Annotated in this window: 188 protein-coding genes, 7 tRNA genes and 3 pseudogenes (1 of these 198 cut by a window edge); 78 read left to right on the top strand and 120 right to left on the bottom strand. The window is 53.6% G+C overall.

The window, feature by feature from the left end:
- The first annotated feature begins 10 nt into the window (after positions 1–10).
- Entirely contained in the window at positions 11–112 is a 102-nt protein-coding gene (locus WG891_RS03125) for an autotransporter outer membrane beta-barrel domain-containing protein (RefSeq protein ID WP_337262842.1), read from the top strand.
- 94 nt (positions 113–206) lie between these two features.
- Here the strand turns inward: WG891_RS03125 and mepA are convergent, their stop codons facing one another.
- Genes mepA through prmB form a run of 3 tightly spaced genes read right to left on the bottom strand, consistent with a single transcriptional unit; the run spans position 207 to position 3,092 of the window.
- Entirely contained in the window at positions 207–1,034 is an 828-nt protein-coding gene (gene mepA, locus WG891_RS03130) for a penicillin-insensitive murein endopeptidase (protein WP_337262732.1), read from the bottom strand.
- A 5-nt stretch (positions 1,035–1,039) separates the two neighbouring features.
- Positions 1,040–2,125: a chorismate synthase gene (gene aroC, locus WG891_RS03135; RefSeq protein WP_156292525.1), complete on the bottom strand. Its 1,086-nt coding sequence runs from the start codon at positions 2,123–2,125 to the stop codon at positions 1,040–1,042.
- A gap of 34 nt (positions 2,126–2,159) precedes the next feature.
- Positions 2,160–3,092 carry a 50S ribosomal protein L3 N(5)-glutamine methyltransferase gene (gene prmB, locus WG891_RS03140; protein WP_076941704.1) on the bottom strand — a complete coding sequence of 311 codons (933 nt, stop codon included), beginning with the start codon at positions 3,090–3,092 and terminating at the stop codon, positions 2,160–2,162.
- 233 nt (positions 3,093–3,325) lie between these two features.
- Between prmB and smrB the strand changes: the two genes are divergently transcribed.
- Positions 3,326–3,856: an endonuclease SmrB gene (gene smrB / locus WG891_RS03145; RefSeq protein WP_337262733.1), complete on the top strand. Its 531-nt coding sequence runs from the start codon at positions 3,326–3,328 to the stop codon at positions 3,854–3,856.
- A gap of 58 nt (positions 3,857–3,914) precedes the next feature.
- On the opposite strand, the gene sixA is transcribed toward smrB, so the two are convergent.
- The 4 genes from sixA to WG891_RS03165 all read right to left on the bottom strand — a co-directional run bounded on the left by sixA (position 3,915) and on the right by WG891_RS03165 (position 8,772).
- Positions 3,915–4,400, bottom strand: coding sequence for a phosphohistidine phosphatase SixA (sixA, locus tag WG891_RS03150; RefSeq protein ID WP_337262734.1), 486 nt, complete (start codon positions 4,398–4,400; stop codon positions 3,915–3,917).
- 425 nt (positions 4,401–4,825) lie between these two features.
- Positions 4,826–6,982 carry a fatty acid oxidation complex subunit alpha FadJ gene (fadJ, locus tag WG891_RS03155; RefSeq protein WP_337262843.1) on the bottom strand — a complete coding sequence of 719 codons (2,157 nt, stop codon included), beginning with the start codon at positions 6,980–6,982 and terminating at the stop codon, positions 4,826–4,828.
- Positions 6,982–8,292 (bottom strand): acetyl-CoA C-acyltransferase FadI, encoded by a 1,311-nt coding sequence (fadI, locus tag WG891_RS03160; protein WP_337262735.1) that lies wholly within the window; start codon positions 8,290–8,292, stop codon positions 6,982–6,984. The genes fadJ and fadI overlap by 1 nt, the downstream gene beginning before the upstream one ends.
- Before the next feature lie 183 nt (positions 8,293–8,475).
- Entirely contained in the window at positions 8,476–8,772 is a 297-nt protein-coding gene (locus tag WG891_RS03165) for a YfcZ/YiiS family protein (protein WP_337262736.1), read from the bottom strand.
- A 404-nt stretch (positions 8,773–9,176) separates the two neighbouring features.
- On the opposite strand from WG891_RS03165, the gene fadL reads away from it, so the two are divergent.
- A complete protein-coding gene (fadL, locus tag WG891_RS03170) occupies positions 9,177–10,454 on the top strand; it encodes a long-chain fatty acid transporter FadL (RefSeq protein ID WP_337262737.1) in 1,278 nt (425 codons plus the stop codon).
- 59 nt (positions 10,455–10,513) lie between these two features.
- Here fadL and mlaA read toward each other — a convergent pair whose 3' ends face one another.
- From mlaA to ccmA, 10 genes are all read right to left on the bottom strand, one after another.
- Complete coding sequence (mlaA, locus tag WG891_RS03175; protein ID WP_337262738.1) at positions 10,514–11,275, bottom strand: phospholipid-binding lipoprotein MlaA; 762 nt, start codon at positions 11,273–11,275, stop codon at positions 10,514–10,516.
- Positions 11,276–11,306: 31 nt separating this feature from the next.
- Positions 11,307–12,518 carry a c-type cytochrome biogenesis protein CcmI gene (gene ccmI, locus WG891_RS03180; protein ID WP_337262739.1) on the bottom strand — a complete coding sequence of 404 codons (1,212 nt, stop codon included), beginning with the start codon at positions 12,516–12,518 and terminating at the stop codon, positions 11,307–11,309.
- Complete coding sequence (locus WG891_RS03185; RefSeq protein WP_337262740.1) at positions 12,518–12,985, bottom strand: cytochrome c-type biogenesis protein; 468 nt, start codon at positions 12,983–12,985, stop codon at positions 12,518–12,520. Before WG891_RS03185 ends, ccmI begins: the two co-directional genes overlap by 1 nt.
- On the bottom strand, positions 12,982–13,533 hold the full coding sequence (locus tag WG891_RS03190; RefSeq protein WP_337262741.1) for a DsbE family thiol:disulfide interchange protein: 552 nt from the start codon (positions 13,531–13,533) through the stop codon (positions 12,982–12,984). Before WG891_RS03190 ends, WG891_RS03185 begins: the two co-directional genes overlap by 4 nt.
- Positions 13,530–15,500 (bottom strand): heme lyase CcmF/NrfE family subunit, encoded by a 1,971-nt coding sequence (locus WG891_RS03195; protein WP_337262742.1) that lies wholly within the window; start codon positions 15,498–15,500, stop codon positions 13,530–13,532. The genes WG891_RS03190 and WG891_RS03195 overlap by 4 nt, the downstream gene beginning before the upstream one ends.
- The gene (gene ccmE, locus WG891_RS03200) at positions 15,497–15,991 is read right to left on the bottom strand and encodes a cytochrome c maturation protein CcmE (protein ID WP_076944113.1); all 495 of its coding nucleotides are present in this window, start codon (positions 15,989–15,991) and stop codon (positions 15,497–15,499) included. Before ccmE ends, WG891_RS03195 begins: the two co-directional genes overlap by 4 nt.
- Before the next feature lie 2 nt (positions 15,992–15,993).
- Positions 15,994–16,227 carry a heme exporter protein CcmD gene (gene ccmD / locus WG891_RS03205; RefSeq protein ID WP_076944096.1) on the bottom strand — a complete coding sequence of 78 codons (234 nt, stop codon included), beginning with the start codon at positions 16,225–16,227 and terminating at the stop codon, positions 15,994–15,996.
- Positions 16,224–16,961 carry a heme ABC transporter permease gene (locus tag WG891_RS03210; protein WP_156293684.1) on the bottom strand — a complete coding sequence of 246 codons (738 nt, stop codon included), beginning with the start codon at positions 16,959–16,961 and terminating at the stop codon, positions 16,224–16,226. Before WG891_RS03210 ends, ccmD begins: the two co-directional genes overlap by 4 nt.
- Before the next feature lie 80 nt (positions 16,962–17,041).
- A complete protein-coding gene (gene ccmB, locus WG891_RS03215; protein ID WP_337262743.1) occupies positions 17,042–17,701 on the bottom strand; it encodes a heme exporter protein CcmB in 660 nt (219 codons plus the stop codon).
- Complete coding sequence (ccmA, locus tag WG891_RS03220; RefSeq protein ID WP_076944093.1) at positions 17,701–18,333, bottom strand: cytochrome c biogenesis heme-transporting ATPase CcmA; 633 nt, start codon at positions 18,331–18,333, stop codon at positions 17,701–17,703. The genes ccmB and ccmA overlap by 1 nt, the downstream gene beginning before the upstream one ends.
- A gap of 387 nt (positions 18,334–18,720) precedes the next feature.
- Here ccmA and WG891_RS03225 point away from each other — a divergent pair.
- The 7 genes from WG891_RS03225 (at position 18,721) to WG891_RS03255 (ending at position 31,639) form a co-directional block, all read left to right on the top strand.
- Positions 18,721–18,795, top strand: a tRNA-Arg gene (locus WG891_RS03225).
- Between the two features lie 197 nt (positions 18,796–18,992).
- Positions 18,993–20,252, top strand: a complete 1,260-nt coding sequence (locus WG891_RS03230; RefSeq protein WP_337262744.1) for a tyrosine-type recombinase/integrase — start codon at positions 18,993–18,995, stop codon at positions 20,250–20,252.
- A 608-nt stretch (positions 20,253–20,860) separates the two neighbouring features.
- Positions 20,861–22,510: a DNA phosphorothioation-dependent restriction protein DptF gene (gene dptF / locus WG891_RS03235; RefSeq protein WP_337262745.1), complete on the top strand. Its 1,650-nt coding sequence runs from the start codon at positions 20,861–20,863 to the stop codon at positions 22,508–22,510.
- Between the two features lie 4 nt (positions 22,511–22,514).
- Positions 22,515–23,837: a DNA phosphorothioation-dependent restriction protein DptG gene (gene dptG, locus WG891_RS03240; protein WP_337262746.1), complete on the top strand. Its 1,323-nt coding sequence runs from the start codon at positions 22,515–22,517 to the stop codon at positions 23,835–23,837.
- Positions 23,818–28,896 (top strand): DNA phosphorothioation-dependent restriction protein DptH, encoded by a 5,079-nt coding sequence (gene dptH / locus WG891_RS03245; RefSeq protein WP_337262747.1) that lies wholly within the window; start codon positions 23,818–23,820, stop codon positions 28,894–28,896. The genes dptG and dptH overlap by 20 nt, the downstream gene beginning before the upstream one ends.
- A gap of 11 nt (positions 28,897–28,907) precedes the next feature.
- Positions 28,908–30,098, top strand: coding sequence for a DUF262 domain-containing protein (locus tag WG891_RS03250; RefSeq protein ID WP_337262748.1), 1,191 nt, complete (start codon positions 28,908–28,910; stop codon positions 30,096–30,098).
- 2 nt (positions 30,099–30,100) lie between these two features.
- Complete coding sequence (locus tag WG891_RS03255) at positions 30,101–31,639, top strand: ATP-dependent nuclease (protein WP_337262749.1); 1,539 nt, start codon at positions 30,101–30,103, stop codon at positions 31,637–31,639.
- A gap of 204 nt (positions 31,640–31,843) precedes the next feature.
- Here the strand turns inward: WG891_RS03255 and dndE are convergent, their stop codons facing one another.
- The 7 genes from dndE to WG891_RS03290 form a co-directional block, all read right to left on the bottom strand.
- Positions 31,844–32,197: a DNA sulfur modification protein DndE gene (gene dndE, locus WG891_RS03260; protein ID WP_221027870.1), complete on the bottom strand. Its 354-nt coding sequence runs from the start codon at positions 32,195–32,197 to the stop codon at positions 31,844–31,846.
- Positions 32,197–34,206, bottom strand: coding sequence for a DNA sulfur modification protein DndD (gene dndD / locus WG891_RS03265; protein WP_337262844.1), 2,010 nt, complete (start codon positions 34,204–34,206; stop codon positions 32,197–32,199). Before dndD ends, dndE begins: the two co-directional genes overlap by 1 nt.
- Complete coding sequence (gene dndC / locus WG891_RS03270; protein WP_337262750.1) at positions 34,196–35,830, bottom strand: DNA phosphorothioation system sulfurtransferase DndC; 1,635 nt, start codon at positions 35,828–35,830, stop codon at positions 34,196–34,198. The genes dndD and dndC overlap by 11 nt, the downstream gene beginning before the upstream one ends.
- Positions 35,827–36,912: a DNA sulfur modification protein DndB gene (gene dndB, locus WG891_RS03275; RefSeq protein WP_337262751.1), complete on the bottom strand. Its 1,086-nt coding sequence runs from the start codon at positions 36,910–36,912 to the stop codon at positions 35,827–35,829. The genes dndC and dndB overlap by 4 nt, the downstream gene beginning before the upstream one ends.
- Positions 36,913–37,523: 611 nt before the next feature.
- Positions 37,524–38,033 (bottom strand): DUF4865 family protein, encoded by a 510-nt coding sequence (locus WG891_RS03280; RefSeq protein WP_337262752.1) that lies wholly within the window; start codon positions 38,031–38,033, stop codon positions 37,524–37,526.
- Entirely contained in the window at positions 38,030–38,419 is a 390-nt protein-coding gene (locus WG891_RS03285; protein WP_057520032.1) for a tautomerase family protein, read from the bottom strand. The genes WG891_RS03280 and WG891_RS03285 overlap by 4 nt, the downstream gene beginning before the upstream one ends.
- Positions 38,420–38,423: 4 nt before the next feature.
- Positions 38,424–38,729, bottom strand: coding sequence for a carboxymuconolactone decarboxylase family protein (locus WG891_RS03290; RefSeq protein WP_337262753.1), 306 nt, complete (start codon positions 38,727–38,729; stop codon positions 38,424–38,426).
- A 102-nt stretch (positions 38,730–38,831) separates the two neighbouring features.
- On the opposite strand from WG891_RS03290, the gene WG891_RS03295 reads away from it, so the two are divergent.
- Positions 38,832–39,710 (top strand): LysR substrate-binding domain-containing protein, encoded by an 879-nt coding sequence (locus WG891_RS03295; RefSeq protein WP_337262754.1) that lies wholly within the window; start codon positions 38,832–38,834, stop codon positions 39,708–39,710.
- Positions 39,711–39,952: 242 nt separating this feature from the next.
- On the top strand, positions 39,953–40,498 hold the full coding sequence (gene kptA, locus WG891_RS03300) for an RNA 2'-phosphotransferase (protein WP_337262755.1): 546 nt from the start codon (positions 39,953–39,955) through the stop codon (positions 40,496–40,498).
- On the opposite strand, the gene WG891_RS03305 is transcribed toward kptA, so the two are convergent.
- From WG891_RS03305 to WG891_RS03365, 14 genes are all read right to left on the bottom strand, one after another.
- A complete protein-coding gene (locus WG891_RS03305; protein ID WP_337262756.1) occupies positions 40,482–40,910 on the bottom strand; it encodes a hypothetical protein in 429 nt (142 codons plus the stop codon). The genes kptA and WG891_RS03305 overlap by 17 nt on opposite strands.
- On the bottom strand, positions 40,910–51,136 hold the full coding sequence (locus tag WG891_RS03310) for a hemagglutinin repeat-containing protein (protein WP_337262757.1): 10,227 nt from the start codon (positions 51,134–51,136) through the stop codon (positions 40,910–40,912). The genes WG891_RS03305 and WG891_RS03310 overlap by 1 nt, the downstream gene beginning before the upstream one ends.
- 27 nt (positions 51,137–51,163) lie before the next feature.
- The gene (locus tag WG891_RS03315) at positions 51,164–52,843 is read right to left on the bottom strand and encodes a ShlB/FhaC/HecB family hemolysin secretion/activation protein (RefSeq protein ID WP_337262758.1); all 1,680 of its coding nucleotides are present in this window, start codon (positions 52,841–52,843) and stop codon (positions 51,164–51,166) included.
- 176 nt (positions 52,844–53,019) lie between these two features.
- Positions 53,020–53,607 carry a DUF2913 family protein gene (locus WG891_RS03320; RefSeq protein ID WP_337262759.1) on the bottom strand — a complete coding sequence of 196 codons (588 nt, stop codon included), beginning with the start codon at positions 53,605–53,607 and terminating at the stop codon, positions 53,020–53,022.
- A 354-nt stretch (positions 53,608–53,961) separates the two neighbouring features.
- A complete protein-coding gene (locus tag WG891_RS03325; RefSeq protein WP_337262760.1) occupies positions 53,962–54,588 on the bottom strand; it encodes a DNA-binding protein in 627 nt (208 codons plus the stop codon).
- 229 nt (positions 54,589–54,817) lie between these two features.
- Positions 54,818–55,222 carry a putative zinc ribbon protein gene (locus tag WG891_RS03330; RefSeq protein ID WP_337262761.1) on the bottom strand — a complete coding sequence of 135 codons (405 nt, stop codon included), beginning with the start codon at positions 55,220–55,222 and terminating at the stop codon, positions 54,818–54,820.
- Complete coding sequence (locus WG891_RS03335) at positions 55,210–55,614, bottom strand: putative zinc ribbon protein (protein WP_337262762.1); 405 nt, start codon at positions 55,612–55,614, stop codon at positions 55,210–55,212. Before WG891_RS03335 ends, WG891_RS03330 begins: the two co-directional genes overlap by 13 nt.
- A 133-nt stretch (positions 55,615–55,747) precedes the next feature.
- Positions 55,748–56,290 (bottom strand): YagK/YfjJ domain-containing protein, encoded by a 543-nt coding sequence (locus WG891_RS03340; RefSeq protein ID WP_337262763.1) that lies wholly within the window; start codon positions 56,288–56,290, stop codon positions 55,748–55,750.
- On the bottom strand, positions 56,287–56,457 hold the full coding sequence (locus tag WG891_RS03345) for a putative zinc ribbon protein (RefSeq protein WP_337262764.1): 171 nt from the start codon (positions 56,455–56,457) through the stop codon (positions 56,287–56,289). Before WG891_RS03345 ends, WG891_RS03340 begins: the two co-directional genes overlap by 4 nt.
- Positions 56,458–56,675: 218 nt before the next feature.
- Complete coding sequence (locus tag WG891_RS03350) at positions 56,676–56,912, bottom strand: hypothetical protein (RefSeq protein WP_337262765.1); 237 nt, start codon at positions 56,910–56,912, stop codon at positions 56,676–56,678.
- Positions 56,913–56,965: 53 nt separating this feature from the next.
- Positions 56,966–57,352 carry a putative zinc ribbon protein gene (locus WG891_RS27000; protein WP_443006150.1) on the bottom strand — a complete coding sequence of 129 codons (387 nt, stop codon included), beginning with the start codon at positions 57,350–57,352 and terminating at the stop codon, positions 56,966–56,968.
- A gap of 215 nt (positions 57,353–57,567) precedes the next feature.
- Positions 57,568–58,206, bottom strand: coding sequence for an inovirus Gp2 family protein (locus WG891_RS03355; RefSeq protein WP_337262766.1), 639 nt, complete (start codon positions 58,204–58,206; stop codon positions 57,568–57,570).
- A gap of 468 nt (positions 58,207–58,674) precedes the next feature.
- A complete protein-coding gene (locus WG891_RS03360) occupies positions 58,675–58,935 on the bottom strand; it encodes a helix-turn-helix transcriptional regulator (RefSeq protein ID WP_337262767.1) in 261 nt (86 codons plus the stop codon).
- A 430-nt stretch (positions 58,936–59,365) separates the two neighbouring features.
- Positions 59,366–60,745: a hypothetical protein gene (locus WG891_RS03365; protein WP_337262768.1), complete on the bottom strand. Its 1,380-nt coding sequence runs from the start codon at positions 60,743–60,745 to the stop codon at positions 59,366–59,368.
- Between the two features lie 11 nt (positions 60,746–60,756).
- Here WG891_RS03365 and WG891_RS03370 point away from each other — a divergent pair, with 11 nt between their 5' ends.
- From WG891_RS03370 to WG891_RS03485, 24 genes and pseudogenes are all read left to right on the top strand, one after another.
- Positions 60,757–61,650 carry a GTPase family protein gene (locus WG891_RS03370; protein ID WP_337262769.1) on the top strand — a complete coding sequence of 298 codons (894 nt, stop codon included), beginning with the start codon at positions 60,757–60,759 and terminating at the stop codon, positions 61,648–61,650.
- 216 nt (positions 61,651–61,866) lie between these two features.
- A complete protein-coding gene (locus WG891_RS03375) occupies positions 61,867–62,553 on the top strand; it encodes a helix-turn-helix transcriptional regulator (RefSeq protein ID WP_337262770.1) in 687 nt (228 codons plus the stop codon).
- A 38-nt stretch (positions 62,554–62,591) separates the two neighbouring features.
- Positions 62,592–63,557, top strand: a complete 966-nt coding sequence (locus WG891_RS03380) for a hypothetical protein (protein WP_337274574.1) — start codon at positions 62,592–62,594, stop codon at positions 63,555–63,557.
- Between the two features lie 18 nt (positions 63,558–63,575).
- Positions 63,576–64,847, top strand: coding sequence for a hypothetical protein (locus WG891_RS03385; protein WP_337262772.1), 1,272 nt, complete (start codon positions 63,576–63,578; stop codon positions 64,845–64,847).
- 48 nt (positions 64,848–64,895) lie between these two features.
- Positions 64,896–65,417 carry a DUF4234 domain-containing protein gene (locus WG891_RS03390; RefSeq protein ID WP_337262773.1) on the top strand — a complete coding sequence of 174 codons (522 nt, stop codon included), beginning with the start codon at positions 64,896–64,898 and terminating at the stop codon, positions 65,415–65,417.
- A 111-nt stretch (positions 65,418–65,528) separates the two neighbouring features.
- Complete coding sequence (locus WG891_RS03395; protein ID WP_337262774.1) at positions 65,529–66,347, top strand: DUF932 domain-containing protein; 819 nt, start codon at positions 65,529–65,531, stop codon at positions 66,345–66,347.
- On the top strand, positions 66,347–66,595 hold the full coding sequence (locus WG891_RS03400) for a hypothetical protein (protein WP_337262775.1): 249 nt from the start codon (positions 66,347–66,349) through the stop codon (positions 66,593–66,595). Before WG891_RS03395 ends, WG891_RS03400 begins: the two co-directional genes overlap by 1 nt.
- Before the next feature lie 116 nt (positions 66,596–66,711).
- On the top strand, positions 66,712–67,164 hold the full coding sequence (locus WG891_RS03405) for an antirestriction protein (protein ID WP_443006152.1): 453 nt from the start codon (positions 66,712–66,714) through the stop codon (positions 67,162–67,164).
- Between the two features lie 10 nt (positions 67,165–67,174).
- Complete coding sequence (radC, locus tag WG891_RS03410; protein ID WP_337262777.1) at positions 67,175–67,660, top strand: RadC family protein; 486 nt, start codon at positions 67,175–67,177, stop codon at positions 67,658–67,660.
- A 47-nt stretch (positions 67,661–67,707) separates the two neighbouring features.
- On the top strand, positions 67,708–68,085 hold the full coding sequence (locus WG891_RS03415; RefSeq protein ID WP_337262778.1) for a hypothetical protein: 378 nt from the start codon (positions 67,708–67,710) through the stop codon (positions 68,083–68,085).
- Positions 68,085–68,402, top strand: a complete 318-nt coding sequence (locus WG891_RS03420) for a DUF5983 family protein (protein WP_337262779.1) — start codon at positions 68,085–68,087, stop codon at positions 68,400–68,402. The genes WG891_RS03415 and WG891_RS03420 overlap by 1 nt, the downstream gene beginning before the upstream one ends.
- 62 nt (positions 68,403–68,464) lie before the next feature.
- The gene (locus tag WG891_RS03425; protein ID WP_337262780.1) at positions 68,465–68,947 is read left to right on the top strand and encodes a hypothetical protein; all 483 of its coding nucleotides are present in this window, start codon (positions 68,465–68,467) and stop codon (positions 68,945–68,947) included.
- A 12-nt stretch (positions 68,948–68,959) separates the two neighbouring features.
- A complete protein-coding gene (locus WG891_RS03430) occupies positions 68,960–69,295 on the top strand; it encodes a TA system toxin CbtA family protein (protein WP_337262781.1) in 336 nt (111 codons plus the stop codon).
- A 79-nt stretch (positions 69,296–69,374) separates the two neighbouring features.
- A complete protein-coding gene (locus WG891_RS03435) occupies positions 69,375–69,755 on the top strand; it encodes a type IV toxin-antitoxin system YeeU family antitoxin (RefSeq protein ID WP_337262782.1) in 381 nt (126 codons plus the stop codon).
- Positions 69,756–69,757: 2 nt separating this feature from the next.
- The gene (locus tag WG891_RS03440; protein ID WP_443006153.1) at positions 69,758–69,958 is read left to right on the top strand and encodes a hypothetical protein; all 201 of its coding nucleotides are present in this window, start codon (positions 69,758–69,760) and stop codon (positions 69,956–69,958) included.
- Positions 69,959–70,036: 78 nt separating this feature from the next.
- Entirely contained in the window at positions 70,037–70,888 is an 852-nt protein-coding gene (locus WG891_RS03445) for a DUF4942 domain-containing protein (protein WP_337262784.1), read from the top strand.
- A gap of 63 nt (positions 70,889–70,951) precedes the next feature.
- A pseudogene (locus WG891_RS03450) lies at positions 70,952–71,060 on the top strand (type II toxin-antitoxin system ParD family antitoxin); the annotation flags it as partial.
- A 208-nt stretch (positions 71,061–71,268) separates the two neighbouring features.
- Positions 71,269–72,759 (top strand): helix-turn-helix transcriptional regulator, encoded by a 1,491-nt coding sequence (locus WG891_RS03455; protein WP_337262785.1) that lies wholly within the window; start codon positions 71,269–71,271, stop codon positions 72,757–72,759.
- 218 nt (positions 72,760–72,977) lie between these two features.
- On the top strand, positions 72,978–74,303 hold the full coding sequence (locus WG891_RS03460) for an alpha/beta hydrolase-fold protein (protein WP_337262786.1): 1,326 nt from the start codon (positions 72,978–72,980) through the stop codon (positions 74,301–74,303).
- Positions 74,304–74,499: 196 nt separating this feature from the next.
- Positions 74,500–77,151 carry an alpha-amylase family glycosyl hydrolase gene (locus WG891_RS03465; RefSeq protein WP_337262787.1) on the top strand — a complete coding sequence of 884 codons (2,652 nt, stop codon included), beginning with the start codon at positions 74,500–74,502 and terminating at the stop codon, positions 77,149–77,151.
- A 114-nt stretch (positions 77,152–77,265) separates the two neighbouring features.
- Entirely contained in the window at positions 77,266–77,871 is a 606-nt protein-coding gene (locus WG891_RS03470; RefSeq protein WP_337262788.1) for a class I SAM-dependent DNA methyltransferase, read from the top strand.
- Positions 77,872–78,106: 235 nt separating this feature from the next.
- Complete coding sequence (gene alr, locus WG891_RS03475; protein ID WP_337262789.1) at positions 78,107–79,336, top strand: alanine racemase; 1,230 nt, start codon at positions 78,107–78,109, stop codon at positions 79,334–79,336.
- Positions 79,337–79,659: 323 nt separating this feature from the next.
- Positions 79,660–80,112, top strand: a complete 453-nt coding sequence (locus tag WG891_RS03480; RefSeq protein WP_337262790.1) for a Globin — start codon at positions 79,660–79,662, stop codon at positions 80,110–80,112.
- Positions 80,102–82,801, top strand: a complete 2,700-nt coding sequence (locus tag WG891_RS03485) for a hybrid sensor histidine kinase/response regulator (RefSeq protein ID WP_337262791.1) — start codon at positions 80,102–80,104, stop codon at positions 82,799–82,801. Before WG891_RS03480 ends, WG891_RS03485 begins: the two co-directional genes overlap by 11 nt.
- 31 nt (positions 82,802–82,832) lie before the next feature.
- On the opposite strand, the gene WG891_RS03490 is transcribed toward WG891_RS03485, so the two are convergent.
- From WG891_RS03490 to WG891_RS03520, 7 genes are all read right to left on the bottom strand, one after another.
- On the bottom strand, positions 82,833–84,626 hold the full coding sequence (locus WG891_RS03490; protein ID WP_337262792.1) for a sensor domain-containing phosphodiesterase: 1,794 nt from the start codon (positions 84,624–84,626) through the stop codon (positions 82,833–82,835).
- A 42-nt stretch (positions 84,627–84,668) separates the two neighbouring features.
- Positions 84,669–86,546 carry a diguanylate cyclase domain-containing protein gene (locus WG891_RS03495; protein ID WP_337262793.1) on the bottom strand — a complete coding sequence of 626 codons (1,878 nt, stop codon included), beginning with the start codon at positions 86,544–86,546 and terminating at the stop codon, positions 84,669–84,671.
- Positions 86,547–86,586: 40 nt separating this feature from the next.
- On the bottom strand, positions 86,587–87,039 hold the full coding sequence (locus WG891_RS03500) for an ATP-binding protein (RefSeq protein ID WP_337262794.1): 453 nt from the start codon (positions 87,037–87,039) through the stop codon (positions 86,587–86,589).
- A 29-nt stretch (positions 87,040–87,068) separates the two neighbouring features.
- Positions 87,069–87,407: an STAS domain-containing protein gene (locus tag WG891_RS03505; RefSeq protein ID WP_337262795.1), complete on the bottom strand. Its 339-nt coding sequence runs from the start codon at positions 87,405–87,407 to the stop codon at positions 87,069–87,071.
- 9 nt (positions 87,408–87,416) lie between these two features.
- Entirely contained in the window at positions 87,417–88,700 is a 1,284-nt protein-coding gene (locus tag WG891_RS03510; protein ID WP_337262796.1) for a PP2C family protein-serine/threonine phosphatase, read from the bottom strand.
- Between the two features lie 84 nt (positions 88,701–88,784).
- Entirely contained in the window at positions 88,785–91,226 is a 2,442-nt protein-coding gene (locus WG891_RS03515; protein WP_337262797.1) for a glycogen/starch/alpha-glucan phosphorylase, read from the bottom strand.
- A 161-nt stretch (positions 91,227–91,387) separates the two neighbouring features.
- Entirely contained in the window at positions 91,388–92,125 is a 738-nt protein-coding gene (locus WG891_RS03520) for a GntR family transcriptional regulator (RefSeq protein WP_156293676.1), read from the bottom strand.
- A 283-nt stretch (positions 92,126–92,408) separates the two neighbouring features.
- Between WG891_RS03520 and WG891_RS03525 the strand changes: the two genes are divergently transcribed.
- Together WG891_RS03525 and WG891_RS03530 are read left to right on the top strand one after the other, a co-directional pair.
- On the top strand, positions 92,409–94,019 hold the full coding sequence (locus tag WG891_RS03525; protein ID WP_337262798.1) for an alpha-glucoside-specific PTS transporter subunit IIBC: 1,611 nt from the start codon (positions 92,409–92,411) through the stop codon (positions 94,017–94,019).
- Positions 94,016–95,338: a 6-phospho-alpha-glucosidase gene (locus WG891_RS03530; RefSeq protein ID WP_337262799.1), complete on the top strand. Its 1,323-nt coding sequence runs from the start codon at positions 94,016–94,018 to the stop codon at positions 95,336–95,338. Before WG891_RS03525 ends, WG891_RS03530 begins: the two co-directional genes overlap by 4 nt.
- A gap of 91 nt (positions 95,339–95,429) precedes the next feature.
- On the opposite strand, the gene WG891_RS03535 is transcribed toward WG891_RS03530, so the two are convergent.
- The 15 genes from WG891_RS03535 to gspC form a co-directional block, all read right to left on the bottom strand.
- The gene (locus tag WG891_RS03535) at positions 95,430–95,639 is read right to left on the bottom strand and encodes a glycogen synthesis protein (protein WP_337262800.1); all 210 of its coding nucleotides are present in this window, start codon (positions 95,637–95,639) and stop codon (positions 95,430–95,432) included.
- A 274-nt stretch (positions 95,640–95,913) separates the two neighbouring features.
- Positions 95,914–97,008, bottom strand: coding sequence for a M14 family metallopeptidase (locus tag WG891_RS03540; RefSeq protein ID WP_083704505.1), 1,095 nt, complete (start codon positions 97,006–97,008; stop codon positions 95,914–95,916).
- An 84-nt stretch (positions 97,009–97,092) separates the two neighbouring features.
- On the bottom strand, positions 97,093–97,944 hold the full coding sequence (locus tag WG891_RS03545; protein WP_337262801.1) for a prepilin peptidase: 852 nt from the start codon (positions 97,942–97,944) through the stop codon (positions 97,093–97,095).
- Between the two features lie 34 nt (positions 97,945–97,978).
- Complete coding sequence (locus WG891_RS03550) at positions 97,979–98,722, bottom strand: type II secretion system protein N (protein ID WP_337262802.1); 744 nt, start codon at positions 98,720–98,722, stop codon at positions 97,979–97,981.
- Positions 98,712–99,203, bottom strand: a complete 492-nt coding sequence (locus WG891_RS03555) for a type II secretion system protein M (protein WP_337262803.1) — start codon at positions 99,201–99,203, stop codon at positions 98,712–98,714. The genes WG891_RS03550 and WG891_RS03555 overlap by 11 nt, the downstream gene beginning before the upstream one ends.
- Positions 99,196–100,386 carry a type II secretion system protein GspL gene (gspL, locus tag WG891_RS03560; protein ID WP_337262804.1) on the bottom strand — a complete coding sequence of 397 codons (1,191 nt, stop codon included), beginning with the start codon at positions 100,384–100,386 and terminating at the stop codon, positions 99,196–99,198. Before gspL ends, WG891_RS03555 begins: the two co-directional genes overlap by 8 nt.
- An 8-nt stretch (positions 100,387–100,394) precedes the next feature.
- Positions 100,395–101,372 carry a type II secretion system minor pseudopilin GspK gene (gene gspK, locus WG891_RS03565; RefSeq protein ID WP_337262805.1) on the bottom strand — a complete coding sequence of 326 codons (978 nt, stop codon included), beginning with the start codon at positions 101,370–101,372 and terminating at the stop codon, positions 100,395–100,397.
- The gene (gspJ, locus tag WG891_RS03570) at positions 101,369–101,968 is read right to left on the bottom strand and encodes a type II secretion system minor pseudopilin GspJ (RefSeq protein WP_156293670.1); all 600 of its coding nucleotides are present in this window, start codon (positions 101,966–101,968) and stop codon (positions 101,369–101,371) included. Before gspJ ends, gspK begins: the two co-directional genes overlap by 4 nt.
- Complete coding sequence (gene gspI, locus WG891_RS03575; protein WP_076944071.1) at positions 101,965–102,330, bottom strand: type II secretion system minor pseudopilin GspI; 366 nt, start codon at positions 102,328–102,330, stop codon at positions 101,965–101,967. The genes gspJ and gspI overlap by 4 nt, the downstream gene beginning before the upstream one ends.
- A complete protein-coding gene (gene gspH / locus WG891_RS03580) occupies positions 102,327–102,878 on the bottom strand; it encodes a type II secretion system minor pseudopilin GspH (protein WP_337262806.1) in 552 nt (183 codons plus the stop codon). Before gspH ends, gspI begins: the two co-directional genes overlap by 4 nt.
- A complete protein-coding gene (gspG, locus tag WG891_RS03585; protein WP_337262807.1) occupies positions 102,878–103,309 on the bottom strand; it encodes a type II secretion system major pseudopilin GspG in 432 nt (143 codons plus the stop codon). The genes gspH and gspG overlap by 1 nt, the downstream gene beginning before the upstream one ends.
- A 30-nt stretch (positions 103,310–103,339) precedes the next feature.
- Entirely contained in the window at positions 103,340–104,563 is a 1,224-nt protein-coding gene (gene gspF, locus WG891_RS03590) for a type II secretion system inner membrane protein GspF (protein ID WP_337262808.1), read from the bottom strand.
- Position 104,564: 1 nt separating this feature from the next.
- Complete coding sequence (gene gspE / locus WG891_RS03595; RefSeq protein WP_337262809.1) at positions 104,565–106,070, bottom strand: type II secretion system ATPase GspE; 1,506 nt, start codon at positions 106,068–106,070, stop codon at positions 104,565–104,567.
- Complete coding sequence (gene gspD, locus WG891_RS03600; protein ID WP_337262810.1) at positions 106,067–108,034, bottom strand: type II secretion system secretin GspD; 1,968 nt, start codon at positions 108,032–108,034, stop codon at positions 106,067–106,069. The genes gspE and gspD overlap by 4 nt, the downstream gene beginning before the upstream one ends.
- 15 nt (positions 108,035–108,049) lie before the next feature.
- Positions 108,050–108,916, bottom strand: coding sequence for a type II secretion system protein GspC (gene gspC / locus WG891_RS03605; protein WP_337262811.1), 867 nt, complete (start codon positions 108,914–108,916; stop codon positions 108,050–108,052).
- Positions 108,917–109,375: 459 nt separating this feature from the next.
- Between gspC and pulA the strand changes: the two genes are divergently transcribed.
- Together pulA and gspB are read left to right on the top strand one after the other, a co-directional pair.
- The gene (pulA, locus tag WG891_RS03610) at positions 109,376–112,699 is read left to right on the top strand and encodes a pullulanase-type alpha-1,6-glucosidase (protein WP_337262812.1); all 3,324 of its coding nucleotides are present in this window, start codon (positions 109,376–109,378) and stop codon (positions 112,697–112,699) included.
- Positions 112,700–112,875: 176 nt separating this feature from the next.
- On the top strand, positions 112,876–113,424 hold the full coding sequence (gene gspB / locus WG891_RS03615) for a type II secretion system assembly factor GspB (RefSeq protein WP_337262813.1): 549 nt from the start codon (positions 112,876–112,878) through the stop codon (positions 113,422–113,424).
- 32 nt (positions 113,425–113,456) lie between these two features.
- On the opposite strand, the gene gspS is transcribed toward gspB, so the two are convergent.
- Positions 113,457–113,816 (bottom strand): type II secretion system pilot lipoprotein GspS, encoded by a 360-nt coding sequence (gene gspS / locus WG891_RS03620; RefSeq protein WP_443006151.1) that lies wholly within the window; start codon positions 113,814–113,816, stop codon positions 113,457–113,459.
- A gap of 175 nt (positions 113,817–113,991) precedes the next feature.
- Complete coding sequence (locus WG891_RS03625; protein ID WP_337262815.1) at positions 113,992–114,876, bottom strand: transcriptional regulator; 885 nt, start codon at positions 114,874–114,876, stop codon at positions 113,992–113,994.
- A gap of 211 nt (positions 114,877–115,087) precedes the next feature.
- Between WG891_RS03625 and WG891_RS03630 the strand changes: the two genes are divergently transcribed.
- Positions 115,088–115,528: a hypothetical protein gene (locus WG891_RS03630; protein WP_337262816.1), complete on the top strand. Its 441-nt coding sequence runs from the start codon at positions 115,088–115,090 to the stop codon at positions 115,526–115,528.
- 230 nt (positions 115,529–115,758) lie between these two features.
- On the opposite strand, the gene WG891_RS03635 is transcribed toward WG891_RS03630, so the two are convergent.
- The 3 genes from WG891_RS03635 to WG891_RS03645 form a co-directional block, all read right to left on the bottom strand.
- Positions 115,759–116,283: a cytochrome b gene (locus tag WG891_RS03635; RefSeq protein ID WP_337262817.1), complete on the bottom strand. Its 525-nt coding sequence runs from the start codon at positions 116,281–116,283 to the stop codon at positions 115,759–115,761.
- A 264-nt stretch (positions 116,284–116,547) separates the two neighbouring features.
- A complete protein-coding gene (gene alaC, locus WG891_RS03640; protein WP_076944061.1) occupies positions 116,548–117,780 on the bottom strand; it encodes an alanine transaminase in 1,233 nt (410 codons plus the stop codon).
- A gap of 116 nt (positions 117,781–117,896) precedes the next feature.
- Positions 117,897–118,439 (bottom strand): GNAT family N-acetyltransferase, encoded by a 543-nt coding sequence (locus WG891_RS03645; protein ID WP_156293663.1) that lies wholly within the window; start codon positions 118,437–118,439, stop codon positions 117,897–117,899.
- Positions 118,440–118,600: 161 nt separating this feature from the next.
- Between WG891_RS03645 and WG891_RS03650 the strand changes: the two genes are divergently transcribed.
- Positions 118,601–119,845: a DUF1479 domain-containing protein gene (locus WG891_RS03650; protein WP_337262818.1), complete on the top strand. Its 1,245-nt coding sequence runs from the start codon at positions 118,601–118,603 to the stop codon at positions 119,843–119,845.
- A 54-nt stretch (positions 119,846–119,899) separates the two neighbouring features.
- Here WG891_RS03650 and WG891_RS03655 read toward each other — a convergent pair whose 3' ends face one another.
- The 4 genes and pseudogenes from WG891_RS03655 to WG891_RS03670 form a co-directional block, all read right to left on the bottom strand.
- Positions 119,900–120,238, bottom strand: a complete 339-nt coding sequence (locus WG891_RS03655; protein WP_337262819.1) for a DUF2502 domain-containing protein — start codon at positions 120,236–120,238, stop codon at positions 119,900–119,902.
- Between the two features lie 245 nt (positions 120,239–120,483).
- A complete protein-coding gene (glk, locus tag WG891_RS03660) occupies positions 120,484–121,446 on the bottom strand; it encodes a glucokinase (RefSeq protein ID WP_337262820.1) in 963 nt (320 codons plus the stop codon).
- 143 nt (positions 121,447–121,589) lie between these two features.
- Positions 121,590–122,251 (bottom strand): annotated as a pseudogene (locus tag WG891_RS03665) (aspartate/glutamate racemase family protein).
- A gap of 13 nt (positions 122,252–122,264) precedes the next feature.
- Positions 122,265–122,717, bottom strand: coding sequence for a multidrug/biocide efflux PACE transporter (locus WG891_RS03670; protein WP_156293661.1), 453 nt, complete (start codon positions 122,715–122,717; stop codon positions 122,265–122,267).
- A gap of 99 nt (positions 122,718–122,816) precedes the next feature.
- On the opposite strand from WG891_RS03670, the gene WG891_RS03675 reads away from it, so the two are divergent.
- Positions 122,817–123,707, top strand: coding sequence for a LysR family transcriptional regulator (locus WG891_RS03675; protein WP_337262821.1), 891 nt, complete (start codon positions 122,817–122,819; stop codon positions 123,705–123,707).
- Here WG891_RS03675 and WG891_RS03680 read toward each other — a convergent pair.
- Positions 123,683–125,344: an alpha-keto acid decarboxylase family protein gene (locus WG891_RS03680; RefSeq protein WP_337262822.1), complete on the bottom strand. Its 1,662-nt coding sequence runs from the start codon at positions 125,342–125,344 to the stop codon at positions 123,683–123,685. The genes WG891_RS03675 and WG891_RS03680 overlap by 25 nt on opposite strands.
- 233 nt (positions 125,345–125,577) lie before the next feature.
- On the opposite strand from WG891_RS03680, the gene mgrA reads away from it, so the two are divergent.
- Positions 125,578–126,567 (top strand): L-glyceraldehyde 3-phosphate reductase, encoded by a 990-nt coding sequence (gene mgrA, locus WG891_RS03685; protein ID WP_156293658.1) that lies wholly within the window; start codon positions 125,578–125,580, stop codon positions 126,565–126,567.
- Positions 126,568–126,610: 43 nt separating this feature from the next.
- On the opposite strand, the gene WG891_RS03690 is transcribed toward mgrA, so the two are convergent.
- On the bottom strand, positions 126,611–127,846 hold the full coding sequence (locus WG891_RS03690; protein WP_076944051.1) for an Nramp family divalent metal transporter: 1,236 nt from the start codon (positions 127,844–127,846) through the stop codon (positions 126,611–126,613).
- Positions 127,847–128,225: 379 nt separating this feature from the next.
- Between WG891_RS03690 and WG891_RS03695 the strand changes: the two genes are divergently transcribed.
- Positions 128,226–129,413 carry a NupC/NupG family nucleoside CNT transporter gene (locus tag WG891_RS03695; RefSeq protein ID WP_156293656.1) on the top strand — a complete coding sequence of 396 codons (1,188 nt, stop codon included), beginning with the start codon at positions 128,226–128,228 and terminating at the stop codon, positions 129,411–129,413.
- A 112-nt stretch (positions 129,414–129,525) separates the two neighbouring features.
- Here WG891_RS03695 and WG891_RS03700 read toward each other — a convergent pair.
- The 3 genes from WG891_RS03700 to gltX form a co-directional block, all read right to left on the bottom strand.
- Positions 129,526–129,601, bottom strand: a tRNA-Ala gene (locus tag WG891_RS03700).
- Positions 129,602–129,663: 62 nt separating this feature from the next.
- Positions 129,664–129,739: transfer RNA gene (locus tag WG891_RS03705), tRNA-Ala, on the bottom strand.
- A gap of 220 nt (positions 129,740–129,959) precedes the next feature.
- The gene (gene gltX, locus WG891_RS03710; RefSeq protein WP_337262823.1) at positions 129,960–131,375 is read right to left on the bottom strand and encodes a glutamate--tRNA ligase; all 1,416 of its coding nucleotides are present in this window, start codon (positions 131,373–131,375) and stop codon (positions 129,960–129,962) included.
- Positions 131,376–131,667: 292 nt separating this feature from the next.
- Between gltX and WG891_RS03715 the strand changes: the two genes are divergently transcribed.
- From WG891_RS03715 to WG891_RS03730, 4 genes are all read left to right on the top strand, one after another.
- Positions 131,668–131,743 (top strand) — tRNA-Val (locus WG891_RS03715).
- A 23-nt stretch (positions 131,744–131,766) separates the two neighbouring features.
- Positions 131,767–131,842 (top strand) — tRNA-Val (locus WG891_RS03720).
- A gap of 40 nt (positions 131,843–131,882) precedes the next feature.
- A tRNA-Val gene (locus tag WG891_RS03725) sits at positions 131,883–131,958 on the top strand.
- A 7-nt stretch (positions 131,959–131,965) separates the two neighbouring features.
- Positions 131,966–132,041: transfer RNA gene (locus WG891_RS03730), tRNA-Lys, on the top strand.
- A gap of 369 nt (positions 132,042–132,410) precedes the next feature.
- Here WG891_RS03730 and dhbA read toward each other — a convergent pair.
- From dhbA to WG891_RS03750, 4 genes are read right to left on the bottom strand one after another with little or no spacing between them, the layout of a single operon-like run.
- Positions 132,411–133,169: a 2,3-dihydro-2,3-dihydroxybenzoate dehydrogenase gene (gene dhbA / locus WG891_RS03735; protein ID WP_337262824.1), complete on the bottom strand. Its 759-nt coding sequence runs from the start codon at positions 133,167–133,169 to the stop codon at positions 132,411–132,413.
- Positions 133,169–134,023 (bottom strand): isochorismatase, encoded by an 855-nt coding sequence (locus WG891_RS03740; protein ID WP_337262825.1) that lies wholly within the window; start codon positions 134,021–134,023, stop codon positions 133,169–133,171. Before WG891_RS03740 ends, dhbA begins: the two co-directional genes overlap by 1 nt.
- 3 nt (positions 134,024–134,026) lie before the next feature.
- Entirely contained in the window at positions 134,027–135,640 is a 1,614-nt protein-coding gene (locus WG891_RS03745; protein ID WP_337262826.1) for a (2,3-dihydroxybenzoyl)adenylate synthase, read from the bottom strand.
- A 7-nt stretch (positions 135,641–135,647) separates the two neighbouring features.
- Entirely contained in the window at positions 135,648–136,853 is a 1,206-nt protein-coding gene (locus tag WG891_RS03750) for an isochorismate synthase (RefSeq protein WP_337262827.1), read from the bottom strand.
- 193 nt (positions 136,854–137,046) lie between these two features.
- Here WG891_RS03750 and fepB point away from each other — a divergent pair, with 193 nt between their 5' ends.
- Entirely contained in the window at positions 137,047–138,009 is a 963-nt protein-coding gene (fepB, locus tag WG891_RS03755; protein ID WP_337262828.1) for a Fe2+-enterobactin ABC transporter substrate-binding protein, read from the top strand.
- On the opposite strand, the gene entS is transcribed toward fepB, so the two are convergent.
- Positions 137,996–139,252, bottom strand: coding sequence for an enterobactin transporter EntS (gene entS, locus WG891_RS03760; protein ID WP_337262829.1), 1,257 nt, complete (start codon positions 139,250–139,252; stop codon positions 137,996–137,998). The genes fepB and entS overlap by 14 nt on opposite strands.
- 148 nt (positions 139,253–139,400) lie before the next feature.
- Here entS and fepD point away from each other — a divergent pair, with 148 nt between their 5' ends.
- From fepD to WG891_RS03775, 3 genes are read left to right on the top strand one after another with little or no spacing between them, the layout of a single operon-like run.
- Positions 139,401–140,462, top strand: a complete 1,062-nt coding sequence (gene fepD / locus WG891_RS03765; protein WP_337262830.1) for a Fe(3+)-siderophore ABC transporter permease — start codon at positions 139,401–139,403, stop codon at positions 140,460–140,462.
- Between the two features lies 1 nt (position 140,463).
- Positions 140,464–141,489, top strand: a complete 1,026-nt coding sequence (gene fepG / locus WG891_RS03770) for an iron-enterobactin ABC transporter permease (protein ID WP_337262831.1) — start codon at positions 140,464–140,466, stop codon at positions 141,487–141,489.
- On the top strand, positions 141,486–142,286 hold the full coding sequence (locus tag WG891_RS03775; RefSeq protein ID WP_337262832.1) for an ATP-binding cassette domain-containing protein: 801 nt from the start codon (positions 141,486–141,488) through the stop codon (positions 142,284–142,286). The genes fepG and WG891_RS03775 overlap by 4 nt, the downstream gene beginning before the upstream one ends.
- Positions 142,287–142,322: 36 nt before the next feature.
- Here the strand turns inward: WG891_RS03775 and WG891_RS03780 are convergent, their stop codons facing one another.
- The 3 genes from WG891_RS03780 to fes all read right to left on the bottom strand — a co-directional run bounded on the left by WG891_RS03780 (position 142,323) and on the right by fes (position 147,843).
- On the bottom strand, positions 142,323–146,216 hold the full coding sequence (locus WG891_RS03780; protein ID WP_337262845.1) for an enterobactin synthase subunit F: 3,894 nt from the start codon (positions 146,214–146,216) through the stop codon (positions 142,323–142,325).
- 63 nt (positions 146,217–146,279) lie between these two features.
- Positions 146,280–146,486, bottom strand: coding sequence for an MbtH family protein (locus WG891_RS03785; protein WP_337262833.1), 207 nt, complete (start codon positions 146,484–146,486; stop codon positions 146,280–146,282).
- Positions 146,487–146,496: 10 nt separating this feature from the next.
- Positions 146,497–147,843, bottom strand: a complete 1,347-nt coding sequence (gene fes, locus WG891_RS03790; protein ID WP_337262834.1) for an enterochelin esterase — start codon at positions 147,841–147,843, stop codon at positions 146,497–146,499.
- A 258-nt stretch (positions 147,844–148,101) separates the two neighbouring features.
- Here fes and WG891_RS03795 point away from each other — a divergent pair, with 258 nt between their 5' ends.
- Positions 148,102–150,336, top strand: coding sequence for a TonB-dependent siderophore receptor (locus WG891_RS03795; protein WP_337262835.1), 2,235 nt, complete (start codon positions 148,102–148,104; stop codon positions 150,334–150,336).
- 262 nt (positions 150,337–150,598) lie between these two features.
- On the opposite strand, the gene WG891_RS03800 is transcribed toward WG891_RS03795, so the two are convergent.
- The 8 genes from WG891_RS03800 to WG891_RS03835 all read right to left on the bottom strand — a co-directional run bounded on the left by WG891_RS03800 (position 150,599) and on the right by WG891_RS03835 (position 174,159).
- The gene (locus WG891_RS03800) at positions 150,599–151,213 is read right to left on the bottom strand and encodes a LuxR C-terminal-related transcriptional regulator (RefSeq protein WP_337262836.1); all 615 of its coding nucleotides are present in this window, start codon (positions 151,211–151,213) and stop codon (positions 150,599–150,601) included.
- Between the two features lie 196 nt (positions 151,214–151,409).
- Positions 151,410–152,039 carry a response regulator transcription factor gene (locus WG891_RS03805; protein ID WP_337262837.1) on the bottom strand — a complete coding sequence of 210 codons (630 nt, stop codon included), beginning with the start codon at positions 152,037–152,039 and terminating at the stop codon, positions 151,410–151,412.
- Positions 152,040–152,272: 233 nt separating this feature from the next.
- Positions 152,273–154,336: a TolC family protein gene (locus WG891_RS03810; protein ID WP_337262838.1), complete on the bottom strand. Its 2,064-nt coding sequence runs from the start codon at positions 154,334–154,336 to the stop codon at positions 152,273–152,275.
- A gap of 4 nt (positions 154,337–154,340) precedes the next feature.
- Positions 154,341–155,519 carry an HlyD family type I secretion periplasmic adaptor subunit gene (locus WG891_RS03815; RefSeq protein WP_337262846.1) on the bottom strand — a complete coding sequence of 393 codons (1,179 nt, stop codon included), beginning with the start codon at positions 155,517–155,519 and terminating at the stop codon, positions 154,341–154,343.
- A 301-nt stretch (positions 155,520–155,820) separates the two neighbouring features.
- Entirely contained in the window at positions 155,821–158,070 is a 2,250-nt protein-coding gene (locus WG891_RS03820) for a type I secretion system permease/ATPase (protein WP_337262839.1), read from the bottom strand.
- A 525-nt stretch (positions 158,071–158,595) separates the two neighbouring features.
- Entirely contained in the window at positions 158,596–159,522 is a 927-nt protein-coding gene (locus WG891_RS03825) for an OmpA family protein (RefSeq protein ID WP_337262840.1), read from the bottom strand.
- A 162-nt stretch (positions 159,523–159,684) separates the two neighbouring features.
- Positions 159,685–172,773 (bottom strand): Ig-like domain-containing protein, encoded by a 13,089-nt coding sequence (locus WG891_RS03830; protein WP_337274575.1) that lies wholly within the window; start codon positions 172,771–172,773, stop codon positions 159,685–159,687.
- Positions 172,774–173,556: 783 nt separating this feature from the next.
- Complete coding sequence (locus WG891_RS03835) at positions 173,557–174,159, bottom strand: helix-turn-helix transcriptional regulator (RefSeq protein ID WP_337263510.1); 603 nt, start codon at positions 174,157–174,159, stop codon at positions 173,557–173,559.
- A gap of 1,175 nt (positions 174,160–175,334) precedes the next feature.
- Between WG891_RS03835 and WG891_RS03840 the strand changes: the two genes are divergently transcribed.
- Entirely contained in the window at positions 175,335–176,609 is a 1,275-nt protein-coding gene (locus WG891_RS03840) for a tetratricopeptide repeat protein (RefSeq protein ID WP_337263509.1), read from the top strand.
- 67 nt (positions 176,610–176,676) lie between these two features.
- Here the strand turns inward: WG891_RS03840 and WG891_RS03845 are convergent, their stop codons facing one another.
- From WG891_RS03845 to budA, 3 genes are all read right to left on the bottom strand, one after another.
- Positions 176,677–178,272, bottom strand: coding sequence for an ABC transporter substrate-binding protein (locus tag WG891_RS03845; RefSeq protein ID WP_337263508.1), 1,596 nt, complete (start codon positions 178,270–178,272; stop codon positions 176,677–176,679).
- Between the two features lie 125 nt (positions 178,273–178,397).
- Entirely contained in the window at positions 178,398–180,077 is a 1,680-nt protein-coding gene (gene alsS, locus WG891_RS03850; RefSeq protein WP_337263507.1) for an acetolactate synthase AlsS, read from the bottom strand.
- Positions 180,078–180,106: 29 nt separating this feature from the next.
- Positions 180,107–180,886 (bottom strand): acetolactate decarboxylase, encoded by a 780-nt coding sequence (budA, locus tag WG891_RS03855; protein ID WP_337263514.1) that lies wholly within the window; start codon positions 180,884–180,886, stop codon positions 180,107–180,109.
- A gap of 422 nt (positions 180,887–181,308) precedes the next feature.
- On the opposite strand from budA, the gene WG891_RS03860 reads away from it, so the two are divergent.
- Positions 181,309–182,211: a LysR family transcriptional regulator gene (locus WG891_RS03860; RefSeq protein WP_337263506.1), complete on the top strand. Its 903-nt coding sequence runs from the start codon at positions 181,309–181,311 to the stop codon at positions 182,209–182,211.
- Here WG891_RS03860 and eutC read toward each other — a convergent pair.
- The 3 genes from eutC to WG891_RS03875 form a co-directional block, all read right to left on the bottom strand.
- Positions 182,190–182,981, bottom strand: coding sequence for an ethanolamine ammonia-lyase subunit EutC (gene eutC / locus WG891_RS03865; protein WP_337263505.1), 792 nt, complete (start codon positions 182,979–182,981; stop codon positions 182,190–182,192). The genes WG891_RS03860 and eutC overlap by 22 nt on opposite strands.
- Positions 182,978–184,363: an ethanolamine ammonia-lyase subunit EutB gene (locus tag WG891_RS03870; protein WP_337263504.1), complete on the bottom strand. Its 1,386-nt coding sequence runs from the start codon at positions 184,361–184,363 to the stop codon at positions 182,978–182,980. Before WG891_RS03870 ends, eutC begins: the two co-directional genes overlap by 4 nt.
- Positions 184,364–184,482: 119 nt before the next feature.
- The gene (locus WG891_RS03875; protein ID WP_337263503.1) at positions 184,483–185,403 is read right to left on the bottom strand and encodes a LysR family transcriptional regulator; all 921 of its coding nucleotides are present in this window, start codon (positions 185,401–185,403) and stop codon (positions 184,483–184,485) included.
- Between the two features lie 96 nt (positions 185,404–185,499).
- Here WG891_RS03875 and WG891_RS03880 point away from each other — a divergent pair, with 96 nt between their 5' ends.
- Entirely contained in the window at positions 185,500–186,492 is a 993-nt protein-coding gene (locus WG891_RS03880; protein ID WP_337263502.1) for a bile acid:sodium symporter family protein, read from the top strand.
- Between the two features lie 25 nt (positions 186,493–186,517).
- Here the strand turns inward: WG891_RS03880 and WG891_RS03885 are convergent, their stop codons facing one another.
- The 3 genes from WG891_RS03885 to zipA all read right to left on the bottom strand — a co-directional run bounded on the left by WG891_RS03885 (position 186,518) and on the right by zipA (position 189,796).
- A complete protein-coding gene (locus WG891_RS03885; protein ID WP_020827985.1) occupies positions 186,518–186,733 on the bottom strand; it encodes a DUF3820 family protein in 216 nt (71 codons plus the stop codon).
- On the bottom strand, positions 186,733–188,754 hold the full coding sequence (gene ligA / locus WG891_RS03890) for an NAD-dependent DNA ligase LigA (protein ID WP_337263501.1): 2,022 nt from the start codon (positions 188,752–188,754) through the stop codon (positions 186,733–186,735). The genes WG891_RS03885 and ligA overlap by 1 nt, the downstream gene beginning before the upstream one ends.
- A gap of 79 nt (positions 188,755–188,833) precedes the next feature.
- Positions 188,834–189,796, bottom strand: coding sequence for a cell division protein ZipA (zipA, locus tag WG891_RS03895; protein WP_337263500.1), 963 nt, complete (start codon positions 189,794–189,796; stop codon positions 188,834–188,836).
- 222 nt (positions 189,797–190,018) lie between these two features.
- On the opposite strand from zipA, the gene cysZ reads away from it, so the two are divergent.
- From cysZ to WG891_RS03955, 12 genes are all read left to right on the top strand, one after another.
- Complete coding sequence (cysZ, locus tag WG891_RS03900) at positions 190,019–190,780, top strand: sulfate transporter CysZ (protein ID WP_337263499.1); 762 nt, start codon at positions 190,019–190,021, stop codon at positions 190,778–190,780.
- 161 nt (positions 190,781–190,941) lie between these two features.
- The gene (cysK, locus tag WG891_RS03905; protein WP_337263498.1) at positions 190,942–191,910 is read left to right on the top strand and encodes a cysteine synthase A; all 969 of its coding nucleotides are present in this window, start codon (positions 190,942–190,944) and stop codon (positions 191,908–191,910) included.
- A gap of 402 nt (positions 191,911–192,312) precedes the next feature.
- The gene (ptsH, locus tag WG891_RS03910; protein WP_024912576.1) at positions 192,313–192,570 is read left to right on the top strand and encodes a phosphocarrier protein Hpr; all 258 of its coding nucleotides are present in this window, start codon (positions 192,313–192,315) and stop codon (positions 192,568–192,570) included.
- Positions 192,571–192,616: 46 nt separating this feature from the next.
- Complete coding sequence (gene ptsI / locus WG891_RS03915) at positions 192,617–194,344, top strand: phosphoenolpyruvate-protein phosphotransferase PtsI (protein WP_337263497.1); 1,728 nt, start codon at positions 192,617–192,619, stop codon at positions 194,342–194,344.
- Between the two features lie 49 nt (positions 194,345–194,393).
- A complete protein-coding gene (gene crr / locus WG891_RS03920) occupies positions 194,394–194,903 on the top strand; it encodes a PTS glucose transporter subunit IIA (RefSeq protein WP_076942902.1) in 510 nt (169 codons plus the stop codon).
- A gap of 953 nt (positions 194,904–195,856) precedes the next feature.
- A complete protein-coding gene (locus tag WG891_RS03925) occupies positions 195,857–196,390 on the top strand; it encodes a fimbrial protein (protein ID WP_244157347.1) in 534 nt (177 codons plus the stop codon).
- Positions 196,391–196,444: 54 nt separating this feature from the next.
- A complete protein-coding gene (locus tag WG891_RS03930; protein WP_076942900.1) occupies positions 196,445–197,164 on the top strand; it encodes a fimbrial biogenesis chaperone in 720 nt (239 codons plus the stop codon).
- Positions 197,139–197,705 carry a fimbrial protein gene (locus tag WG891_RS03935; protein ID WP_337263496.1) on the top strand — a complete coding sequence of 189 codons (567 nt, stop codon included), beginning with the start codon at positions 197,139–197,141 and terminating at the stop codon, positions 197,703–197,705. The genes WG891_RS03930 and WG891_RS03935 overlap by 26 nt, the downstream gene beginning before the upstream one ends.
- 7 nt (positions 197,706–197,712) lie before the next feature.
- Positions 197,713–198,450 (top strand): fimbrial biogenesis chaperone, encoded by a 738-nt coding sequence (locus WG891_RS03940; protein WP_337263495.1) that lies wholly within the window; start codon positions 197,713–197,715, stop codon positions 198,448–198,450.
- Positions 198,450–199,211 (top strand): fimbrial biogenesis chaperone, encoded by a 762-nt coding sequence (locus WG891_RS03945; RefSeq protein ID WP_337263494.1) that lies wholly within the window; start codon positions 198,450–198,452, stop codon positions 199,209–199,211. Before WG891_RS03940 ends, WG891_RS03945 begins: the two co-directional genes overlap by 1 nt.
- A 62-nt stretch (positions 199,212–199,273) precedes the next feature.
- Positions 199,274–201,865 (top strand): fimbria/pilus outer membrane usher protein, encoded by a 2,592-nt coding sequence (locus WG891_RS03950; RefSeq protein ID WP_337263493.1) that lies wholly within the window; start codon positions 199,274–199,276, stop codon positions 201,863–201,865.
- Between the two features lie 7 nt (positions 201,866–201,872).
- A complete protein-coding gene (locus WG891_RS03955) occupies positions 201,873–203,087 on the top strand; it encodes a hypothetical protein (RefSeq protein WP_241679996.1) in 1,215 nt (404 codons plus the stop codon).
- A gap of 37 nt (positions 203,088–203,124) precedes the next feature.
- On the opposite strand, the gene WG891_RS03960 is transcribed toward WG891_RS03955, so the two are convergent.
- From WG891_RS03960 to WG891_RS04005, 10 genes are all read right to left on the bottom strand, one after another.
- Positions 203,125–204,447 (bottom strand): ATP-binding protein, encoded by a 1,323-nt coding sequence (locus WG891_RS03960; protein WP_337263492.1) that lies wholly within the window; start codon positions 204,445–204,447, stop codon positions 203,125–203,127.
- 5 nt (positions 204,448–204,452) lie between these two features.
- Entirely contained in the window at positions 204,453–205,133 is a 681-nt protein-coding gene (locus WG891_RS03965) for a response regulator transcription factor (protein WP_337263491.1), read from the bottom strand.
- A 120-nt stretch (positions 205,134–205,253) separates the two neighbouring features.
- Positions 205,254–206,135, bottom strand: a complete 882-nt coding sequence (gene cysM / locus WG891_RS03970) for a cysteine synthase CysM (RefSeq protein ID WP_337263490.1) — start codon at positions 206,133–206,135, stop codon at positions 205,254–205,256.
- A gap of 77 nt (positions 206,136–206,212) precedes the next feature.
- Positions 206,213–207,301: a sulfate/thiosulfate ABC transporter ATP-binding protein CysA gene (cysA, locus tag WG891_RS03975; protein ID WP_337263489.1), complete on the bottom strand. Its 1,089-nt coding sequence runs from the start codon at positions 207,299–207,301 to the stop codon at positions 206,213–206,215.
- Positions 207,291–208,166 carry a sulfate/thiosulfate ABC transporter permease CysW gene (gene cysW, locus WG891_RS03980; protein ID WP_076942891.1) on the bottom strand — a complete coding sequence of 292 codons (876 nt, stop codon included), beginning with the start codon at positions 208,164–208,166 and terminating at the stop codon, positions 207,291–207,293. Before cysW ends, cysA begins: the two co-directional genes overlap by 11 nt.
- A complete protein-coding gene (cysT, locus tag WG891_RS03985) occupies positions 208,166–208,999 on the bottom strand; it encodes a sulfate/thiosulfate ABC transporter permease CysT (RefSeq protein ID WP_076942890.1) in 834 nt (277 codons plus the stop codon). The genes cysW and cysT overlap by 1 nt, the downstream gene beginning before the upstream one ends.
- Positions 208,999–210,012, bottom strand: coding sequence for a sulfate ABC transporter substrate-binding protein (locus WG891_RS03990; protein WP_337263488.1), 1,014 nt, complete (start codon positions 210,010–210,012; stop codon positions 208,999–209,001). Before WG891_RS03990 ends, cysT begins: the two co-directional genes overlap by 1 nt.
- A gap of 201 nt (positions 210,013–210,213) precedes the next feature.
- Positions 210,214–211,113 carry a Dyp-type peroxidase gene (locus tag WG891_RS03995; RefSeq protein ID WP_337263487.1) on the bottom strand — a complete coding sequence of 300 codons (900 nt, stop codon included), beginning with the start codon at positions 211,111–211,113 and terminating at the stop codon, positions 210,214–210,216.
- Between the two features lie 176 nt (positions 211,114–211,289).
- Positions 211,290–211,874 carry an RpoE-regulated lipoprotein gene (locus WG891_RS04000; protein WP_076942888.1) on the bottom strand — a complete coding sequence of 195 codons (585 nt, stop codon included), beginning with the start codon at positions 211,872–211,874 and terminating at the stop codon, positions 211,290–211,292.
- Positions 211,875–211,993: 119 nt separating this feature from the next.
- Positions 211,994–212,458 (bottom strand): DUF2919 domain-containing protein, encoded by a 465-nt coding sequence (locus tag WG891_RS04005; RefSeq protein ID WP_076942887.1) that lies wholly within the window; start codon positions 212,456–212,458, stop codon positions 211,994–211,996.
- A 170-nt stretch (positions 212,459–212,628) separates the two neighbouring features.
- Here WG891_RS04005 and WG891_RS04010 point away from each other — a divergent pair, with 170 nt between their 5' ends.
- The gene (locus WG891_RS04010; RefSeq protein WP_337263486.1) at positions 212,629–213,027 is read left to right on the top strand and encodes a YgiW/YdeI family stress tolerance OB fold protein; all 399 of its coding nucleotides are present in this window, start codon (positions 212,629–212,631) and stop codon (positions 213,025–213,027) included.
- A 38-nt stretch (positions 213,028–213,065) separates the two neighbouring features.
- On the opposite strand, the gene WG891_RS04015 is transcribed toward WG891_RS04010, so the two are convergent.
- The gene (locus tag WG891_RS04015) at positions 213,066–213,491 is read right to left on the bottom strand and encodes a GNAT family acetyltransferase (protein ID WP_076942885.1); all 426 of its coding nucleotides are present in this window, start codon (positions 213,489–213,491) and stop codon (positions 213,066–213,068) included.
- A gap of 288 nt (positions 213,492–213,779) precedes the next feature.
- Between WG891_RS04015 and WG891_RS04020 the strand changes: the two are divergent.
- The 5 genes and pseudogenes from WG891_RS04020 to mmuM all read left to right on the top strand — a co-directional run.
- Positions 213,780–213,872, top strand: a pseudogene (locus WG891_RS04020) (N-acetylmuramoyl-L-alanine amidase AmiA); the annotation flags it as partial.
- A gap of 112 nt (positions 213,873–213,984) precedes the next feature.
- Complete coding sequence (gene hemF, locus WG891_RS04025; RefSeq protein ID WP_076942884.1) at positions 213,985–214,905, top strand: oxygen-dependent coproporphyrinogen oxidase; 921 nt, start codon at positions 213,985–213,987, stop codon at positions 214,903–214,905.
- Positions 214,905–215,357, top strand: coding sequence for a YaiI/YqxD family protein (locus WG891_RS04030; protein WP_337263485.1), 453 nt, complete (start codon positions 214,905–214,907; stop codon positions 215,355–215,357). The genes hemF and WG891_RS04030 overlap by 1 nt, the downstream gene beginning before the upstream one ends.
- Before the next feature lie 127 nt (positions 215,358–215,484).
- The gene (mmuP, locus tag WG891_RS04035) at positions 215,485–216,900 is read left to right on the top strand and encodes an S-methylmethionine permease (RefSeq protein ID WP_337263484.1); all 1,416 of its coding nucleotides are present in this window, start codon (positions 215,485–215,487) and stop codon (positions 216,898–216,900) included.
- Positions 216,890–217,828 carry a homocysteine S-methyltransferase gene (gene mmuM, locus WG891_RS04040; protein WP_337263483.1) on the top strand — a complete coding sequence of 313 codons (939 nt, stop codon included), beginning with the start codon at positions 216,890–216,892 and terminating at the stop codon, positions 217,826–217,828. Before mmuP ends, mmuM begins: the two co-directional genes overlap by 11 nt.
- 47 nt (positions 217,829–217,875) lie before the next feature.
- Here mmuM and maeB read toward each other — a convergent pair whose 3' ends face one another.
- From maeB to WG891_RS04060, 4 genes are all read right to left on the bottom strand, one after another.
- Entirely contained in the window at positions 217,876–220,155 is a 2,280-nt protein-coding gene (gene maeB / locus WG891_RS04045; RefSeq protein WP_337263482.1) for an NADP-dependent oxaloacetate-decarboxylating malate dehydrogenase, read from the bottom strand.
- Positions 220,156–220,364: 209 nt separating this feature from the next.
- Positions 220,365–220,766: a M15 family metallopeptidase gene (locus WG891_RS04050; RefSeq protein ID WP_337263481.1), complete on the bottom strand. Its 402-nt coding sequence runs from the start codon at positions 220,764–220,766 to the stop codon at positions 220,365–220,367.
- Positions 220,756–221,082, bottom strand: a complete 327-nt coding sequence (locus tag WG891_RS04055; RefSeq protein WP_156293021.1) for a phage holin, lambda family — start codon at positions 221,080–221,082, stop codon at positions 220,756–220,758. Before WG891_RS04055 ends, WG891_RS04050 begins: the two co-directional genes overlap by 11 nt.
- A 355-nt stretch (positions 221,083–221,437) precedes the next feature.
- Positions 221,438–222,379 (bottom strand): LysR substrate-binding domain-containing protein, encoded by a 942-nt coding sequence (locus tag WG891_RS04060; protein ID WP_337263479.1) that lies wholly within the window; start codon positions 222,377–222,379, stop codon positions 221,438–221,440.
- A 395-nt stretch (positions 222,380–222,774) separates the two neighbouring features.
- On the opposite strand from WG891_RS04060, the gene WG891_RS04065 reads away from it, so the two are divergent.
- Complete coding sequence (locus WG891_RS04065; protein ID WP_156293019.1) at positions 222,775–223,359, top strand: lytic polysaccharide monooxygenase; 585 nt, start codon at positions 222,775–222,777, stop codon at positions 223,357–223,359.
- A gap of 59 nt (positions 223,360–223,418) precedes the next feature.
- Here the strand turns inward: WG891_RS04065 and WG891_RS04070 are convergent, their stop codons facing one another.
- From WG891_RS04070 to WG891_RS04095, 6 genes are all read right to left on the bottom strand, one after another.
- Positions 223,419–224,381, bottom strand: a complete 963-nt coding sequence (locus tag WG891_RS04070; protein ID WP_156293018.1) for a sugar-binding transcriptional regulator — start codon at positions 224,379–224,381, stop codon at positions 223,419–223,421.
- Positions 224,382–224,485: 104 nt separating this feature from the next.
- The gene (gene dhaL / locus WG891_RS04075; RefSeq protein ID WP_337263478.1) at positions 224,486–225,142 is read right to left on the bottom strand and encodes a dihydroxyacetone kinase subunit DhaL; all 657 of its coding nucleotides are present in this window, start codon (positions 225,140–225,142) and stop codon (positions 224,486–224,488) included.
- Between the two features lie 3 nt (positions 225,143–225,145).
- A complete protein-coding gene (locus WG891_RS04080) occupies positions 225,146–226,147 on the bottom strand; it encodes a dihydroxyacetone kinase subunit DhaK (protein WP_337263477.1) in 1,002 nt (333 codons plus the stop codon).
- Positions 226,148–226,172: 25 nt separating this feature from the next.
- Complete coding sequence (locus tag WG891_RS04085; protein WP_337263476.1) at positions 226,173–226,931, bottom strand: SDR family oxidoreductase; 759 nt, start codon at positions 226,929–226,931, stop codon at positions 226,173–226,175.
- Between the two features lie 22 nt (positions 226,932–226,953).
- The gene (locus WG891_RS04090) at positions 226,954–228,222 is read right to left on the bottom strand and encodes an MFS transporter (RefSeq protein ID WP_337263475.1); all 1,269 of its coding nucleotides are present in this window, start codon (positions 228,220–228,222) and stop codon (positions 226,954–226,956) included.
- A gap of 62 nt (positions 228,223–228,284) precedes the next feature.
- Positions 228,285–229,397, bottom strand: coding sequence for an MDR/zinc-dependent alcohol dehydrogenase-like family protein (locus WG891_RS04095; RefSeq protein ID WP_337263474.1), 1,113 nt, complete (start codon positions 229,395–229,397; stop codon positions 228,285–228,287).
- 316 nt (positions 229,398–229,713) lie between these two features.
- Between WG891_RS04095 and rpiB the strand changes: the two genes are divergently transcribed.
- Entirely contained in the window at positions 229,714–230,172 is a 459-nt protein-coding gene (gene rpiB, locus WG891_RS04100) for a ribose 5-phosphate isomerase B (RefSeq protein ID WP_076942871.1), read from the top strand.
- Positions 230,173–230,302: 130 nt separating this feature from the next.
- Positions 230,303–230,686 carry the 5' end (the start) of a transaldolase gene (gene tal, locus WG891_RS04105; protein WP_337263473.1) on the top strand. 567 nt of this gene lie beyond the right edge of the window, so 384 of the gene's 951 nt are visible here — the first part of the coding sequence; the start codon lies at positions 230,303–230,305; the stop codon falls past the right edge of the window.

Here is a 230,686-nt window from a genome sequence, read left to right on the forward strand (position 1 = left end):
GGAAGGCAAGCTGAACAACAACCTGAGCCTGTGGGGCAACCTGACGCAGCAGATAGGGCAGAAAGGCTATGATGACAAGGCGGCGATGCTGGGGGTGAAATACAGCTTCTAAGGGCCATACGAGGAGAATAAAATGCGGGCTGCCTGAGCGGGCAGCCCGCAGTTAAAACAACAATCCCACCCAATCTTGAAATCAAAAAACTCATTTAACGACTGGCGAAATGGTTATCCAGCAATGCCTGGCAGCCCGGCGGCAACGGCGGTGGCTCTGTCTTGACCGGGTTGGCGTTCGGTTGCTGGGGCTTGAACCAGCTCATCAATTCTGCACCACAGCCGTCACCGGCCGGTGGCGGAGCCTGATCCTCACATTCCCGGCTGCCCGCCGGGCAACGCAAGCGGACGTGCATGTGCGCGCGATGGGCAAACCACGGGCGCACCTTGTGCAACCAGTCGCGATCGGCCCCCGCATCCTGGCACAAACGCAGTTTAATCGCCGGGTTGACAAAGATACGTGTCACTTCGTTATCCTTTGCCGCCAGCTTGATTAACGACTCAATCTGCGGCTGCCACTGGCTATCGACCACGCGTTTGCCGTCGGCAGACACCAGGTCGATTGGCTGCGGTTTGAGCAGTTGCTGCGCCGTCCAGCGCTGGCGCGGCAGTTGCAGCCAGATATCCACATCCAGCCCAGACTGATGGCTGGCATGGCCGCTGCTGAAACGCCCACCGGCAGGCATGCCCATATCACCAATCAGCACCGTGCCCAGCGCTTTCTGGTGTGCCTTGTCACTCAGGCGTTGAATAAACGCCAGCAGATCCGGGTGGCCAAAATAGCGCCGCTGATCGGTGCGCATCACCTGATAGCTCGGGGAATTTAACGGCAGCGGCTGCGCCCCAATGATGCAGCCATTGGAGAAACCGCCAATCGCCTGCGGGTTACCCGCTACCGGATGATCAATTTTCTGCCACGGCGTGAGCGCCATGGCTGCCCCTGAGGCCATCAGGGCGACGATGCCTAACATCCATTTATTCATCGCAATTACCAGCGTGGAACGTTACAAGTCACATCACCGTTTTGCGCCCGCTGGCGCAGCAGGTGATCCATCAGCACGATTGCCATCATCGCTTCGGCGATCGGTACCGCGCGGATGCCCACACAGGGATCGTGGCGGCCACGGGTGACCATTTCCACCGCTTCACCCTGCCGGTTGATGGTACGGCCCGGTACCATAATGCTGGAGGTCGGTTTCAGTGCCAGATGCGCAACTACCGGTTGGCCGCTGCTGATCCCGCCAAGAATGCCGCCTGCATGGTTGCTCTGGAAGCCTTCTGGGGTGATTTCATCGCGGTTTTCGCTGCCGCGCTTGGTCACAACGGCAAAACCGTCACCGATCTCCACGCCTTTCACCGCGTTGATGCTCATCAGCGCATGCGCCAGATCGGCATCCAGGCGATCAAACACCGGTTCGCCGAGGCCCACCGGCACATTTTCCGCCACCACCGTAACTTTGGCGCCGATCGAGTCGCCCTCTTTTTTCAGCGCACGCATCAGTTCGTCCAACGCTTCCAGCTTATCGGGATCCGGGCAGAAGAACGGGTTCTGCTCCACCTGCTCCCAATCTTTCAGCTCACAGCTCACCTCGCCAATCTGCGCCAGATAACCGCGCACCTTGACGCCAAACTTTTGCGCCAGATATTTTTTGGCAATCGCCCCGGCGGCCACGCGCATCGCGGTTTCGCGCGCCGAGGAACGGCCACCGCCGCGGTAGTCGCGCACGCCATATTTCTGCTCGTAGGTGTAATCGGCATGCCCTGGACGGAACACATCCTTAATCGAACCGTAATCCTGCGAACGCTGATCGGTGTTTTCGATGATCAGGCCGATGCTGGTACCGGTAGTGACCCCCTCAAATACGCCAGAGAGGATCCGCACCTGATCCGGTTCACGACGCTGCGTGGTATAGCGTGAAGTGCCTGGACGACGACGATCCAGATCGTGCTGCAAATCAGCTTCGGTCAACGGAATGCCCGGCGGCACGCCGTCCACAATACATCCCAGCGCCACACCGTGAGATTCACCAAATGTAGTGACGCGGAAAAACTGCCCAATACTGTTCCCTGCCATCACGGCTCCTTACTGTTAATATTCGTTGGATTCATCAGCTGCGATAGAGACTGAAGTGGTCTTTGCAGTCAATCAGTTGCTGTTTAGTGAGCATAAACACGCCGTCACCGCCGTTGTCAAACTCCAGCCAGGTGAACGGGATATCCGGATATTGCTCCATCAGATGCACCATGCTGTTGCCCACTTCACAAATCAGCACGCCGTCATCGCTCAGGTAGTCTGGCGCACAGGCCAGAATGCGGCGCACCAGCTTCAGGCCGTCGCTGCCCGCAGCCAGGCCCAGCTCAGGCTCAAAGCGGAATTCCTGGGGCAGATCGGACATGTCTTCGGCATCGACATACGGCGGGTTGGTGACGATCAGATCGTATTTGATCGCCGGAACGTCGCGGAACAGATCGGAACGGATCGGGATTACCTGATGCTCAACGCCGTGCGCCTGAATGTTGCGCTCGGTCACGGCCAGCACGTCGGCAGAGATATCTACCGCGTCCACTTCTGCTTCTGGGAAGGCATAACCGCAGGCAATGGCGATACAGCCACTGCCGGTGCACATATCCAGAATGTAACGCGGCGGATGCGGGATCAGCGCGTTGAAACGATTGTCGATCAGTTCACCAATCGGTGAGCGCGGCACCAGCACGCGTTCATCAACATAAAACTCCATGCCGCAGAACCAGGCTTTGTTGGTGAGATAAGCCACCGGAATACGTTCGTTAACCCGGCGGATCACCCGCTCAACGATGCGGTGACGCTCGCTGGACGTGAGGCGAGCGGTGCGCATTTCCTCAGGGATATCCAACGGCAGGAATAGGCTGGGCAGAACCAATTGCACCGCTTCGTCCCACGGATTATCGGTTCCGTGACCATAGTAGATATTGGCAGCATTGAACCGGCTTACGGCCCAGCGCAGCATATCCTGAATGGTGTGCAGTTCATTCACTGCTTCTTCGACGAAAATTTTGTCCAATTTGCCCTCCAGCAGGCGCGGTGATTCATGATTTAGCACCACAGTTTGCCATGAAGCCCGCGACAAATCAGCAGCAATAGTCGCGTTGAGCCCCTCTCATTTATATTCAGCCCCAGTTTTGCGTCGACAGAACCCTTCGACAAGGTAAACTAGGCGCGCTCCTACAAATAAACCAAGAACGTACCAAAGCCCATGTAGGACGATATCCAGAAATAACATCCGGTGAGCAAATAATGAAGAATAAGCACCCACTGAGCAAAGATGAACTGCAGCTCTTCAGGGAGTCGGTAGCCGGAGCAAGAAGGCTGCGGCAGGACACCATCGTCCACCCGAAACCTAAAATGAAAACCCGGCAAATCGCCCCGCAGCGCTTGTTGCAGGAGCAGGTTGATGCCAGTTTCTATTTTTCTGACGAATTTCAGCCGCAGTTGGATGATGAAGGCCCAACGCGTTATGTACGCCCCGGCTATGATCACTATGAATTGAAGAAGCTGCGCCGCGGGGATTACGTACCGGATCTGTTTCTCGATCTGCACGGCCTGACGCAGTTGCAGGCCAAGCAAGAATTAGGAGCGATGATCGCCGCCTGTAAACGTGAGCACGTTCATTGTGCCTGTGTGATGCACGGCCACGGTAAGCACGTTCTTAAGCAACAGACCCCTTTATGGCTGGCACAACACCCAGACGTGCTGGCGTTTCATCAGGCCCCTAAAGAATGGGGTGGTAATGCGGCGGTGCTGGTGCTGATCGAACTGGAAGAGTAGCCGCGTAGAAACGACAAAGGGCGATGATTCACATCGCCCTTCCAATATGCCTACACGCTTAGCAGACCTTCGCCATCACCTGTGACGGGCCAACCTGCCATGCAAAGGTGCCGCTGCTGCCATCAGAGGCCAAATCGACATTGGCAATGGCCGAGGTGGCAAACATCGGCGGGCATTCACCTGGGCACAGTTCAGCCACGAGATAACCGACCAATGGCAGGTGGGAAACCACCAGCACCGCACCGACCCCTTCTTTCGCCAGGACCTGCAGATAGCAGCTCACTAACCCGGCGTCCCCACCTGGCGTCAGTTCGGGCAGGATTTCTGCACCTTCCGGCAGCGTTAACGCTTCGCGTACCGCTTCCAACGTCTGTTCAGCACGCAGATAAGGGCTGACCAGCACGCGTTCAATATCCACAGACTGGGCATTCAACCACGCCGCCATCTGACGCGACTCTTCACGGCCACACTCAGTAAGAGGCCTTACTGAATCACTGGCTGCCTCAAGTACCGCCTCTCCGTGACGCATAATCAAAACTTGCATATTGCACCGCTGTTGTTGACAAAATAACACCATACAGAAACGCCGAGCGTGCTGTATCGCCGAGTTGCACTTAAGAGCACAAGCCCAAAGCAAAGAGCGTCAAAACGATAATGCGCCGTCTCTCTATGGCGGCCGGGCATTTTGCCTGAAAGTTCGCGTAAAGAAAACGCTGTTTTTTGCATCAACAGTGCTCTAACGCAAATTCACTACTCACATAACCCTCGATTGAGCAGATTACATTTTAACCTGGCTATGTTGAGTCCTCCGATGGCTCTGAGTGACCCGCCATCGGTACGCTACGTTACCTCTCCCCTATCCCCCTGTACAGCATCCGGGATTGCAGTTGTTGCAAGGAGTGATAACGATCACAGTGCGGCCCTGATCAAACTGTAGCGCAAACCGGGCCGCCATGCTTGCCGACTTCTTTACGGATAGAAGCGTTCACCCTGCTCAGCCATGCGCAGCAAGCGCTCACACGGTGCAAAATGTTCACCATACTGTTGCTGCAAATAGCGCAGAGTTTTTACCACCTTCTCCGTTCCAAGCTCGTCCATATAACGGAAAGGGCCACCGAGGAACGGTGGGAAACCGATGCCGAAAACCGCGCCGATATCGCCATCACGGGCGCTGCGGATCACCCCCTCTTCCAGGCAGCGAGCCGCCTCGTTCAACATCAGCATCACACAGCGTTGGGCGATCACCGCATGCTGCATATGGGCTTTGGCGCTGACCCCTAATAGCGCATAAATACGGCTATCTTCACGTTTACTCGTTTGGCGTTTGCTCCCCTCAGCGGGATACAGATAGAAACCGCGGCCATTCTTGCGCCCTTTACGACCATCTTTCAGCACCGCGTCAAACGCAGCCGGAGCGGCAAAACGCGGCCCCAGTTCGGCAGCCAGGATCGGGATAATCTTGGTGCCGACATCGATCCCCACTTCGTCCAACAGCATGATCGGCCCGACCGGGAAGCCGAAATCCACCAGCGCTTTATCCAGCGATTCGATCGGTTCACCTTGCAGCAGGCAGCGCGCCGCTTCATTAATATAAGGAGCCAGAATGCGGTTGACGTAAAAACCGGCGCGATCGGCCACCACAATCGCCGTTTTCCCCTGCTTCTGCGCCAGCGCTACGGTGGTAGCAATGGTTTCCTCACTGGTCGTCGCGTGCGGGATCACTTCCACCAGCGGCATTTTATCTACCGGGCTGAAGTAGTGCAGGCCGATCACCTGCTGCGGCCTGGCCGCCTTGGCGGCAATCTGGCTGATGGGCAGCGACGAGGTGTTGGAAGCGAAAATGGTATGCGGCGCAGCATACTGTTCAATGTCTGCCACCATCTGCTGCTTGAGGGTGATATCTTCAAATACCGCTTCCACGACGATATCAACGCGGTCAAACCCGCTGTAATCGGTGGAACCAGAGATCAGCATCATCTGCTTTTGCCGCTCGGCCGGGCGCATACGCTTGCTGCGCACCCGTTTCCCCAGCAGATCCCAGGTATATTTCAACGCATGGTTAATCCCCTGCTCGTTCACATCCTTGATGCGCACGGGCAAACCCGCACGCGTGGCGGTCACGCAGGCAATGCCGCCGCCCATCAGGCCACCGCCAAGCACACCAACGCGCTGCAACGTATGCGGTTGTGCATCACCCCCACGCTCTTTCTTTAATGCTGTCGAAGCAAAGAACAGGCTGCGTAACGCGGCCGATTGTGGCGTCATCGCCAGTTCACCAAACGCGCGAGCTTCCGCTTCATAACCGCTGGCGTTGCCCTGATCCAAACCGGTGCGGACCACCTGAATAATGCGTTCCGCTGCCGGATAATTACCGCGGGTTTTCTCCAGCGTTTTTTTGCGCACGATGCTAAACAGCAGGTGTCTGCCCAGCGGGCCGTTGAGCAAGCGTTCCTGCCACGGCAGTGCGCGGCGGGGTTTCCAGCCTTGTTTCACTCGCTCAACGGCGGCCTGCAGCAAAATAGACTGAGGCACCGCGTCATCCACCAGCCCCATGCGCAACGCCTGCCGGGCGCGAACCTGCTTGCCGGTCAGGATCATATCCAGCGCATGACGCGCGCCGATCAGGCGCGGCAAACGCTGCGTGCCACCGGACCCAGGCAACAGACCCAGTTGCACTTCCGGCAGGCCGAGCGCCGTTTTGTCATCCAGTGAACATACGCGGCCATGGCAGGCCAACGCCAACTCCAACCCACCGCCCAGACAGGCACCGTGAATGGCGGCGATAACCGGCACCGGGAAGGCGGCAATCTGTGCCAGGGTGCTCTGCCCTTTTTTAGCTAAGGCTTCGGCCTCTTTGGCACTCTTACAGGCGGCAATCATAGTAATATCAGCACCGGCGATGAAGGAATCCGGTTTGCCAGACAGGATCACCAACCCCTCCAATGCCGGAAACTGCTGGGCTTTGAGCAGCACTTCATTGATCTGTTCAACAAACTCCGCTTTCAGGGTATTCACCTTTTCCCCGGGCACATCGATGGTGATCACACCGATATTGTCTGGGCGCAACATCAGATGAAATGCCGACGCTTTGGCGCGCTGTTCATGCAGTGCATTTTCGAAGCTCATCATTCCACCTCCACAATCATCGCGGCACCCAATCCACCCGCCGCACAGGCCGTCGCCAGCCCCAGCCCACCGCCACGCCGTTTGAGCTCATGCAGTGTCTGAGTAATCATGCGGGCTCCGGTGGCAGCAAACGGGTGGCCGTAAGCAATCGAGCCCCCCAGTACATTGAATTTCTCCATATCCACCTCACCAATCGCCCGATCACGCCCCAGTTTCTGCCGGGCAAACTCCGCGCTGGCAAACATTTTCAGGTTAGCCAGCGTTTGTGCGGCAAAGGCTTCATGCATATCAATCAGAGTGAGGTCAGCCAGGGTAATCCCGGCGCGATCGAGCGCCAGCGGTGTGGCATAAGAAGGGCCAAGCAACATGTCTTCCCAGACGTCGATGGCGGCAAAGGCGAAGCTGCGCAGGTAACCCAGCGGCTGCAAGCCAAGCTCTTTGGCGCGGGATTCGCTCATCAGCAATACGGCAGCGGCTCCATCAGTCAGCGGGGTGCTGTTGGCCGCAGTCACGCTGCCGTGCTTACGGTCAAACGCCGGTTTCAGCCGGGCATAGGATTCCAGACTGGAGTCTTTGCGAACGTTGTTATCTTCAGCAAGCGGCGTTTTATAAGGGGGAACGTAGGCGGTCATCACTTCATCGTGCAGTAGCCCCTGTTCCCAGGCTTTGGCCGCAAGCTGGTGTGAGCGATGAGCCAGCGCATCCTGCTGTTCGCGGGTAATGCCGTGGGTTTTTGCCATCTGTTCCGCGGTATCTCCCATGCGCAGGCCGGTAGAATACTCGGCCACTGCTGGCGGTACCGGCATCAGATCGCGGAATTTAAGCTTGCTGAACAGCTTCAAACGTTGCGACAGGGTACGGGCTTTGTTGACGTCCACCAGCGTGCGCGCCAGCGCCTTGCTGACGCCGATCGGCAATACCGAAGAGGAATCCGCCCCGCCAGCAATGCCGATACTGATGCTGCCCGCCATGATGCTTTCCGCCACGTTGGCAATCGCCTGGAAACTGGTGGCGCAGGCGCGTGAAACGCTATAGGCATCGGTATGCACGCTCATGCCGGTGCCGAGCACAATCTCCCGCGCAATATTAGGCGCCTCAGGCATTTGCACCACTTGGCCAAACACCAGCTGTTCGATCAATACCGGGTCAATGCCCGTACGAGCCAACAATTCACTCACCGCTGTTTTACCGAGATCGACCGCAGGAATACCGTGGTAAGCGGTGGCCTGTTTGGCGAAGGGGGTACGTAATCCATTAACGATGGCGATACGATCGCCATTGCGGGTAACCAACGGCAGTGTCTTACTCATAAACGCTCCTGAAGATAGGCCGTTAACACAACGGACAAGAAGAGGTCTGACCTGATGAAGCCATTGTTAACCAAATGTTTATATTTGGCAAACCAACAGAAGTGAAAACTGGGAGCAGGAGCAACTTTCTAGCGGGGAGATAAACAACCTGCGTAAGAAGCCCTACGCAGGTTTGGAAAACAATTAACGCAGACCAAGCTGGAAGATCAGGGTTTCAGCCTGGCAGGCGAAAGTGAAATCAATGTCCAATTGCACGCCGCCGTTCACCGGTTTAATGCTGCTGCTGATATCACAAGGATCCGATTCAACGCCGCGTGCTTTTTCTGTCAAGGCAGCCAACGTTTCCTCTGCTTCCTGCTGACGGGTAAATACTCGGCTATAGGAAGCGGTGCAATCGGTATTATCCATGATGGTGCCCACATCCATACAGCAACAGGCTGCGGTTTCCTGAGTGCTGCATTTATTAATTGCATCTGACATGTTTAAAATCTCCTCACGGGCTGCATCAAACTCGCCCAAAAAAGCCATTGATGATCTGGCGCAAGTAAATAAGATACTGCGGTTATTTTACGCCTCGGGCAGGCCAATCACTAGCCTTACTTTTTGTAAGTGCTTCAAGCGTTGAAAAACATACAATGGAGACCGTTGTCTGCTAAGAAAGAGTAAAAGTTTCATTGTTGTTTCGCTTTTTTTGTAATGCAGATCTCTTTTTTGATATCATTTTTGAAATAAATACAAAACAAACTTGCAACAACACAACAGGTCGGACCTATAATTCAGCCACTGGTCTGATTTGTCTAATTGCGAACAGACCCCTACAATTATTTTTCATTGTTACCCCGTGTAACATAGTTTAAATAAAAATATAAAATGAGGTTTTGGTCATGAGCCAGAAAAACCTGTTCACTAAATCAGCTCTTGCAGTTGCAGTGGCGATTATCTCTTCAAATGTATATGCCGCAGGATTCCAACTGAATGAGTTCTCATCAGTCGGTTTAGGGCGTGCTTATTCTGGCGAAGGCGCAATGGCAGATTCAGCAGCCTCTGCAAGCCGTAACCCAGCAACCATGATGATGTTTGACCGCCCATCCGTATCCGCTGGTGCCATCTTCATCAACCCAAACGTTGATATCACCGGCCAGTCACCTAGTGGTGCCAGCCTGGATGCAAAAAACATCGCTCCAACCGCCTGGGTGCCAAACCTGCACTATATCCAGCCACTGAACGAACAGTGGGCCGTGGGGGGATCCGTAGTCAGTAATTATGGGTTGTCAACTGAGTTTAGCGACACCTATCCTGCTGGCCCTTACGGGGGTAAAACCGAACTCACCACCATCAACCTGAACCTCAGCGCGGCTTACCGCCTGAACCAGCACTTCAGCTTCGGCTTAGGCTTTGATGCGGTTAACGCCGACGCGAAATTGGAGCGTTATGCCGGGGAAAGTTTGCTCAGTAAGGGTATCCCAGCAAATACGCAGATTTCCAAGCTGGAAGGCAACCGCTGGGGCTATGGCTGGAATGCCGGTCTCCTGTATGAAATCGATGAGAATAACCGCTATGGCTTCACCTATCGTTCAAAAGTGAAGATTAGTTTCGATGGCGATTACTCAAGTCAACTGCCTTCAGCCTTCAACCCGGCTCAATCAGTCACTGGTTTGCCATGGGGCACCAACGGCAATACCATTCCTGGCTCGCTGGATCTGAATCTGCCAGAAATGTGGGAGATTTCAGGTTATAACAAAGTAGCGCCGCAGTGGGCGATCCACTACAGCATGGCTTACAACTCGTGGAGCCAGTTCCAGGAATTGAAAGCTACGGGTAACGATGGCCAAACATTGTTCTACAAGCATGAAGGCTTCCGCGATGCTTACCGCATGGCGCTGGGTACCACTTATTTCTATGACGATAACTGGACCTTCCGTACCGGTGTCGCCTTCGACCAAAGCCCGGTTCCTGCTGCCAACCGTTCTATCTCCATCCCGGATCAGAACCGTACCTGGTTTAGCCTAGGCACCACCTACGCCTTCAACAAAGATGCGTCTGTCGACGTTGGCCTCGCCTATATGCACGGCCAGAGAGTCACCATTCATGAAGGCCCTTATACCTTCAACTCTGAAGGTACGGCGTGGTTGTCGGGTGCCAACTTCAACTACCGCTTCTAATTGCTTCAGCCATACTAAAAAGCGCCTGCAACGGCGCTTTTTTTATCTCATTTTTTAGCTTAGTTAGATGAGTCGATCTCGTCCAAATCACCCTGAATCGCCTTAGCATTCGGGTTTTCCTGCGGTTTGAGCACACCGCCGCTGGCCTTGAAATCATGACGCTGGAAGTAGGCTTCACGCGTCAACACGTAAGGATCGGAAGAGTTCCGCAGCAGGCCATCGGAATCCAGCAAACGCGCACGGGTTTCAATACCTTCCACCGCCCATTTGCCTGCCGACATCCAGAAAGTCAGATAGCTTAACATCGGATAAACGCTATCAGCCCAGTCACCACCGTCTTCACGAATAGTAAAGCTGCCATAAACCGGCAGATGAACATAAGGGCCGTAACCTACACCGTAATGGCCCAGCGTACTGCCGAAGCGGCGGGAGCCCTCACGCGCCAGTTTCGGGTTCGCCATACCTGCCACGTCGATCAACCCGCCCATTCCCAGCAGGGTATTGAGGAAGAAACGGTTGAAGTGGATCATGCCTTGATATGGGTTACCGCGCAGAAATTCGTTCACCATGCTGGCGGGCTCTTCCAGGTTGGAAGTAAAGTTGCTTAAACCATTACGTGCTGGCATCGGCACGTAGTCACGCCACACAACCGCGACTGGGCGAACCACATAAGGATCCATCACGTTGTAGTTAAAGTTAAACATCGCCCGGTTGAACCCTTCAAGGGGATCAGAACGCCCTTGCGGCTCATTGTCAGGTGCGCTGGCACAGCCCACCAAAAGTACCGTTGCGAAAGCCAGCCCAGTCAGGCGAAAGTTCATAATCTTCTCCATGAAACCCATTCAGTTTTTATCAGGGAACCTGCTTGTCTATCTGGACGCTGACCTGCTCTTTGCCGCTGAATTTCTGTAACGCGCTTTCACCAAACCAGTCACCCGGCTGTGGAGTCACCAAACCATCCAATGAAAGCCGCACGCGAACCTTCACCTGTTGCTGCGCCGAAAGCAGACGCTCCGGCATCATGGCGTTGCTGTCATCCAAAGAAAATGACAGCGGGAAACGGCTCAGGGGCAATTGCTTCACGGCGACCGGTACCGGGCTAACACCATCGGTCACCGAGACGATCAGCGTTCCTTGTTGCGGTAATGCTTTTGCCGCTTCTGGCGACAGTGTGACATTAACCACAAGTTTAACAGTTTCTTCTCCTGCCTGTACTTTTGCTTGTTCAATACTGCGCTTGATCACGTCAATACGCGGATCGTCAGCCGGTAATAACTTCAGCATCACCTGCCAGGCATTGATCGCCTGCTGAAAATCCCCCTGTTCAAACGCGTTGAACGCCAGTAGGCTAAACACGCGAAGATTGGTATGATCTTCTGCCGCCATCTTGCGCAGCATATCGGTAGCTTGCTGATTATCTTGCGGATCATTGGAGCGCGTCAACACTTCGGCATACCCCAGGCGCACGTCCATATTATTCGGATCCAGGCGATAGGCATGGGCGAAAGCCTGCGTCGCGGTGGTGGCATTGTTGAGTGCCATCCCGACGCGGCCCAGCATCATCCAGTCGTTGATGTTTCTATCATCATCCTGCAAGGCAGTGCGTAACCCCAGCCCAAGGCGGGCAATCTCTTCCTGGGTTAGCGGCTGCGCGCGCTCATCCGCCACGCGTTTACGCAGTTCAGGCAGTTGGGATTCTACCTGATGCCAGGCCCGAACCTGAGCCAACCCACCGGTTTTCAGATAAAGCCCAACCGCCACCACGGCCAGCACCAGCACACCGGGCACCAATGCCCAGCGGTTGATGGGCCGCACCCGATCTTCCTGTTGCCCTGGAATATCATTCAACAGGTTCTGTTGCAGCTCCCGGATCATTTCAGGACGTTCTGCCACCACGCCCTGCTGTTCATCCTGCTCCAACTCACCAAGGCGATCCTGATAAAATGCCTTGTTCAGCGCATCACGGCTGGCCGCCGTATTCTCTTTGCTCTGACGTAATGCAGGGATCACCAGCAAAGCGGCCGCTCCTGCCAGCAGCACAATAACCATCAGCCAAAAAGCCATTAGGGTTTCTTCCTGTCAGTCTCTTTCAGCAACGCAGTAAGCCGCTGCTGCTCTTGTTCGGAGAAGTCTTCATGACCGGTATCCACCCGGCGATGACGGGTACGCAATATCACTACCGCCCCCCCGATCAACACAAACAGCAACGGCCCAACCCACAGGATCAGCGTCGCGGGAGTGACCGGCGGTTCATAGGTGACGAAGTTGCCGTAGCGCGCCACCATATAGTCCACCACCTGCTGCTTGCTCTGCCCTTGCATCATCAGTTCGTACACCTTGGTGCGCATGTCCGCCGCGATGATCGCGTTGGAGTCGGCAATGCTGTTGTTCTGGCATTTAGGGCAACGTAGCTGCTCGGTCAGTTCGCGGTATTGCTGTTCCTGCTCCACCGAGTTGAATCGGTAGGTGTCAATCGCCGCCGCCGCGCTCCAACTTAACAAGGTGGCCAGCATCAGAGTCATCAGCCTCATGCATCCCCCCCGTACTTGCGGTACAGCGGTAAGACTTCCTGCTGCCAGATGCGCTCATTCATATCGCCTGCGTGGCGATAGCGGATAATGCCGTCACCGTCGATCAGGAAAGTTTCCGGTGCGCCATAAACGCCGAGATCCAGCCCCAGCATGCCATCACCGTCGAACAGGCTAAGCGCGTAAGGATTACCCAACTGATTCAGCCAGGTAATCGCTTTGGCCCGGTCGTCTTTGTAGTTCAGCCCAATGACGCGAACCCCTTGCGCTGCCAGTGTGTTGAGGTATTGATGCTCAGCACGGCAGGTGGGGCACCAGGTCGCCCAGACGTTGAGCAGCATCGGTTTACCGTTACGCAGCACCGCCTGATCGAACGTTTTACCGGGTTGTTCCAGCGACTCCAGCTTAAAGGTGGGCACCGGTTTGCCGATCAGCGCAGATTCCAGCATGGTCGGGTCTTCACCACCGGCGTTGCGCGTCAGTTGCACCAGCAGCGCCACTACCAGCAGCAGGAACAGGATTAACGGAATAAACAATAATTTACGGTTCATGCCTGTTCCCCCGATGTGGTTGCACGTTTGAGTTTTTTGCTCATGCGGTAGCGCGGATCGAGAATACACAATACGCCACCAAGCGCCATAAACACGCCGCCGAACCAGATCCAGCGGACAAAAGGTTTGTAGTACAAGCGCACCGCCCATGAACCATCGTCCAGTTCCTCACCCAATGCCGCATAAAGATCGCGCGTGAGGCCGCCGTCAATGGCCGCTTCGGTCATCATGCTGCGCGCCACGCTGTAGTAGCGTTTTTCTGAATGCAATGTGGCCTCTGGTTTCCCATTACGCGTCACGTCGATGATGCCAACGCCACCGGTATAGTTAGAACCACGGATGTCGTGCACATCACGGAAGGTGAAGCGATAATCGTGGATTTCCACACTATCACCGGCCTTCATGCGTACATCGCGCTCCACGCTGTAGTTCTGGCTGAAAGCGATGCCAATGACCGTCACCGCCACCCCAAGATGGCCCAGTACCATGCCCCAGTGGCTGCGGGAAAGCTGCGTCAACCCTCGCCAAAAACCGTGGCGATGAGTCGCACGTTCGTGCAGCTCCATCAGCGTCAGCACGATCACCCATACGGCCATCAGCAGCCCGACTACCGTCATACCCGCGATGCTGTCTTGCAACAGCCACGGCAGCAGAATCGACAGCAGCAACGTTACCACCAATGCGACACCCAGGCGGCGCCACAGCTTGCTGGGTTCATCACGGCGCCAGCGTACCAGCGGCCCAATCCCCAACAGCAGCGCTAACGGCGCCATCAGCCAGGTGAACATAGTGTTGAAGAAAGGTTCACCGATGGAAATACTGCCCAAACCGAGTTGTTTATGCACCAGTGGCAGCAGCGTACCCAGCAGCACCACCAGCATGGCGGCGATCAGCAGCAGGTTATTGCCCAGCAGGAAGGTCTCCCGCGAGAAGGTTTCATGTTGCACCCGGCTGCGTACCTGCCCCCCCTTCACCGCATACAGCAGCAGTGAACCGCCGATGACCAGCACCAGATAGGCGAGGATAAACATGCCACGCGCCGGATCGGAGGCAAACGAGTGAACGGAAACCAGCACGCCGGAGCGCACCAGGAAGGTGCCCAACAGACACAGCGAGAAGGCGGTAATCGCCAGCAATACCGTCCAGGCCTTGAAGGTGCCGCGTTTCTCGGTTACGGCTAATGAGTGGATCAAGGCCGTTCCTGCCAGCCACGGCATAAAGGATGCGTTTTCTACCGGATCCCAGAACCACCAACCGCCCCAGCCCAGCTCGTAGTAAGCCCAGGCCGACCCCAGCACGATCCCTAGGGTCAGGAACACCCAGGCCGCCATAGTCCAGGGGCGTGACCAGCGCGCCCAGGCGGTATCGAGCCGCCCGGCCATCAGCGAGGCAATGGCAAAGGCAAAAGCCACCGAGAAACCGACGTAGCCCATGTACAACAGCGGCGGGTGGAAGATCAGGCCGATATCCTGCAACAGCGGGTTGAGATCGCTGCCGTCGATCGGGAAGCTCGGCAAAGTGCGGGTAAACGGGTTGGAGGTCATGATGATGAACAGCAGGAAACCGGCGGTAATCATCCCCATAACTGACAATACGCGCGCCACCGCATCCTGCGGCATAGCGCGGCTGAACAGGGCCACCGCCAGCGACCAGCAGCTCAGTAACAGCACCCACAGCAGCAACGAGCCTTCATGCGCTCCCCAGGTGGCGGCAATACGGTAATATACCGGCAGTTGCGTATTGGAGTTGGCGGCCACGTAGGCCACGGTGAAATCATTGATGACAAACGCGTGCACCAGGCAGAAAAACGCCAGCGCAATAGCGGCGAACATGCCATAGGTCAACGGGCGGGCGGCCGCCATCATACGCTGATCCAGGCGCGCCGCCCCCCATTGCGGGTAGATACTCAGCAACAGCGAAATCGCCAGCGCCAGACACAGCAGAAAACTCCCGACTTCAGGCATCATGACTTGCTGCTCCCCGCCTGCGGAGTGACATAGGCTTCAGCCGGGCGTTGGTGATTGTCTTTCATCGCATCGGCCACTTCCGGCGGCGTATATTTTTCATCGTGCTTGGCCAGCACCTCACGGGCATTGACCACATTGCCTTCACCCAGTACGCCCTGCGCCACCACGCCCTGCCCTTCACGGAACAGATCCGGCAGAATGCCGTCATAAGTAACGTCGATCGCCCCACGGGCATCGTACACTTTGAAACTCACCTGCAGGCTTTGCGGATCGCGCTTTACCGAGCCCGGCATCACCATGCCGCCAATGCGTAAACGTTGCCCAACTTCAGGCTTTTCATGTTTCTCACCTTTCCCTAGCAGAATTTCGCCGGGGGTATAGAACAGATCGATATTGGAGCGCAGCGCATACAGCACCAGCGTGGAGGTCAGCACGACACCGATCAGCACCACAATGGCCAGATAAAGGCGGCTTTTACGACGTGGATTCACAATCATTTCCCCCGTTGTTCTGCAGGTTGCGCGGCGGTTGGCTGTTTTGACTGGCGAATGCGCCGCTCGCGCGCCTGACGGCGGCCAACTTCATTCAGCAGTTGTTTACGTTGCCAGAAGGTGTGCAGCACCAGCCCCAACAGCGGAAGCAGCGTAGCAGCCACTGCCAGCCAGACGTAAAAAGCGTACCCTCCCATGGCAAAAAAGGCCTGCCAGGAATCGAAAGCGGCATTCATGATTGGCGCTCCTTATTAACCAGTTCGGCCACCCACGGGCGCTGACTCTCCTGGCGCAGGATCAGGTTGCGCAAGCGCATTAACGTCAGCGTGATAAAGAACAGCAGATAGCCGAGGATCGCCCAACGCAGCGGCGTACGCATGCTGGGCGCGATGCTCTGCTGCATATTGGTTGAGCCCTGATGCAGGGTGTTCCACCATTCAACAGAGAAATGGATGATCGGGATGTTAACCACGCCCACCAGCACCAGGATCCCGGCAGCTCGCCCGGCCAGGCGGCGATCGTCAAAGGCGTTATACAGCGCAATGATGCCCATATAGAGGAACAGCAGCACCAGTTCAGAAGTTAAGCGCGCATCCCATACCCACCAGGTGCCCCACATGGGTTTACCCCAGGCGGAGCCGGTGACCAACGCAATAAAGGTGAATACCGCCCCAACCGGTGCCATGGCCGCCACCACGGTGTCTGACATTTTCATCTGCCAGACCAAACCGATAAAGGCGGCGATCGCCATTGAGGCATAGATCCCCATCGACCACATCGCCGCCGGCACATGGATATACATGATGCGGAAGCTGTCACCTTGTTGATAATCTTTCGGCGCGAAGCCAAAGCCCCACACCCAGCCAATCAGCAGGCAAGCCGCACCGGCAATCCCCAGCCAGGGAACCCAGCGGCCACAAACATGGTACAGCCGTTCAGGCCGAGCAAATTGATGTAACCATTTCCACATTGTCGTTATCGCTCAAGGTCAAAGGTTCATTCGGTGGCCACTCCCTGAGAATGGCACAAATTCTTTGCGCGGATACCGCGCTAATGCACGCTCACCCGCAGCGCCGCCGCGGTAGCAAAAGGGGCCAGCGTTACGCTGCCCGCCAGCATGGCACCCAGGATCGCCAGATAACCGTCGATCGGCATGCCCATCGACGCCGCATCGATGGCCGCCGTAGCGAAGATCAGCACCGGGATATACAGTGGCAGCACCAGCAAACTCAGCAACACGCCGCCTTTGCGCAGCCCGACGGTCAGCGCCACACCAATAGCACCAATCAGGCTCAGCGTCGGCGTTCCCAGCAGCAGGGTCAATGCCATCGCCGTCCAGGTGGGGGCATCCAGCGACAGCAGCAGTGCCGCCAGCGGCGACAGGATAAACAGCGGCAGCCCGGTAACGATCCAGTGTGCGCAGACTTTGCCTAATACCGTCAGCGGTAGCGGCGTTGGCAGCAGCAGCAACTGCTCCAGCGAACCATCGAGAAAATCGTCACGGAACAGGCGTTCCAGCGCCAGCAGCGAGGCCAGCAGCGCCGCGACCCAGATAATGCCCGGCGCAATACGCGCCAGCAATTGCGGCTCAGGCCCAATGCCCAACGGGAATAGCGTGATGACGATCAGGAAGAACCACAGCGGGTTAACGATCTCAGAGCCTTTACGGAAGGCGATCTTCAGTTCCCGGCGCAGTAAGATGAAAAACATCAGGCGGCCTCCGCGCTGTTAGCTGCCAGGCGGATCTTCCCTACCGCCCGTTGGGTCCCCGTTAAATCCTGATGCGTGGTAAGCAACACCAATCCACCGCTTTGTGCATGCTGTTCAAACAGCGCCGTCAGCTCAACTACGCCCTGCTTATCTATCGCCGTCAGCGGCTCATCCAGGATCCACAACGGGCTGTTGCTGAGCCATAAGCGTGCCAGCGCCACGCGCCGCTGTTGACCAGCAGAAAGCTGTGCTACCGGCAAGTCTTCATAGCCCACCAACCCGACCTGCTCCAACGCCTGCCAAATGGCCTGGCGATCGACTGCCTGGCGCACGGCCTGATAAAACTGCAGGTTTTCAAACGGGGTCAGCATTGATTTAATCCCCGGCTGATGGCCGAGAAACAGCAAATCCTGATGATACTGCTCGCGGTGGCGTAAGGTATTTTTGCCGTGCCACAGCACTTCGCCCCCCTCCGGCCGCGCCAAACCCGCCAGAATACGCAACAGGCTGGTTTTACCCGCGCCGTTCGCCCCTTCAACCTGCACAATGTCGCCTGGGCTCACCGAAAAGCTCAACCCGCTAAACAGAGAGCGTTCGTCGCGGATACAACTCAGGTCTTTGGCTTCCAGCATGGGGGGCTCGTATTTTTCCTTGGGATAGCGAATCATAACATAAGCGGCATGGGGCTCGTAGCCCGCACCCGGCGACGAATCTACTCCATTAGGGGTAATATTACGTACCAGATCAAGATTGCGTAGGAAAAGTGGGCAGCGTGACGGTTTGACTGTTTTTCTGAACGGTAAAAGTGGGCGGTGCAGAAGGATGCTGGTCAAGAAGATCGGCACTGATTTAAACACGGGAAAAGCGGGTAAACGGCAAAAATTGTGACATATCACCGCGCAACAGACGAAATTCACCGCATATTGGTGAGGGAATAAGCAAACGCACCGCTAAGCGCTTATTCTGCGGGAAAAAAAAGGTATAATGCCCGGCGATAAGGCTAAAGCCCTTGCCGCAAGGTCCCCGTAGTTAAACGGATATAACAAGCCCCTCCTAAGGGCTAGTTACTGGTTCGATTCCAGTCGGGGGCACCACCCTATTATCAATGGACATCAATCGACTTCTATTTTTCTCTTTTAATCTCGCGAGTTACGAACTTTTTCCTCTCCTGATAGTCTACCGAATTCAACCAGATTCTCTCCACATCAACACCTTTTCTAAGGTATAGATCGAGGTATCTATAGTTCGATAAAATTAGTACCTCAAAAACAATGTGAAAAAGGCATGTTTTATGGCACTGACTGATATGGCTGTCCGCAATGCAAAATGCCCAGCAGACAAAAAATTCACCAAAATCTACGATACAGACAAACTCTATCTTTTCGTCTTTAACACGGGCTCAAAACGATGGCGTTTTCTGTATCACTTCGATGGAAAACCCCAGACTTACCTTATCGGGCCCTACCCTGAAATCTCATTAGCTGAAGCACGACTCCGTCGTGACAATGCCAAACGGCAACTTGCTAACGGTATCGATCCTAACCAAGAAAAGAGGAACGAAAAGAAAGGGCAAACCAATATCCGTACCTTTGAGACCGTGGCGCGTGAATGGCACAAAAGCAATCGTAAATGGAATGAAGATCATGCCAGACGGGTTCTCACCTCTCTGGAAACACATTTATTCCCGACCCTAGGAAAATCCGACATCACGAAACTGAATACCCGCGATCTGCTGGCACCGGTTAAAGTTGTAGAGGCTAGGGATAACATTGAGACCGCAGGCCGATTGCAAAGCCGCATTACTAATATAATGCGCTTTGCCGTACAGAACGCCTATATCAACTATAATCCAGCTTTGGACATGAAGGGGGCAATTTCCTCACAGAAGACAGAACACCACCCTGCCCTGCCTTTTAATAGTATCACTGACTTGCTGGAAAAAATTAACAACTATAAGGGGCAACCTCTCACCGCTCTGGCAATTAAGCTAGCACTGCTCATCTTCATCCGTTCAAGTGAACTGCGTTTTGCCCGCTGGCCTGAGATCGACTTCGAACGTGCACTCTGGACTATTCCAGAGAAACGCGAAGAAATTACCGGTGTCAGATTCTCCACACGTGGAGCAAAAATGTATACCCCACATCTGGTTCCGCTGTGTAAACAGGCTGTAGAAATACTGGAGCAAATCCGCGAGATCAGTGGTGAGTTCAATCTTGTCTTCACAGGTGCTCACAATGCTTATAAACCGATGAGCGAGAACACCATCAATAAAGCGTTGCGTAAAATGGGATTCGATACCAGAACCGATGTCTGTGGACATGGTTTCCGCACCATGGCATGCAGTGCCATGATCGAATCCGGCCTGTGGTCAAAAGATGCAGTGGAGCGTCAGATGAGTCATCAAGAACGCAATAACGTCCGTGCGGCTTATATTTATCTTGCAGAACACCTTGATGAACGTAAGCAGATGATGCAATGGTGGGCGGACTACCTGGACGCAAACCGTGAGGGCTACGTGACGCCCTACGAATTCGCACATTCTAAGGGATGACTATGCACTTTATCTGGATCGACGGCGGGAAATGATGCAGTGGTACGCCGATTACATCGACAGTTTAGAAGTGGGTCAGGGGATACCTAAACTACCAGCAATGCAGTTCCAGGTTTCGTAAAGCCAACCGCGTCAGCAGAGATACTGGTGCGGTTGGTTTATGACGTTGTTTATTTTTTTGTTATTTTTTGCAGAGAATTCCAAGTAATGGATAAAACATCATCAACAATCTATTACACCTGATGGGTTACGATACGAAAGTGAATGTCTGCGGTCAGGGACAGTAAACATACTGAGATTAATATCTTATCTGCATCTAAATTGCTGATTCGTGATGCTCGGGCGTCTTTTGGTGTTAACGATGGGTAAAAAGTAGTTCTTGTACAACTAAGTAGCATCTCATAGCACGGCTACTGATAGTGTTTTACGGGGCGCGTAATAACAGAGTTGGTGGTAGACGCCTGATAATGCTAAATGTCATTACAGTGCCTGATTCATCAATACTGAACTGGACATGCAACATCTATCCAGACCTTACAAATGTCGGTAGAGATAACTTACTCATTTATATAAGATGGCCAGTATTCTTTCTCAGGGATCATGTGGTTATGAGCGCAATCACATTACGTAAAGCGTTGGGCGTACTTGCGAAATCATCTTCGTTTTCCGTAACTACGGTAACGCATCGCCAAAAAGATGAGTTCGACCAGTTAAAGGAACAACTCTATGTTAAACAAGATATTGAGGCTGAATTACAGCGCTATTTGGACGTTGCCAAGCCTGGTGAAATCATTTTTTTGTGCGGCAGTAGTGGGGATGGAAAGTCCGAGATTTTAACCCGTTTAAAGTCAGAATCACGTTATCAGCAGCGGTTTAGTTTCCATCTGGATGCCACACACAGTTTTGCCCCTCGGCAGTCAGCCATTGATGCATTAAATGATTTATTTGACAATCATCATCAACAGTCATATCCGCTGCTCATCGGTATTAACACCGGGATGCTTGCAAATTTCGCCAGAGAAGGGGCTGAATGCCACCAAGAACTTCGGTCTGCAATTGACTCATTTTTATCAACTCAGCAGAACGCAAGCCGTCCTTATCGTAACCAAAATTGTTCTTTTTTTGATTTTGAAAATTACCCTAAATTCCAGTTTAACGAAAATAAAAACTATTCATCATTTATTAAAACCTTATTAAATAACTTAACTCGCGATGATGATAATAATTTATTTCAGTTTATCTTTCGGCGCGATGAGTCAGTTAATCCAGATCTAAAAGAGGTCGCAAACTTTAAATTGCTTTGCATACCTGGTGTGCAGAATGTGTTGATTACGCAGCTCTTTAAAGCGCGATTAATTAAAGACCAGTTTGTTACGACCCGAACGCTGCTAGATTTTTTGCATCATCTGCTGATGGGGCCTGGCTACTTATTTGATAACCTCTTTACCGGTGCAGAAAATGATCTGATTAAAAAAGTTTCCGATTTTGATCCTGCCAGATTGCACACCTATGAACTCGATCAGTTTATTTTGCGCTATGAACTGGGACTGGTTGACGCTGATCTCGATGATTTTTTAGCCGCACTTGAGCCGTTGCACATTAAATTTGATCGCCAGTGCGTTAAGCCTGGTGACGCAACCTCGTTGATCCGGCTTTTCTGGTTGTTGCAGCACGAATCGTTGGGTAATGATTATCATCGGAGATTTTCTGCGTTCTTTAACGAATCACTGTTTGAACGTTACTCAGAAATCTGGCACTTGCATAGGAATTACACAGCAGATCCGGAGCAAAAAAGATTACTGAATCGCTTCTATGCTTTTGAGCTTATTGCGGGTATCCAGCGCTACGCTAACCGCAAAGCGCCTGAATTAAGTATGCAAAAAGAAGAGTTCTTTTTGGGTGAGTTTGGTGGAGTAAAAATAACCTCGCCGGTAGAGATAAAGCCTGATTGGGACTCTATTCGTAATAAACATACGGCTCATTCAACTGGCTTCGATGTCTATTTAAAAGTGGGGCAAAATCCACTGCCGTCTATCCATATCGGACTTAATTTGTTCGAATTATTGGATAAGTTGAATAATGGCTATCGTCCGAATAAATACGATAAAAATGCCATCGTATTACTGGATGAAATTGTTGAGTTGATCGCGAAGCAGGCTAAATCCAGCAGCGAAATCAAATTTTATGATGGCAGACAACGGGTTTATCGTGCAAAGGCGGATGACGATATGATCACTATTAGCGGTATGGAGGGTTAGCAGAATGTACCCTATCGCAACCGAGTTAAAAGTGGGTAATAATCAACTGGATAGTTACCTGCCTGTACGCAATAAAAACAACGATATTAGCTGGCAATTCGTCACCGGTCTGGTCCTTAGCTACGCCCTGAAACGCAAAATCGAAGCTTACGATCCTGATCAATTTCGTGAAGATTGTAAAACACATCTACAGGAGCTGCTTGATGAGCCTGCATTCTGGTCCGTGCTGGAACGGATGTATTTTTCCAGTCAGGATATTTTCCGTGTCTCCCCACTTTTTTTACTGTTCCACGCCCAGTTTAATGGTGAAAAAATAAGTGCGGGTTCAACGGCAGATAAACGACTTGGCACGCTGTTTGCCAATTTGATGGGCGATTTCAGCCTTCGTTATCCCATACAGGACAGACTGAACTTCATTGAGCAGCAAATGCTGAATAAGCTCAATGAAAAAATAAAGCTGTTGGAGAAAGGACCGTTTGCCGAAGAGCAACCGTATCTTCCGTATATGGTAACGTGTTTTCAGTCTGATCTGGCATTTCTGGCAGAACATCCACAGTACCTTTTACAGGAATTGACCAACACCCTACGTTTGTACGCTTTTAGTTGGTGCGCTCAACTGGCGCTCAATCTGGACAACTGGCAGGATGGCGAACCACAAAGCAAATCACTGTTTTTTATTCTTGATAGCGAAAAAGCCAGCTCCGAACGGGAAAAGGTGAAACGTTATGGTTATAAGCTGTTCGCTAGCCAGAGCGAAAAACTGTTCCCGGTTCTCTCTGCACTTGAGGTTCTGCAGTGGGGAAAAGGACAGAAAAAGCGTCCGTTGTGGCAGATTTATCAAGACACTCTGAATGATTCAGACTCATCTGCCCGAGTACTTAATGACCTTAACGTTTATTTGCAGGACTTTATTGTGGATCGAGGCCTCCCGCTTCGTGAACGCGCAACAAACCTGGAAAATGTATTCAAACAGCTCTTATCCGTTGCCGTAGAGCAGTTTCAGGGTAAAAAAACTGACCGCGCGACGGTCAATCGTAAATACATTAACGAGTTGGAAAACCAGATTTGCACTGACTTCATTCAGGTCCGTGGTCGGGCAGGGAAAGTGCTGGTGCTGAATCAGGATCGTCTTCTGTTACTGACCAATCTCACTGTGGGCAAAAATGACAAACTCCGCCTGCATGAACTGCTGCGTGGTTTTGAACAGCGCGGTTTTTATCTGGACAACCAGTCGGCGCAGACGCTGGTGGCGTTTTATGAACGCATGGGAAATGTAGAGCGAATGAGTGATAGTGGAGACGCCGTGTATGTCCGTAAAACAGTATGAAACCTATCTGGCAGAAACCTTTATTGAATGGGTAGGTGGCATCATTCAGCCCGGCGAGCGCTACCAGTTCAAATCTCCCGATCCAGATAATGCCCTAAAACTCTGGGAAGCATTCGTCTCTCTGGCGGACGGCAATCAGTTGGAAATTGCGCCAGGGCAATATATTGATTGCCTCCCCTGCAATGGGGTTCAGCTTATTCCTGTACTGCACGGAGCCGAGGCTCCAGCATTCACAGAAAACTACATTTCTCATTTGCGCGATGAAGTTGCAGGGCGCAGCGGCGTTTTTGCCCAAACAGCGCTGTTGATTATTCACAACAGTATGCTCGATACCCTGATTAACAGCACGAAAGACGTGGCGGCACCGGATGCTATCTGGTACCCACAAACTTTCAGTCATCAACTGGAAAAGCTTATTACCACAGACAGTAACTGTTCGGAATTGTCCCGCTGTTTGCTGGAGGATCAACTGGCGACGGTACTGGATGAAGGCGCGACCGTATTTGGTTTCTCGTCGCTGTATCGCTTGCTGGATGATGGCAATCTGAATTTCTCCGAGCTTCATCTGTTTAAAGATGATGAACTACTGAACTATAGCCAGAAGCAGCTACGCACCCGACTGAATGAAAACCGGAAATTATATCGCCAGATAGAAGACAGTGTTGAACGCTACAGTGGACAGCTGGAGAATGTACTGCCTGAATTCAGTACAAAATTCATTCAGGAGCATTTTTACGATAAAGGCGACTGGCGTGAGCTCGATTTCTCTGACTACAGGAAAGAGAAAGAGCAGAACAGCGAACAAAAACTGGTGCTGGAGAATGTCTCCGTCGAAAACGGCGAAATTTGGCTACGGCCAAAAAGTGCCAGTAAGGCGGGCAAACGTGACATCAGCCTACTGGTGCAGGTGCAGCCAGGGCAATCAAAGGCTGAGCTTGAGTTCATTTTTCAGGGTAATGATCTTCAGGATAACCAGATAAAGATTGCCCATAATCGCCAGTTAAAGAATGCACCTTTCTGGCGCACGCGCCGGGCGGGAGGCAAGACTTCCCGCATTATGGCATCGGTGCCTTTTGACGGGCGTCCTTGCTTCTTTAGTCTCGAACTGACCAACCGCAATAATTCAGCCGAAGAGTATAAATTTCGCCTGTTGTTGGTCGAGCAGGGACAATTCTGGCTAAACGATATTCAGCACTGCTACCGCATTGAGCCAGGTAAAGACCAAATAACCCTGCAACTAGAAGATAACACGCTGCGTATTGCCGAGTCTGGCAACCTGACCTATACGTTGGATGACGAGAGCGAAGACATCGACTGCCAGCATTATGCTCAGGTGAATTTTGAGACGCTGGCAAATCAAAGTGACCTGGTTCAGTTTGCGCTCGTTTCCGGTGATTCTCGTCTGTCATTTAACATCGAGGGGCCGGGAGCAGAAGAAGGGCTAACGCTGCCGCTGCTTTTTGACCAAAGTCGTTTCAATAAGTTGTTCAAAGAAGAGGGCAATGCAACCTGGAACCGACTAAAAGGGCGCATCATACTCGATAATACTGAACACAAGGTCGTCGGTGTACGCCAGCAGTTGTTGATACTGGAAGCCTCATTAATTGAGCAACGTTTGCTGGGTACGAGAAGTGACGATAGCGAGTTTGCCCTGGATGAACTTCTTACCAGCTACCCCGATCTCCATAACGCCTATGAGCAGTTATTTGCCTACTATCATCGTCGTAACACCCTGCCGAGTCTGGTGTCGTGGTCAGCGGAATATCGCACACTGGTTAGTTACATTGTTACTACGTTTGAACAGTCACTCCAGCAAATCGACCTGAGCAGAGCGCTGACAGCGCAGGAGAAACGTCTTCTGCATCTTGGGATCTGCCGCAATGATAGCCATGAGCGCCTCTCACCACTGCACCCATTAGTGCTGGCCTACCATTTACAACTGGCAGAAACTATCGTTGCGGAGTCGGAACAGTACGATTCGGCTTCATTTGCCACACTACCGCCGATCACTCTTGATCGCTTAATGGTTTCCGGGTTAATGCCATTTGTTTACCACAGTGAGCATGAATACGCGCAATTACAGCCGGTTGAGGAAAACCGCTTCTGGATTGATGCGGTTCCTCAGCGTCAGGTTAGTCATGACTACGTTAAACGTCTGGTAAAAGACAAACTTAATGAGTTTACTGACGCATACGCCCGGCTGTTCCAGAGCGCTGGAAACAATGCGTTGATTATCAATGCCATTAACCAGGGGAACGCCAAAGAGCTGTTTCTGGGATTAGTGGAATATTTTAAGCAGGAAAAAGAGCACGCTATTTCGGTGCATGTGAACTGCTACGATGAACGCCTGCTGCCCAATATGTTCGATCGTTTTGCCGAAAGCGGCAGCTATGAACAGCTTAAAAACGATCTCGATCTGAACAGCGGCGTATGGCGGGCGGAAGCCGATATGCTTATTGACCTGCTGCGCAGCCGGTTAACGTTCAGCAAATTTGTCCTGCCGTCAGAAAGCGACAAGCTGGCCTATGCGCACTTGGCGTTTTTCACTAATACGGCACCGGTGGATTGCCGCCAAATCCGCATTGAAGATGCATCCAGCGGGGTACTGAGCCATGGGTTAATCGCCGGAGAAGGCGCTGAAACGCAGGGAGATGCCTACTTTACCGCGTTTGGCCTGCGTGATGTGGATACCGAGCCCTACTGCGCCCTACGTCTTGCACGATTAGTCGGCTGCCTGTGGCAACCTGCGCGTCAGAGCAACAGCCAGTACCACGGACAAGGGATCGGCCTGGCTGTGAGCGGCAATTTTAAACAGCTGCTCAATTACTCTTACAATAGTGCGCTCTGGACCACCATTATTGATCCAAAAGTCACCCTCGACTTTTTCACCAGTCAGAAAGATGTGGTGCTTATCCACTATTCTGACCAGTACACCAGTTGCGCAGGCTACGATGCCGTCACCGTCACGAAGCAGGTTGATTTGTTCCTGCGGTTGCTTCAGACCGGAAGCCAGTCAGGGCAACCTGCTGTTGATAGTCAGCATTTGCTGGCTGAATTTAATGCCTTTAACGGCGAATGGCTGCTGAAAATGCTGCGTTCCAGTGAAAGAGAGCGTAAAGAGAAGTACGGCATTATAGGTGCGTACAAATTTGTGCAATCTATGTTGCACCAGTCCGATATTTGCTGGATTCCGTTATCGGTGGCCGAAATGATCCGCGTGTCGGGCAATGTCGGGCTGAAAATGAAAGAGAGCGATTTATCGAGAAATTTACAGGGTTATCGTAAAGGTGCGATCTCTGATGATGTGCTCTTTGTTGGTTTCAAAGAAAACCGCCTCTATCTGTTGCCGCTGGAAGTTAAAACCGGGGCGCGGCCTGACTACAGCTATGCAGGCCAACAGGCTCGTGAGCTGAAACGTTATTTACAGCAGGATATTCTGGAACCACAAACGCTGGCATCACAGCTGTACCGGGCGCTCTTTATTCGTCAGGTGCTGATGCAGGTGGAGAAACTACGTCTGTATAGTGTGCTGGACAGCAACAAACTGGCTCCCTTGCTGGATCGACGCGAATGGTGGTTAACGGGCGACTATCAGTTAGGTGAGTTGGCCGACTATGCGGACGGCTTCGTCGTGGCGCATGTGGACAGCGCAACCTGCTTCGATCTCTCTTATAAAGAGACAGCGGAGAATATCTTACAGGTCGAAATCCCTTATTCACTGCTGCCTTCGTTGATTGCTGCTCAGGGGGATGAACCACCGTTGGCGGAACGTTACCGGGTGCCGGAAAAATACCGGCTTAAGCCAGAGAGTGATGTCACTCCGTCACAACCCGAAGTTGTGGTAGAAGCCACAACGCCGGCTACTGCACGGTCCATTTCGGAACCGGAGTCGTTACAGCCTGCTGTACCGGTGGCGACTTCTGATAAAAGCGATACTCCATTACAGATCCTGTTTGGTCATGATGCTGCGCGTCAGAGCCCGTTACATTGGGAGCCAACCAACACCGCGAAGTTCATGAATACCAATACCGGCATTATTGGAACGATGGGCACCGGTAAAACCCAGTTTACTAAATCGCTGGTCACACAGTTGATGCGTAATCAGTCCTGTAACGTTGATGGCAAACCTATTGGTTTGCTGATCTTCGACTACAAATCAGACTATGTGGATGAGGCTTTTCTTGGTGCAACGGGTGCCAAAAAGTACAAGTTATTTAAACTGCCTTACAACCCCTTATCTCTGTTTGGCGATACGCCAATGCTACCAATCCATACCGCTGGTGGACTATCGGAAACGATGGCGAAAGCTTATGGGTTGGGGCATAAGCAGCAGCTTAAATTAGAAAATCTAATTTTAGAATGCTACGAAGCGGCAGGTATTTCGCCGGAAGATCCGACAACATGGTCTAGAACTGCGCCGACGATTGAAGATGTATGGCAGCGCTTCCTCGATCAGGAGAAGGTTGAAGAAGATTCGCTTTACGCAGCACTTTCTAAACTGGCGCGTTACAAGATATTCGAGACCATCCCGGAGAAGATGACCAGCTTGTACGAATTGATTGACGGTGTCACCGTGATTGAGCTGGCTGGCTATCCGCCAGAAGTGCAAAATTTGGTAGTCGCGCTCACGCTGGATCTGTTTTATGCGCAGATGCAAAAGCGTGGTAAACCGGTGGTACGGGGGGATTATCGTCAGCTCACTAAAATGATTCTGGTGGACGAAGCCGATAACTTTATGCGTCAGGATTTTTCCAGTCTGCGTAAGATCCTTAAAGAAGGCCGTGAGTATGGTGTTGGTGCGATCCTATCAACGCAGGAGATCACTCACTTTAAGACCGGAGAAAATAATTACGCCTCCTATATTTTAACGTGGGTGATCCATCGTGTCTCTGAGATTAGGAATGCGGATATTAAGGCGGTATTTAACGTCGATGATAAAGGTGAGCAGGAGTCTTTGATGGGGCAAATTCGTCAGCTTGAGAAGCATTTTAGCCTGTATGTTGATGGGGATAAGCGAGTTAATAAGATGCGTGATCGGGCGTTTTGGGAACTAATTTAAGGACAAGAAAGATGATCATAAAAGATACTACAAATAAGATAAAAAGCGTTTATGAAGATATAAAAGATGGTGAGTTAGATCTTAGACCTAACTTCCAGCGAGGTGAGGTTTGGACGACAAAAAAGAAAAAGTTGTTAATCGATTCAATCCTTCGTGAATGGTATATTCCGCCAATACATACTGTATCTATTGGTAATGGGAAAGCAGAGGTTTTAGATGGGCAGCAACGATTGTCTGCTATACGAGATTTTTTAGACAATCAATTTCAAATTGATGGTTTTATTGAGCCCAAAGATGATGACATCGTTGAGTTGCATGGGAAAAAATTTAAGGATTTACCTCCTGATATTCAAAGGAAGATTGAACGCTTTGGGATTACTATTTATGAGATAACAGATTATAACCAAGGTGAACCGAATGAACTTTTCTATCGATTGAATCAAACAATTAAACTAACCTCATCTGAGGCAAGAAATGCTATATTTGGTGACGTACGTGATGACATGTCATCATTTGTCTCTTACATGGATGAGCTTGATGTTGATAAAAATATTTTGGGTTTCAGTAATTCCAGAATGGCTTATAATGATTTGCTTTCTCGAGTTTGCCTTCTTCTTGAGAAAAAAAGTATTCGTTATCAATTAAGTGATGCAAACTTAACAAATAGATATCGTAACGATACTAGTTTTGATAACGAAATATCCATTGCAATAAAAAATACAATAAGAATTTTCGGTGAATTTAGTTATCATATAAAAGATATGGAAGTAAATACAAATCTTACAAAAGCATCATCTTTGAACTGGATATATCTAATTGCGTGTATGAATATATCTGGTGAGGAGTTTGATAATAATCAAATATATAATGCTTTTTTCAATTTGGAGTCAGCAAAATCTCATGTGAAAATAAATGAAAAAATCCCATATGAAATTTTAGGTTTTTTTGATATCGATGAACAGTGCCTTCGTGAGCTATTAATGATCTATATTGAGCGAAGCTCTTCACGAGTCATGTCTATTGGCTCAATAATTATAAGGGATATTATACAGAATTTTGCATGTTTCAGAGCTGGAATTAATCTATCTTATCTAGATAAAAAAGATTACGATGCTCTTGATGAGCTTTCATACCTTATGAAGGACAAAAACCTTGACGTGAAGTATATTGTAGAAGACCTCTCTGAAACTTGGAAGGGGTAAAAATGAGACTTGCTAAATTTAATGATGGATGGCGTAGGACTCAAGATTTGTCTAATTATAATTGCCAATTAAGAAAAGTATTAATTGGTGACGGTAAAGGTATTTCTGATAAGTTTTGTTTAGAGCTAAATAATGGCATTTCTGTCATCTGTGGTAAAAATGGAGTAGGTAAAAGTACTATTCTTAGGTCTATTTATTCATATATTAAAAATAATGGTCAATGCAACTCAAGGTTTAATTCTGATCATATAAGTATATCGGTGTTTAAAAATGAGGAGCAAGTAGTAAATACTGAACAGATTAATGTGAGTTATCTTGAACCATCAGTTGAATGTAATAAAATAATAAGTTTTTTGAATGGCTCGGAGAATATTGAAGACTTTATCGAGGGACTTGAACCTAATGGTTACTTAGGTAAGAAAGTAAATGTGGATGTAATTGGAAATATCATTGGGCGTAATTATTCCGAAGTGGAAATATATGAGGTGGAAGGGGCATTAGCGGATGATTATACCTTTCCTTTTATCAGGGTTACCCTTCCTAGTGGTGAAAAATATACATGTCTTGAGATGGGGGCTGGTGAATACTTATGTATGTACATTTTTTGGTATATAAATTGGATTGATCAACATTCTATTTTACTTATTGACGAAATTGAAAATTGTATATCTATTTATAGTCAAGAGTATTTGATGGATTATCTTGCATATGTATCATCGCAAAGAGGTATATGGACATTACTGTCAAGCCACTCTGAAGCTATCCTAAATAAAGTTGGCATTAATAATGCCAGATTAATATCTAATATTCGTAATTTTGGAATTAGTGTTGTATCACCTAAACATGAGAGGAAATATTTCACCGCTCTTGGTATTAAACCTAGAAAAAAAGGTGTTTTTATTGTTGAGGATAAATTTTCTAGCTTATTCTTGAGTTCTATTTTGAACCGGGCCGCTTCTGATGTTGCGTATGATTATCATATAGTAAGCTTTAAAGATGGTGAGTCGGATATAGAGAAAATTGTAAAACACTTTAATCCTAATAAATCTATAGGATTTAATTTTTTTGCTGTTTTTGATGCTGATATGCGTACAAAAATAAATAAACTTGTCGGTAATATTATTCCTGTCATATCTTTACCGTCAATCAATGGCTTAAATCCAGAAGAAGAATTGTGGCGTGTTTTAACTGATAATGTAAGCAGTGTGGCTAATAATTTAGGTATTGAATGTGACGACTTATTACAATACTATGAACAGTGTAGTCCTTTAGATCACCATGATAGATTCATGAATTTATCCTGTCATTTGAATGTTAGTGAAGAGGTATTATTTAACAGTATGTTCTCTGTTTGGTTTGCAAATAACATGCGGTTAGTTAATAAGTTTATCTTCTCAATTATTGTATCAATCTCTAATTTAAATCAAGAAGAGATAAATGCACTTGCCTCCGATATGGGATTGGATGCTTTCAATTTTCAAAGAGGATCTTATGTTGCGGAAAGAGTATATTTTGACGGTAATGAATTATTATTGAAATAAATTATCTCTTCATGAGAAGATGCAATATATAAAGGCATTGTATCTTCTCTTGTAGGAAAAATATAGTATGTACATTTAATAATTTTTAGCTCTCACTTAGAATACATTGTCGATACCCTTATAATCAAAATTATTAAAAAATAAATTAATGATTAATTTTAATCACCTCTCGAATTATCCTAAGAGGTGATCTTTCTCTATAGGTTACAAGGCTTGTACGAAGTCTCGCAATCCCCGATAATTTCTTAACCCTGCAATCCCATCCTCAACATGTGCCGCCCAAGCCTTAATCATATCCTTCTGTGCCATCTGCGGATAGAGCATCTTCAATACCAATTCTGTAGTCTGTAATGTCTCCCCCAACCAGGTAATTTTATCCAGCACCAGCGAGCCATCCAGCTTCTTAGCTTCATGCCCCGGCGAATAACGAAACTCACTCTCCACAGAGCGGAAAAATGCCAGTCGAGCAGCGACATTGGGCGTAATCCCAGTATATCCTTTTAACTTCTTGAGCTGGTCTTCAGTCTGACGACTAAGCACCATTCGATTCGGGAGCATCAGACAGCCTCCTTGGTTAATTCCCAGAAATAGCCAGGTTTCAGCGCAGATGATTTGGTATGCGCATTAAACACAATCTCATAAGCATGAGAAATATCATCACGCAGTCGATCGACGAAATAACGCTCATCTACTTCAGTATCGGTTGATAGCAGCACAACCTGATGGCTGGCCTCCGGGAAATAATGATTAATCAACTTATCCCGGTGCTGAGAATCAAGACGCCCTAACGGCGTATCAATAATCACCGGGAAATCACGCCCAGAGGTTTTTGCCAGCGCCTCAAGAATGGCAATCGCATAAATTTGTTTTTCACCCGCAGAAAGCAGCTTGCGATTAATCACAGAACCCTTTTCATCCACCAGTTCAACATCAAATGTCTGTGGATTTATGTGCGCATTAAGCTGTAAATCCTCTTTACGAGCCAGCTTGTGGTAGGCAATTTCAAAGTTAGCAGATAATTTTTTCACTCGCGCCTGCGTTAGTACATCGCTGTAGTAATCGAGCAGGTTAATGGTTTCCTGCGCATTTTTAAATGCGCTGCTCAAACCATGTTGGCTACGAGTGATGTCATGTGCTTTCTGTACCTGACGAACACAGTCTAGTTGCTGCTGTTTCGTCCGTTTAGCCTCTTCCAGCAGTAAGCGGTATTTTTGCCGCTGTTTTTCACGCTTATGGTCGAGCTCGCGTAATGCTGCAAAGAGATCCATCAATTGCTCGTCTTCCGGGGCACGAGCAATATTAGCTGCGGCCTGCTCCAGTTGTTGTTCAATATCCGCTAACTGTTGGCGGTACATATCAAAACGCTGCCATGCTTTTTTGCTGTCTTGCTCAATGGACTGCTGGAGCATACCGGCTTCACGTTCAGAAATATCAAACAGCAAATCACCTTTTGGTTTGGCTGCCATATATGCGTCCAAATTATTGGTAATAGCTTCGGTAGCAATGGCTCTGGTACAACTCTCACTGCTGGAACGGAACGCGATATCATTTTTGAGTTGTGTTAAAAATTGATTTAACTCCGTCTCAAAATTTTTCGCCTGCTTGATCTGTGCTTCATTGGCAATTTTTTCCAGCAACCGCGACAACGTATTAGGTGCTAACGCATAGGGCAACGATCCATCGCATTCCTGTCGTAACGATTTTTCCAGACGTTCTTTTTCTTTTAACAGCGTTTCAACTTTCTGTTTTTCCTGTGCTTTGGTCTGGGCAAATGCGCCGCCCTGCGCATTTAACAATCCCTCATGGCGAATAATGTCCTGGGATAAAAATTCAATCCGCGAGTTGACGAAATCGGCCTCTTCCAGCAATTTCTCTGTCTGACCGGCAAGCATTCTAATCTTTGTCTCAAGCGCTTCAACCTGCTGTTGCTGGGAGCCACCCAACTGGGCGGTTTGCTGGCGTTTGACAAAAATCATCAGATCATTTTGCAGTCTGGCAATCAGATCCAGTCCCAACAAACGACGCACCGCTGTACGCAGAATATTGCCGGATTCATCTTCCGCCAGCTCCGCAATCTTCTCTCCATCAAAAAAGAAAAGATCGGCGACACCGTGAGGAATTAATTCATTCAAAAATCCCTGGCACTGGTCATAACTGAGTTCACTACGCGGTTGTCCATCCTGCTGCAAAGAGAGACGATCTTTCTTTCCTTTCTTCCAGCTACGCGTGACGGTGAATTCAGTCTCATGGCCGTTTTGGTTGTAGGTAAAGGTCAGTTCTACTGCGGCCTCTTCTGGGCGCTCTGTGGCATACGTCCCGTTGTGCACCAGCGCACCGAGTTGTTCAACATACTCCTGCTGCTGCATTGCCGGGCCAAACGCTAAACGCCCATACAGTGCCAGTCGAATTGCCGACAAAATAGATGTTTTCCCTGCACCATTTAAACCACCAAATAGCACAATCGGGCGAGGGTTTACTTCATGTGGGCGCTTTCTGGGAGCTAGATCGATGGTGTGTGTGCCGCAAAATACGCGAAAATTATGTAATACAAGTTGCTTAATGAGCACGTTCATTTTCCTCATCGATAAGCACAGACGAGTCGCCCGCATCGATAATTCTGCGCTGTAAAGTTTGAAGTTCAGCTTCTAGCTTATCCACTTCATCCTGATGAATATCCCTATCGTTGCGTTTTTGCAGCGTTGCCTGTTGCTGCTGGATCTCTTCCAGGCTGCCCCAGTCCTGCTTTAAAATTGTGCCGAGCTTGTCAAAAATCCCCTGGCGACGACTTAAACCTTCCATCGAGGTTTCCAGCTCAATCAGTTTCATCACCATTTCAGGTACTATGTCAAACCCTTGCGTTATCTGCGCCAGCAAATCAGCATCGCTGGCATCAAAGCGCGACTGATCGTCAACCACCCAGTTCAAATCCTGCTGATATACCTCGCGGTAAATCCCCGGCAATGTGTCGTACCAGTCTGGCTCGTTAGGATCTTTCAACCACTCCTGACGGATAGCGTGCAGCTCTGGCTGGGTAATTAACGTAATCGTGTGGCCCTGGGCGTTTAAATCACGCTCAATTTCCAGTAAGTCTTTTAACCACTGCTGGCGATATTTGAGCCAGTAGGGGCCAGGAACATGCTTACGCTCTGCACTGCGATCTTCGCCGTCTTTAGCGTACTGATAGCTCACCTTACCGGTGCGGCGTTTATAGTTGCGATAGGTGTCTTTATTCGCTGGTTCGGTGGTAAATGCCAGCAGATCACGATATTTCAGCAAAGGCGACATCCACTCTTCGCCATTTTTGATCAGACTTTCCATCGCTTTATCTTTGGTGACTACGGTACAGGTCCAGCAGCCAAAGCGAGAATTCCCGCAAGAGGGGGTACTTTCGTCGATCACCAGGGGACACTCACCCTGTGCGGAAGAGTCCATATACAGCGTCCACAGAGGACGGTTGTTTCCACCCCACGGGCTTTCCCATTCGTCGATATCTTCAGGAGCATAGCGGAACGCGCCGCGCAGCAGTTTCCAGACGTCTTCTACATCCCAGGTATCAATAGGGGTATAGATAAACGCATTTGCCAGTGTGGTATGTCGGGCTAGGCGTGAGCCATCAATTTTGTGCTTTGCGATAACCTGCGCACGGGAGGCACTCTCGCTACTACGTGAGCCGAGGACAACAATCACTTCATCAAACTGGCTGACCTTATCTTTAATAAAGTCGCTCACCGGATTGATTTTCATACGCTCGGTACACCAGCGAAAACTACGGGTTGGGGCCGGATAACCTTTCCCCAGTAAATTGACCCAGAAGGTTTCATTAGTTTTAGGCATCACGGCATGTTGAGTGATCGGCAGGCCATTACGTTTTGCGCCTGCCTCAATCTGCAACATTGTTTTCTTGATCAGATCCACGACCACTGGTGTTTCCACCAGTGTATCTGATGACACCAGAAAAACATCTTTGCTGCGCATTTCCGGGGGCAGGCCGAGCAGGGCCAGATACACCAGCGTGATCACGGCGGAAGAATCTTTCCCGCCGCTATAGCCAATTACCCACGGACGCTTATCCGCACAATAAATTCTTTGAACCTCAGCAACATATTCGGCCAGAGGGCGTCCAGCGAACTGCTCCTGATTAATAAAATCTTCGTATTCGGCCAAATCGTAGGCCTGAACTAATTTACTCATGAGACAACCATTTGAGCTTCAAGCTCCTGTTCTTCAGGAGTGAGGGGAATTGAGAGCGCGGTTTTTAGTGCATTGCAGGTAAGCTGGATCGCCGTACTGGTTTTACTCAGCTTGCCGTGCTGCATCGCGCGTTTGATCAGATCCGGATTGTTTCTGCGCCAATTAAAAGTTTTAAGTGCAGCTATTTTCTCCGGCCATTGCTCAGGATAATCCGTTAGCAGGGTATATCCCAGTTGCCCAAGTGCCTGCAATCCAATGCCATGAGCGTGAACATAATCTTGTCGTAACTGAACTGGTGAAACCTCTTTTTTAGCCGCTAACTGCCAATCCGGCATCACGCTAAAAATAGCTTGCCAGTAGCGAGTAGCTATTTCGGTGCATTCCTCAAAGTTGTTCTCTTTGGGATCTTTACCCAACAATGCGCGGGTAGCCTGCTTGATGCTGCTCAACGTAAATAACTTATTCGACCGCTGACTGATGCCAGATTTTTCCAGTTCTGTCATCCCTACAAACGGCGCTATGGACATCGCCAGATAACGTGCCAGATTTGAACTGGCATCGCGATGATCGTATAGAGACGCCAGCGAAGGACTGGGGCGAATGGCGTATTTATTCAGATCGGCGAACATCTGCTGGCTACGTTTTAATCCTTCATCAACAAAGAACAACACCGGAATATTATCCTGCCCAAGTTCCGGGCGAGCGTCTAAAGCGTCTTCAATTGCTTTACGGCGATGCTGGCCGTCGTTAATGAGGATTTGTGCATCCATTGGCACACATAACATCCCCAGATTGTTAGAGCCGGGGAATTCATCAAACTGGACGTCAACAGCGATGGACGCTGTTAGTGCAGAAAACACATAATCTTTCGGGTTTTCCAGAAGATAACGCACCATTTCGGGGATGCGTGATTTATTCAGCGTGCGCTGCGCGCGTAGCTCAGGTGGCACGTCATTTTCATCAAAGCTGAATATTTTGGGGATGATGCGCATCGGGCACGTGGCGATGTAGAAAGGACGACCAGCCTGAATGCCACGTATAGCTGGAAAAGAGTAGCAGTAATCTGCATCAACACTAGCCATGCTGTAATCCGTAAAAACATAAGGTGAATTTAGTTACGTTATATTTTACGTAACATTGGATGGAAATTACAGTTTTTCACGTGAAAAATTGCGTACCGCATTCCAATATACCCACAATTTAGTTCTATAACTCAAAACATTCGTGTAACCGAAGCGGCGTGTACAGCTCACGTCTGCTGAAAAATCCACTACGCTCACATCCGCATACTGACAGACATCACAACTTAAGTGCATCGCATCGAGGCTGGGATACGCAGCAGCCCTGTAGACGAAAGGCTGGTGGCAAGACAAACCAGAGCCATACCGCTGCACCACCATCAAATTTGACCAAATGCGCTTCTATTTCAGCTTTTGACATATATGCTAATAGCTCGGGTCGTTATCCTTTAGGTATGTGAGCATTAAGCTTTACGTGGGGCAAACGAGTGAGCAATACCGCTTAACTGAGCCAACTGAAAGAGTTAATTCCTAGGGTGATCGACAGGATGCCAATTAGTGATCGATTCAGATACCATTTTGCATAACGTATGGTAAATATCTGCAGGGGCGGCAGAAGGCAAGTTTTTCAATTAACAGCCTTCGGCCTTCCTGGTTACTATTTAACAGGAGCGCTAGCTATCCCCCACTCCACATGCAACGTACTTAATACGGTAATTCTCTTGTCCCGCCTCCGGCACACTGCCAAAATCCACCTGTAACAACTGCCAGCGACTTACGTCCCACGCGCAAAGTTGTCCTTCCAGCGCCAGGGCCGAAAGAGCACTGTGCGCTACAATAGGTAGCCTTCTCATCGACAACCAACTGGCATTGCGCACCTCATCAATATCGGGCAGACGCAGCGCCAGCCAGGTATCAATCAGCGGCCATCCAAAATTCTGCGTCAGATTTTTGAAGCCGGAACTCTGTAAAAAATTCGCCATCGCTTCAGCATTTTTCCAGAGGTAGAGCGGTGCATAGCGGTTCTCATCGCAATACGCGTCATCGCTACGGGAGACCAGATATGCCTTAAAAAGTAATCCCGGGAAACCATCCAGCTTCGCGCCATTTTCCTGAATACGTGTATCAATCACCGCCATGTCGTAGTCAGCGGGTAAGGTAAAGCGGTATTGCATGACAATCATAATATCTCCTCCGGCAGCATCCGCCCCTGGCTGAAACTCCATTCATCGGCGGTATTGAACTGGATCATTACCATCACATCATCCGGGCAAATATCCAGCTTATTATTCAGCCGTTGACTCAGCACGCGACAGAGATTTTGCTTCTGCTCGTTCGTGCGCGGCTTGCCAGCCAGGATATGAAACTGAATGAAGTTATCGCTGCGCCCGTCGCTTTTATAATAACGGTCAAAAACACGCAGGCGGGCTGGCAGCTCTTCAAAAACCTGAAAGAGATCGCCGGGCGGGACGGCAAATTCCTCCTCCAGACTTTGTTGCAGAATGACGGAAATCTGGGCGATCTCGGCATCGCTGTACCCCTGACGTAGCGTTATGCGGGTGAACGGCATGTTTTTAATCCTCTTCCAGGCAACCAAGAGCAGACACTGCGGCAGGCCAGCCAGCATAGAACGCCAGGTGGGTAAAGGCTTCGACTATCTCTTCGCGGCTCAGGCCATTTTGCCGTGCGAAATTGATATGCCAGGAGAGTTGCTGCACACGGCCTGACGCCGTCAGCGCACCCAGTGTAAGCAGACTGCGCTCGCGTGGGGAGAGTTGTTCCTCCCGCTTCCAGATATCATTGAACAGTATGTCATTACTCAGTTCGGCTAGCTTCGGCGCAATGCTTGCCAGTGTTTCGCGATCAAGGATTTTCGCCATGGTATTTTTTCTCCTTATTGACAGTGAAATGATTCTGATACGATAGTATCATTCTGAAAATCAAATTATTAATGACAAACCATCCCGAATTTCAGGACGATAATGAGCAAACTCCCCTTGACTATTGACCTTGATGCGCTGCGCAGTTTTGTGACGGGTATTGAATGCGGCAGCTTTACAAAGGCAGCGACTCACCTGTGTCGCTCAACCTCGGCGTTAAGCGCGCAGCTTAAAAAGCTGGAGCGACAATGCGAGGCCGAACTGGTAGTCAAAAAGGGTCGCCATCTGACGCTGACCCGCAATGGCGAGATACTCATGAGCTATGCCCATCGCCTGCTTGCTCTTAATGATGAGACGCAGCGGGCGTTGAAGGGTGAGCTGTTACAAGGAGAGATCCGCTTTGGCATGCAGGAAGATTTTGGCGAATCTCTGATGCCCGGTATTCTGAGAAAATTCAGGATCCAGCATCCGGGGATACGCATCATCGCCCGGGTGGATCGCAACCAGGCGCTGCTCACAGCGCTTGATGACAATACGCTCGATATGGCACTTCTGTGGCAGCAGGAAAATAAGCCACGCGAAGGGAAACTTATCAGCCAGTGTCAACTGGAGTGGATACAGCATCAGGATTTGGATATCAGCATGCTGCTAAAGCAGGATGAGCCGTTGCCACTGGTGATGTTTGAAAATCCGTGTCTGATGCGCTCACGCGCCATTACTTGCCTGAATCGGGCTGGCATTGCCTGGAGGGTGGTATTTGTCAGCCAGAGTCTAAGCGGTATCTGGGCTGCGGTGCAGGCTGGGCTAGGCATCACGTTGCGCACACGCGTTGGGATGCCCGACAACCTGCGCGTGGCAGGGAGCATTCTGCCGTCTCCGGGGAATCTTGGAATTATGCTAGAGCAGAGAAATACAACGGATGAAGGTGCGTGGGTAATGCTGGGTCAACTGATAGAAGACGCAATATTAGGCCTGAAATAAGTTGTTTTGGTATGCTCAGAGTCTGTATATACACTCATTTTTTGCGATATCGATACTATAGCTCGTTTCCTAAACGGAGCTGTGCAGTGAGTTTGGAGATCGGGAATATCCATATCGGTCAAAAAATACTCGTAACGTACAATAATTCGATATCCAAACTGCCCCCTAATACATGAACGATAACTAACTAACCTATAAGACAAATTTCCGCCAATCATGCGGGTTTATTCGAGATGAACATCATGACTAAACAACATACTGAAGTCAGTAAATTTTTAAGCTATATACTACGCCACCAACCAGAGGCTGTTGGCTTATCACTGGACAAGGAAGGTTGGGCTGTGATAGCTGACCTCCTCATTTGTGCAAACAAAGAAGGTTATAATCTTGACCAACCCCTTCTGCAGACTATCGTTGCTAATAGTGATAAAAAACGCTTTACGATATCTGAAGATGGGCTCAACATCCGAGCTGTTCAAGGACACTCAACGCAACAAGTAGACATTAGCTATAAAGAGAATGTACCACCTGATTTCTTATATCATGGTACTGCAACTCGTTTTTTGGAAGCTATCAAAGAGCAAGGGTTAGTGGCTGGATCACGCCAGTATGTACATTTATCGAGTGATGAAACTACAGCCATAGCTGTTGGACAACGACACGGTAAGCCGTGTGTGTTAAAAATAAAAGCCCTGCTTATGTACAAGCAAGGCATTAAATTCTATCAGGCCGATAATGGTGTTTGGTTGACTAAAACAGTGCCAACGCTGTTTATTGATTGGCAATGATAACTTCATCTCCTAAAGTCACGCTACTAGCGAAAATCTCAACCAATACATTTTCTGATAAGAAGGCAATCTTGAAGTGTTTTATAGACCTAGAACTGCCAAAATGACGTTCCCATGCAAGCGTCGCTTCAGAAGTTGGGTACTCAATCAAGGCTCCCATTGATGGAGCCTGAACACTTGAGCTGTAATTTACATTGAACAAAGGTACACCTGGAAATGTAGTCCGAGAAAAAGCACATACCATATCAAATCGTAATTCACGATAGCATGTAGCTTGCAACCCTTCCTCAGCGTCATACTCAATTTTGAGTACAAGCACCAACCCTTGTGACTCAAGAACGACTGCATTCTCCCCATAAGGCGGTAACCACTCATAGGGATTTAGGATAGAAATACCAGCACCTGCTTCCATTATTTTCTCCCTTGAGGAATATCTGGGCTACCAGTTTCTGGAAGCTTATTATTTTTTAGCTGATCGGCAGCAAGATCATTGTAAGTCTTCCCATCCATTCCCGGTACTTTTACATTTGTTTGGTTAGTTCCATACCAATCAGATTTTGGAACCCCTGCACGGTCTAATGCTACAGATGTCCGCGTATTTAAAATTAATTTCGTACCATTCATCTCTACATAGTCAACGGCTAATTGGTTTGGCTTGATAATTCCACTACGAATTGCATTAGCTAAATCATCCACAGTGTTGATTGGATAACCTGCTATCTGGCTGTATTTAGCGGCACCTTCTGCACTGAATGTTTCATTTGCCCTTATTTTCGATTGAGCAAAATTCGCATTGGCAACAGAACCACGTTCCGTAGTTGTTCCTTTTGTTATAGTTTGCTCGGTCGCTGCACCCGTTTTCCCTCCAGTGAGACTTCCTATGCCCAGCGCACCATAAGCTAGGTTACCTAAACCATCGGCTCCGGTCTTCAGCAATGAAGCTTCTAGCCAATCACACTTACCAGCACACTGGTCAATGATATCAGCATACCATTTCGCCGAATCTTCATAAGCACGTCCAGCCATGTTGTCCTGCTGACGCAGTTCAGTATACGCTTTTTCATCAAGTTCTATTTTCGAACGCGTATCTGCAACACAGGCAGCATCACCGGCATCCCAGCATGATTTCAGCTTCTGAATATTCTCTGCTGACTCCTGTGCCATATCCTTACGGATTGTCTGCTCACAATCTGCATTTCCGTTACATCCTTTGTACTTCTCAGCGTATTTTTGCGGACTTCCCTGGCTCAGGAAATTATTATCCACGGCATTCTTGCCCGCTTGCGCACCCGCCAGAGCATTGGCACTGCTATCACCGGTCACTCCCCCCGCCAACCCTGCCGCCAACGTTGCCAGTGCACTGATATTCTGCTTCTGCTCCTCGGTCAGATTTTCAGGTTTCACGTCAGGGTACAACTGCCCCGCCAGATAACGCGCCGCCAGTTCGCCACCGGCTGCACCCGCTGCCCCAGCCACCGCCGAGTTACCGCTCATTTCTGCCGCGATGGCGCCCCACACCGCATGCGCCAGCACGTTGGCTGTGTCGTTACCTTTGGTGTACGCCTTGATTTGCTCCGCCGCATACGGGCTTAACCCACCAGCAATCGCCGCCGCCATATTGCCACCGGCCAGGCCCTGCAACGCTGCTGTGACGGCTTGTGCCGCTTTTTGCAGGTCGCTGCCGGTGCCGTATTTCTGCATCTCCGCTTTGTAGGTCGGCGACTCTCGCAGCATCTTGGCATAGGCTTCTTTATCCGCCACAGAGGCGTTTTCCGCCAACGGCTTGCCGCCCGCCTTGATGTACGCTTCCCGCGCGGCATTCAGCCCGTTGATATCCCCCTGCGTCCGGACGATATCCATCGCCTGTGCACCGATTTCCCCGATGAGTTGCGCCGCTTTCAGCCGATTTTGTTCTTTCTCTTTGTCAAAAATTGGCCCGATACTGCCGTTGGCGTTCTCGGTGTCTCTGCTGAGTTCAGCCACATCCTGTTTCTGGTTGGCCTGGTCACGAATGGTAATCGTACCCTCACTGACCGCTGCCTGGCTGGTACCTTCCGCATGGCCACTGTTATTGGCCCCAGCCAGCGACAGGTTGTTACTGTTCGACAGCACATTGCCCAACAGGCTGCCACCGGTGCTAAAGCTGCCGCCCTGGTGTTCAGTCTTGAAGTCCGCCTTGTTGTCGATATCGCTAAAGCCCAGCGTACCGGTATCCAGGCTGTTTTTGCTCTTGTCGGCCGTACTGGCAATCACAGCCCCGTCAAGCTGGGTATGGTTCCCTACGGTGATATCAAAACCACCTTGTCCGGCGTAGATACCCGTCTGCTCCTGCACGCTGTCATAGTTGCTTTGCAACTTGTCACGGCTGGTCGAGAACTGCACATTGCCACCTGGGCTGCCAATCGGCACCGAGACGCCGCCCGATATGCTGGTCTGTTTGGCATCAAAACGGTCGCTGTCCTGCTGGCTGCTGAGCGTCAGGTCGCGCCCAACGTCCATCTTCACGCTCTCGCCACTCACCTGCGCGCCGTTTAACGTGGTATCGCGCCCGCTGGTGATGTTCACCTGGTTACCGCTGTCAATCGTGGTTTCTGTCCACTGGGTGCCGTTGCCTTTCTCCGAGCCCTGGCTCTTGTTGGCGTTGGCCGACACCGCCACACCTGCGGTCGAGACATCGACCCCGACGCCAAAACCGCTGCTGCTGTTCTTGCCCGTCGTCTGCTGGGTGTTGGCTGCACCGCTCAGCAGCACATCGCGTTCAGCATTCAGCGTGGTATCCCCACCGGCTTTCAGTTGGCTACCCGCAATCACAATATCCCCGCTGTTGGCAGTCTGGCCTTTGCCCGTGGCGGTCACAGAGAGGTTGTTACCTGCCGTAAGCCGCGAGCCGCTGACCGTCGTCGATTGCGAATGGGATTCCGAACTGGACTTCTGACTCCCCAGCGAGGCGCTGACCCCGAGGGTGTTTTTAATATCCCCGCCTTTAGCCTGCTCCAACGCCACGGCTTGGCCCGCTTGCACACCAGACAGCGCTGCATTGGTGCCTTGTAACGCTGCCAGGCGGCCGTCGGTTTCTTTCTGCGCCTGCTGCGCCGTGTTGACGGCGGTGTTCACCGCACCGCCTGCCGCACCAGACAGCGCGACGGTCAAGCCACTGGTTTTCTGCTCAAAGCTCTCATCCCGACGGGTGATATCGTGCCCTGGGTCAATCTGTACGCTGTCACCGGTCACCGACAGGTTCTGGTTGGCAATCACATCCGCACCGCCGATATGGGCTTTACCGCCCGCCACGATGCTCACATCGCCCCCGGTCGACCCGATGGTACTCACGCTCTGGCTTTGGGTGGTACCGTCTTCGTTCACCTGATGGCGTGATGAGGTGCTGCCGATGGTGAAGCCCAGCCCACCGCCGCTGAACACACCGCTCTTTTTCTTCTCATCCAACCGATAGCTTAATTGCTCTTCGGTAGCGGCCACTATCTCGACGTTATTACCTGCTTTTAGATTAATATTGCCATCACCGACCACGGCAGAACCTTTTACCGTCAGGTCGTTACCCGCCGACAACGACACGTTGTTGCCGCTGAGCAGTGAGCCTTTTTCCTGCGTCGCGTAGTCTTCCCGCACCGTATGGGTGGTGGTCTTCGACAGGAAGCCTTTCTTGGTTTTGGTTTCTTCGAAGAAGTGATAATCGCTTTCGGTGGCGCTATTTAGTGTGATATCCCGCCCGGCATTCACTGCCACGTCACCGCTGGCCTGCACCTGTGCCGCATTCAAGGTTGCATCGCGTTCGGCACGAATGGTGGTGTTGCCACCGCTGGCAATCTCCGTCCCCTGCTGGCGAATGGCTTCGTCCACCTGCTGGCGTTTGCCGCCTTTGCTTTCGCTGTACTCGCTGGTCTGTTGGGTAGTGAGGTTCACGTCGCGCCCGGCGCTCAGGTTGACGTCGTTATCCGCCACCATCGCCGCCGCCTGCGCGTTCACATCCCGCCCAGCGCCTAACGTCAAATCACCGCCGCTGGTCAGTGTGCTGCGCGTCGCACCGTTGCTGCGCTGCTCGTCACCGTTGTTTTTCAGCCTGGTACTCTCTTCCTGCGTTTGCAGGTTGATATCACGCCCGGCCATCACGGTGGCATCGCTCTGGCTGCCCACCTGGCTGGCCTGCACATTCACATCTCGGCCTGCATTCACGACCAGCGGTCCACCGGCGCTGATTTCACTGGCCTGGCTGCTGTGCGTCTCGCTCTCTTTTACGCGGTTCCAGGTCTGGCGCTTGTCGGCATCGTAGGTGCTGTTCGCCAGAATATTGATATCGTTACCCGCCGACAGAGCCATGGCCCCACCGGAGGTCACTGTCGCCCCCAGAATATCGATGTTGTTCCCGGCGCTCAGGCTCAACGAGTCTCCGGCCCGAAGGGTGCCGATATCACCCACTTCCGTGTGCGACAGGGACAGGCTTTGTGACAGCCAGCCGCCCGTTGTGCCTTGCGCTGCCCACTGGCGGGTCAGCGTCTGGTTGATGATGTTGCCATCCAGGCTTTCCAGCGCGACGCGGTTACCGCTGAGGGTAGAGCCGATGTTGCTGATATCGCCGATAGCACTCAGTTGCAGTGAACCTGCCGCATTCAGCAAACCACCGTTCAGGTTGTTGATCGCCCCCTGGCTGGTCACGTTCAGACGTTCGCCACCCTGAAGGGTGCTGCCGCTGTTGGTCAGGCTGCCCGCATTCAGGTTCACCTGGTTACCGCTGATCACACTGCCGTTCAGTACCACCGTATCCTTGCTCGACAGGTACAGTTTCGGGGCCAGTACCGTCTGGCCGTTGACCGTCACCGGCTCCCACCAGACGATACTCTTGTCCAATGCAGCGACCTGCTGCGGCGTCAGGCTGACACCAAATTGCAGGCCCAGCCCGGTTTGCGCCTGCGCGGCGTTGTCGATCAGATATTGCATCTGCGCCATATCAGAACCGACGCCATTGATATAACGTTGGCCTGTCTGGTGCAGCACGGCGTTACTGATATAGCGAGTATCAAAAGCTGCATCCCCGAGGAAGCGATAGTCGTAATCCGGGCGCAGGTTCAGGCGGTCAAGGAAATAGGCCGAACCGATAAACTGCGTTTCGTTGGTGTAACGGCTGTCATTTTCCTGCGGGGCACTGCCCGGCTGTTGACCCAGTAGACTGTACAGTGAATCAAACAGGCTGTTATCAAGCTGCCCCAGGCCGTTCAGTTTCGGGTTGGTGGTGATAAGGTACGGGCTGTTCGGATCCGGGTTCGGTACGAAGCGGCCATCGCTGCCGTTCGGCAACGGGTAGTCCGCCAGATCTGCCGCCGTGTTGCCCAGTGTGCTCAGCGCATTTTGCAGGTTGTCTTTCCAGGCTGGGGTGCCCACGGTAATGCTTGAGTCACCGGCCAGTTCCTGTGCCTGTGTGCCTTCTACGTTACCTGGTTGCTGCAAACCGTCCAGCACCGGTGTCGCCAATGAATGGCTGAACCCGCCCGCATTAGGGGTGACGGTCGTGTTGCTGATATCACTGGTGAAGTTGGCGTTAACTGCGCCACCGGCTTGAATAATGGCACGATAGAGTTCACCATTTTCATTCACTGTCTCACGTCCAGTCAGCATAAATTCGATGCTGTCATTTTTCGGTCGCTGCCCTGCTGGGAGGGTCAATTTCGAATCAGCAAATGAAGGCTCTCCCTGTGCCCCCACTATCCAAGAGGGGACATCATAATTTTTAACATATTGATAAACATAATAATCAGTGGAGGTTCCTGACTGATAGCTTTGATTACTGAGCTGCTCCCCTGTCAGCACTATGTTGCGATTAGCAAGGAGTTCACTGGCAGCATTTTCAAGGCTCCCAGCAAAAATACTCAAGTCCCTGCCCGATGCAATGCGTGAAGCGCCGCCTTGACTAACGACATCTACCCGCGTTTGCGTTTGCGCAAACTTCTGAATCGCATAGTCACTGAAGGGGGCGTAATAATAGTCATTATGTATAATGTAGTCGCAAGAAGCATTAGCACTGCACGAGCTTACCCGTTGTGACCACGTATGCAGATAATAGCCATAACTCTCTGGATCCAGTTTCCCAATCGGAATGTTGACGGAAACCTCCCCAATGTTATCACCTCCCCCCAAATTAACCGTCTTGCTCTCAAGCGCCAGCCCATCACGCTGATTCAGCAAATGTGCGGTGTTAAGGGTGATATCGCCGTTTTCGGTTTCGAGGGTACCGGACGTATTGACGATTTCGCTGTTGGCATTGCCCGCGGTATCGCGTTGCATCCACAGGCTGTTGCCCGCCAGAATATCGCCGTACTGGTTAGCAATACGGTCCGCCAGCAGGTGCATGTTGCCACCACTGTACAGCATGCCGCTGTTGAACAGTTGGCTCACTGCACTCAGCAGCAGATCACCGGCGGTGCCGATAAAACCGTAGTTATTGATGACACTGCCACTGAATAACTGGACCAGGCCGCCTGATTGCAGGCTGGAGCCTGCGTTTTGTGTGATACCGGCTGCATCAATCCGCACGTCACCGTTGCCACCGCGCACTGTACCGACGTTGGTGAATTGCCCACCACTGTAAATCGCCAGGCTCTGGCCCTGCGTGGTGCCCGTCAGCGTGATGTCCCCCTGGCTGGAAAGATGTAACGTGTTGCCTGCCGCCAGGGTACCTTGTTGTGCAAACGCATCATTCAGTGTCAGCGCAATATTGCCCAGCGCCACCAGTTGCCCAAACTGACTGAGCGCACCGCTGACCAGCGTCAGATCGCCCGCGCTGAACAACTTGGCGTTTTGCCCGTTATCGATCTGTTGCGCCTGCACTGCCAGTTGTCGGGTGGCCAACAACGTACCGGCATTGCTCAGGCTGCCAGTATTCAGTTGCAGGCTCTCGCCTTGCAACATACCCAGGTTGTTGAACACAGTGAGCGTCAGCCCGCTATTGCCCGCCGCAATCAATGTACCGGTGTTATCCAGTTGATTACCGTTAAAGGTAAGGCTACCCGCCTGCAACCACCCACTGTTAGTCAGGCTGGGGGCGTGAAGCGACAAGGCACCGCCCACTACCAATGTGCCCGTGTTGAGCACCGGGTTGGTCAGCACTAACGTACTGCTCCCCGCACTCTGGACAGTGCCCACGTTATCCAGCCCTGCCGCCGTCAATTGCAGCCCGTTCTGGCTGCGCACATCGCCCGCGGCCAGGTTACGGAATACACCGCTCAGTTGCGCACTGAAGGCCGCCTGCCCCAGCAGGAGTCCGGTGTTGGTGAGCTCTGCCGCCTCTACGGCCAGCGCTCCGGCCTGGATACGTCCCTGGTTATCTACCTGATTGGCTTTCAGGGTGGCCGTGCCATTGCTCAGTATCTGCCCGTCAGTCTGCTGGCCGATGTTACCGCTCATCTCAGCGTTAAGCTGATTAACTCCGGTAATCACACCGTTGTTGAGCAGCGAGGTGCCTGTCAGCGACAGCGTGGCCGCTTGCCAGTTGCCCTGGTTGACCAAGGCCAACGCGTTAAGCGCCGCTTCGCCGTTGGTGACAATCTGGCTGCCCACACCGCTGTGGAAATCACCGGTCAGATCCAATTGAATGCGTTTGTTCGCCTGCAGCGTACCGCTATTGTCCAGTTGGCGCGCTGCCAGAAGGATCTGTTCGCCTTGCCATACCCCCGCATTGCTCACTGCCGCCGCATTCACCGTCAGTTCACCGCCGCTCAGTAACTGACCGCGGGTCGCATTATTCAAATCCTGTTGCAGTTGCAATACCAACCGCTCGATGCCGATCAGCGTGCCGCTGTTGGTCAGTTGGCTGGCGTTCAACTGTGTGACGTTGCCTTGCGCTTCGCCCTGATTGGTCAACTGTTGCGCAGTAAGCCTGAGTTGGCCTTCACTGAGGATTTTTCCGCTATTGCTCAGCGACGCCACACTCAGCGCAATCGGCCCCTGGCTCAGCAATTGCCCGCCGTTGTCGAGAGTCTGGGTGACGTTCGCCGTCATGCTGTTAATACCCAAAGCGCTGCCGGTGTTGTTCCAGGTTTGTGTCTCCACATTCATGTCGCCAGCCTGCAGTTTGCCAGCGTTGCTCAGTTGCCCGGTGTGCAAGGCCAGGTTTTCTCCTGCCAGCAGACGTCCCTCCAGGCGGTTAGTCAGCGTTTGTGCCTCAATATCCGCACGGGCCCCGGCCTGTATCAACCCACGGTTGTCCAGACTCTGGGTATTTAACGTCAGCGTCTTCGCCGCCAGGGTGCCACTGTTGTTCAGTGAAGGCACATCCAGCGTCAGCCCCTGGCTTGCCAGGAGCGAACCGCTGTTATCCAGGCTACGGGTAAACGCCAGTTCAAGCTGCGGCGCACCGATAAATCCACTGTTAGTCAGGGCATCACCGCGTAAAGTAAGCTTCTGCCCCGCCTGCAAAGTCCCTTGCTGATTAAGCTGCCTGACCGCCAGCGTTAACCCGTTGTCAGCCTGCATACGGCCTTGTTGGTTGAGGCTGTCACTGCGCCAGTTGAGAGTACGGGCAATCATGTCGGCGCGGCTTTCGGCCTGCGCACCGCTGAACGTTAAATCCCCCAGGGTGGTAAACACCCCGGCAAGCTGTGCGCTTTCCGTCGCCGCCAATACCATGCCGTCTTTGGCCTGACTTTGTGCGCTATCCCCCGTGGTGAACTGTTTGCCGGTTATCGTCAGCGAGCGATCGCTCGACAACAATCCACTCAGCATAAATTGGTCACCCTGCAAGCGGATATCCCCGGCGCTCAGCAATGCCGAGCCCGTCGTGGTCTGCAGGTTACCTGTTACAGCGATACCCTGAACCCCGGTCGCCCGGCCAGCCAGCAGAAACTCACCGGCCTGTACGTTCAGCAGTCCTTCGGTATACAACGACCCACTGACGTTCAGGGTATCCCGCACCGTCAGTGTCAACGGTTGCTGTGAACCCATCAGCCCACGGTTATTGGCCGCATCGGCATGCAGCGTCAGCGCGCCCGCCGATTGCAGTTGGCCGCTGTTATCGAGTTGCAGAACGTTAACCGTCTGACTCCCCTGCGCCTGTAACAACCCGCTGTTATTCAGCGTTTGTGCCGTTACCTGGCTGTTGCGGTTGGCGGCCAGTTGGCCTGCGTTAGTCAGGTTATTGGCCTGCAGCGTCAGATCGCGCCCGGCAGTGAGTTGCCCCTGCCAATCCGCACTGCCGCTGAAGGTGAACTGGATATCCTGTTGTGCACTCAGCACACTACCGCTTGTGCTTTGCAGACTGCTACCCTGCAGGATGAAATCCCCACCAGAGCTGGCTTTCCCCGCCAGGCTCACTGCGCCGCCTTGCAGCGTGACGCCGTTCAACCCGGTCAGTTGCGAGCCACCATCCAGAATCAAGTCGCGTTGGGCTGCGGCAATCACCGTTCCCGCCCCGAGCTGGCTGTTCAGCCACTTCTGCTCACCGGCGTTTACGACGAGCCGCTGGGTGGCGGTCAGGTTGCCTTGTGCGTCCGTGCCTGCCAGCAGGGTGCTGTTGGTCGCTGTCAATTGGCCTGTGGCATGCACCTGAAGGTCTTTCGCCGCGCTGAGCGTGGTCTGCGCCAGTGCCAGGTCACCGCCGTTGAGTACGATCTGCTGACCGGCTTTCACCGAGGTGTGACTCAGTGCCAATTGGCCCTGGCTGTTCAAGGCGACGTTTTGAGCGGCCTCATGGCTGCCACTCAGCGCAATATCGGCTGCATTGACGGTCAAGTTCCCCTGCGCCAGCGTGTTATTCAGCGTCAACTTGCCGTTGGCATCCAGAGTGATATCCCCGTCACGGGCATTGAGGTTACCGAGGTTAACGCCGACGCCGGTTTCGCTGGACACCAGGTGAATTCGGTTGGCATACATTCCGCCCAAGGCGCCTGTGTCGATCGCAACTTTTGGCACGTCGCCCTGACCGGCGATCGGTGTAGCGTTGCCTTGCGCATCCACCCGGTTGGCACCCAGCGTGATGGTTGCGTCTTTGGCATGCAGTTGCGCGTTGAGGTCGGTGGCACGGGCAATCAGCGCGAACTTGTCGCTCTGGCTGGCATCCAGCCCTTGGCCCTGAATGCTGATCGCCCCCTGGGTTACTTCCAGCGCCTGCAAACTGCCGTCGGCACCCAGTACCGGTTTACCGGTGGTCAATGTTGCATTCGGGGTGTTGATAAAACCGCAGCCGTCGCAGGTGATACCATACGGGTTGGCCACCATCACATTGGCCTGCTTGCCCGCCACTTCCATATAGCCCTGCAGTTGCGAACGGTTCGGGGTCACCACTTCATTGATGATGCCCTGGGCTTCTTTCCCGGCCTGCAGATTGGGGTTGTTCTGGATCAGACCACCCAACTGGCTCTGAGTGAGCCGATCGGTGGCGTTGTTGAGGATCAGCCCCTCTTTTCCCACGTTGAAGTCGTTGTATTTATTGTGGGAAATTCCGGCCTGATTGGGTGTGGCGATATTGACCACCGGCACACCGTTGGCGGCCTGATCGAGTTTCGTATTGCCTTCGGCAACATTTACACCGTTGGCAAAGGCGGGTAACACCGGCTGCCACGCCAAAAGGGTACACAGGGCATAGCTCAGCCAACGTTGGGTGGCATGAAGAGGACGATCCGTTGACTGACTCATGTAGTAAACCCTTTCCCTGGACATTAATTAAAGAACAATACTGATGCGGTAATAGACAGAAACCCGGTCTGGCTCCAGCCAACTCGGGTGTGACAGCGGCCAACCGACGGTCAACTGGCTGCCAAAATAACGGTTGCGGCTGCCGAGCCCCACCGCGCCGCCCCACAGCGTGCCGGAGGCATAGGTATCCTGAGAGTCGTGGCGCAGGTAACCGCCATCCACCGCACCCAACAGGGTGATTGTGCCGAGGTACGGCAGGCTGAATGGCGACCAGTTCACCTCGTTACGCCAGTAACCGCCGTTATCCCCGGACAGATACTGCTCCTTGTAACCCCGCACCGAGCTTTCGCCGCCGACAGTCAGGCGTTCGCTGCCGTATAACCGATCGGGCGACCACTGGCCGTAGACGCTGGTGAGATAGGTCCAGTCCTGGGCAAGTGGCAGGTAATAGCTGCTGGAGAGTGAAGTCTTGTTGAACTCTGCTCTCGGCGCATCGTGGCTTTTACCGCTGTCGTCTTCCGCCCCCAGCCACGGCACGCCACGGCTGTATGTCGGGTTGAAGGTGGCAAATCCGCCCCACAGCTTCTGGCTGTGCGCCACGCCCAGCGACACACTGGTGAGCTTGCGGCTGCTGCTCTCCAGCCGGGCGTCGTTGAGGTAGTTGCGATTGATACGGTGCGTCAGGCCCAGCGCCAGGCCGGTTTTTATCTCACTGTTGCGGAACACGACGCGGGACAGGTTGAAACGGTGCGTCTGGCTGTCGCCGCTGGAGCGCCAGTCGAAGCCCTGATTGTTGATGGTCGAGAGGTAGTCGCTGTAGGAATAGTTGTAATCCGCCAGCCAGTAGCCGTAAGGCAGGCTGACACCCGCCTGCACGCTGCGGGCGTTGTGATCGCTGGCGAAATCGCTGCTGCGCGCGCCGGAGACAAACCACTGATCCGCCAACCCCAGCAGGTTATTGCCGGTCAACGAGCCGTTGATCTGCCCGGTGCCGGTGCTTTTTTGCCCGCTGTTATCGAACCCCAACCCCAGCATCACCGGGAACTCTGGGGTTGCTGTCAAGTTCACCACCGAATAGCCCGGCTGGCTGCCAGGCAGGATTTCAATCTTGACCGGTTGCTGACGCAGGCGGTTGATCTGCTCCATGCCCTGTTCGACATCACGGAGGTTGAGGATAGTGCCCACCAGGCCGGGGAACGCCATCTTCAGCATGCGGTCATCGCGTTTATCCAACTGGATCTTCTCCAGTTGGCCTTCAAGAACGAGAAGTTTCAGTTCCCCGCGAGACAGATCCTGCTCGGTGAGGAACGCGCGGCTGGTGATGTAACCGCGCGCGATATACCAGTCGGAGACCTGTTGCACCAGGGTCTGGATCTGCGCCAGATTCAGGCAGCGCTGGAGATAAGGCTGCGTGAGCGTTTGCTGCGCGCTGGCAGGCAGGTGAGTGGCGCCCTCAAGACGAATGGTATTGATAGTGAAACAGGGGCCACCTTCAGCCGCAACGGGTGGGGCCTCTGGGCGCGTAGGGGAAATGCTGCGTTGCAGTTGCTGGCGCTGCTGCTGGTTTTGCTGCAGCAGATCACGCTGTTGCTGCTGGATAGTGTCGCGATCGGCGGGGCTGAGAAACGCGCCTGAAACCGGAAAGACTGCACAACTTACTGCGACGAGCGCACAAAAGCGCCACGCCTGCTTCCTGCATGCCAACATGGATCATCCCTGAGAAGGTGTCGAAAATGATAAGAAATGTATCAAATTATGTTGAGGATTATCCCGCGCCACAGAACAGAAAGCAAGCAGTCCAAGGCAAAATGCGTTGCTTGGGTACCCCGAATACATTAACACGGCTTGATGCTTGCGCGACCCGTATGCCGTCTCCACCTGCATCAATAGGTTCCCGTGGGCATCAGTGTCGCCGCCTTTTCTGATCCACTGGCGGTGAGAAAACATGTCGCCAGAGCATCGATAAAGACCTGCACGTTGCCTGCAATTCTGAATTCAAGCGGCGTGATTAGGCGACCTTCAGGCGTAAACGCCACGTTGAGTGCGGATTTGACGACATACAGCGCAGGCTCAGGTGCTTCAATAATCCCGTTATCCCACTCGGTCTGGGTCACCAGCTCATTACGCCAGCCTTGTGCCTTCAGGCTCTCGATGGCGTAGGTGAGCCTGAACAGGTCGTTCTGGTGCTTGAGTTCGCCGGTGCAGGTGCGCCAGACGTATTCAAAGCGATTTCTGAGTTTGGCCTCAATCCCCTCTTTACGTCCCTTCTCCAGCAACTGCTGAATATCTAACGCCACACTGCGGGGAAACCGTTTTTGTTTTTGCGCTGTGGCCAACCAGCGAACCAGGAACAGGTGTTCTGCCATCGGCGACGTGGCCGTCCCTTGCTGAATGGCAGTATGCAAGGCTACCAGGGCGCAGAACGCCAGGTGGGCCAGGTCTTTTACGGTTTGGTCAGGAGGTGTTGTCATGGGGTTATTAATGTTAAGTAAAATTGATGCCAAGGGTAATAAAGCGGTGAGCCCGTAGCAACCTCATGGAAGTGTTTATTTTGTCGCCCAGATGGCTTGTTATTCCTGGCATTGTTATCGACATGCTTTGGGTCAGCACATGTCGGTTTTATTCAGCGTAACAATACGAGACAGTTGAAAAACCAGGCCACTACCACGATATCATGCAGGCTACCCCGTACCGGCTTCGTGATGTTTTTCAGGGTTAAACATCGGTGATGGGGTAGCTTCTCTCATCCCCGTTGTACCGTCTCAGTTGTCACCAACCTGCGGCGGATCGGCAACGGTGTATCAACGGTCAATCAATGCCTGTTTTCACCCGCAGCGGTAGACCGGTACAGGGCGGAGGGTGGCGGTGAGGCTGTCCCAGACGGGGACCTCAGCGGTTGCAATACGCATCCCCTTTTTTCTGAGCACTGCCACGTCAGCAGCGATCCGCTGCATACCGAACCAGAACAGACCATCCAGCGCCGTCACTGCCAGTCCGCTCTCCAGCGCCCGCTTAAGCCGCTCGCGCGGCATTTTTATTTCCCTGGCAATCTCCCGGTAAGGCGCAGCGGTATCGCCTGACGCCCCTTCTCGGCAAATACGGGTTGACAGACGGTAGTGAAACTCTTCTGGTATCTGATTTACATCAGATTTCACGCTGTAAACACAGCCAAAACGTTTACCGTTAAACACGACGTTTTTCTGACTGAGTGGCAGTTCATCACGCAGCCCGGCAATCAGTTGCGAGGCACGCACCAACAGCAAACGAAAAGGCAGTTCAAAGCTGGTGACATAATCCACATTCAGCAAGGCGATACGCAGACGTTCGGCACTTCCAGCCCTAACCTGACGGCATTCTTCGATAACCTCAGCCCATTGACGTGTTATACGCGGCGTTTCACTGATTTCCGCGAAGTGGTATTTTTCAAGATGGTAATCAATACGCTCGATCATGCGGTTTCCCTTTGCCTGCTCACCGATGACTTTATCAACGAGCTACGATAAGCGAAAGTCAATTTGCTGGAGTGTGAAGCCAGCGGCGATTGAAACGGAATACACCCTGTTGAATCGCAGTTTTGGGAGCAACCTTAAAACCTCACTGAGTGTTGATGGGCATTCAGGGGGGGAACAAGTATGACTTTAGTGTGCAAATATTGTCGATGTGCCACTGACTAAAACAGAGTCAGGTATAATTCTCCCACCATTGAGCCTCCTCAATGCTGTATATCCCCGTGCCACACTCAATACAGTGCTTTTCCCCCAGGTAATGGTCCCGGCACCAAACGCAGTACCAGGATTTAACCACAGCAGGTACTGGTAGTCCTTTCACCGCTTTGCGTAACGCCTCTTGCCTCGCTTCTGCCTTCACTTGTGGGTCAAGATTGGCACAATTCATCAACGTTGCTCGCGAAACGGTTTGCTGATCATGTTCAAACCAGGGGGCCACGCCAGGCACGCCAGCATGCAATATCAGTCGACAACCGCAAGATACGCAGGTCAACATGCCACCGCCCCGGTTGATTGCCTCTTTTGTTGTTACAAAATGCCCGGACTTGTCATTGGCCAGATAACATTTCAACATTCGCATGTGATGACCTCCGGCTGGCTAACGTGACAGCTGTGATCACCGGTCTGGCACACCAGGCAATAGTGCTCGCCGTAATACCCGGTGTTGCAACTCGAGCAGAACCAATCCGCTTTTCGGACGATGGGTTGAGCATCGGGTACATAACGACGTAGCATCTCGATACACCGTCTTTCTGCATGCTCCGGTTTGACGTAGGGGCATTCTCGGCCTCGGTCAGTTAATGTGTTCTGCCGATGTTCAAACCAGGGGCGTTCCGTTTGAGAATCTGGATGGAACCTCATCACGCTACCGCAAAGGTGGCAGCAGTAGCGATCATCAGGTGCCGTTTGTGCCGTTCTGGCACCGGTCAGGCGGTTATGACTGTCCAAAGCGATAAAGGATTTGGCATACATCGTGTTAACTCCTGCACGACCTGACGCGCAGGGGACATCCATCCCTGTCTATGGGCAACACGTCGTGCTATTGAAGGGTAAATAAAATCAGGTCAACGAGCGAGATGAAACAGCCAGGCGGGTGATCGGTGACTTACGGGATCGTACATACCACCGAAGCTAACGATTTCATGCTGTTGCTGAGCGCAGCGTATTGGGAGGCGTATTGTTCAACATCACCACGGTCAACCTGCATGCAAAAGGCTTCCGAAGACAGAACAAACGCCAATTCGTTGACCGGATCGATAACGGATGACCAGACTTGGTCGATGAGGGCATTAACGGCATCAATTTGTATCTGAAACGCCGCATCATGGCGAACGCTGTAAACGGTATCCTGGTTCACCAACAACAGCATCGGGATACCTCCATGACGTTCGACACCCCACAACAGACCGATCTGGGTCGGTGGTGCCGGTTTACCTTCTGATTGGCGAATGTCGATGAAAGCGTTGATGTGCTGGCGTAATGCAGCGTGAAACCGAGTTATCAGTACATCGAGGGGCTGTATTGCAGTATCGGGTAAATGCAATGTAACCCGTAATGCCAGCAGCCTCGGATACCGATCAATGGCGGCTTGCAGCGTGCGTTTGACGCCGTGGGTATCAAGCTGAATGCAGGTAAGTGGGGCGTTCATACATGTTGCCAATGCGCGTTCGGTTTGTCTTGGGAACCCACCGATACGCTGAACATCGCGCTGTGGCAGAAAGTGCAGGGTTTGCCCCCTGCGTATTGTCGGTGGCACTGCGTACATATCCAGCGGGTAGCGACATTAATCGGATTGATGGCGTTGATCTTTTGCATGTTGAGTTTCCTTGTTTGAACCATGAGAAACGCGGGCCCTGCGACAGGTTCAAAGGACATCGCATGCAGAAGGGGCGCGGGATTTTTTATTACGTCAGATGAGGTTGTCGAATGTGTGTTTTTTTATTAGCAAGATCATGACGTGGAATGTGGCCATTGTGGCTCATACCATTGCGTCAATAACTATTCTTCAGATTGCTATCGGGGAGGTCGAACCTTCAGGCTGAAGGCGATCTGTCGATGTTGGGGCAAATCGCCAGCGCAGTTTCAGTCAAGTGCTCTGGATTGTGGATGAAATACGCAGGCTGATCGCCCTGTGCCAGCACCAGCTCCACCAGGCTATTACAGTGGAAGCAGTAGAAATTCCATAAACAAGGAAACTTGAAATCATCAGTTGCACTCACCAGGTCACCAAATTCGTCAATCGCAGTTTTAGCAGGTATGTGTTTCATCATAGGACCTCATTGGATTGGAACGTTTAATGTCATCGGGAAAATGTTGTCGATCATCAGGCTTCAACCGTCGATACCCAGTCAGCACAGTGTGGGCAAGACTTCCTGCCCTCGTAACGATACCCACATGACCGACAGTGCCAGGCACGCTTGAGGGTAGGATGCTGCAAGATATGCCGAGAGAGCATTGAATGGGCTAACCGATGATAAGGTTGCCAATCACCCGTTAACATGTGCCGATATAAACACCGGCTGGCCCTGGCAATATCACTGTGGTTCATCAGGGTATGCTCAAATACCTTTCGGCCCTCGCCATCGGTACGGCACCACAAGCACACCCCGCAAAACTCGCAGACAAGCCGATCATTACCCAGGTGGTTGATATCCACAATTTCTCCCTCAGAGGTGACCGCGTAAGGGATTGAGGTAAAAAACAGTTGCATATACACCTCGCTTGAACGCTAGGTGCGGACAGATCAGGGCAGAGATCACGGTACACAACAGTCATCATCCCCAGCGTATCGTCCACCGTTGAAAGTTATCGTCATTGAGCATCGTTTCGACCCACAACGGCATGAAATCTAAATGATGTTCATGGCAAAACAGAGCAGACACCGTAGCGCTATCTGCTCACACCATTGGTCTGTACAGTAAGAGATTACTTCTGGCTATAACCGAGGGAGCGATCCGAGGCGCTATAAACCTTGCTGCGATCTTTGGCGAGATAACTGGCACGGAATACCAACGCCTGGTAATGAGCCGCGAAATCCGGTTGGTTACGATCCAGCACGTAAGTGGGATTATCAGGGAAATGCACCAATGCCCGGTATTCATCGTGCCCTTTCAATCCCAGAGCACTTAACCAGGCCTCCTTAATCATCGAACCCAAATTCCGGTTTTCCGAGTCAAAACACCCCAGTTGCCTGAAAAGATCTTTGTTGAAGAACAGCACAGTGTGATAATGCGGGTAATGCAACGTTTCACTTTCTTTTACCCAGTAATAACGTAACGTACAAGGATGAGCCCGTTTATCCTGTTTTAGTAATCGCTGACGGTAGCTAACGATCTTGGCCATCAGCGAACGTATGAACCGGGTCATCAGATCGGACGATAAATTAGGATGACAGCTAAGCATATCGTCGTTATTGAACCAGCCAGGAGATAATCGCAAATCAACGCGAACGGCTAATGTCCGAGGGTGCTCACTCAACGCGTTGTTAATCACATGTTCAAATTTATCCAGGTAGTGATTATTCAAAGAGCCATGGCTGTGATCGAGAAGATGAGGGTTAAACATGCTAAGGTTCCTGTTGGGTTGGATGACGAACACCGCCCATCCTCAGAAAACGATCTGCATTGGGATAGGCGGAAGTGTGTTATTGGATTTTTTGCTGAGAAGTGATACAGCTTTAGTCAACGGAAGTATCAGATTTGATCAGTGGAAATTTATCTACGTTAATCTGCATCTCACTTATTAGAGATGAGAAGATAAAAAAATATATCTAAAACAGAGCATGGCATTAGAAGGTTTACGTATTCGCATCAGTATAGACAAGACACCTATAAACAATGAGTATATAGAACGATGTATAAGGAGGGTATAGAACAACATACACAATAATGTATATTACTATTACCGACATTCGTTTATCGAGATTCAGGCCACTATCACACTTTACAGATGATGAATCGAACAGTCTTTTAACCAGACAGTTACTCTCAAGTTAGTTCTCATAAGATAATAAAAAAACTCATCTCAAACTCACTACGCCCTTGAGCGCTCAATACGGCTCTGGACCCAATTTTCAACTTCGCTTTGCAGCCACCTGGAGCTACGGCCCAGCTTAATGGGTTTGGGGAATTGCCCTTCACTAATCAGCTTGTAAAACCATTTATCTGTTAACCCGGTAAATTCTGTGATGAAAATCATATCGACCATTTTGTCGTTCAGCAACGGAATGGTGCTGGTTGCGCCAGTACTAGCATGGATTTCATGAATCGGCGCTGAATCAGTTTTGTTGGTCATGGTATTGGCTCCCGTCAGTAAGATATTGGCATTTTCGCCTTGGGAGATCGATGCAGGTTGACCTTGGTGGGGTAACGTACATCTACCTCATACCATATTGCTCAATGTAAAAAATTACTGGCTGACATCCACACTCTTTTGATATGTCCTTCTGCAACGCTTTATGAGGGGATGTTGGAAGTGGCCTTCATGGATCGTTCATAGCGTCTTTGTAGTGGACATAAAAGGTTAGTTGTGTAAACTCAAAACTCGTCTTAACGCAAACATCTAAATGTATACGCTCAAACATGATCTACATTGAGAGGTTACTCTGGGACATTTTAGCTGAAAAACCACCTCCCCTCCATAGCCTGCACCATCTGGATTCGCATAGATATTTTTTGCCATTAAATATCAAAAGGAAAAAAATAAATAAAAATAAAATTATGTTTTATTTTAATTGAAACACATTATTTGAAATTATTGACTTTATTTTTCTCGTTTCATTACAGAGATAAATGACATCGCCAGAGAAAAATTTATTATATAGAGTCACAATTTCATTTTTATTTCTCACATCAATTGAAAATATATTTAAAACAAAAATATTCAACAAGGCCAATGCATTCTTATAAATGGATGGTTGCCAATTAGATAAAGCACCTTTCCATTTATAAAATCTTTTTATCAACTCCATCCCTTCGCCTGACATTAAAAAATAGAAAGACACTAAAGCAAATAGCTCATTAAAAATAGGGTTTTCTTTAAAAACAACTTTAACGTCAAAGAAGAAAAATACCCAATCGTGCGGATAAATCCTGAGATATTCAGAGTGACATAACTTGAATAAAGGTAACTCTTCTGTAATATGGAATCGCTGAAAAGCCTTATACTGATAGGGGGGTAAGCGAGGATTTAACGACCTATACAGGAGATTCATTTTATCTTCAAGTTCTGGATCATTTTCTTCTCTCAAGCGAGAGTAGAGTCCTAGGTTATCGTTTCCTGGTTGCTTTTTCTCCTTTCTTTTCTTTCTTGATTTTTTCATAAACCTTAATCCTAAATGTGTCGACTCCATATATTTTTTCCTTAAAAGTGCTTTTTTTAAGGTAACCATTTTCCTTATTTTTTGTGGAACAATTATAACATCTTTACTACTTACACTTATGATATCTTCGTCAATAGCATTTATATCCCGACCTGTTTGAAAAGCAAAACTAACTTCCAGATTTAAAATGATACAAGGCGTCGTTACGCTAATAAAAGGTGTTGAGTGCTTACTATATTTGTTATTCGGATTTAAAAACTCCCTACTACAGTAAAATTTCAATTGATAGAGCAAGCATACATCTCGCACATAATCGAATAGACTTGAATTATAAAGGCACAGCTTTTTATTTCTGAGTAGTGATTGTGTATTTAACCACTCTCTTGATTTGAGAATATGGACAACATTACTTTTCCTCACACGACTCTCAGAGAACCATTCTCTCGATATTTGCTCTGTTGTTTTTGGTATGGGATATTTTCTGCTAAGAAATTGATTTTCCATTGATGTTAAGGTTTTTAAAGGAATTTTAGAATTAGCCACTTTAGCTATATAGCGGGCCATTCTCTTCTCCTTATTGTCATTATAAATTTTAAAGTGCTCATCACAAATACGCATTTCGTTCGCCTCTGGGATTTCTGAAAGCAGATTGCTACACTTATCTCTCTTACATTTTCCTGTCTTCTTTCCTGTTTTATTCATCAGTATTACTCCATTTATTTTCACGCCCATATTACTTCTGTGAAATGCCGTATGACCCGCATTCGGCATCGTTTTCTTCACAGGAGTGATCCATGCCACACATCCCCGAGCCACAAGCCTCCGCAGATCCGCTACGCGCCTGCCTCACGCTGTTACCTCAACACGCTACCGACCGCATTCTTGCCCATTTGCAGCAGGTGATCCACTACGAACCCGTGATTGGCATCATGGGCAAAAGTGGCGCGGGTAAATCCAGCCTCTGCAATGCCCTGTTTCAACAGCCCGTTTGCCTCACCAGCGATTTAACCGCCTGCACCCGTGAGCCTCAACGCCTGACCTTGACTGTGGGCGATCGCACCATGACGTTAGTTGATTTACCTGGCGTCGGTGAAACCCCGGAATATGACGCCGAGTATCTGGCGCTGTACCGCGAATTACTGAATGAGCTGGATTTGATTATCTGGGTGCTGCGAGCCGATGAACGCGCCCGTGCCGTGGATATCACCACCTACCGGGCCTTGCTCGCCCACGGCGCGGATCCCTCACGTTTTCTGTTCGTTGTCAGCCAGGCAGATCGCATTCCGCCTGCACATGAATGGAATGAAGCACTGGCTCTCCCGTCTGCCACACAGTCAGTGTCATTGGCGGTGGTGACGGCACAAATCGCCAGCCAACTCCCGTCTTCATTTCCGGTGATGGCCGTCTCTGCCCGCACCGGTTACAACCTGCCCGCCTGGGTGACATTGATGGTTCACGCGTTGCCGGTGCAAGCCAGCAGTGCCGTCTATCCGCATCTCAACCCCAAGAACCTCAGTGCAGACAGCGAAACGGCAGTACGTCAAAACTTTGGGGAAGCCGCAGGCAAGGTGTTTGACACCGTGATTGACCCGCTTTCCCTGCCTTCAAATCTCACGGTGTTATTGAGGCGGTTGCGGCGAAAACTGGTGCGGCTGGCGATACGTCTGTGGGACCGGTTGTTTGGCTAAATTTTCCAGCGTCGCGTCAGGCTGTGTCGCACACACGCTGAGCACCAGGGTGATAACTGATAAAACCCCTTATGACACAGTGGGTTGCCCACCAGGAACTTTTTTATCACTTTTTGCCCTTTCGCTTTCTTGTGGCGACATAACGTGTCAACCCCCTCCGGCATAATAACCGCCTGAAATACCCTTGTATTTCTTACCTTTGGAGAGATCTGCAACATGAAAGAGCATGATCCCCGCCATGATCGGCTGGCGGTGAGGTTGTCTGTGATTATCAGCCGACTGATGGCAGGTGAATCGCTCTCGCTGAAAGGGCTGTCTGACGAGTTTGGTGTTTCAGCCCGAACCCTGCAACGCGACTTTCATCAACGTCTGGCCCACCTGGATATTCACCATCAGGGGGGACATTACCGACTGGGCGAAAACCCGCTTCGGGATCATTCGCCAGGAGCATTCTCCTTTATCCGCAATACCGGGATCGCACGCATCATGCCGGTACAGAGCAAACAGTTGATGAATCTGCTCACCGATGAGTCGATAACCTCGCCTTGTCTTATCTGGCATGCTCCGCTGAAATCCCACGTTGCCTTACCGGAGTTCTTTACCCGGCTGGTCAAGGCCATCTGCCAGCAAGTCCATATCACGATACTGGTAGAAGGGTGTCGCCACGAAAACCTAGAGCCTTATCGGCTGATCCATTTTAGTGAAGAGTGGTATCTGGTTGCATGCAGGTTGGGAGAAATCCGTGTATTCGCCCTGACCCTTATCAGTACCGTTTCCCTCACCACACGTCCCTTTACGCGCCGCGAGGACATCAGCTACCTGACCGCTGGCGAGGGATTTATTGCTGCACTACCGCATTTCCCCTTAATCAGCGACGTACTCCGTACATTCAACACGCGATAGTGCAGCCCCAACCAGGGATATACCCCATGGAGAGAAATATGAACATCAATACGATACCTCTTGCAACCGCAATACTGGCCTCATCCCTCACAGCCCATGCCGGTCACTGGCAGATTGCTGACGGTTTTTGTCATACCCAAAGTCAGGATGGTCAGTTTACGGTGCGCATCAAGCCCGGCACCCTAGGGATCATCGAGCAGAAGCCCAACTGCAATGGGCGAGGTGAGATCCTGATGGCCAGCAGTAACGTGGTATTCAATCAAACGCGCTATCCCTCCAGCGTGTCTTGCATAGACCAGACGCAGTACCGTGCGATACAGATCATACAGGCCACGAAGGATATTGCCGCCGTTATCGCCACCCTGAAAGAGAGTGACAGTGTACAGATATCGACATTTGGTGCGCGGTTTGACATTGATACCTCTGACTTTGCAAAAACCTGTGCCGCCATTATTGATAAGAAAGTTGCCGATTTTGACCCGCAGAAGGCCCAGGATACCGCCATGGAAAGTATGGGTTACGAGAAACTGGCCAATGGGCAATGGCACAAGAAGAGTCGGATGGCGGGTGCCATGCCCAACAAAGGCGAGACCAGTAAACTGCCTGACAGCGGTCCACGAAGCGGCCCGATGCAGCCCGCTGGCGGAGATCCTGCTGGAGGTTGGGCGAAACGACCTGACGATATCACAGCCAATACAGCGATGAAGCACCACCAGGCCGCAGAGAGCCACGGCATAGCCACACTCACTGATGCCGATAGGCAACGTGTATTGGCTGCCGCCAAACAGGCTTACCTTAAGAATATCGGCGATGCCGACGATGCGGCATCCGCCGATTGGGGCTCGGTGAGACAGCTACCCGATAGCCAGCACCAGGGTCAGCATGTGCGTGTTATCCAATATACCGTCTACAACGCCCCTTTCCACACCTACGACAGCGTAACGGTTTACATCAATGACGATGGTCGTGTTGTGAACACCACTGTCGAGTATCTGGGACGTTAAACCTCAAGGAATTGAATCATGTTAAAACTCCGCTCCCTGGTGGGTGTCACCGCCCTTGCGCTGTCGTTGACCGCCTGTGATTTTTTCTCGACCCAATGGGAAGCCAAAGACGGTGCCTGCCGGGCTATCAGCAGCGAGAATACCGTGATGGCGGCGATCCAGCGTGACCGGATCGCGTTCATGGAGTTGGAGCCGGGATGCCCCAGCAATCTGGATATTCTGGGCTCTCGCTTCACGGAGATAGAAATCAATGGAAACCGTTACGCGGCGATGATGGTGTGCAATGACGCAACGCACAACCGAAACATCACCACGGTCGGCACGTTTAAAATGGCGGTCAAGGAGAAAGCAGCCTTGGCCGCGCTGTCGGTAAAAGCGGCAGCAGAGTTTACCGGGACATTCGGTGCCAAGGTCGCCCTTGAAGGCCAGACAGCCCGCTTCTACAGAGGTAATTTTGCCAGCGTGTGCCCCCAATACCTGCCGCGCCTGACCCTGGCTGATCTCCAACAGAGCCTGAAGACCACACAACAGCAGAGCCACCTACCTCAGGCTCACGTGGCTGCAGAGAAACCCACCCCGCCCCCGTCCCCGGTCGAACTGACCCCGGAGATTTATCAGCAGGCGCTGGAGCGTGCTCAATCCACCTATCTTCTCTCCCACCCCGGCACCAACCTGAGTGACATGGCGTGGGAAGAGATACACCGTCCAGATCAAGAGAGAAACGGTCAGATGATGCGCATGCTGCGTTACACCACCTTCAACCCGGCTACCGGCATCACGTCGGATGTGGATGTTGAAATTACCCCTGACGGTACTGTGGGTTACAGCATCAACAAGGACCGACCTTCTCCTGCTGCCCCCGTCACAGCGCCGCCTCCACCTCCATCACCAGAAGACCGCACCATCAATGCCTTCTGTATGCTGGATAACGGAAAATCGGTGAGCGTGTATGCCACTGAAGGGCGAGATTACCACTACACCTACAGGGATAAAAATGACCGGCCAGAGCTGGAACTGGTCGAAGGCCTGTTCGGCGTCAAAGCCTTTCATTATTTCGCGCCGTTTGGCATGGGCACCGCCCACTATATCCGGTTCAATAAAGGCACCTACGATTATGTGCTGTTGAGCACGGATAACGGACGACAGGAGTTTCAGGGCGTCCGGGCCTATAACAACGGCAATCTCATCGCGTCACACGAATGCACGACGCCCCTGTCACTCAACACCGAACACCTGCCCAAAAATGACCATTTCGATAACGAAAAGATGGGCGACTATCTTCTCTATTAATTCACCCATGCAATAACCCCTGTTGATTAACCACAAGGAAAGGAAATCATGAGTACACCGTCAGTTTCATCATTAAAAGAGAAAATAAACACCTCTACCTGGCATCTTGCGCTGCTGACATTCGCCACCGGGGGCATTTACCCGCTGCTGTGGCTGTATAAACATCAGGATACCCTGATGCAGGAAACTGGGCAGCGGTTCTCCTCCCGCGCATTGGTTATCTGGATGGCGGTATGCTTTGGAATAGCCGCCGTGCTGCGACCCATGGCCCAACCCGTGTATGATGACTACCGTTATAACTCCTCCTACGAAACCCTGGCCATTCTGGTCTTTCTGCTCTCTCTGGCTGCCGCCGTGTTGTATGCCGTCTGGGCGTTCAAGGCCAGAAGCGCACTGCAACACTATGCGCTGACACAGTTTCGTTTCGAACTCAAAATGAACCTGGCCTGGACACTTTTCTTCAATATTTATTACATCAACTACTGCATCAATGCGATGCCGGAGGCGCTGGCCAAGCACCAGATAATCCACGGTAAACCCGAGCCAACAGCAGCGTCAGAGCAGGAATAAGTTCTCCCCACCTCATCAGGGCAGATAACACTGCCCCTAACAGACAGGCCATGCTTCCTTCGGGAAGCGTGGCCTGTCTGCTTTTATGTCCCTTACTCAAGGAAACAAACCATGCGATTAGCCTCCCGTTTTGGTCGGGTGAATTCCGTTCGCCGCGACCGCCCCCTGACCGTTGATGAACTGGCCCAGTACGTGCCCAGCGTATTGGGTGACGACAAACATCAATCCCGCAGTGCCCGCTACGCCTACATCCCGACCATCACCTTGCTGGATCGGTTGCGCGAAGAAGGTTTTGAGCCGTTCTTCGCCTGCCAGACCCGCGTGCGCGACCTGGATAAACGTGAACATACCAAGCATATGCTGCGGCTGCGTCGTTCAGGGCAAATCACCCAGAAAGAAGTCCAGGAAATCATTCTGTTAAATAGCCACGATGGCTCGTCGAGCTATCAAATGCTACCCGGTTGGTTTCGCCAAATTTGCAGTAATGGCCTGGTCTGCGGCCAGAGTTTTGGCGAAATTCGTGTGCCACACCAGGGGAATGCGGTTGAAAAGGTCATTGAAGGGGCCTACGAGGTGTTGGGGATATTTGACCGGATAGAAGAAAGCCGCGAAAGCATGCTGGCGTTAACACTGACACCGGAACATCAGCACGCATTGGCGCACGCCGCACTGACCTACCGTTACGGCGAAGACCACCATCCGGTGACCGAAAGCCAAATCCTGATGCCCCGGCGCTGGGAAGACAAGAAAGACGACTTGTGGACGACGTTCCAAAGGATACAGGAAAACCTCACCAAAGGGGGATTGGCAGGTCGCAGTGCCAAAGGTAAGCGAGCACAAACCCGCGCCATCAGTGGCATTGATGGCGATATCAAACTGAATCGGGCGTTATGGGTAATGGCTGAGCAGCTTAAGCAGGCAATAGCCTGATGCAGCGTGTTCCCGCCAACGCCCGGCAAGCGGACCCATATCCGGTACCACTGGACAACGAACCTGGCAGCCGCTCGATATCCGATGACGATTTATGCGCGTGGTGCAGCCATCTTTGCTATCGACCGGGTGAACGCAGCCTGTGCCGATTCGTCGAGGTAAAGGGGCATTGGCCTGCCAGCTTTGATACTGATGGCTATGCCCAAGCCTGCACCGAACTGCAATTGATCTTCACACTGTCGCAATAACCCAACCCCGTAAGTACTCACTGACTTTTATGACATCACCTCCAGACGGCTCTGCCGGTTTTCCGACAGAGCCCATCCGGCTTATTTATCTCATTAATAAGGTATTTTTCATGAACATGCATTTTGAACTGTCTGCGCCTCCCTCTCATTCAACAACGTTGAGCGCCACTCTGGTGCCTGGTAATCAGCGCCCTCGTTTCTGGCCACTGCACTTTGGCAGCATACCGCAATGGCTCACTCTGGAGGCTCACGTCTTTGGCTGGATGGAACGTCTGTGTGCCGATTATCACGGTGGGCAGTGGGAATTTTATACGCTCAGCAACGGCGGGGCCTTTATCGCTCCAGACGCTGATGACGATACCGATAAAAAATGGCGGCTGTTCAATACCCTGAACGGTAACGGTGCTGAAATGAATACTGAGGCTGCGGGGATCACCGCCTGCCTGATGGCCTACAGTCACCACGCCTGCCGCACCGAAAGCGAGGCGATGACCGACCATTTCTACCGCCTGCGGGAATACGCGCTGCACCATCCTGATAGCCGCGCCATTTTTGCCCTGATTGACTGAGAACACCAACATGCATTCTTCAACATTATTGGCGTCAACCGCACTGCCGTTAACGGCACAGCGCACGGTCAAACGCGCACTGTCATTGCTGGAAAAACACCTGCGCGAACCAGGGGCAGTGTTCACCTCCACCAGCACCGCACGCGACTGGTTACGGTTACAGCTTGCCGGGCAGGAGCGTGAAGTGTTTATCGTGCTGTATCTCGACAATCAGCACCGATTGCTGGCAAGCGAAACCTTGTTCACCGGCAGTATCAGAAGCACGGAAGTCCATCCCCGTGAAGTCGTGAAGGCCGCGCTGCACCATAACGCAGCCGCTGTCATTCTGGCGCACAATCATCCGTCCGGGGAAACTGAGCCCAGTCAGGCCGATCGACAAATCACCGAAAGACTGATCAACGCACTGGCGCTAGTTGATGTGAAAGTCTTGGACCATCTGATTGTGGGTGGTCTGAATATCACGTCATTCGCTGAACGCGGCTGGTTGCCTGGCTAATCGCAACTTATCCCACTATCCCCCTCATTTTCAAGGAAACATTGTCTATGGGCTGGTTATTTTCACACCGCACCCGTCGTGAGCTGATCGCGGCACTGATCCAAAACGACGACACCGAAAACTATCAACACGTGACGCTGGCGCATGCACTGCGGGGTAATGTCCTGTGGTCGGTTGTCCAGAGTACCCCCAAAGATCCGACAAAAGTCGCCCAAACGGTCATTCATTGCATCCTGATGGAGGGTTCAGGCGGCAGTTGGGGCTATAAAGCGGTGGATGAATCGGTACAGCCTTTTTATTACTCCTGCCCAAAAAGCTACCTGACAATGGCCCCGGTCATCAGCCCGGAATGGCGTGAGAAAGTCTTGGCACATCACCAACGCCGTTATCCGCAACGGGGCGTAATAAAGGAAGGAAGTCAATAATGGTAAAAACGCCGCTTTTACGTTTTGGTCTGCAATGCAGTTCGGCCCATATCAGCGAGGATGATAATGCGGTGCTGTATCGAATCTCCCACTGTCAGGATGAGTTCAGCGACGGTGAGTGGATCTCTTTCTCAGGCACCGGCTATCTGCTGAGATTGGATGCGTGGACCCACCCGGTGTTGCACCTCAAACGGCTGGGGCTGTCCAAAACCTGCCGATATCTGGTCACCACGCTGATGAAACGCCATCAACTGAGCTACCTGCATATTGATGCCTTGGGTGAGGTCTTGCCCGACTTTACCACCTTCGACTGGTAATACTCGCCCCCCCCCACGTTCCACCTTCGCATTACCCCACTATTTTACAAGGACATTGACTCATGAACACGAGCGCATCACCCGTGCCTGGCGTCTTTCATTTTCTGCAACATGGCAACGTAACATCGCAGGACTGGCAAGCCTTATGCCAGGCGATCACCACCGCGTATCTGAAACTGAATTGGCAACCCGACACATTGGGATTAACCACCGCACCGGTGATCTGTGAACACACCGGCAACCGTTTGTACCTGTTCGACAACAACCTGGTGGGATTGGGCATGCTCGGTTTTAACGGTGAGCGGATTACCCATCAGGCAGGCGATCCGTTCATCCTCTACCAGCACCAGACCCCCTATGCCCTGATCCGCTGCGATACGCGAGGCTATCCCTACCAGTGGCTGGTGATGGCCACGCTGTTACTGGCCAATACGCAGTGCCCGAACACCTGGACGATTGAATCTGATATCCCCGTGAAGCACTGGCGAAAGGTCGCTCACTGGTTGACCCACCACTGTCAGTTACCGGTTTCTCCCCTTTGTTGAGGTTAATTCACTATGACGATGATCAACACAGCCGCACCGATGACCGCGAATGCCCGTCAAGCCTTGGTCGAATACCAGCAGTTGCTCACCTGGCTGTTGGGCCACTGTTATGGCCTGGAGCTTAACGACACGCCGTATCACGACGACCAGGCTATTGCCCAACAGATTGAGCACGGTGTCACGGTACGGGAAACCATCAATGAACTGGTGGAGAAATTTGATCTGGTACGCATTGATCGCCCCGGTTTCAGTCTGATGGCACAAGATCCCACCCTGAACGGTGGCGATATGTTACGCGCCCGCAGTGCGCTGGGACTACGCAGCCCGGTGATTCGACGCCTGGCCTGATTATCCCACATTAACCTCAGTGACCCGCCATAACGCCAGCCTCGACCGCTGGCGTTATGCTTTTTAAGGAGATTCGACAATGAAAGAACCCGGTCCCGATACCGCTAACTACGCAGACAGCACACCGTCCCCCCTATGGGGCCTGCAACGAGATATCACGCCGCGCCTGGGGGCCAGATTGGTCCAGCAGGGTAATCACCTGCATTTTCTGGCTGACCGTGCCGGTTTTGTCGGTACATTTGATCCTGATGCGCTTAAAACGCTGGATGCCGCTTTCCCTATGCTGATTGAACAGTTGGAAGCCTGCTTGCGCTCCGGTGAACTCGACCAACGCCGTCAGCATTGCGTTATTGTGCAGCATGCCGGTTTTACCTGCGAGGCTGATACGTTGGGCAGTTTTGGGCATGTCTATCTGGCGGTTTATCAGACGTTACCTCCCTCTATTGGTGCGCACTCATGACCATGGCGTTAACCACTGAACAGGGGCTGGACATCCTCATTGACTGGCTGCAAGACAATATTGATTGCGGCTCGTCACTCCTTTTCGATAACGACGAGAATAAAACCGATTCTGCCACTTTGCTGCCCCTGGTTCAGCAGGCACGGAACGCGGTTTGGGATCTTCGCCATCTCGGGCTGTTGCAAAACGAAACATCAACCTGACCCGTATTCAACGCTCACTCATATCAGCGCCAGCCTTTACCGACTGGCGTTTTGCTTTTCTGTTAAAGGACGAAAACCATGTCAGAACACCTCATCATTACCAAACCCGAAGTATTAACGGGTAATACTGAACTCATTTGTTCCACCAGCATTGAACGCATCGTCACCGGGCGTAACGCCGCGCTGACGCAGATTGAAGCCCTTATTCAGCAGATTGAGGATATATCGGCCATCACCAACAGCATTGGCGGCGGAGTGGCAAGAGACTGGGCAATGAAACAAGACTTCCGCTGCGGTTGCTGGTTGATGGAAAAAGCAGAAACGGCCATGCGGGTGATCACCCGCAATCTTGATCGCGACATATGGCAAGATCTGATGAAAAAATCAGGAATGCTGTCGATCATGGACGCCAAGGCGCGTGACCAGTGGTATAGAAATCTGGAGAGCAAGGACTTACCCGCTATCAGTGAAGAAAGTATCTACGGCACATTCGAGCAGTTGCACCGGGATAAAGGCGAGGTATTTGAACGGGGAGTGATCAATGTCTTCAAGTCGCTGTCCTGGGATTACAAAAGCAACCATCCCTGCAAATTTGGTAAGAAGGTGATCGTCAACAGTTTGGTGAGTTACAACCAATGGGGATTTACGTTGAACCACAGCTATAGGCGGGATCAATTGGCGGATTTGGAGAGGATGTTGTTCCTGCTGGAGGGTAAGGCGATCCCGGATAACCGGGCTGATGTCACCGCTCGGCTGTATGAACATATCAGTGCTCACCGACTAAAGGCGGAGGTTTATGAAGATGAGTACTTTTCAATTAAATATTTCATGAAGGGATCAGCACATCTAACGTTCCAAAAACCAGAACTGATGGATAAGATGAACGACATCATCGCCAAACATTATCCGGGGATGCTGGCATCACGATAATATTGGACAATATTGGAACAATAACTATTACTAACTAATCGTAATCATCAAAGAGGAACCACCATGCCCACCAACATCGCTCTCATTCCTTACTTTGCGCAAGCGGATACAAAGCGGGCGTTATAACAACACCAGTGAGGTGATCCGTGCAAGTCTTCGATCTCCATCTGAAATGTCCGCCAAATGCCAGCAAAACCATTACGAGGTACCAAACGAGGTATTATTTTTAACGAACCAAATAAAAACAAACAAAAACAATAAATTATAATTAAAGTTCGATTCCAGTCGGGGACACCAACATCCGCTATCACATGCCGATCTCCTGAAAAATAATAAGCCTGCACCCGACACATTTACTCTAAACATTCAGGCAAAACCTCATGGATGAATTCGAAGTCGCGTGGCACTGGCTTTTACAACAATTGACCAACGCAACCGGGCAGGAAGTACTCAAACTCGGGGATTCGATGTGGCGTTGTGAAGATCTGCTGCGTCTGGTAGAAAGCGCGGCTGCATCATCGAAGAACAATAATATCTCCTTGCAGAAGTGGTGTGAAAGCCTACGCCTTCTCAATCTGGGGTGGTATCCCGTGTGGCAGGAGTCGGGGCTCAGTTTCAGTATCACCTTCAAGGCCCTTAGCCAGTCAGCTAACTTGACACCGCTCTGGTGGCTACTACAAATCTGGTATTTGAGCCTGAGCCGTATCTATCCTTCTCTGGAATGGAGATTGGCCTGGCCTCAGTCCCAAAAAACAACGATACCACTGCACTTCAGGCTGCTTCCATCTCATTATGCCATCCACCCCACCCTCCATGTGGGCACTAAACAGCAACAAAACCCGCAATCCCACCTTAACGACATACTGAGCAAACTCCTGCATCACCTGTCCCAGCAGGGATCTCAACCACAAGGACTGCTGGAGCAAGTCAAGCAACAGCTCACGCAAGCCTTGCCGACGCCCCCTCAATTGAGTGAATTGGCCGCCTTGCACAGGACGCCGCCACGCACGCTCCAGCGCAAGTTTCGAACGCTGGGGACCAGCTATAACCAACTGTTGGAGGAGGTCCGTCGCAATAATGCAATTAGCTTACTTTCTGTTAAACACTTCACCACCCAGCAGGTAGGGCAGCAATTAGGTTACAGAGATACACCGAGCTTTCAACGAGCATTTCGCAAATGGTTTTCCATGTCCCCCGGACAATATCGCCAACAATACTATGAGTCTACATCCCGCCATGATGATGAGTTGCCCGCAGTCAGTCTCTACTATGCGATCCGTCAGGAAAGGCGTAAGGCACCGTATCACTGTGATGGAGCCAGAATCTGGATTGCCTTGCGCAACCTGTCGTTCGTCAAGTCCGTTACCGTCGTGGGTGAAGATAAGGATGGGCTATGGCGACCTTATAGCGCCACCTTTGAGCGTGCATTAAGTAAGGAGCTTGAGTTATGGTCAACCTCAAATCTGCCTGTACATGCGCCATTTCGCTTTCATATTAAATATCAAGTCGGCGGAAAGACCCATATTGATAACGACCGGGGCCATGATTACTGTCTCGATGGTCCTGTGCTGTTAGGCTCGCAACCCGCAGTTTGCCATCAGTTGATCAGGGTCGTGGGCGCTGAAGGGAAAAACTCCGTACTGGTTCGTCTCTTCAGCCGCGATGAGTGGTCCCGCGTTAATGTGGTTTGCCACGACAATGCCCCTCCTCTGCCACTGCATGGCCGCCAACACTCCGGGGCTTGGGAATGGCAGGGGATAATAGATTATCCAGACACCCACTTGCCTCTGATATTCCATTTCCACCAGGTTGGCGGGGCTAAACTGATACTCGATAACAATGGCGTTGGATATTCCCCACAGTGTTTATAAGTTGAGAGAGATCACACTCCAGCAAACTGGCATGAAATGCTATTTTTTTGGCGTTGCATGCTAGTCACATTCTTTTCTACCGCGATTAATATATAGTGCTGAGCTAAGCCAATAACACATAAGTGCACTATTATATTCGAGCTGCCTATACTCTGTCTGCAACTCGCGATATTAGAGCCTATGAATATTACTGCCAGAAGAAAGTAAAGAGAGAGCGGATGAATATAAACATTTCAAAGTACAGTTATGCCTTACTTTTAGCACCTTTTATAATAACCGCCTGTGATAATAAAAGTGAGCCTTTACCAGCATCTGTCGCCCCCCCTAATACAGTGACGTTTTGCGTGGATAATATACCGACCGGCACTGCAGAAGGAGAAAGTATCTATCTGGCAGGAACCATGAATGGCTGGAACGGGGGCAATGATCTCAGCGATCTTGAAAAAAAACCGCCGCTCCCTTTACAACCAGGCGGCGAACAGTGCCAATATAAAATTGACGTGCCATTTAACAAAATTGGCGACGTACACCAGTTCAAGTTTACGCGTGGTAGTTGGGATTCAGAAGAATTGGATGAAAATGGATACGCCATTCATAATCGCCGCGTTATTTTTGATGGTAAAAATAATACTCTGCATTTCTCGATAAAAAAATGGAAAGACCTAGAGGGTGGAGTAAAAGAAAAACCCTCAACATTGGTAAGTAAGGTTGAAACTCAGGTGTTTAGCACCCCGCAACTCACTACAGCGCAACGTACCGTCAGAATCTATCTTCCTGCAGGTTATGATCAGAATAATGAGTCTTACCCTGTGCTCTATATGTTTGATGGGCAGAATCTTTTTGATGAAATTACCGCCGGATATGGCATGGAGTGGCAGATTGACGAAACGCTTGAAAAGCTCGTCAGTGAAGGAAAAACCAAAGGGGCCATTGTGGTCGGCATAGATTCTCCGAATAAAAATGATGACACCGAACAGAACCCTGAAGTTAATGGGGAATATAAAAAAGCACGCTATCGTGAATATACGGCCTGGGAATGGGATCTTCCTGGTACTGGGCATATCGATCCTCTTGGCGAAGAGACCAGTGATTTTATTGCTGGTGTCGTCATGCCCTATATAGAGAATAATTATCGGGTGAATATCAGCCGGGAAACTACCGCTTTGGCAGGTAGTTCTATGGGAGGATATATGACCCTGTACGTAGGCACTCGTCTGAAAGAGCGCTTTTCTAAACTCATGGCTTTTTCGGTTGTCGCACAAGACGATCCTATGCACGGCTATGAATTACGCACTTATATCGAGCAGAACTCTGATCCTATTAACTACCCGGCCCGGATTTATATGGATATGGGAACTCAAGAGCGTTTAGCTTATGCACCAGAACCAGAAATGCTGATTGAAGGTATGCAAGCCATGTGCAGCAGCCTGAAAAAGGCAGGACATTCTGATGTTTCCTGCCCGTTAATCAGCGGAGCATTACATGATGAAATATCGTGGTCAGAGCGTTTTGCCGATGTTTATATGGCGACAATGGAGAGGTAACGCCCTAGGGAAAGAGGTTTTTGTGCACGTTATTGCCTGATGATTTTTATGCGTCAGCCACACGAATAACGTGAAGGTTATCACAGAGTCGCAGGCTGGCATCATATATCACTATTATGGCGTAAAATGCTAATTTAATTTCCCTGATCTCTCGCAAGAATGCTTGATAGTTATTCATAGAGAACTGGGAAAAACCATGAGCATAATAAGAAAGGCGCGTTTGGGCTTACTGGCTACGGCGGTGTCATTCGTCATAGCCGGTTGCTTCGATAGTAATGACCACGGTGAGCAATCCTCTTCCTACCGCCATGTCGCCTCGCCTGATTGGCGCGATCAGATCATCTATTTCCTGATGATTGATCGCTTTAACGATGGAGATAGCTCCAATAACGATCAGGGGACAGGAGAGTACGACCCCACCAGTGACAAGAAGTTTAGCGGTGGTGATATCGCAGGCGTACAGCAGAAACTGGATTACATAGCCGGGCTTGGTGCGACCACTGTCTGGATGACACCGCCCGTAGCTAACCAATGGTGGGATCCTGTCCAAAATTATGGTGGCTACCACGGTTATTGGGCTCGTGATATGCAAAAGATCGACGAACATTTTGGCGATCTTAAACAATATCAAGCGCTAGCCACTGAGCTACACCAACGTGGCATGTATCTGATCCAGGATATCGTCGTGAACCATGTGGGTAACTACTTTACCTACTCGGGTACCTATGACCCGGCCCAACCTTGTCATGGCTTTGAACTGATCCCAAATTCCTTGGCGGCGGGTCAGAGCCTGCCCTCCCCTCTGAACCTCAACCAGTGCAACAGTCCAGAGTCACAGCAGGCGGCCATTTACCACTGGACGCCCCAGATAGCCGACCACAACGATCTGAACCAGCAGCTAACCTATCAGTTGTCCGATCTTGACGATCTTAATACCGCCACCCCGGCAGTACGCGATTACCTCAAACAAAGCTACCGTTACTGGATTGAACAGGTCGGCGTGGATGCGTTCCGGGTTGATACCGTCAAATTTGTCGAGCATGATTTTTACCACGACTTCTTCCATGGCCAGAATGGCATCCTGGATAAAGCCAAGGAAACTGGGCGCAACGGCTTTTTAAGCCTTGGCGAAATCTTTGAAGCTTCCACCCCCTACAACACAGAAGGTGAGGAGAAACTCATCGCTTATCTGGGTACCAAGGAAAAGCCCGAACTCGAGTCAATGCTTAATTTCCCTCTTCAAGCGACCATGTCACAGGTGTTCGGGGGCGGGCGTCCAACCGCGGAGTTGGGCTTTAGACTGCGCAAAATGATGGAAATGTATCCCGATCCCTATCGGCTGGGTAACTTCATCGAGAACCATGACATGGCACGTTTCCTCGCTCAGGCGAATCTGAGCGATCTCAAGCAGGCCCTGTTCACCATGCTGACGCTGCCGGGAATACCCGTTCTCTACCAAGGCACAGAGCAGGCTTTTACCGGCCATCGTGATGCCATGTTCGGGCATGGCTACCGGGAAGATGGCCAACAGATTGATTCTTTTGATAGCGACTCAGAGATGTATCACTTCATTCAAAAGTTGACCACTCTGCGTCATCAGCACAAGGTGTTGTCACGGGGCAATTTAACCATTCTGGCTGAAGAAAAAAACGGGGCTGGTGTTTTTGCCTATCGCCGCCACATTGATGGTAATGACCTTTTAGTGATCCTCAACACCGCACAGGAGACAATACTGCTAAACCGCATGGAAACAGGATTAGGTGGGAATACTCGCCTGCGGATCCTAAATACTCTCAATATGGCCGAGAGTCAGGAGATAGTGACCGCAGAGGACGGTACCCTGACGCTTGCCCTGCAACCCAAGTCGGCAATGATGGTGATCGCGGAGGGCGGTGGTGGGCAACTTCCCCAACAGGATCACACAATGACCCTGTTGACGGATCTGCAAGGCAAGATCCTGGATAAAAATTTCCCACTCACCGGGACGGGAACGCCGGGCAGCCAGATAAGATTGGTCATTGATGGCCGCTTGGGAACGGCTGATAGGATTACCGTGGATGAAAACGGCAACTGGCAGGGGCTGCTCAACTTGCGTCATTTCCAGGTAGGTTTGCAATCCCACCGCCTGGCGCTCTACGAGGAGGCCAGCGGCAGTTCAACTGCGGATGTGCACTTCCAGAGCCGTGTCAGTTTCCCCGATTTACCAAGCATCACGCTTGATGACAGCGGCGATGCTGGAAATGGCACGGGTGGCCCGATGGGCAACTACCACTTGCCTGAGGATACCAGCTACGATAAATCAAACCCGCAATTGGCAATAGAGCAGGCCAAGGTATTCCAGATTGGCAGTAACGTGCGCCTGAGCTTACAAATGGCCAGCGTCTCAGACACCTGGTTACCCACCTTGGGGTTCGATCATGTGGGCTTCAGCATCTTTATACATCTGCCCGGCCAAGAGGGGGGGCTAAGTATGCTGCCTAAGCTTAACGCGACTATGCCAGGTGGCCAGACATGGCATCGGCAGGTGCTGGCGTTTGGATGGCAAAACAGTCTTTACAGCAGCCAAGGTGCCACTTCAGATCAACTTGGAGAGTCTATCACTCCGGCCCCAACAATCACGGTGGACAAAGCTAGCCGAACAATTAACTTCGATTTTGCAAGTGCAGCCCTTGGGGAGCCAATGAGCTTGAACGGCATCCAATTCTATGTCACAACCTGGGATCTTGATGGCCTTTCAAGTACCTATCGCCCACTGCAGAGAGAGCCCGCTCTCTGGAGTTTTTCCGGGGGCACAGAGCAAGATCCATTGATTTGGGACGATCTCCCTCTGATTAGGATGAACGATTAAACAATGCCGACGGGGTTTGGTCGCTTTAAAGGGCGACCAAACAGACTCAGGCCTTATACTTTTGACTTAACCTATTTATTCCTCAATAAAAATCGGATAAATGGCAACAGAACAGTGAACAATTCTGCAGCGAGAAACATTCTTTCCCTCTACCAGCGCCATGCTGATGCCTTTGCCTGCCAGCGTTCACGCACACTGTTTGAAAAAAACTGGTTGGATAAGTTTATCAACGCGATCGGTAAGAAGGGGCACGTTCTCGATATCGGTTGCGGTAATGCTCAGCCGATTGCGGAGTATGTCATTCAACAGGGTTTTCAACTCACCGGCATTGATGGAGCCCCTGCGATGCTGGATCGCGCTCGCCGGCGTTTTCCCGAACAGCGTTGGTTAAAGCAGGATATGCGCGAGTTAGCGCTGGGCGAAACCTTTGATGGCCTGATTGCGTGGGACAGTTTTTTCCATTTACCCCAACAGGACCAACAGAAGATGTTCCCGCTATTTGCGCAACACAGCCATCCAGGTAGCGCCCTGATCTTTACCAGCGGCCCCAGTAATGGCATAGCCATCGGGCAGTTTGCAGGTGAGCCACTGTTCCATGCCAGTCTTGCACCGGAAGAATACCGCACGCTGCTGAATGAGAATGGCTTCGAAATTATCGATATGGTCATAGAAGATCCGCAATGTTCAGGGCATACGATCTGGTTGGCAAAAAGAGAATAAAACTCCGCCAACGAGAGAACAGCATCGATAAAAAACGCTATCTAATCAAAACACTACCCGCCCCTTCCATCTGGTCAAGAACCGATTGACAATGCCCGTTTTCTAGCGTTTATTGCATCAAGCCGACTTCTCAATACCTCTCTATAACCTTTGTCGGCGTAACGCTAACCATCAGTAAAATCTAAAAAACGATCCACCCTCAGGGATTTACCTTTTATTATGCTAAGGAGCTAGCATGTCACTACCTTTACGCCATTTAGCTTTAATACCTCTGCTGGTCATCACCGCCTGCCATCAACCTGCCAGCGTCACTGCTACCAGTCCATTATCAGTTACGGCCAAAAGCCAACCAACGGTGGTGGACAACGCCAGGATTGAGATTTCGCGCAGCGCGCTGGAATACAACACGCAAAAAATTCAGCAGCTGCTGGGGAATAAATCCACCCTCTGCGCCATCCTGAAAGGCGATGCCTACGGACACGATCTCTCGCTGGTGACCCCGGTGATGCTGAAAAACAACGTTCAGTGCATCGGCGTAGCCAGCAATCAGGAGCTGAAAACCGTGCGTGAACTGGGCTTTACCGGGCGCCTGATGCGCGTGCGCAATGCCACCGAGCAGGAGATGCGTCAGGCGACGGATTACGATGTTGAAGAACTGATCGGTAACCTGGAGATGGCCCAGCGTCTGGATGCCATTGCCGCTCAGCAGGGCAAAACGCTGCGGATCCATTTGGCACTCAACTCCGGCGGCATGTCACGCAACGGACTGGAGGTCAGCAATGCCACAGGTCTGCAAGAAGCCAAGGCGATCTCTCAATTAAGCCACCTGAAAATTGTTGGCATCATGTCGCATTATCCGGAAGAAGATGCGGAGGCGGTCAGGAAAGACCTCGCCCGTTTCAAAGTGCAGTCGCAACAGGTGCTGGATATTACCGGGCTCAAACGCAGTGACGTTACGCTGCACGTCGCCAACACCTTCGCCACGCTCACCGTGCCGGAATCCTGGCTCGATATGGTGCGCGTCGGCGGGGTATTTTATGGTGATACCATTGCCAGCACAGAATACCGGCGCGTGATGACCTTCAAGTCCTCAATTGCCGCGCTGAATCATTATCCACAAGGTAATACCGTGGGCTACGATCGCACTTACAAGCTAAAACGCGACTCGGTACTGGCGAATATCCCGGTAGGCTATGCCGATGGCTATCGCCGGGTATTCAGCAACGCAGGCCACGTGCTGATTCAAGGGCAACGGGTGCCGATTGTCGGTAAAACTTCGATGAATACCGTGATGGTGGACGTCACCGACCTGAAGCAGGTGCGCCCTGGCGATGAAGTCGTGTTCTTTGGCAAACAGGGCACTGCGCAGGTTACCGCCGAGGAGGTCGAAGAGATCAGCGGTGCGCTGTTTACCGAAATGTCGATCCTTTGGGGGGCCACCAACAAACGCGTTCTGGTGGATTAACTTAGGCAATCTGGCAGCGGCGTTGGCCGTTGCCAGCAAAGATCCCATTCAATGTTTAGGTATCGGATGGTTTTTATTAATGCAATGAATAATATGTGATTTTCATCTTCTCGCTGCCTTGCGCATCCCTTACGGTCAACTAGACTGTCTTAAGAAAAACAACATTGTCGCTTGCCCGTAACTGGAATGTATGGTGCATTTTTATTGTTCATCCCTATGATGAGCCATCTCTTAATCATCTGGCTCACCAGTTCCGCACGGGTGAAAGATAGCCTTAACGGGCCAAATCGTTGCATACCTCCCCGAGGCTGAAGGAAAATGATATGAGCACAAATTATGAAGTGCTGTTCAATGACAGCTACGACCGGATGACCTCAGCGGACCAAGGGGATACCTTTTTCTCCCATTTCTATGCGCTATTCATCGAAAGCACCCAGGCGCTTAACGTCCTGCCGAGTCCGCAGGCTCATCAGGAACAGCAGAAAATAATCTACAAAGCATTTTTCTACATGCTGTCTGTCGCCACCAGCTACATCGTCTCCGACTATCTGGAACACGTCACGCGCGAACAAAGCGAACATGGCCTCAATTTGCCCGCCTCGGTGTTTGCCTACTGGCGCCGCGCGGTGTTGCAAACCGTGCGCGATCTGGATCCGCAATGCGATGAGGAAGTGCTTACCGCCTGGGCAATTTTTATGGCCCCGGGGCTGGAGTTCATGCGCCGCCAGGCGGAACTGCATCATGATGCCAGCAAAGAGGCACCGGATGAAAAATAACCTTTTATTCCCCGCACTGGATATGATTCAAGCTGCGCTGCTGGTTTATGACGAAGAAGAGCGCCTATGCTACTGGAATAGCAAAGTGGTGGAGTATTACCCCGGACTAGCGGGGCAATTGCGCTCAGGCATTTCACTGGAAGAAGTGATCGAATGCGTGCTCAATAGCAGCGATGCCCGTTCGATCCAGTTAAAAAAGCCACAACTGACCGAAGCGGTACTCAATAACTACCGGCAGGATGGTCATTATGAAATCCGTAACCTGCTGGAGCGCACGCTATACGTACAACATCACCGGGTACCGGGTGGCGGTATTGTCAGCCTGCACACCGACATCACGCAATATGCCGAAATCGCCCATTCCGGGCAGGTCTGGCACAACAATTTCATTCTGGCGGCAGAAACCTCTCATATCGGGATTTGGGATTGGGAATGCACGCAGGATCGGTTGCAGGTCAACGATGCGCTGCTCTTGCTGCTCGGGGTCAACCGCGAAAACAATCAATATACCTCCGCGCTGTGGCAGCAGGTGCTGCATCCCGAGGATTTACCGCTGTTACTGAATCGCCTACAACAGGCCAATCACGCGGTTTTACCGGTGTTTGACTGTGAGGTTCGCATCAAGCATCGGGACGGCGACTACCGCTGGGTGCTGATTCGGGGGCAAATCATCAGCATGGGCATACAAGGTGAGGTGCAGCGCGCAATCGGTACGCTGCAAGACATCACAGAGCGCAAAGAGGCGGAGTTCTCGTCCCAACAATCTGTCGAACTTGCCCGCGCGGCCAACCAGGCCAAAAGCGAATTCCTTGCCAATATGAGCCATGAAATCCGCACGCCGATGAACGGGATCCTGGGGATGACGCAGTTATGCCTGGAAACCAACCTTAGCAAAGAGCAGCGTGATTACATCAACATGGTCTATTCGTCCGCGCGCGCCCTGCTAAAGATCATCGATGACATTCTCGATTTTTCAAAAATTGAAGCCGGGAAGATCGTCCTGGAGGCCGAGAACTTTACGCTGCGGACCCTGATTCATGAGATCACCCGGCCGTTGATGTCCAAGTTTGCCGAAAAAGGCCCCGAGTTGATCGTGGATATCGATCCGACGGTCCCGACCACGTTTTACGGTGATGCACTGCGCCTGCGGCAAATTCTGACCAACCTGATCGGCAATGCGCTTAAATTCACCCAAGACGGCGAAGTGGTACTGCGTATCTCTCCCTCACTTGCCCCTGCGGGGATGCTGACGTTCAGCATTACCGACACCGGTATCGGTATCGCAGAAGACAAGCAGGCCATTATTTTTGAATCCTTCAGCCAGGCAGACACCTCAACCACGCGCAAATACGGTGGCACCGGTCTGGGCTTGACCATTTCCGCCCGGCTGGTGGCGATGATGGGGGGCAAACTGCAGGTTTCCAGCCAGCCAGGGCGCGGCAGTTGTTTTTACTTTTCCCTGCCCGTCCATGCTATCGCTGATGCCGAGGTAAGCCCCGTACGCACGCTCACCGCATTGCCTAAGGTATTAGCGGGTCTGGACGTTTTAGTGGTGGATGACAATGAAACCAACCTGCGGTTACTGTTCGATATGCTGCGCAATATGGGGTTCAAGCCACACACGGTGAACTCCGGCAAGGCGGCGTTGGACGTGCTGAACGCCGGCCGACGCTTCCCCTTGATTCTGCTGGATTCACAAATGCCGGAGATGGACGGTATGGCATTGGCACTGGAGATTATGTCCACACCCAGCCTGCGCCAATGTAAGCTGATCATGCTCAGCTCCATGGGCAACCGGATAGATACCGCCGTGCTGAAAAAAGTCGGTGTATCGGGCTTTCTGACCAAGCCTATTGATGCCGCCGAGCTGCAGGAAACCATCATCCGCACACTGATCCCTGAAAATCCCCATAAGCTCCAGCCAGTGGTGAGTGCTCCTGCGCAAGAGGTTAACAAGGGTTATCACATTCTGGTGGCCGAAGATAATCTGATCAATCAACAGTTGGCGATCAATTTCATCCGTAAATTGGGTCACACCTGTGAAGTGGTGGGCAATGGCAAGCTGGCACTGCAAAAATTGGCGCAAGAGCATTACGATGTGGTGCTGATGGATCTGCAAATGCCAGAAATGGATGGTATTGAGGCCGTGCAGCAGATTCGCGCCAGTGAAAAACAGCAGCCAGGCAAACATCAACCGATCGTAGCCATGACCGCACACGCCATGAAAGGCGATCGGGAAATGTGTTTATCCTACGGTTTTGATGGCTATATCAGTAAGCCCATTTTGCTGGAAAATCTGGCGGGAGAAATTCAGCGGGTATGCAATCTCAGCCAGGAGGTGCCAGAGGCTCCGATCTTCGACTACTCGCAGGCTTTACCCCAGTTGAGCAACGATAAAACGTTGTTTAACGAATTGGCGGCGATATTTATCGAGGAGTTGCCCACCTTGCTGGCGTCACTGCATAACGCCATAGAGAAACAGGACTTTGATGCGATCCGGCGCAGCGCCCATCAGCTCAAAGGTGAATGCCTGCACTTTGTCTGTCCCGCGCTGGAGAGCAAACTCATCCAGATCGAACAGGCCGCCACGGCAGGCAATCTGCCCACTATTCTGGCGCAAAACGCTGGCCTGGAAGCCCTGTGTCAACAGCTACAAGCCTCGCTTGCCGCCACCCGAGAAACCCCCTGAAACAGTGCCCTTGATGCGGGTTGAGCCAGGCTCAATCCCCATCAGGGTATGACGCCAACATGCCATTCTGCTCTGCCGCGATCAGGCTCATCAGCCGCTCAAGCATCATCGGCGGAGAATAGAAATACCCTTGAATAATATCGCACTGATATTGCTCCAGGTACTTCAGCGTTTCGCGATCTTCCACCCCTTCCGCCAGAACGACATAGTTCAACATATGCAGCATCTTGATCAGGATCTCTACGATAATGCGGCTGTCATTATCTGACTTCAGGTTTTCGATCAATGAACGATCGATTTTAATCAGATCGGCGGGGATATTACGTAAATAGTTGAGGTTACTGTAGCCCGTACCAAAATCATCCAGCGCAATGGCATACCCCATTTGACGCAGGTTTTTTACACAGGCCAAAGCCTCTGTGCTTTCCAGTATGCGCTGCGTTTCCAGACATTCAATTTCAATATCTTGCGGCTGCAGGCCGCCGTCGCGCACCAGAGAATCGAGCTTTTCCGCAAAATCAGGCTCGGCAAAATTATTGGCGCTGATATTAATCGAGATCGGAATGTTGATCCCCTGCTCACGTAGGCGCTTGGCTTCCAGCACCGAGCGGGCAATGACAAACTCAGTCAACAACTTGATCAGCGAGGTGCTTTCCGCAATCGGGATAAAGGCATCCGGCTGGATTTCGCCCAGTGTCGGATGCTGCCAACGGAGCAATGCCTCGGCACCGATAATTTTTCGTGTCGACAAAATGACCTTGGGCTGAAAGACCAGATACAGCCCCCGCTGTTGGTTCAGGCTTTCAGCCAGATCGTTGAGTATATTAAGATTAAATTTCCGCGTTGCGTCTTTAGATTCGCTGTAAGCGGAAATCGTCACCCGCTCATCAATAGCGTCATGCAAGGCACTGGTGGCCATACGCAATAATTCAGGTGGGTTGCTACAAGGGGGAGAAAACCAGACGTAACCCGCATAAAAATCCAGCTTCAACGGCACGATACTGCGGACTTCACGCTGCATCCTGTCGGCAAAATTCTCCATGTGCTCCATATAGCGGTTTAACTTTTCCGCACGCAGAATGATGGCAAACCGCCCCAGAGAAATCGCGTAGATCATCTGTTCATTCATAAAGGTGGTTTTTAGAAAATGGCCAATGTCACGCAAAACACTTTCCACTTCTGCCATACCAAATGAGCGGGCTATTTCGTAAACATATTTGATATCCAGGGTATCGATCAGGATCAGCACAAATTCGCCATGCTCGGGAGCAAGCTGTTGGATATCCCCCAGCAGACGTTGCCGATTGGGGAAACGCGTCACCGCATCCACCAGGCCGATTTCACTCTGCGCCTCAAGCAGTTCCGTGACAATCATGGCCATGTTGTTTAGCAGATCCGCTTTAGGTGCAGAAAAACTGCCAGGCTTTCGGTCGATGACACAAACGGCACCCACCACATAGCCTTCGCTGGTGCGCAACGGGGTAGCAATAAACTGGCGGATGGCGCTTGGCCCGGTGACCATAGGATCGCTGGCAAAACGGGGATCTTGATGCGTATCTTCACAAATCAGGGTATCACCGCTGTAACGCACAAAGTTAAATAACGGGCTATCGTGGTTTATTGCTGCAGGCGCCAGGTTTTTCTTTGCCTTAATCCATATTCTTTGCGAACCAAAAAGATAGATAAAGCACCCCGGCAGGTTGAGCAGTATGCAGGTCATATCCAGAATATGGTGAAAAGCATCATCGTGCAGGCCACCCAAAGCCTCGAGAGCATCCAAGGATGTCAGCCTGGCCTCTTCATCTTTGCCAAGGTTTCGCAACATACCGACTACTCCTGTATATGTACACAGCAAGCCTTTGCTCACTTAATAGATAGAGTATTGACCCTTACCCGCCAATTTTGCACGGTACATTGCTGTATCCGCCTGCCCCAGTAACATTTTAGCCGTTGCGTGGTCACCAGAATAAATAGCAGCCCCAATACTGGCCGATAAGGTGATTTGCCGCTCGCCAATGCGCTCCAGCTTTGCCAATTGCGCCAATATCTCTTTACAAACCTGTTCCACTTCGGCGCGGGGGTTTGCCAAGCGCCAAAGAACGGCGGTGAACTCATCCCCGGCCAGCCTGGCGACAGACCCCAAGCCGTGAATGCATCCATTAAGCAATTTAGCGAACGTTTTTAAAATGGCGTCGCCAAAATCATGCCCAAAGGTGTCATTGATCTGTTTGAAGCCATCCAGATCGATGAACAATACGGCCATCGATTGTTGGTTGGCAGCGCATTCCGCCATGCTCTGCGTCAGCTGATGGAGAAATGCCCGCCGGTTAGGCAAGCCAGTCAGTATATCGTGCGTCACGTCGTATTCCAGCCTGCGCTGTAAACGTTTTAGCTCGCTGATATCCATCGACAGAATATAAAACCCTTGGGTTTCACAGGGCACCAGCGTGGTGTGAACAATCCGCTCACCGGTCCGCGTCTGCAATTCATTCTCAAAACTGACCGTTTGCCCCTGCAATGCTTTTTCGATCAGGGGTTTAGCTTTAAGATAGACGCTTTCACCCACGACTTGCCGTAAGTTCATGTTCTTCAACGTCGCTTCATCAAAACCAAACCAGCGCATATAGGCGCTGTTAGCAAACTGATACACCTCATCAGGGCCAACCTGGCTGATCAACGCCGGTACGTTGTCGGTGATGGCGCGCAGACGCTCTTTTTCCGCATTGAGCTGGTACTGGGCATTTACCCGGCTCTCAATCTCCAGATTCAGCTTGCTCACCACGATATTTAATTCTTGTGTCCGCTGCACAACCCGATCTTCCAGTTCATGCTGCAGCGTACGCAGATTATTTTCAGCGACTTTGCGTTCCGTGATATCCACAATTGCGGCAATAAAATGGTGAGGGGTGCCCTCGGGTAAACGGTTTAATGAAACGGTTAACTGCACCCACAGCGTCGCACCATCGGAGCGAAAATAGCGTTTCTCCACCGAGTAAGTGGTGAGCTCACCTGCCAGCAGTTGCTGCAGCAGATGCGCATCACTGTCCAGATCCTCAGGATGGGTAATATCGCGAAAAGTGCGCGCCAGCAGTTCCCACTCGCTATAGCCTAATATTTCGCCAAGACGTGGATTGACCCGCAGCCAGTAGCCTTCGAGGGAGACCAACGCCATGCCGACGGCCGCCTGAGAGAAGGTTTGTTCAAACAAAGCTTCGGTACGTTTCAGGTCAGACTTAAGATTTTCGGTGTAGACATTACGCTCAATGCCGTGCAGATGCTCTTCCACGATCGCCGCAAAATCATGCAGATCCGCCGCCTGCTGCGCTGAAAAGGCGCGCGGCTGCCGATCGATAATGCACAGCGTGCCCAGCGGCAGACCATTGAGTGATAACAGCGGTTGCCCGGCATAAAAACCAATTCTCGGTCCGTCCGTGACCAATGGGTTGTCAAAAAACCGTTCATCGGTGGCCGTATTGCGCACAATAAAGGTCTCCTTCTGCAAGATGGCATGCGCGCAAAACGAGATCTTTCTGGGGGTTTCTCTGGCCTCCAGACCGAAACGCGACAAGAACCACTGGCGTTCACGATCGATCAATGAAACCAGCGCAATCGGAACATCAAAGTAATTGGCCGCCAGCCGTGTGATCCTATCCAGTTTTTCCAACGCATTGCTATCCAGCACGTGCAACGTATCTAATGCCAGTTGGCGTAAAGGTTCATTGACTGGTTTACAAGGCTCGATCATAAAAGCTCCTGACCATTCCAGCATGAGGAATGTGAAACGCTCATGAATGCTCACTGGATAACTGTTTAGTCAATGTCAGGATATTACGCCCATTTTCCGTTTGGTAACTGACATTATCCATCATGGACTGTATCAGTAGCAGCCCCATCCCGCCTTCAGGCCAACTGGACTGAACAAGCGGATCCGGCGAGAAACTCGGCGCGTGCCCAAGCTCTCGCCTGATCTCATCCGGGATCGCCACCCCATTATCAGCTAACGTCAGCATGAGTTGCTGCCCATCATTGCTCAGAGTAATGATGACATTCTGACTATCATCATAGTTCACCGCATGCTTGACGATGTTGGTAAATGCTTCGCAGGAAGCCAGATCAACCTGATAAACCAGAGCTGAATCAAGCGCAAAAGGCGCAACAAAGTCATACAGCGCATTGCTCAGCTCAGCCAGGCTGCCCAGCGATGCCGGTAAACACAGTGTGGTGCTAACACTTGCCATACGGCCTCTCTAACGGATCAAGTCCTGTTTTAGCGGATCATGACTTTCAACGTCGACGCTCGATCGTTACCAATAGTGAAAATTCTGTCCATTCGCGTCAGTTTGAACATGTGCTGGATATTACTGTTCAAGGAGCAAAGAGCCAGTTCGCCACGGCCATTGAGCGTTTTGAGTATTGATACCAGGGCACCAAGACAGCTACTGTCAATAAAATCGATATGGCTAAAATCCAGCAGAATGTAGTGTTTACCCTGTTGGATAAAAGACTGCAGTTCCTGCTTGAACACCCCAGCCACCGAAGCATCAAGGCGGCGTACCAGCGGAACAATAATTTCGATCCCATCTTCAGACTGAATATCAAAGTTCATAATGATTCCTTAATTGATTGATATGCCTACACGTTCAATGGCCATCAGAGAAATATCGTCGGCAAAAGGCCGCAGCGGTTTAGTCCCCTGCGGCTGCCGGTTTTCTGCTTCACTGCTGCGCCAGGTATTTAACGCATTCTCAACGCGTTCAAACACCTGATGTTTAGGCAGTTCGCGGTGTTCACATAGCAGCTGTTGTAAGCGTTCTTCCCCGTACAGTTGCTGTTGGCCGCCTTCGCACTCGATAATCCCGTCGCTGTACAGATACAAGCGATCGCCGCGCTCCAGCGTGAAGTGGCTGTCCTGATACTCAGCCTCAGGAAACAGCCCCACCGGCATTCCCCCTTGCCCCACCGCCAGCAACTCCCCACCGGCCCGGATAATAAAAGGCGTCGGATGGCCGGCCTGGCAGAGCGTGCCCTGCCCGTTGGTGCTATCGATCACGCCATAAATCAGCGTGTAATAGCTGAACACCTCATCATTATCCAGGCAGAAACGCTGATTCAACTGCGCCACAACCTGATGGGGTGCCACCGGGGCACTTTCCCCGGCGGCATTTTGGCTGACGAGCAGTTGGCTGCTGATACGGCCGGTCATGAACTCCCGCGCAACCGCCAAAGAGAGCATGGCCGCGCTGACGCCATGGCCAGCAACATCGACACTGAAGAAGGCGATATGACGTTCGTCCAGCGAGAAGTAGTTCAGCACATCGCCAGACACGTAAGCCGAGGGCAAAAACATCCAATCCGCCTCAAACCCTGCCAGCGACAGATTATGAACAGGCAAAACGCTATGCTGGAGTTTTGCTGCCGCCTGCAGGTCGGATTCGATTTGCCGGTAGGCAGAGGAGATCTTTTCGTTACGTGCCGCCAGAGTGTTCTCCAGCAACAACACGCGTTCCGCCGCATGCAGGCGCGCACGAAGTTGGTTCTGGTTGACCGGTTTGGACAGGAAATCATCCGCCCCGGCCTCCATGCCAGTGAGCAGATCGTCAAGCGACTGCCGCGCAGTCACCAGAATGACGTAGATGTAATGACCAAAATCGTTCCGGCGGATCGCCTGGCACAGTTCAACCCCGTCCATGACCGGCATTTCCCAGTCGCTGATGACGATATGCACCGACTGCTGCTCCAACAGGCGCAGCGCACATTCGCCATCTTCCGCCTCAAAGACGCTGAATCCCCATTTTGTCAGCATTGTCGCCATCAGATGACGATAACTTTTTGAATCATCCACAATCAGTACCGTCACCTCCATCGCCTTGGAGGAATGACTATGGGTAAGCTGTTCCATTAGAAATCCTTTGCCTCAGAAGGCATGGTAACGACGTCACCGGCCATAATGTGCCGTATTCCTACTCGCATTGCTTAGCGGATATCATGAACCTATCCCCCAAATTTCCGTAGCATAACCTTTGATGGTGCGATCGCTGGAGAAGCTGCCCATGTTGGCAATGTTCAGCAGCGCCCGCTGGTGCCACTGCAGTTGCTGGGCAAAGTCAGCCTGCGCCTGGCCCTGGGCGATACGGTAGCTGTCAAAGTCCAGCAGGTGGCAATAGTGATCGTATTCGGTCAGCATCTGGTAGATCGGCCAGAAAACAGAGGTATCGGTATTAAACCGGCCGGAGATCAGCGCTTCTACCGCCGCGGTAATCGCCGGATCGTTATTCTGATAAACCCGGTTATGCGAACCCGCCCGCCGATGCCTATCGATCTCATCCGCATTGGCACCAAACAGATAAAAGTTCTCTGCCCCCACCGCGTCGCGGATCTCGATATTGGCACCGTCCAGCGTGCCAATGGTCAGAGCACCGTTCATGGCAAACTTCATGTTACTGGTGCCGGAAGCCTCGGTACCCGCCGTAGAGATCTGTTCAGACAGGTCGGTGGCGGGAATAATATGCTCCGCCAGAGAGACTTTATAATCCTCCAGGAACAGCACGCTGAGCTGGCCCTTGGTGCGCGGATCGCTATTCACCGTTTTCGCCACTTCATTAATCAGTTGAATGATCAGTTTCGCCATCGCGTAACCCGGCGCCGCCTTCCCGGCAAATAAGTGCACTTTAGGCGTTAACGTGCGGCCAGATTCCGTGATCTCTAAATACAGATGAATGACATGCAAAATATTCAGCAGTTGCCGTTTGTATTCGTGAATACGTTTTACCTGGCAGTCAAACATGGCGGTCGGATCAAGCTGAATCCCCTGATGAAAGGCGATCTGGCGGCAAAGTGCCTGCTTATTTTTGAGCTTGATTGCCTGGATCTCTTCCACCGCGCCGCTGTCAGTAGCCAGTTTTCTCAACTGCTGCAGTTTATCGAGATCGGTAACCCAGCCGTTGCCCAACTGGCGGTTTAAAAACGTCGCTAAACCCGGATTTGCCTGCTGGATCCAGCGCCGAGGGGTCACCCCATTGGTCTGGTTGGTGAATTTTTCAGGCGTAATAAAATAGAAATCGGGCACCAGCGTTTGCGTAATCAATTCAGAATGCAGCTTGGCCACCCCGTTGACCTTATGGCTGCCCACAATGGCCAGATTCGCCATGCGGATCTTTTTCTCCCACCCTTCTTCAAACAGCGATAACGATGCCAGCAGGTGCGGCTTATCGGGCCATTTCTCTGCCACCTCCGCCAGAAAGCGGTGGTTGATTTCAAGAATGATTTGCAGGTGGCGCGGCAGCAATTTTTCAAATAACGATACCGGCCAGGTTTCCAGCGCCTCGGGCATTAACGTATGGTTGGTGAAGGAGCAGGTTTTCTGCGTGATCTCCCAGGCGCTATGCCAATCCAGGCGATGTTCGTCCACCAGGATCCGCATCATTTCGACAATCGCCAACGCCGGGTGGGTATCATTAAGCTGGATAGCAACAAAATCAGGCAGCGCGGTAATATCTGAAGACAGTTGCGCATAATCATGGAAGATATCGCGCAATGTACAGGCCACCAGAAAATACTCTTGCGTCAGCCGCAATTCTTTACCTGATTGGATTTCATCCGCCGGGTAAAGTATTTTCGAGATATTTTCTGAGGCAATCTTCTGGCTAACAGCACGCAGATAGTCACCGCGGTTAAAGATATGCACATCAAAGGAGTCAGAGGCTCCCGCGCTGTATAGCCGCAGAGTGTTTACCGTTTTCCCGCCGTAACCGGTCACCAGATAATCGTGGGGAATGCCGACAATCACTTTCCAATCCATCCACATAGGATTGTAATTTCCCTCGATGTCCTCACTTTCTTCGATATGGCCACCGATGGGAATTAACATCAACTGCGAGTGGTGCTCAATTAACCAGGGAGAGTGCGTTGAGTGCCAATCGTCAGGCTGTTCGACCTGCTTGTTATGCTGTATTGCCTGTTTAAACAAACCATATTCATATTTGATGCCATGCCCCGAAGCTGCAATATCCAGCGTCGCCATAGAATCAATAAAACACGCCGCCAGGCGGCCCAGGCCGCCGTTGCCTAACGCGGCATCCGGCTCTTCCGCCGTAATATGCTCAAAGTCAAATCCCAGCTCACTCACGGCCTGTTTAGCCTGCTGCAACAATCCGACGTTCATCAGGTTATTACGCAAAGACTGACCGATCAGGAATTCCATCGAGAGGTAGTAGAGACGCTTGGATTTGGCTTTTTTCTGTGATTTACGCGTGTTGAAAAAACCATCAAGCTGGTAATCGCGCAGGGTTAATGCCAACGCATTAAAAATATCGACATTCGTTGCACTTTCAACTTCCAGGCACAAACTGTATCTCAGCTTATTAATGACGCTTTTCTTTATCTCTTCGACACTGGGCATCTTGACGTTGGTGAGTTCGGTGTTCATTTCAGCTCCTAATGCGTTCCTGCATCTGAATTTTTCTGATCAAGATCAGAAGATAAATAGCGAGCAAAGACCTCTGCCAAGTGTAGACTGATTTTTGCAATCGGGAGCTAAATAACACCATTATCAGTCAGTCGCGTTAGCACCATTAAAGTGACAAACCATTACCGGCTGAGTGCGGATTCAATATGCCGTTGGGTAGACTCGCGCCTTAAATGGTAATCCACCTGATATTCACTGGCATTGCGAAACATCACTGAATAGTTCAAGAACTGGCCATCGTCACTATAAGAAAGTGACGTAATGCGCAAAATCGGCGTTTGCTGTTCAATATTTAATAATGTCGCCATTTTTTTATCGGCCAACACCGGCGTCAGGCTTTCATAGTTGCCAGAAATGGTGATGTGGCATTCATCTTCAATGTAGGAAAATTTTGACCCCTCCAAGTGAGCCAGCGATAAATTGCGGTATAGCTTTACCGGCATATAGCTGTCTTCCACCATCAACGGTTTGCCATCCACCGAGCGAACCCGGCGCGAGTAATAGATCCGCTCATCAATTTTTATCCGTAGCTGGCTGGCAATCGCCGGTGGCGCTGGCATGACCACAAACTCCAGCACCTCACTCACCACCTGCTTGCCCTGGTTTTTCATCACCTCAATAAAGCCGGTTAAATGGGTGGTTTCATGATGGACATCCTTGTTGGCCACATAGGTGCCACTGCCATGACGGCGCATGACCAGCCCCCAACTCAGCAACAAATCTACCGCTTTGCGAATCGTCATCCTTGATACGGCAAACTCCTCCGCCAATCTTTTTTCACTGGGTAACGGGCTGCCAATGTTGTAGTCGGCAGAATTCAGCCGGATACGTAGCTGGTCAGCAATAGATTTGTAGATCACCTGTAGACCTCTTTAGCGCCCGGCGCTTGGTTTAATTCATCACCCACAGCGTGATTAATTAGCTGATTCTTAAAAAATAATTTAAAGATAAAAATAGCAGACTCTGACAATAAAATTATCGTGTCTATCAATCCCCTTAAAAATAGACCACTTAGCCTAAAGAAAAACCATGAAAGCGATCACGAATCGGCATGTCAGATCAAGCTAAGCCAACGGCAGCTTCTTACTCTCCACCCAGACCAATATAAAAAAACCCTTCAAGTTGTTACGTGAGGATTTAACAATGCTCAGTCAAATACAACGCTTCGGTGGAGCCATGTTTACCCCGGTACTGCTGTTCCCATTTGCCGGTATTGTGGTCGGCCTGGCTATCATGCTACGCAACCCGATGTTTGTGGGGGATGCATTAGCCGCGCCAGATCATTTATTTGCTCAAATTATCCATATTATTGAAGAAGGCGGATGGACGGTATTCCGTAATATGCCGCTTGTTTTCGCCGTCGGTTTGCCTATTGGCCTGGCGAAACAGGCGCAAGGGCGCGCCTGCCTGGCGGTATTGGTGAGTTTTTTAACCTGGAACTATTTTATTAACGTCATGGGAATGACCTGGGGCCATTTCTTTGGTGTGGATTTCAGCGCCGAACCCAGCGCAGGTAGCGGCTTAACCCTGATCGCCGGCATAAAAACGCTCGACACCAGCATTATTGGCGCGATTGTGATTTCCGGGCTGGTCACCGCTATTCATAACCGCTATTTCGACAAGCCGTTACCGGTCTTTCTGGGGATTTTCCAGGGCAGTTCCTTTGTAGTGATCGTCGCCTTTCTGGTGATGATCCCCTGCGCCTGGCTGACGCTGCTCGGTTGGCCTAAGGTGCAGTTGGGCATCGAGTCGCTACAGGGGTTCCTGCGCAGTGCCGGGGCAATTGGCGTCTGGGTATATACCTTCCTCGAACGCATTCTGATCCCCACCGGGCTGCATCACTTTATTTACGGCCCCTTTATCTACGGCCCCGCCGCGGTAGAAGGCGGGATCCAGGTTTACTGGGCACAGCATTTGCAGGAATTCAGCCAAAGCAGCGAATCGCTGAAAACCCTGTTCCCAGAAGGCGGATTTGCGCTGCATGGTAATTCAAAAATCTTCGGTTCGGCGGGGATCGCTTTAGCGCTCTACTTCACGGCTGCGCCGGAAAATCGCATTAAGGTCGCCGGTTTACTGATCCCTGCCACCCTGACGGCAATGCTGGTCGGCATTACCGAACCGCTGGAGTTCACCTTTCTGTTCATCTCGCCGCTGCTATTTGCGGTGCACGCCGTGCTCGCCGCCACCATGGCCACGGTGATGTATCTGTGCGGCGTGGTCGGCAATATGGGCGGCGGCTTGCTCGATCAGTTCCTGCCGCAAAACTGGATCCCGATGTTCCACAACCATGCTGGGATGATTGCCACCCAGATTGGTATCGGCATCGCTTTCACCGCGCTCTATTTTGTTATCTTCCGGGCGCTGATCCTGCGCTTCAACCTGAAAACGCCCGGCCGTGACGAGAGCGAAATCAAGCTTTACAGCAAGGCGGATTATCAGGCGGCGCGGGCGCAAACCAGCGCCGCAGCCAAAACCAGTCAGGCCGCCGGTTTCCTGCAGGCCCTCGGGGGCTGCGGTAACATTCTCAGCATCAACAACTGCGCCACGCGCCTGCGCATCACGCTGGCCGACATGGCACTCACAAAAAGCGACGACACCTTTAAAGCCCTGGGCGCCCATGGCGTAGTGCGCCGCGGCAACGGCATTCAGGTGATTGTCGGCCTGCACGTTCCCCAAGTCAGGGATCAGCTCGAAAACCTGATGAAAGATCGCTCATATCTCGAAAAAACATCCATGACGGAGGCTGTATCATGAAAAAATTCTCAATCGTTGTCGCCGGTGGGGGTAGCACCTTTACCCCAGGCATCGTATTAATGCTGCTGGCCAACCAACACCGCTTGCCCTTGCGCGCCATCAAATTTTACGACAACGACGGCGCACGCCAGGAAACGATCGCCGAGGCCTGCAAAATCCTGCTGCAGGAACAGGCTCCGGAGATTGAGTTCAGCTACACCACGCAGCCGCAAGTCGCGTTCAGCGACGTTGATTTTGTGATGGCGCATATCCGGGTGGGTAAATACCCGATGCGTGAACAAGACGAGAAGATCCCGCTGCGCCACGGCGTGGTTGGCCAGGAAACCTGCGGCCCGGGTGGGATCGCATACGGTATGCGCTCGATCGGTGGCGTGTTAGAACTCGTTGATTATATGACGAAGTACTCACCTGACGCGTGGATGCTCAATTATTCCAACCCGGCAGCCATTGTCGCCGAAGCCACTCGCCGCCTGCGCCCACAGGCCAAAATCCTCAACATCTGCGATATGCCGATCGGCATTGAAGGGCGCATGGCGCAAATTGCCGGGCTGAAAGACCGCAAAGAAATGCGCACCCGCTATTACGGCCTGAACCACTTTGGCTGGTGGACAGCGGTTGAAGATCTGGCAGGGAATGATTTAATGCCCAAAATCCGCGAATATGTGGCGAAGTTTGGCTATGTGCCGCCCAGCGATAAGCAGGCGACCGAAGCCAGTTGGAATGACACCTTTGCCAAAGCGAAAGATGTCTGGGCACTCGATCCTGATACCTTGCCGAATACCTATCTGAAATATTACCTGTTCCCGGATTATGTGGTTCAGCACGCCAACCCGCAGCACACTCGCGCCAACGAAGTGATGGAGCACCGCGAAAAGCACGTGTTTGGTTCCTGCAACGCCATCATTCAGGCGGGCAAATCCTCGGCTGGCGAACTGGAAATTGATGAACACGCATCTTATATCGTCGATCTGGCGGCCGCGATCGCCTTTAATACGCAGGAACGCATGCTGTTGATTGTGCAGAATAATGGCGCTATCCATAATTTTGATCCGGAGGCCATGGTGGAGATCCCTTGTCTGGTGGGCAAGAGCGGGCCAGAGCCGCTGGTGGTGGGGAATATTCCTCAGTTCCAGAAAGGGCTGATGAGCCAGCAGGTGGCCGTTGAGAAACTGGTGGTTGATGCCTGGAAGCAGCGTTCGTATCAAAAACTCTGGCAGGCGATCACGCTGTCAAAAACGGTGCCGAGCGCCTCGGTGGCCAAAGCGATTCTCGACGATTTGATTGTGGCCAATAAAGACTACTGGCCAGAACTGCGCTAAACCCCACGGCGGCCAGCACTTGAGGTGTGGTCTGTTTTCTTTCCACCGATCATAAAGCGAAAAAAGCCCCGAATTCTCGGGGCTTAAAATTTTACGATAACTGTGTTTGCTTTCTATAAATAGTGCGATAGTGATTAAGCCGTTCAAAAAAGCTATCACTTTGCTCGCGTGACATATTGCCAGCCACATCCTGGGCATTGATTTCCCGTCCCTGGAACTCTAAGAAGGCTACAGTAGACGCGAGAAAATCCATATTGCTCGTGTTCTTCGCATACACATAACATCTTTCCAAGGTTTCCATCTGACCACTCCTGAATCTTTCACGCTATACCCTGCGAGCTTGAAGTTGCAGAGAGGCGTCACTGCCAGCCTGCATCTCAACCCCTAATTGGGTATAAAAGTGACGTGCCAAAATCAAGATATCAACGGGCTCGTCAAATGAGCCGCACTATTGAAGATACACCCAACGGTCATAAAATGTACTCCAATAGTGCAATCCGGGATAAAAAACTGCAAAATTTGGATCTAGATCATCTAAACCATCGTTTATTTGGGGTCATTACGCACAATTGGAATTAACAACCATTAGCGCATTGAGGATCCGGATTATTAAACAGGATTCGCACCAGCAGGCCACGCGCTTCCCGCAGAGGATCGTCGCCAATCGCCAGCACCTTACCGTCGTGCGTTGCCGTATATTCACGAATCACGTCACCAAAAGCATTACGCTGTACCGCCACTTTCTGCCCTTTGGTTACCTCATCGCCCACCTTGACCAAAATCTCGGCAAAACCACCGACTTCCGCACGGATCGAGCTCATTTCATTGCCGATATAGGTTTTCTGCTGTTGTGCTGTCTCACCTAACTGCCCGGCGATCATCCCCTGCTGGATCATCAGGTTATGCACGCCCGTTACGCTACGTGCGATCAGTTCAGGCTGATACAGCTTCGGTTTGCCGATTTCCAGCGTGATGGCAGGGATCTTGTTTTCAACAAAGGTCGTTTCTACAGAGCCTTTTTCGCCCGGATCGGCTTTAATCTGATCTGCCGGGAACAGCTCGGCCATTTGCTTGACCTGCGGATTGCGGTAATCGGCATAAATAAACAGCGGATATTCGGTCCCACGGCTTTGCGTATGCATGTCGACAAACATGCCCACGTTGCCTGTCCACAGATTATTCCACAGCAACCAGGCGTGCTGTTCCGCGGTATTGCCTTTCTCTTTGCCCGGCCAGATACGGTTGAAATCGACCATATCACCACCGTCATTCACCAGTTGCCAGTTACGGTTATTGGCTAACATACCGGAAGGGTTAGCGCCAATTGCCCCTACGACGCTGCCTTTCAACTCGGCAGGGTTCAGTTTCTCAAACACCTGCTGGATAACCCGGGTGCCGTTCAGTTCATCGCCATGAATGGCCGCTTGCAGCCCCAGCTTAGGGCCCGGCTGAGCCCCTTTGGCAACCATAACAGGCACGTACCAATGCTGGCTGATGCCATTACTGGCCCCTTGGAACATAAAGCGGTGAACCTTGCCCGCCTCCAGATCCTCAACGTCCAGCTTGCTGATCACCGGATGGCCATCAATCTTGTCTCCGGTATAAACCGTTGCTGCCTGAGCATTAAGCGCCCCCAGCAGCAATGCTGCCAACATCGTCACTTTATACATACACTTCCCCATAAGTATGACTAAAAAAACCGCTTTCCTGAGCAGGAAGGCGGCAAACAAAACTGGAATTTACAGCGTTGCCATCTAAAAAAATAAGGGTATCAACAGATTGAGCGCACCGGCCAGCGCAAGCCACGGGCCAAAAGCTAACGGCTGATTAAAGTCTTTTTGCGCCAACGCCAACCCACGCTGCACCAAGGTGAACAATAACCCACCTCCCGCCGCCACCAGGATCACCTGCGGCAGGGCCTGCCAACCTAACCAGGCCCCCAGCGCCGCCAGTAATTTAAAGTCACCGTAGCCGAGCGCTTCTTTGCCGGTGGCCAACTTGAACAGCCAGAACAGGCTCCATAAACAGAGATACCCGGCCACTGCACCGATGATCGCCTGCTCCAACGCCACAAACTGCCCTTGCAGGTTAAACAGCAGGCCGAGCCACAGCAGCGGCAACGTCAGCACATCCGGCAGCAGTTGCGTATGATGATCGATCACCGCCAGAGCCAATAAAACAGACAGGAATATCCAGGCCCCCAGCAGCGGCATACCCAGCGGCCAGGCCAACGCGGCCAGCACAAACAGCAGCGCCGTCGCCACTTCCACCAATGGGTAACGCCAGGAAATAGCTTCACCGCAGCAACGGGCTTTGCCCTGGAGCCACAAAAAGCTCAACAGCGGAATATTATCCCTGGTGGCCACCGGGTGCTGGCAATGGGGGCAGCAGGAGCGCGGCAGCAGCAGGTTAAAACGCGGCACGGACTCAGGCAAAGGCTGCTGCGCCAGTTGCAGCAGGGCTTCGCGTTGCCAGCGCATTTCCAGCATCACGGGCAAGCGGTAAATCACCACGTTGAGAAAGCTGCCGACAATCGCCCCCAGCAGCCCAACAAAGCACAGCCAGAAAAGAGGAAAAGCCGCAGCAAAATCCACTAACAAATTCACAGAATATCCCTGTTATTAGTCATGTTATTACAGGTCAAAGCAACCTTCCCTGAACCTGCCAGGGGATCTGCCCCTGATCGTCGGCCCTGCCCAACTGCCCCATCAGCGATTTCATCATCGCGGGCAGTTCGGGCCCGCTGCGCAGTTGCCCCCTGAACTGATAGCGCCCATCGAATGCAACGGTGCCACGTCCCGTCAGGCTTAGCTGCGAAGATTTCTGTTTCAGCACCAACGCCAACGCCCCTTGGCTATCGCAGCTAAGTTGGCCCTGCACATTAGCCAAAGCGACTTCCCCCAGCGGGGTCGCCAACTGGGCATTCTGCCAGTTAACCACGCCCCCGCTGAGGCTCGCGCAGCCACGCGGGCTGAATTCCCCCTGCAATAGGCGCAGTTGCAGCCTGCCCTGAACGCTCACCGGCACGGGCAGCGGCAACTGCTGCTGGATAAAATCTGCCGGAGCGGAAAGCTGCCACGCATGCAGTTGCAGGTTCCACCAGCCACGCAGGATCCCACTGCCTTGAATCCCTTGCGGATCGCGCAGCTCAAGCTTCAGCGCAGGCCGCCATGCGGACCAGGTCAGTTGCCAGCTCACCTCTGGCAAGGTGAAGTTACGCAAGTTTAACTGGTGCGCGCTGCCCTGCCACAAAGAGCCAGAAAAGCTGCCGACACCGATCTCAGCAGGTAAAAAAGCCCGCACTAGCTGCGCTGGCGCGTTCCATCCTAACAACAACAGATAGCAAAACAGCAACAGCGCGGTTTTTTTCGCTTTAGCGCCCATCGCTGCGCTCCAGCATCAGTTTGTTGACCATTACCCAGCCCGGTTTATTGGCTTGCGCGGCAACCTCAAACGCCACGATGCGCACGCGGTATTGCTGCTCCAACTGGGTGAGCCATTGCATCAGCAAATTAAAATCACTCGGTTCCAGCGTGACTGCCAAGCGTTCGCCCTGCGGCTGTAGGCGGGTGATATTCAGGCCTTGTACGGCGGCGCTGCGCGTCACCGTCGCTGACAAACTGAGGGATTCCCCCTGCGGCATTGGCCGGGCCCCTTGCTCACGCAGGCGCGGTGCCTGTTGTAGCATCCATTCCACCGTGCCCTTCTCACGGGCGAGGGTCCGCTGCCACTGCTCGGTCTGTTGTTGCCAAGGCAGCCATAGCGCGTAATAACACAGCCACAAGATGAGCAACAGGCCACACCCTACTACCAACCGGCGTTCTCGCGAGCTGATTTGCAGCCAACGGCGCTTAAGTTCATTCATGCTGTATCCCCAGAATCAAGCGGCTCTCGACGCCATGTGGGTTTTGCTTGACCTCACCAGGTTGCACCCGGTAATGCTGCCCGGCGCGCTGCTGGAACTGTTCCAACGCCTGGAAGGAAGCCGCATGCAGATCGACTTTCAGCTCTTTACTGCCTGCGTCATAGGCCAACGCCCGGAGGCGGAGGGTCGAAGCCCCCGTCAGCAGTTGCTGCAATTGGCGCACCTGCTCGTTCAGCCCGGCCTGCGCAGTTGGTTGCAACTGCTGTAAGTGCTGCTGCATCTGCACGCGCGGGTTAACCACGTTTCTCTCTGTGGGAAACAGTTGCTTGTAGAGGCGCACACTTTCCTGCCGCCAATGCTCAGACTGTTGCCAAAGACGGTAATGCGACCAGCCCGCGTCCACACACAGCAGCAATAAATAGCCCGCCAGTGCCAGCATCACCGGGCGCCAAGGGCGTAATCCCGCGCGCCAGGGGCTGGAAGGGGTAAACTCGCCCTGGCGCAGATCGGCTCCGCGATAAATCTCACCTTCTGCCGCCAGTTGCAGCACATCACGCGCTGGCCGCACGCGCCATTGCGCCAGACCTTGCGCCTGCATAGGCGGTGGGGAGTAGCTCTCAATGACCGGCGGAGCCGACATCGCCAGCAGTTCCGCCAGCCAGGATGACTCCACGATCATTCCGGCATGCGCTTCACGGCGGAACAGCCATTGATCGTTCAGGCAAACGGCGCTCCAGCCATCGGCGATCAGCGGCAGCATCAACACGTCGGGCAGCAGGGCCTGAACCCGCACGCTCAGTTGCTCACAGCGGCTAATCCACTGCCGCATGGCACTTTTTTCCACTACCGCGACGTCGCAGACATCGCCACTTTGCTGCAAAATGGCAAAATGCAGGCGCTCAACCTCCGTTGCCAACTGCTCCTCCAGCATAAACGGCAACACCTGCAAACTTTGGCGCCGGGCGCGGCGCGGCAGCGTCACCTGATGAAAAGCAAACTCGCTCGCAGGCACCAGCACCCAGGCAGGATAAGCCGCCAGCAGGCGTACCAGTTCAGGATCGGTTTCCCCTGCCGCCAGGCTACCGTGCCGATGACTGTCTGAAGACACTAATCGCCACAATATCGGCTGAGTGTCGTCACTGGGCAAACGCAGAATTAACCGTACTTCCCCACTGCGCTTCATGTTCTCTATCAAGGCGTCACCATCATGCTTAATCCGTATTTGCGCTGTACCACCTGAAAATTATTGCCCGTGCGCTGCAATAAACTGTGCTGACTAAAATGGTTGTTCCCCATCAGCACGCTGAAATTGGCCAGAAAAAAATCGCTCTTCACCGCCAGTACTGGCCTCACGGCTGATGTCTCGATGCCCTGTAGCTGCGGCTGTGCCAAAAATGCCGTCACGCTGGCCCACCCTTCACGCGGGCGCTGCTGCAACAGTTGTGTCGCGGCACTAGGATCAAGCTCCGTCAGAAACAATGCCGCCAGTAACGGCCCCTGCGATTCACGCAGAGTATTCACGTTCACCAAAAGCGTCTGCTTTGGCAACGCGCAGACATAGGGCAGCAGTTGGCGATAAAGGCTGGCGTCAACGCCAGACACGGTGCGCAACTCGCTGACATCCTTCATCGGCTGATTGGCAGGCAGGTAAGGCACCTCCAACGCCATATAGACCTCATCTTCCGCGCCCCCAATCACCGGTTCGCTGTCACTGTCGATCCAGTCGCGCAAGGCGGCGGTTACCTGTGCTGCCTGCAGCGGTTCCACCTGCAGATTTTTCAACAACTGCAGAAAAACCTTGGCGGGATACGGCATAACTGTCGGGTCAGTCGCCCCCTGATTAATGGCATTAAGATTAAAGCAGGCCTGAGCATCGACGATCTGCCCCCGCAATTCGCCCCCTTCAACCGGGAAGCGGCGCTCTTCCTGTGCCCAGTTTTGCGCCAGATGGGTTTTCTCCGGTGAATCCAGCGTATCTATCTGCAGGATTTTACCGGCCAGCGCTTCTGCCGCACGGCCATACCACTTCGCCTGCTGGTGATCCAACTGCGCCACGGTGCGTAGGTAAGTCCGCCCGTTGCGCTCGGCAATGGTGGCAGCCACCGTCACCATCAGTGCCAGGATCAGCAACACCACCAGTAGCGCAACGCCCCGTTGCCGCGCCCTCATTCTTTTACCTCTTCGGTGATCAAAAACAGCCGGGTCAACTCGCCAAAACCGTTCACCGTCAGCGTCACTTCAATCCCTTGCGGTAACGTGGTGGCGCTGTCCCAACTCTCTTGCCAGGCACCTTTGGCAAAAAAACGCAGGCGAAAAGCGCTGACGCCGCTGAGCAAAACCTTAACGACCGGAGCCTCTCCCACCTGCGGATCCGCATGGGTGTAGCTCAACCGTTCTAACTGCTGCTGACGCAGGCGATAGCCCACGTTCTGTAACTCGGAGCGTGACAGCATCCCCAGCGGGTTTTGCCAGCTATTGCGCATGAAAGACACGGCCCAGTCCTCACTCTGCAATTGGTAAGGCGCGGCAGAGAGCAGACGCTCACTCCCCCGGCTACGGCGCGGGATGATCTGCCCAAAATCCCCCTCCATCTGCACAAATGCCCGCTGCAGCTCGGCCAGGCGCTGTACCTTGCTCTGGGAGATTTCATCATTACGCATCACCCCCTGTAACACCTGAAAGGCGCTGATGCTCAGTGCGGCAAAAATAGCCAATGCCAGCAACATCTCCAGCAGGGTAAAGCCCTGCACCTGTTGGCGATTCATTCACGCACCACGTAGCTACGCAGGGAAATCAAGGCGGCCGTATCTTCTTTTTTGCGCCGCACCTCAACATCCAGCGCACGCAGTTGACTGATTTCGGTATCCACTCCTCGCCAGCGCAGGTACCACTCCTCTCCGGCAAAGGTGACGGATTTCCCACTCCAACTCTTCTCTGGCCAGACTTTATCCAGGCGCAGTTGCACCTGCTGATTATCTGCCAGCCAGTTTGCCAACACTTTCTCTTCCATACGGCCAATGCCGCTTGCCTGCAGTGCCGTGGTTTGCAACAGCGCCAAGCCTGCCAGAGCGAACACCACCAGCGCCACCAGCACTTCCAGCAGCGTCATCCCACGTTGCGCTTTCACGGTGCGGCCCCATGTTCTGAGGTGCTGATCGCTCCGGCATCGTCTATGCGCAGCCAGGCTTGCGCACCGCTCCCCGCCTGCCTGAACACCAGGGTAAATGGCGTTACCTCGCCACCGGGCAACAGCAAAATATCCGGCTCTGCCGCTGTAGTATTGGCCGTTGTCCACTCATGCAAGCCGGGGAACTTCAGCTCAAGCCGCACGTCATCCGGCAGTTCGCTGCCTAAAGCTGCACGGCGCGGCTGCCAGGTTTGCCAGAAATACCCCTGCCAGACGTCAGAACCTGGCGCCGAAGTGCCGTTTTCTGCCTGTTGCCGCTGCAACAGCTTGAACTCCCAGCCGTCTGGCCGCACCTGGATCCCCAGCAGTTGGCCGTTTTGCTGGCTGTCGTCCAAGGCAAAATCCAACTGTGCCTGAAAACGCGCAAGCTGCTGTTGTGGGGTCTTTTGCTGTACGGCAGGAAATGACATCACCACCAGGCTGGCAGCACTGCCAATCAGCAGCACCACCAACATCATCTCCAGCAGCGTGAAGCCGCGCTGACGCACTACTTCTTGTTACCGATCGTCCAGTTGCCGATATCATCTTCGGTGTCCGGCATGCCATCCGGGCCATAAGAGAAAATATCGATCTGACCATGCTGCCCAGGGCTCAGTAACTGGTAGTCGGCTCCCCACGGATCCTGCGGCAGGCGGCGGATGTAGCCGTCTTTCGGGTAGTTACGCGGTTCCGGCTGGGCAGACGGTTTGCTGACCAGCGCCTGCAACCCCTGCTCGGTCGTCGGGTAACGGCTGTTATCCAGCTTGTACATGTCCAGTGCACTCTCCAGCGCCACCAGATCGCTGACCACTTTCTGGTGATCCGCTTTATCCTTGTTGCCCATCAGGTTAGGCACCACCAGGCTCGCCAGAATGCCCAGGATCACAATCACCACCATAATTTCCAGCAGGGTAAAGCCGCGCTGACGCTGTTGCCGCATGTTTCTCTCCGTTGGTTGCAGATTCATCATTTACATACTCATCATGTTATTCAATTGCAGGATCGGTTGCAGGATCGCCAACACAATAAACAGCACCACGCCCGCCATACTCACCACCAGCAAAGGCTCAAACAGCCCCAGCGCCAACTGCATCTGGGCACTGAACTCCCGGTCCTGATTGTCTGCCGCGCGTTCCAGCATGCTGTCGAGCTCACCGCTGCGTTCGCCGCTGGCAATCATGTGGCGCATCATCGGGGGGAACAGCGCCGTCCGCTCCAGCGCCCGATGCAGGCTGACACCTTCACGCACCGACTCGGTGGCAATGGCCAACTGACGGCGCGCATAATCATTGCTCAATACTTCACCGCTGATACGCATTGCCTGCAACAGCGGCACCGCACTGGCATTAAGAATGCTTAGCGTGCGCGCATAGCGCGCAGTATTCAGGCCACGGGCAATGCGGCCAATCACCGGCAAGCGCAGCAGTTGGCGATGAAAAGCCACGCGCCGGGATTCCTGGCGCAGCAGCACACGCATCAGCAACACGCCCAGCAGCAGCAGCAACAATAGCCAGGGGCCAAAGGCTCGCACGCCGTCGCTCAACCCCATCAGCACCCGGGTAGACAGCGGCAGCGCCTGCTTCATATGCACAAACTGCTCTACCACCTTCGGCACTACGGCGGAAAGCAGAATGGCAATCACGCTGATGGCAACGACCGTCAGTACGCAGGGGTAAATCATCGCCTGCAGGATACGGCCACGCATCTGCTGACGCTGCTCGGTGTAATCCGCCAGCCGGTTCAGCACCAGATCCAGATGGCCAGAGGCTTCGCCCGCCGCCACCATGGCGCAATACAGGCGTTCAAAACTGGCGGGATATCCTCCCATCGCCTCTGCCAGCGAATGCCCTTCCAGCACCTTGGTGCGCACCGCCGCCATCAGTGCGCGCTGGCGCGGTTTTTCACTCTGCTGTGCCACCGCATCCAGCGCTTCCTCCAGCGGCAGCGAGGCGGCCACCAGCGTCGCCAACTGCCGGGTCAGCAACGCCAGATCGGCACTGCTGATCCCGCGTTGCCATAAGGCTCGCTTGCCGCTGCGGGCCCGCTGACGTTCATCCTGCCCTTCTTCCAGGCTGACGGGCACCAGCCCTTGCTCGCGCAACAGTTGGCGGGCATGGCGGGCAGAGTCGGCCTCTTGCACACCACGACGCTTCTTGCCTCGGCCGTCTAATGCCTGGTAATGGAACAGTGCCATATCACTCCTCTTCCTGAACCCGGCTTTCCGTGACGCGGACCACCTCTTCCCAACTGGTCTCGCCCGCCAGCACTTTTTCACGCCCGTCGCCGCGCAGCGTCACATATTCATCACGCAGTTGGCGGGCAATGCTCAGTTCACTTTCCCCCTGATGGATCGCCGTTCGCACCCGATCGTCAATCAGCAGAAGTTCATGAATCCCCGTACGACCGCGATAGCCGGTAAAGCCGCACTTCTGACACCCTTGCGGCTGCCAGAGCGGCGTGCCGGGCGGAATTGCCATCTGCCGGGCCAATTCAGGATCGGCCTCATAGGGTTGACGGCAGTCAGGGCACAGGGTGCGCACCAGCCGTTGGGCCAGCACCGCCAGCAGTGAAGTCGACAGCAGGAAGGGTTCGATCCCCATATCCTGCAGGCGCGACAGCGCCCCCAGCGCGCTGTTGGTATGCAAGGTGGAGAGCACCAGGTGGCCGGTGAGTGATGCCTGCACGGCGATCTGGGCGGTTTCGCCATCACGGATCTCCCCCACCAGCACCACGTCGGGATCCTGGCGCAAAATGGCGCGCAGGCCGCGGGCAAAGGTCATATCCACTTTGGGATTGACCTGCGTCTGGCCGATGCCGTCCAGTTCATATTCGATCGGATCTTCGACCGTCATGATGTTACGTTCGCTGGCGTTCAAGCGGCTCAGCGCCGCGTACAGCGTGGTACTTTTGCCGGAGCCGGTTGGGCCAGTGACCAGAATAATGCCGTGCGGCCGCTGGATCAGTTCATCGATCTGCCGCTGGTTTTCCTGCGACATACCGAGCGTGGCAAGATCCAGATTCACGCTGTTTTTATCCAGCAAACGCAGCACGATCCGCTCGCCATAGTTGGAGGGCAGGGTTGAAACACGCACGTCAATGGCTCTGCCGCCAATGCGCAGCGCCATGCGCCCATCCTGGGGAACACGCTTTTCAGCAATATCCAGCTTTGCCATTACTTTGATGCGCGAAATCAGCAACGACGCCAAGCGCCGCTGTGGGCGCAGGATCTCACGCAGCACCCCATCCACGCGGAAGCGGATCTGCAAATGACGTTCGTAGGTTTCGATGTGGATATCCGACGCTTTATCCTTGATCGCCTCGGTCAGCATGGCGTTGATCAGGCGGATAATCGGCGCGTCGTCGTCGGCATCCAGCAGATCGTCGCTGTCCGGCAATTCTTCAGCAAGGGTATAGAAATCCATTTCATTGCCGATGTCGGCCATCATACGACGCGCCTCTTCCGAGTCGCGCTGATAGCCGATCACCAGTTGTTTCTCAAACTCCTCGGCCGACAGCGTGCTGACGGTCAGGTTGCCCCCTGCCACCCGGCGCGCCTCAAGCAGTGCGCTGGCCGGCGTATCAGCGACGCACAGCACCCGGCACCCCGCCCGATCGCGCAGCAATAAAATACGCTGCGCACGCGCGTAGGCAAAAGGCAACAGAGGGCGTAATTCGGCCGCGTCCAGCGTGGCGTCGCTCATCGAGCCCCCTGCTGATAAAACGCGCTGATCGCCGCATTCACCTGACGGAAAGTGGATCCATTCTGGTCCGGAGGCAATCTCAGCACATCGTTATTCAAGGTCACACCACGGGCTTCTTTGCCGCGTAATTGTTCCTGCTCCTTACTGAAGGCCTGATACTTATCTGACGAGGCATTACGGAAATCATCACGATCGCGAATGATCGTTGGCCGGATAAACAGCATCAGATTGCGCTTGGAAACCGTTTGGCTGTTGGAACGGAACAGGTAGCCCAGCACCGGAATATCACCCAGCAACGGCACCTTGCTGGCACTGTCGTTCACCGTTTTATCCAGCAGACCGCCCACCACCACCGTTTCTCCGCTGCCCACCAGCACGGCATTGTTGACCGTGCGGGTATTGAAGGTTGGCCCCAGGCTAGCATTGTTGCTGGAAGTCGAATCCGCCACGCTGGAAACCTCTTGTTCGATCTCCAGTTGCACCGAATCCCCTTCGTTAATCTGCGGTTTAACCTTCAGCTTGATACCGACGGTTTTACGCTCCACGGTGTTGAAAATATTATCGCCGGAGGTGGTGCGCGAGCCCGACAGCACCGGCACTTCCTGGCCGACGTTGAAGGTGGCTTCCATATTGTCCAGCGTGACAATGCTCGGCGTCGCCAGAATGTCGTTCTTGCTGCTGCTGGAAAGCGCCGTCAGCAGCATGGCCCAATTACCGCGATAAAAACCTGCGGCAATGCCGTTAAAACTGCTCAGTGCAGTGGCAAAGTTCGTGCTGATGCTGCCATTCTGATCGTATTGATTAATCCCGGCGATCGCGGTGGTGATCGGCAGGCCAGTGTTGGTGAACTGCGTTACGCCGGCGTGCTTGTTTGCCCACTGGATCCCCAGATTCAGGCCATCCGCATCCTGAACCTCGGCAATAATTGCTTCAACCAACACCTGTGCGCGCCGGATATCCAACTGAGTGATCACCTTTTCCAGATCGCGGATCACATCCGGCGCACCGGTGAGGATCAGGGCGTTGGTCTGCTCATGGGCCTTGATGGTGACGTCTTTACGCAACGCCACGGCAGGTTTGGCATTCTGCTGCTCGCTTTGCATACTGCTGCTGACGCCGGTCAGCACTTCCACCAGATCGGTGGCTTTGGCGTATTTCAGGTAAATTACTTTGGTATTGCCCTGCACTGCCTGTTCGCGGTCCAGTTGCTTGATCATGGCAATAATCCGCTGACGGGAATTAGGTTCCCCGCTGACCAGCACCGAGTTGGTGCGTTCATCAGCCACCAGGCTGGCGGTCATCAGGCTGGGCATGGCCGACTTGCTGGCATCCTTGGTCAGTTCGGTGACCAGCTTGACCACTTCCGCAGCCGAGGCATAGGCAAGAGGCACCGTCACCACGTTGCGATCCCCCACTTTGTCCACCCGCTCGACAATTTCCATCAGACGTTTAATCACCGCCGCACGCCCGGTCATCAACAGCACGTTGGAAGGTTCATAGTGCACTACGCTGCCGGCTCCGGCGTTATCGTTGAGCTGGCGCAGCAGCGGCGCCAGATCTCGGGCGGCCACGTTATTCACCGGTACCACGCGGGTCACCACTTCATCCCCCTGCCCCGGTTCGGCATCGCTGGCCACCGGCACCGCCGCCGTTTTGGCATCCTTCGAGCGCACCACTTTCAGCACGCCGTTGTGCATATCCACCACGGCAAAACCGTAAACGTCCAACACGCTGAGGAAGAACTGGTAATACTGTTCCTCGTTCAGCATATCGTAGCTGCGCACGGTGATGGTGCCGCGCACGGCAGGATCAATAATCACCGTTTTATTCAGATTCTTGCTGACGGTATTAATGAACTCCTGAATATCCGTGCCTTTGAAACTGGCAGAAAACTCAGCGCTCCACCCCGACTTGGTCCCGAGCAGCGCAGCAACCAGCACCAAAACGCGTAAGCTCCCGATCATCCCTTTGCTAAACAATTAATTATCTCCAAGAGCAACATAGATATCATGCAATTGACCATCACGTTCGACGGTAAGGTTCAGTTCACTGAGTTCTGGCAACTGTTTCAGTGCCTGCTGGGCTTGTTGGGCATCACGCAGATCCAGGCCATTGAGCGCCACGGCCAGATCGTTCTCCCGCAGCCCGACCTGTTGGAACAACTCCCCTTGCACGCCAGGGTTCAGGCGATACCCGATCAGTTTGTTATCCACCATCACGGGCGAAATATTCAGGTAGGTAAGAATATTTTGCGGCTGCTTCTGTAACTGGGCCTTAAGCTGCCCTGTAGAGGCTTTTTTCTCGCCGTGGGCCTTAGCCGCCGCGGGCGATGCATCGCCAAACAGGAGCAACGACTCGTAGCGCCCCTGATAGTTAATCACCACACGATCGGCAAAAATAGCCGCAATCTTGGCATCATATCCGGGGGTGTTATCCCCGATACCGAGGCTGAATTGCTTGCTGTCTTTGGCGATAATGGCGATGGAATGCGCTGGCGTGGGGCTGGCAACAATGCCGGTCAGGTTGATTTTGAGCGCCGATGGCGGGGCATTATGTAGAGAAGAGTCTGATACCGCCGTAGCGGCGGGCGCAGACGAAGGCGCGGCCGTGCCGAACAGATTGAATCGATAGGTTGTGGCCGTCTCGTTGCTAACGGCGGCAGCTTGCGGCGCAGCGGCCTTGGCCAAACTGACCGTGGGCTGTTCAGAGGGCAGCCAGATCTGCCAGGTCAGCATCGCCAGCTGATTGCAAGCCAATAGCATCACACCGCACAATACCCAGCGCGGCGTCAGCATCTTGAATGCTGTCTCTCTGATTGACAAAACCATCCCAGAAAATTGAATCATGCTTTCCTTTGCCAGCGTCCCTGTTGGCCTGAGTCACTCCACCCAGCCCTTGAGGCACATCGTGATAGTTAGCGCTGTCCAGCAGAACCCGGTCTGTTTCTCACTGGAATCTTGCGCAGTGCAATTGCGTCGCTTTCGCCACCCGCGGTGTGAGACGATCCTCTCAGCAACGACTACTTTATACATGCTCACATGACGAAAAAATAATTTTTTTTGCCAAGCGGATGATTCATCTTTCTGTTTTGCTAGTGATTTCTTTCTTTTTTAGCCCGCATCATAATAGTCGCCCTTTTGCTGTTCGTCATCCCTTCTCCGCTACGCTTCCTCCTGCTCTCTACGCCCCGCCTCCTCCCTTGGTGGGATGATGCTGCGCCCTTGCCCACGCTATCTAATGCCTTGGCTTTACACATTAATACCATTTTTTACTTTCTATTACGTGAGTCTGATAGGGAATTTAGAATGCTTAAACATACCTGTAATGCCCTACTCTTCGGTTCGCTCATCTTGTTGAGCGGCTGTGATAATAATAATTCTGTTGATGTTACCCCCAACACACCGACTACACCTGAAGTACCGAATACACCCGATCCTGAAAAACCGGTACCTGAAACGCCAGACAATCAGGAACCGATCGCACGCTTACCCGATGTGGCTATTCCTGGCGAAGCCGTTACGGCAGACAGTAATCAGGCAGTGATCCATCTGGTGGATATTGCCGGCGTCACCAACCGAACCGCCGTGGATTACGCGACCAAAAACCTGTTCCTGTGGAATAACGATACCTGTAACTCGTTAGAAAAAACCTCCGACGGCTGGGATGACAAGACCATCACGCCAACGGGTAGCGATAGCTACGGCCCTTACTGGGTATTGCCACTCAACAAAACCACTGGCTGCATCAACTTTATCCTGCGCGATGGCGGCAATAAGCTGATTGATGCCGACATGCGTGTAACGTTCAGCGACTTCCCCGATCGCACCGTGTCGGTCCTCGCGGGTAGCAGCGCAGTGTACGATACCCGCGCCGACGCTTTCCGTGGTGCCTTCGGGGTCGCACTGGCCGGGGCGCATTGGGTGGATAAACAGACCATCCTCTGGCCTGGCGGCAAAGATAAACCGATCGTGCGCCTGTACTACAACCACAGCAGCAAAGTTGCCGCCAACAGCCAAGGGCAATTTACCGATCGCTATTTCTCGCTGACGCCTACCAGCATCAGCCAGGAAACCAGCGCGCGCTTCCCGCATCTTGCCAGTTATGCGGCGTTTAAGCTGCCCGATAATGCCAACGTAGATGAGCTACTGACCGACGAGACGGTAGTGCTGGCCACCGACAAGGACGGCATCCTCAGTTCGGCCACCCAGGTGCAAACGGCTGGCGTGCTGGACGATCGCTTCGCGGCCGCGGCGGAAAAACTGGAGTATGGCGCCCTGGTGAGCGGTTCGGGTGTGACTTTCCGCCTGTGGGCACCAACGGCGCAACAGGTTGAGCTGGTGCTCTACAGCGCAGACAAAAAAGTGATTGGCAGCCAGCCGATGATCCGCGATACCGACTCCGGTGCCTGGTCATATCAGGGTAGCAGCGATCTCAAAGGGGCTTACTATCGCTATGCACTCACGGTCTACCACCCGCAATCGCGCAAAGTGGAACAGTATGAAGTCACCGATCCCTACTCCCATAGTCTCTCGACCAATTCCGAGTACAGCCAGGTGGTGGATCTCAATGACAGTGAGCTAAAACCTGACGGCTGGGACAGCCTGACCATGCCGCATCCGCAGGCTACTCAGGCCGATATTGCCCAGATGGTGATCCACGAATCCCATATCCGCGATCTTTCTGCCTGGGATCAGACGGTTCCTGAAAGCCTGCGTGGCAAGTACCTGGCGCTGACCGCCGCCGACAGCAATATGGTGAAACACCTCAAGCAACTGGCACAATCTGGTGTAACGCACGTTGAACTGCTGCCGGTGTTCGATCTGGCCACGGTCAGTGAGTTCAGCGACAAAGTGGCGGATCTGCCACAGCCGTTCAGCCGCTTGTGCGAATTGAACAGCGCCGTGAAGCAAAGCCGCTTTGCTGATTACTGCAACAGCGCCTCCACCATTGGCGAAGTGCTCAACGAGCTGAAACAGGATGACAGCAAGGACAATCCGCAGGTGCAGGAGTTGAACGGCTACGTGGCACAGACCGATTCCTATAACTGGGGTTACGATCCATTCCATTACACGGTGCCGGAAGGCTCCTATGCCACTGATCCAGAAGGCACGCTGCGTATCAAAGAGTTCCGCACCATGGTGCAGACCATCAAGCAGCAGTTAGGGATGAATGTGATTATGGACGTGGTGTACAACCACACCAATGCCGCAGGCCCAACCGATCGCACCTCAGTGCTGGATAAGATCGTACCCTGGTATTATCAGCGCCTGAACGAATCAACCGGCAGCGTGGAATCGGCAACCTGCTGCTCCGATTCAGCACCGGAACACCGCATGTTCGCCAAGCTGATTGACGACTCTCTGGTGGTCTGGAGCAGAGACTACAAGATTGATGCTTTCCGTTTCGATCTGATGGGTTATCACCCGAAAGCTCAGATCCTGGCGGCGCGTGAGAAAGTCAAAACGGTCAATCCTAACGTTTACTTCTTTGGCGAAGGCTGGAATTCCGGGCAGGAAGATCGCTTCGAGATCGCTTCACAAATCAATCTGAAAGGCACCGGGATCGGCACCTTCTCCGATCGTTTGCGTGATGCGGTGCGCGGCGGTGGTCCTTTCGATGAGAAAGAGGCCCTGCGGCAAAACCAGGGATTGGGTAACGGAGCCGGCGTGCTGACCAACGAAAAAAGTGGGCAAACGGCAGATGACGTGCGCCACCTGGCCGATCTGACGCGTGTGGGGATGGCAGGCAACCTGACCGATTTCCTGCTGATCGACAAAGACGGTAAGGTGAAAAAAGGCAGCGAGATTGACTATAACGGCGCCATCGGTGGCTATGCCAACGATCCGACCGAAGTGATCAACTATGTCTCTAAGCACGACAACCAAACCCTGTGGGACATGATCAGCTACAAAGCGGCCAAAGAAGCCGATCTCGCCACCCGCGTGCGCATGCAGGCGGTTTCTCTGGCGACCACCTTGTTAGGCCAAGGCCTGGCCTTCGATCAGCAAGGCTCCGAGTTGCTGCGCTCCAAATCCTTCACCCGTGACTCCTACGATTCCGGTGACTGGTTTAACCGTGTGGATTACAGCTATCAGGACAACAACTCCAACGTGGGTATGCCGCGTTTCAGTGATGATGGCATAAACTACGATGAGATTAGCCTGGTAAAAGACGCTGTCGCAGCACCTGGCAACGCAGAAATCACGCAAATGACCGCGTTCTATCAGGAACTCACGCAGTTACGCCGCTCTTCTCCGCTGATCGCGCTGGGAAGTGGCAGTGAAGTGATGAAACGTGTCGATTTCCGCAACACCGGTGCCGATCAGCAGTTAGGGTTGTTGGTAATGACCATTGATGATGGTGCTCAGGCGGGTAGCGATCTCGATCCGCAGGCCGATGCGCTGGTGGTGGTAATCAACGCCGCCCCGGAAGCCCGGACAATCAATGACTTTGCCGGGAAGAACCTCAGCCTGAGTACGATCCAACAGGCATTGGGGGCCAACTCGCTGGCTTCCGGTATCAATATCGCAGGCGACGGCAGTATCACCCTCCCGGCATGGTCCGTGGCGCTGTTGGTGAAACCTCAGGAGGGCACGCAAGGCGCTGGCTTGCCGGTCAGCAGTAAATAAAGCTTGGTTTCGGGCCACCTCAGGGTGGCCCTTCTCTTTCTGCCCCATTGATAAACTTAAAATACCCAGCGGGCACTATTGACCCGCGTCTGCCGGACAGATAGTTTCTTTGCCTACAGAAGATTTGCTGGCCTCAGGCTGCCGCCACCCGCGCATTAACTCAAAGGTTCAAGGATGTGGATAATCAAACGGAATTAACACCGCAAGTCAGGGCCCGTTCCACTAAGGGGCTGTTTATTCCCCGCCCTCTGTTGCCAGTGTATGCACTGCTGCTGATCGCATTCGGTTGGTTTGCCGGGGAGCGTTGGCACAGCAGCGCTGCGCTGGACCACCCAGTGGCCATGCTCACCCAGGCAGTGCCTTCAGCCATCGCGCAGCCACATCCTGCACCGGTTAAACCCGAGGTAACCACTGTCGCCGAGCAAAACGCAGCAGAATCGCAAAAAGCCGCCGTTCAGGAAACGCCGCCAGAAACGTTGGCCAGCGATGAACTGCCCGCACTGCGCTACAGTGCACACGTTTATGCTTCAGAAGATAATAAACGCAGTATTACCCTGAACGGGCAACGCTATCATGAAGGCGATAGCCCAGCCCCTAATCTGGTCATTGAACAGATTCAACAGGATGTGACTATCTTCAATTTTAACGGTGAGGTTTTCACACTTGATGCGCTGGAGGATTGGCCCGGTGGCAAAGTTGACCTGGCAAACCCCAGTGAAAAATGAATGTTAAACGCCAAATACCCCGGCGTTTACCGTTAGCTGTGGCCTTCTGCACGCAGTTCGTCAGTGAAAGGGGCCAACAGGCTGTTAAAGCTGCTGCATTTGGTCTGCTCTGGCGTACTGTCTCTGGTCAGGCTCTGATAGAGCGCTTCGCTGCGCTGAGGCAGCGCCGCGTAGTCTGACGGATTCCATCCCCGCTGTTTTGCCACCTTGTTAGCCACCTTGTTGATGACCGCATCACCCGGCAAATCGCTACGGTTGCATTTGTATTTGAGGTATTTGGTGCCAGCCACCACCGATGCGAGTTGTTCGACCTGATCATTCAGGGGCACCGGTTTATTCTGGCTGGTGGAGCGTGGCTGCTGGCAACCGGCCACTCCCACAAGAAGCAACATAGGTACAACACGTATAATCAGAGATAACCGCATGATAAGAATCATCTTATTTTAATGAGCCGGATTCTATTTTACCAAATCCCCCTTCACTGTCACTTGTCTGGGGGAAAAAGTTTTTCTTTTGCGTTCTTATGTATCCTTCTGGCGCTTCAAGCTAAACCCGGCTGCGGTAAGGTCAGAGTAGCAACGGAGAGTTATCACTTTCCATTCCTGAACAAAACTCAATTCTGTGCTCACGTAACGTCGTACAGCGCACAAAGAACATGCGGTGAATGCCCGAAATATAGGAGCGTACCTGATTGCTGCGCACCACCAGCAGGTATTCATCGCCCTGACATTGCACCTTTCTCTGTTCCACATAGGCCAGCAGATCTTTGTTCAGACTGGGGCCAGGAACACCTGATGTTGTGGACGTCGACAGAAATACTTTGCAACTGCCAGCGCTGCCAAGAAAAACTTCCTGCCGAGCCAGAGAGTTGGTGGTGTACATGGTAATGCCAATTCCCAGCACAAACACAAACACACTCAAGGCAATGACAATGGCCCAACCATAGCGTCGTTTGCTGGCGGTCGGGGCCACTTTGGGCGTCGGTTTGGTTGTGCCATCAACCTCGGCATTCACCTCCCCACTCTCATTCATATCCAGCTCGTCTTCCGTTGCCGTATCAGGCTCGTCGGCCAACACCGGCGGCACATAATTTTGCGTAAAAGCCTCATTATCCCCTTGATTGGATTCGATCTGGATCTCCTGACGCAGCATAAAACCGAGTTTAGGGACGGTCGCAATAACCTCATCGTCAATCCCCATCACCTTGATCACCCGGCGCAATTTACTGACGCACTGGTTGAGGTTGTTGTTGCTGGAGATCATGCCGTAATCGTCCCACACCTTCTTGAATATCACTTCACGGTTAACAGGCTCACCATGATGAGCGATCAACAGCAGCAATAAACGCTTTGTTGGGTTCGAAATCGGAATAGGGTCGTCGGATAAATCGCTAGGCCCCAGCGTTCCTGCATCTTCATCAAAAAGGACGGTATCATTAAACTTATATTTCATATTATTCCCGATTAATCTTAGGAAGATAAATCAATTCTGGCAGGAATTACTGATAAATCATCAGCGAATAACCAAAAAATACCCTCTGACAAACAAATTAACAAAATTGTCTTCCAAAGCCTTATCCGGCAGCGTAGCGACGCCAATCTCTGGCATTGTTAACGCTAACCGGTCACAATGCCGCTCAACTCATTTTTAAGCAGGAAATACGATGCCTTGCCACTACCCCGCCCACTACGTTTTCGACAGCGAAAGCGATTCCTGGCAGATTACCTTTCGTGATTTCCCGTTGCAGCAAGCCGCCTGCTACAAGCGTGATGACGTTGAGCTGGAGGCGCAGGAAAGCCTGCTGACGGCGATCGCCATTGAAATGGAAGAAGGCCGCCAAATACCGCCACCTTCTGCGCAGCAGGCAGAAGAGATCGCCGTTCATCTGCCCGTATTGGTGCAACTGAAGTTGGAATTGCATAATCGGATGCTGGAGACAAACACCGCAAAAGCACAGCTGGCACGCCAGATGGGGCTTAACGGCGCTCAGATCGAGCGGTTGTTGGATATCACCTATGCTTCGAAGGTTGAAGTGCTGGAGCAGGCATTATTTCTGCTAGGCTATGAAGTTCATATTTCTGTCGTTGCAGTCCCCAAACCATAAATTTTTTCAGGGCGGGCTAAATCTTCGCGCATTGACGCCGATGTGGTTATAACCCAACCACCTCAGTAATCAGTGAAGGCTAAAAATGGAATACTCTCGTCGTCATATCTGGAGTGCGATCCTGCTATCTTGCTTTGTCTTCTGGGTTATTCTGATTGCCAGCGCCATCGCCTGATGATAAAGGGGGCTGATTCTCTTATCTGCCCCCTCGATTATTTCTGCTACCCGCCTTATTTACCCGGCATCATGCGGCGCAACGTATCGTCACCTCGCAGATAATGATGGTAGATCGCCGCCGACGTATGTGCCCCGATAATGAAATAGCCGGTGTTAGCTAGAACTTCATGGATATCTTTAAGCAGGCTGCGCATCCCAGGATCGGGCGTTACCCATTGGGGCACCTGCCAGCCCAGCAGCACCCACTCTTTCCCGCCGTAGGCCAACGTCAGCACGCCCAGGATCGGCAAAGATAAAAACAGCAGATACAACAGCCAGTGGAAAACCTTCGACCCAAACGCCTGCCATACTTCTAGCGCAGGCGTAATAGGTGGCACCGCATTACGCTGACGCAGGCAGAGACGCAAAAACATCAGTACAAAAACCGACAGACCGAAATTGAAATGCAAATTTTTAACCAAATCAATATTGTCTTCTGATACTGAGTCTTTCAGCAACATCGCGCTGTAAGTCAGGATCACCATCAACAACGTCAGCCAATGCAGAATAATTTGCGATTTAGCAAAGCGCACCACCATAACGATTACCTCTCCCAATCCATAAAAGAATACGGGTTAAAGATAGTCGGGAAATGATGAAGAAAACCTTAATAAAAGAAAAAAACCGGGGATCTCCCCGGCTTCAGACTGCTGACAAAGCCCGTTATTAGGGAGAGCGTGCCGAAGGGGTCGTAGCGGCGTAAGCCGCCGGAGCGCCCCTCGGTGCGCTAGGCCCGAGTATCTCGGGTTCAAAAGCGACTTTGTCATCAACCTCAAACCGGGGATCTCCCCGGCTTATATCCCTTACTTGGCTGCGGCGCTACCGGCTTTCGCTGGTGCCATCAGGCCATCGGCGCGGAACATGGCTTTAATACCGCGCACCGCCTGACGGATACGATCCTGATTCTCGATCAGTGCAAAACGCACATGGGTATCCCCATAATCGCCAAACCCTATGCCAGGTGAGACGCACACCTTAGCATCGGCCAACAGGCGCTTGGCGAACTCCAGCGAACCTAAATGCGCATAGGCATCGGGGATCTTCGCCCAGACGTACATCGATGCCTTGGGGTTCTCAACCATCCAGCCGGCTTCATGCAACCCTTTCACCAACACGTTGCGGCGCTGGCGATATTGCTCGGCAATGTCGCGAACGCACTGCTGATCGCCTTCCAACGCAGCGATAGCAGCCACCTGCAGCGGGGTAAACGTGCCGTAATCGTGGTAACTTTTGATACGTGCCAGCGCGTTGACCAGTTCGGGGTTACCCACCATAAAACCAATGCGCCAGCCCGCCATATTGTAGCTTTTCGACAGGGTAAAGAATTCGACTGCAATGTCCTTCGCCCCCGGCACCTGCATGATCGACGGTGCTTTCCAGCCGTCATACACGATGTCGGCATAGGCCAGATCGTGGATCACCAGAACATCATACTGTTTTGCCAGCGCCACCACCCGCTCGAAGAAATCCAGTTCCACACACTGCGCGGTGGGGTTGGACGGGAAGCCGAGGATCATCATCTTCGGCCGCGGAATGGTTTCACGAATGGCGCGTTCCAGCTCACCAAAGAAATCGCCCCCGTCCACCAGCGGCACCGAGCGCACTTGTGCACCGGCAATCACCGCGCCGTAAATATGAATCGGGTAGCTCGGGTTCGGCACCAGCACGGTATCGCCATGATCGAGCGTTGCCAGCATCAGGTGCGCCAGCCCTTCTTTCGAGCCGATAGTGACAATCGCTTCGCTGTCAGGATCGATATCGACCTGATAGCGCTGCTGATACCAGTTGGAGATCGCACGGCGCAAGCGCGGAATTCCGCGCGACGTGGAGTAACCGTGCGTATCGTCACGCTGCGCCACGGTGCAGAGTTTTTCGACGATATGCGCGGGCGTCGGGCCGTCGGGGTTGCCCATGCTGAAATCGATAATATCCTCACCGCGACGGCGTGCAGCCATCTTCAGTTCAGAAGTGATATTAAAAACGTAAGGGGGAAGACGTTCAATGCGCGTAAAACGGCGCGGACTGTGATCAGCCATAGATTCCTCGAAGAAACGTGAGCGCCCGGACCGTCCGAGCGACGCTGGCCACGTTGTGGCCGGATATCGAACATAGCGCAGCTCCATCAAGCTGTCGAGCCCCCGATAGCCCTTTTTTACCGTTTCAGTGCCGCAAACTCCGCCGCCAGCAATCCCAACTGCCAATCATTGCACCACTGCCCTGCCAAGCGATAGTTATCCCGCAGCGTGCCCTCCAGCCTGAAACCGCAACTTTCCAGCAGACGGCGCGAAGCGATATTCCCTTCGGTCACGGTGGCATTCATTTTGTGAAATCCACAGGCATTGAAGGCAAAATCCAGCACCGCCAGCAGTGATTCTTTGCCATAGCCTTTGCCCTGCGCTTCCGGCAAGCTGCCAAACCCGACCTCTGCCTGCTGGAAAGGCAACCACTCTGGGCGAAACCCCGTGATGCCCAATGCTTTGCCACTCGCTTTCTCACGCATCACCAGACATAGCCAGCGTTCGCTGTGTTTATCCCATGCCGGTAAGCGCGCCTCAAAACGTGCCCGGATCTCACTTTCCGCCATCGGATCGGCGATATAACGCATCACCTCGGGTTCCTGGTATAAACGCCGGAACAATGGCCAGTCATCCACCGTGATCGATTGCAGGATTAAGCGTGGCGTTTGCCATTTCATCAGCTAAGCCTCCGAAAAACGAAAAATAGGATATTACGAATGAAAGATATCCCTTTATTTTCCTCTATTAAATCCAGATAATCATTAACGTCATAACAACAGAACAGCAACACGACTCCCCTACATCCCTCGCCGCCCGCTGGTGGCATAAGGAGAACGCTATGGCTTCATTACTCATCGAAGATATTCCTACCGCCATTAAAGCCGTCAAACAGCAGTTGCGCCAGGTATTACCTAACTACCGCGAGGTGTTTTTGGCGTTGGAAGACAATATCCGCCAGCAGGTTGCATGCATCCGTCAGGAACTCGCTGCGGGGCAAAACCCTGTCCCACAGATCGACGCTGAAGATATTCTGCAACAGCGCGTCAGCGAACAGCAAAAAGCGCTGATCAGACAACGCGGCGCCTGTGCCATTCGCGGCGTATTCCCACGCAGCAAAGCGGAAGCCTGGAACCAGGAGATCGGTGACTATCTTGATCGCAATAACTTTGTCGAACGCCTGAAGAATGCCGCTGAAGATAACTATTTCGGCAAGCTGGCCGCCAGCAAACCGCAGATCTACGGTATTTACTGGTCAAAACCGCAGGTGGAAGCCCGGCAGGATCAACGTATGCACGCGGTGCAGGTGTTTCTGAACAGCCTGTGGGAAACCGAGAGCAACGGCAAACAGCATTTTGACCCAACGCGGGTGACCACTTATGCCGATCGCACCCGCCGACGCCCGCCAAACTCGTCTTCATTGGGCCTGTCGCCACATGTGGACAGCGGCACCATTGAACGCTGGCTGGATGAGAACTTCCGCTACGTTTACCGCCACGTTTTTTCCGGCGACTGGCAGCGCTATGATCCCTTTGCTGCCGATGGCCGCACCGCGGTGCGCGAGATCGCGTCACCGGCGGTCTGTTCAATGTTCCGCACTTTCCAAGGCTGGACGGCGCTGACGCCGCAGCGTACCAACGCCGGTACGCTGAACCTGGTGCCGATTGCCAATGCGATGGCCTATGTGCTGTTGCGTGCGCTGCAGGATGATGTCGCGGACGACGACTTGTGCGACGCCGCGCCTGGGCGGGCGTTGTCGATCTCAGAGAAGTGGCATCCTCTTTTACTGCAAGGGATTTCCCCTATTCCCGATCTGGAAGCGGGCGATACCGTGTTCTGGCACTGTGACGTGATCCATGCGGTTGAAAATGAACACCACGGCGAATTCGACAGTAACGTGATGTACATTGCTGCCGCGCCGGGCTGTGATAAAAACGATGCCTATCTGCAACGCCAGTTGCCAAGCTTCCTGTCGGGTAAAACGCCGCCGGATTTCGCCGCGGATGATTTTGAAGTGGATTTCATTGGCCGCGCGACCGTCGATCAGCTGACACCGCTCGGTAAAGCGCAGCTTGGCATTAAGTGATTCCCATGCGGATAAGCCGATGCCACAGCAATAGCTGTGGCATCCAGACAGAGATTACCAGCGTTGCCCTCGAGGGGCGTGGCGATAATAGCCGGGCGGTGGCGGCGGAGCCATGCGGTATTCATACGCACGGCCGCGCCATTCACGCGGAGGAGGCCCGTAATAGATAACCCGTGGCGGTGGGCCATAGTAGTCATCACGTGGGCGATAATGTTTATGCCAGCCGCGTGGCTCACGCCAGCGACCACCATCCCAATAATAACCACGCTCGTCACGATCGCCGACGTGCAGTGACAGGCCGGGAACGTTCACGCCGATGGAAACATCAGCCTGGCTCACCGTCGGTAATGACAGTGGCAATAACGCTGCCAGCAACAACAAGACTTTTTTCATTTGCAACTCCCAGAGAGCGTAACCGGTCTTTTCAGCGAGAACAGTAGCGCCGCACCGGTTGCCACTCTATAGGATAATTACCCAATTACACCGTCCAGACACATCCTCCACAATTTCCACACATTTAACGCAGGCCAACTGGAAAATAACCTATTGATTTATCAATATAATTAAGACCTACTCATGCAGTAGCGGAGCTCAGTATAAACCGCGAATGTGCCTGATGGATCAGGGGGCAGGACAACTTACAGGTGCATCCCCAGCATCTGGCGCAAATGAGCACCCGCCCCCAGTAACCCAGGTTGCGCATGGGTGATCATAAACACCGGGATTTCACGCACGTAATCTTTGAAGCGGCCTTTGTCTTCAAAGGCGGTGCGGAAACCGGACGCTTTAAAGAACTCCATAAAACGCGGCACGATGCCGCCGGCAATATACACCCCACCGAAAGTGCCCAGATTCAACGCCAGGTTGCCGCCAAAACGCCCCATAATCACGCAGAACAACGAAAGCGCACGACGGCAGTCGGTGCAACTGTCTGCTAACGCGCGCTCGGTGATATCTTTAGGCGCTAACTTTTCTGGCGAGCGGTGATCGGCTTTCACTATCGCGCGATACAGATTCACCAGCCCAGGGCCAGACAGCACGCGCTCGGCAGAAACGTGCCCCACTTCGGCGCGCAGCACTTCCAGAATGATGTCCTCTTCCTCGCTGTTTGGCGCGAAGTCCACGTGCCCACCTTCACCCGGCAGGCTCACCCAGCGGCGGTTAACGTGCACCAGATGCGCCACGCCCAGGCCAGTACCGGCACCGTACACCGCGATCGGCTTATCTTTTTGCGCTTTACCGCCGCCAAATTGCAGCACGTCGGCGTCAGTCAGCATCGGAATAGCCATAGATACCGCAGTGAAATCGTTAATCACTTCCAGATGGCTTAACCCCAGATTGGCCTTCATCTCTTTGATGGAAAAAGCCCAGGTGTGGTTGGTCATCGCCACCCAATCTTCGGTGACCGGGCAGGCAATGGCGATGCAGGCACTCTGAACCTCCAACTGATGCTCGGCCAGGTATTGACGAATCACCGCTTCCAGGCTGTCAAACTCCAGGCCTGAATAGGTTTTCGCCTGAGCGATCTCACCCGTCTCAACGGTGCAGAGTGCCAAGCGCGCATTAGTGCCGCCAACATCACCTACAAGGGCATAGGACATCGGTGTTTTCTCCATAAAGTAAGTAATAAGAAACTGGCTACACTGTAAAATCACACCGCGGAAACAACAATCGTCATTCTGTTACCCGCTGTTCAATAGCGATCTGGATCACAAAAATCGTTTCAGCCGGCGCCGGATAAGGGCTAAGCCAGCGCGTATTCCGCTGCCGCATGCGCATGAATAGCGGTGGTGTCGAACACCGGTACCGCAGCATCCTCTGCCCCCACCAGCAGGCTGATTTCCGTGCAGCCAAAAATAATGCCCTGCGCGCCCTGTTGCTCCAAGTTACGGATAATCCGGCGGTACTCATCGCGCGAGGCAGCGCAAATCTTCCCCAGGCACAGTTCTTGATAAATGATGCGATGCACGATCTCGCGATCGGCCTCGGCTGGCGTGATCACCTCAATATCAAACTTATCCTGCAAGCGCCCACGGTAAAAATCCTGCTCCATGGTAAAACGCGTACCCAGCAGCCCAGCGCGGTGGCATCGGCGATGTGGATCAACGGCAAACCGCTGGCCTGCTCCACCGCATCGGCCACTTTATGCATGGTGTTGGTACAGATCACGATCGCCTCAGCACCGGCGGCACGCAGCGATGCGGCAGCACTCGCAAGCAGGCGGCCTGCGCCCTCCCAATCCCCCTGATGCTGCAAACGTTCAATCTCGTGAAAATCGACGCTGTAGAGCACGATTTTAGCCGAATGCAGACCGCCAAGCCGGGCCTTCACCTGTTCGTTGATCATCCGGTAATAAGGTATGGTGGATTCCCAGCTCATCCCGCCCAATAAGCCCAGCACTTTCATTATGTTCTCCTGGTTATTTTGCCCGTGAACACCCTGCCAGGCGCGGCTCAAACCAGCGCTGACGCAGGGTATCGTATACCCAGTTGTAACACAGGGTATAGGGCAGGAAGAACAGGAAGAAACCGATCTCCAGCATAAAAGCCTGCGCCAGCGACATATTCATGACCAGAGCAACCAGCGGCAAACCAATCACGATAAAGCCGCCTTCAAAACCCAGGGCATGAAAAATACGCACCTTCAGGTTACGCACCACGCGGCTGGTCGGCCATAATCGATCAAACACCGTGTTATAAGTCATGTTCCACAGCATGGCGACGGTTGACAGCATAATCGTCAAGCTCCCCATCTGTAGCAGTGAACGATTAAGTAACCACGCCCCGATCGGCGCACAAATCGCGATAGCGATGGCCTCAAAACCCACGGCATGGACGATGCGTTCAACCAACGACTTGTTTTGCAATTGCATAAATCACCTGCTTTTTGACTGTTTCTGGAAAAGTTGGGTGATTATCATCGCTTTTTTGCGTAGATTAAAAATAGATTCCATCGATAAAGTAGATACATCATGCGCTATTCTCCCGAAGCCTTGCAGGCGTTTGTTGAAGCGGCCGCGCTGGGTTCGTTTTCTGCCGCCGCGCGCAAGCTGCGCAAAAGCCAGTCCACCATCAGTACCGCTATCGCCAATCTGGAAGCCGATCTTGGGTTGACGCTGTTCAATCGCGAGGCGCGCCAGCCGGTGCTAACCCCTGCTGGCCGCAAAGTACTCAGCCATGTGCAGGAGATCCTCACGGCCAGCGAACGCCTTGAGGCGCTGAGTATACGGCTAGGTGATCGGGTTGAACCGCGTTTAACCATCGTCTTTTCCGATACCTATCAGCCCAATCATCACGATAACTTGCTGAAACACTTCGAGCAGCGCTATCAGGATATTGAACTGGAATGCATGATCGCCGAAGACGACGACGTGCTGGATCTGTTGCAGATTGGCCGGGCGCATCTGGGGATGCTGGCGGTGCAGCCGAGTTATCCGCCCGATATCGCCTTCGCCAGGCTGCCGGAACAGACCGAAATGGGGCTGTTTGTCGCCCATGAACACCCGCTGACACGCATCCCGGCACTCACCCAGGCTCACCTTGCCAGCAGCCGCCAGCTCTATCTCAATACCTATACCGGCAGCGATGCCGCTAAACCGCAGGGGCCGGTGTGGTCGGCACCCAGCTATCTGATGCTGCTGGAAATGGCAGAACAGGGGTTCGGCTGGGCCGTGCTGCCGCACTGGCTGGTGAAGCAGTATGGGCAACAGCGCCTGACAGAGCTGAAAATACGCGGCTGGCCCAAGCTGATTTCGGTGGATGCGGTGTGGTCAAAACTCACCCCGCCGGGGCCGGCGGGGTTTTGGCTGTTGGAACGCCTGTTGGAAAATGCTGAAGATCAGGCTGCGGCATTGCGCGACTGAATGGCGCGGGAGATGGTATCCAGCAATTCAGGAATATCCATCTTCGGCAGCATCACTTCAATAAACACCAGTTGTTCACTACCATTAACTTCAGCCAGCGCCTGGGACAGTTGTTCAGGCTCACTCACGTGCAGGCATTTCACCTGATGCCCCAACGCCAACGCCTGCGGTAACCGCGTCCAGTCCCACTGGGCAATGTCGTTGTAGCGCTGTTCCGGGCCGTGGATTGCCCGCTCCACGGTATAGCCATTGTTATTGAGCAGGAAAACGACCGGCTTTTGGCCATCGCGCAGCATCGATCCCAGCTCCTGAATCGTCAGTTGGGCTGCACCATCACCAATCAGCAACAGCACCCGGCGATCCGGCTCGGCGGTTTGTACGCCGAACGCCGCTGGCAACGTAAAACCGATCGAGCCCCACAGGGATTGGACGATGAACCGGCAGCCTCGCGGCAGATTCAGCGACGCGGCGCCAAAGCATGAGGTTCCCTGATCGGCAATCAGGATATCCCCCGGTTGCAGGAAGTTCTGCATTTGCTGCCAAAAACCATGCTGATCCAAGCCACTGCCGTTCGGATCCGGCAATAAGGGGCGTTTGATGGCGGGCAACTGCCACTGCTTGGCTAACGACAGCGTTAATTGATGCAGGGCTTTGACCGCGTCACGCATCGGGATCTGGCTGAACACCTGCTGCCCTACCCGCGCTTCAAAGGGTTGGATATCGATACATTTCTCATTGGGCAAATTGTGGCTGAACCCTGCCGTGATGGTATCGGTAAAGCGCACGCCAACGTTAATCACCACGTCGGCCCCTTCAATCAACTGTTTTACCTGCGGATCGCTGGCTGCTGCGGTATAGGTGCCGGTAAAACAGGCATGGCTTTCATCCAACACGCTTTTGCCTAACAGCAGGGTTGAATGGGGAATATTTACCTCATTCATCCACTGTTCCAGCACGGTTTCTGCACCAAATCGTTCGGCAAGGAAATCCGCCAGCAGGGAAACGCGCTGCGCCGCCTGCAGTTTCTCCCGCGCAGCGGCGATAAATGCCTGTAACGACGCATCGGAAAGGTTCGGCTGGCGCAACATCAGCGGGGCCGGGCGCGAAGTCAGTGGGGCTTCAGCCACATCGCTCGGTAACAGCAGGTATACCGGGCGCCGTTCAAACAGCGCGGTAGTCAACAGACGATCGATTTCTGCTTCGGCGTTGCTGGCGGTCAGGTTGGCCTGCGCCACGGTTACCTCTTTCGCCATACGGGCAAAATGGCCGAAATCCCCATCCCCTAAGGAATGGTGCAGCAGATCGCCGGCGCGTTGCGCACGCAGCGCCGGAGAACCCACCACATGGATCACCGGCAGATACTCGGCGTAGCTGCCAGCAATACCGTTAATCGCACTCAGTTCCCCCACGCCAAAGGTGGTCAGCAACGCCGCTGCCGGTTTGCAACGGGCGTAACCATCGGCGGCATAGGCGGCATTCAACTCATTGGCGCAGCCCGCCCAGGTGATTTGTGGGTGATCGATAACATGATCGAGAAATTGCAGGTTGTAATCTCCCGGCACACCAAAGAAATGCCGAATGCCAATCTGTGCTAAACGATCGAGGAGGTAATCAGCCACGGTGTAGTTTTTGCTCATGATCATTACCTGCGTGAAGGTAGAAATGTTAATTTTAAGTATTGAAGATGTTGCACAAATTTCGAACTTTCGCCTAAAAAGGGCACTGGCAACCTTAATTTACATCTGCGTACTGAATCACCCTCGGAAGGATAAATGGCATATGGATGAATTTGCGTGATCGGGCGCGCTGACGGTTGCTATGGAAACGCATACATTGAAACTCGTTTTCACTTTTTCCGATGAGGGTTGGTATGGTCTATCAAGCAGACTCTGCGCGTTATCAGGATATGGAATATCGCCGCTGTGGCCGCAGCGGGCTGAAGCTCCCTGCAGTTTCACTGGGGATGTGGCACAACTTTGGTGATAGCACGCTGTATGATAATGCGCGCAACCTGGTGTGCCGCGCTTTCGATCTCGGCATTACCCATTTTGATCTGGCCAATAACTATGGGCCCCCGCCGGGGTCTGCCGAAGAGAATTTCGGCCGCATTCTGCATAACGATCTCAAGCCTTATCGCGATGAGCTGATTATCTCCTCCAAGGCCGGTTACACCATGTGGCAAGGCCCTTACGGTGATTGGGGATCGAAGAAATACCTGGTCGCCAGTTTGAATCAAAGCCTGAAGCGGATGGATCTCGATTACGTGGATATCTTCTACCACCACCGCCCCGATCCGGATACCCCGCTGGAAGAAACCATGGCGGCTCTCGATTTGCTGGTGCGTCAGGGTAAAGCGCTGTATATCGGGCTATCGAACTACCCGGCCGATCTGGCGCGGCAGGCATTTACACTTCTGCAACAGCTCGGCACGCCGTGCGTGATTCACCAGCCGAAATACTCCATGTTTGAACGCTGGGTAGAGCCGGAACTGTTGGATACGCTGGAAACCCATGGTGTGGGTTCTATCGCTTTTTCACCGCTGGCAGGAGGGATTCTGACCGATCGTTACCTGCACGGCATTCCGCAGGATTCGCGGGCGGCCAGCAGTAGCCGATTCCTGAAGCCCGAACAGCTCACCGAAGAGAAGTTGCAGAAAGTTCGCCGCCTGAATGCTCTGGCTGAACAACGTGGGCAGAAGCTGTCACAAATGGCGCTGGCCTGGGTATTGCGCAACGATCGTGTCACGTCCGTTTTAATTGGTGCCAGTAAAACCAGCCAGATTGAAGATGCGGTGGGTATGCTGGCTAATCGCGCATTTACCGCCGAGGACATTGCCGAGATCGACAATATTTTGATGTAATCGCTTACAAAAGCACCGGCTTGATGCCGGTGCTTTGCCGGATTTAAATCACGTTGCTAATCAACAGGTAACCGTTTAGCCCCACCACCACCAGCACAATCAGTTTACCAACATACTGAATGGTGCGGCTGTTAACTAAATCCCCCATCAGTTCGCGGTTACCGGTGAACGCCAGCAGCGGCACCAGCGCCAAGGCGATGCCAAAACTCAGCACCACCTGGCTCAGCACCAGAATACGTGTGGCATCCAGCCCCATCATCACAACGATAAACGACGGCAACATGGTGACCACTCGCCGCACCCAGAGCGGGATATAGAAATTCACGAATCCCTGCATCACCACCTGCCCCGCCAAGGTTCCCACTACGGTAGAAGAAAGGCCGGCAGCCACCAGGCTCAAACCAAAGATGGTTGCAGCGGCATTACCCAACAGCGGCTGCAACGTCAGATAGGCCTGATCGAGATCGGCAATGCCGCTGTGGCCGTTAAAGTGAAAAGCAGCGGCTGCGGTAGCCATCATCGCCAGATTGACAAAACCGGCAATGATCATCGCTAGCGCTACGTCGATTTTGGTCGAAGCATAGCGTTCGGCTCGCGTATGTTTACCTGCCGTTTGCGTCAGCGAAGAGTGCAGATAAATCACGTGCGGCATGATCGTGGCCCCCAGCACACCGGCGGCAAGGAATACCGCATCGCTGTTGGGCAAATCCGGTATTGCCATCCCTCTCAACAACCCACTCAACTGCGGCTGGGAAAAGACCATTTCGACAATATAGGCCGCCGCCACAAACAGCAGCAGGCCGCCGATCACCAGTTCCAACGGTTTCTGCCCACGTTTTTGCAGCATCAGGATCAGGAAGGTAGCAATACCGGTGAGAACGGTGCCCTCCAGCAACGACACACCCAGCAACATTTTAAAACCGATCGCCGCGCCGATAAATTCGGCCAGATCGGTGGCGATCGCGATAATCTCTGCCTGCACCCAGTAGGCCCATACGATGGGGCGCGGAAAACGATCGCGGATATGTTCGGCCAGGTTTTTGTCCGTGGCAATGCCCAGTTTGGCAGAAAGCAACTGAATCAGCATCGCCATGACGTTAGCCCAGACCACGACCCACAGCAGCTGGTAGCCGAAAGATGCGCCGGATTGGATATTGGTGGCAAAGTTACCGGGATCGATATAGCCGATGGCCGCAATAAACGCGGGGCCCATCAGAGAAAGTTTGGCCTTTCTGGATGAGCGACTGGAAGCACTGTCAACTACGCGGCTGTTCAGCATATCGTGAAGCCCTTACTCATGTTACGCTTACTTTCATCTTACACAAATGATAATGATTATCAAATGCATTTATAACCGGTAACACTTATCTCTGTGATAGCTGGCAACGAAGGATTTACCGAACAGATCGCCTGAAATCTTAGCGTTTCTTCCCCCCAGAACAGGGTGTAAAGAGCGAAGAGCGCTTAATAGCCAAATTAGCACAAAAATGCTACTTGCGCGCAAATTTATTAACATTGTGATCTCAGTTGTTTTACCGTAATGAATTGAGATTTTCCTGACAATGACTTTCTACATTTGCAATGGATATCTCGTTTTTAAATGCGGCGTTACATAAAATGACAACCGAAATTCAGCCTGCCTCAAATTTGGAGCAAACATGTCCCCTATTGCGCACTTTGCGTTAGCGTTGGTGGTGGTCGCGATCCTGGCACTGTTAGTGTGCCGCGATCGCAAAAGCATCCGCATTCGCTATGTTATCCAGTTATTGGTTATTGAAGTATTACTGGCCTATTTCTTCCTGCATTCGGAAGCGGGTTTAGGCTTTGTAAAAGGATTCGCGGCGCTGTTTGACAAGCTGCTCGGGTTTGCAGGTCAAGGGACTGATTTTGTGTTCGGCGGTATGGGTGACAAAGGTTTGGCCTTTTTCTTCCTGAAGGTATTGTGCCCCATCGTGTTTATCTCTGCGCTGATCGGTATTCTGCAATACATTAAGGTGCTGCCGTTTATTATCCGCATTATCGGTACCGTGCTGTCGAAAGTGAACGGCATGGGGAAACTGGAATCCTTCAACGCCGTCAGTTCGTTGATCCTCGGCCAGTCTGAAAACTTCATTGCCTATAAGGATATCCTCGGCAAGATGTCTGAAAAGCGCATGTACACCATGGCGGCTACCGCGATGTCGACGGTATCCATGTCCATCGTGGGTGCTTACATGACCATGCTGGATGCGAAATATGTCGTGGCCGCATTGGTATTGAACATGTTCAGCACCTTTATCGTGCTTTCCCTGGTCAATCCTTACGACACCAATAATGAAGAAGAACTGCACCTGGGCAACCTGCACGAAGGCCAGAGCTTCTTTGAAATGTTGGGGGAATACATTCTGGCAGGCTTCAAGGTTGCCATTATTGTGGCAGCCATGCTGATTGGCTTTATCGCCCTGATTGCCGCACTTAACGGCCTGTTCAGCGCCATCTTTGGCCTGAGCTTCCAGGACATCCTCGGTTACTTCTTCTATCCATTCGCCTGGATTATGGGGATCCCGCAGCACGAAGCGTTGCAAGTGGGCAGTATCATGGCCACCAAGCTGGTTTCCAACGAATTCGTCGCCATGATGGAACTGCAGAAAATGTCTGCGGAGCTGTCACCACGTAGCCTGGGCATTCTGTCCGTGTTCCTGGTGTCTTTCGCCAACTTCTCTTCTATCGGCATCGTTGCCGGGGCGATCAAAGGGCTGAACGAACAACAGGGTAACGTAGTGTCACGCTTTGGGCTGAAGCTGGTTTACGGCTCTACCCTGGTGAGCATTCTGTCTGCTTCCATTGCCGGGTTGGTATTGGGCTGATCGTTTAACACTCAGAAAAAGCCACTTCGGTGGCTTTTTTATTATCTATAATTTGAGCCGAAGCAAACACTGGAAAGCAAAAAGCCGACCCAAAGGCCGGCTTTTTAAATGGTGGTGGAGCTAGACGGGATCGAACCGTCGACCTCTTGCATGCCATGCAAGCGCTCTCCCAGCTGAGCTATAGCCCCACAAGTGTGGTACGCATTAACCGGCGTTACGGTGTTTAACACCCACCTTTACTGAGAAAGGTTGGTGGAGCTAGACGGGATCGAACCGTCGACCTCTTGCATGCCATGCAAGCGCTCTCCCAGCTGAGCTATAGCCCCAATCCACAATCATAAAACCCTGTGAACGGGGCGCATAATATGAAACCCCTGAAAAACTGTCAACGGCTAAATTGAATTCCTCGATCAAGCGCTGAAAAAGCCGCCAAATCAGCGCGTTTAGCGCTAAAAAATCATCATTATGGGCAAAAATAAACCGGATAAAAAAAACCCTGCAAATCGCTTTACAGGGCTTATCAGCTTCAGATGCTAACGGGAATCATCAGGCCTGGGCTTCGCGCTCGGCGATATAGGCCAGCGCCTGATCGATACGCTTCAGAGAACGCGCCTGGCCGATAGCATGCACGGTAACGTCCATGCCCGGTGATTGACCAACACCGGTGACCGCAACGCGCAGCGGCATCCCCACTTTACCCATGCCGACACCCAGTTCGTCCGCCGTGCCCTGAATGGCATCATGCACATTTTCCGGCGTCCAATCGGTAATCGCGGCCAGTTTGGCACGCACCGCCTCCAGCGGTTGGCGCGCAACCGGGCGCAGGTGTTTCTTCGCGGCATCAGCATCAAACTCGCTGAAGTCCTGATAGAAGTAGTGGCATGACTCCGCCATTTCCTTCAGCGTTTTGCAACGCTCGCCCAGCAGCTTAACGATATCTTTCAGTTCCGGACCGTTACGGGTTTCAATCCCCTGCTGTTCGATATGCCATGCCAGATACACGGCCACTTCTTCCGCTGGCATATGGTTAATGTAGTGATGATTCAGCCACTGCAATTTTTCAGTGTTGAAAGCACTGGCGGATTTATTGATTGCTTCCAGCGTGAACAGCGCCTTCATCTCGTCAATCGAGAAGATTTCTTGATCGCCATGGGACCACCCCAAGCGCACCAGATAGTTCAGCAACGCCTGCGGCAGGTAGCCATCATCACGATACTGCATCACCCCGACTGCGCCGTGGCGTTTGGACAACTTTTTACCGTCATCGCCCAGAATCATCGAGACGTGAGCATACTCAGGCACCGGAGCCCCCAGCGCTTTCAGGATGTTGATCTGGCGCGGCGTGTTGTTGATATGGTCTTCGCCGCGGATCACATGGGTAATTTCCATATCCCAGTCATCAACCACCACGCAGAAGTTATAGGTTGGCGCGCCGTCGGTGCGACGAATGATCAGATCGTCCAGTTCCTGGTTGCTGAACTCGATCGGGCCACGGATTTTATCATCAAAAATAACCGAGCCTTCCTGCGGGTTACGGAAACGCACCACGTGGGGCTCATCAGCGGCATGGCTGCACTGGCTGTCACGGCAATGGCCGTCATAGCGCGGCTTTTCGCCGTTTTCCATTTGGGTTTCACGTAACGCTTCCAGACGCTCTTTGGAGCAATAGCATTTATACGCCGTGCCCTGTTCCAGCATTTCGTCGATGACTGCGTTGTAACGATCGAAACGCTTGGTCTGGAAATAGGGGCCTTCATCCCAATCCAGGTTCAACCAGTTCATGCCATCCATAATTGCGTCGATCGCATCCTGGGTTGAGCGTTCGAGATCGGTATCTTCAATACGCAACACAAACTCACCACCGGCATGGCGGGTGAACAACCAGGAGTAAAGCGCAGTTCGGGCACCTCCGACGTGGAGATAGCCGGTCGGGCTCGGTGCGAAACGGGTTTTGATTTTCATTGGGTTCACAGCCTTATTACGCAACGCGTGTCGGCGGGGTGCCGACCATTGCTCGGAATTTAAAAAGTGGCCGACATTCTACCACTCCATATCAATTCCTCAACGCTGACACGACATTGCCGGGCAGCATTACGCCAGGTTTGCGGGCTATTTCGCACGGAAATGGGCAAAGAATCAGCGCCGTTGCTGATAAATATCCCATCCTGCCTAATTTTGCGGCGAACGAATAAAAACGCTTTAAAAACCGTTGACTCACTTTCAACTATCCCTATAATGCGACTCCAACAAGACAGGGCGATTAGCTCAGTTGGTAGAGCATCTCCTTTACACGGAGGGGGTCGGCGGTTCGAGCCCGTCATCGCCCACCATCTTGTTGAAATGAGAAAAATGAGGGTGATTAGCTCAGTTGGTAGAGCATCTCCTTTACACGGAGGGGGTCGGCGGTTCGAGCCCGTCATCACCCACCACTCATTTTCTTGTTTAGCAGTAACCTGGAAGTCCTGAAGTGGGTGATTAGCTCAGTTGGTAGAGCATCTCCTTTACACGGAGGGGGTCGGCGGTTCGAGCCCGTCATCACCCACCACTTCTGCGGGTCGTTAGCTCAGTCGGTAGAGCAGTTGACTTTTAATCAATTGGTCGCAGGTTCGAATCCTGCACGACCCACCAATACAGAAAAAAGCGCCTTTTGGCGCTTTTTTCACATATGAATTCTGCCTAACCTCAAGCGTTGACCTTACATAATCCCCAGTGGTCGTGTTGGATGAGAACCTGCGTTCAGGTTCGACAAAATCGTCGGGAACGATTTTGAACAGCGCTTGCGCTGGCCCGTAGGGCGAGTCTCATGGATGAGACGAGTAAATGGCGAAGCGAGACGACAACGCGCAGCGTTGCCCGAAGGCCGAGTCAATCCTGCACGAACTCCACGATGCTCAAACATGCCATCAAACCTAATCATACAGCGAATGCAAAAGGTGCCCCCTCCCAACTCTTTTCCTAAGGAGAGAGGGCTAGTTAACCTTATAAAACAGCCAACCATCAAGCCGCCAGCGTAGCCCCGCCGTCAATCACAATATCTTGCAACGTAATATGGCTGGCGCGCTCCGAGGCCAGGAACAGAATGGCATCGGCAATCTCCTGCGGCTGAGCAATTTTCCCGAGCGGGATCCCGAGCTTAAACTGTTCAGGGAAGCCATTAATCGTCTTACGCTCACCGCTTTCGTCCTGCCACATGCCGCGCTGCATGGGCGTATTGGTGGATCCTGGGGAAACCAGGTTACAGCGCACCCCGTAGGGCGCCATCTCTAACCCCACCGTGTGACACAGGCTGCGCAGAGCGGCTTTAGAAGCACAGTAAGCCGCCATGCCGACGCGCGGCACGTGGGCAGCATTAGACGCCACACTGACGATCGCCCCGCGCCGCTGGCAGCGGAATACCGGCAACGTCTGGCGGAACATATTGAACGCCCCGCCCGCATTCACCGCCATGCAGGCCAGCCAGTCGGCGCTGCTGGTTTCATCGGCCAAGCCCATGCGCAAGATCCCCGCCCCATTCACCAGCACATCCAGCTCTGGCTGTGCCGCCAATAACCGCCGACAAACGCGATCGACGGCCTCACCGTCGGCAATATCCAGCACCTCGGTGTGGAACGGATAATCCTGACCATCAAAACGTAAATCGAAGCCAATCACCTCGGCACCGCACTGCACGAACGCCAGCGCGGTTTGATAACCAATCCCCGCACCGGCACCGGTCACCCACACCCGCTTGCCGGTAAAATCGTGCCCATGATTCATCAGGATTTCCCCTCGGAAAGCAGCGCCCACCAGCTGTCGATGGTGGGGGATTTTGCCAACGCGATAAAATCGATATCTTCACGGATCTTGCGCCAACGGGTCGCTAACTCCATGATGCGCACCGAATCAAGGCCATAATCAATCAGGTTTTCATCATTGCCGATGTCTTCGCTGTCTTCATCGAGCAATGGAATGATCTGTTGGCGTAGGGCATCAATACTGATCGTGCCCGGCAGCAGATCGCCGCTCATCACCACACGGCCACAGCGCCCGGCGGTATAGCGCAGCGCCATCAGGTGTTCATCCTGTGAAAAATCCGCCAAACCATCGGCAACCATGAATGGCTTGATATTGCGCATAAACGCGTCGATGGCGGTGGTCATACAGCCGATATGGGCATAGACCCCGCAGATAATCAGTTGGTCGCGCCCACTTTCCTGCAAAATCTCCTGCAACGGTGAGCGATGAAAGGCGCTGTAACGCCATTTCACCAGCACGGTATCGTCAGCATCCGGCGCCAATGCGCTAACCACCGCCTGCTGCTCGGGGTGTTTGTTCAGGCCCGGCCCCCACATATCGTTCAACAGCGCCCGATCTTCATCACTCTGCTGATTAGGCTGTGCGGTATAAAACACCGGGATACCCTGTTCTTTGCAGTAGCGGCGCAGCTTGGCGATATTCTCTATCACCTGCTTAATCAGCGGGCTGTCCTCGCCCCAGAAGTTGAGGAAATACTGCTGCATATCGTGGATCAACAATGCGGCACGCGGCGGCTCAAAGGCCCAGCTCACCTTGTTGACGGGCAATTCACTCGGCGTTGGCAGCGCGTAATCGTTAAGTTTAGGAATGGCCATGGTTTATTCTCCCTGAGCCTGAGTTAAATGTTGACGCAGATATTGTTTATCGACCTTGCCGACCGGGGTTAACGGCAGCGACTCCACCTGAATAAAGCGATCGGGCAATTTGAACTCTGCCACGCCCTGCTCACGCAGATGGCGGCGCAGCGCCACCGGTTTTACGGCGCGGTGCGCCACAATAAAGGCGCAGCTTTTCTCCCCCATCAGCGTATCCGGCATCGAAACCAGCGCGGCATTAACCACTTCCGCATGGCGCAGCAACAGGTTTTCAATCTCTTCGGCGGCAATCTTTTCACCACCGCGGTTAATCTGGTCTTTCTGCCGCCCCTGAACCTGCACATAGCCGTCTGCCGTTAGGCTGATCAAGTCGCCCGAACAGTAGAAACCGTTCTCGTCAAAGGCTTCCGCGTTGTGCTCTGGGCTCTGGTAATAACCCCGGAAGGTATAGGGGCCACGCGTCATCAGGCGACCAGTTTCCCCCACCGGCAACGGGTTGCCTTGCTCATCCGCCACCCACAGCTCATCATCCGGGCACATTGGCGTACCCTGGGTGGTAAGAATATGTTGGTCATCGTCGTCAAGCAGGGTGTAGTTCACCAGCCCTTCGGCCATGCCGAATACCTGTTGCAACTGGCAGCCGATCTCCGTGCGAATACGCGTCGCCAGGGTTTCCCCCAGCTTGGCACCGCCCACCTGCAACAGTTGCAGGCTGGCTAACTGGTGGTTGCTGCCCCACTCTTCAATCGCCTGTAGCCATAACGTGACGGCAGGCGGCACCAGCGCGGTGACGGTGATCTGATGCTGCTCGATCAGCCTGAAACACTGCGCAGCGGCGGGATCGGCAGCGAACACCACCAGCCCGGCCGCATACAGCACGCCAAGAACCCCCGGAGAACTCATCGGGTAATTGTGTGCCACTGGCAACGCGCACAGGTAACGGGTCGCAGGATCGAAGCGGCAGATCTCCACGCTGCGGCGAATGCTGTAGTAGTAGTCGTTATGGGTGCGAGGGATCAGCTTCGGCGTGCCGGTACTCCCCCCCGAAAGCTGGAAAAACGCCACCCGATCGGCAGCCGTCGGGGTGGGGGTAAAACCGCTGCCATCCTCTTCCAGCCAGGCGGCCAGGGCGTGCTCCCCTGCTGGCTGATTGCGCAACCCCACCACGCGCAATGAAGGATGCTGTTGCTTAAACGTCATCAGAAAATCGTCCTGCGCAAACAGGCTATGTTGCCGATCGGCGATCAGCAGCGCAGGTTTAATTTGGCTGGCATAGGCGTTCAATTCACTGCGTTGATGGCTGAACAATGCATTCACCGGCACCACGCCGATCTTCAGCAGGGCAAAGAACACCACATAGAATTCCACCACGTTACCAAGCTGCACCAGCGCGGTATCACCCGCCTGCACTCCCCGGCGCAACAGCGCGGCGGCCAGGCGATCGGAAAGCTGCTCCAGTTCGCGGTAACTCAGGCTGCGTTGTGCGTCAATCAAGGCGACGGCGTCATTGTCTGCCTGCCGGGTTAAGATCGCGGTCAGCGGCTTATCGATCCAGTAGCCACGTTCACGGTAGCGGCGCGCGAAATCCTCGGGCCAGGGGGTAAAAGCAATACTCATAGGGTGTTTATCCTTGAAGGCCAAAAGCGCGCAGCATGGTGCTGAGCTTGGTGCCAGTTTCATGCCACTCGGCCTGCGGTGATGAATCCGGCACAATGCCCGCACCGGCAAACAGACGTACCTGATTAGCCTTGACGGTGCCGCAACGGATGGTAACCACCCATTCGCCGTTCCCTTCGGCATCGCACCAGCCAACGATGCCGCCAAACAGCCCACGTTCAAAAGGCTCCAACTGTGCGATCAGTTCGCGCGCAGCCAGCATCGGCGTGCCGCAGAGTGCAGGCGTCGGGTGCAGCAAACAGGCCAGCGACAGCACGTTTTCTGCCCGATCCGCCACTTCGCCGTCGATCGGCGTCGAAAGGTGCCACAGCGTGGGGGTACTCAGCAGTTCAGGAACCGCAGGGATATGCAGATGGCGGCAGCGGCCATGCAAAACCTGGCGCATACCGGCGGTGACAATCTGGTGTTCATGGCGATCTTTGCTCGACACCAACAGCCGTTCACCGGCTTGACGATCCTGCTGAGGATCGGCTTCACGCCGCGCCGATCCTGCCAGCGGATTTGAATGGAACTGGCTGCCACACTTACGCAGCAGCAGCTCAGGGCTGGCTCCGACCAATGCCCCTTCGTTGAGCGGCACATGGAAATGGAAGCCCTGTGGATTCTGGGCAATGATGCGCATCATCAGCGCGTGCGGATCTATCTGCGTGCTGGTTTCAATGTCCAACAGGCGGGAAAGCACTACCTTCTCTAATTGTTCACCGCCGGTCACCTGCACCGCATCGGCGACCATTTGCATAAACTGCGTCTGCTTCGGCAATTCACTCTGACGGACGATCGTCGGCAACGCGGCCAGCGTTGGCTTCACGCTGGCCATAAAGGCTTCGCGTTCAAACCATTGGGTTTGCTGCGGGATAAATAACGCGGAGGGCTGACGGGTATCGAAAGGAATGGCACCGCACAGCACCGGGTTGGTTACTCCTGCCTGCCGGGCTTGGGCAAACGCCTGCTGTACCCTCTGCTGGAAGGCACCTTGCAGGTTGTCACCATCGGCGGCCGGTTGCGTGATCTTGGCGAAGCATCCTTGCGTGCTCAAGCTACGATAAGGAGAAGTAAAAAAGAAACCTGTGGTTGGGGAAACGGTAGCTGACTGTGGCGCACGGTCCCTGCTTTGCAGCTCCTCTTGTTCGGTACCCTTAACGGCTAACACCATTGGCACTTCCTCTATCTGGAAACAACAACCAATATAATAATGATTATCATTTGTATTACTTTGCGGTAAAATACCTTTCCGAATTTGCCATGTCAATAAATGTAAAAGCCCTTTCCATCAAAATCGGCGTATACACTTTTTGATTTCATTCATTAAAATGATAACCATTAACATTTAACCCGAGATTCCGACAATGATACCTACCTTGCGATTCGGTCTGGCGCTGTTCGGCTTGTTGGCGCTGGGCATAGCTCAGGCATCCACCACAGCAGAATGGCCACGCAGCCTTACCACCCCACACGGCGTGGTGACCCTCAGCCACCCACCGCTGCGGATTGTTTCCACCAGCGTCACCGTCACCGGCACCCTGTTGGCCATTGATGCCCCGGTGATCGCCAGCGGAGCCACCAGCCCAAACAACCGGCTGTCGGATCGGCAGGGCTTCTTCCATCAGTGGGGTGAGATCGCCGCCCAGCGCGGTGTGAAGCGGTTATACATTGGTGAGGCCAATGCCGAAGCGATAGCCGCTGAAGCCCCAGACCTGATTGTGATGTCTGCTACCGGTGCCGATTCCGCACTACGGTTGTACGATCAGTTATCGGCCATCGCCCCGGTACTGGTGGTGAATTACGACGACAAGAGCTGGCAGGAACTGGCGCAGATACTCGGCCAGGCAACCGGGCATGAGGCCCAGGCTGAGAAAGTGGTGGCTGAGTTTGCCGCACGGGAACAGGCGCTAAAACAGCGGATGACGTTGCCCCCGCAGCCCACATCGGCGTTGGTGTTACGCAGCGATGGCAAAAACGCCAACCTGTGGACCGCCGATTCTTCGCAGGGGCAACTGCTGCAACAGTTAGGTTTTACCCTGGCGACGCTGCCGCCGAAGCTCAACGCCAGCACCAGTCAGGGAGTGCGCAAAGACATTGTTCAGCTAGGGGGAGAAAATCTGGCACAGGGCCTGAATGGCCAGACCCTGCTGCTGTTTGCCAATGACGAAACCGACGCGCAGCGGCTGATGAGCAACCGCTTTCTGGCGCATCTGCCCGCGGTAGAAAACCAGCGGGTTTATGCGCTGGGCAACGACACATTCCGCCTGGATTACTACAGCGCCAGCAACCTGCTGGCACGTCTTGAGCAATTATTTATTTCTCAGTAGCTTCAGTGGCGGGTTGCAGCCCGCCACTGCCCACCTGGCGCAAACCGCGCATGGCAAATGCCAACACCACCGCCAGCAGCACAGCGCCAAAGCCAAAGCTGGTTGAGGTCATTTCCGGCAGCATAAACACTCCCATGGTGCCCAACAGCAGTGCCCCAAGCGCATCACCGACCACGTTCTGGGCGGTCCACAGCCCGTTGATACGGCCAAGAAACGCATCCGGCGTCAGGTTCTGAATCAGCCCGTATTGCAGCAGAGAGTTCAACGCACTGAGATAGCCAAAGGCCACCAGGCACAGCAATGCCATACCATACCAGGGCATCAGGCCAAACAGCCCGATGGCGGCAAATGCGGCGATCGCCGTCAACAGCATCACCCAACCCGGCCGGGCAACCTGCGCCACTCGCCCGCTGGTGAAAGCACCGATCGCCGCCCCCAGCGGTACGGCGGCATACATCAGGCCCAAATGCCCGGTGCTGACATGCCACATGCCAGATATCGCCGGGTACAACACCCGCACCGCACTGGCCATGGTCAGCAGCGCGCCGACCAGCGCCACCATACCGATCACTTTATTTTGCAGCAAAAAGGTGAAGCCGCCGATCAGGGCACGCAGCGGATGCTCACGCGGCTGCGGTGGCGGCTGCAACTGCGGTAAACGCAATAAAGGGATCAACGTCAGCACCGTGCCTAACGCCGCCAGGCCGTAGTTCCAGGCGACACCGGCGCTGGCGATCACCGCACCGCCCATCGCCGGTGAGAGGATCGAGCCAAAACGCACGGTCAGCATACTGATGGCTCCGGCCTGCACGATATTCTCGCGCCCCACCAGCGCCGGTGTAGCGGCCAGTAAGGCGGTCACGCCCACCGCACCAAAGAAACCGTCCCACACCGCCAGCAGATAGATCGCGCTCAGAGAGGGTGCAGGCAACGCCGCATTCACACACAGCCCGACAAAACCGATGCCGCAGGTGGAACGAGCAAACAGGATCAGGCGGCGGCGCTCATAGCGATCGGCCAGCACGCCTCCCATCAGCAAGCCGGCAAACATCCCGCTGCCTGCCAAGGTCACCGCCAGCCCGACCAACAAGGTGGAACCGGTTAACGCCTGGATCTGTACCGGAATAGCAATCGCCATCAGGCCGAGCGCCAGAATCGAAATAAAACGGGCGCAAAATACCGCACGAAAGGCCGCATTGGTTTTCAGCAGGCCAAAATCGAGCAAAATAGAGGGCTTATTCATCTTGTTATCACCACAACCTCATTCCGTTATGCAGCTTAAAACTCATCAGGAACAGCGCTAGTGCTGCTCGGGCTGCTATGCTACCATAGATAAATACAATCAATAATGATAATAAGTATCATTTATATTCAATTGATAATGGGCTGTCATGTTCCGGCTTACTCACAATTGCTCCCCCCCGTTACCGGCCCAGTCACTGGGCTTATCCCGTTCATGCTGGCCGCGCCTGCTTGGGCTGCTGTGTGCCGTTGCCTCTCTGCTGTTAATGGTGATGCTCAGCCTGTCGTTAGGGGCGAAATCACTCCCCGCAGCCACCGTGCTTGAGGCGCTGAATGGGCAATGCGCCACTGCCGACTGCATCATCGTGACCGAAGCCCGCCTGCCCCGCACGCTGATCGGCGTGTTGGCCGGTATGGCCCTCGGGCTGGCCGGTGCGCTGATGCAAACCCTCACCCGTAACCCGCTGGCCGATCCCGGCATTCTTGGGGTTAACTCCGGTGCCGGTTTCGCGGTGGTATTAGGGATCACCTTCTTCGGCGCAACCGACGTTAGCCACTATCTGTGGTTCGCCTTTGCCGGCGCCCTGTTTGCCTCATTATTGGTGGCGCTGGTCGGTGCGCTGGGCGGCAGCCGCCTCAGCCCGGTTCGCCTGACGCTGGCCGGGGTGGCGCTGGCGGCAGTGCTGGAAGGCTTGTCTTCCGGCATCGCCCTGCTCAACCCACAGGTGTTCGACCAACTGCGTTTCTGGCAGGCCGGTTCCCTCGACATTCAAAACATGGCGGTGGTGCGCACCGTTGCCCTGCCGATCCTGTTGGGGACAGGCATTACCCTGTGGCTGACCAAAGCGCTGAACAGCCTGAGCATGGGCAACGAACTGGCAGCCGCGCTGGGCACCGGCATTGTGCGCACCCAGTTGATCGGCCTGCTGGCAATTACCTTGCTGTGCGGCGCAGCAACCGCTGCAGTAGGCCCGATCGCCTTTGTCGGGCTGATGATGCCGCACATTGCCCGGCGGCTATCGGGGCCGGAGCTGGGCTGGATGCTGCCCTGGACTCTGGTGTTAACGCCGATTCTGCTGCTAGCAGCCGATCTGCTTGGCCGCTTTCTGGTGCCGGGCGAATTGCAGGTTTCTATCGTGCTGTCGCTGATTGGCGCGCCGGTGCTGATTATGCTGGTACGCCAGCGCCGTATGTTCCGGCGGGGAGGATAGGATGAGCGTGCTGGTTTCTCGCTTGGCGATCGCCAAAAAACCACGGCGGCTGGCGCGCCCGCTGGTCACCGCCCTGCTCTTGCTGTTCGCCTGCCTGGCATTGGCGGTTTACGCCCTCGCTTCCGGCACGCTGCCGCTCAGCGCTATGCAGGTGCTGGACGCTCTGCGCGGCGAAGGCCCGGCGAATCTGGCGGTGATCGTTACCCAGTGGCGCTTGCCGCGGGTTGCGATGGCGCTGTTGCTGGGGGCGGCGTTGGGCATCAGCGGAGCCATCTTTCAGTCGTTGCTGCGCAACCCGCTCGGTAGCCCAGACGTGATCGGTTTCAATACCGGCGCTTACAGCGGTGTACTGGTGGTTATCGTGCTGTTTAACGGCGGTATTCTCGGGATCACCTCTGGCGCGCTGGCCGGTGGCTTGATCACCGCCGGGGTGATCTACCTGCTGGCCTGGCGCAACGGCGTAGAGGCTTTCCGCCTGATTATTGTCGGTATTGCGGTGCGCGCCCTGCTGGTTGCCCTTAATACCTGGATGATCGTCAGCGCCTCGCTGGAATCGGCGATGACCGCCGGTTTGTGGAGCGCGGGCTCACTCAACGGTATCTCCTGGGCGAAAAGCCTGCCTGCCGTGTTGGTGATCGTGCTGGCGGTGATGCTGTTGGCCGCGCTGGTACGGCGCATGCGGCTGTTGGAAATGGGTGATGATACCGCCCGTGCGCTGGGGGTGGCGGTCGAGCGTTCGCGCCTGCTGCTGTTCTTGGCCGGCGTGCTGCTCACCGCAGCGGCAACCGCCGTGGCTGGCCCGATCTCGTTCATTGCCCTGGTAGCGCCGCAGATCGCCCGCCGCCTGTGCGCCAACCAAAGCCTGTTGCTGCTGACGGCCTTAACCGGCGCGTTGCTGCTGTTGGCCGCCGATGTCGCCGCCCAACGCCTGTTTATGCCCTACCAGTTACCGGTCGGGGTTCTGACCGTCAGCCTAGGGGGCATTTATCTGATCTGGTTATTAATCCGCGAGTCGCGAAAAAAATGAATGCTGAAAACCTGTTAGCTGCGCCACTGCGCGCCGAAAGCCTGACGCTGAGTTACGACAAAAAAATCGTTGCGCGCGATCTGTCAGTGTCCATTCCGCACGGTGAACTGACGGTGATTATCGGCCCTAACGCCTGCGGTAAATCCACGCTGTTAAAAACGCTCAGCCGCCTGATGCAGCCACAAGCCGGTTCGGTATGGCTCAACGGCCAGCAGATCCGTGATTACGCCACCAAAGAGGTCGCCCGCCAGCTTGGGTTGTTGCCGCAAAGCTCGATCGCCCCCGGTGATATTACGGTGTTCGATCTGGTCGCCCGTGGCCGCTACCCGCATCAGCGGTTATTCAGCCGCTGGCGGGAAGAAGATCAGCAGGCGGTTGAGCAGGCGATGTGCTCTACCGGGGTGGCGCAGTTGGCCGATCAGCCGGTGGATACCTTGTCCGGCGGGCAGCGCCAGCGGGTGTGGATCGCCATGGTTTTGGCACAGCAAACTCCGCTGTTGCTGCTGGATGAACCCACCACCTGGCTGGATATCACCCATCAGATTGAGCTGCTGGAACTGCTGCGCCAGTTGAATCGAGTGAATGGCTATACCCTGGTGGTGGTACTGCACGATCTCAACCACGCCTGCCGCTATGCCAGCCATCTGATCGCCATGCGCGACGGTAAAGTGGTGGCCGAGGGCGCACCGAAAGATATCGTCACCCCCGAGTTGATCGAAAAAGTGTATGGGCTGAAGTGCATGATCATTGACGATCCGGTTTCGCATACGCCGTTAGTCGTGCCGTTGGGGAAATAGTTCGTCGGCCCCGTTCACCCGGGCCGACGTTCCGCACTATAGCGCTCTCAACAGGCGGTTCAGCAACGGCCCCAGCACCTTGAACGACGCCGGTGAGACAATATCCACATGCGCGCAATCCAGCTCATGCACCTGCAACGCTTCAACATATTCCGCCCAGGTCTGCTGCACGTTCATACCCGCCTGCAGCGTGCGTTTCGCCACAAACAGCGTTGCTCGCCCTTGGAAACGGGCGGTATGGGTATGCGACAGCAGCCGCACCGAATCGGCATAGTTGGCTTCGATATGATCAAACATCGTCCCCTGTGTAGCCCCCAACGCCTCTTCCGACACCGCCATGAACTGCTCGCGTTCACGCTGCACCTCTTTCAGCACGTTGTCGTCCAGCATCACGTCCCAGTTCTGGGTTTCCGGCGGATAGGTATCCAGCAGCCCCAGAAACGCCACCTGTTCACCACGTGCCTGCAAACGGGCGGCAATCCCCTGCGCCAAGGTGCCCCCTAGCGAATAGCCGATAAAGTGATACGGGCCGTGCGGCTGCACTTGCAACACCGTCGCCAGATGCACATCGCATACCTGATCCATATCCTCACCCAGCGCCAGCGGGCCATCCGGCCGTGGGGACTGGATCCCCACCAGCGACCAGTGCTGATCGATATAACGCGGCAACACGCTGAACTGCCAGGAGAAACCAGAAGCCGGATGCAGGCAGAACAGCGTCGGCCCATCGGTGATGCGCAGCGGCAGCACGCTGTCGAAACCGCAGCGTTCGGCCTCTTCCTGCGTGCGATCTTCCGCCAGCAATGCCGCCAGTTGCTCCACGCTTGAAGCGACCATCACCTGCCCCACCGCGACCGCTTTCCCCAAATCGCGCCGCAATTCGGCGGCCAAACGCATCGCCAGCAGCGAATGCCCGCCCAACGCGAAGAAATCATCGTCGGCAAACACCTGTTCCCGCTGTAACAGGCGAGCAAATACTGCCGCGATGGCGCTTTCCAGCCCCGGCTTAGCCACGCGCCCGGCCTTTCTGGCGGCGGTTTGCGGCTGCGGCAGCGCTTTGCGATCGAGCTTACCGTTAGCGCTGAGCGGCAACGCCGCCATTTCTACCAAAGCGACCGGCACCATATGGGGCGGCAAACGCTCTGCCAAGGCGGCACGCAGGCTGGCAGTATCCAGAGCCACGTCAGGCTGGGCCACCAGGTAACCCACCAGTTGCCGGGCATCACCGCCCAGGGCATCGGCCACGCTGTTTTCCAGCACCAGCGCATGGGTCACCGCCTGGCTGACCCCCGGCAGTGACAATAAGGCATGATCGATTTCGCTCAGCTCAATGCGCTGGCCGCGGATTTTTAGCTGATCGTCGCTGCGCCCCAGATATTCCACGCTGCCATCGGGCAACCAGCGGGCCACATCACCGGTGCGATACATACGCCCGCCGTTGCCCTGCGGATCCGCCACAAAGCGGCTGGCGGTGAGATCCGGCCTGCCCAGATAGCCCTGCGCTAATTGCACCCCGGTGAGATAGAGATCGCCCGCCACGCCCGGCGGCACGGGCTGCAGGCGGGCATCCAGAATGCGCAACCCGGTATTCCATACCGGCAGACCGATCGGCACATTGGCACCGTTCACCGCTGCCAGCGGCTCGCCCCAGGCCGGATGCCAGGTAACGTCCACCGCCGCTTCCGTCGGGCCATACAGATTGTGCAGCGGCACCGCCGTGCGGCGCTGCCACAGGCGGCACAGCTCGGCAGGCAACGCCTCACCGCTGCAGAACACCTGGCGCAGCGGTTGACAATCGGCGATCGCCCGTTCGCTGTCTAACGCGCCGACAAAAGCCGCCAGCATCGACGGCACAAAGTGCATCGTTGTCACCCGGTGGTGCGCAATCAGCGCCAACAGTTGCTGCGGATCGCGATGCGCCTCCGGCGGAGCCATCACCAACTGCGCCCCCACCATCAGCGGCCAGAAGAATTCCCACACCGAGACATCAAAGCTGCACGGCGTTTTTTGCAGCACCACATCGTTCGCCGCCAGCGGATACTGATGCTGCATCCATAGCAACCGGTTGACGATCGCCTGATGCCCCACCAGCACGCCTTTTGGCCGCCCGGTGGAGCCCGAGGTAAAGATGATATAGGCCGGATGATGCGGCGTCGGGCCTTGGATATCGAGAGATACCGCCGAGGTTGTCAACGGCGCATCGTACAGCAGCACTTCCCCTCGCCCGGCAAAGCGCGACAGTTGGGAGGGTTCGGTAATAATCAGCCGCGGTGCCGCGTCCTCCAGCATCATACCGAGGCGCTCATCCGGGTAGCCGGTATCCAAAGGGAGATAAGCGGCCCCGGCTTCAACAATCGCCATCAGCGCCAGCGACAAAAATACCGAGCGCGGCAGTGCCACGGCGACGATATCCCCCGGTTGCACCCCTTGCGCCACCAGCCGCCCTGCCAGAGCACGAACCTGTGCGCGAGTTTCGCGGTAATTGAACTGGTAGTGGCCATCGGCCAGCGCCGGGGCATCTGGCGTTTTATCAGCCTGCTGCGCCAGCAAAGCGCTGAGGGTCTGCGGTGCAATCGGATAGGCGGTGTCGTTCACTCGCGCCAGCAAGGCGTGATCTTGCTTGGTCAGCATATCAACAGCGCCGATCGGCAATTCAGGCCGTGCCGCAAACTGGCGCAGCAACAGTGGAATACGCTGTAAATGCTGCTTTAGCTCTGCATACTGATAACGTTCAGCGTTAGCCAGCAGTTCAATCTTCAGCGTACCCGCTTCATCAATAAACAGCGCAATTTCCAGGTCACGTACCGGTCCAGAGGCCAGATCGTGGGTAATACCCGCCATGCCGTTAAAATTGAGCTGGTAGTCGAACATTTTGAAGTTGAACACCGTGCCATACAGCGGTTGCGCATCCCCTACTCGCCCTAAATCCCGCTGTACCTGTTCGGCGTCATAGCGCTGATGGCGGCGAACCCCTTTAAGCTCGCGGCTGATGTGTGCCGCCAGCTCGGCCAGCGTGGCATCATGATCCACCCGCATCTCTACCGGCAACACGTTGATCACCGGCCCGGTGGCGCACAGCGCTGCCGACCCCATGCGGCGCATAAAGATAAACCCGGCGCTGAAGCTGGGCTGGCCGCTCAGGCGCGCCACCCAGAGCGCGACCAGTGCCATTGCCATATCCGCCGCATTAAGCTGCCGTTGCTGACCCGCAGCCACCAAGGAGGCAAAATCTTCTGCCGCACAAATTTGTGCCAAGCGGTGAATACGGGTAGAAGGTGCCTGCCCGGCCAAAGGTTGCGGGCAAAGGGTGGCGGGCACCGGCAGTTGGCGCGCCTTGTTCAGCCAGAAATCAGCGTCACGCTGATAGCCCGATGATTGCTGATACTGCTGATATTCCGCCACCACATCGCTAAACGGCGTAAAAGGCGTGGGTTCAGGCAACTGATGCTGGCACAGACAGGTATAAATATTGGCAATACGGCGCGCCACAGCGGTAAAACTGAAGCCATCCACCACCAAATGGTGGTAACGCTGATACCAAAAGAAGCGTTCGTCGGATAGCTGCATCAAAACGTGCCGATACAGCGGTTTGCCGCTGCTGACCCGCAGCTCGGCGGCCAGATCGATCTGCATCAGCGCATGCGCCGCCGCATCGGCATCGGCAGACGCACGCAGGTCCAGCCATTCGGCAGGGATGATCGGTAGCGTGCTGTCGTACCACTGCATCGGCACGCCGTCGCGCTCGGCAAAACGCAGCCGCAGGGTATCCACTTCCGTTAGCCCCTGCGCGATAGCCTGCAGCAGTTTATCTTTCTCTAGCGGGCCGTTCAGTTCAATGTAATGCGCCACCGCATAGGCATTGCCGTGCGGTGAAAGGTGATCGGCAACCCAAATTCCGGGCTGCGCGGCAACCAACGGCAGTTCAACCATCACCTGTTGTTCGCCGGGTAAAAGAGAGGTTTCTGACACCGTATTCACTCCTGTTGTCGGTCATCACGCCTTACGCTGTGATGCGGGCCGCATGTCTTGCCAATGTTGTTCCAGCCAACTGACGCATTGCCCACGGGATGCCGGGCCAAAAACGCGGGCCCACCCCGCCGGGACGGCGCTGAAATCCGGCCACAGGCTGTATTGCTGCTGCTCGTTGCACAAAATAAGGCAACGCTGGTTTTCATCATCGAAAGGGTTCAGGGTTTCCATCATGAGTTCCTTATGCGTGCAGGGCGCTGGCCGGTTCGGAAGCTGCAAGGGTTGCCGGTGTCGCCCAGTGCGCCTGTAAGCCATCAAGCAGGCCACCGCGCCAGCACAGCGCGTCGTGCCCGCCTTCCACCACCCGGTATTGCACCCGATGCCCGGCAGAGCGCAGCAGATCGGCCATGCGATCGCTCACCTGGTGGATCAGCTTTTCATGCACTCCAGCCTCCATAAATACCCGCAGCTTGCCGTGCGTCCCCAACCGTTGTTGTTCCAGTTGGCGCATCAGCCAGCAGGCATCGTCAGGCTGCGTAGGCAACTGCAACATATCGCGCCGTGGCCACCAGAAAGAGCCGGACTGGCTGATCGCCGCACCAAAGCGCTCGGGCCAGCGCAGCCCCGCATACAGCGATGACAACCCGCCAAAACTTTGCCCGGCAACCACCGTGTTAGCGGCTTCCGTGCTGTGCGCTGCCCAACAGGCCACCTGCGGCAACAATTCTTCCTGCACCGCCAGCCAGAATTCATCGTTGCAGGTCAGTTCCTGCGCGCGGTGTTTTTGGTCAATCACATCAATCAGCAGATATACCGCTTCTGGCAGCTTGCCCGTGCGGGTCAATTGCATCAGCGGATCCCAAACCGGCATCTGCTGCGCCCAGAACTGGCCGTCCAGCAAAATAGCCAGTGGCCGGGTAGCGGGCTGGCTTTCACCGGTGGAATACACCCAGACGTGGCGCGAGGTGCCCAGCCGCTGGCTGTGCCAGGTATGCCGTTGCAGTTTGGCTGGAGGGGCTGGCGTGCAGCGCCCGCTGGCAATGGCGTAGCGATCAAAATCACGCCAGGCTGGCTGTTGCGGCGCCTGCGGCATATGCAAACCAGAGAGAAAGTGCCCGCTGGCATCGGCCCAGGCGCGGTAAGGGTTGAGCAGATCCGCGCTGGCATTGGCAAACACCCGCTGCCACCAGTGGCGAACGCGGTGCATGTTGGCATGGGCATCGTCGTCGCACTGCGGGAGCGGGCAATCGTCCATACAAGGAATAAAGCAGTAGCTGCCGCGCCAGTCGGCATTCAGTTCCAACTGCCAATACCAGACGTCTGATCCACAGAGCCGCTGCAGGCTCTGCGGCGGCGCAGGCTGATGATGATCGGTGAGGCAGTTGATATGGATCCAGACGCGCCGATAGGCCGAGGTAAACTCACATCCTTGCGGATCGCGCCAGAGAAACGTGACTTTCCAACGCCCACTTTCCAGCGGTTCTACCAAGGGTGTGCCGCGCCGCGCGATGTCTAGCCACCAACCGTGGCTTCCTGCATGTTTACTCGCGAGTAACCTACTGCTTTCTGGCTGTTGTTCAGTTTTCAAAACACCCACTCACTGTGTAGCTGGCATAGCCTGTCATGCCAAAACAAACGGTAAGTTGAATACTATTGATAATTATTTTCATTTGCAATAGTGTGTAAAAGTTCGTAAGTCGTACCGGCATTCTTCAACAGGGATGGATGCCAACCCATTGAACGGAAACCCTCTGCCGGGTTCCGTTGTGACTTTGACCAACACCATAAAACGACAACCAGCCCTTCTGCCGCAGAGCAAAGAGGGTAGCCAGGTAGGAATTTCAACATGAATCGCACGTTATCACGTTACTCTTTAGCCACACTCATCGGGTTAGGATTAGGCACGTCTGCATTGGCACAGCCAGAAGAAAGCGACCAAGAAAGCGCGGCTGAAGACACCATTGTGGTCACCGCAGCCAAACAGAATCTGCAGGCTCCCGGCGTATCCACCATTACCGCCGAAGAAATCAGAAGACGCCCACCCGCACGTGATATCAGTGAACTGATCCGTACCATGCCAGGGGTCAACCTCACCGGAAACTCCACCAGCGGCCAGCGCGGTAACAACCGCCAGATCGATATCCGCGGTATGGGGCCGGAAAACACGCTGATCCTGATCGACGGGATGCCCGCCAGCAGCCGCAACGCGGTGCGCCAAGGCTGGCGCGGCGAGCGTGACACCCGTGGCGATACCGCCTGGGTGCCGCCGGATATGATCGAACGCATTGAAGTGCTGCGCGGCCCGGCAGCCGCCCGCTATGGCAACGGCGCAGCCGGTGGCGTGATCAACATCATCACCAAGCAAACCAGCAAAGAGCTGCACGGCACGCTGAACGGCTATTTCAACCTGCCGCAGCATAAGCAAGAAGGCGCCACCAAGCGCACTAGCTTCAGCCTTTCAGGCCCGCTGAGCGATCAACTGAGCTTCCGGCTGTTTGGCGGTTACAGCAAAACGCAGGCCGACGCCTGGGATATCAACCAAGGGCATCAGTCGGAACGCACCGGCAGCTATGCCAACACCCTGCCCGCAGGCCGTGAAGGGGTGATCGACAAAAATATCGATGCCCTGCTGCACTGGGAGTTCGCACGCCTGCAATCGCTGGAATTCCAATACGCCTACGGGCGCCAGGGCAACCTGTACGCCGGCGATACCCAGAACACCAATACCAACGCGCTGGTCCAGAGCAACTACGGTAAAGAAACCAACCGGATTTACCGCACCACCTATGCACTCAATTATCGCGGTGCCTGGGACAGCGGCGTCAGCACCACCAACTACCTGCAGTTTGAGCGCACCCGCAATACCCGCTTGGCCGAAGGGTTGGCCGGGGGAACCGAAGGCATTTTCTCCAGCGACAGCTTCAATACCACCCGGCTGGATGACCTCCTGGCACACAGTGAAATCAGCATTCCATTCGAGATGTGGGTGCCGCAAACCGCCACTCTGGGAACCGAATGGAACCAGCAGAGGATGAAAGACCCCTCTTCTACCAGCCAGTCGCTGGCGGAAGGTGGCAGCATTCCTGGGGTGAATACCACTAACCGTGACCCTTACTCCTCCGCCAACATCTTCTCTCTGTTTGCCGAGAACAACGCCGAAGTGACCGACAGCACCATGCTGACGCCGGGCTTACGCTTCGATCACCATTCCGAAGCCGGTGATAACTGGAGCCCCTCACTCAACCTGTCGCAGGAGTTGGGCGATAACTTTACCCTGAAAATGGGCATCGCCCGTGCCTACAAGGCACCTAACCTGTTCCAGAACAACGGCAACTACATCCTGTACAGCCGTGGCCAAGGCTGTGCGGCCAGCGCCGGAGCCTGTTATCTGATCGGTAATGACGATCTGAAGGCGGAGAACAGCGTCAATAAAGAGGTCGGGCTGGAGTTCCATCAGGAAGGCTGGCTGGCAGGTGTCACCTACTTCCGTAACGACTACCGCAACAAGATCGAGGCTGGCTATACGCCAACCGGCACTACTACCAATGGTAAAACCGATATTTACCGCTGGGAGAACGTGCCAAAAGCGGTGATCCAGGGCCTGGAAGGGACGCTGAATGTGCCGGTCAGCGAAACCGTCGCCTGGAACAACAATGCAACCTATATGATTGAGAACAAGAATAAAACTACGGGGGATTATCTGTCGATCATTCCGGAATTCACCATCAACTCAACGTTGAGCTGGCAGGCCACGCAGGATCTGTCGATGCAGAGCACCATGACCTGGTATGGTCGTCAGAAGCCGAAGAAATACAACTATAAGGGTGAAGCGGTTAGCGGCAGCGAGAAGCGCGAAGTCAGCCCTTACGCCATCTTTGGCCTGAGCGGCACCTACGCCTTCAGCAAGAATATCAGCATCACTACGGGTATCGACAATCTGCTGGATAAACGCCAGTTCCGTGCCGGTAATGCCCAGACTACGGGGAATGCTACCACCGGAGCCTATATGTATGGCGCAGGTGCAGCAACCTATAACGAACCAGGTCGTACCTATTTTATGAGCGTGAATAGCCGATTCTAAGCGGCAATGGGTGTATACCCAAAATAATTCGAGTTGCTTCTAGGCGGCAACTGAATGAATCCCTAGGAGCTTACTCAAGTCAGTGACTAGGGTGAGTGACAAATCTGCGCAAGCAGATTTGAACGCTGCTTGCAGCGGCCCCGAAGGGGCGAGGCCCAATATGGGCCGAGTAACGCAGCCAACACCCAAGCAACTTGAAGTATGGAGGGTATATAAACGCTGCTCCTTCCTGATTCAGGGAAGGGGCCAGCCACAACAATCCTCACGTCAGCGCATTCAGGTTAACAATGCTGTTCAGGTGACCGACGTTCAACTTACGCAGCGCATTCACTTTGTGAGCGCTGATGGTTTTCTGATTAACTGAGTATTTCTTAGATAAGTAAGCGGGTTTCCGCTGTTTAATCAATCCGATAATAATTTCTCTTTCTCTCGGTGTCAGAATCAGGGTGCATGACGGAGAATCACTGAAAATATCCCTAGAAGTAAGAATTTTTCTTAAATCCGTCGTCATATTCGCTACCGTTTGGTCAATTGCAGCACAATACCCCTCTTTTCTGCACAAGCCTGAAATAAAATAGCCGAGTGCAAAGTGATGAGGTGAAGTTAAAAAAATCATTCTGCTGGAGAAACTGGCATAGCGTATTGCCTCTTTGATTTTTAAAATACTTTGCAAACTTATCTCATTAAACAGATCGTCAGCACAGATGATAAAGTCTATAAAAAGGCGACTTTTCTCAAAAAAGTCATCAGAAACTACGTTGATTTTCTTTCCAGATGATAATTGCATATTGCTCAACATGCTGCCCAACGCCAGACGAGTGAATACGCATTGAGTGACGATCAAAACATTAATGGCCCTATTCGATGTTATTTTCATATCAATCCCATTGATAATCTCTATTTATCCCCCTACAGATATATTAATAAAGAGAAAACGCAAATAACATAAGAAAACAAAAAAAAAGCCTATAAGAAAACCACTATTTTAAATCAATAAAATAAGAAAAATACACAATTATTAAACTTAGCCATAAATATTAACTCACTCTCAAACGTTCACCCTGAGTGACTATTCACAGCAGTTCATTTCTTTCCACATAGCTTAGCATGTCTATCACCGATTTTACGCCAAGCTTTGCCATAATGCGGGTTTTGTAAGTACTCACTGTTTTTTCACTGATAAAAAGCTGCTCGGCTATCTCTTTATTTTTATAACCTTTTACCAAATACCGCAGGACACTGATTTCACGGGCAGTCAGCGAATGTGCAACCCCGCAACTCTTACCGGAGGCTGCCATGTCCGACACATTGCTTAATACCTCTGCGGAAAAGAACAGGTAGCCTTTTAACACATGCTGCACAGCAAAGAGCAACTCTTCGACATCCTTACCTTTGCTGATGAATCCGTTAGCCTTGGCCTCAAGCGCTCGCAGCGAATAGACCGATTCATTCTTGGAAGAAAAAAAAAGCGACTTGATCCCAGGGTACTCCATTTTGACTTTTTTCAATAATGAAAAACCGTCACCGCCCTGAAACTCGACATCCGTAATGATCAGGTCAATATGATGCTGATTCACAATATCCAAACTGTGCTGGCTACTGGCAGCAACATAAACGTTTTTAAATGCATCAGACTGCATCAAGAGTGATTTTATCGCAGCTGATATTGTGGGGGATTCATCGATAACCAGTACGGAATACATATAATCCTCCATTATAATAGCTGGGTTAATTGTTGAGGGGTAAATCCCTTAGAGATCATCAAAAGAATGTCACTTCCAGAGCAAAGATATTAATAGATGAATGGGAATAGATTCATCACATCTGTAGCTAAACGCATCAGTAAGGTGAAAAAAGCACAGCCCTTTTCACCTGGTCACTTATCGGGAAAAGATTGTCCATTCACCCAGGTTAAGCTTAATCCTAAGGCCTGAGGCTATTTATCGATCCAGTTCAACAACATCGCCGCACTGGCAATCACGTTAATATTCGCGATATAGCCATCATAGCGGTTGTTGATCGCAGATAATTGATTATTAAAATGATCGTTCTCCGCCGTCAGCACATCCAGCAGCGTTCGTTTGCCCAGGTTATACCACTGGTCATAAAACATTTGCCTGACCCGATCGGTTTCCACTGATAAACGGTCAAAATCCTCTGCGCGCATAAATGAAGAATCGCGCGTCTGGACCAGATTGTTAATCTGGTACTCCAAGTCGCGATAGGCCACTTCATATTGTTGCTGGGCACCGTTCGCTTTGGCACGCGCGGCCATCTGCGCCGCGGTTTGCGAACCGCCGCTGAACGCATTCCATTGAACATTCAGCCCGGTATACCAGCCGGTTTCATCACCATTGATATTCTTTGCCGTATTCTTGGAAACCACCCAATTCAGCTGCGGCAAACCCGCCGACTTGATGCTGTCTGCTTCATATTCGGCAACCTTGACCTGCGCCTGTAACTTCAGCAGGTTTGGGTTCTTGGCCAAAGACGCTATCGCCATTGACGCGGGCATCACTGAATCTCGCCAAGAGATATTCTCAGGCAAATTCGGTTCGACACCCAACAGGCGTACCAGCCTGATACGGCTGGTACTGACCTGGTGCTCAATATCGTCCAGGCTGGCACGGGCAGAAAGCAGCTTGGCTTTGGCCTGGGTATACTCACTGGCACGCCCGCGATCCACGGCGGTAATCTGCGATAACATATCGGCCAGTTGCTTCATACGTTCAACATAAGCCAGTGCCACCTGGCGGCTTTCCTGATAACGCCCCAGATTCATCAATTCTGATAAGGTACTGTAGGCTAATTGCTCTTTGGTGTACTTCTGCGCATTCACCGCCGCGGTGACGCCCTCTTCTGCGCTATCGATCTGATGGCTGATCTTGCCCCAGTCATAGATAGGCGTCGTGATGGCAACCGAGCCGCTGGTATCACTCGCTTTCGCGTTGTTGCGCTGCAGATCGGCATTTCCCCCCTGCGTGCCTAACGGGGTTGATACTCCGACCTGAACCTGCGGCCAGCGCTGGCCTTTTGTCTGGTCAACATAATAACCCGCCGCCAGCACATCAGCGGCAGAGGCGCGTATTTCCGGGCTGTGCGCCAAGGCCAAAGACACCATCTGGCGCAGAAAAGCACGTGACGGATTATTGCTTTTGCCCGCGTAAGCCTCGTTGGCCATATCGCTCAGGGTGCGCTTGCCGCTCTCACCGCCAATTTCGCCATTCCAACGCACCTTGCTATACGCCGGATCCGGCTGGTACTGCTGTTGCACCGCCGGGAACTGGGCATCATTATTTCTCAGCACCGCCTGGCTGCTCCCCGTCGGGGTTTCCGTTGCGATATTGGCCTTGGCCCGCAGTTCGTTGCGGTTTACCAATACCGGCTGATTACCCTGAATGACCGAAACCGCAGAGGCGCTGCTGCCCACTGGCGTGGGCAGGCTCTTGCGCTCAGCGTTGCTGATGACGGGGGCTTCGGTACTCTTAACCGGCACCGGTGGCTCAATGCGTGTCATCGCTGCGTTGGGGATAACGGGCGTAAGCCTGTGGCTATCCGGCGTAGTGCTGCCGCTGAAGATTTTACCTGATTGCCCCCTTTCATCTTGGCTGGCAACAACCACAGGCTGAGCGTTACCCGCCAGTTCGTCATTGCTAAACTGCGGGGGAGCTTCTGTTCTCACCGCTGGCGCAGGGGAAACCGGGCGTTGCGCGGATGCCGGCGTGTGTGAGTTATCCATCGCCACCAAGTCTTTCAGAAACTGCGGAGCCTCTTTGGGAGCTGCCGCACTCTGCCCGGCATCTTGTGCCGCATCTTCCGCCGCTGGCTGTTCGGTATGGAATAATGTCATGTACTCCTCCTGCGTCAGCATCGGCGGCAATGCGTTAATATCCTGTTCCCCTAAAGCAGGCTGTATCACTGCCAACGTCGAAAAGGGTAAACAGATAGCAATTGCCATGGCCACATTTAACCGGCGAAACTCCCTGTGCTTACGCGCCATTAGCTTATCTCTCCCTGAATGCTTCACGTGCTTTTAATACCGGTTTCAATATGTAAGACAGGATGGTTTTTTCACCTGTCCTGATCTCGACGTTAGCCACCATGCCGGGAATGATCGGGAAGGTTTTATCCTTCACATGGAGTGCAGCCTGGTTAGTACGTACATACACACGGTAATAGGTCGAGTCACCACGGCCGGAGCGCGCTTTCTCTTCATCAACCAAGGTGTCCGAACTCAAATGCTCCACTACGCCGGTTAATCCACCGTAAATGGCGTAGTCATAAGCGGTGATTTTGACCGTGGCAGGTAAGCCCGGGTGAATAAATGCCACATCCGCCGGTTTAATCTGCGCTTCAACCAGCAGGTTATCTTCCAGCGGAATAATCGTCATGATTTCTGCTCCCTGCTGGATTACGCCCCCTCGGGTCGTGGTGCGGATGTTATTCACCGTTCCGCGTACCGGGGCGACAATGGTGGTGCGCTGCATCACGTCCTGGCGGCCTCGCAGGATTTCCTCCGCCTGAGCCAGCTCTGACTCCTGCTTGTTCAGTTCACTGTTGGCATCAGAGCGGAAACGGTTGGTGCGTTCAGCAATCTGCAATTGGAACTCATTGGCCTGCCGACGCAGGCGCAGAATTTCCACGTCAGAAACCAGCCCTTTCTTGGCCAATGGTGCGGAGAGCTGCACTTCATTTTCCGCCAGCGACAGGCTTTTCTTCAGCGCATCAACGCTCTCATTCAAGGTTCTCAGCTGGGCGTTATAGGCCTGGGTTTCATCATTCACCAGGCTTTGAACCGCCATGACCTCCGGCGGAAATACCAGTTCGGTGCCATAAGATTGGGCACGCAAGCGCGCTATCGTGGCCTTAAGCCCCAGCACTTTCGACAATGACTCGCCATAGCTGGATCCCGCACGCGTCGGATCCATCTTCAGCAGCACCTGGCCTTTCTCGACGATGTCACCTTCACGCACGTTCAGCTCTTCCAGGATCCCCCCTTCCAGGCTCTGGATCACCTGTTCACGGCTGGCAGGAATAATTTTTCCATCGCCGCGGGTAATTTCCTCCACGCGGGCGAAATGTGCCCATACCAATGCCACGCCGACCACCAGTGCGATGATATACAGCATGATCATGCTGAACGGTGTCTTTTGCGAAATTAACGCCGCCTGCAGATCATTCATAAACCGCAGGTCTTCAGGATCTATTTTCCCACTGTGCTGATTATCTTTATTATTATTTTTTTTCTGAGGCTCAATTTTGTCTGCCGCATTCGGCGTAATTCTCTTTGCCCCAGTTTCTTTTACTTTCACACCATTTTTATTGCTTATATCAGCATCATCAGAGGTGGCTACTGTAAAGTCATCCTTGTTCATCCGTTGTTCCTTGTTGGCATCTCCCCATCGTTTTCCAAGAGGCAAAAGCCTGAGCTACCTGTCGCTTGGGATCGATGGGTTATTGCTGATTGTTGCCGTCTGATTGAGATTAATGTTGCTGATTCTGCTGGGTTATTTTCTGGCCATTCTTTTGGCCGTTGGCGCTCAACATCGCGATAACCTGATCTTTCGGGCCATCGGCCATCACGCGTCCGTCATCCAGCACGATCAGGCGATCAAAAATGTTCAGCACTGACATGCGGTGCGTCACAATGACCAATGTTTGTCCTTCGATGGCTTTTTGCAGTTGGCGAATAAACAGGGTTTCAGTCATCGCATCCATGGAACTGGTGGGTTCATCCATCAGCAGCACTTTCGGCCGCAGTAACAGGCAACGTGCCAGTGCAACCAACTGTTTCTGCCCGCCGGACAGCGCGTTCCCCATTTCCCCGACCGGCATGTCGTAACCCAGCGGATGCTTGGCCGCGATACGATCCAGCCCGGTCATCTGAGCCACGCGCAGGAACTCCTCGGTGCTGGCCCCAGGGTTGCCGATCGTCACGTTGAAGCGCAAGGTGCCGCTAAACAGCCGACAATCCTGGCCGACGTACCCCACCGCCGCACGCCAATCGGCAGGATCGACCTGCGTTGCATCAACACCGTCAATCGAGATCTGGCCACTGCGCTGCTGGTAAATACGCGCCATTACGCGCAACAGCGTCGACTTTCCACTGCCGATACTGCCGATGATCGCCACGCGCTCACCCGCTTTGATGGTGATATTGATGTTATCCAGAATCGACGGTGGCACCATCATGCCGGGCACCGCATAAGCGAATCCGACTTTCTTCAGGCTCAGGTTGCCATCAAATTTCGGTGTCGGCAGGTAGTTAATGCTCGGATCGCGCTCTACCGGCAGCTCCATCAACTGATTCAGTGACTTCAGCGCTGTTTTGGCATGCTGATAACGTAATGCCAACCCAACCACCGCAGCCAGCGGCCCCAGTGAACGACCGGAAAGAATAACCACCCCGATCATTGATCCCATGGTGAGTTCACCCGCATGGATCAGATACACCCCAAACAGCACGATCACCACGGTGCATACCTGCTGCATAAAGGTGACAAAGTTCGAGGTCAGCGCGGAAAGGTAGCGGGTTTTCATCGAGGAAGCGGCAGCCAGGGCGCTGATATCGTCCCAGCGTTTTTGCATTACCCCTTCCCCTCGCGCCGCTTTTAGCGCTTCCATTCCTTCAATGGATTCGATCAACATCCCCTGTTTCTGCGAGATTTCACGGATGTTTTCCCCCATATAACGGCTTAACGGCCATTGAATAATGATGCTGACCAGCAAAATAATCGGTATCGCCGTCAGTGGCACGATCGCCAGTTGCCCGCCAATCAGGTAGATGACGAACATAAACAAGGCGCAGAATGGCAGGTCTGACAGCGTAGACAGGGTGGCGGAAGTGGCAAAATCACGCACAGCCTCAAAATCACGCAGTTGGTTGGCAAAGGTCCCTGTCGATTGGGGCTTGCTCTCCATACGCATCGCCATGACTTGGCGAAAGAGCTTCGCTCCGACAATCAGATCGGCCTTTTTGCCAGCCACATCAATTAAATAGGTACGAACCTGCCTGGAGGTGAATTCGAACACAATGGCAATCAGCACCCCAATCGCCAATGACCATAGGGTAACGTAAGCTTGGGTAGGGATGACACGATCGTAAACGTTCATTGTGAAGAACGTGGTGGCCAGCGTCAGTACGTTAGCCAGTAATGCCGCCGTTGCCGCACTGTAAAAATAGTGCCGATAACGCCACAGGGTAGAGAACAGCCAATGTCCTTCACGATTGGCTTGCGGCAGAATTTCATCGTCCAGACGGGCGTCCAGTTTGGGCTTAGGGTTTGCCACCATGGCATAGCCATTGGCAGACAACTCCGCTTCCTGAATGCTGATGGTGCCACCACTTTCAGGTACCACCACCTGATACCAGTAGCTTCCACGCTTGCCGGTGCGTGCGGCGACAATACAGTAGCTGCCATCACTGCGAGCGACCACCAATGGGAATAAATAAGAGGAGATTTTAGCCAGATCGCGCCTGATCCAACCGGCAGCGATGCCGACCTGATCCAGCATGCGCAGCGCTAATTCAGGTTCCAATTTGTCGCCACGCGGTAACCCTGCATACAATACTTCTTTGCTGGCCTGCTTGTTGTAGTGTTGACACAACCATTCAACGGCCCAAAGCAATGAATCCCTGCCATGGTCTTCTATATTGTCAAACTCTCGCGACCGAATCGCCGGAGACTCGGGAATCTCCGGTGACTCCAAAGACACCGACAATTGTTCACTCATAATCTTTCCCTGGTTTTACTTAAAAACTGTGATTTAGCATCCAAGCTAAACATTAGATATATCTTAACACAGACAATATATTGACCACTGCAAGAAAGAACGTAAGTGTCTACTTAAAGTACAACCCAAATAAATAAGAAAATGCCTAGGAAAGCCTTTTTATGTAACCAAAGGAAACAAAAAGTCAAATTAATTACTCTAGCGATAGGGCGTATTTTAATATAATTTTTCAAAACACATGAGGGATATAATGATAATATAACATAAGAAAATTCCTAACAGTTAAGTATTATCTCTATTTACTCCAACAATAGTACCTAAATAAAAGGGTAATGCGCATCAGTTAAGGCTAACCAATTCCCTCTCCCTTGGGGAGAGGGTTAGGGTGAGGGGACGATGCCTTAAGCCATTGATGCATGATTATGCTGCTTTGTGCTTAACTGACCAGCATTACTAAATAAAAGGGCTACTTTATTCCTATTATAGCCCTTTGTTTCATAATGCTAAATCAGAGCGGAATAAGGGTTACCGGACAATAATATCCACACGACGGCTGTTAACATTGCAACCCGCCCCCTGATGGCTCGCATTGGCAACGCAGCCCTCAGCGCTTTGCGCCACGCCCATACCGCTGACGTTAGTGATCAGGTCCTCGCCAACGCCTGCGTTAATCAAGGCCTCGCGAATCGTATTGGCCCTGGCCTGTGACAAGCGCTGGTTTGACTCTGGGCTACCGATAGCATCGGTGTACCCCACCAGTTGAATGTCAGCAACGCTATTGCCTTGTTTGAGAAACGCAATCACGTTGTCCAGTTTAGCCACTGAGGACGGCAAAATAGAACCGTAACTGCTCTTGCCAAAACGGAACTGTATGCTTTCCTGAATCAGCACGGCACCACCACCGTTGACATACTCGCAAGGCTTTACTTGTGAAGCTCGGTTGATAATACGCGTTTGCTTGCGCATAGATGCCAGATCAGCCTCTGCTGTCGCCCTTTCCACCAAGGCCGTTGTGCTGCCACTCACCCCTGGATTCACCTGCAAGAAGTAGGTCTCAGCACCATTAACCTTGATCTGATGTTCTGGATCCTGTTTTCCCTTATACAGCGGCTGATCCTGGAAGTAAGATTCAATCGCGTGTACACCCGGTGCGACACAGAACACGGTAAACTCACCCGGTAACAATGCCGATTGCAGCTCACGATCCACATTGACAGTGGCTGGGAGATTGCCTTGTGGATAATAAAACACAACCTGAGACAGCTCAGGCACGACTTTCGCCACAGGGCGATAACCGTTTGCAGCGACAGTGTTTGTTTCTGCCCCTGATAATATTCCCTGATGTTGATTGTTATATGCTGATTCAGCCAATGCGGAAAAAGAGAACAATCCCGCAGCTAAGGTTAATACAGCAATATTGGCGTAGTTAAATCCATTACGAACAGCTTTCATTATATGCTCCAGGCTCACCTGATATATTCATCCATAAACGGCGACAATTTTCTGCGATCGGTTATTCCTCCCGCAGGAGGAAATAGCCAAAAAATGTTTACCCGATAATAAGATAACGACAAATAGAACCCGCAGCTTTTACACTGCGGGTTCCGTTACCGGTTAAACAATGATTTGGTTATTCTGCAATAACGTTTCCAGATCGGTATGCACATTCGCCAACGTCACTACGTTGGTAAAGGCGTACTGCCCGCCCTGACCATCACGGTCGATACTGATCACCGTATCGTTGCCAGAAGTCTCAACCTTCAGGTATTTGAGAATACCCTGGGAAGAGTAGTCCAGCTCCATCTTGCCATCATCCTGGAAGAAGGAGATCGGGCCGTTATAATCCAGCAGATCGCTCAGGTCGATCAGATCGGCGTCACTGTCAGTCACCACGTTGCCAACCTTGAAGCCATGGACCGTGTCGTGACCGTTACCCCCCGTCCCGTCACTCTCCAGACCCGCCAACACCTTATACATCAGGGTGTCGTTGCCACCGTTCATCAGGTAGAACGTGTCATTACCACCGCGGCCTTCAAACAGGTTGTTCGCCGAGTTATCGGTGAAGGTGTCACCCTGATTGCTACCGATCAAGCCTTCGATACTCACCAGCTTGTCGTTGCCATGGCCCGTTGCAGTGCCCGTCCACAGGTTGGCCATAACGGCGCCCGGTGCACGGCTGTAATCGACGATGTCCATCCCTGCCGTAGCACTCCAGACCGCCTGACCGCTCACCACCTGGTTCCAGCCGCCACCACCGGTGTAGGTATCGTCACCCGCCGAACTGAAGAAGGTGTCGTTATACCCGGTGCCGGTAATACCGCTGGCACCGATAGTATTGTTGACATCATTGGTGTTCTCCGCCGTCAGCACATAAGCATCATGCGCCTTACCGGTGGTCAACCCACCCCAGTTTTCATTCACCGTGGTGTTGATGTTGCCACCCTGTTCACCGGCAAAAGCCCCGACGTGGTTGGCCGCACCGTTGGTGATGCGCAACAGTTGTACCGAATACACTTCATCCGGGTTCAACCCGAAGAAGCTCACCAGGCCCATACTGTTGCTGGAGCCGGACGCCTGCGGGTTAATCAACTGCGTCGCCACTAGGTTACCGTGCGAGTCATACAGCTTGACGGTGTTGCTGTAGAAGGTATTGATGCCGTTGCCGTCAACAATACGGATCTGCAGGCTGGTACCGTCTGCCGCGATGTTGGTGTTTTTCACCAACAGCGTTGGCGCAGCTGCATCGCCAGACACCACCGCAGCATCAGCTCCGGAGCGGTACAGCACCAGGTCCATCGAACCGTCCCAGTCGTAATCCAGCGCTACCGCACCCGTCAGGTTGTTGTAAGTCTGGCTGGTCAGGCTGACCGCATTGGTCCCCCACACGTTGTTGCCCTGATTCAGGTACAACACCGGGCTACCGGTCACACCGGAACGTGGTACTTCAATGATGTCCATCTTGCCATCGTGGTTCCAGTCCACCGCCAGCGAGGTGCCGCCATCCAGGCTGTCACCGAACCACAGCGCCTGCGCATCGGTGGCCATCAACTTGCCGGTACCGTCGTTCAGGTAAATGCGGCTTTCGTTACCATCCACCGCATTTTTCGCCCCACGGCTCAGGAACAGATCCAGCCAACCATCACCGTTGTAGTCGGCATAGGTCATGGAAATCGACAGGTTACCGTAGTCGGTCGCACCGTCGCTGCGGAACACGTTGGCGTAATACCCCACCTGACCAAAGGTGGTCGAGGTGGTGCCATTGGTCTGGTTGTAGATAATCCCCAGGCCACGTGAGCCGTTACCAGCGTAGGTTCCCGCACCGTTGTAATCGATATGCGCGGTGATATCCACCGTACCATTGTTGTCGATATCCACCGCCCCCACTTCGTGCAACACACTCAGCGCGGAAGGAATAGCCCCGCCCGGGTGCCCGGCAGCGAAACCGGAAGCTTGCTCATAGGTCAGTACCCCATTGACGTTCTTGATAAACGAAATGGAGTCCGACTCTGAGTCAGCCAATACGAAGTCCAGATAGCCATCACCCTCACGGTCATAGGCGATCACCCCACCCAGGTGGTTCAGTGTGCCCTGGTTCAGCGCCTGCGGCGTGTAGCTGCCGTCGGCATTCTGCATCCAGTAGGCCGTCCGGTTAGCGTTACCGTACGAGCTGACCTGCGACATCACATCGGTCAAGCCATCGCGGTTGATATCCGCGAAAGTGGCCGAGTTGATAAAGCGACCATAACCCGCATCGTTAACGTTATAGCCCGCCCCGTTAGTGGTTGATGGCTGCGCCAGGTAGGTCGAGGTGTAATCCTCCTGCGATGTGGCGTTGTAAACACGCCCGGCGTTCGCCGTCGTGGTCCCGGAGGTTCCACGCACGCTCTGGAAGAACGACCACAATCCGTCTTGGCTGATGGTCACCGCCGCGGCGTTCAAGCCATAGCCTTCTGCATCGGTTGTACCGCCCCACTTCTGCTCAATCAGCGTACTGCCGCCACCATCGGTGACCCCGATGCTGGTTGATGAGCTCATGGCCGAACGGTTACCCGCATCATCCCATACCATAAACGCGATGTTGTGCGCGCCAGATGGCAGCGTGGTGCTCAGTGCCCAAGTGCCGTCCGCGTTAGCTTTGGCAAAGCCGATAACCTGATCCAGCCCTTCCTGGTAGGTCCCATTACGGTTCACGTCACTCACCAATGACACAATCGCCCCGGCTTCAACCTTGCCATATTGGCTGCTGTTGAAGACAAATGTGGTGGTGTTATCCACAATTTGCGGCACGTTTGGTGCCCCCAGGATGGCATCTGGTGCTTCCAGATCGATCACCACCTGATAGCTGTTGGCAAAGTGGGTGTTAGTCCCCAGGTTACCGGCAGAATCAATCACCCGCAGTTGGTAATCCACCGTGGTGCTCTGCGTAACCGCATCCAACGTGTAATTCCACTGGCTTCCGCTCTGAGACAGCAGCGTTTTCCAGGTGGTGCCATTATCCAGCGAGATCTGCAGATACTGGTTAGCCTGCAGTGCAGCACTCAGATTACCGTTCAACGTCACGGTACGGTCACGGGTGACCATATCGTTGTTGGTAGCCGTCGCACTGTGGCTGAACAGATCACCACTCACCAGACCATTACTGGTATCGGTCGTGATACCCGTGGTAGTGGTGAGGCCATTCAGGTTCGGTCCACCGGTCGCGATGGTCAGTGCATGCGAATCGGTGCTACCGATATTACCTGCCTGATCGACCACTCGTGCGTCGATGGTGTAGTTACCCGAATCCAACGGTTGGCTCTGCAGATCCACCGTCCAGGTGCTGGCGGTGGTGCTGGCAGCCTTGGTCCAGGTTTTGCCACCGTCCACGCTGACTTCAACCCACTCATCCGCCTGCAGCGCCTTGTTCAGCGTACCGTTAATCAACAGCGTGTTATCGCTGGTGTTAAAGTCAGTATCGCTAACCCCCAGGTCATCACTGATCGACGTGATCGCGATAGTGGCATCCGAAATCGCCGTATCAATAATGATGGTCCATGGTGCACTGGCCGCACCCACGTTACCCGCCTTATCGGTAGCCACTGCAACCAGCGTGTAGCTGCCATCGGTTAACGCCTTGTCATCAGTCAGTATCAACACCCACTGACCATTGGTATCAGCCAGCGCCGTCCCCAGCAGAACACGGTTGGTCGCATCGATCTGATTATAAATCTGAACGGTGCTGTCTTTTTCCGCCGTGCCTTTGATTTCAGGCGTCGTGTCGTTAGTCGCGTGACCGCTGAGCACGGTACCCAGTACCGGCAGCGTATTGTCCACCACATCCGTAATATTCGGTGCCCCAGGTGCCACAGTGTCAATGGTCAAGCTGAAGTTAATCGGCGTTAACGGATTACCTCCGGCATCAACACCGCTGACCACGAAGTTATGGACACCTTCGCTCAACACCGTGCTCGGTTCGAAGGTCCAGTTGCCAGATGCGTCAACCTTCACGCTACCCAGCACCGTACTGGCACCCTCTTTGAGGGTAATAATACTGCCTGCCGTCGCGGTACCGACAAACGTTGGCGTGCTGTCGTTAGTTACATCGCCATTGTTCAACAGACGTGAACCACCATCAGGCTCAACGTTGTCGACGACTTGCAGCAGTTTCAGATCGCCTGGCACCGTATCAACAGTGATCGCAATACCCTCTACTTTACCGCTGCTGTTGCCTGCTTTATCCGTCACTTCCGTGGCGAACTGGTAATTACCATCCGGCAACGCTGTCGTTGGTGTATAGACCCAGCTACCGTCTGGGCTGGTGACCGTTACGCTGCCAATCGCATCCCCATTGGCATAGATAGTGACCGTGCTGCCGGTTTCCGCATTGCCTTTGAAGGTTGGCGTATTGTCATCACTCACGGCGCCGTTGGCCAATGGCCCTTGTACAGACCCTACATCATCGTTGACTGTCAGGCCCGATACCGGGTTCGGTGGCGTGGCGTCGATAGTGATCGTTTGAGAGCCACTGTGTGCACTCTCTTGGCCAGCGCTGTTGGTTCCCGTCACGCTGAAGCTGTAAGCACCATCAGGCAGTTTGGTGGTTGGCGTAAAGCTCCAGTTACCCCCCGGGCCAGCCGTAGTCGTACCAACCACGGTATTACCATTGTAAATGGTAATGGTGTCACCTTCAGCGACCGACGAAGTCCCGCTCAACGTCGGCGTATTGTCCTTCGTCAAGGCACCTTCTGCGAGGGTGACATGCGTCGCCCCGCTGTCATCGACAATACTGTCAATAGTCGGTGCGCCCGGCGTCAACGACAGGGTGACATTGTAGCTGCTATCCGGCTTGGCGGTATTACCCACCTTGTCGGTTTCGACCACGGTCAGTTTGTTCAAGCCATCGTACAGTGATCCGCTTGACGTCAATTCCCATGTGCCATCGCTGCCCACGGTTGTCGTGCCAAGAACTTTAGTGTTGCCATCCGCATCGGTGGTAGAAACCGTAATGGTATCCCCCGCTTCAGCCCCGGTTCCTTTAATCACCGGCTTGCGGTCATCCAGAATACCACCCTGGTCAACCGGCCCGGTCACGCTGCCCACGTTATCCGTCACACCCGTGATGGCAATTTTACTGGCATCCGGTGGCGTGAAGTCCAGGGTCAGGGTAAAGGTGTTCGATGGATCGCTGACGTTGCCTGCCTTGTCCGTCGCCGTGACCGTAAAGCGGTGCTCGCCTTCCGCCAGCTTGCTGGTCGGGGTAAAGCTCCACTGGCCGCTGGCATCGGTCTGTGCCGAGCCCAGCAACCCGTTCTGGTCATAGACCTTGACGATGCTGTTGGCTTCCGCACGGCCCGACAGCGTTGGCGTCGGATCGTCCGTCGCACTGCCGCTGGTCATGTTCTGTGGCTGCACGCTGCCCACATCATCCGCCGCCGAGTCGATAAACGGTGCGTTCGGCGCTACCGAATCAACCGTAAATGCCCAGTTGCCGCTGTTGCTGATGCTGCCTGCCGGATCTTTGGCACTGGCGCTCAGGCTGTGTGCGCCCTGGCCCAGATCGACTGCCGGTGTAAAGCTCCAGGTACCGTCGGCTTTCGCCGTGGTGCTTCCCAATACGGTGTCGCCGTCGCTGACCGTTACCACGCTATTGGCTTTCGCCGTGCCGCTCAGCGTCGGACGGGTGTCGTCCGTCACGCCGTTCTGCGCGATAGCGCCCTGGATATCCCCCACGTCATCCGCCAGCCCGGTCAACTGTACCTGACCCGGTACGGCATCTACCGTCACCGCCAGGTGCTGCCCTTCGGCGCTGGTGTTACCGGCTTTATCGGTGACCGTGGTGGTAAAGTCGTGCGCACCGTTGTCCAGCGGCGTGCTTGGCGTAAAGCTCCAGTTGCCGTTGCTGTCGACCGTGGTGCTGCCGATCACCTTGCCGTTATCCAGCACGTTGACCACGCTGCCCGCTTCCGCCTTGCCGCTGAAGGTTGGCGTGTTGTCATCGGTCACGCTGCCTGCCGTCAATGGCCCCTGCACGTTGCCGTAGTCATCGGTGACCACCAGACCGGTGACCGGTGCCGGTGGCAGCGTGTCGACCACGATACCGAAGCCGCCGGTGGTCGGGCTGACCTGGCCGATGCTGTCGGTGACCGACGCCGTCAGGCTGTGGTTGCCTTCACCCAGTGGGGTGGATGGCGTAAAGCTCCACGCGCCGTTGTTGTCCGCCTTGACGCTGCCGATCGCGGTGCCGTTGTCGTACACCGTCACGGTGCCACCCGGCAACGCCGAGCCCTTCAGGGTCGGGGTGTTGTCGTTGGTGATATCCCCTTTCTGCAAGGCACCGGTGTGCGGTTCGACATTGTCTTCCACGCTGGTGATGGTCGGCGCCTGCGGTGGTACGGTAACCACGGTGATCGCGTACTCCGGCGATGCCACGGTGGTATTGCCCACCTGATCGCTTTCCTTCGCGGTCAGCGTCGCCAGGCCGTCGGCCAGTGGCAGGGTCGGCTTCAGTGACCAGGTGCCGTCCGCCTGTACTAGCGCGGTGCCGATCACGGTAGAACCGTTGTACACCGTAATGGTGTTACCGGCTTCCGCCCCGGTGCCCTTGATGGTCGGGCGGTTGTCGTCGGTGGTTCCACCGGCAACCACGTTGCCCTTCTGCTCACCGACCTGATCGTCCACGCCGGTGATGACCACTTTACTGGCATCCGGTGGCGTGAAGTCCAGGATCAGGGTAAAGGTGTTCGATGGATCGCTGACGTTGCCTGCCTTGTCCGTCGCCGTGACCGTAAAGCGGTGCTCGCCTTCCGCCAGCTTGCTGGTCGGGGTAAAGCTCCACTGGCCGCTGGCGTCGGTCTGCGCCGAGCCCAGCAACCCGTTCTGGTCATAGACCTTGACGATGCTGTTGGCTTCCGCACGGCCCGACAGCGTTGGCGTCGGATCGTCCGTCGCACTGCCGCTGGTCATGTTCTGTGGCTGCACGCTGCCCACATCATCCGCCGCCGAGTCGATAAACGGTGCGTTCGGCGCTACCGAATCAACCGTAAATGCCCAGTTGCCGCTGTTGCTGATGCTGCCTGCCGGATCTTTGGCACTGGCGCTCAGGCTGTGTGCGCCCTGGCCCAGATCGACTGCCGGTGTAAAGCTCCAGGTACCGTCGGCTTTCGCCGTGGTGCTTCCCAATACGGTGTCGCCGTCGCTGACCGTTACCACGCTATTGGCTTTCGCCGTGCCGCTCAGCGTCGGACGGGTGTCGTCCGTCACGCCGTTCTGCGCGATAGCGCCCTGGATATCGCCCACGTCATCCGCCAGCCCGGTCAACTGTACCTGACCCGGTACGGCATCCACCGTCACCGCCAGGTGTTGCCCTTCGGCGCTGGTGTTACCGGCTTTATCGGTGACCGTGGTGGTGAAGTCGTGCGCACCATTGTCCAGCGGCGTGCTTGGCGTAAAGCTCCAGTTGCCGTTGCTGTCGACCGTGGTGCTGCCGATCACCTTGCCGTTATCCAGCACGTTGACCACGCTGCCCGCTTCCGCCTTGCCGCTGAAGGTTGGCGTGTTGTCATCGGTCACGCTGCCCGCCGTCAATGGCCCCTGCACGTTGCCGTAGTCATCGGTGACCACCAGACCGGTGACCGGTGCCGGTGGCAGCGTGTCGACCACGATACCGAAGCCACCGGTGGTCGGGCTGACCTGGCCAATGCTGTCGGTGACCGACGCCGTCAGGCTGTGGTTGCCTTCACCCAGTGGGGTGGATGGCGTAAAGCTCCACGCGCCGTTGTTGTCCGCCTTGACGCTGCCGATCGCGGTGCCGTTGTCGTACACCGTCACGGTGCCGCCCGGCAACGCCGAGCCCTTCAGGGTCGGGGTGTTGTCGTTGGTGATATCCCCTTTCTGCAAGGCACCGGTGTGCGGTTCGACATTGTCTTCCACGCTGGTGATGGTCGGTGCCTGCGGTGGTACGGTAACCACGGTGATCGCGTACTCCGGCGATGCCACGGTGGTATTGCCCACCTGATCGCTTTCCTTCGCGGTCAGCGTCGCCAGGCCGTCGGCCAGTGGCAGGGTCGGCTTCAGTGACCAGGTGCCGTCCGCCTGTACTAGCGCGGTGCCGATCACGGTAGAACCGTTGTACACCGTAATGGTGTTACCGGCTTCCGCCCCGGTGCCCTTGATGGTCGGGCGGTTGTCGTCGGTGGTTCCACCGGCAACCACGTTGCCCTTCTGCTCACCGACCTGATCGTCCACGCCGGTGATGACCACTTTACTGGCATCCGGTGGCGTGAAGTCCAGGGTCAGGGTAAAGGTGTTCGATGGATCGCTGACGTTGCCTGCCTTGTCCGTCGCCGTGACCGTAAAGCGGTGCTCGCCTTCCGGCAGTGGCGTGGTCGGGGTAAAGCTCCACGAGCCGCTGTTGTCGGTCGTGACCGAGCCCAACAGTTTGCCGTCGTCGTACACCTTGATGACACTGCCCGGTTCGGCCGAACCATTGAAGGTCGGGGTGCTGTCGTCGGTTACGCTGCCGCTGGTCAATGGCCCGCGGATGTCGCCCACGTCGTCAATCGCACCGCCAATCACCGGCTGAGCCGGGGCCTCGGTGTCCACCTTCAGCTCAAACGCCGGGGAGGTCACGCTGTTGCCCGCCGCATCTTCCGCGGTCACGGTCAGGCTGTGGTTGCCGTCGCCCAGGTCGGTTTCTGGCGTAAAGCTCCAGCTGCCGTCCGGGTTCACGGTGGTGCTGCCCAGCACGGTGTCACCGTCTTTCACGGTCACCACGCTGCCCGGCTTGCCGCTGCCGTTCAGTTCCGGACGGGCATCGTCCGTCACATCACCCGGCTGCAGCGTACCGGTGTTCGGCCCTACGTTGTCGGTCACGGAACCCAACTGGACCAGCACCGGGGTGTCGTCCACCACGATGCTCACGCCCGGGCTCGGCTCGCTCACGTTGCCTGCCGGATCCGTCACGGTGGTGCTCAGGGTATGATCGCCGTTATCCAGCGGTTCACTCGGGGTAAACGTCCAGTTGCCGTTCTCGTCGATCACGGTGCTGCCGATCACGTTACCGTTGTCGATCACCGTCACGGTGTCGCCCGGCTCGCCTTTGCCGGTCAGGGTCGGTGAACGATCGTCGGTGGTCTCGCCCGGCTTCACTTCGCCGGTCTTCTCACCCACGTTGTCGATGATGGTGATTTCACCCGGTGCAACCGGGGCCGTAGTATCAATCAAGATCCCGAAGCTGCCGCTTGGCGCGCTGACGTTGCCCGCCGCGTCGGTGGCGGTGACGCTCAGGTTGTGGCTGCCGTCTTTCAGCGCCGTTTCTGGCGTGAAGCTCCACTTGCCGTTGGCATCGGCAGTGACCGAACCGATCACCTGGCCGTTGTCAGAAATGGTGACGGTGCTATTCGCTTCGGCATTACCGTTCAGGGTCGGGGTATTGTCGTTGGTGACATCGCCCTTCTGCAGTGGCCCCACGTGTGGCTCAGCGTTGTCCACCACGCTGGTGATCGCCGGCTGTGTCGGCCCAGTGATGTCGATGTTGAGATCGTATGACGGGGTACTTGGCTGGGTCTTGTTGCCTGCTGCGTCCACTGCCACGATGGTCAACTGGTTGTTGCCTTCCAGCAGTGGCGTGGTTGGCGTCAGTGACCAAGTGCCATCAGCTTGTACCGTTGCACTGCCAATAAGGTGGTTGCCAGCCATGTCGGTGGTATACACCAGAATGGTGTCACCGATCGTGCCGATACCGCTGATCAGCGGTTGGCTGTCGTCGGTGATCCCACCGGACGCGATCATGCCCTGCTCGCTGCCCACACGGTCTTCCACACCGGTGATCGCCAGGAACTCTGGCCCGGTCGGTGAGGCTGTGTAGTCAGTGGTCAGTTCAAACACGTCTGACGGTGCACTGGTGTTGCCCGCCTTGTCCGTTGCCGTGGTGGTGATATTGTGCGCACCTTCCGGCAGTGGCGTGGTCGGGGTAAAGCTCCACGAGCCGCTGTTGTCGGTCGTGACCGAGCCCAACAGTTTGCCGTCGTCGTACACCTTGATGACACTGCCCGGTTCGGCCGAACCATTGAAGGTCGGGGTGCTGTCGTCGGTTACGCTGCCGCTGGTCAATGGCCCGCGGATGTCGCCCACGTCGTCAATCGCACCGCCAATCACCGGTTGGGCCGGGGCTTCGGTGTCCACCTTCAGCTCAAACGCCGGGGAGGTCACGCTGTTGCCCGCCGCATCTTCCGCGGTCACGGTCAGGCTGTGGTTGCCGTCGCCCAGGTCGGTTTCTGGCGTAAAGCTCCAGCTGTCGTCCGGGTTCACGGTGGTGCTGCCCAGCACGGTGTCACCGTCTTTCACGGTCACCACGCTGCCCGGCTTGCCGCTGCCGTTCAGTTCTGGACGGGCATCGTCCGTCACATCACCCGGCTGCAGCGTACCGGTGTTCGGCCCTACGTTGTCGGTCACTGAACCCAACTGGACCAGCACCGGGGTGTCGTCCACCACGATGTTCACGCCCGGGCTCGGCTCGCTCACGTTGCCTGCCGGATCCGTCACGGTGGTGCTCAGGGTATGATCGCCGTTATCCAGCGGTTCACTCGGGGTAAACGTCCAGTTGCCGTTCTCGTCGATCACGGTGCTGCCGATCACGTTGCCGTTGTCGATCACCGTCACGGTGTCGCCCGGCTCGCCTTTGCCGGTCAGGGTCGGTGAACGATCGTCGGTGGTCTCGCCCGGCTTCACTTCGCCGGTCTTCTCACCCACGTTGTCGATGATGGTGATTTCACCCGGTGCAGCCGGGGCCGTAGTATCAATCACGATCCCGAAGCTGCCGCTTGGCGCGCTGACGTTGCCCGCCGCGTCGGTGGCGGTGACGCTCAGGTTGTGGCTGCCGTCTTTCAGCGCCGTTTCTGGCGTGAAGCTCCACTTGCCGTTGGCATCGGCAGTGACCGAACCGATCACCTGGCCGTTGTCACGTACCGTCACGATACGGCCCGCTTCGGCGGTGCCGTTCAGGGTCGGGGTGTTGTCATTGGTAACATCGCCCTTCTGCAGCGGCCCCACGTGCGGATCGGCGTTATCCACCACGCTGGTGATGGCCGGTTCAGACGACACAGGAACAAACAGGGTAATGTCATAGCTTGGGCTCGACAGATCGGTACGGTTGCCCGCCGGATCCTGTGCCCGGATCGCCAACTGATTATTGCCTTCCAGCAGCGGCAGTTCAGGCGTCATGCTCCAGGTGCCATCCTGCTGCACCACGGTGCTGCCAATCAGGTGCTGGCCAGCCGTATCGGTGGTGTAGACAAAAATGGTATCACCGGCCGTGCCGATACCGCTGATCAGCGGTTGGCTGTCATCGGTGATCGCCCCGCTATCCACGGTGCCTTGGCGGTCACCCACGCGATCTTCCACTGCCGTAATCGCCAGGTGCTCAGGATCCATTGGTGATGGGGTGTAGTCGGTGGTCAGTTCAAACACGTCGGACGGATCGCTGGTGTTGCCCGCCTTGTCCGTTGCCGTGGTGGTAATATTGTGTGCGCCTTCCGGCAGTGGCTCGGTTGGGGTAAAGCTCCAAGCCCCGTTGTTGTCGACCGCAACCGACCCCAACAGTTGATCGTTGTCATAAATTTTGACGATGCTGCCCGGCTCGGCCGTGCCGGTGAGGGTTGGATTAGCGTCGTCGGTTACGCTGCCGCTGGTCAACGGACCGCGGATCTCCCCTACGTCGTCAATGGCTACGCCCAGCACCGGTTTGTCCGGCGCCGTGGTATCGACCACGATCTCAATCGGGTTGGATGGAGTGCCCACGTTACCCGCCTGATCAACCTCGGTTACCACCAGTTGATGGCTGCCCTCTTCAAGCGTCTCATCGATGACGTAGCTCCAGTTGCCTTGGTCGTCAACGATCGTCGAACCCACTTCTTTCCCATTATCCTTGATGATAATGACGTTGCCCGGCTCACCAACCCCATTCAGTTCCGGGTTTTTTTCATCGGTGATGCTGCCGTTGGTCAACGGACCGGTCACGCTGCCCGTATTGTCAATGATGCTGCCGATTTGCTGCTGGGAAGGAGCCTGAGTATCGACCGTAAAGTTCCAGCCGCCAGACTGCTCGCTCTGGTTGCCTGCGGGATCGGTCTGGGAAACCGTCAGGTTGTGGCTGCCGTCGGTCAGGTCCGTGTCAGGCTTGAAGAACCAGCGGCCATCTTCATTGACCTCGGTTTCACCAATCACGGTGCCATTGTCATAAATGGTGACCTTGCTGCCCGCTTCACCGCTGCCGCTCAGTTCAGGACGCGGATCGTCGGTGACACCACCGGCTTTAATTTCACCCACGGTGTCCCCCACTTTATCCATAACATGCTGGAGGCCCGGCGCATCTGGAGGCGTGGTATCGACGTTAAAATTCAGGGAATCGGAAGGAGAGCTGACATTACCCGCCGGATCGGTTTCGGTGATCACCAACTGGTGCGAACCTTCACCCAGTGCTGTATCAGGGGTAAATGTCCAGTTGCCGTTGCCGTCAACCACCACGCTGCCAATAGTTTGGCCGTTGTCATACACCGTGATGAGATCGCCGGGTTCCCCCTTGCCACTCAGAACCGGGCGGGTTTCATCGGTGACGCTGCCGTTTTGAATGGCCCCGGTAATCGGGCCGGTCTGGTCCAACGCCTGGCCGATAGCCGGTGTTGCCGGTGGGGTATTGTCGGTGTGGTTATCGTCATTACTGCGGTTATGATAGGCAATAGCAGCACCGGCACCGATGGCGGTTGCCGCAGCCACCCAACCGAGCAGGCCAAACAAGGCGTCGTTGTTGTCATCTGAGGAAGTAAATATACCGTTGCCGCTGCCTAATGCGGGGCCACCTAAAGCAGCAGGTGACAACTCACCTTCGCTGGTAAGATAGCCATGTTCGTAGCCTTCACCTGACAACGGAACATAGGCATACAATTGCCCATCTTCAGCCATGCCCAGCAGTACCGGATTGTTGGCATCACCATTGAAGTAATCTTCAATAATGATACTGGCTTTGGTGTCTCCTTCCTGGATGATGTGTAGCGCTTTGCCTACACGTGCCAAGGTAATATTTTCTGGTGCAAAATCGTTACCCAGATTTTTCAGCAGGTATTTATTACCGTGAATCAGCTTAACTTTAACAGCCTTGTTTGCGTTCGCCGTCAACAGCCGGGTTTTTCCTTCTCCGCTGTTAACAGCCAGAACTATTGTTTTATCCATGTAAGTCATAACTCCAGACGTAGTTCCGATTAAAATTCAATTACATTCCCTGATATCAACATATCCTCGCATTGTCATACGAGTTAATCATCGAACATCTTATCACCAATTTTTTACTCACATTAGGCCCCTAACCAGGCTATAAATGCACACAAAAAACACGCTAAGTAAAAATAAGAAAAAAAGATAAATAAAATAATTTAATTCAATGTTTTTATTGAGTTTTTATGATAAAAACACAAGGTAATGCACAATAAAATAAGAAAAAATAATCCTAGGATTAAATAAATAATCCATTCCTATGACTAGGATTTTCATACTATTTTTAAGATTATTCTAACTAAGATAAAAATGCATAAAATCGCTAAATCCTTCTAATTAATTATTTTTAACAAAGAGAGAAAAATGAGACAAAATAGTACAGATCTGTATTAAAACCGATCATCAAGATTAATCAAAGAGGTAGACTTTGGTTGTTGAAAGCCAGCTCAAAGCGAAAGCATTCGCTGTGCGGAAAGTTCAATCACAGCGGAGAACTTCACCAGAAATGGCCTTAAATGTGAACACGGCTGATCGCTCAAAACGGGGGTTACCACCATCGATTGACTATTTTTTAAACAGAGAAAAATACAATGAATATAATAAGACAGGATAGAATCCTCGTCTTCCTCCCTCACATGCGCATGACAAAACAGCGACCGACTAAGATAAGGGGATTTTCGTTCTATAAGCTTTTGGCGTTCCAATACAAGAAGCAGGTATTGGAACCCGCCAAATAGTGACTTAATGCGCTGGACTAATCGGCAACCGCTTGGTACCAATTTTGCGCAGTATATTAGACTTGTGTGCACTAATGGTTTTTTGGCTTCTTGACAGTTTGATTGAGATTTCCTTATTCGTTGCACCATCAAGGTACATCTTCAGGATCTCCATCTCCCGGCGCGTTAAACCAACTGACTCAAAATACTCTTCATTGAAGAGTTCTGAATTGTCATTCTTCAGGCTATAGATATCCCATGAATAGCAATATCCACCGGCCAGAACCATATTTATCGCACTAAGGAAAAACTCAACACCACTTTCGTACTCAATAACGCCACGTACGTTGCTCAAGTGATTGAAGAATTTATGCAATGATTGCTCTTTTTTGGCCAAAACAAGAACAGGGACGCCAGGCATCAGCATCAGTTTTTTTAAATTCTCAACCGGCTGTGTATCGAGCTTTTTACCATCAATAATACAGATATCATAAGGCTCTGATAATGTCTTATGGCTGCACTCTTCCACACCTTTTAGAATAATTGATGACCCTGCATAACTGGTTTCAATGATGCGGATAATCCCTAAACTTCCGATGTTTTTTTCACCCAAGTATAAAACTTTCATCTTACAATCCTGTTAATATTACCGTCCATATACCCTTTATACTTGAAACTATAGGAGGATTAGTAACCGCCTCTCACTCGGGTTACTGGCCAGAGCCAGCCCATCGACACCCATGCACGCGCCTCCTGACAATGAACACCAGGAGGTTAAACCCCATGAAATACAGTGTGATAGCAGATAGCAACCGCTTATAGAGGAGTGGTAAGCTGTGACTAAAATTCCATTTATCGTCTTTTTTCCATCTATGCTAAATGAGTAGGGTTTACATTTTACTAATTTAAATCTGAGCTATCGCAATTATTATTATCCATATCAGGGATGATTCTACTTTCCCGCAATAGAATAGAAATAAGATTTCACGAAGCCGCATCGTAAGATTATTCCTAAAAGACAAATCGCTAAGGATTTTCTTAGAAGAATAATACATGAACGATAATGAAAAAAAAATAGATTATGTTGATTATTCGTTTAAAAAACCGTAACTCATTGGTTTATTTATAAGAAAATTCTCAAGTTAAAAACAGAAAAAGAACAGGTATACGCAGGAACAATAAGACAACAGATATATTTTCAAGAATATTCCTAAAAAAATATATTAAGCGAACATTGAGAAGATAGCCTCGCTAGCTACCCCCCCACACCGCTCATGCGATAAACCATACCCCCAATTTGGTAAACGAACGGCAAACAAGTGGAAATATCCGTATATACCCTCAATAATTCGAGTGGCAGGAAGGCGGCGACGCAGAGAATCCCCAGGAGCTTACTCAAGTAAGTGACTGGGGTAAGCGAGGAAAGCCAACGCATCTGCAACTTGAAGTATGACGGGTATAGGTAGTAATAGGATACTACACACGACAAACCGAGTCAGACAGGCAATGATACAAAGCCTATCCACACAGGACTACCCGTAATCATTCCGAATATGGCACTCCCCGCTCGCTCATGATATCGTTATTATTATGCGCTGATTGCAGCGCTATATATAATTACCACGTGGATAATAGATATTAAGCCGTTGGCTCTCTCAACCGGGCTATTCTTCATTAATTCGCGTTTTTCAACAGGATGGAATAGTGCTTTTGGCTTTTTGACCAAGAGTACAATGGGGGCAAGGATCGCCCAGCGCAGGCCCCCACATTCAGATCATGTATCCGTTTGAGGCAAGCTTATTTATGCGTCCTTTTCAGAAAAGCCGCCCCACTTCTTCACTTTATGTTGTTCAGGAACAACGTCTTAACGCTCTTGCACAACAGTATCGCGAGGCCATCGCCCTCAATGACTATGCCGCAGGCAAAGCGATTGCAGAAGCCACGCTCCGCTTAGTGCCCCACAATACCGATGTGCTTTCCAGCTATGCGCTGTGCTCAATGCGCACCAAAGACTATGAAAAGGCCTACAAGATCTATAAAAAACTGTTACAATGCCAACCGCTGGAACAACTTCCCGCCACCATGATCGATGGCTTGACGGAGGTCTGCGGCTGGTTAAACCGCCCGGATGAGGTTCGACGCTTTGGTTTAATGTCACTGGAACAAGGTGACCAGAAATTCGCTCGCAACCCGGTCTACCCACTGCCAGCAGCACATCCCCCGGCATTTAATCCGCATAACCCGGAAGAAAACGCCATCGCGTTCACCCTGTTTGGCTCACAGGTCCGTTACTGCGAAAGCGCCATCATGAACGCCAAGGTGAGCAAGGAACTGTTCCCTCACTGGCATTGCCGTTTCTATCTGGACGATAGTGTGCCGCAGGACGTGCAGCAGCGCCTGCACGAAGCAGGAGCCAAGGTGATCACAGTGGCAGGGGAAGTGCATCAGACTATCCCAGCGCTGATGTGGCGCTTTCTGGTGTTGGACGATCCCAGCGTCAAGCGCTATCTCATCCGCGATGCGGATTCATTGCTCTCCGAGCGAGAGCAAGCCGCGGTGGAAACCTGGTTACAAAGCGATTGCTGGTATCACCATATGCGCGATTACTTTACTCATACGGAACTGCTGCTGGCGGGGATGTGGGGAGGCTGCCACAACCCCAACCTGCCTTCGATCATCAACCAGACCCGCGAATACCTGAGCCAGCAGGTGAATCATCGCCGTTTTGTCGATCAATACTTCCTGCGCCAGCATCTGTGGCCCACCGTCAGGCAAAGCCTGCTTAGCCATGACGATCTTTTCGGTTTCCACCAGGCTCAACCTTTCCCAGCACATGCGCCGATTCGCTGGCAGACAGACAAATTCCATGTGGGCAGTAACGCCAGTTATCAGTTAGCGGGCATAGCCAGCCAGAAAGAAGAAGGTGAGTTGCAGCCGTGGGAAGTGGTGGATAAACAGGGTAACCGGTTATGCCAATATGCAACAGTAGTGAAAAACCACGAGTGGCGCGAACTGATGCCTTTCTTTTTGCTGGCCCCTATTCTCGCCGGGGAATGGCAGTTACGTAATATCGATTGATTTGAAAGCCATCAGGGGCCCTGGCTGGGCCCCTGAGGTTGCTGACAAACGGATTTTTAGACCACCATCACTTCTCCAGCGAAACCTGCTTGAAGATATGCTTGCCGAACGGATCGATCTCGTAACCTTTCACTTCTTTGCGCACTGGCTCAAAAATGGTGGAATGGGCGATCATCAGCGCGGGCATTTGCTCGTGCATCATCACCTGCGCCTGCTCATACATTGCCACACGTTTCTGATGATCGTTTTCTTCACGCGCTTTAGCGATCAGCTCATCAAAAGGCTTATAGCACCACTTGGCGGAGTTTGAACCGCCGTTGGCGGAGGTGCAGGTAAACAGCGGGCCGAAGAAGTTATCCGGATCGCCATTGGCGGTCGTCCAGCCCATCAACGCCGTCTGGTGCTCGCCGCTTTTCACCCGTTGCAGATACTCACCCCATTCGAAAGTGACAATCTTGGCCTGCACGCCGATCTTGGCCCAATCCGCCTGGATCATCTCAGCCATCCGTTTGGCGTTCGGGTTATAAGGGCGCTGCACTGGCATCGCCCATAAATCGATGGCAAAGCCCTCTCCCAACCCCGCCTCTTGCAGCAGTTGCTTCGCCTTTTCTGGCGCATAGGCATAATCTTCAATGCTGGCATTGTTGCCCCACTGGGTTGGCGGCAACAGGTTCTTCGCCTGCTGGCCCGCGCCGTGGAACACCGCCTCGATAATCGCTGGCCGGTTCACCGCCATCGCCAATGCCTGGCGTACTTTCACGTTATCCAGCGGTTTTTTCTGGGTGTTGAAGGCCAGAAAACCGATGTTCAGACCCGATTTCTCCATCACCTGAATATTTTTATCTTCGCGCATACGCGCTAAATCAGCAGGATTCGGGAACGGCATTACCTGGCACTCGTTCTTTTGCAGTTTAGCGTAACGCACTGCCGCATCTGGCGTGATGGAGTACACCAGCCGATCGATCTTCGGCTTGCCTTCCCAATACTGGTCAAACGCCTTATAGAGGATCTTGGCGTCTTTCTGGTACTGCAGAAGCTGGAACGGCCCGGTACCGATAGGATCGTTATCCACCCGCTGCGGCGTGCCGGCTTTCAGCATCGCATCGGCGTACTCTGCCGACAGGATGGTGGCAAAATACATGCCCAGATCGGCCACAAACGGTGCTTCCGCACGCGAAAGCTCAAAACGCACGGTATGATCGTCCACCTTGACGATGTTATTGATCAGCGAACCGAACTCCATCGACTCAAAGTTGGTATATGCACCGTTGGACACCTTGTGGTAAGGGTTATTGGCGTCTTTCTGGCGCATAAAGGAGAAGATCACATCGTCGGCGTTAAAATCACGGGTCGGCGTGAAGAATTTATTGCTCTGGAATTTTACCCCCTTGCGCAGATAGAAGGTGTAATTCTTACCGTCTTCGCTCACTTCCCAACGCTCCGCCAGGCTCGGCTGCAGATCGACAGTCCCGACCTTAAAATCCACCAGCCGGTTGTAAATGGCGGCGGAGCTGGCATCCACCGTGGGGCCAGAGGTAAACAGTTGTGGGTTGAAGCCTTCTGGCGAACTCTCTGAACAGAAAACCAGCGTGTTGGCCTGTGCGCTGCTCATTACCGCCAGGGCCAACAGGCCCAGCGTCATTTTTACGATCTTTTTCTGCATTGTCCCATCCCTTAGGTATTAAAAATTAGCTGCACTGATACCAATAAATCAAACAGTTAGGGATGTAAAGCAGAAGTTATGACCGCTTGCCTCAGCAGATACTGAGGCAAGGGAATAAGGCAGGGTTAAATCATCTGGCTGAAGTTCATTTGGGCCATCAGTTTGTAGTTGTCAGCATAATCCACTGGGATCGCCACCACCACCGGCCCCTGAATGGCCATCGCTTTACGCAGCGTCGGCCGCAATTCCTCCACTGTTTGCACGGCAAACCCTACGGCACCACACGCCTCAGCATAGGCTTTGAAATCAATCGGGCCAAACTCGACGCCAGACTTGCGCTGATATTTGCTCACCTCCTGCATGGCCACCATGTTGTAAGCGTTATCCACCCAAATCACATGTACAATATTGGCTTTCAGCCGCACCGCTGTTTCCAATTCCATGCTCGACTGCATAAATCCCCCGTCGCCAGAGATGGATAACACTTTGTCGCCCGGCCGAACCAGCGCCGCACCGATGGCCCACGGCAGGGCAACCCCCATGGTCTGCTGGCCATTCGAGATCAGCAGTTGGCGGGCGCGGAAGCTGTACAGATAGCGTGCGATCCAGATATGAAAGCTCCCCATATCCACACATAGCGTTACGTCATCGCTGACAATCTCCTGCAGTTCCTTAACGATGCGCAGCGGATGAATCGGCATGCCACCACGGCGCGCGGCGCGTTCGGCCAATTCCGCACGTTGCAGGCTGAGATCGGCCAAGATCCGTTCTACCTCCGTCGGTAGCGTGAGCGCATGAGTGAAACCCTCCGTCAGTAAATCAACGGTAGCGCTGATATTGCCCACCAGTTCCACATCCGGGCGGTAGCAGCTATCAATCTCTGCCGGTTGCACATCGATATGCACCAACTTCAGCCGCCTTTGGCTGTTCCACATGCAGGGATCGTATTCGATCGGGCTATATCCCACGCTGATGACCAGATCGGCCTTTTGCAGCAGTTGATCGGCAGGCTGATTGTTGAATAACCCGACGCGGCCCGCAAAGCGCGAAAACTGATTAACCTCAATAACCCCGGCCGCCTGATAAGTCCCCACCACCGGCATATGCGTGCGGTGCAACAGATGGCGCACTGCGGTGCTGTTTTCCGGGCGGCTGGCTTGCAGCCCTAACAACAGTACCGGGCATTTCGCCTGCTGGATCAGTGTTACCGCCGCGCGAATATCCTCAGCCAACGCCGCTCCCAGGCGCGGGGAACGCCCACCGGCCAGCACCGGTGCCGTGACCGGTTCATTAATGATATCCATCGGCAAGCTGATAAACGCCGCCCCCGGGCGGCCAAATTCAGCGCTGCGAAACGCATTGGCCATGACTTCTGAAATAGCCGAACCGGCATGTACCTCGGCACAATATTTGGTCACCGGGCGGAACATACTGACGGTATCCATGCTCTGGTGGGTCTGTTTAAGATTATCAGCACGCTTCACCGCCCCGCCCAAGGCGACAACCGCATCCCCCTCCGAAGTGGCGGTGGCCAGCCCGGTGATCAGATTAGAACTCCCCGGCCCGGAAGTGACCAGCGCCACGCCTGCCTTGCCGGTCAGGCGACCGACCGCCGCCGCCATAAACGCCGCGTTGGCTTCGTGGCGCACCACCACGGTTTTAATCGATGGTTCATCTTCCAACGCATCAAATACCCGATCGATTTTCGCCCCTGGAATACCGAACACCTGTTTCACGCCCTGCGCTTGCAGATTTTTAACTACCAGATCTGCACCACACCGCCAGTGATTGTCTGAACCAACCATAATCCACCTCCTGAAAAAAACGACGCCGATTAACCTTCGGCACAACGAATGGCGCGATCCAAATCCTCTGGACAGAGATCGGCACGCAGGAAATCCGCATCATGCGGTAATTGAAGATTGAGACGAGCGATCACGCCGAACTGCACGCGGCCATGTTCAAGCTGATAGTCCAGCACATGGCCACCACCACGGCGATCGTCGGTGACAAAGTGTTCGTGGTAACCCGCAACGCCAATGCCCTGCATATAATCGGGCGAGCGGAACCCCACCAGCGTGCCGCAGCGCTGATGAAACGCAAAGGTCGGCTGCGCTTCGATCGCCTCCAGCATCGGCTTGTATGGCCGCTCCTGGCGCGGCACGGTGCGGGTTTCCACCTGGCTGAACTGACCATCCACACGTAGCGCACAGAACAGGTTGGCTGAAGCCATCCGCTGGTCGATGCATTGATGCAGCTCTGCTTTGCTGATGGTTTCTTCAATCTGCAGGCTCACGCTGGGCTGGAAAAAAGTGACCACCGCAAACGGCGTTTTTTGCTGCAGGCCGGCCGCACGGGCGCTGCCATCGGCACGCAACTGATGAACCTCTCGATCAAAGGCGATCAGTTCACCGTCGAGATGATTGAAGGTACCAAGACCAAAGTTACCGTGCTTGAGCAACTCGGCAATGGTGACATCACCTTCGTAAACCCCATCAAGCAGGGCACTCATCAATGAGGTCTGATAGATTTCACCCTGACCGCAATCCAGCACTTGTCTGGCAAAGCCTTGCGTCAAATGCTGTACACAGCAACAACCGTGACTTTCATTCATTACCACCTCCTCCACCCGCGCAGCACAGCGGGTGCTACGCGTGACGATGCTCAACGACATGAGCAAACTTGCCGCCGCTGAGGTGCCCATCGGGGCACCTTCGGCCAGCAACGGCAAAAAACTGAGCAACCTGCTAAACTCAACCCGGGCTAAGTAAAATGAAGAATACCTAATGATTATTACCGGGTTCGTATCGCATTAACGGTTAATCTGGCACAGTGATCGGGAATAAACACGGAAGATTAATCCACTTCCCACCAGCAATATGGCAATCTCAAAATCACGACATTCAGGCGTTATTCTCTTTTTAAAAGCAATCATGCAGCAAAATTGCGGTGCTTTACCCTGGTGGCAGAGTAACCTTATCGTTGCCAGCAGAGAACGGCATATTCATAAGCAATGCTTTTGCATATAATGCAAAGATGAATGACGCTCGCTATGCCGAACATCTACCGATCTTTCTCGAAGTGGCCCAACTGGGCAGCTTCTCCGCCGCCGCACGCAAGCTGGGTATGGTGCCTTCTTCACTGGTGCGGCACATCGATACGCTGGAAAGTGAGCTTGGCGTTCTGCTGTTTGTGCGCTCAACGCGTGGGCTGGTACTGACCGAGGCTGGTGAAACGCTGAAAAACCGCGCCTCGCTGCTGCTGGCGGAAATCATCGATATCCGTGCAGAGCTGGCCGCACAAAGCGAAACCCCGCAGGGGGTGCTGCGTATCAGCTGTTTGCCCACCTTCGGCAAAACCTATCTGCTGCCCCTGTTGCCGGAGCTGACACAACGCTTCCCGCGATTGATGGTTGAACTGGATCTCACTGAGCGCCAGACCGATCCGAAACAAGAGTTGCTGGACGCCGCCATTCGGATCGGTGAACAGAAAGACAGTTCACTGTATGCCAGCCGCGTCGCGACACAGCGCTGGATCATGTGCGCCAGCCCGGCTTACGTCGCCCACCATGGGAGCCCAAGTGGCCTGCAGGATTTACCCAACCATCAGTTGATCGCTCGCTATCACAAACAGCAGCCCACCTGCTGGGCACAGATCCTCAGTGATCCCCTGATGAATCAATGCAAGATGGTATTGCGTTGCGATGATTTTTCGGCGCAGCAACAAGCGGCGCGACTCGGGTTGGGCATTACGTTCTTGCCCAATTGGGTGGTAGGGCCGGATATTCAGGCTGGGCGTTTGCTGCCTTTGCTGGCAGATCCGCGCGGTGAAGAACAGGGGATCTATCTGCTGCGCCCGGTGGCCAGAATCTCGGCCAAGCTGAGCGCTTTTATCAATCTGCTCAATGAAAGTATTGGTCAGCCACCAAGCTGGCAATAAAGTGGCGCGATGCGCCCATGCAGCGCCGGATTATCGCTCTCGTCTTTCAGCTCAATGCCGGTCAGACGCCGCTCAAACGCCTGCTCCAACAGCCAGGCCAGTTTGAACGCTGCCTGCGGATAATCCAATCCTTCCGGGCGAATATTAGAAATGCAGTTACGCTCCGACTCCAGCCTGCCGGTATGTGGCCCCCAGGTGAGGTAAACACCGAGGCTGTCCGGTGAGGACAACCCTGGCCGCTCGCCGATGAGTATCGCGACGACCTTCGCCTGCAGGCATTCCCCAATATCATCCCCTAAGGCAACCCGCGCCTGATGCGCCAGCACCACTGGCGCGACGCTGATATCCAGGCGGGCCAGATAAGGCCGCAAGGCCTGTAATAATGGCAACGCCTGGCGGTGAACCGCTTTCGATGAGAGGCCATCGCCAACCACCAGCAGCAGTTCGGCAGGTTTCAGCGCCAAGCTCTGTAACGCTTCACGGCTGGCGAGCGACAGCTTTCTGCCCAGATCCGGGCGGCGCAGAAAAGTGCTGCGATCCGCCGCTGCACTGCGCACCGTTAGCGTTTGCCACCCCTCATGCTGCAAACTATCGGCTAACCGTTCGCTGTCGAAAGGCTGATGCACCGCATCACGCGCCTGCGCATGTGCCAAACCAAACTTCAGCAATTCCTGCGTCGGCAGGCTGGCACCGGTGCGGCCCAGGGCGATACGCGCATCGGTAAACGCCCGCAGCGCATCCCAAGCGTTGGTATGAACCAGTTTGCTCATCGGTTACCCCCTTGTAATCCCAGCAACAGCGGATGGTTGGCCGCAGTATCACGCAAACGCCCGGCCGGATCGGTAATCTGCATCTGTATCAGCCAGGCGGCAAATTCCGGCGCATGCTTCAGGCCCAGCAGTTCGCGGATATACAGCGCATCGTGAAATGACGTGCTCTGATAATTGAGCATGATGTCGTCAGCACCGGGCACGCCAATCAGGAAGGTCAGGCCAGCGGTGGCTAACAAGGTGAGCAGCGTATCCATATCGTCCTGATCCGCTTCGGCATGATTGGTGTAGCACACGTCGCACCCGAGCGGCAGGCCAAGCAGCTTGCCGCAGAAGTGATCCTCCAACCCGGCGCGGATGATCTGCTTACCGTCATAGAGATATTCCGGCCCGATGAACCCCACAACGGTATTGATCAGCAGCAGCGAGAAGTGCCGCGCCACGGCGTAGGCACGCGCCTCGCAGGTTTGTTGATCGACTCCGTGATGCGCATTGGCCGACAAGCAACTGCCCTGCCCGGTTTCGAAATACATGACGTTATTACCCAAGGTGCCGCGCTGCAGGCTCAACGCGGCCTGCTGAGCCTCGGCCAGTAACGCCAGGTTGATGCCAAAACCGCTGTTGGCGGCTTCGGTCCCGGCGATCGACTGGAACACCAAATCCACCGGCGCGCCGCGCTCGATCAGCCGTAACGTATTGGTCACATGAGTCAACACGCAGGATTGAGTAGGAATGGCAAAGCGCTGGATCACGTCATCCAGCAGGTAGTTAAGCTTTTCCAGCAGAGGCAGGCTGTCGCTGGCAGGATTGATGCCTACTACCGCATCACCGCTGCCATACAGCAAGCCATCGAGCATGCTGGCGGCAATCCCTTGCAGGCTGTCGGTGGGATGATTAGGTTGCAGCCGTACGCTGAGATGGCCAGGCAGGCCAATGGTGTTGCGAAAGCGGGTAACGACGCGGCACTTTTTCGCCACCAGAATCAGATCCTGATTGCGCATGATTTTACTGACCGCCGCCGCCATTTCCGGCATAATGCCCGCCGCCACCTGCGCCAACATCGCGCTATCCGCCTGTTCGCTCAGCAACCAGTCGCGGAAATCACCGACCGTCAGATGCGAAATCGGCATAAACGCCACGGTATCATGATGATCGATGATCAGCCGGGTGACTTCATCCTGCTCATAGGGCACCAACATCTGCTGCAAGAAGGTTTTCAGCGGTACGTCTGCCAGGGCCAAGCGTGCCGCTACGCGCTCCTCTGCACTGCCGGCGGCCAACTCCGCTAAATAGTCGCCGGAACGAGGCGGTGAGGCTTTTGCCATCAACTGACGTAAATCACTGAAACGGTAACTGCGCTGGCCTAGCGTTGCCTGATACATAGTTTCCCCTGAAGCCGATGGGTGGCAGCAAAGTTGCAAGGTCTGTACCCAGTGTAGTCATCTCTCTAAGCAATGGGATCTATGATGTTTTGACAATCAATATATTGCCTCAGTCTGACTCAATACTCGGCCTGTTGCTGGCGCTGCTGCTGTAACCGCTCCGCCTGTTGGCGCACGACCTGCCATATCACCTCTGCCGCTGGCGTCAGCGAGCGGTTTTTACGCCGCACCAGCATCAACGCCCGGTTAATCTCCGGCATCAGCCGCCGCACCTTCAGTTGCCCCCCTTCCGGCAGCGGTAGCGCCAGGGCCGGAAAAATGCTGATACCAATGCCCGCCGTTACCATCGGGAACAGCGTGGCCGGGTGGCCGATTTCCTGCACTACCTGCGCCTCTACCCCCTGCTGGCGTAAAGCGCCGTCGATCAATGGTCGGCTACCGGAAGCATAATCCTGTAACACCAGCCGGCAACCGTTAAGCGCCGCCCACGGCACTTCAGGTTGGCTGGCAAACGGATGATCGTTGCGGCACAGCAGCAAAAAGGGCTCGTACAGGATCGCTTCGCAGTCCAGATCCACCGCCTGAATCGGGTCAACCACAATGCCGAAATCCACCTCGGCGTTACGGATGCTTTTCAACACCTGCTGCTGCGACTGATCGCGCAGCACAATACGGATATCGGGATACTGCTGCTCGCCAGCGGCGATACACTGCGGCATCAGATGAGCAGAAATGGTCTGGCTGGACGCCACGCGCACCGTGCCGCTGCGTTGCACGCCAAAGCTGCGTGCATCCAGCAGCGCAGTCTGTAACTCGTCCAGCAGGCGTTCAACGCGATTGGCCAAGCGCAAACCAGCATCGGTCAGCACCACTTCACGAGTTGTGCGATCCAGCAGGCGCACGCCCACTTCGGCCTCCAGCTCTTTGACACTGTGGCTGACGGCCGACTGCGTCAGGCCCAAAACCTCCCCGGCACGGCTGAAGCTGCCATGGCGCGCGATGGTGACAAAAACCCGGAGCTGCTTGAGAGAGTAATTCATGTTTTTTATTCATAAATGAATTAAATAAATCAATTTTATTATTATATCGTGCCGCGCGAGAATCACCGCATCGATTTCTCTTCTGAGTCAGTCACCATGAAGTTTCTTCCCGATCGTTTTACCCTGACGCTGGTTGCCACCGTGCTGCTGGCCTCATTTTTGCCTGCACGCGGCGAGTTCGTCGCTTGGCTCCATGGGCTCACCGTGGCCGCCATCGCCCTGCTGTTCTTTATGCACGGTGCCAAGCTTTCCCGCGAAGCCATCCTGGCGGGCAGCAATAACTGGCGTTTGCATCTGTGGGTGATGTGCAGCACGTTCATCATCTTCCCGGTGCTGGGGGTGCTGTTTCAATGGTGGTCGCCCGTCAACGTCAGCCCTGAGCTGTATACCGGCTTTATTTATCTGTGCATTCTGCCCGCTACGGTGCAATCGGCCATTGCTTTTACCTCGCTGGCCGGGGGAAACGTGGCTGCAGCGGTATGCAGCGCTTCGGCCTCCAGCCTGTTGGGGATTTTTGTTTCGCCGCTGTTGGTGGGCCTGTTGATGAACGTGCACGGCGATACCGGCGGGTTGCAGCAGGTCGGCACCATTGTGCTGCAACTGCTGGTGCCATTTATTGCCGGGCATCTTTCCCGCCCGCTGATCGGTAAATGGGTCGAACGCCATCGTAAGCTGATTGGCAAAACCGATCAGACCTCGATTCTGCTGGTGGTTTATACCGCCTTTGGCGAAGCCGTGACGCACGGTATCTGGCATCAGGTGGGCGTGGGATCACTGGTGTTTATCGTGGTGGTCAGCCTGGTATTGCTGACGTTGGTGCTGGTCATGAATACCTATATGGCGCGCTGGCTGGGCTTTAGCAAACCCGATGAAATCACCATCGTATTTTGTGGTTCAAAGAAAAGCCTGGCTAACGGTATCCCGATGGCTAATATCCTGTTCCCGGCGGCCACCGTGGGGATCATGGTGTTGCCACTGATGATCTTCCACCAGATCCAGCTGATGGCCTGCGCGGTGCTGGCAAAGCGTTATCAGCAAAAACAGCAGGAAAAACAGACGATGTTGAGCACTGAAACTTCGCAAGGATAAATCAGGTGGGCATACGCCCACCGGTTCAGCTTTTCTTGAGCGGCTTGACCAGGTGGTCAAGCCCTTCAATTTTAATCGCCAACGTCATTTCCATCAGCATACCCAGCTTGCCGTTAGGGAATTCGCCTTTGCGGGCAAACCACAGCAGGTACTCTTCCGGTAAGTCGATCAGCACTCGGCCCTGGTATTTACCAAAAGGCATCACCGTGTTGGCAATCTCAAGCAGGTTCTCTTTTTCCATCAGGCACCTAACAGGCGGATCATTTCCGCTTCGTCGATCACCGTAATCCCCAGTTCCTGCGCCTTGACCAGCTTGGAACCTGCTGCTTCACCGGCAATCACCAGATCGGTCTTCTTGGAAACGCTGCCGCTCACCTTGGCTCCTAATGCAGTCAGGCGATCTTTAGCTTCATCACGAGAAAGCTGGCTGAGTGAACCGGTCAGGACCACGGTTTTACCGGCAAACGGGCTGTCGATCTCTTCTGCCACCACCACGATCGGTGCCGGCCAGCTGATGCCGACTTCCGGGCTGACCAACTCTTCGATCACCTGCTGGTTATGGGCTTCAGCAAAGAAATTCACCAGGTGCTTGGCGACCACTTCCCCAACATCTTGCACTTCTTTCAGCGCGTCCAGATCGGCCGATCGCAGTTTCTCCAGCGAACCGAAATGGGCCGCCAGATTCGCCGCCGTCGCTTCACCGACTTCACGGATACCCAGCGCATACAAGAAACGGGCAAACGTGGTTTGTTTGGCGGTTTCCAGCGCGTTAACCAGATTCTGCGCCGACTTCGGCCCCATGCGATCCAGCCCGGTCAGAATGCCGGCGGAAAGGCGGAACAGATCCGCAGGGTTATGGACATACTCTTTGTCCACCAGTTGCTCGATGATTTTTTCCCCCATGCCGTCGACGTCCAGCGCGCGGCGCGAGACAAAGTGCTTCAACGCCTCTTTGCGCTGAGCACCGCAGATCAAGCCACCGGTGCAACGTGCCACCGCTTCGCCTTCCACTCGCTCGACGTCAGAGCCACAAACCGGGCAGTGCTGCGGGAACACCACCTCGCGCGCATCCTGCGGGCGGCGCTCTTCCATCACCCCCACCACCTGCGGGATAACATCCCCGGCCCGGCGCACAATGACCGTGTCACCAATGCGCAGGCCGAGGCGGTCGATCTCATCGGCATTATGCAACGTCGCGTTGCTGACAATCACCCCGGCAACCTGCACCGGCTCCAAGCGGGCAACCGGGGTGATCGCACCGGTACGCCCCACCTGGAACTCGACTTCACGTACGATGGTGATCTGCTCCTGCGCCGGGAACTTGAACGCAGTTGCCCAGCGCGGCGCACGCGCCACAAAACCCAGGGTTTCCTGCAGATCGATATCGTCAATCTTCACCACTACGCCGTCGATATCGAAACCAAGCTGGGTGCGGTCTTGTTCAACCTGACGATAAAATGCCAGCACTTCGTCGCTGCCGGTGCAGCATCTGACACGATCGCTCACCGGCAGGCCCCAGGCTTTAAACTGCATCAGGCGTTGCCAATGGCTGCGCGGCAGCTCGCCCCCTTCCAGCAGGCCGACGCCGTAGCAAAAGAAGGTCAGCGGACGTTTAGCCGTGATGCGCGGATCAAGCTGGCGTATAGAACCCGCCGCCGCATTACGCGGGTTGGCAAATATTTTGCCGTCTTTACGCCGGGCTTCTTCGTTCATCTGCTCAAAACCGGCCTGCGGCATAAAGACTTCACCACGCACCTCCAGCCGGGAAGGAATGTTATCCCCAGTCAGGCGCAGCGGAATGGCGCGAATCGTGCGCACATTGGAAGTGATATTCTCCCCGGTGGTACCGTCGCCACGGGTGGCTGCGCGCACCAGTTCACCGTTTTCGTACAACAGGCTGACCGCCAGACCATCCAGCTTGAGTTCACAGCAGAACGTCAGCGGCTCGCTGCTTTTCAGGCGATCCTGTACGCGCTTGTAAAACGCCAGGTAGCCCTCTTCATCAAAGACGTTGTCCAACGAGAGCATCGGCACTTCATGATGCACCTGCTCAAACGCCGCCAAAGGCGCAGCGCCGACGCGCTGGGTCGGTGAATCAGCGGTAATCAGCTCTGGATGCGCCTGTTCCAAAGCACGCAATTCCTGCATCAGACGATCGTATTCCGCATCCGGGATCTCCGGCGCATCAAGCACGTGATACTGATATTCGTGATGGCGCAGTGAGGCTCGCAGTTGATTGATTTTTTGGTTGATCGATTCCATGGCTCACCATCAAAAGATGAAAAGCCCCCGGCTGGCGGGGGCTAGAAATGACAGACTGTTCAGTGCGGTTGCTTTCCGGTCAAGCGTGCTTGTTGTCCAACACTTCGCGGATGCGCGCTTTGTAGGTTTCCAGCTTCTGCGGCGTCATCATACGGCGCTCGTCATCCAGCACCACCCCGCCTACATCGTCGGCAATGCGCTGGGCCGATTGCAGCATCAGCTTGAAGTTCTGATTAGCGTCGCCATAAGACGGCACCATCATAAACATGGATACACCCGGCGTAGAAAAATCAGACATCATCTCAGGATCAAACGATCCTGGCTTGACCATGTTGGCCAAGCTGAACAGCACCGGGCCGCTGCCTGCAGGGCTGATATGGCGATGGAAGATCCCCATTTCACCAAATTGGAAGCCCGCCTGCAGCACGCTCTGCAGCAAAATTTCGCCGCCAATCACGCCACTTTGATGCGCCGCAACGTGCAGCACCAGAACGGTTTCTTTCAGTTTTGCCGGTTCGAGCGGTTCTGCCGGTACCGGTTTCGCTTCCGGCTGCGGTTGCTGCGCGGGTTCAGCATGGCGGAATTCAGGTTGCGGCGCAGGCGTTGGTGGCAAATCGTCAACACGCGGCTCACGGCGCGGCGCGGGTTGCTGCGGTTCGTCGTCTTCGTCATCCTGTGCGTAGTTATCCAGCAGGATGTCATCATAGTCCGGCCGCTGTGAAAGCGGTGCAGGCTGATGAGCAACCGGCGGAACAGGCCGTGAGGCGGGCTTCGGCGCAACCGCTGGCTCTTCGCGTGCAGCATCGAAATGACCCAATGACGGTTCATCCTGAGGATGAGCGGCACGAATACGCACCTCTCCGACACCTTCAGCAGGTTCGTCAAATGGAGTGGGTTCACGTTCTTTCTTCGAACGTTTGGCTGGGCGATCGCGAAAAATCGACGAGCGTTCTTTACGGCTGGTCCAAAGACCATGCAATAACAACGCTATTATGGCGATCGCGCCAACAACGATTAATATCAGACGCAAATCCTGCATCATTGCTATCTCTGTTGTTCCAATACATTGCCACCACGGCAAACATTCACTCTTTAACTCTATTTGCCTGCACGCACAAGTGCAAGTGCGTGCTGAACTTTATGCCAATAAAGATGATTATACTGCACTTTTTTGCTGTTTTTTCAGCCAGCAGCACCCTAGCCAGTAGAAAACCATACCGATATGATAGAGATGCCTGTTCTGACAAAGAGATAAACTTAAGATATGTCCTATACGCAACCTGCTTCAAAACCCACCAGCGGCATGCATTATTTTGCTGAAGGATGGCGCCTGATTTCGCGCCCAGGGATTAAACGCTATGTGGTCTTACCGTTGCTGGTTAACGTACTGCTGATGGGATCCGCCTTCTGGTGGCTGTTCAGCCAACTGGGCGCTTGGATCCCCAGCATGATGAGCCATGTGCCTGATTGGCTACAATGGTTAAGCTATTTGCTCTGGCCGTTAGCGGTTATTTCCGTTCTATTGGTATTCAGTTACCTGTTCAGTACGCTCACCAACCTGATCGCCGCCCCGTTTTGCGGATTGCTGGCCGAACAGCTTGAAGGCAGCCTGACCGGAAAACCGCTGCCGGATACCGGCATCTTCGGGATCGTGAAAGATCTTCCCCGCATCATGGCGCGCGAATGGCGCAAACTGATGTATTACCTGCCGCGCGCGCTGCTGCTATTGGTGCTTTATTTCGTGCCCGGTATCGGCCAGACGCTGGCACCGGTGCTGTGGTTCCTGTTCAGCGCCTGGATGCTGGCGGTTCAATACTGCGATTATCCGTTTGATAACCATAAAGTCAGCTTTGCCGATATGCGCCGTGCGCTGCGCCAGCATAAAACCGACAATCTGCAGTTCGGAGCGCTGGTCAGCCTGTTCACCATGATCCCAATTCTGAATCTGGTGATCTTGCCGGTTGCTGTGTGCGGTGCCACCGCGATGTGGGTGGACCGTTATCGCTCACAGTTTGCTCGTTATTGATGATCGCACTTAAACCCAGGGCGCCTTTAGCGCCCTAGTAATTGGGCATAAAACTTATTCTCTAATAACATATAGATATACCAATTCTTTACTTCCCTGCCGGGGCCGTTAGCGTATGCTTTCTATGTTCCCTACATTTTCATAGAGTTAAAGGACGGGCTATGAGCAAGATATATGAAGACAACTCATTAACAATCGGCCATACGCCGCTGGTTCGTCTGAACCGTATCGGTAATGGACGCATTCTCGCCAAGGTTGAATCTCGCAACCCAAGCTTCAGCGTCAAATGCCGTATCGGTGCCAATATGATTTGGGACGCCGAAAAACGCGGCATTCTCCGCGCCGGTAAAGAACTGGTAGAACCCACCAGCGGTAACACCGGTATTGCCTTGGCCTTCGTGGCGGCAGCACGTGGCTATAAGCTGACGCTGACCATGCCGGAAACCATGAGCATTGAACGCCGCAAATTACTGAAAGCGCTGGGGGCTAACCTGGTGCTGACCGAAGGTGCAAAAGGCATGAAAGGTGCGATTGCCAAAGCCGAAGAGATTGTGGCGACCGATCCCGATCGCTACATCCTGCTGCAGCAATTCAGCAACCCTGCCAACCCGGAAATCCATGAAAAAACCACCGGCCCGGAAATCTGGGCAGATACCGATGGCGAAGTGGATGTGTTTATCGCGGGCGTGGGTACCGGTGGGACACTGACTGGCGTTAGCCGTTTCATCAAAAATACCAAAGGCAAAGCCATTACTACCGTAGCGGTTGAACCTACTGATTCACCGGTCATCAGCCAAGCGTTGGCAGGCCTTGAGATTAAGCCAGGCCCGCACAAAATTCAGGGCATCGGTGCCGGTTTTATCCCTGGTAACCTGGATCTTGGCCTGGTCGATCGCGTTGAGCAGATCACCAACGACGAAGCCATCAGCATGGCGCGCCGCCTGATGGAAGAAGAGGGAATTCTGGCAGGAATCTCTTCTGGTGCGGCAGTTGCGGCCGCGGTCAAACTTTCGCAAAACCCAGCCTTTACCGATAAAACAATTGTGGTTATTCTGCCTTCCTCAGGTGAACGCTATTTGAGCACCGCATTGTTTGCAGATTTGTTCACAGAACAAGAACTGCAGCAATAACGCAAGCAGTGCACAAAAAGCTAAAAAAGCACCTCCCGGGGTGCTTTTTTGTGGACTGGATCAAAGTTTATACCCATCAAAGATTGATTTTAGCCTCTGGCTTTAGTATTTAACCGGACAATTATTTCGGTACGCGAAATTAATCATCTTCCGCCTATTGTTTGAGCTGAATCGATTTACTTGTGTGTCGCCAAGGCGCAAAACACGGCATAATGGGGAGTTGATTGAAATGGCATCAAAAGCCAGTCTTTTTTTGATCTGGCATGACTAAAGCGTCGTTTTGTGTTGCATCAACGCTCGCCCCTGTACCATAGTCAGGCACTAACCAGACAGGCTAAAGTCGCGCCGTTAGGCTAAACTTTAGCTCCACAACACTAATCTAAATAAGTTGGGGAAACATCAATGTTCCAGCAAGAAGTTACTATTACCGCTCCGAATGGTCTGCACACTCGCCCTGCCGCTCAATTCGTTAAAGAAGCCAAAGGCTTCGTCTCTGACATTACCGTCACCTCCAACGGCAAAAGCGCAAGTGCCAAGAGCCTGTTTAAACTGCAAACTCTGGGCCTGACCCAAGGGACCGTAGTAACCATCGAAGCTGTTGGTGAAGACGAGCAGAAAGCCGTTGAGCACTTGGTAAAACTGATGGCAGAGCTTGAGTAATCGGCCCGTCTTTTTAGTTAACACCAGTCAAGAGTAAGGTAGGGTTATGATTTCAGGCATTTTAGTATCACCGGGTATCGCTTTTGGTAAGGCTCTCCTACTGAAAGAAGATGAGATTGTCATCAACCGGAAGAAAATCTCTGCAGACCTCGTAGAGCAGGAAGTCTCGCGTTTTCTGGCAGGCCGAGCTAAGGCATCCGAGCAGTTAGAAGCGATCAAGACCAAAGCTGGCGAAACCTTCGGCGAAGAGAAGGAAGCTATCTTCGAAGGCCACATCATGCTGCTGGAAGACGAAGAGCTTGAGCAGGAAATCATAGCCCTCATCAAAGACGATCTGGCGTCCGCTGATGCAGCCGCTTATACCGTGATTGAAGGACAGGCGAAAGCGCTGGAAGAGCTGGATGATGAATACCTGAAAGAACGTGCGGCTGACGTGCGTGACATCGGTAAACGTCTGCTGCGCAATATTCTGGGCATGGCGATTGTCGATCTAAGCTCGATCCAGGACGAAGTGATCCTGGTTGCGGCCGATCTGACCCCGTCAGAAACTGCACAGCTGAATCTGGACAAAGTGCTGGGCTTCATCACCGATCTGGGTGGCCGCACTTCCCACACCTCCATCATGGCCCGTTCACTGGAATTGCCCGCTATCGTAGGCACCAGCGACGTGACCAAGCGGGTGAAAAACGACGATTATCTGATTCTAGACGCCGTTAACAACCAGATTTACGTTAATCCGACAGCCGACGTCATCGAGCAGTTGAAAGCCGCACAAAATCAGTATATCAGCGAGAAAAACGAACTGGTTAAACTGAAAGACCTGCCTGCCATCACGCTCGACGGCCACCAGGTTGAAGTTTGTGCCAATATCGGTACCGTGCGCGACGTCGCCGGTGCAGAGCGCAATGGCGCTGAAGGTGTTGGCCTGTACCGTACCGAATTCCTGTTCATGGACCGCGACTCGCTGCCGACTGAAGACGAGCAGTTCCAGGCTTATAAAGCCGTTGCGGAAGCCATGGGCTCACAGGCAGTGATCGTCCGTACCATGGACATCGGCGGCGATAAAGATCTGCCGTATATGAACCTGCCGAAAGAAGAAAACCCGTTCCTTGGCTGGCGCGCGATCCGTATCGCAATGGACCGCCGGGAAATCCTGCACGCCCAGCTGCGCGCCATCCTGCGTGCTTCCGCCTTCGGTAAACTGCGTATCATGTTCCCGATGATTATTTCAGTGGAAGAAGTCCGCGATCTGAAAGGTGAACTGGAAACGCTGAAAGCCCAACTGCGTGAAGAAAACAAGGCGTTTGATGAAACGATCGAAGTAGGCGTAATGGTGGAAACACCGGCTGCAGCAGTGATCGCTCACCATCTGGCGAAAGAAGTCGACTTCTTTAGTATTGGGACAAACGATCTTACCCAGTATACTCTGGCTGTAGATCGCGGTAATGAGCTGATTTCTCATCTCTATAACCCGATGTCCCCATCAGTGCTTGGCCTGATCAAACAGGTTATTGATGCATCTCATGCGGAAGGCAAGTGGACCGGTATGTGCGGTGAACTGGCTGGCGATGAACGTGCTACACTGTTGCTATTGGGCATGGGGCTGGATGAGTTCAGCATGAGTGCGATTTCAATCCCGCGCATCAAGAAAATTATTCGTAATACGAACTTCGAAGATGTGAAGGCGTTGGCAGCGCAAGCCTTGGCTCAGCCAACGGCGCAAGATTTGATGAATTGTGTGAATAAGTTCATCGAAGAAAAGACGCTCTGCTAAACTTCCACGACACTGGAACGCCGCCCAATTTAATGCTTAGGAGAAGATCATGGGTTTGTTCGATAAACTGAAATCTCTGGTTTCTGATGACAAGAAAGACACGGGCACTATCGAGATTGTCGCTCCACTTTCTGGCGAAATCGTCAACATCGAAGATGTGCCTGACGTTGTTTTCGCCGAGAAGATCGTTGGTGACGGTATTGCTATCAAACCTGCAGGCAACAAGATGGTTGCTCCGGTTGACGGCACTATCGGCAAGATTTTCGAAACCAACCATGCGTTCTCTATCGAATCTGACAGCGGTATTGAGCTGTTTGTCCACTTCGGTATCGATACCGTTGAGCTGAAAGGCGAAGGCTTCAAGCGCATCGCTGAAGAAGGCCAGCGCGTTAAGAAAGGCGATGTTATCATCGAGTTCAACCTGCCACTGCTGGAAGAGAAAGCCAAGTCGACCCTGACTCCGGTTGTGATCTCCAACATGGACGAGATCAAAGAGCTGATCAAACTGTCCGGCAGCGTTATCGTGGGTGAAACCCCGATCATCCGCATCAAGAAATAATTACCGTTGGTGATATCAGCCAGCTCATGCCAGTCGGTTAACCCTGACTGGCATTTTTCTTTCAGTTCTGCTCACTCGTGGCGATGCCACTGCCAGAGCCCAAATTCCTGTTATGCTCCAGATTCACCGAGAAAACGCTCACAACTCCCCCTGAGCCAGCTCCTTGCTACAGAATCCTAGATAAAATACGAAGCTTTTGTCATGCAACAATCTCTCGGCCGCCTGATCTCATGCCTTAAAGCGCTGAAAGTTCAGATTTCCTCAAGTCTTATACAGTATAAGTATTAATCAATTACCTCCTCACTGGTTGATATTTGTACTAAAATAATGTTTTTATATAATTTAACTCAATAAAATCATTCTGAATTTTTAACCATTCCAGAGGAAATGATATTTATGCATATCATGAAACAAAATATCATCTTCCAATATACCAAGACATGTCCTATAGTGCTCAACATCAAATAACCTGTTGGTTAGATGTTTTTAAGTGATATTTTCGACATATCAGAATATGTAGCCGTTGAGAATAAAAAACTTATTTATTTCAGGAGGAAATAATGAGCATCAATAACATGGAAAAAGACACCCACTTCACTCCCCCGCTAATTGGAATAGCAGTTACTGAGCTGTTATTCAAGCAGCCACATTATTTCTAAACGTTATCACTTAGATAGCGTAATGAACATTCGTGTACTTACCATCTAAAAAGAGCGCCTATAAATACAACGGCCCTCACATTAATTAAGATGAGTAATTAAAGGCACATTTAATATATGTAGCGCATTAACTCCGCGCGGCCAGAGTACAATATTATTCGTTTGCTTTATTAGTTCGTGTAATAGGTTTTTCATGCTGTCTGTGGCGTATATATGTCACGTAACCTCTCCGGGTATCCGGAATATTATTATCTCTATATATAAGGAAATATGATGCGCAAGATCCTATCAACTATGACCCCAGTTGCTCTGTTGCTGTTGGCTGCCGCTGGTAATGCTCAGGCTGCTTCCAACGCCCAGCTCACTGTTACTGGTACTGTAGTAGCAGCCACCTGTGACGTTAGCCTGTCCACCAACAACCTGGACCTGGGTAACCATACGCCAGCCGACTTTACTGCTGTGGCAACTCCGGTTGTAGCAAGCCAGAAATCATTCACCGTAGGTGTCAACAACTGCCAGACTCCATTGCTGGGTGGCGACACGGCTAACCTGGTAGTGAGTGGTCAAACTCTGGGTGGTAACCCGAATATCTTTAACAGCACTGGCACCAATACAGGTGTAATGCTGCGCCTGGCCTCTGCTCCAGCAGGAACTTATATCAAGAGCGGAGACAAACTGTTAGTTGCTACTGCTGGCGCAACTCCAGCACAAACTGACTTCAACGGTAAGACTCTGAGCCTGCAGGCTGGTTTAGCAGCAACGACAACCACTGGTGTAAACATCGGTGCTGTCAACGCACCAGTTCTGTTCAGCTTTGCCTACAACTGATTTATATCCCGGGGGCATTATTTGCCCCCTTTTTTAGCGCTCAGGAACTGTTATATGTCCCGTATTTTCTCATTGCTCTCATTATTGCTTGCTTGGCTTCCCCTGCTTGCTATAGCTCAAACAGGTGGTTTTGGTATCAATGCCACCCGTCTGATTTATCCTCAGGGAGCTGAGAGTATCAGCGTGACAGTGCGCAATACCATGACAGCACAACCGTATCTGGTGCAGGCTAAAATAAGCGGTTCCCAAGACGGAAGCCAACCCGCCCCTTTTCTGACAAGACCACCGCTATTTAGGCTGGAACCCAACAGCGTCAACCAAATACGTATTTTGGAGCAAAAATCGATATTACCGCGAGATCGTGAATCGGTATTTTATTTTCATGCCAGTGCTATTCCAGCCAGTAGCGCGCCCCTATCCCCTAACCAGCAGTCTGGGGTGCATGGCAATGCCCAATTTGGGGTCGGTAATATCATAAAAATGTTCTATCGCCCAGCCAATCTGCCTTCATCATCCATGGCTGCACAACAAAGCCTGCAATTTTCAAAGGTTAAAGAAGGGCTCCAGCTTAAAAACAATTCTCCCTATTTTGTCAGCTTTGCCAGCCTGCGCGTAGGAAAACAAGCAATCAAACTCGATACACCAGCAGCGTTAATGATTGCGCCATTCAGCAGCCATATTTATCCAACAACAATCGCGCAGGGTTCAGTCATTCATTGGGAAACTATTAACGACGAAGGGGGAATCAATGCGTTCAGCTATAACCTACCGTAAAAAATCTTTTTTGTTGATGCTGTTGGCATTAACGGGCCTGGTAAGTGTGCCTACTCAAGCGGTGACGCTCAATTTCTCTGCCATGCTCAACCCAGGAACATGCACCTTCAGCCTGGATAAAAGCACGCTGGTACTCGATTCGGTTCACCTGTCGCAGTTAACTCCTTCAACCCTGCAGGCAGCACAGCCCTTTACGCTCATCGTTCAGGATTGCAGCGGGACCGACGCCAGCCTCACTCCGGTTGTTAACGTCAGCGGTGACGGCATCACTCGCGACAGTCGTTGGCTGTTCCGCAGCAGTGACTCCATAGCTTCTGGTGTAGGCGTCATGTTGGTAAAAACGGACGTTTCGCCCAGCTACAGTGACACTGAAATCAAAGATGGCGATAACATTCCATTGGCTGCAATGGGGGCTAACCCATCCGATCAGAGTATCAGGTTTTACGCCGTGCTCACCTGCGGCAGCCTGGCATGCACCAGTGGCTCATTAAGCGCTGGGACATTGACAGCCCGCATTCTGTTTAACCTGGCCTATCGCTGAGGCTGATATGTTGCTGATATCGACCTATCGTGCAATAGCGGCTGTCAGTCTTTGCCTGCTGATATCAGAGCAGGCTCTGGCAGCACAGACCACTGCTGGCGGTGGGGTCAGCCTGAGCCAAACGCGTGTAATCTTTTTGTCCTCAGATAAAGCGCAGACTTTAGCGGTGAAAAATACCGGTAATCTGAGCTACCTGATTCAAAGCCGGGTACAGCAAGCGCCTGACGATATTACCCCTGCACCTTTTGTGGTGACACCGCCGCTTTTCACGCTCAAACCTGATAGCCGTCAGCTGCTGCGTATTATCCCGCAGGGCACTGCTCTACCAACTGATCGAGAGTCACTCTTTTATCTTGCGGTATTAGCAATACCCGCTCAGACCGATAACAGCATCCCTCAGACTCAGCTATCAATGGGGGTGCGTTTTATTATCAAGCTGTTTTATCGCCCGGCGGGCCTGAAAATGCCGCCAGGCAAAGCTCTCTGTAATCTGCGTTTTAGCCACACAGCTAACGGGGTACGCGTCGATAATCCGACCCCTTATTTTCAGACGTTGGGGAATCTAAAGCTCAACATGGCCCCGGTCAATCTGGATGCTCAGTCATCCATACTGGCGCCCATGAGTGGGCAGAACTATCCAGCGCAACAACGCATCACCAAGGCCGAATGGCAGACTGTCACTGATTACGGCGGGTTATCCCCCCTATGCCAAGAAACAGTCGCATCTACACAGGAAACACCGTAATGAGCTCTTTATTTCGCTGGCGTTCTGTCGGCTGGATCTTTTGCCTGCTAACGGCCTATGCCAGCACAGTTCATGCACAGACAAACCCTGCTGCCCCAAAAGGCATTTCCTTTCAGGTATTGCGCGTCATTTACCTTGAGAGCGACAAGCGAGGGATCACCCTGACGGCCAATAATACAGCCTCAAGTCCCTATTTGATGCAGTCCCGGATACAACCTGTTGACCCGGTAACCGGCAATGCAGCTGAGGGAAAACATCCGGCCATGCCATTTATTGTCACCCCACCGCTTTCCCGCTTAGAAGCCAACAGCGAATTGACACTGCGTATTCGGCGTAACGGCGAACCGTTACCGGCCGATCGTGAGTCGGTCTTTTTTATCTCGATGAAGGCAATCCCCGCTCAAGTGGCGCCGGAACAGCGTGCGGAAGAGAAACAGATGGTATTGACGGTCACCAGCAATATGAAGGTGTTTTACCGCCCGGAAGGGCTGGTTAAGCGCGCTGTTGCCGACATGGCCCCCAAGCTGAAGTTCCGCCGTGACGGCAACCAGTTGATTGCAGAAAACCCGACACCCTATTGGCTGACCTTTTCACGCTTAACGGTGGGAAAAACTGCACTGGACAAAGCACAGTTGCGCCTGATGGTTCCCCCCAAAGGCCAACAACGCTACCTCTTGCCAAACGATGCCTCTGGCAACGTGACATGGCAACTGATTGATGAAGACGGCTGGGATACTCCCATTGAGCTGCGCCCCCTGTAGGCCTTTTCTGAAGTAATGCATGGAAAAGTGACACTTTAGCTTTCGTTATGGACGCGATAATAATGACAACACGACATACTGATTTCACGCTATTGCCTGTGCTGGCAGGAGCTACCTTACTGGTAAGCGGTACGCCTGCTGTAGCTCGAGACTATTTTGATCCAGGGCTGCTTTCTCTCAGTGGAACAGACGCCGCCACAGTGGATCTGAGCACCTTTGAAACCTCAGGAAAAACACCGCCAGGTACCTACACCGTCTCCCTGTTTATGAACCAGATAGACCAAGGGCAGCACACCTTGATATTCAAGGCCGATGCCAATGGCGATATTAAGCCGGAACTCACACCCGCTTTCCTTAACAAGCTTGGCGTGAATACAAAGGTTTTACCAACCTTTGCTGGGCTAGCACCGGAAGCGCCGGTCAAGAATCTTGCCACCCTTATTCCAGAATCAAAAATCCAGTTCGATTTTGCCCAGCTTCGTCTGGATATCAGCATCCCGCAGGTGGCAATGCAGCCCAATGCACAAGGGGCTGTCGATCCCGCCTTATGGGATCACGGCGTACCCGCATTGCTGTTCAACTATAACCTGAATGGCGGGCGCAACTGGCAGGGGGAACAACCTGGTATGGGCAGTAACACCCAAACAAACCTGTTTGCCAACGTGCAAGGTGGCGCTAACTGGCAAGCCTGGCGCCTGCGCAGCAACATGACCTATTCACGCAACACCAATAATTCGAACGATATGGCTGCTCTGACTACCCAGAGCACGCAGTTTAGCAACACTTACCTGCAACGCGATATCCAACCCTGGCGGTCAGAGATTCTGTTAGGGGAAAACAGCACCGAAAGCGACGTGTTTGACAGCATCCCGTTTCGTGGGGTCAAGCTTAATTCCAGTGACGACATGCTGCCCACTAGCCTGCGTGGCTTTGCGCCGATCATCAGCGGCATTGCCCAAACCAACGCACGCGTCACGGTGAGCCAGAACGGTAACGTCGTCTATCAAACCTATGTGGCTCCAGGGCCATTCCGTATCAATGACCTGTTCCAGACCGGCCAAGCGGGTGACTTGCTCCTCACCATTAACGAATCCGATGGCACCGTCCGCACCCAGACGCTGGCCTTCTCATCGCTCCCGGTGATGCGGCGACAAGGCAGCCTGAAGTATGAAGTGACGGCAGGCCGCTACAACGGGGGCATCACCGTCGACTCGCAGCAGGCGAACTTTGTGCTGGCCACCGCCATTTACGGCCTGCCCCATGATATCACCCTGTATGGCGGTACCCTCTTAGCCAAAGACTATGTCTCTGCCGTAGCGGGTAGCGGCTTCTCCCTGGGCAACTTTGGCGCATTGTCAGCAGACATCACGGCCTCCAGCACCAAATTGCCTGGGCAAGACGCTCATCAGCAAGGGTATTCTTACCGCCTGCGTTATTCCAAAAGCATGCTGAGCACCGGTACAGCGGTGGACCTGACCGCCTATCGCTATTCAACGCGCAACTATTACAGTTTCTCTGACTTCAACAACCTGGGCTTCCAACTCAGTGATGGGCAAGTGCCGTGGGCTCTGGAGCGTCAGCGTTCCAATTTCCAGGTGCGACTCAGCCAGCAACTGGATTCATGGGGCTCACTGTATCTGTCCGCTTCTCGCAACGATTTCTGGGGCAACAACAAGGTGATGAACACGGTATCAGCGGGTTACAACGGCAGCTACCGCGGTGTGAGTTACGGCCTGGCCTACAGCATTGACCGGCTGAAGGGGGATGGCAGTTGGCCAGAGAACCGGCAGTTATCACTGAACATGCAGGTGCCATTGAATATGTTCACCGCATCACCTGCCGCGCGTAACGCCTATGCCAGTTACCAGATGACACACGACAATCATGGGCAGGTCCAGCAGCAGACCGGGATTAATGGCAGCGCGCTCGATAGCCGTATCTCCTATAGCGCAATGCAGGGCTGGTCAAATGGGCAAAACAGTAACAACAGCACGCTGAACGCCGGTTATCAAGGCAGCAAAGGATCAGCCAGTATGGGCTATAGCTACAGCCGGCAGAACCGCTCGTTGAACATGAGCGGTAACGGCGGGATCGTAGTCCATCCGCAAGGAGTAACCCTGAGCCAGATGCTGGGCAATTCGCTAGCCATTGTCAGTGCACCAGGGGCCAAGGGGACCAGCGTGATGAACGGCAACATTCAGACAGACAACCGTGGCTATGCAGTAGTGCCTTACCTGTCGAACTATCAGCTTAACAACGTCAGCTTAAACCCGGCTACCTTGCCGGACGATGTGGATGTTAACCAGTCAAGCCTGAATGTGTACCCAACCAAAGGGGCTGTGGTGATGGCCAACTTTGCCACACACGTAGGCTATCAGGTGTTGATGACCCTGCTGCAGGCAAACAACACTCCGGTACCATTTGGAGCACTGGTCACCATAGAGAACAAGACCGCACAGGAGCCGAATACCGGGATTGTCGGTGAAGCAGGCCAGGTATACCTGAGCGGATTATCGGAACAAGGGAAGCTGAAGGTGACCTGGGGCAAAGAGGCAGACCAGCAATGCCTGGCCGCTTTCAACCTGGCAAAAGTCGCTGCCCCCTCCGTCAACAACCCGGTACGCGTGTTGACCATCGTCTGTCAGGGGAAATAAACACATCATGACAATCTCAAAAGCAGTGAGCATCGCCACAGAGCGTGAAAACAGAAAGAGAGAGACAATGAAAAGCATGCATATACCCTCATCGACTCATCAAAACCGGCCAAACAGTGGTATTGCGCGTCTACTGACCATATTCACTTTATTGCTGGTGTCCGTCCCTTCGTCCAAAGCGGTCGATATCATCACTATCGGCAAAGGAAGCGGTATTGTTTGGGAGGGATACCCCTTTAGTGCAAATTTGTCAGGAAGTATCGCTGATACTAGGTTGTTCAATATTTATGGGATAGCCGCGATATCCGATAGCCCAAACGTCTGCATGGATACTTCTAAACTTGAAGAAATTGGGGGTTATATGGCATTACCGATCGCTATAGGGGTTGGGCTGATCCCTAGGGCGACCATAAGCGCGACCTATCCTCTTACCCCTTCCAACACACAGGAAACGCTAACCGGTACGATAGGATTACCCCGCACGGAAGGGAGAACCAGTTCAGGGTTTGTCATCACGAATCCAACGACGAGTACTCTCTTTACCTCCAGACAGTGGTGTTTACCTCCACGTCAGAACGACGTAGCTTATTTTTATCGGAATGGTTTCCTACGAACTGCTCAACTCTCAGGTACTTGGGTAATGGTGGCTAATGGCAGACAAAGCAGCCAGCAAATCATCATTCCAGCCATGTACGCCGCAAGTTTTCAGGCAGCTCATGCTGGCGCAGATCGTTCTCAACAGATTTTACCCAGTGCTATCACCCTGCGTATCTCTACCTTGGAGTGCACCATAGCCACCACCACCAATATCAACTTTGGCGGAGTGCAACGTAATACCCAAGTTGGGAGCGAGCTGGCACGTTTATCCTATCCGCTCACCGTTGCCTGTTCACAAGATACCGACAAGATTAACGCCAATATCAACGTTCAGTTCCGTGCTGCCAGCGGTCAGTATGAAGGAACTCCGACACGGCTGGCGCTGACCCAAGGCGGTGGCTATATCACGGGTGAAATCGATAACGGCGTAACGGGCAGCGGTGCTTGTAACTTAACCACCGGCATTCCGTTTGATAATACCCAGCTCAAAGTGGGGAGTATCAGCAGCGTCGAGGCCACCAAAGTCACCAATAACCAAATCACCTGGCGCTTGTGCTCTGGTGGAGCAACTTTACCTCTAGGCCCTGTTGATGCCTCAACCGACATGTTGGTCACCTTTAACTAACCTTCAACGATCGGGCGCTGGCATGTAGCGCCCGATCCTATGCAACCCAGCGCGGCACCCGCAGCCTAATCACCAACCCGCCCTGTTCACCATTATGCGCCTCTACCTGCCCACCGTGCGCCAACACCACTTTACGGGCAATCGCCAGCCCCAGCCCATATCCTTTGCCAGACAGCGCCGACTTCACCCGCACAAAGGGATCAAAAATGCTGGAAAGCTTCGACTCTTCTACCCCAGGCCCCTGATCGCGGACCTCAATCTGCAACAGTTGATCAACACAGGTCAGTTCCACCATAACCCGCTGCCCGTGGCCAGAGAAACGCAGCGCATTGCGAATGATATTTTCCACCGCGCGGCGCATCAGTTCCGCATTGCCTTTCACCGTATACTCCACGCCCGAACTGGCCTGCAGCACAATCTCCACGCCGGGGATTTGCGCCTCGTAGCGCGCGTCGTTCACTACCGCATCGACTAATCCGTAGAGATCAAAATACTCTTCATCTGGTAGACAATTACTTTCAGCACGCGACAGGGTCAGCAGTTCGCCGATCATTTTGTCCAGGCGCCCTGCCTCATGCTCAATGCGCTGCAGTGAGTTTTCCACGTTATCAGGATTTTGCCGCCCCAGGCCGATCGCCAACTGTAAACGGGCCAATGGCGAGCGTAGCTCATGGGAAACGTCGTGCAACAGTTGCTCGCGGGCACTGACCAGCAGTTCCAGCCGTTCCACCATGGTATCGAAATCGCGCGCCACTTCGGAAAGCTCATCATGTCGTCGCCGCATTGCCGGAAACAGTCGCACGGCCAAATCCCCCAATGCCACCCGCTCAAAACCGGCACGCAGTTGGCGCATCGGGCGCGTCAGGTTCCAGGCCAATACGGCGCTAAACAGCAGCCCGCCCAAAGCACCCACCCACAGAAATGGATCGGGGATATTGAGAAAGCGCCAACGTTTGGAGGGGCGATACTCTGCCCGCAGCCCTTCAAGGTCATAACTCAGCACATAGCCCTGGTTATCGGCCCCCATCACCCATTTAACCACCTTTGGCGGCAGCCGCCCCGCCTCAGCATTTTCCACGGGTTCCTCTGTGGGTGGCTGCGCTGCCCGAATCACGCTGAAGAAACGGCGCTCGTCAGGTGACCAATCAGCCACCATGGCATTCAGCGCAGGCATACCGCCGCTTTGCAGCACGGTGGCCGCAGAGGTCATTTGCAGGTTGACCATACGCCGGGCAATGCTGGTTTCCGGTGATTGATGGCGATTGCCATAAAAAGTGAAGGTGACCCACAGCGCCTGGGTCATGATGATGAACGTCAACCAAAAGCCGAGCAGGATTTTCCAGAACAGTCTTCCACGCATAGGTGTCACCTGATGCGGTAACCGATACTGCGCACCGTTTCGATGCTCAGCAGGTTACCCGTCAGTGCACCCAACTTTTGGCGGATGTTACTGATATGAACGTCAACGCTGCGATCGTAGGCTTCACGCGGGCGACCCAGCCCTTTCTCCGAAAGCTCGTCTTTGGAAACCACCCGCTCCGGCGAGCGCAACAGCAGCTCCAGCAGATTGAATTCCGAGGCCGTCAGGTCAAACGCCTGCCCTTGCCATTGCGTGATGCGGGTCGATGGGTTGAGGATCAGTTCGCCAAACACCAGGGCAGAATCTTTATCCACCGCTTCCGGTTGTTCTTCAAAACGGCGCAGCACCGCACGCAGGCGTGCCACCAGTTCACGCGGGTAGCACGGCTTGGGTACGTAATCATCAGCCCCCATCTCCAGGCCGATCACCCGATCGATATTGTCGCCTTTGGCGGTCAACATGATGATCGGCAGGCGGCTCTTTCTACGCACCTCACGCAATACTTCAATGCCGCTCATGTCTGGCAGCATTATGTCGAGAATCATCGCGGTATAATGACCAGACAACGCCCCCTCGACTCCAGCCCTGCCGGTCAGCACCAGGGTCGCGTTGAATCCTTCCGCAGTCAGGTATTCGCTCAGCATGGTGCCCAGTTCAAGATCGTCGTCGACCAACAAAATTTTCATGCCTAACTCCCCCGCTGATTTAAGCCATTCTCCCGCTGATTGCTTCATTGCGCAGCCGGTTTTACTTAATCCTTACATATCACACAGCGATGTAAATATATCGACAGCAGGGCAGAGGCATTAATCAAACACACCCGTGGAAAGGTAACGATCGCCGCGATCGCAGATAATCGCCACAATCACGCTGCCGGGGTTGGCCGCGGCGACACGCAGGGCACCAGCCACGGCACCGCCAGAGCTGACGCCGCAGAAGATCCCCTCGCGCTGCGCCAGTTGGCGCATGGTATGCTCGGCCAGGCTTTGGCTCATATCCAGCACCTGATCAACCAGCTCAGGGCGAAAAATGCCTGGCAGATAGGCTGCCGGCCAACGGCGGATCCCCGGAATGCTGCTGCCTTCATCCGGTTGCAGGCCGATGATGTTAACCTGCGGATTCTGGCTTTTCAGGTAGCCACCAACGCCGGTAATGGTGCCGGTGGTGCCCATGCTGGAAACAAAGTGAGTAATGCGGCCTGCCGTTTGCTGCCAGATTTCCGGGCCGGTAGTGGTGAAATGGGCATAAGGGTTGTCCAGATTATTGAACTGATCCAATACCTTGCCCTGCCCCTGCTGCTGCATCTCCAGCGCCAGATCGCGAGCTCCTTCCATGCCCTGTTCACGGCTGACCAGGATCAGCTCAGCACCATAAGCCCGCATCGCCGCCTGGCGCTCCATGCTCATGTTTTCCGGCATCAGCAGCTTCAGCGGATAACCTTTCACTGCGGCAATCATCGCCAGCGCGATACCGGTATTGCCGCTGGTTGCCTCAATCAGCGTATCACCCGGTTTGATCTCACCACGTAGCTCGGCCTGTTGGATCATCGCCAGCGCCGCGCGATCTTTAACCGAGCCTGCCGGATTATTACCTTCCAGCTTGACCCAGACCTCACTGTCCAGCCCTTCAGCCAATCGTTGCAGTTTTACTAACGGTGTATTCCCGATGCATTGTTCCAGGGTGGTCACAATCGTTGCCTGTGTGTCATGTCAAAAGGCAACCCCAGGGTTGCCTTAGATGCGAATAATAGAGGAGTTAAAAACTATCAGGCGCTTTTCGCCAACGCAACCGGTTGTAACAATTGTTCACCGGCATACAGGCGCGCATTCAGGCTGCCGACGTAGTAACGCCCGCCGCGCGTAGGTGCCGTATTGTCTTCCGACAGCACCACGCTGATCGGCTCCTGGTGCCAACCAATCGGCTGCACGGTCAATTGCCAGAAGTGGCCACGCGGGCTGATTTCCAACACCTGTACCGGTAACGGGCAACGGGCGCTGCTCTCGGTGCTGATCTCCATTTCCCACGGGCGCAGGAACAGATCGACACGGCCCTGGTGCATCGGCTGGAACGACAGCGGCCACTGGTGCGCCCCAACAAACAGTTGCGAACCGCGGATCTCGCCGTTCAGGCGATTCACTTCCCCCATAAACTCCAGGACGAAACGGGTGGCGGGCTCACGCATGATCTCAATCGGCGAACCCACCTGCTCGATGTTGCCCTGGCTCATCACCACGATACGATCGGCCACTTCCATCGCTTCTTCCTGATCGTGAGTAACGAATACGCTGGTGAATTTCAGCTCTTCGTGCAGTTGACGCAGCCAGCGGCGCAGTTCTTTACGCACCTGGGCATCCAGCGCGCCAAAGGGTTCATCCAGCAGCAGAATTTGCGGTTCCACCGCCAGCGCCCGCGCCAGAGCCACACGCTGTTTCTGCCCGCCGGAAAGCTGGGAAGGATAGCGGTTAGCCAAATGGCCCAACTGCACCATCTCCAGCAGTTGTTCCACTTTCTGTTTGATCGTGGCCGCATTCGGGCGTTCACGGCGTGGCAACACGCTCAGACCGAATGCGATATTGTCGAAAACCGTCATATGACGGAACAGCGCGTAATGCTGGAACACGAAGCCAACGCGGCGATCGCGCGCATGCACACGGCTGACATCGGTGCCGTGGAAGCCCAGCTTGCCACCGCTCTGGCTTTCCAGCCCGGCGATAATCCGCAGCAAGGTGGTTTTACCGGAACCCGACGGCCCCAGCAGGGCCACCATTTCACCAGAAGGAATATCGAGCGAGATGTCGTTCAATACCTTGGTACGACCGAAAAATTTGTTGATACCGCTGATCTCAATGCTCATGATTTTCCTCCCGCTCAAGACGTGCGTTCTGGCGCGCTAAACGCCATTGCAAACCGCTTTTCAGAAATAGGGTCACTATGGCCATCAGGGTCAGCAGCGCGGCGGCGGTAAAGGCCCCGGCGGTGTTGTAATCCTGATGCAGTAATTCAACTTGCAGCGGCAAGGTGTAGGTTTCACCGCGAATCGAACCGGAAACCACCGACACCGCGCCAAACTCGCCAATGGCGCGCGCGTTGGTCAGCACCACGCCGTACAGCAGCGCCCAGCGGATATTCGGCAGCGTGACGCGGCGGAACATCTGCCAGCCAGAAGCCCCCAGCAGCACGGCGGCTTCATCTTCCTGGCTGCCCTGGCTCAGCATCAGCGGCACCAGTTCACGTACCACAAACGGGCAAGTCACAAACACCGTGACCAGCACCATGCCCGGCCAGGCGAACATCAGTTGGATGTTATGCGCATCCAGCCAGCCGCCGAGCGGCCCATTGGTGCCGTAAAACAGCAGATACAGCAACCCTGCCACCACCGGCGACACGGCAAACGGCATATCGAACAGCGTCAGCAGCAATTGGCGGCCTGGGAAGGTAAAACGCGTCACCAGCCAGGCCAGCAACGTGCCAAACACCAGATTAACCGGCACGGTAATCAACGCCACCAGCACCGTCAGCCAGATGGCGTGCAACATGTCCGGGTTAGACAGGTTTTGCCACACCGCCCCTGCGCCGGAGGAAAAGGCCTCGATGAAAATCATCACCATCGGCACTACCAGCAGCAGAATGGAGAACAGCACGCCGATTGCGATCAGCGCCCATTTCCCCCAGTTCACACGCGGGCGCTCGACACCACGGAAAGCGGTAATATCAGCCATCAGTGCCCCCCGATGCGGCGGCCAAAGCGGCTCTGCAAGGTGTTAATGGCAAACAGCAACAGCAAAGAGGCCGCCAGGATCACCGAGGCGATAGCGCTGGCCGCCGGATAATCGAACTCCTGCAAGCGGACAAAAATCATCAGTGAGGTCACTTCGGTTTTCCAGGCGATGTTACCGGCGATAAAGATCACCGCACCAAACTCCCCCAGGCTGCGGGTAAACGACAGCGCCGTGCCAGCCAGCAGCGCCGGAGCCACTTCTGGCAGCACCACGCGGCGGAAACTCTGCCAGCGCCCAGCGCCCAGCGTTTCCGCCGCCTCTTCATATTCCGGCCCCAACTCTTCCAGCACGGGCTGCACGGTGCGCACCACAAACGGAATGCTGGTGAACGCCATTGCCACCGCAATCCCCAGCCAGGTAAACGATACCTTGATATCAAACTGCGCCAGCCACTGCCCGTACCAGCCGGTCGTAGAAAACAGCCCGGCCAGCGTCAGGCCCGCCACCGCGGTGGGCAACGCAAAAGGCAAATCCATCAGGCCATCCAGCAAAGACCGCCCTGGAAACTGATAACGCGTGAGGATCCATGCCATCAGCATGCCAAACACCGCGTTAAAGATACTGGCTACGCCCGCCGCCAGCAGCGTCACTTTATAGGCAGCCACCACCTGCGGATTGCTGATCACTTCCCAGTATTGCGCCAGGCTCATCTGCGCCAGTTGCATCACCAGCGCACTGAGCGGCAACAGCAAAATCAGGCAGGTATACAGCAGGCTGCTGCCCAAGCTGAGGGTGAAGCCGGGCAGAACCCGCTTGCTGGACAACGCCAACATTACTTACGCCCTGCCGCTAACAGCTGATCCAGCTCGCCGCCGGTCGCAAAGTGCGTACTCATCACCTGCGGCCAACTGCCAAACTGATCTTCCACGCGGAACAGTTTGGTTGGCGGGAACTGGCCTTTTGCCGCATCCATCGCTTTCTGGTCATAGACGCGGTAATAGAAGCTGGTAATCACCTGCTGAGCCGCCGGGCTATACAGGTAATTCAGATAATCTTTCGCTGCCTGTACAGTGCCGTTTTTCTCAACGTTTTTATCCACCCAGGCCACCGGGAATTCCGCCAGAATGTCCACCGGCGGGACGATCACCTCATATTTGTCTTCGCCGTACTGCTTGCGGATATTGTTCACTTCCGACTCAAAGCTGATCAGCACATCGCCCAAACCGCGCTCAACAAAGGTGGTGGTTGCACCACGGCCGCCGGTATCAAACACCACCACGTTTTTCAGCAAACGGGTCATAAACGCACGGGTTTTGGCCTGATCGTTACCTTCGGCCTGGCTGGCTGCGCCCCAGGCGGCCAGATAGGTATAGCGGCCATTGCCGGAGGTTTTCGGATTCGGGAAGACCAGTTGCACGTCATCGCGTACCAAATCGCTCCAGGTATGGATACCTTTCGGGTTACCTTTGCGCACCAGGAACGCCATGGTGGAATAGAAGGGGGAGCTGTTATTTGGCAGACGCTGTTGCCAGTCGGCAGGGATCAGCTTGCCGCGATCGTGCAGGATCTGCACATCGGTAACCTGGTTATAGGTCACCACATCGGCCTTAAGCCCCTGGAGGATCGCCAATGCTTGCTTAGAAGAACCGGCATGAGACTGTTTGATCGTCAGTTTGTCTTTTGGATGTTGTTGATTCCACTGCTGTTCAAAGCCAGGATTCAGCGCGGCAAACAATTCACGGGAAACGTCGTAAGAGCTATTGAGCAATTCAGCAGCAGAAAGGCTACCGCTGGCCAGTAACAGCGCCGCCAGCCCTCCTTTCAGCACACTCTTTTTATCTTTCATTCTGCACCTTATCACTCAGTCAAACCGCCGGGCTTTTGCCCTGATGCAGACCAGTGTATTTATAACTCGATGCAGAGCTGTAACGCTTTTATATACCGTTTAGTGATTTTCAAGCATCAAATGCTATAAGGCAGGAAGGAAGCGGTTTTGCCGTGGGAAAAGGCAACCGGGGCCAACGCATGGCTGGCCCCGGGTAAAGCATCAAAGCGCCAGCAGGCGCGTCAACGACGGGGCAAAGTAGTAGCTGCCGGTCACCGCCCGGCTGAAGCGCAGCAAAGCATCGTGTTTGCCATCCCGTTCGCCGAACATGCTCAGCAATTGCTGTTCAATATTGTGCAGGCGCGCGCAGTAGGCAATAAAGTACAGGCCATGCTTGCCGCTGGCGGTACCGTAAGGCAGGCTCTGGCGCAGGATTTTCAGCCCTTTCCCGTCTTCTTTCAGGTCAACGCGGCTGACGTGCGACGTCTCAGGCCGTTGCTCCGGCGGCAGTTCTTCGCTGCTCTGCTTGGTACGGCCAACGATCTGTTCCTGCTGTTCGGTAGTGAAACGCTGCCACTGACGCAGATTATGCTCGTAACGCTGCACCAGCACATAGCTGCCGCCGGCGTCCTCTTCGCCTTCACCAATCACCGCCACCACAGGGCGCTGTTCACCCTGCGGGTTTTCGGTGCCGTCGATAAAGCCGCTCAGATCGCGCTCTTCTACCCAACGGAAGCCGTGAGTTTCTTCTTCAACCCGAATGGTATTGCCAAAGGCTGCCAGCGCCGCCTGTGCCAACGAGAAATTGACGTCATGGCGCAGCGACTGAATATGGACCAGTAAATCACGCTGGGTCGCCGGTGCCAGGCCTTTGCCCAGCGGCGTAAAAGGCTTCAGCTCTTTGGCACCCTGGCCGTTCGAAAGATCGTGCCAAACGTCCGCGCCAAAAGCCAGCACCGCGCCCACATGGGCATCCGGGAACTGCCGCTGCAGTTCGCTAAGCGCCTGACAGAATTGCTTGCACCCTTGACGCAAATCGGCGAATTCGCCCTGAACCATGGCTTCAATAAAGATGCCAAAACGGCAATGTTCCAGCAGGATCCCGCTCTGAACCTGTGTCATGTAGTTATCCTCATACCTGAATGGGTAACAGGTTGGCGTTCACCGCATAGGTTCCCTGTTACAAACGCACATTATCTTAGCCCATGCGAATAAAATTACCTTGGCTGAGCGCAAAGAATAAAGCCGGGTTGAGCACGAAAAAACGCAGGTGCCGCCTAAGTGCCCCCGCTGGAGGCTCATTGTGCTTTGGCGTGCCAGATGATTTTACTGACCGTCCAATTCCGCAGGGTGTCATCCGGTGGAATAATGTCCTGAGGGCCGGCCCACTTGCCACTGAAGATATAGGTCACGTACCGGCTCTGTTCAGCCACACACTCGACATTACCCGCCTCATCACCTTCACCCGGTTTACAGGCACCATAGGCTTTGCTGAACAGATCGCTGAACGGTGTGCCCAGTTTGCTGCCCCATTCGGTGGCGATCTTGGGATCCATGACGTCGACGCGCTGCGCATAGCCTTTCGGCTCGCCGGTGATCACCAGTTTCACGTTGTCGCCATCCAATGCCTGATAATAGGCAACGATCTGGCCGTTGCTGGTCGCCATGCCCCCGCGCATGCGGTAGTTATTGTTCAAGCCTTCGCCAAGCGCGCTTTCTGTCATTGAGGTTCCGGCATTGATACCGCCGACGCCTTTGCCGCTGACTTCCACGCTGCCGCCGAACCAGTTGAACGGTGACAGGCTGGACCAGGAGAAGTTACTCAAGGTCGAACAGCCGGTCAGTAGCAGCGGTAGCCCCAACAGCAGTGGGCGAATATTCATCTTATAGCTCCTTAACATCAAACACATTGGCTGTCTCAGCCTCTCATAACAGCCCTGGCGGCACCATCGGTTGCGAGCTTGGAGTGCGCAAATTGCGAAAAGTGCCGCAAAAACAGCAATTAGTCCAGCTCTTCCGGCGGTATAAAACAGGCCTTCAGGCGTTGATTAAGCAGCAGATAGCCCAATGCCAACGCATCTGACAGCGCCAGAATACTATCCAACAGTGGCTCATTAGCGCCCTGCTGCCATAGGCTATGGAGCGCCCCCAGCAAGGCCGCCACTAAAGAGAGTGCCAGCACCCAACGCCAGCAGCGCCACAAACGCGGCCAGTGCTGGCGGCGGCCACAGATCAAGAAAGCCAAAGCCGCTGGCAGGCCCAGCAACATGCCGTACCAAAAGCGCTGGGTATCGGGGTAGAACAGTTGCAGCAGCCCGGTTCCCTGATCGCGCGAGGCTCCCGCCATCACGAACAATATCCAGGTACGGGCCTGCAGTATCAGCACGCTCCAGAACCATAGGGGCAAGCGTAATAAGCCGTGCTGATCGTAGTCGTCCGGCGAGAACCGGTGTGCTGAATCCTTCAAACGCTATTCCTTGCTGATGCCATAATGATTCATACAAATGGCGACAGCGTGGGCCATTTTCAATCTCCGGCTTAAGAAGCTCTTAAGATCTTTATGGTTTAATCTTTACCATCAAACAGCAGCCTGATGAGTAAGGCTATTGATTCTCATACAAGATAAGGAAAGCACCGATGAAAAAAATCACTTTGGCACTCTTAATCGCGCTGTGCAGCGCACCGGTTTTGGCACAGCAGGGCGGGTTCCTCGATCCCAACGCACCGCAGGCCCAGACGCATAACGGCCAGCAAGGCGGTTTTGCCGGCCCAAGCGCAACGCTGACCACCGCGGATAAGGTCAAATCGCTGAACGACAATACCTGGGTGATGTTGCAGGGCAACATTGAACAGCGCGTGGGGGATGATACCTATACCTTCCGCGATGCCACCGGCACCCTGACGGTCGAGATCGATAAAAAACGCTGGAACGGCCAGACCATCACCCCGCAAGACAAAGTACAGTTGGAAGGGAAAGTGGATAAAGAGTGGAACAACGTGGAAGTCGACGTCAAAAACATCAAAAAGCTGCCATAACCGCTAATCAGGGCGGTAAAAATTTACCGCCCTGAAGGCTAATATTCCTGATCTTCAATCAGCCGCTTGCCCAGGCTGGTAATCCCCTGGATCTCATAACCGAGCTTTTCGTACATCTCGATCACGGTATCGTTGTCTTCACGCACCATCAGTTGAATCTTCGGGCAACCGCGCGCAATCAGCTTTTTTTCCAGCCGGTTAATCAGCGCATTGGCAATGCCACGGCCACGATAATCGGGGTGGACCCCCAGATAATAGGCCGAACCCCGGTGGCCATCGTAGCCCCCCATCACTGAGCCCACCACTTCACCACCCACTTCAGCCACCAGAAACAGGTCTGGATCGTGATTCAGTTTACGTTCGATATCCATTTCAGGATCGTTCCATGGCCGCAGTAAATCACAACGCTCCCACAGGGTGATGACCTCTTCAAAGTCGTCTTGCCGAAATACGCGAATTTCCATCAGATATGCGCCATTATAAAAAGGGTTACTCTGATTATACTCAAAGCCGTTAGCATTGCAGCCACGCGCTACCTTAGCGTAATAAATAGCAATAGTTATCAAGTCGATTAATCAAGATCAATAGGCTATAACGTCGCGAAACAGTCCTTCTGTTGGAGCCGAGTGTGATGAAAAAACCGATTGAACGCTATCTCAGTTTTAACCCCCTCAAGGCTCCACCAACGCGCCGCCAACTGTTGCTCTCCGGCCTATTAGGTGGGGTAGCGCAACAGGCTAAGGCCAGCGACTCCGGCGGAAGAGCGCCTGCTGGGCACCACCGCGTTCCGCGAAAAAATTGCCCGCGCAATCGCCGACGGGATAATCGGCATCTTCCGTTATTAGTAGCGCCCACAGCTCCTCCCACTGATTGGCGGGGTTGTTCCCTTGCTGCAACCCCAATCACTTTGCGTATATACTTAGCGCCCTGTTCAGCCACCCGTTGCGAATAACCCGTATGAGTTTACCCACCATTAGCGCCGTAAAATCCTTTCTGCTGGCGCTGCAAGATCGCCTTTGCGAACAATTGGCACAGGCCGACGGCAGTGCAGGCTTTCATGAAGATCGCTGGGAACGTGCGGAGGGCGGCGGTGGCCGCAGCCGGGTGTTGACCAACGGTGCGGTATTTGAACAGGCCGGGGTAAATTTCTCCCACGTTTCCGGTGCCACGCTGCCCGCCTCTGCCACCGCTCATCGCCCCGAACTGGCCGGGCGCAGCTTCCAGGCCATGGGGGTTTCGCTGGTGATCCACCCGCTCAGCCCTTACATCCCGACCAGCCACGCCAACGTGCGTTTTTTCATTGCCGAAAAACCGGGTGAAGAGCCGGTGTGGTGGTTCGGCGGGGGTTTCGATCTGACCCCGTTCTACGGGTTTGAAGAAGACGCCATCCACTGGCACCGCACGGCGCAGCAGCTTTGTGCACCATTCGGTGACGATGTTTACCCGAAGTACAAAAAGTGGTGCGACGACTATTTCTTTATCAAACACCGCAACGAAGCACGCGGCATTGGCGGCCTGTTCTTTGACGATCTGAACACTCCAGACTTTGATCGCTGTTTCGCCTTTACCCGCGCGGTGGGTGAAGGCTTCCTCGACGCCTATCTGCCGATTGTGGCAAGGCGTAAAACATTGCCATGGGGGGAAAGCCAGCGTCAATTCCAGCTTTATCGCCGTGGCCGCTATGTGGAATTCAATCTGGTGTGGGATCGCGGTACGCTGTTCGGCCTGCAAACCGGTGGCCGCACCGAATCGATTTTGATGTCGATGCCGCCGCTGGTGCGTTGGGAATATAACTATCAACCGGAAGCAGGTAGCCCGGAAGCCGCGCTATATCGCGATTTTCTGCCGGTACGCGACTGGTTGCAGGAGCAGAAATAATGCAGATTTGGGTCGATGCGGACGCCTGTCCGAACGTGATCAAAGAGGTGCTGTTCCGCGCTGCAGAACGCACCGCCATGCCGGTTACGCTGGTGGCCAACCAGCCGCTGCGCACACCGCCGTCTAAATTCATCCGTACCTTGCAGGTTGCGGCGGGTTTTGACGTGGCGGATAACGAAATCGTGCGCCGCTGCGCGCCGAACGATCTGGTGATCACTGCCGATATCCCACTGGCCGCCGAGGTGATAGAAAAAGGGGCTATCGCCCTCAACCCGCGCGGCGAGCGCTACACGCCAGATACCATTCGCGAACGCCTGAATATGCGCGATTTTATGGATACCCTGCGCTCCAGCGGCATCCAGACCGGCGGGCCAAATACCTTAAACCAGCGCGATCGCCAGCAATTTGCCAACGAACTGGATAAATGGCTGCAACAGGCGAAGCGGGCGTAGTAACTTTCAGTGAACGGCTCAGCCGTTTTTTGGCTTATTCATCTTGGCATGACGTTGATTTCATCCGGTATTGCGGGTATAACCATTAGCCATCTGGCTATTTAGCCGTCTATACGGATAAAAAATTATGCAACCAACGCCCCCCGTTGCAGGGCAATTCAAGCGCACCATGAAAGCCCGGCATCTGGTGATGCTCTCCTTGGGCGGCGTGATCGGCACCGGGCTGTTTTTCAACACTGGCTACATCATTGCCACTACCGGGGCACTCGGCACGCTGCTGGCTTATCTGATCGGTGCCCTGGTGGTGTATCTGGTGATGCTGTGCCTAGGTGAACTGGCGGTCGCTATGCCAGAAACCGGCGCATTCCATGTCTATGCTTCACGCTATCTGGGCCCGGCAACCGGTTATACCGTGGCCTGGCTGTATTGGCTGACCTGGACCGTCGCCCTTGGTTCCAGCCTGACCGCCGCCGGATTCTGTATGCAATACTGGTTCCCGCAGTCGCCGGTCTGGTTATGGTGCCTGATTTTTTGCACTGCGATCTTCCTGCTCAACATCATCACTACCCGTTTCTTTGCTGAAAGTGAATTCTGGTTCTCGCTGATTAAGGTGGTCACCATTCTGGCGTTTATCGTGCTGGGCGGCGCGGCCATGTTTGGTCTGATACCGATGAAAGACGGCACGCCTGCACCGTTTCTGCATAACCTGACCTCATCCGGCTGGCTGCCTAACGGCACATTGCCGATCCTGATGACCATGGTGGCCGTGAACTTAGCCTTCTCGGGGACGGAGTTGATCGGCATCGCCGCCGGTGAAACGGAAACCCCGGAAAAAGTCGTTCCCTTGGCGATCCGCACCACGGTGATCCGCCTGATGGTGTTCTTTATCGGTACAGTATTTGTGCTGGCCGCGCTGATCCCGATGGACCAGGCTGGTATTGTCAAAAGCCCGTTTGTGCTGGTATTCGAACGGATTGGCGTCCCTTACGCCGCCGACATTTTTAACTTCGTGATCCTGACCGCCATTCTTTCCGCCGCCAACTCCGGCCTGTATGCTTCGGGCCGCATGCTGTGGTCGCTGGCCCATCAGCGCACGCTGCCAGCGTATTTTGCACGGGTCAATGCACGCGGCATCCCGATCAACGCTCTGACCTTCAGTATGCTCGGCGGTGTATTGGCGCTGCTGACCAGCGTGATCGCCCCCGATACGGTATTTGTCGCGTTATCAGCCATTTCCGGCTTTGCGGTGGTGGCGGTCTGGTTAAGTATTTGCGCCGCGCACTTCGCTTTCCGCCGCGATTATCTGCGCAGCGGCCAGCCGCTGGCTGGGCTGAAGTATCGCGCCCCCGGTTACCCGCTGACGCCGATTGCTGGCTTCGCGCTGTGCCTGCTGGCCTGCATTGGTCTGGCGTTTGATCCCGAGCAGCGCATTGCGCTGTACTGTGGCCTGCCGTTTGTCGCGCTGTGTTACCTGCTCTATTACCTGACCCGCCGTGCCGGGCAGAAAACCTTACTCAAGATCGGAGAAGACCATGTCGGTTAATAACCCTATCGCCCCTCTGCTGGCAGATAACCGCACCTTGATTCTGGACGGTGCTTTGGCTACCGAGCTAGAAGCGCGTGGCTGCGATCTTACCGATCCGCTGTGGTCAGCCAAGGTGCTGATCGAAAACCCGCAACTGATTTATCACGTCCATCTGGACTATTTCAACGCCGGGGCACAGTGCGCCATCACCGCCAGCTATCAGGCGACGCCACAGGGTTTTCTGCGCCGCGGGCTTGATGAGAAGCAATCGCTCGCGCTGATCGCTAAAAGCGTGCAGTTGGCGCAGCAGGCGCGTGCGGATTATCTGGCCACGCACCCGCAGGCTGCACCCTTACTGGTCGCCGGTTCCGTCGGCCCTTACGGTGCCTATCTGGCCGATGGCTCTGAGTATCGTGGGGATTACCGTTTGCCGCAGGAAGAGATGATCGCATTTCATCGCCCGCGTATTGCAGCCTTAGCGGCCGCCGGGGTTGATCTGCTGGCCTGTGAAACCCTGCCCTCTTTCGCCGAGTTGCAGGCGTTGTTGGCACTGTTGCAGCAGTTCCCGCATTTAGGCGCCTGGTTCTCGTTCACATTGCGTGATAGCCAGCATCTGAGCGATGGTACGCCGCTGGCTGAAGCGATCGCCGCGCTGCAGGGTAACCCACAGGTACTGGCTATCGGGATCAACTGTATTGCGCTGGAAAACGTTACCCCGGCTTTGCAGCAGTTTGCCGCACTGAGCGATAAACCGCTGCTGGTTTATCCTAATTCCGGTGAACACTACGATGCGGTGAGCAAAACTTGGCACCCTTGCGGCAGCGATCCGCATCATCTGATCAACCAGATCGCAGACTGGCAGCGCAGCGGTGCGCGCCTGATCGGTGGCTGCTGCCGGACCACGCCTGCGGATATTCAGGCGATTGCCGAGCGCTGCAAAGCGTAAAAAAACGCCCCCTGCAGCCGCAGCAACAGGGGGAGTTTATCAAGGCGTTATAACGGCTCGGTCTGCGCTTCCACCACCGCCAACGCTACCATGTTGACGATGCGGCGCACGGATGCGATCGGCGTCAGAATGTGAACCGGTTTGGCAACGCCCATCAGCACCGGCCCTACGGTCACCCCTTCAGAGGAAGACACCCGCAGCAGGTTGTAGCTGATACGCGCCGCTTCCATATTCGGCATAATCAGCACGTTGGCAGAGCCTTTCAGCGGGCTGTCCGGCATCAGATCGTGACGGATGCTTTCCACCAGCGCCGCATCTCCGTGCATTTCACCGTCAATCTCCAGTTCCGGTGCCATCTGATTGACCAGTTCCAGCGTTTTACGCATCTTGCGTGCCGCCGGGCTGTCGGAAGAACCAAAGCTGGAATGGGACAGCAGCGCCACCTTAGGCTCGATGCCGAAACGACGCACGGTCTGTGCGGCCATCAGCGTGATTTCGGCCAGTTGCTCCGGCGTTGGATCATCGTTGACGTAGGTATCAGCGATAAAGGTATTGCCGCTCGGCAGCAGCAATGCGTTCATTGCCCCAGCGACGTGCGCTCCTTTGCGGAAGCCAAACACCTTCTCCACCACTTCATAATGCTCGTGGTAGCTGCCGATGGTGCCACAAATCATCGCATCGGCTTCACCACGGTGCAGCATGATGGCAGCAATCAGCGTCGGGTTGCCGATCACCGCACGGCGCGCCTGCTCCTGCGAAACGCCACGACGCTTCATGATCTGGTGATACTCGCCCCAGTATGCCTTAAAGCGCGGATCGGATTCGTTGTTCACCACTTCGAAATCCTTGCCCGGCGTCAGTTGCAAACCCAGATGCTTCAGGCGTTTTTCGATCACGCTCGGGCGGCCAACCAGGATAGGATACGCCAGCCCCTGCGATACCAGTTCTTGAGTAGCGTGCAGCACGCGCTCCTCTTCCCCTTCCGCCAGCACGACACGTTTCACCTCTTTCTTCGCCTGGGAGAAGATCGGCTTCATAAACAGGTTGGTTTTGTAAACAAACTCGGTCAGTTTTTCGACGTAGGCATCAAAGTCTTCGATCGGGCGCGTCGCCACGCCGGAGTCCATCGCTGCCTTAGCCACCGCCGGAGCGATTTTCACAATCAGACGCGGATCGAAAGGTTTTGGAATGATGTATTCCGGGCCGAAGGAGAGATCCTGGCCGCCATAGGCCGAAGCCACCACATCGCTCTGCTCAGCCAACGCCAGATCGGCGATCGCGTGCACACAGGCCAGCTTCATCTCTTCGTTGATCGTGGTCGCGCCCACGTCCAGCGCACCGCGGAAGATGAACGGGAAGCACAGCACGTTGTTAACCTGGTTCGGGTAGTCGGAACGGCCGGTACAGATAATCGCATCCGGGCGCACCGCTTTGGCCAGCGGCGGCAGGATTTCCGGTTCCGGGTTAGCCAACGCCATGATCAGCGGATCTCTGGCCATGGTTTTCACCATCTCTGGCGTCAACACGCCAGGGCCGGAACAGCCGAGGAACATATCGGCATTCGGAATGGCGTCCCCGAGCGTGCGCTGGCCGTTATCTTCGATCGCATAAGCCGCCTTGGTTTCTTCCATATGGGCGTCACGACCTTTGTAGATCACCCCTTTGGAATCACAGACGGTAATGTTCTGCTTGCGCAACCCCAGCGCCACCAGCAGGTTCAGGCAGGCGATCGACGCCGCCCCCGCGCCGGACACCACCAGCCGCACGTCGGAAATATTCTTTTTCACCACCCGCAGGCCGTTCAGCGCTGCGGCGGTGGTGATGATCGCGGTGCCGTGCTGATCGTCGTGGAACACCGGGATCTTCATGCGTTCACGCAGTTTTTTCTCAATGTAGAAACATTCTGGCGCTTTGATATCTTCCAGGTTAATCCCACCGAAAGTCGGCTCCAGCGCAGCAATGATGTCGATCAGTTTGTCAGGGTCATGCTCATCAACTTCGATATCGAACACGTCAATACCGGAAAACTTCTTAAACAGAACGCCTTTACCTTCCATCACCGGCTTACCCGCCAGCGCCCCGATATTGCCCAGGCCCAACACCGCCGTGCCGTTGGAAATTACCGCCACCAAATTACCACGCGCGGTATATTTGTAGGCGGCGAGCGGATCGGCCGCAATTTCCAGACAAGGCGCAGCCACGCCCGGCGAATAAGCCAAGGCCAGATCGCGCTGCGTTGCCAGCGGTTTAGTGGGTGATACCTGGATCTTCCCTGGGACAGGAAACTGATGGAAATCAAGAGCACTCTGTTTGAGCTGTTCGTCCATTATGGGTTCCTTTACTTGCTACTTTTTATGTTGAGGTAAGGCTTGCAAAACGTTTAGGCTCGACCAGTATAGTGAGAGAATCATCACAAACTTTGAAGCGTGCCATAACCTTGATTGAAACTAACAAATAAAAGTTAAAAAGGAATTATATCGGATAAAAAAACAGCACATTTTTACAACAACAACCTCAGTCAACTCCGCTTACTCCCTCATACTGGGTACTGATCAAACGACAGTTGAAAATGCGGCCCGTCTTTCAGCGTTTTCCACTCACCGCCCCATTCAACGTTGATGCCACACTCCTGTGCCGCCCGGCGTACCGCCACCGCGATTTGGGCATAGTAATCCCATTCCCAGGACACCACACCGGCAGGCAGCGCCACCACATCCACCGCGTGCCCGGTCAGGTGGCGGCTTTTCAGCGTCTGGCTTTTGCCCTCACGCAGCAGCTCGCGCTGGCGGCCCAAGGTACGCAAGCCTTCGGTAATGGAAAAGGGCACCAGCGAATAACGCAACGCCAGACGCATCACCCGCACCAGATCAGGATGCACGCCGGTTAACTTTTTTTCACTCTGAGTGGTGAATTGCAGCGCAGAAATTTCATTTATCATGTTTAAACCCCGTTTTTTTCCCAATAAATTTTTTAATTAAATCGCTGAGGTAATCTGCGCCAAGAAAACCAATTAATACGCTGGCAATATTGGCCCATTGCAATTCGAACCCCATCAGTGACAGCAGATCGCGCACCGTCAGGGCCAATAATGCACAGATGCCCGCATTTAATAGCCGCCGTCGCAGCCTCATATTTTGGTAAGCGCCTTTTAATAGCGCCATTGAACCGGCAAGAATGGCATTAACGATCGGTTGAATAAACTCAAAAAACCGCTGAATGATTAAGCCCACAGCGTCTGGCTCTAAGCTGGACATAGCTTCCCCCTGTTTTATTTTATAAGAAATCAACTACGACACCGAGATCATTAAGCGCTAACGAGAATCTAATGAAATAACCTATACTAAAGCAAACGAATTAAACCTGAAGATATCATCAAAATAACTCACGCGATTTATTTCAACTCAGCCGCTCAGATAAATAATTATACCGAGGGCAATATCTTTATCATACTATTTAGAGTGTTCGATATCCCACAGGGCAATAGTGCGCCCTCTCAAACCTCGCAGCATTAATCACCACGCAATAAAAAACCCCGTGGCTTGCAGCGACAGGGTTTTTTATTGTGCAGATCGTTTAATTTTCGCATTCCTTCGCTCATCTTGTTAGTGACTATGGATTACACCAAGGGTATCCCCCTTCACGGACCACCTCACGCCCCATCAGGCTGAAAACATCGGTTTTGCGGGTCAGCCGTTCGTGCCACCAGCTGAATCCATTACCTTTGCTGGCCGGATGCCATGCCAGCCAGATCATCTCATCCCCCTTTTGCGTATCCACCGGCACCGCCACCAGTTCCCCGCGGATTAACTCTTTTTCAACCAGCGACGGCGGCAGAAAGCCATGGCCAATGCCGCGTTTGAGCAACGTCAGCTTGCTTTCAACATCGCACACCACCAGTTGGCGTTGCCGTGGCAAGATGCCGGTACTGCGTTTGGGCAACTCATGGCTGCTGTCGGCAATCACCACCACAATGTCATTCAGCCGTTGATTCTTGCTGATGGCCTTTTTTTGTGCGGCAAACGGGTGCGAAGGTGACACGCAGAGCACAAACTCCAGCTTACCGAGCATCAGGGTTTTCGCCTGCACGCTATCCGGGATCTGCCCAATCGCCACGATCAAATCTGCCCGGTTGTTTTTCAACGCATCCCAGGTGCCATTCAGCGCCTCCCGTTGCACCGAGATGTTGGCATCCGGGCTGTGGTTGATATAGTCACGAATATCCTGAGCCATTGTTTCCATTGGGAAAAACTTATCCAACGCAATGCGGATATGGCTATCCATCTTGGGGATATTCTTCACCCGGCGTTCCAGATCACACACGGCATTTAATATCCATCCCCCCTCCTGTAACAGAAACTCACCTTCATCCGTCAGGGTTATCATTGGCCCATTACGGTGGAAAAGCTTCACGCACAGTTTGCTTTCAATACTCGAAACGCGGTAAGAAATTGCAGAGGGTGTTTTATGCAACGCCTCTGCCGCCATAGAAAAAGAACCGGTACTCTTAATGGTGCTGATTATTTTAATCGCATCCAGGGACAATCTAGTCATACATATTCCTCTTGGGCATAAATAAGAAAAATCGACACTAAATATCCCAATGTGTTGGTACGCAAAAGTCAAACAAGTGATACAAAAACCGCCAAGCCAAAGCAATATACGCCAATATTCTAAAGGTTACCTGAAAGACATTTCATGACACCTTTAAATAAAATTCATCATAGTGACAGAAAGACACAAATTAAAATCTAACTCAACCTAGAAACCCAAGGCGTTCATCATAATAACTTCCGTTGATAGCCAGCAAAACATTCCATCCTGAGTCAGTAACGGGAATGATAAAAATATAACAAGCCAGTCAATCTGTTTAATTTAATTCACAGCAGATTAACCACTGGTGAAAATAAAGCCAATCCATAAATTATCATTTATCAACAGGAGTTATTATGAACAAAACGCTAATGTCATTAGGCTTGTTAAGCGCCGCCCTCTTCGGCATTTCTCAGCAGGCCCATGCCCATGGCTACGTTGAATCCCCCGCTAGCCGTGCTTATCAGTGCAAACTGCAGCTCAATACCCAGTGCGGTAGCGTGCAATATGAACCGCAAAGCGTGGAAGGCTTGAAAGGTTTCCCGCAGAGCGGCCCAGCGGACGGCCATATAGCCAGTGCCGATAAGTCCACCTTCTTCGAGCTGGATCAGCAGTCACCCACGCGCTGGAATAAGCTCAACCTGAAAACCGGTGCCAACGCTTTTACCTGGAATCTGACCGCCCGCCACAGCACCGCCAGTTGGCGTTATTTCATTACCAAACAGGGTTGGGATGCCTCGCAGCCATTAACCCGCGCCTCTTTTGAGCTGACGCCGTTCTGTCAGTTCAATGACGGCGGTGCGATCCCGGCGGCCAAGGTGACTCACCAGTGCAATATACCTGCGGATCGCAGCGGTTCGCATGTGATCCTCGCAGTGTGGGATATAGCAGACACGGGGAACGCTTTTTATCAGGCGATTGATGTGAATCTGAGCAATTAAGCCGAGGCGTTGCAGCAACAGGGTTCAGCCTGCAACGGCTGAACCCTGTTATCGTTGGGTTACTGCGACATGTTAAGAATGGTACGGATATTGAGGGCGCTGGTGGCGATAATGTCGATCGCGCCGGTACGCAACGCGCCCAGGATCGCCAGCGCTTTGGTATTCTCCGAAGCAATGGCGATCACACAGGGGATCTTGCGCAATTCATCAATGCTCAGGCCAATGACGCGATCGTTCATCACCGTGTCCACGTGCTGCCCCTGCGCATTGAAAAAATCGTAACCGGCAATATCGCCGATCACCCCTTGATTCAGGCTGGCGTCAATAATCTCGTGCGGGGTGAACCAGCCCAGCTTGACCATATAGCTGTTCTCGTTCATATCGCCAATGCCCACCAGCGCCACGTCGGCCTTACGCGCCCGATCCAAGGTTTCCTTGATGGTGCCGTTCTGCATAAAAGCGTCTTTCAGCGCCCGATTTTCGACATAAGCCGGGGCATACAGCGTTTCGCTGCTGCCGCCAAATTTCTTCGCCAGGCGGCGGCTGATATGATCGGCGTTAATGGCATCGCCGGGGCGATGCGTGCCGCCAATGCCACAGATAAACTTGCAGTTTTTCTGCGCTACGCTGCCAATGTGATCGGCAATCGCCGCCACGTTACGCCCCTGCCCAACCGCCAGCACCGTATCATCTTTCAAAGACATCGCCAGGTAGCCAGAAACCAAAGCGGCCACCTGCCGCCGCTGTTCTTCTTCGTCCTGATAGTCGAGTGCGATCAGCGCGCGGCTGATGGGAAAACGTTCCAGCATCTGCTGTTCCAGCCGGGTGCTGAATACCGGATGGTAACGCACGGTGATCTCAACGATGCCTTCTTCTTTGGCCCGCTTGAGCAAGCGCCCAACTTTAATACGTGAGATACCGAATTTTTTGGCAATCTCTTCCTGAGTGATTTCGTCCTGATAATAGGCAACGGCAATTTCAGTCAGTAGTTCGTTATCCTGGGTCACTGTGTGTTTTTCCATCCGTTATACGTTTCCCCACGGTAGCATGAGCGGTTATCCCCTTGGTCAAACAGCAGTATATACCCAATGGATTTCCAGGTGCAGCCAGCCAAGGGGAACAGCCTTCACGCATTCACGGTATTTAAGCTTTGTGTCACCCGATCGGCCAATTGGCACAACAGCAGGCAGCAGGAAACCGCACCGGCATCGAGCACGCCGCGCGAACGCTCGCCCAACCGGCTGGCGCGGCCAATCTTCGCCACCAGATCGCGCGTGGAATCACGCCCCGCGATAGCCGCCTGCTGCATCTGTGCCAGGGCAGCGCTGAAGCTTTCGCCCTGCTGCACCGCCTGTTCAAAACGCGCGATCGCCGGGATCAGCGTATCCATCAGGCATTTGTCGCCCACGCCTGCGCTGCTGATGTCCTGCAGCTCACTCAGGCCGTGCTGCAACATCGCCAGGAAGGCCCGCTTATCCAGCACCGTTTTATCACGCACGCTGTCGGCCATGCCCATAAACAGGCTGCCATACAGCGGCCCCATTGAACCGCCAATGCCTTCCATCAGCGCGTCTGAAACCGCATCAAACGCCTGTGCCAGCGTCAGTGGCTGGCCCTTGATGGCTTCGCCGCACATGGCAAAGCCTTTCGCCATATTTATACCGTGATCGCCATCGCCAATTGCGCCGTCGATCTCACTGAGATACTCGCGATTGCTGACGATCACCCGTACCAAAGCGGCCACAATCTCATTGCCGTGCCGTGTTGAAATATGTTCTTCCATGGTTCACTCCACCTGGGTTAAGCCTAATGAATGAGCGGGCATGTCGACTAAGGTTTTCAGCTCATCGTCGAGCTTCATCAGCGTCAGCGTCACCCCCATCATTTCCAACGAGGTAAAATAGTTGCCGACATAACAGCGGTGCACTTTCACACCCTGCGCAGCCAGGCGCTTTTCGATCTCGGCATAATAGATGTACAGCTCCATCACCGGCGTTGCCCCCAGCCCGGAGACCAGCGCCACCACCTCCTGCCCCTTGGTGAGCGGCATATCGTTAAGCACAAAATCCAGCATCGTGCCAGCCATCGCCGAGGCGGACTGGATCGGCGAAACCTCAATCCCCGGCTCGCCGTGGTGGCCTATGCCGATCTCCATCTTGCCGTCTTCGATATGGAAATTCGGCTTGCCAACCGCCGGAATGGTGCACGAGCTGAGGCCGACACCGATCGAGCGGCAATTATCAATGGCCTTTTGCGCCGCGCCGATCACGCCGTCCAGATCGTAGCCTTGGGCCGCCGCTGCCGCGCCCACTTTCCACATCAGGATCTCACCGGCCACGCCACGGCGTTTTTCAATCTCGCTGGCGGGTGCCGACGCCACATCGTCGTTCGCCACCACAGTTTTCACCGTCATCCCCGCTGCCGTCGCCTTTTTGATCGCCATTTTGACGTTCATATTATCGCCAGCATAGTTGCCATACAGGCAGGCAACGCCTGCGCCGCTGTCGGCCGCCTTGAACGCGTCGAGAAACGCCCCGGCGGTTGGGGAGGAGAAAATCTCCCCGATCGCCACCGCATCCAGCATGTTTTTGCCGATGTACCCCAAAAACGCCGGTTCGTGGCCTGAGCCACCGCCGGTGACAATCCCTACCTTGCCTTTAATCGGTGCCGCCGGGTATTTGAGCACCCGCGCATTGTCAGTGGCGGAAAAATAGTTCGCATGAGCTTGCAGGTAGCCTTGGATGGCGTCTTCCACGACGCGATCGGGATCGTTAATGATTCTGTTCATCGTTGCCTCTTTATCTTTGTAGGGATTATTGAATGGTGTAACCGCCGTCAACCACCAGGTTGGCGCCGGTGATCATGTTGGCCGCATCGCTGGCCAAAAACAGCGCGCTGGCGGCAATGTCCTGCGGTTCGGCAAAGCGCCGTAGTGGGATCTTCTGCTTCATCTGTTCGGCCACGTCGCCCGACCAGGCTTTGCGCCCCAGCTCGGTTAACACCACGGTGGGGGAGATGGCGTTGACCCGCACGTTGTGCGGCCCCCATTCCAGGGCTAATACCTGAGTTAAACCGATCACGCCGGCCTTGCTGGCACAGTACGCCAGATGATTGGGCAGCGCCACGACGCCGGCTTGCGAAGCCAAATTGATAATGCTGCCGCCCCCCTGACGGAGAAAATAGTGCCCCACCACCTGGCTGGCGAGAAACACGCCTTTAAGATTGACCGCCATGGTGCGATCCCAGGCTTCTTCCGGCAGTTCCTCTGCCGGATGCAGCGCCACAATGCCGGCGCTGTTGACCAACACATCCAAGCGGCCAAAATGGGTCTTCGCCTGGGCAACGGCCTGCGTTAGCGCCGCTTTATCGGTTACGTCTGTCACTATCCCCAACGCCGATGCGGTATCCAACTGTTGGGCGATTTCCACTACCTGTGGCGTGCGATCCAGTAATACCACCTGCGCACCGTTTTGCAGATAACGTTCGGCGATGGCCAAGCCGATACCGGCCGCGCCCCCGGTAATTAAGGCCACTTTACCCTGCAGGGAAAATGCATTTTTTTCAGTCGACATCCATTGCTCCTTATTCCTGCGATCAGGATATGTTTGCCAGACGAGGGTTTCCCTCTTCAGCCGCCGCCGCGCTTTCTTTCGGTAACGAGACAAACTTCATCAGCACGCCAGCGAACAGATACAGACCGGTGAAAATCCAGATCACCCCGCCGCTGCCCAGGCTGCCAATAAACAAACCGACCACCGCCGGGCCAACGAAGGTGCTCAGCCCTGCGCCAAGATTGAGGACCGACATGGCAGCACCTTTATTCTCTGGCGCCAGCGACGGCATGATCGCCGAAAGAGGAACAAACGCCGCCAAACAGGCACCGAACAGGCCCGCAGCAATCACGGTCAGCAGATAATTCGCCCCCAGGAAATAGGGCACATAGTAGAACATCAGCGTAGTGAGCGCACAGCCGATGCAGCCAAACCACATGACGACGTTGCGCCAGCCCAGGCCGTCGCTGATCACACCAAAGATCAGATTGAAGATGATATTGACCGTCCACAGCGCTGCGTACATCTGCAGCCAGTCGGTACGGCTAAAGCCGATATCCATCATGTACATCGGCATAAACACCACAAAGCCATACGCGGCTGAGGTGTTGATGGTGCGCACAATGCCGCCCAAGCCGATTTTCGGGTTCTCAAAAGCGATGGTGATGCCTTTCAGCACGTAGCTCAGCGAGGCTTTTTCTCGGTTGCCCACTTCGGCATGGCCAGGCGTGCGGTTGAGCATCAACGCGATCATCGCCCCCAGCACCACAAAGATTAACGCGCTCCACAGGGTATGCAGTTCCCCCAGATACGGCAGCATGATGCTGGAATAGAGCACGCCCAACACGCTCAGACCACCGCTGTAGACAAACCAGAAGATCCCCACCGCCGATCCCAGCCTTTCCGGCGGCGCTTCATAGGCCACCCACACCAGAAAACCATAGGCAAACAGTGGGTAACCCAACCCGCGCAGGGCATAGGTCGGCACCATAATCGTCAGGTTATTGCTCGGTAACCCCCAGACCAAAAAGCACACCGAGCCGAGCAGGAACAGCAGCAGCCCGGCCATCATCACCCGGCGCGCGGTGAAAATTTCCGCCAGCACGCCAGAGAACCAGGCGGCGATCGCCGCAGCAAAACCGTAGACGCTGAACAACAGCGCCGATTCCTGAATGGTTAACCCTTTGCCGATCAGATAGGGCGAGAGCCAGCCTTGCTCCAGGCCTTCCCCCATCATAAACACCAGCACACCGGCATAACCGAGCAGTAATTTTGGTGAAAGACCAATGCGATGAATCAGTCCATTCCACATAGCACACCTCAGCACATTTAATAGAGAGGTGCAGGCTCCCCCGCACCGGAACGACGCAGGCATTACAGGTTCGGGTTGAGCACCACTTTGATGGAACCGACGCCGCGCTTCATCATCTCGAAACCTTCGGCAAACTGCTCAAGCGGCAGCGTTTGCGTGACCACGCCTTCGGTAGGCAGATCGCCATTGCGGATACCTTCAATCACCAGCGGGTAACAATAGGGCCCGAGGTGTGAACCCAGCACGTCCAGCTCTTTGCGATCGCTGATAATGCTCCAGTCGACGGTCACCGGGTCTTTGAACACCGAGAACTCAACAAAAGTGCCCAGCTTGCGGATCAGCATCAGGCCCTGCTCCACAGACTTCTGCGCGCCGGTGGCTTCAATGTAGATATCGCAACCATAGCCTTCGGTCATGCCTTTGACGATGGCCATCACATCATCACGCAGCGGGTTCAGCACCACGTCGGCACCAAACTTTTTCGCCAACGCCAGGCGCTCGTCCGACAGATCGAGCACCACCAGTTTGGCCGGGCCGGATTTTTTAATCGCCCCGATCATGCCCAGCCCGAGCGTGCCCGCACCGGCCAGCACCACCACGTCGCCCAGTTTGATATTGGCGCGCTGCACCGCGTGGAACGAACAGGCATAAGGTTCGATCAGGATGGCATCTTCGATCGGCATGTCGGCAGGCACGTGATAGTTGATGGCTTCTTTGGTGAACTTCATGTATTCCGCCATGCCGCCGTTGACGTTTTTCTGGAAACCGTACAGATCGTGCTTCTCACACATCCAATACTGGCCACGGTTACAGAAACGGCATTCCCAGCACGGCACAATCTGCTCGGAGATCACCCGGTCGCCCAGGTTAAAACCTTCAACCCCTTCGCCATAGCCCACCACGTGGCCGATAAATTCGTGGCCGGGGATCATCGGCGCTTTGATGTAAGCCGGTTGTTTTTCATCGCCCCAGAAGCTGGCGGCACCTTCAAAGGCTTTAACGTCACCGGCACAGATCCCGCAGGCTTCTACCTTCACCAGGATCTCTTTCGGGCCAATTTTCGGTACTGCCACTGTCTCCAGGCGGTAATCGTGCGGGGCATAAGCCACTACCGCTTTCATGGTTTCAGGAATTCCTTCGGCCATTTTTGCCGGTGTTACGCAGTTTTGACACATAGTTCTCTCCTCGGGTAGGGTTCACCACAATGATCATTAATACACACAAAGAACATATGAACACTACTCATTATGCACAGACTTGCCCACCACCAACTTTTCAAACTGTGATAGCGCTCAAAAAGCCTCCATGCAATTATAAAAAGCGACATTTATACCTACTTATGAGTATTTCATTCACTATTCGGTGCTTATAGACAAGGTTTAGATAAAAACAAAAGAACAATAGTTGAACATTTGAAAATCTCTGGTTATGGTAACACCATGACGCGCCACCGGGATCGTCACCCCTCTCGTTATCAACCTGGAGATCTTTATGTTGCCTATTGCTATCGGCGCCGATGATGCCGCCATTGAACTGAAGAATGTGCTTGTTGCCTACCTGCAGCAGCATGACATCCCCGTTACTGATTACGCGCCAGAAAACAATGGGTTACCGGCAAGCTACCCGGACATTGCCTTTGCGGTGGCGCAGGCGATCAAGGAAGGGAAACATCAACGCGGGATCCTGCTGTGCGGAACCGGTATTGGTATGAGCATTGTGGCCAACAAAGTACCGGGGATCCGCGCAGCGCAGTGCCATGATACCTATTCCGCCCAACGCGCCCGTAAGAGCAACGATGCACAGATCATCACTCTGGGCGCACGCGTGATCGGGCCGGAATTGGCGAAGTCGATCGTCGAAGCTTGGCTGGCCTCAGAGTTTGAAGGTGGAGGATCGGCCCCTAAAGTGGCGAAAATTGGTTATTACGAACAGGTGATCGGCCAGCGCTAACCCCTACCGATTGTTATTTCCCATCATAACAATCAGTAAAAGCGCATGTGAATCATCGGCTTTATGAGGCACTGTATTGGCCTATATGAAAAATATTCTCATTTACTCACATTGAGCAAGGAGCTTATAGATGAACCAGTTAGACGCACTCAAGCAGTTGACCGTTGTGGTTGCCGACAGCGGCGATATCGAGTCGATCCGCCAGTTCGAACCACAGGATGCCACCACCAACCCTTCGCTGATCCTCAAAGCCGCCGCGTTGCCGCAATACCGGCCGCTGATCGCCGAAGCGCTGAACTACGCCCGTCAGCAAGGGGGCAGTAAAGCCACACAGTTGATTAATGCCAGCGATAAACTGGCGGTTAATATCGGCGTAGAAATCCTGAAAAGCGTGCCAGGCCGGATCTCTACCGAAGTGGATGCCCGCCTGTCGTTCGATCGCGGTATGTGCGTGGCCAAAGCGCGCAAACTGATTGGGCTGTATCAGGCGCAAGGGATCGCTAAATCACGCATT

The sequence above is a fragment of the Serratia sp. MMO-28 genome (genome assembly GCF_037199905.1).
Lineage (GTDB): Bacteria > Pseudomonadota > Gammaproteobacteria > Enterobacterales > Enterobacteriaceae > Chania > Chania oryzae.

Coding starts and splice junctions, on each gene's coding strand:
- mepA (WP_337262732.1), bottom strand. CDS start 1,034: ATGAATAAATGGATGTTAGGCATCGTCGCCCTGATGGCCTCAGGGGCA.
- aroC (WP_156292525.1), bottom strand. CDS start 2,125: ATGGCAGGGAACAGTATTGGGCAGTTTTTCCGCGTCACTACATTTGGT.
- smrB (WP_337262733.1), top strand. CDS start 3,326: ATGAAGAATAAGCACCCACTGAGCAAAGATGAACTGCAGCTCTTCAGG.
- sixA (WP_337262734.1), bottom strand. CDS start 4,400: ATGCAAGTTTTGATTATGCGTCACGGAGAGGCGGTACTTGAGGCAGCC.
- fadJ (WP_337262843.1), bottom strand. CDS start 6,982: ATGAGCTTCGAAAATGCACTGCATGAACAGCGCGCCAAAGCGTCGGCA.
- fadI (WP_337262735.1), bottom strand. CDS start 8,292: ATGAGTAAGACACTGCCGTTGGTTACCCGCAATGGCGATCGTATCGCC.
- WG891_RS03165 (WP_337262736.1), bottom strand. CDS start 8,772: ATGTCAGATGCAATTAATAAATGCAGCACTCAGGAAACCGCAGCCTGT.
- fadL (WP_337262737.1), top strand. CDS start 9,177: ATGAGCCAGAAAAACCTGTTCACTAAATCAGCTCTTGCAGTTGCAGTG.
- mlaA (WP_337262738.1), bottom strand. CDS start 11,275: ATGAACTTTCGCCTGACTGGGCTGGCTTTCGCAACGGTACTTTTGGTG.
- ccmI (WP_337262739.1), bottom strand. CDS start 12,518: ATGGCTTTTTGGCTGATGGTTATTGTGCTGCTGGCAGGAGCGGCCGCT.
- WG891_RS03185 (WP_337262740.1), bottom strand. CDS start 12,985: ATGAGGCTGATGACTCTGATGCTGGCCACCTTGTTAAGTTGGAGCGCG.
- WG891_RS03190 (WP_337262741.1), bottom strand. CDS start 13,533: ATGAACCGTAAATTATTGTTTATTCCGTTAATCCTGTTCCTGCTGCTG.
- WG891_RS03195 (WP_337262742.1), bottom strand. CDS start 15,500: ATGATGCCTGAAGTCGGGAGTTTTCTGCTGTGTCTGGCGCTGGCGATT.
- ccmD (WP_076944096.1), bottom strand. CDS start 16,227: ATGAATGCCGCTTTCGATTCCTGGCAGGCCTTTTTTGCCATGGGAGGG.
- WG891_RS03210 (WP_156293684.1), bottom strand. CDS start 16,961: ATGTGGAAATGGTTACATCAATTTGCTCGGCCTGAACGGCTGTACCAT.
- ccmB (WP_337262743.1), bottom strand. CDS start 17,701: ATGTTTTTCATCTTACTGCGCCGGGAACTGAAGATCGCCTTCCGTAAA.
- ccmA (WP_076944093.1), bottom strand. CDS start 18,333: ATGCTGGAAGCCAAAGACCTGAGTTGTATCCGCGACGAACGCTCTCTG.
- WG891_RS03230 (WP_337262744.1), top strand. CDS start 18,993: ATGGCACTGACTGATATGGCTGTCCGCAATGCAAAATGCCCAGCAGAC.
- dptF (WP_337262745.1), top strand. CDS start 20,861: ATGAGCGCAATCACATTACGTAAAGCGTTGGGCGTACTTGCGAAATCA.
- dptG (WP_337262746.1), top strand. CDS start 22,515: ATGTACCCTATCGCAACCGAGTTAAAAGTGGGTAATAATCAACTGGAT.
- dptH (WP_337262747.1), top strand. CDS start 23,818: ATGTCCGTAAAACAGTATGAAACCTATCTGGCAGAAACCTTTATTGAA.
- WG891_RS03250 (WP_337262748.1), top strand. CDS start 28,908: ATGATCATAAAAGATACTACAAATAAGATAAAAAGCGTTTATGAAGAT.
- WG891_RS03255 (WP_337262749.1), top strand. CDS start 30,101: ATGAGACTTGCTAAATTTAATGATGGATGGCGTAGGACTCAAGATTTG.
- dndE (WP_221027870.1), bottom strand. CDS start 32,197: ATGCTCCCGAATCGAATGGTGCTTAGTCGTCAGACTGAAGACCAGCTC.
- dndC (WP_337262750.1), bottom strand. CDS start 35,830: ATGAGTAAATTAGTTCAGGCCTACGATTTGGCCGAATACGAAGATTTT.
- dndB (WP_337262751.1), bottom strand. CDS start 36,912: ATGGCTAGTGTTGATGCAGATTACTGCTACTCTTTTCCAGCTATACGT.
- WG891_RS03280 (WP_337262752.1), bottom strand. CDS start 38,033: ATGATTGTCATGCAATACCGCTTTACCTTACCCGCTGACTACGACATG.
- WG891_RS03285 (WP_057520032.1), bottom strand. CDS start 38,419: ATGCCGTTCACCCGCATAACGCTACGTCAGGGGTACAGCGATGCCGAG.
- WG891_RS03290 (WP_337262753.1), bottom strand. CDS start 38,729: ATGGCGAAAATCCTTGATCGCGAAACACTGGCAAGCATTGCGCCGAAG.
- WG891_RS03295 (WP_337262754.1), top strand. CDS start 38,832: ATGAGCAAACTCCCCTTGACTATTGACCTTGATGCGCTGCGCAGTTTT.
- kptA (WP_337262755.1), top strand. CDS start 39,953: ATGACTAAACAACATACTGAAGTCAGTAAATTTTTAAGCTATATACTA.
- WG891_RS03305 (WP_337262756.1), bottom strand. CDS start 40,910: ATGGAAGCAGGTGCTGGTATTTCTATCCTAAATCCCTATGAGTGGTTA.
- WG891_RS03310 (WP_337262757.1), bottom strand. CDS start 51,136: ATGAGTCAGTCAACGGATCGTCCTCTTCATGCCACCCAACGTTGGCTG.
- WG891_RS03315 (WP_337262758.1), bottom strand. CDS start 52,843: ATGTTGGCATGCAGGAAGCAGGCGTGGCGCTTTTGTGCGCTCGTCGCA.
- WG891_RS03320 (WP_337262759.1), bottom strand. CDS start 53,607: ATGACAACACCTCCTGACCAAACCGTAAAAGACCTGGCCCACCTGGCG.
- WG891_RS03325 (WP_337262760.1), bottom strand. CDS start 54,588: ATGATCGAGCGTATTGATTACCATCTTGAAAAATACCACTTCGCGGAA.
- WG891_RS03330 (WP_337262761.1), bottom strand. CDS start 55,222: ATGCGAATGTTGAAATGTTATCTGGCCAATGACAAGTCCGGGCATTTT.
- WG891_RS03335 (WP_337262762.1), bottom strand. CDS start 55,614: ATGTATGCCAAATCCTTTATCGCTTTGGACAGTCATAACCGCCTGACC.
- WG891_RS03340 (WP_337262763.1), bottom strand. CDS start 56,290: ATGAACGCCCCACTTACCTGCATTCAGCTTGATACCCACGGCGTCAAA.
- WG891_RS03345 (WP_337262764.1), bottom strand. CDS start 56,457: ATGCAAAAGATCAACGCCATCAATCCGATTAATGTCGCTACCCGCTGG.
- WG891_RS03350 (WP_337262765.1), bottom strand. CDS start 56,912: ATGATGAAACACATACCTGCTAAAACTGCGATTGACGAATTTGGTGAC.
- WG891_RS27000 (WP_443006150.1), bottom strand. CDS start 57,352: ATGCAACTGTTTTTTACCTCAATCCCTTACGCGGTCACCTCTGAGGGA.
- WG891_RS03355 (WP_337262766.1), bottom strand. CDS start 58,206: ATGTTTAACCCTCATCTTCTCGATCACAGCCATGGCTCTTTGAATAAT.
- WG891_RS03360 (WP_337262767.1), bottom strand. CDS start 58,935: ATGACCAACAAAACTGATTCAGCGCCGATTCATGAAATCCATGCTAGT.
- WG891_RS03370 (WP_337262769.1), top strand. CDS start 60,757: ATGCCACACATCCCCGAGCCACAAGCCTCCGCAGATCCGCTACGCGCC.
- WG891_RS03375 (WP_337262770.1), top strand. CDS start 61,867: ATGAAAGAGCATGATCCCCGCCATGATCGGCTGGCGGTGAGGTTGTCT.
- WG891_RS03380 (WP_337274574.1), top strand. CDS start 62,592: ATGAACATCAATACGATACCTCTTGCAACCGCAATACTGGCCTCATCC.
- WG891_RS03385 (WP_337262772.1), top strand. CDS start 63,576: ATGTTAAAACTCCGCTCCCTGGTGGGTGTCACCGCCCTTGCGCTGTCG.
- WG891_RS03390 (WP_337262773.1), top strand. CDS start 64,896: ATGAGTACACCGTCAGTTTCATCATTAAAAGAGAAAATAAACACCTCT.
- WG891_RS03395 (WP_337262774.1), top strand. CDS start 65,529: ATGCGATTAGCCTCCCGTTTTGGTCGGGTGAATTCCGTTCGCCGCGAC.
- WG891_RS03400 (WP_337262775.1), top strand. CDS start 66,347: ATGCAGCGTGTTCCCGCCAACGCCCGGCAAGCGGACCCATATCCGGTA.
- WG891_RS03405 (WP_443006152.1), top strand. CDS start 66,712: ATGCATTTTGAACTGTCTGCGCCTCCCTCTCATTCAACAACGTTGAGC.
- radC (WP_337262777.1), top strand. CDS start 67,175: ATGCATTCTTCAACATTATTGGCGTCAACCGCACTGCCGTTAACGGCA.
- WG891_RS03415 (WP_337262778.1), top strand. CDS start 67,708: ATGGGCTGGTTATTTTCACACCGCACCCGTCGTGAGCTGATCGCGGCA.
- WG891_RS03420 (WP_337262779.1), top strand. CDS start 68,085: ATGGTAAAAACGCCGCTTTTACGTTTTGGTCTGCAATGCAGTTCGGCC.
- WG891_RS03425 (WP_337262780.1), top strand. CDS start 68,465: ATGAACACGAGCGCATCACCCGTGCCTGGCGTCTTTCATTTTCTGCAA.
- WG891_RS03430 (WP_337262781.1), top strand. CDS start 68,960: ATGACGATGATCAACACAGCCGCACCGATGACCGCGAATGCCCGTCAA.
- WG891_RS03435 (WP_337262782.1), top strand. CDS start 69,375: ATGAAAGAACCCGGTCCCGATACCGCTAACTACGCAGACAGCACACCG.
- WG891_RS03440 (WP_443006153.1), top strand. CDS start 69,758: ATGGCGTTAACCACTGAACAGGGGCTGGACATCCTCATTGACTGGCTG.
- WG891_RS03445 (WP_337262784.1), top strand. CDS start 70,037: ATGTCAGAACACCTCATCATTACCAAACCCGAAGTATTAACGGGTAAT.
- WG891_RS03455 (WP_337262785.1), top strand. CDS start 71,269: ATGGATGAATTCGAAGTCGCGTGGCACTGGCTTTTACAACAATTGACC.
- WG891_RS03460 (WP_337262786.1), top strand. CDS start 72,978: ATGAATATAAACATTTCAAAGTACAGTTATGCCTTACTTTTAGCACCT.
- WG891_RS03465 (WP_337262787.1), top strand. CDS start 74,500: ATGAGCATAATAAGAAAGGCGCGTTTGGGCTTACTGGCTACGGCGGTG.
- alr (WP_337262789.1), top strand. CDS start 78,107: ATGTCACTACCTTTACGCCATTTAGCTTTAATACCTCTGCTGGTCATC.
- WG891_RS03480 (WP_337262790.1), top strand. CDS start 79,660: ATGAGCACAAATTATGAAGTGCTGTTCAATGACAGCTACGACCGGATG.
- WG891_RS03485 (WP_337262791.1), top strand. CDS start 80,102: ATGAAAAATAACCTTTTATTCCCCGCACTGGATATGATTCAAGCTGCG.
- WG891_RS03490 (WP_337262792.1), bottom strand. CDS start 84,626: ATGTTGCGAAACCTTGGCAAAGATGAAGAGGCCAGGCTGACATCCTTG.
- WG891_RS03495 (WP_337262793.1), bottom strand. CDS start 86,546: ATGATCGAGCCTTGTAAACCAGTCAATGAACCTTTACGCCAACTGGCA.
- WG891_RS03500 (WP_337262794.1), bottom strand. CDS start 87,039: ATGGCAAGTGTTAGCACCACACTGTGTTTACCGGCATCGCTGGGCAGC.
- WG891_RS03505 (WP_337262795.1), bottom strand. CDS start 87,407: ATGAACTTTGATATTCAGTCTGAAGATGGGATCGAAATTATTGTTCCG.
- WG891_RS03510 (WP_337262796.1), bottom strand. CDS start 88,700: ATGGAACAGCTTACCCATAGTCATTCCTCCAAGGCGATGGAGGTGACG.
- WG891_RS03515 (WP_337262797.1), bottom strand. CDS start 91,226: ATGAACACCGAACTCACCAACGTCAAGATGCCCAGTGTCGAAGAGATA.
- WG891_RS03525 (WP_337262798.1), top strand. CDS start 92,409: ATGCTCAGTCAAATACAACGCTTCGGTGGAGCCATGTTTACCCCGGTA.
- WG891_RS03530 (WP_337262799.1), top strand. CDS start 94,016: ATGAAAAAATTCTCAATCGTTGTCGCCGGTGGGGGTAGCACCTTTACC.
- WG891_RS03535 (WP_337262800.1), bottom strand. CDS start 95,639: ATGGAAACCTTGGAAAGATGTTATGTGTATGCGAAGAACACGAGCAAT.
- WG891_RS03540 (WP_083704505.1), bottom strand. CDS start 97,008: ATGTATAAAGTGACGATGTTGGCAGCATTGCTGCTGGGGGCGCTTAAT.
- WG891_RS03550 (WP_337262802.1), bottom strand. CDS start 98,722: ATGGGCGCTAAAGCGAAAAAAACCGCGCTGTTGCTGTTTTGCTATCTG.
- WG891_RS03555 (WP_337262803.1), bottom strand. CDS start 99,203: ATGAATGAACTTAAGCGCCGTTGGCTGCAAATCAGCTCGCGAGAACGC.
- gspL (WP_337262804.1), bottom strand. CDS start 100,386: ATGAAGCGCAGTGGGGAAGTACGGTTAATTCTGCGTTTGCCCAGTGAC.
- gspK (WP_337262805.1), bottom strand. CDS start 101,372: ATGAGGGCGCGGCAACGGGGCGTTGCGCTACTGGTGGTGTTGCTGATC.
- gspJ (WP_156293670.1), bottom strand. CDS start 101,968: ATGAATCGCCAACAGGTGCAGGGCTTTACCCTGCTGGAGATGTTGCTG.
- gspG (WP_337262807.1), bottom strand. CDS start 103,309: ATGCGGCAACAGCGTCAGCGCGGCTTTACCCTGCTGGAAATTATGGTG.
- gspF (WP_337262808.1), bottom strand. CDS start 104,563: ATGGCACTGTTCCATTACCAGGCATTAGACGGCCGAGGCAAGAAGCGT.
- gspE (WP_337262809.1), bottom strand. CDS start 106,070: ATGAGCGACGCCACGCTGGACGCGGCCGAATTACGCCCTCTGTTGCCT.
- gspD (WP_337262810.1), bottom strand. CDS start 108,034: ATGATCGGGAGCTTACGCGTTTTGGTGCTGGTTGCTGCGCTGCTCGGG.
- gspC (WP_337262811.1), bottom strand. CDS start 108,916: ATGATTCAATTTTCTGGGATGGTTTTGTCAATCAGAGAGACAGCATTC.
- pulA (WP_337262812.1), top strand. CDS start 109,376: ATGCTTAAACATACCTGTAATGCCCTACTCTTCGGTTCGCTCATCTTG.
- gspS (WP_443006151.1), bottom strand. CDS start 113,816: ATGTTGCTTCTTGTGGGAGTGGCCGGTTGCCAGCAGCCACGCTCCACC.
- WG891_RS03625 (WP_337262815.1), bottom strand. CDS start 114,876: ATGAAATATAAGTTTAATGATACCGTCCTTTTTGATGAAGATGCAGGA.
- WG891_RS03630 (WP_337262816.1), top strand. CDS start 115,088: ATGCCTTGCCACTACCCCGCCCACTACGTTTTCGACAGCGAAAGCGAT.
- WG891_RS03635 (WP_337262817.1), bottom strand. CDS start 116,283: ATGGTGGTGCGCTTTGCTAAATCGCAAATTATTCTGCATTGGCTGACG.
- alaC (WP_076944061.1), bottom strand. CDS start 117,780: ATGGCTGATCACAGTCCGCGCCGTTTTACGCGCATTGAACGTCTTCCC.
- WG891_RS03645 (WP_156293663.1), bottom strand. CDS start 118,439: ATGAAATGGCAAACGCCACGCTTAATCCTGCAATCGATCACGGTGGAT.
- WG891_RS03650 (WP_337262818.1), top strand. CDS start 118,601: ATGGCTTCATTACTCATCGAAGATATTCCTACCGCCATTAAAGCCGTC.
- WG891_RS03655 (WP_337262819.1), bottom strand. CDS start 120,238: ATGAAAAAAGTCTTGTTGTTGCTGGCAGCGTTATTGCCACTGTCATTA.
- glk (WP_337262820.1), bottom strand. CDS start 121,446: ATGTCCTATGCCCTTGTAGGTGATGTTGGCGGCACTAATGCGCGCTTG.
- WG891_RS03670 (WP_156293661.1), bottom strand. CDS start 122,717: ATGCAATTGCAAAACAAGTCGTTGGTTGAACGCATCGTCCATGCCGTG.
- WG891_RS03675 (WP_337262821.1), top strand. CDS start 122,817: ATGCGCTATTCTCCCGAAGCCTTGCAGGCGTTTGTTGAAGCGGCCGCG.
- WG891_RS03680 (WP_337262822.1), bottom strand. CDS start 125,344: ATGAGCAAAAACTACACCGTGGCTGATTACCTCCTCGATCGTTTAGCA.
- mgrA (WP_156293658.1), top strand. CDS start 125,578: ATGGTCTATCAAGCAGACTCTGCGCGTTATCAGGATATGGAATATCGC.
- WG891_RS03690 (WP_076944051.1), bottom strand. CDS start 127,846: ATGCTGAACAGCCGCGTAGTTGACAGTGCTTCCAGTCGCTCATCCAGA.
- WG891_RS03695 (WP_156293656.1), top strand. CDS start 128,226: ATGTCCCCTATTGCGCACTTTGCGTTAGCGTTGGTGGTGGTCGCGATC.
- gltX (WP_337262823.1), bottom strand. CDS start 131,375: ATGAAAATCAAAACCCGTTTCGCACCGAGCCCGACCGGCTATCTCCAC.
- dhbA (WP_337262824.1), bottom strand. CDS start 133,169: ATGAATCATGGGCACGATTTTACCGGCAAGCGGGTGTGGGTGACCGGT.
- WG891_RS03740 (WP_337262825.1), bottom strand. CDS start 134,023: ATGGCCATTCCTAAACTTAACGATTACGCGCTGCCAACGCCGAGTGAA.
- WG891_RS03745 (WP_337262826.1), bottom strand. CDS start 135,640: ATGAGTATTGCTTTTACCCCCTGGCCCGAGGATTTCGCGCGCCGCTAC.
- WG891_RS03750 (WP_337262827.1), bottom strand. CDS start 136,853: ATGGTGTTAGCCGTTAAGGGTACCGAACAAGAGGAGCTGCAAAGCAGG.
- fepB (WP_337262828.1), top strand. CDS start 137,047: ATGATACCTACCTTGCGATTCGGTCTGGCGCTGTTCGGCTTGTTGGCG.
- entS (WP_337262829.1), bottom strand. CDS start 139,252: ATGAATAAGCCCTCTATTTTGCTCGATTTTGGCCTGCTGAAAACCAAT.
- fepD (WP_337262830.1), top strand. CDS start 139,401: ATGTTCCGGCTTACTCACAATTGCTCCCCCCCGTTACCGGCCCAGTCA.
- fepG (WP_337262831.1), top strand. CDS start 140,464: ATGAGCGTGCTGGTTTCTCGCTTGGCGATCGCCAAAAAACCACGGCGG.
- WG891_RS03775 (WP_337262832.1), top strand. CDS start 141,486: ATGAATGCTGAAAACCTGTTAGCTGCGCCACTGCGCGCCGAAAGCCTG.
- WG891_RS03780 (WP_337262845.1), bottom strand. CDS start 146,216: ATGGTTGAACTGCCGTTGGTTGCCGCGCAGCCCGGAATTTGGGTTGCC.
- WG891_RS03785 (WP_337262833.1), bottom strand. CDS start 146,486: ATGGAAACCCTGAACCCTTTCGATGATGAAAACCAGCGTTGCCTTATT.
- WG891_RS03795 (WP_337262835.1), top strand. CDS start 148,102: ATGAATCGCACGTTATCACGTTACTCTTTAGCCACACTCATCGGGTTA.
- WG891_RS03800 (WP_337262836.1), bottom strand. CDS start 151,213: ATGAAAATAACATCGAATAGGGCCATTAATGTTTTGATCGTCACTCAA.
- WG891_RS03805 (WP_337262837.1), bottom strand. CDS start 152,039: ATGTATTCCGTACTGGTTATCGATGAATCCCCCACAATATCAGCTGCG.
- WG891_RS03810 (WP_337262838.1), bottom strand. CDS start 154,336: ATGGCGCGTAAGCACAGGGAGTTTCGCCGGTTAAATGTGGCCATGGCA.
- WG891_RS03815 (WP_337262846.1), bottom strand. CDS start 155,519: ATGAATGATCTGCAGGCGGCGTTAATTTCGCAAAAGACACCGTTCAGC.
- WG891_RS03820 (WP_337262839.1), bottom strand. CDS start 158,070: ATGAGTGAACAATTGTCGGTGTCTTTGGAGTCACCGGAGATTCCCGAG.
- WG891_RS03825 (WP_337262840.1), bottom strand. CDS start 159,522: ATGAAAGCTGTTCGTAATGGATTTAACTACGCCAATATTGCTGTATTA.
- WG891_RS03830 (WP_337274575.1), bottom strand. CDS start 172,773: ATGGATAAAACAATAGTTCTGGCTGTTAACAGCGGAGAAGGAAAAACC.
- WG891_RS03835 (WP_337263510.1), bottom strand. CDS start 174,159: ATGAAAGTTTTATACTTGGGTGAAAAAAACATCGGAAGTTTAGGGATT.
- WG891_RS03840 (WP_337263509.1), top strand. CDS start 175,335: ATGCGTCCTTTTCAGAAAAGCCGCCCCACTTCTTCACTTTATGTTGTT.
- WG891_RS03845 (WP_337263508.1), bottom strand. CDS start 178,272: ATGCAGAAAAAGATCGTAAAAATGACGCTGGGCCTGTTGGCCCTGGCG.
- alsS (WP_337263507.1), bottom strand. CDS start 180,077: ATGGTTGGTTCAGACAATCACTGGCGGTGTGGTGCAGATCTGGTAGTT.
- budA (WP_337263514.1), bottom strand. CDS start 180,886: ATGAATGAAAGTCACGGTTGTTGCTGTGTACAGCATTTGACGCAAGGC.
- WG891_RS03860 (WP_337263506.1), top strand. CDS start 181,309: ATGAATGACGCTCGCTATGCCGAACATCTACCGATCTTTCTCGAAGTG.
- eutC (WP_337263505.1), bottom strand. CDS start 182,981: ATGAGCAAACTGGTTCATACCAACGCTTGGGATGCGCTGCGGGCGTTT.
- WG891_RS03870 (WP_337263504.1), bottom strand. CDS start 184,363: ATGTATCAGGCAACGCTAGGCCAGCGCAGTTACCGTTTCAGTGATTTA.
- WG891_RS03875 (WP_337263503.1), bottom strand. CDS start 185,403: ATGAATTACTCTCTCAAGCAGCTCCGGGTTTTTGTCACCATCGCGCGC.
- WG891_RS03880 (WP_337263502.1), top strand. CDS start 185,500: ATGAAGTTTCTTCCCGATCGTTTTACCCTGACGCTGGTTGCCACCGTG.
- WG891_RS03885 (WP_020827985.1), bottom strand. CDS start 186,733: ATGGAAAAAGAGAACCTGCTTGAGATTGCCAACACGGTGATGCCTTTT.
- ligA (WP_337263501.1), bottom strand. CDS start 188,754: ATGGAATCGATCAACCAAAAAATCAATCAACTGCGAGCCTCACTGCGC.
- zipA (WP_337263500.1), bottom strand. CDS start 189,796: ATGATGCAGGATTTGCGTCTGATATTAATCGTTGTTGGCGCGATCGCC.
- cysZ (WP_337263499.1), top strand. CDS start 190,019: ATGTCCTATACGCAACCTGCTTCAAAACCCACCAGCGGCATGCATTAT.
- cysK (WP_337263498.1), top strand. CDS start 190,942: ATGAGCAAGATATATGAAGACAACTCATTAACAATCGGCCATACGCCG.
- ptsH (WP_024912576.1), top strand. CDS start 192,313: ATGTTCCAGCAAGAAGTTACTATTACCGCTCCGAATGGTCTGCACACT.
- ptsI (WP_337263497.1), top strand. CDS start 192,617: ATGATTTCAGGCATTTTAGTATCACCGGGTATCGCTTTTGGTAAGGCT.
- crr (WP_076942902.1), top strand. CDS start 194,394: ATGGGTTTGTTCGATAAACTGAAATCTCTGGTTTCTGATGACAAGAAA.
- WG891_RS03925 (WP_244157347.1), top strand. CDS start 195,857: ATGACCCCAGTTGCTCTGTTGCTGTTGGCTGCCGCTGGTAATGCTCAG.
- WG891_RS03930 (WP_076942900.1), top strand. CDS start 196,445: ATGTCCCGTATTTTCTCATTGCTCTCATTATTGCTTGCTTGGCTTCCC.
- WG891_RS03935 (WP_337263496.1), top strand. CDS start 197,139: ATGCGTTCAGCTATAACCTACCGTAAAAAATCTTTTTTGTTGATGCTG.
- WG891_RS03940 (WP_337263495.1), top strand. CDS start 197,713: ATGTTGCTGATATCGACCTATCGTGCAATAGCGGCTGTCAGTCTTTGC.
- WG891_RS03945 (WP_337263494.1), top strand. CDS start 198,450: ATGAGCTCTTTATTTCGCTGGCGTTCTGTCGGCTGGATCTTTTGCCTG.
- WG891_RS03950 (WP_337263493.1), top strand. CDS start 199,274: ATGACAACACGACATACTGATTTCACGCTATTGCCTGTGCTGGCAGGA.
- WG891_RS03955 (WP_241679996.1), top strand. CDS start 201,873: ATGACAATCTCAAAAGCAGTGAGCATCGCCACAGAGCGTGAAAACAGA.
- WG891_RS03960 (WP_337263492.1), bottom strand. CDS start 204,447: ATGCGTGGAAGACTGTTCTGGAAAATCCTGCTCGGCTTTTGGTTGACG.
- WG891_RS03965 (WP_337263491.1), bottom strand. CDS start 205,133: ATGAAAATTTTGTTGGTCGACGACGATCTTGAACTGGGCACCATGCTG.
- cysA (WP_337263489.1), bottom strand. CDS start 207,301: ATGAGCATTGAGATCAGCGGTATCAACAAATTTTTCGGTCGTACCAAG.
- cysW (WP_076942891.1), bottom strand. CDS start 208,166: ATGGCTGATATTACCGCTTTCCGTGGTGTCGAGCGCCCGCGTGTGAAC.
- cysT (WP_076942890.1), bottom strand. CDS start 208,999: ATGTTGGCGTTGTCCAGCAAGCGGGTTCTGCCCGGCTTCACCCTCAGC.
- WG891_RS03990 (WP_337263488.1), bottom strand. CDS start 210,012: ATGAAAGATAAAAAGAGTGTGCTGAAAGGAGGGCTGGCGGCGCTGTTA.
- WG891_RS03995 (WP_337263487.1), bottom strand. CDS start 211,113: ATGACACAGGTTCAGAGCGGGATCCTGCTGGAACATTGCCGTTTTGGC.
- WG891_RS04000 (WP_076942888.1), bottom strand. CDS start 211,874: ATGAATATTCGCCCACTGCTGTTGGGGCTACCGCTGCTACTGACCGGC.
- WG891_RS04010 (WP_337263486.1), top strand. CDS start 212,629: ATGAAAAAAATCACTTTGGCACTCTTAATCGCGCTGTGCAGCGCACCG.
- WG891_RS04015 (WP_076942885.1), bottom strand. CDS start 213,491: ATGGAAATTCGCGTATTTCGGCAAGACGACTTTGAAGAGGTCATCACC.
- hemF (WP_076942884.1), top strand. CDS start 213,985: ATGAGTTTACCCACCATTAGCGCCGTAAAATCCTTTCTGCTGGCGCTG.
- WG891_RS04030 (WP_337263485.1), top strand. CDS start 214,905: ATGCAGATTTGGGTCGATGCGGACGCCTGTCCGAACGTGATCAAAGAG.
- mmuP (WP_337263484.1), top strand. CDS start 215,485: ATGCAACCAACGCCCCCCGTTGCAGGGCAATTCAAGCGCACCATGAAA.
- mmuM (WP_337263483.1), top strand. CDS start 216,890: ATGTCGGTTAATAACCCTATCGCCCCTCTGCTGGCAGATAACCGCACC.
- maeB (WP_337263482.1), bottom strand. CDS start 220,155: ATGGACGAACAGCTCAAACAGAGTGCTCTTGATTTCCATCAGTTTCCT.
- WG891_RS04050 (WP_337263481.1), bottom strand. CDS start 220,766: ATGATAAATGAAATTTCTGCGCTGCAATTCACCACTCAGAGTGAAAAA.
- WG891_RS04055 (WP_156293021.1), bottom strand. CDS start 221,082: ATGTCCAGCTTAGAGCCAGACGCTGTGGGCTTAATCATTCAGCGGTTT.
- WG891_RS04060 (WP_337263479.1), bottom strand. CDS start 222,379: ATGACTAGATTGTCCCTGGATGCGATTAAAATAATCAGCACCATTAAG.
- WG891_RS04065 (WP_156293019.1), top strand. CDS start 222,775: ATGAACAAAACGCTAATGTCATTAGGCTTGTTAAGCGCCGCCCTCTTC.
- WG891_RS04070 (WP_156293018.1), bottom strand. CDS start 224,381: ATGGAAAAACACACAGTGACCCAGGATAACGAACTACTGACTGAAATT.
- dhaL (WP_337263478.1), bottom strand. CDS start 225,142: ATGGAAGAACATATTTCAACACGGCACGGCAATGAGATTGTGGCCGCT.
- WG891_RS04080 (WP_337263477.1), bottom strand. CDS start 226,147: ATGAACAGAATCATTAACGATCCCGATCGCGTCGTGGAAGACGCCATC.
- WG891_RS04085 (WP_337263476.1), bottom strand. CDS start 226,931: ATGTCGACTGAAAAAAATGCATTTTCCCTGCAGGGTAAAGTGGCCTTA.
- WG891_RS04090 (WP_337263475.1), bottom strand. CDS start 228,222: ATGTGGAATGGACTGATTCATCGCATTGGTCTTTCACCAAAATTACTG.
- WG891_RS04095 (WP_337263474.1), bottom strand. CDS start 229,397: ATGTGTCAAAACTGCGTAACACCGGCAAAAATGGCCGAAGGAATTCCT.
- rpiB (WP_076942871.1), top strand. CDS start 229,714: ATGTTGCCTATTGCTATCGGCGCCGATGATGCCGCCATTGAACTGAAG.